Annotated in this window: 225 protein-coding genes, 2 tRNA genes and 4 pseudogenes (1 of these 231 cut by a window edge); 122 read left to right on the top strand and 109 right to left on the bottom strand. The window is 62.9% G+C overall.

Annotated elements, in window-relative coordinates:
- Both deoC and NKI47_RS07575 read right to left on the bottom strand, forming a co-directional pair.
- Positions 1–711 carry the 5' portion of a deoxyribose-phosphate aldolase gene (deoC, locus tag NKI47_RS07580; RefSeq protein WP_352588869.1) on the bottom strand. The gene continues 339 nt to the left of window position 1, outside the view, so 711 of the gene's 1050 nt are visible here — the first part of the coding sequence; the start codon lies at positions 709–711; the stop codon falls past the left edge of the window.
- A gap of 169 nt (positions 712–880) precedes the next feature.
- Positions 881–1708, bottom strand: coding sequence for a ferredoxin--NADP reductase (locus tag NKI47_RS07575; protein ID WP_352588866.1), 828 nt, complete (start codon positions 1706–1708; stop codon positions 881–883).
- A 218-nt stretch (positions 1709–1926) separates the two neighbouring features.
- Here NKI47_RS07575 and NKI47_RS07570 point away from each other — a divergent pair, with 218 nt between their 5' ends.
- Both NKI47_RS07570 and NKI47_RS07565 read left to right on the top strand, forming a co-directional pair.
- Positions 1927–4011 (top strand): hydantoinase/oxoprolinase family protein, encoded by a 2085-nt coding sequence (locus NKI47_RS07570; protein ID WP_352588863.1) that lies wholly within the window; start codon positions 1927–1929, stop codon positions 4009–4011.
- A 1-nt stretch (position 4012) separates the two neighbouring features.
- The gene (locus NKI47_RS07565; protein WP_352588860.1) at positions 4013–5755 is read left to right on the top strand and encodes a hydantoinase B/oxoprolinase family protein; all 1743 of its coding nucleotides are present in this window, start codon (positions 4013–4015) and stop codon (positions 5753–5755) included.
- A gap of 38 nt (positions 5756–5793) precedes the next feature.
- Here the strand turns inward: NKI47_RS07565 and NKI47_RS07560 are convergent, their stop codons facing one another.
- The 4 genes from NKI47_RS07560 to NKI47_RS07545 all read right to left on the bottom strand — a co-directional run bounded on the left by NKI47_RS07560 (position 5794) and on the right by NKI47_RS07545 (position 9122).
- The gene (locus tag NKI47_RS07560) at positions 5794–6450 is read right to left on the bottom strand and encodes a methionine ABC transporter permease (protein ID WP_352575231.1); all 657 of its coding nucleotides are present in this window, start codon (positions 6448–6450) and stop codon (positions 5794–5796) included.
- A complete protein-coding gene (locus tag NKI47_RS07555) occupies positions 6431–7528 on the bottom strand; it encodes a methionine ABC transporter ATP-binding protein (RefSeq protein WP_502898028.1) in 1098 nt (365 codons plus the stop codon). Before NKI47_RS07555 ends, NKI47_RS07560 begins: the two co-directional genes overlap by 20 nt.
- Before the next feature lie 100 nt (positions 7529–7628).
- Complete coding sequence (locus NKI47_RS07550) at positions 7629–8477, bottom strand: MetQ/NlpA family lipoprotein (RefSeq protein ID WP_352571523.1); 849 nt, start codon at positions 8475–8477, stop codon at positions 7629–7631.
- A 345-nt stretch (positions 8478–8822) separates the two neighbouring features.
- Positions 8823–9122, bottom strand: a complete 300-nt coding sequence (locus NKI47_RS07545; RefSeq protein ID WP_023677114.1) for a DUF1236 domain-containing protein — start codon at positions 9120–9122, stop codon at positions 8823–8825.
- Positions 9123–9326: 204 nt separating this feature from the next.
- Between NKI47_RS07545 and NKI47_RS07540 the strand changes: the two genes are divergently transcribed.
- Complete coding sequence (locus tag NKI47_RS07540) at positions 9327–10115, top strand: DUF1236 domain-containing protein (protein ID WP_352588856.1); 789 nt, start codon at positions 9327–9329, stop codon at positions 10113–10115.
- A 105-nt stretch (positions 10116–10220) separates the two neighbouring features.
- Here the strand turns inward: NKI47_RS07540 and NKI47_RS07535 are convergent, their stop codons facing one another.
- Positions 10221–10463 carry a polymerase gene (locus NKI47_RS07535; protein WP_352571521.1) on the bottom strand — a complete coding sequence of 81 codons (243 nt, stop codon included), beginning with the start codon at positions 10461–10463 and terminating at the stop codon, positions 10221–10223.
- Positions 10464–10710: 247 nt separating this feature from the next.
- Complete coding sequence (locus NKI47_RS07530) at positions 10711–11265, bottom strand: DUF4142 domain-containing protein (RefSeq protein WP_352449588.1); 555 nt, start codon at positions 11263–11265, stop codon at positions 10711–10713.
- Positions 11266–11498: 233 nt separating this feature from the next.
- Between NKI47_RS07530 and NKI47_RS07525 the strand changes: the two genes are divergently transcribed.
- Positions 11499–11741 (top strand): hypothetical protein, encoded by a 243-nt coding sequence (locus NKI47_RS07525; protein ID WP_352588853.1) that lies wholly within the window; start codon positions 11499–11501, stop codon positions 11739–11741.
- Positions 11742–11816: 75 nt separating this feature from the next.
- Here NKI47_RS07525 and NKI47_RS07520 read toward each other — a convergent pair whose 3' ends face one another.
- On the bottom strand, positions 11817–12128 hold the full coding sequence (locus NKI47_RS07520; RefSeq protein WP_023720549.1) for a hypothetical protein: 312 nt from the start codon (positions 12126–12128) through the stop codon (positions 11817–11819).
- Positions 12129–12437: 309 nt separating this feature from the next.
- Between NKI47_RS07520 and NKI47_RS07515 the strand changes: the two genes are divergently transcribed.
- Positions 12438–12602 (top strand): DUF3309 family protein, encoded by a 165-nt coding sequence (locus NKI47_RS07515; protein ID WP_023677107.1) that lies wholly within the window; start codon positions 12438–12440, stop codon positions 12600–12602.
- 267 nt (positions 12603–12869) lie between these two features.
- Here NKI47_RS07515 and NKI47_RS07510 read toward each other — a convergent pair whose 3' ends face one another.
- Positions 12870–13067: a hypothetical protein gene (locus NKI47_RS07510; protein ID WP_292655400.1), complete on the bottom strand. Its 198-nt coding sequence runs from the start codon at positions 13065–13067 to the stop codon at positions 12870–12872.
- Between the two features lie 501 nt (positions 13068–13568).
- On the opposite strand from NKI47_RS07510, the gene NKI47_RS07505 reads away from it, so the two are divergent.
- Together NKI47_RS07505 and NKI47_RS07500 are read left to right on the top strand one after the other, a co-directional pair.
- Complete coding sequence (locus NKI47_RS07505) at positions 13569–14300, top strand: Crp/Fnr family transcriptional regulator (protein ID WP_352571876.1); 732 nt, start codon at positions 13569–13571, stop codon at positions 14298–14300.
- A 169-nt stretch (positions 14301–14469) separates the two neighbouring features.
- Positions 14470–14997, top strand: coding sequence for a YciE/YciF ferroxidase family protein (locus tag NKI47_RS07500; RefSeq protein ID WP_023677104.1), 528 nt, complete (start codon positions 14470–14472; stop codon positions 14995–14997).
- A gap of 136 nt (positions 14998–15133) precedes the next feature.
- On the opposite strand, the gene NKI47_RS07495 is transcribed toward NKI47_RS07500, so the two are convergent.
- Together NKI47_RS07495 and NKI47_RS07490 are read right to left on the bottom strand one after the other, a co-directional pair.
- A complete protein-coding gene (locus tag NKI47_RS07495) occupies positions 15134–16132 on the bottom strand; it encodes an ATP-dependent DNA ligase (RefSeq protein ID WP_352571874.1) in 999 nt (332 codons plus the stop codon).
- Between the two features lie 30 nt (positions 16133–16162).
- Positions 16163–16330, bottom strand: coding sequence for a hypothetical protein (locus NKI47_RS07490; protein WP_023677102.1), 168 nt, complete (start codon positions 16328–16330; stop codon positions 16163–16165).
- 226 nt (positions 16331–16556) lie between these two features.
- Here NKI47_RS07490 and NKI47_RS07485 point away from each other — a divergent pair, with 226 nt between their 5' ends.
- On the top strand, positions 16557–17261 hold the full coding sequence (locus tag NKI47_RS07485; RefSeq protein ID WP_031194456.1) for an MgtC/SapB family protein: 705 nt from the start codon (positions 16557–16559) through the stop codon (positions 17259–17261).
- Positions 17262–17462: 201 nt separating this feature from the next.
- Positions 17463–18725, top strand: coding sequence for a DUF763 domain-containing protein (locus NKI47_RS07480; protein ID WP_352588849.1), 1263 nt, complete (start codon positions 17463–17465; stop codon positions 18723–18725).
- A gap of 10 nt (positions 18726–18735) precedes the next feature.
- Here NKI47_RS07480 and NKI47_RS07475 read toward each other — a convergent pair whose 3' ends face one another.
- Positions 18736–19179, bottom strand: coding sequence for a PPC domain-containing DNA-binding protein (locus tag NKI47_RS07475; RefSeq protein WP_352571873.1), 444 nt, complete (start codon positions 19177–19179; stop codon positions 18736–18738).
- 176 nt (positions 19180–19355) lie between these two features.
- Here NKI47_RS07475 and NKI47_RS07470 point away from each other — a divergent pair, with 176 nt between their 5' ends.
- Genes NKI47_RS07470 through NKI47_RS07460 form a run of 3 tightly spaced genes read left to right on the top strand, consistent with a single transcriptional unit; the run spans position 19356 to position 23277 of the window.
- Complete coding sequence (locus NKI47_RS07470; protein ID WP_352577683.1) at positions 19356–19970, top strand: (2Fe-2S)-binding protein; 615 nt, start codon at positions 19356–19358, stop codon at positions 19968–19970.
- A 1-nt stretch (position 19971) separates the two neighbouring features.
- The gene (locus NKI47_RS07465; RefSeq protein WP_352588845.1) at positions 19972–20994 is read left to right on the top strand and encodes an FAD binding domain-containing protein; all 1023 of its coding nucleotides are present in this window, start codon (positions 19972–19974) and stop codon (positions 20992–20994) included.
- A 3-nt stretch (positions 20995–20997) separates the two neighbouring features.
- Positions 20998–23277, top strand: a complete 2280-nt coding sequence (locus tag NKI47_RS07460) for a xanthine dehydrogenase family protein molybdopterin-binding subunit (protein WP_352588842.1) — start codon at positions 20998–21000, stop codon at positions 23275–23277.
- 46 nt (positions 23278–23323) lie between these two features.
- Here the strand turns inward: NKI47_RS07460 and NKI47_RS07455 are convergent, their stop codons facing one another.
- The 4 genes from NKI47_RS07455 to NKI47_RS07440 all read right to left on the bottom strand — a co-directional run bounded on the left by NKI47_RS07455 (position 23324) and on the right by NKI47_RS07440 (position 27460).
- Positions 23324–25039 carry an HAD family hydrolase gene (locus NKI47_RS07455; protein WP_352588839.1) on the bottom strand — a complete coding sequence of 572 codons (1716 nt, stop codon included), beginning with the start codon at positions 25037–25039 and terminating at the stop codon, positions 23324–23326.
- Positions 25040–25043: 4 nt separating this feature from the next.
- The gene (locus NKI47_RS07450) at positions 25044–26015 is read right to left on the bottom strand and encodes an SDR family oxidoreductase (protein ID WP_023677096.1); all 972 of its coding nucleotides are present in this window, start codon (positions 26013–26015) and stop codon (positions 25044–25046) included.
- A gap of 62 nt (positions 26016–26077) precedes the next feature.
- The gene (locus tag NKI47_RS07445) at positions 26078–27175 is read right to left on the bottom strand and encodes an FAD-dependent oxidoreductase (RefSeq protein ID WP_352588836.1); all 1098 of its coding nucleotides are present in this window, start codon (positions 27173–27175) and stop codon (positions 26078–26080) included.
- A 9-nt stretch (positions 27176–27184) separates the two neighbouring features.
- Positions 27185–27460 carry a hypothetical protein gene (locus NKI47_RS07440; protein ID WP_051406139.1) on the bottom strand — a complete coding sequence of 92 codons (276 nt, stop codon included), beginning with the start codon at positions 27458–27460 and terminating at the stop codon, positions 27185–27187.
- 261 nt (positions 27461–27721) lie between these two features.
- On the opposite strand from NKI47_RS07440, the gene NKI47_RS07435 reads away from it, so the two are divergent.
- Genes NKI47_RS07435 through NKI47_RS07375 form a run of 13 tightly spaced genes read left to right on the top strand, consistent with a single transcriptional unit; the run spans position 27722 to position 39592 of the window.
- Positions 27722–28378, top strand: a complete 657-nt coding sequence (locus NKI47_RS07435) for a cytochrome c3 family protein (RefSeq protein WP_502898027.1) — start codon at positions 27722–27724, stop codon at positions 28376–28378.
- Complete coding sequence (locus tag NKI47_RS07430; protein ID WP_352588830.1) at positions 28362–31349, top strand: TAT-variant-translocated molybdopterin oxidoreductase; 2988 nt, start codon at positions 28362–28364, stop codon at positions 31347–31349. Before NKI47_RS07435 ends, NKI47_RS07430 begins: the two co-directional genes overlap by 17 nt.
- Positions 31342–32709 carry an NrfD/PsrC family molybdoenzyme membrane anchor subunit gene (gene nrfD, locus NKI47_RS07425; protein ID WP_023677090.1) on the top strand — a complete coding sequence of 456 codons (1368 nt, stop codon included), beginning with the start codon at positions 31342–31344 and terminating at the stop codon, positions 32707–32709. Before NKI47_RS07430 ends, nrfD begins: the two co-directional genes overlap by 8 nt.
- On the top strand, positions 32706–33233 hold the full coding sequence (locus NKI47_RS07420) for a DUF3341 domain-containing protein (protein ID WP_023677089.1): 528 nt from the start codon (positions 32706–32708) through the stop codon (positions 33231–33233). Before nrfD ends, NKI47_RS07420 begins: the two co-directional genes overlap by 4 nt.
- A 2-nt stretch (positions 33234–33235) precedes the next feature.
- The gene (locus NKI47_RS07415) at positions 33236–33781 is read left to right on the top strand and encodes a c-type cytochrome (protein WP_352588965.1); all 546 of its coding nucleotides are present in this window, start codon (positions 33236–33238) and stop codon (positions 33779–33781) included.
- Complete coding sequence (locus NKI47_RS07410; RefSeq protein WP_352588827.1) at positions 33778–34410, top strand: hypothetical protein; 633 nt, start codon at positions 33778–33780, stop codon at positions 34408–34410. Before NKI47_RS07415 ends, NKI47_RS07410 begins: the two co-directional genes overlap by 4 nt.
- Positions 34407–34913 carry a hypothetical protein gene (locus NKI47_RS07405; RefSeq protein WP_352588824.1) on the top strand — a complete coding sequence of 169 codons (507 nt, stop codon included), beginning with the start codon at positions 34407–34409 and terminating at the stop codon, positions 34911–34913. The genes NKI47_RS07410 and NKI47_RS07405 overlap by 4 nt, the downstream gene beginning before the upstream one ends.
- Positions 34906–35358, top strand: a complete 453-nt coding sequence (locus NKI47_RS07400) for a hypothetical protein (RefSeq protein WP_352588821.1) — start codon at positions 34906–34908, stop codon at positions 35356–35358. The genes NKI47_RS07405 and NKI47_RS07400 overlap by 8 nt, the downstream gene beginning before the upstream one ends.
- A complete protein-coding gene (locus NKI47_RS07395) occupies positions 35355–36104 on the top strand; it encodes an SCO family protein (protein WP_352577676.1) in 750 nt (249 codons plus the stop codon). The genes NKI47_RS07400 and NKI47_RS07395 overlap by 4 nt, the downstream gene beginning before the upstream one ends.
- Positions 36101–37072, top strand: coding sequence for a cytochrome c oxidase subunit II (gene coxB, locus NKI47_RS07390; protein ID WP_352588818.1), 972 nt, complete (start codon positions 36101–36103; stop codon positions 37070–37072). The genes NKI47_RS07395 and coxB overlap by 4 nt, the downstream gene beginning before the upstream one ends.
- On the top strand, positions 37069–38706 hold the full coding sequence (ctaD, locus tag NKI47_RS07385) for a cytochrome c oxidase subunit I (protein ID WP_352588815.1): 1638 nt from the start codon (positions 37069–37071) through the stop codon (positions 38704–38706). The genes coxB and ctaD overlap by 4 nt, the downstream gene beginning before the upstream one ends.
- Complete coding sequence (locus NKI47_RS07380; RefSeq protein ID WP_352588812.1) at positions 38703–39341, top strand: cytochrome c oxidase subunit 3; 639 nt, start codon at positions 38703–38705, stop codon at positions 39339–39341. Before ctaD ends, NKI47_RS07380 begins: the two co-directional genes overlap by 4 nt.
- The gene (locus tag NKI47_RS07375; RefSeq protein WP_023677081.1) at positions 39338–39592 is read left to right on the top strand and encodes a cytochrome C oxidase subunit IV family protein; all 255 of its coding nucleotides are present in this window, start codon (positions 39338–39340) and stop codon (positions 39590–39592) included. The genes NKI47_RS07380 and NKI47_RS07375 overlap by 4 nt, the downstream gene beginning before the upstream one ends.
- Positions 39593–39639: 47 nt before the next feature.
- Here the strand turns inward: NKI47_RS07375 and NKI47_RS07370 are convergent, their stop codons facing one another.
- From NKI47_RS07370 to NKI47_RS07360, 3 genes are all read right to left on the bottom strand, one after another.
- Positions 39640–39927, bottom strand: coding sequence for a hypothetical protein (locus NKI47_RS07370; RefSeq protein ID WP_352588809.1), 288 nt, complete (start codon positions 39925–39927; stop codon positions 39640–39642).
- Between the two features lie 479 nt (positions 39928–40406).
- A complete protein-coding gene (locus NKI47_RS07365) occupies positions 40407–41807 on the bottom strand; it encodes a phospholipase D family protein (RefSeq protein WP_352588806.1) in 1401 nt (466 codons plus the stop codon).
- A 63-nt stretch (positions 41808–41870) separates the two neighbouring features.
- Positions 41871–42686 (bottom strand): endonuclease/exonuclease/phosphatase family protein, encoded by an 816-nt coding sequence (locus NKI47_RS07360; protein WP_502897026.1) that lies wholly within the window; start codon positions 42684–42686, stop codon positions 41871–41873.
- Positions 42687–42868: 182 nt separating this feature from the next.
- On the opposite strand from NKI47_RS07360, the gene NKI47_RS07355 reads away from it, so the two are divergent.
- Positions 42869–43279: a DUF427 domain-containing protein gene (locus NKI47_RS07355; RefSeq protein WP_352588800.1), complete on the top strand. Its 411-nt coding sequence runs from the start codon at positions 42869–42871 to the stop codon at positions 43277–43279.
- 31 nt (positions 43280–43310) lie between these two features.
- Here the strand turns inward: NKI47_RS07355 and NKI47_RS07350 are convergent.
- The 4 genes and pseudogenes from NKI47_RS07350 to ku form a co-directional block, all read right to left on the bottom strand.
- A pseudogene (locus NKI47_RS07350) lies at positions 43311–43726 on the bottom strand (HD domain-containing protein).
- A gap of 128 nt (positions 43727–43854) precedes the next feature.
- A complete protein-coding gene (locus NKI47_RS07345; RefSeq protein ID WP_352588797.1) occupies positions 43855–44226 on the bottom strand; it encodes an avidin/streptavidin family protein in 372 nt (123 codons plus the stop codon).
- Positions 44227–44302: 76 nt separating this feature from the next.
- Positions 44303–45703: a PAS domain-containing HWE histidine kinase family protein gene (locus NKI47_RS07340; RefSeq protein ID WP_352588794.1), complete on the bottom strand. Its 1401-nt coding sequence runs from the start codon at positions 45701–45703 to the stop codon at positions 44303–44305.
- A gap of 93 nt (positions 45704–45796) precedes the next feature.
- Entirely contained in the window at positions 45797–46630 is an 834-nt protein-coding gene (ku, locus tag NKI47_RS07335; protein ID WP_023677071.1) for a non-homologous end joining protein Ku, read from the bottom strand.
- A 119-nt stretch (positions 46631–46749) separates the two neighbouring features.
- Between ku and NKI47_RS07330 the strand changes: the two genes are divergently transcribed.
- The gene (locus tag NKI47_RS07330; RefSeq protein ID WP_352577665.1) at positions 46750–47214 is read left to right on the top strand and encodes an NUDIX hydrolase; all 465 of its coding nucleotides are present in this window, start codon (positions 46750–46752) and stop codon (positions 47212–47214) included.
- Positions 47215–47268: 54 nt separating this feature from the next.
- On the opposite strand, the pseudogene NKI47_RS07325 reads toward NKI47_RS07330, so the two are convergent.
- Positions 47269–47872: pseudogene (locus NKI47_RS07325) on the bottom strand (alpha-ketoglutarate-dependent dioxygenase AlkB).
- Between the two features lie 112 nt (positions 47873–47984).
- On the opposite strand from NKI47_RS07325, the gene NKI47_RS07320 reads away from it, so the two are divergent.
- Positions 47985–48200, top strand: coding sequence for a KTSC domain-containing protein (locus NKI47_RS07320; protein WP_352588791.1), 216 nt, complete (start codon positions 47985–47987; stop codon positions 48198–48200).
- A 161-nt stretch (positions 48201–48361) separates the two neighbouring features.
- A pseudogene (locus NKI47_RS07315) lies at positions 48362–48490 on the top strand (histidine kinase); the annotation flags it as partial.
- Positions 48491–48549: 59 nt separating this feature from the next.
- Here the strand turns inward: NKI47_RS07315 and NKI47_RS07310 are convergent.
- Positions 48550–49770 (bottom strand): acetate/propionate family kinase, encoded by a 1221-nt coding sequence (locus tag NKI47_RS07310; protein WP_352588788.1) that lies wholly within the window; start codon positions 49768–49770, stop codon positions 48550–48552.
- Complete coding sequence (locus NKI47_RS07305; protein ID WP_352588785.1) at positions 49728–52139, bottom strand: phosphoketolase family protein; 2412 nt, start codon at positions 52137–52139, stop codon at positions 49728–49730. Before NKI47_RS07305 ends, NKI47_RS07310 begins: the two co-directional genes overlap by 43 nt.
- 302 nt (positions 52140–52441) lie before the next feature.
- Here NKI47_RS07305 and NKI47_RS07300 point away from each other — a divergent pair, with 302 nt between their 5' ends.
- Both NKI47_RS07300 and NKI47_RS07295 read left to right on the top strand, forming a co-directional pair.
- Positions 52442–54442 (top strand): protein-L-isoaspartate(D-aspartate) O-methyltransferase, encoded by a 2001-nt coding sequence (locus tag NKI47_RS07300; protein WP_352588783.1) that lies wholly within the window; start codon positions 52442–52444, stop codon positions 54440–54442.
- Between the two features lie 48 nt (positions 54443–54490).
- On the top strand, positions 54491–54736 hold the full coding sequence (locus tag NKI47_RS07295; protein ID WP_352571849.1) for a hypothetical protein: 246 nt from the start codon (positions 54491–54493) through the stop codon (positions 54734–54736).
- Positions 54737–54848: 112 nt separating this feature from the next.
- On the opposite strand, the gene NKI47_RS07290 is transcribed toward NKI47_RS07295, so the two are convergent.
- The 4 genes from NKI47_RS07290 to NKI47_RS07275 all read right to left on the bottom strand — a co-directional run bounded on the left by NKI47_RS07290 (position 54849) and on the right by NKI47_RS07275 (position 60274).
- Entirely contained in the window at positions 54849–55328 is a 480-nt protein-coding gene (locus NKI47_RS07290; protein ID WP_352588962.1) for a DUF1772 domain-containing protein, read from the bottom strand.
- Between the two features lie 116 nt (positions 55329–55444).
- Positions 55445–56983, bottom strand: coding sequence for a SpoVR family protein (locus NKI47_RS07285; RefSeq protein WP_352588779.1), 1539 nt, complete (start codon positions 56981–56983; stop codon positions 55445–55447).
- Positions 56983–58305, bottom strand: coding sequence for a YeaH/YhbH family protein (locus NKI47_RS07280; protein ID WP_023677060.1), 1323 nt, complete (start codon positions 58303–58305; stop codon positions 56983–56985). Before NKI47_RS07280 ends, NKI47_RS07285 begins: the two co-directional genes overlap by 1 nt.
- A gap of 19 nt (positions 58306–58324) precedes the next feature.
- Complete coding sequence (locus tag NKI47_RS07275; RefSeq protein WP_023677059.1) at positions 58325–60274, bottom strand: PrkA family serine protein kinase; 1950 nt, start codon at positions 60272–60274, stop codon at positions 58325–58327.
- Between the two features lie 271 nt (positions 60275–60545).
- Between NKI47_RS07275 and NKI47_RS07270 the strand changes: the two genes are divergently transcribed.
- Complete coding sequence (locus NKI47_RS07270; protein ID WP_023677058.1) at positions 60546–60707, top strand: hypothetical protein; 162 nt, start codon at positions 60546–60548, stop codon at positions 60705–60707.
- Positions 60708–60723: 16 nt separating this feature from the next.
- Here the strand turns inward: NKI47_RS07270 and ocd are convergent, their stop codons facing one another.
- Together ocd and rocF are read right to left on the bottom strand one after the other, a co-directional pair.
- On the bottom strand, positions 60724–61791 hold the full coding sequence (gene ocd / locus NKI47_RS07265; RefSeq protein WP_352571844.1) for an ornithine cyclodeaminase: 1068 nt from the start codon (positions 61789–61791) through the stop codon (positions 60724–60726).
- A 3-nt stretch (positions 61792–61794) separates the two neighbouring features.
- Entirely contained in the window at positions 61795–62715 is a 921-nt protein-coding gene (gene rocF / locus NKI47_RS07260) for an arginase (RefSeq protein WP_352588776.1), read from the bottom strand.
- Between the two features lie 130 nt (positions 62716–62845).
- Here rocF and NKI47_RS07255 point away from each other — a divergent pair, with 130 nt between their 5' ends.
- Entirely contained in the window at positions 62846–63283 is a 438-nt protein-coding gene (locus NKI47_RS07255) for an Lrp/AsnC family transcriptional regulator (RefSeq protein ID WP_352588773.1), read from the top strand.
- Positions 63284–63491: 208 nt separating this feature from the next.
- Positions 63492–63815 (top strand): hypothetical protein, encoded by a 324-nt coding sequence (locus NKI47_RS07250; RefSeq protein WP_352588770.1) that lies wholly within the window; start codon positions 63492–63494, stop codon positions 63813–63815.
- Positions 63816–63856: 41 nt separating this feature from the next.
- Here NKI47_RS07250 and NKI47_RS07245 read toward each other — a convergent pair whose 3' ends face one another.
- From NKI47_RS07245 to NKI47_RS07235, 3 genes are all read right to left on the bottom strand, one after another.
- A complete protein-coding gene (locus NKI47_RS07245) occupies positions 63857–64078 on the bottom strand; it encodes a hypothetical protein (RefSeq protein WP_352588767.1) in 222 nt (73 codons plus the stop codon).
- A 146-nt stretch (positions 64079–64224) separates the two neighbouring features.
- Complete coding sequence (locus NKI47_RS07240) at positions 64225–64485, bottom strand: SpoIIAA family protein (RefSeq protein ID WP_352588764.1); 261 nt, start codon at positions 64483–64485, stop codon at positions 64225–64227.
- Between the two features lie 98 nt (positions 64486–64583).
- On the bottom strand, positions 64584–65765 hold the full coding sequence (locus NKI47_RS07235; protein WP_352588761.1) for a DUF3182 family protein: 1182 nt from the start codon (positions 65763–65765) through the stop codon (positions 64584–64586).
- Positions 65766–65896: 131 nt separating this feature from the next.
- On the opposite strand from NKI47_RS07235, the gene NKI47_RS07230 reads away from it, so the two are divergent.
- A complete protein-coding gene (locus NKI47_RS07230; protein WP_352588960.1) occupies positions 65897–66400 on the top strand; it encodes a YbhB/YbcL family Raf kinase inhibitor-like protein in 504 nt (167 codons plus the stop codon).
- Between the two features lie 153 nt (positions 66401–66553).
- On the opposite strand, the gene cyoD is transcribed toward NKI47_RS07230, so the two are convergent.
- Genes cyoD through cyoA form a run of 4 tightly spaced genes read right to left on the bottom strand, consistent with a single transcriptional unit; the run spans position 66554 to position 70558 of the window.
- Positions 66554–66982 (bottom strand): cytochrome o ubiquinol oxidase subunit IV, encoded by a 429-nt coding sequence (cyoD, locus tag NKI47_RS07225; RefSeq protein ID WP_023677049.1) that lies wholly within the window; start codon positions 66980–66982, stop codon positions 66554–66556.
- Positions 66979–67629 (bottom strand): cytochrome o ubiquinol oxidase subunit III, encoded by a 651-nt coding sequence (gene cyoC / locus NKI47_RS07220; protein WP_023677048.1) that lies wholly within the window; start codon positions 67627–67629, stop codon positions 66979–66981. Before cyoC ends, cyoD begins: the two co-directional genes overlap by 4 nt.
- Positions 67626–69632, bottom strand: a complete 2007-nt coding sequence (gene cyoB, locus NKI47_RS07215) for a cytochrome o ubiquinol oxidase subunit I (RefSeq protein ID WP_023677047.1) — start codon at positions 69630–69632, stop codon at positions 67626–67628. Before cyoB ends, cyoC begins: the two co-directional genes overlap by 4 nt.
- Positions 69633–69634: 2 nt before the next feature.
- Positions 69635–70558 (bottom strand): ubiquinol oxidase subunit II, encoded by a 924-nt coding sequence (gene cyoA, locus NKI47_RS07210; protein WP_352588758.1) that lies wholly within the window; start codon positions 70556–70558, stop codon positions 69635–69637.
- A 618-nt stretch (positions 70559–71176) separates the two neighbouring features.
- Here cyoA and NKI47_RS07205 point away from each other — a divergent pair.
- The 11 genes from NKI47_RS07205 (at position 71177) to NKI47_RS07155 (ending at position 83310) form a co-directional block, all read left to right on the top strand.
- Positions 71177–72319 (top strand): ABC transporter substrate-binding protein, encoded by a 1143-nt coding sequence (locus NKI47_RS07205; RefSeq protein ID WP_352588755.1) that lies wholly within the window; start codon positions 71177–71179, stop codon positions 72317–72319.
- Positions 72319–73170, top strand: coding sequence for an IclR family transcriptional regulator (locus NKI47_RS07200; RefSeq protein ID WP_023677043.1), 852 nt, complete (start codon positions 72319–72321; stop codon positions 73168–73170). Before NKI47_RS07205 ends, NKI47_RS07200 begins: the two co-directional genes overlap by 1 nt.
- 23 nt (positions 73171–73193) lie before the next feature.
- Positions 73194–74225, top strand: a complete 1032-nt coding sequence (locus NKI47_RS07195) for a sugar ABC transporter substrate-binding protein (protein WP_352588752.1) — start codon at positions 73194–73196, stop codon at positions 74223–74225.
- A gap of 138 nt (positions 74226–74363) precedes the next feature.
- On the top strand, positions 74364–75347 hold the full coding sequence (locus NKI47_RS07190) for an ABC transporter permease (RefSeq protein ID WP_352588749.1): 984 nt from the start codon (positions 74364–74366) through the stop codon (positions 75345–75347).
- Positions 75337–76869, top strand: coding sequence for a sugar ABC transporter ATP-binding protein (locus tag NKI47_RS07185; RefSeq protein WP_352588746.1), 1533 nt, complete (start codon positions 75337–75339; stop codon positions 76867–76869). Before NKI47_RS07190 ends, NKI47_RS07185 begins: the two co-directional genes overlap by 11 nt.
- A 30-nt stretch (positions 76870–76899) precedes the next feature.
- Positions 76900–77895 carry an ABC transporter permease gene (locus tag NKI47_RS07180; RefSeq protein WP_352501149.1) on the top strand — a complete coding sequence of 332 codons (996 nt, stop codon included), beginning with the start codon at positions 76900–76902 and terminating at the stop codon, positions 77893–77895.
- A gap of 1 nt (position 77896) precedes the next feature.
- Positions 77897–78682, top strand: a complete 786-nt coding sequence (locus tag NKI47_RS07175) for an SDR family NAD(P)-dependent oxidoreductase (RefSeq protein ID WP_023677038.1) — start codon at positions 77897–77899, stop codon at positions 78680–78682.
- A gap of 17 nt (positions 78683–78699) precedes the next feature.
- On the top strand, positions 78700–79905 hold the full coding sequence (locus NKI47_RS07170) for a CaiB/BaiF CoA transferase family protein (RefSeq protein ID WP_352588742.1): 1206 nt from the start codon (positions 78700–78702) through the stop codon (positions 79903–79905).
- A gap of 2 nt (positions 79906–79907) precedes the next feature.
- Entirely contained in the window at positions 79908–80693 is a 786-nt protein-coding gene (locus NKI47_RS07165) for an enoyl-CoA hydratase/isomerase family protein (protein ID WP_352588739.1), read from the top strand.
- Entirely contained in the window at positions 80690–82465 is a 1776-nt protein-coding gene (locus NKI47_RS07160; RefSeq protein WP_352588736.1) for a CoA-transferase, read from the top strand. Before NKI47_RS07165 ends, NKI47_RS07160 begins: the two co-directional genes overlap by 4 nt.
- A gap of 11 nt (positions 82466–82476) precedes the next feature.
- The gene (locus NKI47_RS07155; RefSeq protein ID WP_352588733.1) at positions 82477–83310 is read left to right on the top strand and encodes an SMP-30/gluconolactonase/LRE family protein; all 834 of its coding nucleotides are present in this window, start codon (positions 82477–82479) and stop codon (positions 83308–83310) included.
- A gap of 26 nt (positions 83311–83336) precedes the next feature.
- Here the strand turns inward: NKI47_RS07155 and NKI47_RS07150 are convergent, their stop codons facing one another.
- Both NKI47_RS07150 and NKI47_RS07145 read right to left on the bottom strand, forming a co-directional pair.
- On the bottom strand, positions 83337–83678 hold the full coding sequence (locus NKI47_RS07150; RefSeq protein WP_352588730.1) for an antibiotic biosynthesis monooxygenase family protein: 342 nt from the start codon (positions 83676–83678) through the stop codon (positions 83337–83339).
- Positions 83679–83848: 170 nt separating this feature from the next.
- Entirely contained in the window at positions 83849–84367 is a 519-nt protein-coding gene (locus NKI47_RS07145; RefSeq protein WP_352588727.1) for an EF-hand domain-containing protein, read from the bottom strand.
- Between the two features lie 176 nt (positions 84368–84543).
- On the opposite strand from NKI47_RS07145, the gene NKI47_RS07140 reads away from it, so the two are divergent.
- A complete protein-coding gene (locus NKI47_RS07140) occupies positions 84544–84810 on the top strand; it encodes a DUF3606 domain-containing protein (protein ID WP_023677031.1) in 267 nt (88 codons plus the stop codon).
- Between the two features lie 33 nt (positions 84811–84843).
- Here NKI47_RS07140 and NKI47_RS07135 read toward each other — a convergent pair whose 3' ends face one another.
- Both NKI47_RS07135 and NKI47_RS07130 read right to left on the bottom strand, forming a co-directional pair.
- A complete protein-coding gene (locus NKI47_RS07135; RefSeq protein ID WP_352588724.1) occupies positions 84844–85392 on the bottom strand; it encodes a DNA-3-methyladenine glycosylase in 549 nt (182 codons plus the stop codon).
- A gap of 103 nt (positions 85393–85495) precedes the next feature.
- On the bottom strand, positions 85496–85825 hold the full coding sequence (locus tag NKI47_RS07130) for a hypothetical protein (RefSeq protein ID WP_023677029.1): 330 nt from the start codon (positions 85823–85825) through the stop codon (positions 85496–85498).
- A gap of 243 nt (positions 85826–86068) precedes the next feature.
- Between NKI47_RS07130 and NKI47_RS07125 the strand changes: the two genes are divergently transcribed.
- Complete coding sequence (locus NKI47_RS07125) at positions 86069–86596, top strand: metallophosphoesterase (RefSeq protein WP_352588721.1); 528 nt, start codon at positions 86069–86071, stop codon at positions 86594–86596.
- Positions 86597–86646: 50 nt separating this feature from the next.
- Positions 86647–87942 (top strand): cytochrome P450, encoded by a 1296-nt coding sequence (locus tag NKI47_RS07120; protein WP_352588718.1) that lies wholly within the window; start codon positions 86647–86649, stop codon positions 87940–87942.
- A 489-nt stretch (positions 87943–88431) separates the two neighbouring features.
- On the opposite strand, the gene NKI47_RS07115 is transcribed toward NKI47_RS07120, so the two are convergent.
- From NKI47_RS07115 to NKI47_RS07085, 7 genes are all read right to left on the bottom strand, one after another.
- On the bottom strand, positions 88432–88665 hold the full coding sequence (locus NKI47_RS07115) for a hypothetical protein (protein ID WP_023677026.1): 234 nt from the start codon (positions 88663–88665) through the stop codon (positions 88432–88434).
- Between the two features lie 203 nt (positions 88666–88868).
- Positions 88869–91205 (bottom strand): type ISP restriction/modification enzyme, encoded by a 2337-nt coding sequence (locus NKI47_RS07110; RefSeq protein WP_352588715.1) that lies wholly within the window; start codon positions 91203–91205, stop codon positions 88869–88871.
- Positions 91133–92824, bottom strand: coding sequence for an N-6 DNA methylase (locus NKI47_RS07105; protein ID WP_352588712.1), 1692 nt, complete (start codon positions 92822–92824; stop codon positions 91133–91135). The genes NKI47_RS07110 and NKI47_RS07105 overlap by 73 nt, the downstream gene beginning before the upstream one ends.
- Before the next feature lie 21 nt (positions 92825–92845).
- Complete coding sequence (locus NKI47_RS07100; protein WP_352588709.1) at positions 92846–94969, bottom strand: DEAD/DEAH box helicase; 2124 nt, start codon at positions 94967–94969, stop codon at positions 92846–92848.
- 4 nt (positions 94970–94973) lie between these two features.
- Positions 94974–95921: a phospholipase D-like domain-containing protein gene (locus tag NKI47_RS07095; protein WP_352588706.1), complete on the bottom strand. Its 948-nt coding sequence runs from the start codon at positions 95919–95921 to the stop codon at positions 94974–94976.
- Positions 95922–96141: 220 nt separating this feature from the next.
- Positions 96142–96218: transfer RNA gene (locus tag NKI47_RS07090), tRNA-Arg, on the bottom strand.
- Between the two features lie 163 nt (positions 96219–96381).
- Positions 96382–97299, bottom strand: a complete 918-nt coding sequence (locus NKI47_RS07085; RefSeq protein WP_352588704.1) for a zinc-binding dehydrogenase — start codon at positions 97297–97299, stop codon at positions 96382–96384.
- 202 nt (positions 97300–97501) lie between these two features.
- On the opposite strand from NKI47_RS07085, the gene NKI47_RS07080 reads away from it, so the two are divergent.
- Positions 97502–98308, top strand: a complete 807-nt coding sequence (locus NKI47_RS07080) for an AraC family transcriptional regulator (protein ID WP_352588701.1) — start codon at positions 97502–97504, stop codon at positions 98306–98308.
- Positions 98309–98341: 33 nt separating this feature from the next.
- Here the strand turns inward: NKI47_RS07080 and NKI47_RS07075 are convergent, their stop codons facing one another.
- Entirely contained in the window at positions 98342–99232 is an 891-nt protein-coding gene (locus tag NKI47_RS07075; protein ID WP_352588698.1) for a D-alanyl-D-alanine carboxypeptidase family protein, read from the bottom strand.
- A gap of 209 nt (positions 99233–99441) precedes the next feature.
- Between NKI47_RS07075 and NKI47_RS07070 the strand changes: the two genes are divergently transcribed.
- The 4 genes from NKI47_RS07070 to NKI47_RS07055 all read left to right on the top strand — a co-directional run bounded on the left by NKI47_RS07070 (position 99442) and on the right by NKI47_RS07055 (position 101688).
- Positions 99442–100548, top strand: coding sequence for a hypothetical protein (locus NKI47_RS07070; RefSeq protein ID WP_352588695.1), 1107 nt, complete (start codon positions 99442–99444; stop codon positions 100546–100548).
- A 76-nt stretch (positions 100549–100624) separates the two neighbouring features.
- Positions 100625–101242, top strand: a complete 618-nt coding sequence (locus NKI47_RS07065; RefSeq protein ID WP_352588692.1) for a nucleoside triphosphate hydrolase — start codon at positions 100625–100627, stop codon at positions 101240–101242.
- A 70-nt stretch (positions 101243–101312) separates the two neighbouring features.
- Positions 101313–101573, top strand: coding sequence for a hypothetical protein (locus tag NKI47_RS07060; protein WP_352588689.1), 261 nt, complete (start codon positions 101313–101315; stop codon positions 101571–101573).
- Positions 101560–101688 (top strand): hypothetical protein, encoded by a 129-nt coding sequence (locus NKI47_RS07055; protein WP_302893450.1) that lies wholly within the window; start codon positions 101560–101562, stop codon positions 101686–101688. The genes NKI47_RS07060 and NKI47_RS07055 overlap by 14 nt, the downstream gene beginning before the upstream one ends.
- Positions 101689–101709: 21 nt before the next feature.
- On the opposite strand, the gene NKI47_RS07050 is transcribed toward NKI47_RS07055, so the two are convergent.
- From NKI47_RS07050 to NKI47_RS07040, 3 genes are all read right to left on the bottom strand, one after another.
- Positions 101710–102414, bottom strand: coding sequence for a glutathione S-transferase family protein (locus NKI47_RS07050; protein WP_352588686.1), 705 nt, complete (start codon positions 102412–102414; stop codon positions 101710–101712).
- A 136-nt stretch (positions 102415–102550) separates the two neighbouring features.
- Positions 102551–103759, bottom strand: coding sequence for a beta-ketoacyl-[acyl-carrier-protein] synthase family protein (locus NKI47_RS07045; RefSeq protein ID WP_352588683.1), 1209 nt, complete (start codon positions 103757–103759; stop codon positions 102551–102553).
- 4 nt (positions 103760–103763) lie between these two features.
- The gene (locus NKI47_RS07040; protein WP_023677013.1) at positions 103764–104018 is read right to left on the bottom strand and encodes an acyl carrier protein; all 255 of its coding nucleotides are present in this window, start codon (positions 104016–104018) and stop codon (positions 103764–103766) included.
- A 223-nt stretch (positions 104019–104241) separates the two neighbouring features.
- On the opposite strand from NKI47_RS07040, the gene NKI47_RS07035 reads away from it, so the two are divergent.
- Genes NKI47_RS07035 through NKI47_RS07015 form a run of 5 tightly spaced genes read left to right on the top strand, consistent with a single transcriptional unit; the run spans position 104242 to position 106606 of the window.
- Positions 104242–105063, top strand: coding sequence for an urease accessory protein UreD (locus NKI47_RS07035; RefSeq protein WP_502897369.1), 822 nt, complete (start codon positions 104242–104244; stop codon positions 105061–105063).
- 28 nt (positions 105064–105091) lie between these two features.
- Positions 105092–105394 (top strand): urease subunit gamma, encoded by a 303-nt coding sequence (locus NKI47_RS07030; RefSeq protein WP_023677011.1) that lies wholly within the window; start codon positions 105092–105094, stop codon positions 105392–105394.
- 19 nt (positions 105395–105413) lie between these two features.
- Entirely contained in the window at positions 105414–105671 is a 258-nt protein-coding gene (locus NKI47_RS07025; RefSeq protein WP_352455915.1) for a DUF1272 domain-containing protein, read from the top strand.
- 28 nt (positions 105672–105699) lie between these two features.
- Positions 105700–106293, top strand: a complete 594-nt coding sequence (locus tag NKI47_RS07020; protein WP_352588678.1) for a HupE/UreJ family protein — start codon at positions 105700–105702, stop codon at positions 106291–106293.
- Positions 106294–106300: 7 nt separating this feature from the next.
- On the top strand, positions 106301–106606 hold the full coding sequence (locus tag NKI47_RS07015; protein ID WP_352588675.1) for an urease subunit beta: 306 nt from the start codon (positions 106301–106303) through the stop codon (positions 106604–106606).
- Positions 106607–106632: 26 nt separating this feature from the next.
- Here the strand turns inward: NKI47_RS07015 and NKI47_RS07010 are convergent, their stop codons facing one another.
- Together NKI47_RS07010 and NKI47_RS07005 are read right to left on the bottom strand one after the other, a co-directional pair.
- The gene (locus tag NKI47_RS07010; protein ID WP_023677007.1) at positions 106633–107127 is read right to left on the bottom strand and encodes a hypothetical protein; all 495 of its coding nucleotides are present in this window, start codon (positions 107125–107127) and stop codon (positions 106633–106635) included.
- 126 nt (positions 107128–107253) lie between these two features.
- Complete coding sequence (locus NKI47_RS07005) at positions 107254–107637, bottom strand: hypothetical protein (protein ID WP_023677006.1); 384 nt, start codon at positions 107635–107637, stop codon at positions 107254–107256.
- A gap of 179 nt (positions 107638–107816) precedes the next feature.
- Between NKI47_RS07005 and ureC the strand changes: the two genes are divergently transcribed.
- From ureC to NKI47_RS06970, 7 genes are all read left to right on the top strand, one after another.
- Positions 107817–109529, top strand: coding sequence for an urease subunit alpha (gene ureC / locus NKI47_RS07000; protein ID WP_502896924.1), 1713 nt, complete (start codon positions 107817–107819; stop codon positions 109527–109529).
- Between the two features lie 47 nt (positions 109530–109576).
- Complete coding sequence (locus tag NKI47_RS06995; RefSeq protein WP_023677004.1) at positions 109577–110170, top strand: hypothetical protein; 594 nt, start codon at positions 109577–109579, stop codon at positions 110168–110170.
- Between the two features lie 57 nt (positions 110171–110227).
- Positions 110228–110812 (top strand): urease accessory protein UreE, encoded by a 585-nt coding sequence (locus NKI47_RS06990; RefSeq protein WP_352588672.1) that lies wholly within the window; start codon positions 110228–110230, stop codon positions 110810–110812.
- The gene (locus tag NKI47_RS06985; protein WP_352577617.1) at positions 110805–111494 is read left to right on the top strand and encodes an urease accessory protein UreF; all 690 of its coding nucleotides are present in this window, start codon (positions 110805–110807) and stop codon (positions 111492–111494) included. The genes NKI47_RS06990 and NKI47_RS06985 overlap by 8 nt, the downstream gene beginning before the upstream one ends.
- Positions 111491–111931: a DUF3995 domain-containing protein gene (locus tag NKI47_RS06980; RefSeq protein ID WP_352588669.1), complete on the top strand. Its 441-nt coding sequence runs from the start codon at positions 111491–111493 to the stop codon at positions 111929–111931. Before NKI47_RS06985 ends, NKI47_RS06980 begins: the two co-directional genes overlap by 4 nt.
- Positions 111928–112569: an urease accessory protein UreG gene (gene ureG / locus NKI47_RS06975; RefSeq protein ID WP_352588667.1), complete on the top strand. Its 642-nt coding sequence runs from the start codon at positions 111928–111930 to the stop codon at positions 112567–112569. The genes NKI47_RS06980 and ureG overlap by 4 nt, the downstream gene beginning before the upstream one ends.
- Positions 112570–112652: 83 nt before the next feature.
- Entirely contained in the window at positions 112653–113420 is a 768-nt protein-coding gene (locus NKI47_RS06970; protein WP_352588664.1) for a class II aldolase and adducin N-terminal domain-containing protein, read from the top strand.
- Positions 113421–113442: 22 nt separating this feature from the next.
- On the opposite strand, the gene NKI47_RS06965 is transcribed toward NKI47_RS06970, so the two are convergent.
- Positions 113443–114075: an HAD family hydrolase gene (locus NKI47_RS06965; RefSeq protein ID WP_352588661.1), complete on the bottom strand. Its 633-nt coding sequence runs from the start codon at positions 114073–114075 to the stop codon at positions 113443–113445.
- A 361-nt stretch (positions 114076–114436) separates the two neighbouring features.
- Between NKI47_RS06965 and NKI47_RS06960 the strand changes: the two genes are divergently transcribed.
- Positions 114437–115396 (top strand): sugar-binding transcriptional regulator, encoded by a 960-nt coding sequence (locus NKI47_RS06960; protein ID WP_352588659.1) that lies wholly within the window; start codon positions 114437–114439, stop codon positions 115394–115396.
- Positions 115397–115461: 65 nt separating this feature from the next.
- Here NKI47_RS06960 and NKI47_RS06955 read toward each other — a convergent pair whose 3' ends face one another.
- The gene (locus NKI47_RS06955) at positions 115462–115647 is read right to left on the bottom strand and encodes a hypothetical protein (protein WP_254815832.1); all 186 of its coding nucleotides are present in this window, start codon (positions 115645–115647) and stop codon (positions 115462–115464) included.
- Between the two features lie 110 nt (positions 115648–115757).
- On the opposite strand from NKI47_RS06955, the gene gcvA (NKI47_RS06950) reads away from it, so the two are divergent.
- The 9 genes from gcvA (NKI47_RS06950) (at position 115758) to NKI47_RS06910 (ending at position 125866) form a co-directional block, all read left to right on the top strand.
- Positions 115758–116669, top strand: a complete 912-nt coding sequence (gene gcvA, locus NKI47_RS06950) for a transcriptional regulator GcvA (protein WP_292662413.1) — start codon at positions 115758–115760, stop codon at positions 116667–116669.
- Between the two features lie 212 nt (positions 116670–116881).
- The gene (locus NKI47_RS06945; RefSeq protein ID WP_023676994.1) at positions 116882–118192 is read left to right on the top strand and encodes an ABC transporter substrate-binding protein; all 1311 of its coding nucleotides are present in this window, start codon (positions 116882–116884) and stop codon (positions 118190–118192) included.
- A 114-nt stretch (positions 118193–118306) separates the two neighbouring features.
- Positions 118307–119179 (top strand): carbohydrate ABC transporter permease, encoded by an 873-nt coding sequence (locus NKI47_RS06940; RefSeq protein WP_023676993.1) that lies wholly within the window; start codon positions 118307–118309, stop codon positions 119177–119179.
- A 207-nt stretch (positions 119180–119386) separates the two neighbouring features.
- A complete protein-coding gene (locus tag NKI47_RS06935; protein WP_023676992.1) occupies positions 119387–120211 on the top strand; it encodes a carbohydrate ABC transporter permease in 825 nt (274 codons plus the stop codon).
- 51 nt (positions 120212–120262) lie between these two features.
- The gene (locus NKI47_RS06930; protein WP_023676991.1) at positions 120263–121267 is read left to right on the top strand and encodes an ABC transporter ATP-binding protein; all 1005 of its coding nucleotides are present in this window, start codon (positions 120263–120265) and stop codon (positions 121265–121267) included.
- Positions 121264–122034 (top strand): L-iditol 2-dehydrogenase, encoded by a 771-nt coding sequence (locus NKI47_RS06925; RefSeq protein ID WP_352588656.1) that lies wholly within the window; start codon positions 121264–121266, stop codon positions 122032–122034. Before NKI47_RS06930 ends, NKI47_RS06925 begins: the two co-directional genes overlap by 4 nt.
- 71 nt (positions 122035–122105) lie before the next feature.
- The gene (locus tag NKI47_RS06920; protein WP_352588653.1) at positions 122106–123584 is read left to right on the top strand and encodes a mannitol dehydrogenase family protein; all 1479 of its coding nucleotides are present in this window, start codon (positions 122106–122108) and stop codon (positions 123582–123584) included.
- A gap of 15 nt (positions 123585–123599) precedes the next feature.
- Positions 123600–124283, top strand: coding sequence for an HAD family hydrolase (locus tag NKI47_RS06915; protein WP_352588650.1), 684 nt, complete (start codon positions 123600–123602; stop codon positions 124281–124283).
- Entirely contained in the window at positions 124280–125866 is a 1587-nt protein-coding gene (locus NKI47_RS06910; protein ID WP_352588647.1) for an FGGY-family carbohydrate kinase, read from the top strand. Before NKI47_RS06915 ends, NKI47_RS06910 begins: the two co-directional genes overlap by 4 nt.
- A 14-nt stretch (positions 125867–125880) precedes the next feature.
- On the opposite strand, the gene NKI47_RS06905 is transcribed toward NKI47_RS06910, so the two are convergent.
- A complete protein-coding gene (locus tag NKI47_RS06905) occupies positions 125881–126462 on the bottom strand; it encodes a histidine phosphatase family protein (RefSeq protein ID WP_352588953.1) in 582 nt (193 codons plus the stop codon).
- 233 nt (positions 126463–126695) lie between these two features.
- On the opposite strand from NKI47_RS06905, the gene NKI47_RS06900 reads away from it, so the two are divergent.
- A complete protein-coding gene (locus NKI47_RS06900; protein WP_352588644.1) occupies positions 126696–128099 on the top strand; it encodes an MATE family efflux transporter in 1404 nt (467 codons plus the stop codon).
- A gap of 16 nt (positions 128100–128115) precedes the next feature.
- Here NKI47_RS06900 and NKI47_RS06895 read toward each other — a convergent pair whose 3' ends face one another.
- The 4 genes from NKI47_RS06895 to speB all read right to left on the bottom strand — a co-directional run bounded on the left by NKI47_RS06895 (position 128116) and on the right by speB (position 131443).
- Positions 128116–128763: an amino acid ABC transporter permease gene (locus tag NKI47_RS06895; protein ID WP_023722520.1), complete on the bottom strand. Its 648-nt coding sequence runs from the start codon at positions 128761–128763 to the stop codon at positions 128116–128118.
- The gene (locus tag NKI47_RS06890; RefSeq protein WP_352588641.1) at positions 128760–129428 is read right to left on the bottom strand and encodes an amino acid ABC transporter permease; all 669 of its coding nucleotides are present in this window, start codon (positions 129426–129428) and stop codon (positions 128760–128762) included. The genes NKI47_RS06895 and NKI47_RS06890 overlap by 4 nt, the downstream gene beginning before the upstream one ends.
- A gap of 6 nt (positions 129429–129434) precedes the next feature.
- The gene (locus NKI47_RS06885; protein ID WP_352588638.1) at positions 129435–130244 is read right to left on the bottom strand and encodes a transporter substrate-binding domain-containing protein; all 810 of its coding nucleotides are present in this window, start codon (positions 130242–130244) and stop codon (positions 129435–129437) included.
- A gap of 137 nt (positions 130245–130381) precedes the next feature.
- Positions 130382–131443 carry an agmatinase gene (speB, locus tag NKI47_RS06880; protein WP_352588634.1) on the bottom strand — a complete coding sequence of 354 codons (1062 nt, stop codon included), beginning with the start codon at positions 131441–131443 and terminating at the stop codon, positions 130382–130384.
- Between the two features lie 183 nt (positions 131444–131626).
- Between speB and gcvA (NKI47_RS06875) the strand changes: the two genes are divergently transcribed.
- The 8 genes from gcvA (NKI47_RS06875) (at position 131627) to NKI47_RS06840 (ending at position 140677) form a co-directional block, all read left to right on the top strand.
- Positions 131627–132601: a transcriptional regulator GcvA gene (gene gcvA, locus NKI47_RS06875; RefSeq protein ID WP_352588631.1), complete on the top strand. Its 975-nt coding sequence runs from the start codon at positions 131627–131629 to the stop codon at positions 132599–132601.
- Positions 132602–132793: 192 nt separating this feature from the next.
- The gene (pncB, locus tag NKI47_RS06870) at positions 132794–134098 is read left to right on the top strand and encodes a nicotinate phosphoribosyltransferase (protein WP_352588628.1); all 1305 of its coding nucleotides are present in this window, start codon (positions 132794–132796) and stop codon (positions 134096–134098) included.
- 169 nt (positions 134099–134267) lie between these two features.
- Positions 134268–135710, top strand: coding sequence for a hypothetical protein (locus NKI47_RS06865; protein ID WP_352588625.1), 1443 nt, complete (start codon positions 134268–134270; stop codon positions 135708–135710).
- A 163-nt stretch (positions 135711–135873) separates the two neighbouring features.
- Positions 135874–137178, top strand: a complete 1305-nt coding sequence (locus NKI47_RS06860; protein WP_352539928.1) for an ABC transporter substrate-binding protein — start codon at positions 135874–135876, stop codon at positions 137176–137178.
- 221 nt (positions 137179–137399) lie between these two features.
- Positions 137400–138281 (top strand): branched-chain amino acid ABC transporter permease, encoded by an 882-nt coding sequence (locus NKI47_RS06855; protein WP_352455934.1) that lies wholly within the window; start codon positions 137400–137402, stop codon positions 138279–138281.
- On the top strand, positions 138278–139240 hold the full coding sequence (locus tag NKI47_RS06850; protein WP_352588621.1) for a branched-chain amino acid ABC transporter permease: 963 nt from the start codon (positions 138278–138280) through the stop codon (positions 139238–139240). Before NKI47_RS06855 ends, NKI47_RS06850 begins: the two co-directional genes overlap by 4 nt.
- Positions 139237–139965 (top strand): ABC transporter ATP-binding protein, encoded by a 729-nt coding sequence (locus tag NKI47_RS06845; RefSeq protein ID WP_352588619.1) that lies wholly within the window; start codon positions 139237–139239, stop codon positions 139963–139965. The genes NKI47_RS06850 and NKI47_RS06845 overlap by 4 nt, the downstream gene beginning before the upstream one ends.
- Positions 139958–140677 carry an ABC transporter ATP-binding protein gene (locus NKI47_RS06840; protein ID WP_352588616.1) on the top strand — a complete coding sequence of 240 codons (720 nt, stop codon included), beginning with the start codon at positions 139958–139960 and terminating at the stop codon, positions 140675–140677. The genes NKI47_RS06845 and NKI47_RS06840 overlap by 8 nt, the downstream gene beginning before the upstream one ends.
- Here the strand turns inward: NKI47_RS06840 and NKI47_RS06835 are convergent, their stop codons facing one another.
- Positions 140678–142105 (bottom strand): sodium:proton antiporter, encoded by a 1428-nt coding sequence (locus NKI47_RS06835; RefSeq protein WP_352588613.1) that lies wholly within the window; start codon positions 142103–142105, stop codon positions 140678–140680.
- Positions 142106–142144: 39 nt separating this feature from the next.
- A complete protein-coding gene (pncA, locus tag NKI47_RS06830; RefSeq protein ID WP_352588610.1) occupies positions 142145–142744 on the bottom strand; it encodes a bifunctional nicotinamidase/pyrazinamidase in 600 nt (199 codons plus the stop codon).
- A 272-nt stretch (positions 142745–143016) separates the two neighbouring features.
- Between pncA and NKI47_RS06825 the strand changes: the two genes are divergently transcribed.
- Genes NKI47_RS06825 through NKI47_RS06800 form a run of 6 tightly spaced genes read left to right on the top strand, consistent with a single transcriptional unit; the run spans position 143017 to position 150081 of the window.
- Entirely contained in the window at positions 143017–143877 is an 861-nt protein-coding gene (locus NKI47_RS06825; RefSeq protein WP_352539932.1) for an FAD binding domain-containing protein, read from the top strand.
- Positions 143877–146633, top strand: a complete 2757-nt coding sequence (locus tag NKI47_RS06820) for a molybdopterin-dependent oxidoreductase (protein ID WP_352588607.1) — start codon at positions 143877–143879, stop codon at positions 146631–146633. The genes NKI47_RS06825 and NKI47_RS06820 overlap by 1 nt, the downstream gene beginning before the upstream one ends.
- Positions 146630–148174 carry a 6-hydroxynicotinate reductase gene (locus tag NKI47_RS06815; RefSeq protein ID WP_352588604.1) on the top strand — a complete coding sequence of 515 codons (1545 nt, stop codon included), beginning with the start codon at positions 146630–146632 and terminating at the stop codon, positions 148172–148174. The genes NKI47_RS06820 and NKI47_RS06815 overlap by 4 nt, the downstream gene beginning before the upstream one ends.
- Complete coding sequence (locus tag NKI47_RS06810; protein ID WP_352588601.1) at positions 148171–149046, top strand: UPF0280 family protein; 876 nt, start codon at positions 148171–148173, stop codon at positions 149044–149046. Before NKI47_RS06815 ends, NKI47_RS06810 begins: the two co-directional genes overlap by 4 nt.
- Positions 149039–149623 carry an amino acid synthesis family protein gene (locus NKI47_RS06805; protein ID WP_352588598.1) on the top strand — a complete coding sequence of 195 codons (585 nt, stop codon included), beginning with the start codon at positions 149039–149041 and terminating at the stop codon, positions 149621–149623. Before NKI47_RS06810 ends, NKI47_RS06805 begins: the two co-directional genes overlap by 8 nt.
- Positions 149620–150081: a MarR family winged helix-turn-helix transcriptional regulator gene (locus NKI47_RS06800; protein WP_023718174.1), complete on the top strand. Its 462-nt coding sequence runs from the start codon at positions 149620–149622 to the stop codon at positions 150079–150081. The genes NKI47_RS06805 and NKI47_RS06800 overlap by 4 nt, the downstream gene beginning before the upstream one ends.
- A 68-nt stretch (positions 150082–150149) precedes the next feature.
- Here the strand turns inward: NKI47_RS06800 and NKI47_RS06795 are convergent, their stop codons facing one another.
- Genes NKI47_RS06795 through NKI47_RS06785 form a run of 3 tightly spaced genes read right to left on the bottom strand, consistent with a single transcriptional unit; the run spans position 150150 to position 154005 of the window.
- Positions 150150–151115, bottom strand: coding sequence for a substrate-binding domain-containing protein (locus NKI47_RS06795; RefSeq protein WP_254815861.1), 966 nt, complete (start codon positions 151113–151115; stop codon positions 150150–150152).
- Positions 151112–152425 carry an ABC transporter permease gene (locus tag NKI47_RS06790; RefSeq protein WP_023676963.1) on the bottom strand — a complete coding sequence of 438 codons (1314 nt, stop codon included), beginning with the start codon at positions 152423–152425 and terminating at the stop codon, positions 151112–151114. Before NKI47_RS06790 ends, NKI47_RS06795 begins: the two co-directional genes overlap by 4 nt.
- Positions 152422–154005 carry a sugar ABC transporter ATP-binding protein gene (locus NKI47_RS06785; RefSeq protein ID WP_352588595.1) on the bottom strand — a complete coding sequence of 528 codons (1584 nt, stop codon included), beginning with the start codon at positions 154003–154005 and terminating at the stop codon, positions 152422–152424. Before NKI47_RS06785 ends, NKI47_RS06790 begins: the two co-directional genes overlap by 4 nt.
- A gap of 217 nt (positions 154006–154222) precedes the next feature.
- Here NKI47_RS06785 and NKI47_RS06780 point away from each other — a divergent pair, with 217 nt between their 5' ends.
- Both NKI47_RS06780 and NKI47_RS06775 read left to right on the top strand, forming a co-directional pair.
- On the top strand, positions 154223–155242 hold the full coding sequence (locus NKI47_RS06780; RefSeq protein WP_352449454.1) for a LacI family DNA-binding transcriptional regulator: 1020 nt from the start codon (positions 154223–154225) through the stop codon (positions 155240–155242).
- Positions 155243–155496: 254 nt separating this feature from the next.
- On the top strand, positions 155497–156120 hold the full coding sequence (locus NKI47_RS06775) for a L,D-transpeptidase (protein ID WP_352568534.1): 624 nt from the start codon (positions 155497–155499) through the stop codon (positions 156118–156120).
- A gap of 156 nt (positions 156121–156276) precedes the next feature.
- Here the strand turns inward: NKI47_RS06775 and NKI47_RS06770 are convergent, their stop codons facing one another.
- The 3 genes from NKI47_RS06770 to NKI47_RS06760 form a co-directional block, all read right to left on the bottom strand.
- Entirely contained in the window at positions 156277–157278 is a 1002-nt protein-coding gene (locus NKI47_RS06770; RefSeq protein ID WP_352568533.1) for an LLM class flavin-dependent oxidoreductase, read from the bottom strand.
- A 156-nt stretch (positions 157279–157434) separates the two neighbouring features.
- Positions 157435–158595, bottom strand: coding sequence for an AI-2E family transporter (locus NKI47_RS06765; protein WP_352568532.1), 1161 nt, complete (start codon positions 158593–158595; stop codon positions 157435–157437).
- Positions 158596–158728: 133 nt separating this feature from the next.
- Positions 158729–159790, bottom strand: a complete 1062-nt coding sequence (locus tag NKI47_RS06760) for an LLM class flavin-dependent oxidoreductase (RefSeq protein ID WP_352588590.1) — start codon at positions 159788–159790, stop codon at positions 158729–158731.
- Between the two features lie 230 nt (positions 159791–160020).
- Here NKI47_RS06760 and NKI47_RS06755 point away from each other — a divergent pair, with 230 nt between their 5' ends.
- Positions 160021–160449, top strand: coding sequence for a DUF6481 family protein (locus NKI47_RS06755; protein WP_023676956.1), 429 nt, complete (start codon positions 160021–160023; stop codon positions 160447–160449).
- An 82-nt stretch (positions 160450–160531) separates the two neighbouring features.
- Here NKI47_RS06755 and sugE read toward each other — a convergent pair whose 3' ends face one another.
- Positions 160532–160846 carry a quaternary ammonium compound efflux SMR transporter SugE gene (gene sugE, locus NKI47_RS06750; protein WP_352588587.1) on the bottom strand — a complete coding sequence of 105 codons (315 nt, stop codon included), beginning with the start codon at positions 160844–160846 and terminating at the stop codon, positions 160532–160534.
- A gap of 154 nt (positions 160847–161000) precedes the next feature.
- Positions 161001–161126 carry a hypothetical protein gene (locus tag NKI47_RS06745; protein ID WP_013528464.1) on the bottom strand — a complete coding sequence of 42 codons (126 nt, stop codon included), beginning with the start codon at positions 161124–161126 and terminating at the stop codon, positions 161001–161003.
- A 215-nt stretch (positions 161127–161341) separates the two neighbouring features.
- On the opposite strand from NKI47_RS06745, the gene NKI47_RS06740 reads away from it, so the two are divergent.
- The 3 genes from NKI47_RS06740 (at position 161342) to NKI47_RS06730 (ending at position 163708) form a co-directional block, all read left to right on the top strand.
- On the top strand, positions 161342–162151 hold the full coding sequence (locus NKI47_RS06740) for a transglutaminase-like domain-containing protein (RefSeq protein WP_023676954.1): 810 nt from the start codon (positions 161342–161344) through the stop codon (positions 162149–162151).
- Positions 162152–162273: 122 nt separating this feature from the next.
- A complete protein-coding gene (locus tag NKI47_RS06735; RefSeq protein WP_352455960.1) occupies positions 162274–163236 on the top strand; it encodes a cation diffusion facilitator family transporter in 963 nt (320 codons plus the stop codon).
- Positions 163237–163303: 67 nt separating this feature from the next.
- Entirely contained in the window at positions 163304–163708 is a 405-nt protein-coding gene (locus NKI47_RS06730) for a GFA family protein (protein WP_352588584.1), read from the top strand.
- Positions 163709–163747: 39 nt separating this feature from the next.
- Here NKI47_RS06730 and NKI47_RS06725 read toward each other — a convergent pair whose 3' ends face one another.
- Positions 163748–165010, bottom strand: coding sequence for a DNA recombination protein RmuC (locus NKI47_RS06725; protein WP_352588582.1), 1263 nt, complete (start codon positions 165008–165010; stop codon positions 163748–163750).
- Between the two features lie 103 nt (positions 165011–165113).
- On the opposite strand from NKI47_RS06725, the gene def reads away from it, so the two are divergent.
- The 4 genes from def to truA are packed head-to-tail and all read left to right on the top strand — an operon-like array spanning position 165114 to position 167871.
- On the top strand, positions 165114–165644 hold the full coding sequence (gene def, locus NKI47_RS06720; protein WP_023676950.1) for a peptide deformylase: 531 nt from the start codon (positions 165114–165116) through the stop codon (positions 165642–165644).
- Positions 165645–165661: 17 nt separating this feature from the next.
- Positions 165662–166591, top strand: a complete 930-nt coding sequence (gene fmt, locus NKI47_RS06715) for a methionyl-tRNA formyltransferase (RefSeq protein WP_352588950.1) — start codon at positions 165662–165664, stop codon at positions 166589–166591.
- Entirely contained in the window at positions 166588–167097 is a 510-nt protein-coding gene (locus NKI47_RS06710) for a GNAT family N-acetyltransferase (RefSeq protein ID WP_023677468.1), read from the top strand. The genes fmt and NKI47_RS06710 overlap by 4 nt, the downstream gene beginning before the upstream one ends.
- An 18-nt stretch (positions 167098–167115) precedes the next feature.
- The gene (truA, locus tag NKI47_RS06705; RefSeq protein WP_352588579.1) at positions 167116–167871 is read left to right on the top strand and encodes a tRNA pseudouridine(38-40) synthase TruA; all 756 of its coding nucleotides are present in this window, start codon (positions 167116–167118) and stop codon (positions 167869–167871) included.
- On the opposite strand, the gene NKI47_RS06700 is transcribed toward truA, so the two are convergent.
- Both NKI47_RS06700 and dapE read right to left on the bottom strand, forming a co-directional pair.
- Positions 167853–168461: a hypothetical protein gene (locus NKI47_RS06700; protein WP_023677470.1), complete on the bottom strand. Its 609-nt coding sequence runs from the start codon at positions 168459–168461 to the stop codon at positions 167853–167855. The two genes, truA and NKI47_RS06700, sit on opposite strands and share 19 nt — an antisense overlap.
- Before the next feature lie 2 nt (positions 168462–168463).
- Positions 168464–169663, bottom strand: a complete 1200-nt coding sequence (gene dapE, locus NKI47_RS06695) for a succinyl-diaminopimelate desuccinylase (protein ID WP_352588576.1) — start codon at positions 169661–169663, stop codon at positions 168464–168466.
- A gap of 129 nt (positions 169664–169792) precedes the next feature.
- Here dapE and NKI47_RS06690 point away from each other — a divergent pair, with 129 nt between their 5' ends.
- Entirely contained in the window at positions 169793–170824 is a 1032-nt protein-coding gene (locus NKI47_RS06690) for a 2-dehydropantoate 2-reductase (protein ID WP_352588573.1), read from the top strand.
- On the opposite strand, the gene NKI47_RS06685 is transcribed toward NKI47_RS06690, so the two are convergent.
- The 4 genes from NKI47_RS06685 to dapD form a co-directional block, all read right to left on the bottom strand.
- Complete coding sequence (locus NKI47_RS06685) at positions 170814–171914, bottom strand: GGDEF domain-containing protein (protein WP_352588570.1); 1101 nt, start codon at positions 171912–171914, stop codon at positions 170814–170816. The two genes, NKI47_RS06690 and NKI47_RS06685, sit on opposite strands and share 11 nt — an antisense overlap.
- A 335-nt stretch (positions 171915–172249) precedes the next feature.
- The gene (locus NKI47_RS06680; protein WP_352455973.1) at positions 172250–173038 is read right to left on the bottom strand and encodes a hypothetical protein; all 789 of its coding nucleotides are present in this window, start codon (positions 173036–173038) and stop codon (positions 172250–172252) included.
- Between the two features lie 21 nt (positions 173039–173059).
- Complete coding sequence (locus NKI47_RS06675) at positions 173060–173437, bottom strand: DUF805 domain-containing protein (RefSeq protein WP_352588567.1); 378 nt, start codon at positions 173435–173437, stop codon at positions 173060–173062.
- Positions 173438–173467: 30 nt separating this feature from the next.
- Complete coding sequence (gene dapD, locus NKI47_RS06670) at positions 173468–174322, bottom strand: 2,3,4,5-tetrahydropyridine-2,6-dicarboxylate N-succinyltransferase (protein WP_023677474.1); 855 nt, start codon at positions 174320–174322, stop codon at positions 173468–173470.
- Positions 174323–174467: 145 nt separating this feature from the next.
- Between dapD and NKI47_RS06665 the strand changes: the two genes are divergently transcribed.
- A complete protein-coding gene (locus NKI47_RS06665; protein WP_352588564.1) occupies positions 174468–175307 on the top strand; it encodes an LOG family protein in 840 nt (279 codons plus the stop codon).
- A gap of 34 nt (positions 175308–175341) precedes the next feature.
- Here NKI47_RS06665 and NKI47_RS06660 read toward each other — a convergent pair whose 3' ends face one another.
- On the bottom strand, positions 175342–176049 hold the full coding sequence (locus NKI47_RS06660) for a pyrimidine 5'-nucleotidase (RefSeq protein WP_352588561.1): 708 nt from the start codon (positions 176047–176049) through the stop codon (positions 175342–175344).
- Positions 176050–176210: 161 nt separating this feature from the next.
- On the opposite strand from NKI47_RS06660, the gene NKI47_RS06655 reads away from it, so the two are divergent.
- Positions 176211–176972, top strand: a complete 762-nt coding sequence (locus tag NKI47_RS06655) for a GGDEF domain-containing protein (protein WP_023677477.1) — start codon at positions 176211–176213, stop codon at positions 176970–176972.
- A gap of 49 nt (positions 176973–177021) precedes the next feature.
- On the opposite strand, the gene NKI47_RS06650 is transcribed toward NKI47_RS06655, so the two are convergent.
- Positions 177022–177189 (bottom strand): hypothetical protein, encoded by a 168-nt coding sequence (locus NKI47_RS06650; protein WP_352588558.1) that lies wholly within the window; start codon positions 177187–177189, stop codon positions 177022–177024.
- 93 nt (positions 177190–177282) lie between these two features.
- Here NKI47_RS06650 and NKI47_RS06645 point away from each other — a divergent pair, with 93 nt between their 5' ends.
- Positions 177283–177783 carry a MarR family winged helix-turn-helix transcriptional regulator gene (locus NKI47_RS06645; RefSeq protein ID WP_352588555.1) on the top strand — a complete coding sequence of 167 codons (501 nt, stop codon included), beginning with the start codon at positions 177283–177285 and terminating at the stop codon, positions 177781–177783.
- On the opposite strand, the gene phhA is transcribed toward NKI47_RS06645, so the two are convergent.
- A complete protein-coding gene (gene phhA, locus NKI47_RS06640; RefSeq protein ID WP_352568518.1) occupies positions 177778–178611 on the bottom strand; it encodes a phenylalanine 4-monooxygenase in 834 nt (277 codons plus the stop codon). The genes NKI47_RS06645 and phhA overlap by 6 nt on opposite strands.
- A gap of 140 nt (positions 178612–178751) precedes the next feature.
- On the opposite strand from phhA, the gene NKI47_RS06635 reads away from it, so the two are divergent.
- Together NKI47_RS06635 and bchE are read left to right on the top strand one after the other, a co-directional pair.
- Positions 178752–179228: an Lrp/AsnC family transcriptional regulator gene (locus NKI47_RS06635; RefSeq protein ID WP_023677481.1), complete on the top strand. Its 477-nt coding sequence runs from the start codon at positions 178752–178754 to the stop codon at positions 179226–179228.
- 102 nt (positions 179229–179330) lie between these two features.
- Positions 179331–180869, top strand: coding sequence for a magnesium-protoporphyrin IX monomethyl ester anaerobic oxidative cyclase (bchE, locus tag NKI47_RS06630; RefSeq protein ID WP_352588552.1), 1539 nt, complete (start codon positions 179331–179333; stop codon positions 180867–180869).
- A 19-nt stretch (positions 180870–180888) separates the two neighbouring features.
- Here bchE and argB read toward each other — a convergent pair whose 3' ends face one another.
- Together argB and NKI47_RS06620 are read right to left on the bottom strand one after the other, a co-directional pair.
- Complete coding sequence (gene argB, locus NKI47_RS06625) at positions 180889–181782, bottom strand: acetylglutamate kinase (protein ID WP_023677482.1); 894 nt, start codon at positions 181780–181782, stop codon at positions 180889–180891.
- A gap of 96 nt (positions 181783–181878) precedes the next feature.
- Positions 181879–183375, bottom strand: a complete 1497-nt coding sequence (locus NKI47_RS06620) for an amidase (RefSeq protein ID WP_352588549.1) — start codon at positions 183373–183375, stop codon at positions 181879–181881.
- Between the two features lie 126 nt (positions 183376–183501).
- Between NKI47_RS06620 and NKI47_RS06615 the strand changes: the two genes are divergently transcribed.
- The 4 genes from NKI47_RS06615 (at position 183502) to msrB (ending at position 186178) form a co-directional block, all read left to right on the top strand.
- Positions 183502–184041 carry a sigma-70 family RNA polymerase sigma factor gene (locus NKI47_RS06615; RefSeq protein WP_023677484.1) on the top strand — a complete coding sequence of 180 codons (540 nt, stop codon included), beginning with the start codon at positions 183502–183504 and terminating at the stop codon, positions 184039–184041.
- Complete coding sequence (locus NKI47_RS06610) at positions 184038–184742, top strand: anti-sigma factor (RefSeq protein WP_352472348.1); 705 nt, start codon at positions 184038–184040, stop codon at positions 184740–184742. Before NKI47_RS06615 ends, NKI47_RS06610 begins: the two co-directional genes overlap by 4 nt.
- Before the next feature lie 203 nt (positions 184743–184945).
- Positions 184946–185503 carry a fasciclin domain-containing protein gene (locus NKI47_RS06605; protein WP_352588546.1) on the top strand — a complete coding sequence of 186 codons (558 nt, stop codon included), beginning with the start codon at positions 184946–184948 and terminating at the stop codon, positions 185501–185503.
- A gap of 174 nt (positions 185504–185677) precedes the next feature.
- Positions 185678–186178, top strand: coding sequence for a peptide-methionine (R)-S-oxide reductase MsrB (msrB, locus tag NKI47_RS06600; protein ID WP_352588543.1), 501 nt, complete (start codon positions 185678–185680; stop codon positions 186176–186178).
- Positions 186179–186304: 126 nt separating this feature from the next.
- Here msrB and NKI47_RS06595 read toward each other — a convergent pair whose 3' ends face one another.
- Both NKI47_RS06595 and NKI47_RS06590 read right to left on the bottom strand, forming a co-directional pair.
- Positions 186305–187858 carry a DHA2 family efflux MFS transporter permease subunit gene (locus NKI47_RS06595; protein ID WP_352588947.1) on the bottom strand — a complete coding sequence of 518 codons (1554 nt, stop codon included), beginning with the start codon at positions 187856–187858 and terminating at the stop codon, positions 186305–186307.
- 66 nt (positions 187859–187924) lie between these two features.
- Positions 187925–189103 (bottom strand): HlyD family secretion protein, encoded by a 1179-nt coding sequence (locus NKI47_RS06590; RefSeq protein ID WP_352588540.1) that lies wholly within the window; start codon positions 189101–189103, stop codon positions 187925–187927.
- A 143-nt stretch (positions 189104–189246) separates the two neighbouring features.
- On the opposite strand from NKI47_RS06590, the gene NKI47_RS06585 reads away from it, so the two are divergent.
- The gene (locus NKI47_RS06585; RefSeq protein ID WP_352588537.1) at positions 189247–189993 is read left to right on the top strand and encodes a TetR/AcrR family transcriptional regulator; all 747 of its coding nucleotides are present in this window, start codon (positions 189247–189249) and stop codon (positions 189991–189993) included.
- 21 nt (positions 189994–190014) lie between these two features.
- Here NKI47_RS06585 and yihA read toward each other — a convergent pair whose 3' ends face one another.
- From yihA to rpmH, 5 genes are all read right to left on the bottom strand, one after another.
- The gene (gene yihA / locus NKI47_RS06580) at positions 190015–190674 is read right to left on the bottom strand and encodes a ribosome biogenesis GTP-binding protein YihA/YsxC (RefSeq protein WP_352472343.1); all 660 of its coding nucleotides are present in this window, start codon (positions 190672–190674) and stop codon (positions 190015–190017) included.
- A complete protein-coding gene (locus NKI47_RS06575) occupies positions 190671–191309 on the bottom strand; it encodes a CatB-related O-acetyltransferase (protein WP_023677492.1) in 639 nt (212 codons plus the stop codon). The genes yihA and NKI47_RS06575 overlap by 4 nt, the downstream gene beginning before the upstream one ends.
- 144 nt (positions 191310–191453) lie before the next feature.
- Positions 191454–193265: a membrane protein insertase YidC gene (gene yidC, locus NKI47_RS06570; RefSeq protein ID WP_352568513.1), complete on the bottom strand. Its 1812-nt coding sequence runs from the start codon at positions 193263–193265 to the stop codon at positions 191454–191456.
- 13 nt (positions 193266–193278) lie between these two features.
- Complete coding sequence (gene rnpA / locus NKI47_RS06565; RefSeq protein WP_352539960.1) at positions 193279–193632, bottom strand: ribonuclease P protein component; 354 nt, start codon at positions 193630–193632, stop codon at positions 193279–193281.
- A 23-nt stretch (positions 193633–193655) separates the two neighbouring features.
- Positions 193656–193790 carry a 50S ribosomal protein L34 gene (rpmH, locus tag NKI47_RS06560; protein WP_008833937.1) on the bottom strand — a complete coding sequence of 45 codons (135 nt, stop codon included), beginning with the start codon at positions 193788–193790 and terminating at the stop codon, positions 193656–193658.
- A gap of 334 nt (positions 193791–194124) precedes the next feature.
- On the opposite strand from rpmH, the gene NKI47_RS06555 reads away from it, so the two are divergent.
- From NKI47_RS06555 to NKI47_RS06540, 4 genes are all read left to right on the top strand, one after another.
- Entirely contained in the window at positions 194125–195612 is a 1488-nt protein-coding gene (locus tag NKI47_RS06555; protein ID WP_352568512.1) for an ATP-binding protein, read from the top strand.
- Positions 195613–195937: 325 nt separating this feature from the next.
- Positions 195938–196014, top strand: a tRNA-Arg gene (locus tag NKI47_RS06550).
- 219 nt (positions 196015–196233) lie between these two features.
- Positions 196234–196410 carry a hypothetical protein gene (locus NKI47_RS06545; protein ID WP_352588532.1) on the top strand — a complete coding sequence of 59 codons (177 nt, stop codon included), beginning with the start codon at positions 196234–196236 and terminating at the stop codon, positions 196408–196410.
- 271 nt (positions 196411–196681) lie between these two features.
- Entirely contained in the window at positions 196682–196996 is a 315-nt protein-coding gene (locus NKI47_RS06540; RefSeq protein WP_352578138.1) for an antibiotic biosynthesis monooxygenase, read from the top strand.
- A 47-nt stretch (positions 196997–197043) separates the two neighbouring features.
- Here the strand turns inward: NKI47_RS06540 and NKI47_RS06535 are convergent, their stop codons facing one another.
- The gene (locus tag NKI47_RS06535; RefSeq protein ID WP_352578137.1) at positions 197044–198186 is read right to left on the bottom strand and encodes an alpha-hydroxy acid oxidase; all 1143 of its coding nucleotides are present in this window, start codon (positions 198184–198186) and stop codon (positions 197044–197046) included.
- Between the two features lie 69 nt (positions 198187–198255).
- Entirely contained in the window at positions 198256–199362 is a 1107-nt protein-coding gene (locus NKI47_RS06530; RefSeq protein ID WP_352588528.1) for a LacI family DNA-binding transcriptional regulator, read from the bottom strand.
- A gap of 604 nt (positions 199363–199966) precedes the next feature.
- Here NKI47_RS06530 and NKI47_RS06525 point away from each other — a divergent pair.
- From NKI47_RS06525 to NKI47_RS06510, 4 genes are all read left to right on the top strand, one after another.
- On the top strand, positions 199967–200929 hold the full coding sequence (locus NKI47_RS06525; protein WP_352588525.1) for a sugar-binding protein: 963 nt from the start codon (positions 199967–199969) through the stop codon (positions 200927–200929).
- A gap of 114 nt (positions 200930–201043) precedes the next feature.
- A complete protein-coding gene (locus tag NKI47_RS06520; protein ID WP_023677501.1) occupies positions 201044–202588 on the top strand; it encodes a sugar ABC transporter ATP-binding protein in 1545 nt (514 codons plus the stop codon).
- A 23-nt stretch (positions 202589–202611) separates the two neighbouring features.
- Positions 202612–203607, top strand: a complete 996-nt coding sequence (locus tag NKI47_RS06515; RefSeq protein ID WP_023677502.1) for an ABC transporter permease — start codon at positions 202612–202614, stop codon at positions 203605–203607.
- A 154-nt stretch (positions 203608–203761) separates the two neighbouring features.
- Complete coding sequence (locus tag NKI47_RS06510) at positions 203762–204292, top strand: DUF2231 domain-containing protein (protein WP_023677503.1); 531 nt, start codon at positions 203762–203764, stop codon at positions 204290–204292.
- A gap of 91 nt (positions 204293–204383) precedes the next feature.
- On the opposite strand, the gene phnN is transcribed toward NKI47_RS06510, so the two are convergent.
- The 9 genes from phnN to NKI47_RS06465 form a co-directional block, all read right to left on the bottom strand.
- The gene (gene phnN, locus NKI47_RS06505) at positions 204384–205013 is read right to left on the bottom strand and encodes a phosphonate metabolism protein/1,5-bisphosphokinase (PRPP-forming) PhnN (RefSeq protein ID WP_023677504.1); all 630 of its coding nucleotides are present in this window, start codon (positions 205011–205013) and stop codon (positions 204384–204386) included.
- The gene (locus NKI47_RS06500) at positions 205010–206149 is read right to left on the bottom strand and encodes an alpha-D-ribose 1-methylphosphonate 5-triphosphate diphosphatase (protein ID WP_023677505.1); all 1140 of its coding nucleotides are present in this window, start codon (positions 206147–206149) and stop codon (positions 205010–205012) included. Before NKI47_RS06500 ends, phnN begins: the two co-directional genes overlap by 4 nt.
- Positions 206150–206245: 96 nt before the next feature.
- Complete coding sequence (locus tag NKI47_RS06495) at positions 206246–206953, bottom strand: DUF1045 domain-containing protein (RefSeq protein ID WP_023677506.1); 708 nt, start codon at positions 206951–206953, stop codon at positions 206246–206248.
- A 154-nt stretch (positions 206954–207107) separates the two neighbouring features.
- Complete coding sequence (gene iolB / locus NKI47_RS06490) at positions 207108–207920, bottom strand: 5-deoxy-glucuronate isomerase (RefSeq protein WP_023677507.1); 813 nt, start codon at positions 207918–207920, stop codon at positions 207108–207110.
- Between the two features lie 2 nt (positions 207921–207922).
- Positions 207923–208141, bottom strand: coding sequence for a DUF3329 domain-containing protein (locus NKI47_RS06485; protein ID WP_254815905.1), 219 nt, complete (start codon positions 208139–208141; stop codon positions 207923–207925).
- Positions 208142–208167: 26 nt separating this feature from the next.
- Positions 208168–209085 carry a myo-inosose-2 dehydratase gene (gene iolE / locus NKI47_RS06480; protein WP_352588522.1) on the bottom strand — a complete coding sequence of 306 codons (918 nt, stop codon included), beginning with the start codon at positions 209083–209085 and terminating at the stop codon, positions 208168–208170.
- A 15-nt stretch (positions 209086–209100) separates the two neighbouring features.
- The gene (iolD, locus tag NKI47_RS06475; protein ID WP_352588519.1) at positions 209101–210975 is read right to left on the bottom strand and encodes a 3D-(3,5/4)-trihydroxycyclohexane-1,2-dione acylhydrolase (decyclizing); all 1875 of its coding nucleotides are present in this window, start codon (positions 210973–210975) and stop codon (positions 209101–209103) included.
- A 34-nt stretch (positions 210976–211009) separates the two neighbouring features.
- Positions 211010–212944 carry a bifunctional 5-dehydro-2-deoxygluconokinase/5-dehydro-2-deoxyphosphogluconate aldolase gene (locus tag NKI47_RS06470; RefSeq protein ID WP_352588517.1) on the bottom strand — a complete coding sequence of 645 codons (1935 nt, stop codon included), beginning with the start codon at positions 212942–212944 and terminating at the stop codon, positions 211010–211012.
- Positions 212945–213140: 196 nt separating this feature from the next.
- On the bottom strand, positions 213141–213869 hold the full coding sequence (locus NKI47_RS06465; RefSeq protein WP_352588514.1) for an SDR family oxidoreductase: 729 nt from the start codon (positions 213867–213869) through the stop codon (positions 213141–213143).
- Between the two features lie 138 nt (positions 213870–214007).
- On the opposite strand from NKI47_RS06465, the gene NKI47_RS06460 reads away from it, so the two are divergent.
- Positions 214008–214898: an AraC family transcriptional regulator gene (locus tag NKI47_RS06460; RefSeq protein ID WP_352588511.1), complete on the top strand. Its 891-nt coding sequence runs from the start codon at positions 214008–214010 to the stop codon at positions 214896–214898.
- On the opposite strand, the gene NKI47_RS06455 is transcribed toward NKI47_RS06460, so the two are convergent.
- Entirely contained in the window at positions 214895–215740 is an 846-nt protein-coding gene (locus NKI47_RS06455) for a MurR/RpiR family transcriptional regulator (RefSeq protein ID WP_352588944.1), read from the bottom strand. The two genes, NKI47_RS06460 and NKI47_RS06455, sit on opposite strands and share 4 nt — an antisense overlap.
- A 152-nt stretch (positions 215741–215892) precedes the next feature.
- On the opposite strand from NKI47_RS06455, the gene NKI47_RS06450 reads away from it, so the two are divergent.
- Positions 215893–217002, top strand: coding sequence for a Gfo/Idh/MocA family protein (locus NKI47_RS06450; RefSeq protein WP_352588509.1), 1110 nt, complete (start codon positions 215893–215895; stop codon positions 217000–217002).
- 213 nt (positions 217003–217215) lie between these two features.
- On the opposite strand, the gene NKI47_RS06445 is transcribed toward NKI47_RS06450, so the two are convergent.
- The 4 genes and pseudogenes from NKI47_RS06445 to NKI47_RS06430 all read right to left on the bottom strand — a co-directional run.
- Positions 217216–218307 (bottom strand): 3-deoxy-7-phosphoheptulonate synthase, encoded by a 1092-nt coding sequence (locus NKI47_RS06445; protein ID WP_352588506.1) that lies wholly within the window; start codon positions 218305–218307, stop codon positions 217216–217218.
- Positions 218308–218780: 473 nt separating this feature from the next.
- Entirely contained in the window at positions 218781–219575 is a 795-nt protein-coding gene (locus tag NKI47_RS06440) for an SDR family oxidoreductase (protein ID WP_023677517.1), read from the bottom strand.
- Between the two features lie 23 nt (positions 219576–219598).
- A complete protein-coding gene (gene iolG, locus NKI47_RS06435) occupies positions 219599–220600 on the bottom strand; it encodes an inositol 2-dehydrogenase (protein WP_023677518.1) in 1002 nt (333 codons plus the stop codon).
- Between the two features lie 68 nt (positions 220601–220668).
- Positions 220669–220858, bottom strand: a pseudogene (locus NKI47_RS06430) (sugar ABC transporter ATP-binding protein); the annotation flags it as partial.

Raw genomic sequence — 220858 nt, 5'->3', positions numbered from 1 at the left:
CGAGGCGAGCATGACGTTGCGCAGCGTCGCGAGGTCGCCGGTGCCGAGGATCACCTTCAGATGGGCCTCGCCGCAAGCGGCGCGCATCGAGACAATCTCGTTATAGAGCTCCTGCCATTTCGCCCCGAATACCAGGCCGCGCGGGATGACGACGTCGATCTCGTCGGCGCCGTCCCTTACCGATGCTTCGATCTCCTGCAGACGTGTCGAAAGCGGTGCAAGGCCATGCGGGAAAGCCGTGGAAACGGCGGCGACATGGACGCCGCTGCCGCGCAGCGCTTCGACGGCAGTGGCGACGAAGGGCTGATAGACGCAGACCGCCGCCGGGCGGATCCTTTCACCAGTAATGCCGAGTCCCTCGGCAATGTCGCGACGGAACGGGTTGACCGCCTTGGCACAAAGCCGGCGCACGCGCTCTTCCGTGTCGTTCGAGTTCAGCGTCGTCAGGTCCATGCAGGCGACGGCGCGCAGCAGCCAGGCGGCCTGGTTATCGGCCTTGATCGAGCGTCTTTTAGTCAGGCTGGCGACGCGGCGTTCCAGCGCCGAGCGGTTGACGCCGCGCATCGATTCCATGAAGCCGAGATCGAGCCTCATGCCGGGATTGCGAGCAATGCCATGGGCTTGCGGGATTGGTGCATTGGCGGCGGCGCGCGCCGGCAGCGGCGTGACCTTCGATGTGCCGACGTCGGTTTCGCGGATTGTGCTGCTCATCTCCTGCCCCTTGTTCAGCGACTTATACTTATGCCGAAGATAGACCGCGAAGCAGCGCTTCACGAGTCCTTCAAGCGGTCATAGCGGAAAAAGACAGTCAAGGCAGCCGACTTTTGACCGCATGATCAAAATCAGGGTCGCAAACCAGTGGACGCTGAATTGCCGCGTCTCAGCCGACGAAGGCGCGCTCGACGACGAAGCTTGCCGGATGATGCAGCGAGCCTTCCTGGAAGCCGTGGCTTTCAGCCAGCTCCTTGACGTCTTTCAGCATATGCATCGAGCCGCAGATCATGATGCGGTCGGTCTCGGGATTGAGCTTGTCGATGCCGAGATCGCTGTAGAATTTGCCCGAGCCGATCAGCGCGGTGATGCGGCCCATGCGCTCGGAGATCTCGCGCGTCGTTGAATTGTAGAGCGTGACGCGGCCGCCGGTCAGTTCGCCGATCAGCGGATCGTTCTCCAGTGCGGCCACCAGCTCCTGGCCGTAGGTGAGCTCGGCATTGTCGCGGCAGGTATGGGTCAGGACCACCTGCTCGAACTTCTCATAGGTGTCGGGATCGCGCAGCAGGCTGGCGAAGGGAGCAATGCCGGTGCCGGTCGAGATCATGAACAGGCGCTTGGCCGGCGTCAGCGCGTCGACCACCAGCGTGCCGGTCGACTTCTGCCGCATGATGACGGTGTCGCCGATCTCGATCTTCTGCAGCTCCGAAGTGAGCGGGCCGTCCGGCACTTTGATCGAGAAGAATTCGAGTTCGTCGTCCCAGGCTGGGCTGGCGATCGAATAGGCGCGGAACACCGGCTTCTCGGCATTGGGCAGGCCGATCATGACGAACTCGCCGGAGCGGAAGCGCAGCGACTGCGGCCGGGTGATGCGGAACGAAAACAGCCGGTCGGTATAGTGCTTCACCGAGACGACGGTTTCGGCATAGACATTGGCCGGTATCGGGAACTGCAACGGCCGGGCGCCGGCAGTGTTGAACGCGGATGTGGTGTTCATCAAACCTAACCTTCCGGGCCAGCTCAGCGCCCGCGCCAAATCTTCACCTGCGCGCCCGAACCGGTCAGGTTCCAGCGTGCCGTTTGCACACTCCGAAGCGGTAAGCTCTTGTGTCCGGAATTTATTAGTATACAAACGATATTTGCGTCAAGACGCCGCCGTAAAACAGCTTTCCAAACTGAGGCATGTAGGCAGTTCGGGCATTTCGGGTTTCGACAATGGGACAGAATTTTTCGGCGCAAGCGCTGGATTCGACGGGCAGCGTCGTCGCCGGCATCGATGTCGGCGGCACCTTTACCGACCTGCTTCTGATCGACGGCCGTGACGGTGGCCGGGTGCACATCGCCAAGACCCCGACGACAGTCGACAACCAGGCGTTCGGTGTCGTTTCGGCGCTTGGCGCCACCGGATTTCCGGTCGACGGCATCGACCTCATCGTGCACGGCACGACGACGACCACCAACGCGGTACTGGAGCGCCGGCTGGCCAAGACCGGCATGATCACCACGCGCGGCTTTCGCGACGTCATCGAGCTTGGCCGGCGGACACGGCCGCAAGCCTATGGCATGACAGGCACGTTCGTGCCGATCATTCCGCGCAATCTGCGGCTCGAAGTGTCGGAGCGGGTCGAGGCCTCGGGCGCGGTGCGCATACCGCTCGACGAGGCCGAGATGCGGGCAGCGATTTCACAACTGATCGCAGCCGGCTGCGAATCCCTCGTCGTCCATTTCCTGCATTCCTACGCCAACCCGGCGCATGAGCGGCGCGCCGCCGAGATAGCGGCCGAGCTTTGGCCGAACGGCTACATCACGACAGGCCACGCCCTGCTTTCGGAAGCGCGCGAATTCGAGCGCGGCGTCACCGCTTCGGTCAACGCTTCGGTGCAACCGATCCTCGAACGCTATGTCGAGCGGCTGCGCAAGGAGCTGGCGTCAAAAGGCTACGCCCGCGACTTCCTGATCATGAACGGCAATGGCGGCATGATCTCGGCCCGCTTTGTCACACGTGAGTCGGCCAAGACCGTCATGTCCGGCCCCGCTTCCGGCGTCATTGCTGCCGCCTACACCGGCAAACGCGCCGGCTTCGAAAACCTGGTCACCTACGACATGGGCGGCACCTCGACCGACGTGGCACTGATCCGCAACGCCGAGCCGGCGGTGTCGAACGAGATCGAGATCGAATATGCGATGCCGATCCACGTGCCGATGGTGGCGGTGCATACGGTCGGCGCCGGCGGCGGCTCGATCGCCCACGTCGATGCGGCCGGCCTGGTCCAGATCGGCCCGGAAAGCGCCGGCGCCAATCCCGGGCCAATATGCTACGGACGCGGCGGCTTGGAGCCGACCATCACCGACGCCAATCTGGTGCTCGGCCGGCTGGCGCCGAAAAAGCTGCTTGCGGTGGAAAATCCGGTCACCGTCGAACGCGTCACCGGCATATTCGAGGACAGGATCGGCCGCGCCACCGGCCTGTCCGGCGTCGAGGCGGCGGGTGCCGTGCTGCGGCTTGGCAACGTGAAGATGGCCGGCGCCATCCGCATGGTGTCGGTGTCGCGCGGCCACGACCCGCGCGATTTCGCGCTGTTCGCCTTCGGCGGCGCCGGGCCGCTGCATGCGACGGCACTGGCGCGTGAGCTCGGCCTGCCCAAGGTGCTGGTGCCGGCGCGGCCGGGCATCACCAATGCGCTCGGCTGCGTCGTCGCCGATCTGCGCCATGATTTCGTTAATACGGTCAACCAGCCGGTGGCCAGTCTCGATGAAATCCAACTCCACGAGACATTGGAACGGCACCGAAACGAAGGCAAGGAGCTGATCGGCAAGGAGGCGGTGAAGCCGGAAATGATCCGCGTTACGCATTCCGCCGACATGCAGTTCGTCGGCCAGACGCATATCATCAACGTGCCGCTGCCGTCGTCTGCGGTGACACGCGATGGACTGCAGCAACTGTTCGAGAAGGCCTATTTCGCCCGCTTCAAGGTCCAGTTGCCGGAAATCCGCGCCAATCTGGTCAACCTCAACACCTCGGTCACCGGCGTGCGGCCGGCAATCGATCTGTCCCGGCTGATCGACCCGGCTGGGCGCGCCAAAACGCTCGAAGAGGCGCGGCGCGAGATCCGGCCTGTCTGGTATGGCGGGCGCTGGTACGACACGCCGGTCTACAGCAGAGAGAAGTTGCCGCTCGACGCAACAATCGAAGGTCCGGCGATCCTCGAACAGATGGACGCGACGACTGTGCTGGAGCCCGGTGACCGGGCGCGATCGGATGCCGACGGCAACATCATCATCGATATCGGCGAGGCCTGAGATGGAAAAACTCGACGCCATCACCCTTTCGGTCATCCAGGCGGCGCTACAGCAAGTCTGCGACGAAATGGACCTGACATTTTCGCGCGCCGCCTTCTCGCCTGTCATCGCCGAGGCCAATGACCGTTCGGATGGCATCTATTCGGCGCTCGATGGTTCGCTGATCGCGCAAGGCAGCCAGGGCCTGCCGGTGTTCGTCGGCGTCATGCAGTATTCGACCAAAACGGTGATCGAGATGATCGCCGACGGTCGCTGCCTGCCGCCCGAGCCAGGCGATATCTACATCGTCAACGATCCCTATCTCGGCGGCACCCATTTGATGGATGTGCGCTTCGCCATGCCGGTCTATCGGGACGGCAAGATATTCTGCTGGCTGTCGAACACCGGCCACTGGCCCGACATCGGTGGTTCGGTGCCGGGCGGCTTTTCCGCCTCGGCAACAGCGGTCGAGCAGGAAGGCTTGCGACTGCCGCCGGTGAAATTATTCAAGAAGGGCGTGCTCGACCCTGAGATCTACGCCATCATCTGCTCGAACATCAGGGTTGCCGACCAGCGCATCGGCGACATCCGGGCGCAGGCGGCGGCACTGCTGATCGGTCAAGACCGACTGAACGGAATCCTGGATCGTTACGGAGATGAAACGGTCGTCGGTGCGATCGCCGAACTGCGCCGCCGCGCCGCCGAACAGATGCGCGCGAACATATCAGCCATTCCCGACGGCATTTACCGGTCGCAGGCTTTTGTTGATTCCGACGGCGTGGTCAACGAGCCGCTGACTATCGCGCTGGCGGTCGAAAAACAGGGCGACACGCTCAGCTTCGACTTCTCCGGTTCGTCAAAGCCCTGCGCTGGGCCGATGAACAGCGTGCTGGCGACGACCTTGTCCTCGGTCTATCTCGCCATGCGGCACATTTTCCCCGACGTGCCGATCAGCGCCGGTGCCTTCGAGCCGCTGATCGTCAAGCGGCCGGAAGGCACCTTCCTCGACGCCAAATATCCGCGCCCGGTATCGGGCTGCGCGGCCGAGGTTTCGCAGCGCATTGCCGAGGCGGTGTTCGCTGCGATGGTGCAGGCGCTGCCGGACAAGGTGACGGCGGCTCCGGCCGGCTCCAGCGGCAATTTCGCGCTCGGCGGCAACGATCCGGCGCGCGGCCGCGATTATGTCATGTACCAGATCTCCGGCGGCGGCTATGGCGGCAATGCCGGTCACGACGGCCTGACCAATGGCTGCTCGACCATCGGCATTTCCAAGTCGCCGCCGGTCGAAATCATGGAGCAGGCCTTCCCGGTGCTCTACCGGCATTATGCCTTACGCGAAGGCTCGGGCGGCGCCGGCAAGCACCGCGGCGGGTTTGGGCTCGCCTATGAGGTCGAGATCCTGCGCGGCGACGCCCGCGCCTCTTTCGTCATGGATCACGGCCGCTTCGGCCCGCAAGGCGCGCTCGGCGGCAAGGACGGCGCGGTCAACACGGTCACCGTGTTCCGCGGCGGCAAGGAACATGTGCCGCCGCATCTATCCAAGGAGCAGGACATCGCGCTGAAGGCAGGCGATCGCGTGCGCGTCGGCACACCGGGCGGCGGCGGCTACGGCGATCCGTTGCAGCGGGACGCCGATCTGGTGTCGAGGGATGTCGCGCTGGGCTATTACACGCCCGCAGAAGCCGCCGAAAAGTTCGGCGTCGCTCTCTCGGCGGGTGGATTGGGGATCGACCGGGCAGCCACGGAAAAGAGGCGCGCCGGCTGACGGCGCGGCCCCGGATTTCCGTTATTTGCGACCAACGATCAGTTGCGGTGATCCAGCCTCGCGACCAGCCGGTCGCCGGCCCACTGGATACCGCAGACCAGGACGATCAGCACAATGACAACGGCGATCATGACCGACGTCTCGAAGCGCTGGTAGCCGTAGCGGATGGCGAGGTCGCCGAGCCCGCCGGCGCCGATGGCGCCAGCCATGGCCGAGGCGCCGATAAGCGTCACCAGCGTCACCGTAAAGCCGGCGACGATGCCGGGCAACGCTTCCGGCACCAGCACCTCTCGAATGATCGTCCAGCGGTTGCCGCCCATGGCGCGTGCCGCCTCGATCAGCCCGTGGTCGACCTCGCGCAGCGACACTTCGGCGATCCGGGCATAGTAGGGCGTCGCCGCGATCGACAGCGGCACAATCGCTGCCCAGGTGCCGATCGAGGTGCCGACGATCAGCCGCGTCACCGGGATCAGCGCAACCAGCAGGATGATGAAAGGCACCGAGCGGAAGCCGTTGATGAGCGCTCCGAGCGCGCGGTTCACCCACAGGTTTTCGGCGATACCGCCGCGGTCGGTGGCGACCAGCGCCAGGCCGAGCGGCAGCCCGAAAACCAGCGAGATGAGGCCGGAGGCGGCCGTCATCAGGATCGTTTCCCAGATCGAACGGACGAGAAGCTCAAACAGAACCGGCGACATGGCCAAGCACCTCCACCCGCGCTTGGCGGGCTTTCAAGAACGCGATCACCTCTGCCAGGTGAGCTTCATTGCTGCCGGCGACCGCCACGAACAGTGTCCCGACAGGCTGCTGCTGGACGTGATCGATGCCGCCATGCACGAGGCGGAACGAGCCGGGAACTGCCGAGGCAAGATCGGACAAAAGCGGGCTTCGCGCGGCCTCACCGGCCACGTCGATCCTGAGGATCGCCTCCACGCCGGCGTTCTGCGTTAGCTGGCTTGCGATCTCCGCCGGCAATTGTGGCCGGATGCCGCCGAGCAGGCTTTGTGTGATCGCCGATTTCGGGTCGGCAAAGACCGACCACACCGGCCCTTGCTCGACGATCCGCCCAGCGTCGATCACCGCGACCCGGTCGGCGATCGAGCGGATCACCTCCATCTCATGCGTGATCAGCAGGATGGTCAGGCCGAGCTGCCGGTTGATGTCTCTGAGCAAGGCAAGGATGGAGCGCGTCGTCTCCGGGTCCAACGCCGAGGTCGCTTCGTCCGACAGCAGCAGCGCCGGGCGCGCCGCAAGCGCCCGGGCAATGCCGACGCGCTGCTTCTGCCCGCCCGACAGCGACGCCGGAAAGGCTTTCGCCTTCTCCGACAGGCCGACAAGCTCGAGCAGCTCGGCGGCGCGCGCCAGGCGTTCGACCCTGGGCCGGCCTTCGATCTTGAGCGGCAGCGCTACATTGTCTTCGACCGTCTTGGCGGACAGCAGGTTGAAATGCTGGAAGATCATGCCGATGCGCCGGCGCAGCGGCTGCAATTCGCGCTCGCCGAGCCGGCTGATGTCGCGGCCTTCGATGAAGACCTGTCCTGAATCCGGCCGCTCTAGGCCGTTCAAACAGCGTATCAGCGTCGACTTGCCGGCGCCGCTGCGGCCGATGATGCCGAGGATCTCGCCCTGGCGCACGCTGAGCGACACGCCGTCCAGCGCCGCTGTCGCGCCGAAGCGGCGCTTCAGCTCGATGAGGCGCACGACATCATTCGGTCCGGCGGAGCGGCCGCCGACGGGACGCATGACTTCGGTGACCGAGGCGAAATGCTGGTTCATAAAAGTTCCTGTATTGGTGTCCCGCAAACGCGATCGCGGTCCGCGTTGAAGCGCGGACCGTTTTATCATGCCGGGCTTCGGCGCCCAGTCGAGCTCGGCATCAATAGGCGCTGATGCCGGTTCCCTTGTAGACTCGGTCGAATTCGGCCTTCACCTTTTCGTTCTGGTAGGAGGCGACCAATGTCTTTACCCAGGGCTGGTTTTCATTGCCGGCCTTGACCGCGATGAAGTTGCGGTAGGGATTGTCGGCCACCGCCTCCTGGGCGATGCGGTTCTCCGGTGTGAGGCCGCTTTTAAGCGCCCAATCCGTGTTGACCACGGCCCCGTCGAGGTCTTCCACCGAGCGCCCGACAATCCCGGCGTCAAGCTCCTTGACGACTAATTTCTTCGGGTTTTCGGCAATGTCGGTCGTCGTAGCCAGAATGCCGGTGCCTTCCCTGAGCTTGATCAGACCTTCGCTCTGCAGAACGCGCAGTGCGCGGCCCTCATTGGACGGGTCGTTCGGCACGCCAATGACGGCGTCTTCGGGCAGGTCGGCAATCTTCGTGTACTTCTTGGAATAGAGGCCGATCGGCCAGACCCCGGTATAGCCGACCGGGACGATGTGATAGCCCTGCGTCTTGATCTGGTTGTCGAGATAGGGCTTGTGCTGGAAGGCGTTGGCGTCGATTTCGCCACGCTCGAGTGCTTCATTCGGCTGGGTGTAGTCGTTGAACACCACGGTCTCGATCGTCAGCCCCCTCTCCGCCGCCTGGGCGGTGACGACGCGCCACACATCCTCGTCCTCGCCGCTCATGATGCCGACCTTGACCGCCGTCTTGTCTTCGGCGAACGACGGCGCAGCAAGGCCGACAATCGCAACCGCCGACGCGAAAAGTACAGCCAGACCGGCGCGCCGGTTTATACTTGCGGAGAGAAATGAGAGCAAAGTGTTGGTATTCCCAGACATGATCTATCCCGTCGGTTCTGAAGTCGTTGCGGCCAGGCGGAGTGCCAAGCCTTGCCGGCATCATCGGGAATGCTGACCGTCGGATCAAAGCACCGTATTTCCCGCGAAATGCGAAGCCAGGAATATTCTCTCAAAGTTTCGGGCCTGGCGAGCACAGGGCGTGCTGGGATCATGCGTTCTAACCCAATGCTGGTTCAGAAATTGTCCGGACGTCGTCTCCGCTATGAGGCCCGCCGTGCTTCGAAGCGGCGGGCCTTTCTGCGTCCGAATGCCCAACACGGGCAGCGGTGTGGGATGTCGACAATGCTGGACGCGCCGCATGTCCCTTCAAAGCGACGCGCTTGCTCACTCGATGACCTTTACAATCCTGCGCGTGCCAGGATCGACCAGGACGGTCCGATTGTCGACGACGACATAGCGGTATTTGACGTCGGGAACCTCATGAAGCTCGACGGTATCGGGCAGTGTCGAGCCGACATTGAGCTCCACGCCGGGAAGCTGGACGGACGCCAGAGGCTGCTTTTTCACATACTCGCGTACGATCGTCTCCTGCTGCGGTTCGATGACCACGTCCTGAGCGGCAGCGGCGCCAATACCCGCAAGCAGCAAGAACCCAGCCGCGGCTGCCGAAAGATGCATTCTCATGATCGTCTCCTTTCATGGTGAGCCACCTCTGCGCTGCGCCGCGTCATGCTGTTCGCAGCGGGGTCGCTATAGGCCGGTAACGTCATCAGGTGGAGCTTGTTCCGCCACTCGGATCGCTTGCGCTTTCCCTCCATTAGTTTGGAACAAAGTTTTTTAGCCACAGTTTTACGCGGTGAAGGGACGCGTTTTCCAAGGAGATCTCTCATGAAAGGCGTTCTGATCACCAGCATGCTAGCAATCAGCGTCAGCTGCGGGGCTGCACTTGCCCAGACGCAGCAGTCGACCGACGACCAGTCCGGCGCCAATTGTGCAGCCGGCACTGCCAATTGCCAGAACGGCGCCAAGATGGGCGAGCAGGCTCAGGGCAAGGCCGGCGCTGCAACTGATCAACAGGCGCAAGGCAACAAGAAGCTGAAGACCGATGAGCAAGCCAAAGGCAAGGCCGGCGCAACGACTGACCAGCAAGCCCAGGGCAAGCCGAAACTGAAGACCAACGAGCAGGCTCAGGGCAAGGCTGGCGCCACGACTGACCAGCAGGCCCAGGGCAGCACCAAGATGAAGACCGACGAACAGGCCCAAGGCAAGGCCGGAACCACCACCACCGAGCAGGGCCAAGGCAGCACGAAAATGAAGACCGAGGAGCAGGCTCAGGGCAAGACTGGGACCACGACCACCGAGCAGACTCAGGGCAATGCCTCGACGCAGACGCAAGACCAGAGTTCGACCGCTTCCATCAACAATGTGACCGTTGAACAGAAGACGGAGATCACGCAGGTCATCAAGGAGACGAACGTCCAACCGGTTTCCAGCGTCGATTTCGACATCTCTGTCGGTGTCGAGGTTCCGCGAAAGAAGGTCCGGCTGCATCGCCTGCCGGCGCGCATCGTCAAGATCATTCCGGCTTACGAAGGCTATGAGTATTTCGTGCTCGCCGACGGCCGGATCGTCATCGTCGACCCGAATACCTACGAGATCGTGATTATCCTGACCTAGTCGTGGCCAGACGGTCTACCGTGGGTTGATGCACCAAAAAAGCCCGCCGCGCAGCTCGGGCGGCGGGCTTTTCCGTACCCGGCTCCAGCGTCTGCAAATCGCAAATCAAGGTCCGTCCTCGGGGCGAGGAGTGAGCACTGTGTGATCGATGGTGTCGGGCAGGCAGGGACTGGGCACGCAGCTTGTTCGGACTGACGCGGTGGTCATGGCATCGATATCCGTAACCAGCGCCATTCTCGCGTAGTGCCGCGGCCACAGCGGCTCTCCAAACAGGACGAAGACGCCGCCAATCATCAAGGCCAGCAACATGAGTGCCGTAACATTTGCAAATATCTCGCCGTAGCGCATGAAGGCAGCCTGTCCCGTTCGGAAAGCGATTTCAGCCTGTGACAGCGGCGACCAGGACGGCGCCGAAAGCCGGCGCTACTATCCTTGAGGCCGCGCGAATGCCGCCTTCCATTGGATCCTCCCCGAACAAGCCGGATAAATAACGGCACTCTCGGTGCTTTGTTCCCGGCCGTGTGGCCGGACGACAGCCGCGTCACACAGGCCGTGTGTGGGGCGGCCTTTCGTTTGCAAAAGGCACTCTTCGCTCTCATTGATGCGCGGCAGCGAGGTCCTTGACATGACGTTCGTGCATTTGCAGCACCGGCAGCGTCTTCTTGGCAAACTCCTTCATCGCCGGATCGTCGCCGGAATTCGCGTAAGCGGAAAACAGCGCCACCGCTTCCTTATGCGCCTGGGTCTGCATGTCGATATATTTCGATTGGAAGCTGTCCCCGCTGGCCTCCTTGAGTTGGTCGAGCAGCGCCTGGTGCTTGGTGTCCAGCGACGGGCCGGCTGGCGCGGTGGCCGAAGTCGTCTGACCCTTGCTGAGCGCCGCCTTGAAGTCCTCGCCGGCCTTGGTGTGGTCCGTGACCATTTGCGCCGCGAATGCCTTCACGTCGTCGGCAGTCGCCTGCGTCTGCGCAAGTCGGCTCGATTCGATTTCGAATGTATTGGCGATGGGCACGGTCTTGACGAACGTCGCGGTGTCAACCTTGCTCATGGTGTCGGTCGTTAGAGGCGTCAGCGTCGCCGATTGGGCAAAAGCAGCCAAAGGTGCGCCAGCCATCATCGCTGCCGCAGTGATGGATAGAAGGGTTTTCATGGGGGTTCTCCGAGGCTGATGTCATCCCTCCGATGGCTCAACGCGCAAGCTGCGGCGAGGTTGCCTGGTCGTGGCGGCCACAGCCGCCGCCACGCCAAACAATGGTTTGGAAACGCAAAACAAAAGACGCCGGCTGCGTCCTGCAAAGTGCAACGCAAGCCACGAGATCGTACGGAATCGTACAAGCTCTTTCGCTTTGCGGCAGTCTTGCTATCGTTGGCTGGGAGAGATGGGTGGAGGCTTCCGTGGGGCAGATCAAGCCGCCGCTAGGAATCGGTATTGACACCGACGCTGCCGTTCATACCATCATGGCCGACTATCATTCCGGCGACATTCTCTCGACCACCGTCGTCATAGCCGATTTGCGCAAACACTTTCCCTGGTTCCGGCAAACCGACGAGGAGCTGGTTGGCTTCATCGTTCGGGCGCTGGACGGTCGGGATATCGCGGTCAGCTTCGACCACCGCGGCCGCTAGGCTGATTTTACGGCAAAACCAGCCGACCGCGGAGCTTATGCTCCGCGGCCTCGTCAGGCTGTGATGACCGGGCGCTTACTTGCCGCAGTGGTTGTCGTTCACCGTCGGCGCCATCGTGCCCGGAGCCTTGCCGGTCGCATCGGGCAGAGCCCCCTGCGGGCCCGGCGGGCAATTCCGGTCGGCATTCGAATTCGTCGTTGAGAAATCGCGAATGCTATTGGTGATGGTCGAATCCGTGCCGGTGTCAGGGCCGCCATTATCCGGGACTACGACCGTCCGCCCGCTACCATCGGCAGCGGCTCCGGACGGGTCGCCGACGTTCTGGGCCATCGCTGACGTGGCCAGACCGATCGTAAGCGCCGAAGCTGCGAGAATTTTCGTGAGCATGATGCTTCTCCTTTTTACGAGGGTCGTCGCGTTGCGACTACGAAAACAACCGTTCGGGCGGGCGAAGGTTCCGACAAATTCCCCATGAAATTCAGCATGTTCTCAGGTGTTCAAGGCGGTCGCCATGTCATTCTCCGCGGGCATGCTTCTGTGGACTTTTCTAACGGCACAGCCCGGCATTTTGCTCGCCGCATGAGCGTACGCCTTACCGTTCCGCCGGAACAGGAATGCTTCTTGCGAGTTCATACCTTTGTACAATGCGACGCGCTGATGCGAATGGCGGCAGCGCAAACAAGGAGAGCAGACATCATGGGCCTTGGAACCATTCTCATCATAATCTTGGTCCTTGCCTTGCTTGGCGGCTTCAGCGGCTTGGGCGGCGGACCGTTCTACGGCACCGGCTATTACGGTGGTGGCGGCCTCGGCCTGGTGTTGCTTATCGTCATTATCCTGGTCCTGCTTGGACGCATTTAATGCATGTCGCGCAAAAGTGTGCAGCGGTTTTGTGATAGCGACATGCATAAAACAGGAACCTAAAGCGCATCGCATGAGGCCAGTCGAACGCGACGCGCCTTAGTGTCACGCTCGCGACAAAAACGCCTGCCGCTTGGCAACAAGCGCCGGGCGTTTTGTCGTGAAGAGACAAGATTTCCAAGATCCTTGGCCAACCAGGATCCCTGGCTAAAAAGGGCGACCCGGTGCCGAACCTTTCGGCACCGAGGACACCACCATAGCAGCAGCTTAGTGTTGGCGATCGGCGGCCAGCGCTTCTTTCAGATCGGCGCTGAGCACACCCTCGTTGAACAGTGACATGATACGGGCGGCCAACCGCTCGCGGACAGGACTGTCGTCCGCAACGCCCAACTCACGGCAGCAGTCGTCGAGCGCTTTTTTCAGCACGCTCAGTTCGGCTGGAGTTGCTGCACCTTGCATCGACATGCCATCCTCCCTTGAAAAAGGGCGAAAGCGCGAAGCGTCTTTCAAGCGTCCACTCGCCATGTCTGTGTGGACGACTCCAATTCAATTAGCGCCGCTCTCGTCCAAACTCAATGTACGGAAATTACCAAACAGACAGTTTGGGAACGACTGCCTTGCACCTGCATTGTTGCTGCGATCCAACCCACCCCTCATTTGGATCATTGGGCGTAGCCCACGACGCCCGAATGGAGCCCGTTGCATCCCTCGCGACGGGCTCTTTCGCGTCCGGTGACCTCAATTGTCGTTTTCGTACCAAACCGTCTTTGGTACGTTTCCAACTCTAACTTTCAGTCGGATGTTTTCGTAGGCAAGCGGCAGGAGAAACTGTCGTGCATCGATTCATTTTTTTATTTAGTAGGCTCCATACCTTTCAGTGCCTATATGAGCGTTATCGTCCGCAGGTTATACCGGGCGCGGACGGCTGGGAGATAAAAAAGCTCTTGCCCTGTTTTGGGGCTAGCTATGTCTGATCCAGCAATTTCCAATAGAAATCGATACAGAAACAAGCTGTTGCGCCGGATGAGCGCCGGCGATTTCGCATCTCTCGAGCCGCACATCGAGCGCTGTTCACTGGAGTTACGGCAATCGCTCGAAGTGTCCGGATCCCCGATCGAGGCCATTTATTTCCTCGAGGACGGCATCGGTTCGGTGGTTGCGAAAATGCCGAACGGCAGCGATGCGGAAGTTGGCCTTGTCGGCTTGGAAGGTATGACCGGCTCGGCCCTGATAATGGGCGACGACCGTACGGTCCATGATTGCTATGTGCAGCTGGCGGGAGAAGCCGCCAGGATCGACGCCGAGCCGTTCAAGGCGGCGCTGACGCAAAGCCCGACGCTGCGGCTGTTCTTGCTGCGCTACGTGCAATATCTGCATGTCCAGACCGGCTATACGGCGCTGGTCAACGCGCGATCGAAACTTGAAGACCGGCTGGCGCGCTGGCTGCTCATGTGTGACGATCGGGTGGACGGCGGCCGGCTGACGATCACTCACGAATTCCTGTCGATCATGCTTGGCGTAAGGCGTCCGGGTGTCACGGTCGCGCTGCAGCTGCTCGAGGGGCGAGGGCTCATCCGGTCCCGCCGCGGCGAAATTATCATTCGCGATCGCGATGGTCTCGTCGCACTGGCGGATGGCGGCTACGGCCTGGCCGAGGCCGAATATACCCGCTTGGTCGAGCATATCGGCGAGCGCTGACGGCGCTTTCCTGGCCGATTGCTGCCGCAGGTCGAGGCCCCTTGCGACACTACACGGCGGGTCGGAAAAATTTTCAAAGCTCCCGGACCGTCAGGGAACTTGTTTCCCGTCGGAGGGTTATGGGACGCCTCTACTTTGCGAGGCGGCACCAACCATTCGGGAGAGGATCATGGCGACCACGAAAAAGGCCGCGAAGGCGGCAAGCAAGGGCCTTGAGGATCTGTTCCTCGACGGGCTCAAAGACCTCTACTACGCCGAGAAGAAGATACTGAAAGCGCTGCCTAAAATGGCCAAGGGCGCGGAGTCGGAAGAAGTGACCGCCGCCTTCGAGAAACACCGCATGGAAACCGAAGGACATGTCGACCGCCTGGAGGAGGTGTTCGAGAAGTTCGGCAAGCCGGCCCGTGGCAAGACCTGCCCGGCGATTGACGGCATTATCGAAGAGGGCTCGGAAGTGCTCGAGGAGTATAACGGTGCTCCCGCGCTCGACGCCGGGCTTGTCGGCGCGGCGCAGGCCGTCGAACATTACGAGATCGCTCGCTACGGCACTTTGATCGCGTGGGCGGAAGAACTCGGCAAGAGCGACGTTGTCGAGCTGCTCAGGGCAACTCTAAAGGAAGAGGTCGCGACCGACGAAGCGCTTTCCAAGCTCGGCGAAAGCGGTGTCAACGAACGCGCAATGCAAGAAGCCGCTTGATTTCAAAACCGCAACCGAGCCTCGGAAATGGTTGCCAAGGCTCGGTTGGCCGCGGTGAACCGGTGAATTCTGCATTGGTCTGTCATGAACGGTAGAGCGGGCAGCTAGAGCCTTGAAGCGGTGCATCGCTGCGGGCTTACTCGATCTGATCGAACGTGCATTGCCGGGGCTCTTTGTCCGGCCGCCAGCGCAACAGCTTGGTTCCGTGCCGGAACCGGTCGCCTGTCACATGGTCGAAACGAACCTCGACCACCAGTTCAGGCTTTATCGGCTCCCATTGTCCGCTGCGCTCCGTGCTCCAGCGGCTTGGCCCGCCCGGCGCCTTGCCGGTGAAACCCGGTTTGGCCCGCAGTTTTTCCAGCCGCCTGGTCAGCGTCGCGCGGTCGTCCTTGCCGATGGTCGAGGTGAACCCGACATGGTCCAGCCTGCCTTCGTTGTTGTAGAGGCCGAGCAGCAGGGATCCGACTTCGTTGCTGCCGGCGAGATAGCGAAAGCCGCCGACCACACAATCCGCAGTGCGCAGCCGCTTGACCTTGACCATGGCGCGCTCGCCGGGCCGGTATGGCCCGGCGATCAGTTTTGCAACGACACCGTCGGTCGAGCCATGGCCGGCGCCTTGCAGCCAGCGCTCGGCGGCAGCGGCGTCGTGCGTATATTTGGACAGGTGCAGTTCGGGCCGTGCCGCCGACGCGACAAAGGCCTCAATCGCCTGCCTCCTGGTGGTGAGAGGCTCTTCGATGATGATCCCGCCGCCGGGTTCGGCCAGCATGTCGAACAGGACCAGCATGGCAGGCGTCTCGAGGCTCAACTTGCGGATCCTGCTTTCGGCGGGATGAAGGCGCATTTGCAGGGCCTCGAACGAGGACGATCCGTCGACCTCGATGACGATTTCGCTGTCGGCAACAAACCGCCGCGACCTCACATCGCGCAGCACCGCGACCAGTTCGGGAAAATAGCGGCCAAGCGGCTTGCCCGATTTTGCACGCAGATCGACGGCATCGTCGCCCTTGAACACGAGGCAGCGAAACCCGTCCCATTTCGGTTCGTACTGCCAAAGCCCGTCGCCGCCAGGAATTGCGTCGGCGGCTTTGGCTTCCATCGGACGAAGGTCGAGCGGCAACGGAAATGCGGTCATGGCTGGTCCGCGCCGCCGCTGAGGCATTCGCTACCGCCGTCGGCCATTCCCCTGCGCCCCGCTTTCCCGCCTCGGCACCTTGCGGCCGGTTTGGTCGGGTGAAGGCGACCGCGGATCGACCTCGTCGGACCCACCGATCTCCTTGGTGATGCGATAGGCCAGATAAGCGACGGCTCCGGCAAGCAGCAAGCGGACCATGACTGCAAATCCTTCGTTGGCGTGAACCCACCAACCCGCAGGCCGAAGGTTTTGTTCCGCCGCTGCCCATCGCCGGGGTGAATCGTCGGCGGCGCAACCAAAATCCAAGCGCATCGTTTGTTGCTTATCGACGAAAAGAATTTGCGATGAAGACGCTCTTGCCCTTGTTCGCTTTGACCCTGGCGCTATTCCTGGCCAGCAGCGCTTGGCCTGACGGGTGACCGCGATGCTCCTCGTTGTTCCGGTCTGGCAGGACATCGCGGCACGACTGCTTCTGACCGCGCTCGCCGGCCTGTTGATAGGCCTCAACCGCGAGGCGCGCGGGCACGCGGCGGGGCTACGCACCACCGTGCTGGTCGGATTGGCCGCCGCCATCACAATGATCCAGGCCAGTATTCTGCTCGAGACCGTTGGCAAGCACCCGGATTCGTTTGCATCGATGGACGTCTTGCGCTTTCCGCTGGGCGTGTTGACCGGCGTCGGCTTTATCGGCGGTGGCGCCATTCTTCGCCGCGGCAATCTTGTCAGCGGCGTCACCACGGCGGCCACGTTGTGGGTGATGACGGCGATCGGATTGGCTTTCGGTGGGGGCCAATACGGCTTGGGCGCGGCCGGCACGGCGCTGACGCTGGCCACCTTGCTGGTCCTGAAATGGGTGGACCTTCGAATGTCGCGCGAACACCATGCCCAGTTGGCACTGACGTGGAAGGCCGCGGCTCGACAGGAGCTCGATGCGCTCATCGGGCCGCTTGGCTACCAGGCACGCCTCGTCGCAATAGAGAGGCGCCCAGATCTCAAGGACCCTGTGTTCTCGTTCGAGATCAGTTGGAGGCGGCCCGACACTGGCGCACCGCCAATGGATCTGCTGGCATCGGTGGGCGAGCATTGCGAGATCCAGAAGTTTGATCTCCTCAGCGAACCTGCCCGCTAGAGCGGTTCATCGTTTCACGGAAACGCCGAAACGCTCTATCTCTTTGTTTCTGCGCAATCCCGGACGGAAAACCGTTTCACACTTTTCCTGGAATTGCTCTAGCGGCTTGCAACGATCGCGGCCTGAATCAGGCCATAGCTTCTCCACACCCCTTTCGATACCTATCTGTCGAGGCAGGACTCAAGGAGCAAGCAAAAGAGCGTGGCACAGCGATCGGGAAGTGCTGATCTCCCACTTCACGGCGGACGCGTGCCGAAATGGCTCGGCGACCGCATGACGCGGCTTGGCGCGGTCATGTGCGAGGCGATCATCCACCATTACGGCCGCGATGAATTGCTGCGCCGGCTGGCGCATCCGTTCTGGTTCCAGTCCTTTGGCGCCGTAATGGGGATGGACTGGCACTCTTCCGGCATCACCACCAGCGTCGTCGGTGCCTTGAAGCGCGGTCTGTCGCCGCTTTCCGGCGAACTCGGCATCCACGTTTGCGGCGGCCGCGGCGCGCATTCGCGCAAGACCCCGCACGAGCTTGCCCTGATCGGCGAGCGTGTCGGCCTCGACGGGCAAGGCCTCGCGACTGCCAGCCGGCTTGTCGCCAAGGTGGACAGCGCCGCGGTCCAGGACGGTTTCGATCTCTATCTGCACGGCTTTATCGTCACCGACGACGGCAAGTGGGTGGTGGTGCAGCAGGGCATGAACGGCGACAGCAAGGTGGCGCGCCGCTATCACTGGCTGTCCGAAGGCCTGAAGAGCTTTGTCGACCAGCCGCATGCTGCCATCGAGGGCGCCAACCAGGGCGAGATCGTCAACCTGACCGACCGCCGCGCCGAAGCGTCGCGCCAGGGACAACTGGACCTTCTGCACGGCCTTGGACCGGATCGCATCGTGAGGGAGCTTGCCGCTTTGGAGCGGGGTTCGGCGCCAGCGCCGGAGCCGGCACAAAAGCTGCTGCCGCATCTGGTGATGCCGGCGCACCACGATGTGCGCGAAAGCGATGTCGTCATGCGCCGCCTGCACGGCAACATCGCCGCGGCGGCCGAGCGCGGTCCGACGGATTTCGCCGGGCTTCTCCTGCTGCCCAATGTCGGCGCGCACACGGTGCGGGCGCTGGCGCTGGTCGCCGAAGTCGTGCATGGCGCGCCGTGCCGTTTTTCCGATCCAGGACGCTTCTCGCTGGCGCATGGCGGCAAGGACAGGCACCCGTTTCCGGTGCCGCTGAAGGTCTATGACGAGACCATCGGCGTGCTGAAGTCGGCTGTCCAGAAGGCCAGGCTCGGCCGTGACGAAGAGATCGGCGCCTTGCGGCGGCTGGACGACCAGTCGAGGCAGGTCGAGCGCTATGTCACCGGCCCAAGCCTGAAGGAAATCGTCGCCGGGGAGTTCGAGCAATCGCATCTGCTCGGCGGCCGCAGCGTCTTCGGTTGGGAGGTCGTACCCGAAACGGCCGCAGTCAAATCAACGAAGTGATCGGCTCGGATCAAGCCTCCAAGTCGATCAGGGCGACGCCGAGTTCGGGACGGTGCCTGCGGCGCAGATGGCCAGGCGTCTCCACCAATGTGACCTCGAGCGTCGGCCGCACGATGCCGTCCAGCAGATGACCGCCCCTCGTGGTGCCGTCACTCAATCCAAGGACTGCGTGGACGTGCAGGCTGGGCTTGCCGTCGTCGCCGATAGCAACATCGCCGATCGCGCTCAGCACTTCGCACTGTTCCCGGACGGGGATTTTCCGATAGGTCTTTTCCCCGGGGTCGAACCAGCCGACAGTCGCCGTTTCGAAAGCACCGAGCGCGGTCAGCGACGCGCCGCCGACGCCACGGTCGACCGCAAACGAGGTCAGCTGCGCAAACGCCTCTTCGCCGGGATCAAGCACAACGACGAACGTTCTCTGTCCGGCGCTTTCGGCAACAAGCTGTGATTTCATGATTTCGCTCCAGACGCCAAGTCGGTTTCTGCCCGATCAGCTTGAACGGCAAGCCGGCTCGAGAGTTCCTCGGCACGGTTCGGATGAACATAGGATCACAGACGCGTGAGGCAGGGGAACCTTGCTATCCATGACTGGTTCGGCCGGCTTGAGACCCAGCCAGCCGGGAGCCAGCCATGTCCGAAACCAACCTTGCCAGCCTGAGCCGACGCAGTTTCATGACCGGATCCGTTTCGGCGGCTGCGGCAGGGCCGCTCATGGCCACGTCGGTAAAAGCCGCCGCGCCGCAAGCTGCCGCTTCGGCCGAGCCGCGCGATCTGTCGGCGATCTCACTGCGCATCAACAAGCAGCCTTACAATCTCGCCCTCGACAATCGCACCAGCCTGCTCGACGCGCTGCGCGACCACGTCGGCCTGACCGGCACCAAGAAAGGCTGCGATCACGGCCAGTGCGGGGCCTGCACCGTTCTCGTCGACGGCAAGCGGGTGCTGTCGTGCCTGAGCTTCGCCGTCATGAACCAGGGCCACGAGATCACCACCGTCGAAGGGCTCGCCTCCGCCGACGGCAATTTGCATCCGATGCAGCAGGCTTTCATCGACAATGACGCCTTCCAATGCGGGTACTGCACGCCCGGCCAGATCATGTCCGCCATCGGTTGCATCAACGAAGGCCATGCCGGCTCCGAGGACGACATCCGCGAATATATGAGCGGCAATCTGTGCCGCTGTGCTGCCTACCCCAACATTGTCGCGGCCGTCGTGCAGGCCCGGGACGAAACAAGGAAAGCCTGAGATGCGCCCCTTCGTTTACGAGAGACCGGCCAGCGTGTCCGCGGCGGCCGCCATTGCTTCCCGTTTCTCCGCCGAGAGTGTTCCGCCGACCGAGGCCGATACGCAATTCATCGCCGGCGGCACCAATCTGGCCGACTACATGAAGCTTGGCGTGGCACAGCCCGAGCGGCTTGTCGATCTCAACGGTCTCGGTGATCGAGCCCTGCGGCAGATCGAGGTCGGCGAGGACAGTATCCGTTTCGGCGCGCTGGTCCGCATGGGCGAGGCAGCAGACACAGGCGAGATCAAGCGCCGTTGCCCGGTCCTTGCCGAAAGCCTGAAATTCGCCGCTAGCGGTCAGATCCGCAACATGGCGAGCCTGGCCGGCAATGTGCTGCAACGGACGCGGTGCGAGTATTTTCGCGAGACCTCCTGGCCGTGCAACAAGCGCGAGCCGGGCTCCGGCTGCGCGGCCATGGAAGGCTTCAACCGGCAACACGCGGTCCTCGGCACCAGCGACGCCTGCATCGCCACCTATCACGGCGACTTCGCTCAGGCGCTGATCGCGCTCGGCGCGACGGTCGAGGTCGAGGCAAGGCGCGGTATGCGCAAGATAGCGTTTTCGAAGTTGCATCGCATGCCGGGAGATACGCCCAATTTCGAGACCGATCTCGCCCCCGACGAGGTGATCACGGCAATCGAGGTGCCCCTCGGCGCCTGGAGCCGCCGCTCGCGCTACCTGAAAATCCGTGATCGCGAATCCTACGCGTTCGCGCTGGCCTCGGCGGCCCTGGCTCTGGACATGGACGGCGACACGGTCAGCCAAGCGCGCATCGCGCTTGGCGGCGTGGCGACCGTGCCATGGCGGGCCAGGGCGGCCGAAGCAGCGCTGAGCGGCAAGGTACTCGACGACGATGCGGCCGAAGCTGCCGCCGAAGCCGCGTTCGCCGAGGCGAAACCGCGCCAACACAATGCGTTCAAGATACCGCTCGGCAAGCGCACGCTTGTGCGGGCACTGCTCGAAACGCGCGATATGAAGGTCTGACCGATGAACCAAGCTGCTCCCGCGCCGAAAGAGAACATGGGAAATCCCGTTCCCCGGATCGATGCCCGCCTGAAGGTCACCGGACAGGCCGGCTATTCGGCCGACCTTCCAACCGCCAATACCGCCTATGGCGCGCTCGCCACCAGCAACATCGCCAAGGGCAGCATCACCGCCATCCGGCTCGAAAGGGCGCGTAAGGTGCCCGGCGTTCTCGATATCGTCAGCGTCGGCGACATGGATGGCATCGACAGGCCGAAATTCGGCAACACCGGCGCAAGTTCGATCGCTCCGCTGCATGACAAGACCATTTTTCACGACGGCCAGATCATCGCGCTGGTGGTAGCCGAAACATTCGAGGCGGCCGAGGAAGCAGCAGCCCTGATCCGCGCCGATTATGCCGAAGAGACGCCCAGCGCCGGCTTCGATTCCAATGGAACGGAAATGGAACCGGCTGCCGGCAAGAGCCCGATGCTCAAGGAGGACGTCAAAGCCGGCGACTTCGACGCCGCCTATGCCGCAGCCGCCGTGAAGATTGACGAGAAATATTCGACGCCGACCCAGCACCACAATCCGATCGAGCTGTTCTCGACGACGGCGGTCTGGCAGGGCGACCAACTCACGGTCTACGAGCCGAGCCAGAACGTCACCGGCTGGAAGGCCGAGCTCGCCCGGCAGTTGAAGATCGACCCGGCCAATGTGCGGATCGTCAGTCCCTATGTCGGCGGCGCCTTCGGCTCCAAGGGGCCGATGACGGCCCGCACGGCGATAGTGGCGGAGGCAGCCCGCCGGATCGGCCGGCCGGTGCGCTGCGTCGTCAGCCGCATGCAGGCGTACGGCACGCAGACCTACAGGGCGGAGACCCGACACCGCATCCGCATCGGCGCCAACAAGGACGGCCGGATCACCGCCTTTGCGCACGAAGGCTGGGAAGTGACCTCGCGGCCCGATCCCTATGTCGTCGGCGGCACCTCCGCCACCGGCCGCATGTACAATTACGGCTCGGTGCTGACGCAGGTCTCGCTGGTCCATGCCGACCGCAACACGCCTGGCTACATGCGCTCGCCGCCCGAGACGCCCTATGTCTATGCGCTGGAAAATGCCATGGATGAGATGGCGGTGGCGCTCGGCATGGACCCGATCGAGTTCCGCCGCATCAACGAGCCGCAAAAGGAGCCGATCGGCGGCAAGCCGTTCTCCAGCCGCTCGCTGCTGAAATGCTACGACCAGGCCGCCAAGGCCTTCGGCTGGTCGAAGCGCGAGGCCGCGGTCAGCTCGATGCGTGACGGCGACTGGCTGGTCGGCATGGGCTGCGCCACGGCCATCTATCCGACGGCGGCGGCGCCATGCGCCGCCCGTGTCCGCCTGACCACCGACGGCGAGGTTCGCGTCCAATGCGGCTCGCATGAGATCGGCACCGGCGTGCGCACCGTGGCGGGCCAGATGGCAGCCGAACGGCTCGGGATAGAAATTGACAAGGTCAGCGTCGAAATGGGCGACAGCGCCCTGCCGCCGGCGCCGGTGTCCGGCGGGTCGATTTCGACGGCAAGCGTCTGCTCGGCGGTGCTGAAAGCCTGCGATGCCGTCCGCGCAAAGCTCTTCGCCGCGGCCGTCGCCGAGGATGGGCCGCTGGCCGGGTCCGGCAACGCCAAGCTCGAAATGGAGAAAGAGAAAATCGTCGCGGACAACGGCAAGTCGGCCAAGCTGTCGGACGTCTTCAAGATGATGCAGATCGGCGCGATCGAGGAATATGCCGAGTTCGCGCCAAAGGGGTCGTCACCTGAGGCCCTGAAGAAGCTCTATGCCGGGCAGTCGGAATTCCATGGCGGCGACCAGGACAAAGATTCGGTGAAATACGCCTTTGGCGCGGAATTCGTCGAAGTGCGCATCAACAACTATACGTGCGAGATCCGCGTGCCACGCATCGTCGGCGCCTTTGCCGCCGGGCGCATCATGAACACGCGCACCGCGCGCAGCCAGCTGATGGGCGGCATGATCTGGGGCATCGGCCAGGCCTTGCACGAAGCGACGGAAATCGACAAGCGTTACGCGCGCTACGTCAATCGCGACCTGCAGGACTATCTGGTGCCGGTCAACGCCGATGTGAAGCAACTCGAGGTGATCCTCGTGCCGGAGATCGATCACGAGGTGAACCCGGCCGGCGTCAAAGGACTGGGCGAACTCGGCAATGTCGGGACAGCAGCCGCGGTCGCGAGCGCGGTCTATCACGCCACCGGCAAGCGCATCCGCGACCTGCCGGTCAGGATCGATCATCTGATCGTCTGATCTCTCCAACCCAGCCGGCTTGGGACCGGCTGGGCGCCGTTTGCATCTATTCCTTCGGCGCGGTCGCGGGCGCGGTATAGCGGCGGCGCACCGCGTCCAGGACGTGCTTGCGGCTCTCCTGCGCCGAAAGTGTGCCGTCTTTCTCCGCTTCGGCGGTTTCGCGCGCCAGTTCCTTGTCCCTGATCTGGTGGCGAAACCATTCGGAATAGTCGCCGGCGCGCAAATGATGTTCCCAGGTCCTGTCGTCGATGCCCTCGGCGATCTGGGCGAAAATCATCAGATTATGGGCGCGGAGGTTCATCGCATTGTCGGGGCCGCGGAAATAGAAGCTGCCCTTCTCGTCCAGCTGGCCCTCGGCATATTTGCGGCTGTGCCGCTTGAGCGACTGTCGCGGTTCGATCGGCTCGACCATGGCAGGTTTCTTGCGCGCCTGCGGCCGCCAGAACAGCACGCGCTCGTCTTTTGGAGAGTTCAGGTCCTTGTCCTTTGGCGGTTCGGTGCCGGTCTCGTGACAGAACGTCTTGATGACCTTTTTCGCCTTGGGGCCGAGTGCGATGACGGCGGTGACCAGCCGCAATGCCTCGGTTGAGATCGCGTCCGGATGAACCGTGATCAGGATCGTGCCCGGCAATTCCATGGCCAGCACCATTGGCGTGTCGTCGCGCCGCTTCGGCAAGAGGTGATGCGCCTCGTCGATGATCAGCCAGTGTGGTCGTGCCGTGCGGAAGCGAACACCGCCAAGGCCCGGCAGCAGGTCGGTAAAGAAGTCCGGCCGCTCGTTAACGCGCAGCGCCAGGCCATTGACGACCAGATTGTTGTCCGGCTTCTCCAGGAGATCGAGCAACTGCGTCTTCGTCGGCGCGTTCGAGCCGTCGCCCAGCCGGACGGCGCCTTCGAGACCGTCATAGTCGCCTTCCGGATCGAAGATGCAGAACTGGAACTTTCTCTCGACGAAGCGCTCCGTCAGTGCAGTCGCCAGGGTCGATTTGCCGATGCCGGAGCTGCCGGCGATCAGCACCGTATCGGTTGGCGACAGATACACCTCCTTGCCATCCTCCGAGCCAAGCAGAATGCCGTCGCGGTTCGGCACAAGCTCGCGATCGCGCTCGACCACCTTGGCGATCAGTTCCTCGACGCCTTTTCCGCGCGCGCCGCGTGTCACGAGATCCGCCGTATCCTTGACTGCCGGCAGTGCGTTGTCGACGGCCACGCTGAAGCCGCAGGCGCGCAGGAAGGCGTGGTCGTTTTCGGCGTCGCCGACACCGACGACGTTGTGCGGCGACAATCTGAGGTCCTGAAGCGCGGCTGTCAGCCCGGTCGCCTTGTTGATGCCGCTGGGCAGGATCATCACCGCGCCCTTGTTGAAGATGATTTCCAGCTCCAGCCCCAATTTCTTGATGACCTCGAGCGCGGTAGCCTGATGCGGTTCCCAGGTTGCGACGATCGAGCGTCCGACCGAAAGCGGTTTGACACCGCGTTTCCTGAGTTTGGCGATGAACTCGGGGGCGGGCGGCGGGGATATCGTCCGCTCCTCCTCGCTGGCCGGCGTGTAGATCAGCGCCCCGTTTTCCGCGACCACCTTGTCGAAGATCGCGACTTCGGGAAAGACGCGTTTCAGGTCGGGCAGCTCGCGCCCGGTGACGAGAATGAGTTTGCGGCCGCTCTTCTTGAAGCGTTCAAGCGCCGCAAGCGTCTTCTCGGCAACGACCCCTTCATGCGCCAGCGTGCCGTCATAGTCAGTGGCCAGGGCAATGAAATACATGCCGTCAGTAGCCGCCCACGATCGGCAATATCTCGCCGGTGATGTAGCTCGAGCAGTGTGGCGAGGCGAGGAACACGTAGGCCGGCGCGATCTCCTCCGGCTGGGCCGGCCGTTTCATCGGCGTATCGGCGCCAAATTTCGAAACATCGCCGGCTTCCTTGTCCGAGGGGTTGAGCGGCGTCCAAACCGGGCCTGGCGCCACGGCGTTGACCCTTATGCCCTTGTCGACAAGGTTGCCTGAGAGCGCGCGGGTGAAGGCATGAATGCCGCCCTTGGTCATGGAGTAATCGACCAGTTGCTTCGAGCCCTCGATGCCGGTCACTGAACCGGTATTGATGATCGCCGAACCGGGTTTCATGTGCGGCACGGCCTCCTGCGCCATGTGGAAATAGCCGTAGAGGTTGGTCTTCAGCGTCGTGTCGAAATGCTCCTCGGTCAGCTCGCTGAAATCGCTGGAGTGGATCTGGAAAGCGGCGTTGTTGACCAGCACGTCGATCCGCCCAAACTCCTGCACGATCTCAGCCACCGCGTTGTGGCAGTGGTTGCGTTCGCTGACGTCGGCCTTGATCAGGATGCAGCGCCGGCCTTCCGCTTCGACGGCCCTTTTGGTATCTTTGGCGTCCCTATCCTCCGAGAGATAGACGATCGCCACATCGGCGCCTTCACGCGCATAGAGCACGGCCACCGCACGGCCGATGCCTGAATCGCCGCCGGTAATGACGGCCACTTTGCCGTCGAGCTTTTTCGATCCGATATAAAATGGCGCATCGTAAAGCGGCGCCGGCTCGATCGCCCATTCATGGCCCGGCTTCGGCTGGTGCTGCTCGGGGAAGGGCGGCTCCGGATATTTGCGGGCGCCGGCCTGCATGGCGCCTTTTTGCTTGCCATTGGATTTGGACTTGTCCTTCTCGTCGATACGGCGCTGGATATGCCGCTGCTTGGCGGCCTCGCCGGCGATTTCCGATTTTATCTGCATGGTCATCTCCCTGGCTTGAAACCCAACAACGCATGTCCAGCGAAAAGGTTGATGCGACCACGTCATTCCTTGAGCCCGGCGACACGCTCCAGCAGCGGCCGTTGCAGCAGCGGCAGATGGCCGACGACGCTGAAGGCCGCGTTCCTGACGCCTTGCATGATGCCGTTGTCCGATTGGGCCAGCGAGAGGATGCGCTCGCTGAGCGTGATCCACCGTTGCCCCACCGGGTGGCGTTCGCTTGTGTAGCCGGCAAGCGTGCCGTCGACGAAACGCCTGGCGAATGACGCGGCGTCCTCGATGCCGAGATTCATGCCGCGCGCGCCCAACGGCGAATTCACATGCGCGGCATCGCCTCCCAGGAAGACGCATGCGGTTTGATAACGCGGCGCCTGTCGTACCGGAATATGGAAGCGGTCGGTCCCCAACAACCGCGTGATCCGGTAATTGCCGGGGATGCGGGCCAGCGCATCCTCGGTGTTGGAGACCGCGCGATGGCGCTTCTCGCCGATCGGGATGATGAAACCGACGTCGCCGTTCCTGTGAAGAAATGCGTGGGCGGCCATCGGCTCATAGGGCCAATCGTCGATGTCGGCGTCGGCAATGCTCCATTGCCGCCGATGCGTGTAGCCATCGAAGCCGATGCTCATGGCATCACGCACCGTGCTTTGCGCACCGTCGGCTCCGAAGATAAGGTCGAAACTTGCCTCGTCACGGCCGTCTGGCGCCTCGATCCGCACCTCGGCCCGACCTTTGTGCTCGGCCATGCCGACAAATGTGCTTCGCCATTCGACGTCGATGCCAAATCCCTTGAGCGTATCGGTCATCAGCGATTCGGTGTCGCGCTGCGGCAGCGACAGCAGAAAATTATGGCGGTGCGGCAGGATCGAGAAATCGATCTCGCCGAGCGCTCGTCCTTCGAAGTAGAAACGGGCTCGGCGAATTTTCAATCCTTCGGCGAGCAATCGGGCAGCGACTTTGGACGGTTCAAGGATGTCGAGGCTGTGCGAACTGATGCCGACCGCCTTGGCGAGCGGCGTCGGGCCTTCCTTGCGGTCGATGATGCGAGGTGCAATGCCGCGCCTTGCCAGTTCGACTGCCGCCGTCAGCCCGGTCGGGCCGGCGCCGACGATCAGGATGGAAGCGTCCCGCGAAGCCGTCATCGTCTGGCGTCAGCTTTTAGGCAATGCGTAGGCAATGACGTCGGCAATGACGTCGTCGCCGATCCTGGTCTCCATGAAATGGTGTCCGCCGGGTGCAAGTGTCGCCAGCCAGGTCAGGACATAAAGCCATACACCGGCGGCATTGCCGGCAAGCAGCAGGCTGCCGGCGGCCAGCAGGGCGATCCCGGCGGGCAGATAGTACCAGGATCCGCCCAGCGCGATCAGCCAGGCACCGCCCCCTCCGATCGGCAGGCCGAGGATCGTCAGCAGCGCGCCGACGAACATCGTCCACCAGAAGGCAACGCCGGACCGGCGGCGAATGGGATGGGGTGGGGGATGGTCATGATGCTTATCCGGGTGAAACAGAACGTGACCTCATCCGAACGTATGAAGGGTTCGATGGTTTCCGGTCACCCCGACCTGATGGGCCAGGGCGGGGTAACCATTCTGTGATCTCCGCTGCTCCAGCCGGAACTTACCCACGCAGCCTTAGTTAGGCACTTTGGGGGGTGAATACGGTTTGCTGGATGCGAAATCGGCGAGGGGATGCCGCAGGTCTTTTCAAGGAGTGCCAACGGCATTTCACGCTTCGCTCTGTGGGGCGCGTGTTTCATGGCGATCTTTGCGGCTCTCGGCGGTACCGCCGTCTTGCGTTCGGACTTCGTCACCGGCGTTGGCCGGCCGTTGGCGCAACCAGTGCCGTTCAGCCACAGGCACCATGTCGGCGAGCTCGGCCTCGATTGCCGTTATTGCCATAGCGGCGCCGAGACTTCGTCATCGGCGGGTCTGCCGGCGACCGAGGTGTGCATGACCTGCCATTCGCAGCTGTTCACCAACGTGGACATGCTGGCGCCGATACGGGCAAGCCTTGCTTCCGGGCAGCCATTGCAGTGGCAGCGGGTGAACAGTGTCCCCGACTTCGTCTATTTCAATCATTCGATCCATATCGCTAAAGGCGTCGCCTGCGAGACGTGCCATGGCGAGGTCGACGACATGCCGCTGATGCGGCGGGCGCACGCACTATCGATGGAATGGTGCCTGGCATGCCATCGCGATCCCGAGCCTAATTTGCGTCCGCCGGAGGACGTGTTCCTGAGGCACTGGAAGCCACCGGCCGGCATCGCCGAAATCCGCCGGTCACTCATCAGCCTTCTCGATATCCACCCCGAGACCATGACCGACTGTTATGTCTGCCACCGCTGACAAACCGATCGCGGCTCCAGACATGGCCGGCCTGCGCGAACGGCTTTCGCCCGGCCCGGAGCTGTGGCGAAGCCTCGACGAGCTCGCCGATACGCCGGAATTCCGCCGCTTCGTCGATGCCGAATTTCCCTCGATCGCCGAGCGCATCCCGCGGCTCGACCGGCGCACGCTGCTGAAGCTGATGGGTGCATCGCTGACGCTGGCCGGGCTTGCCGCCTGCAGCCGGGCCGAAGACATCCTGCCTTATATCCGCCAGCCGGAAAACATCGTTCCCGGCAAGCCGCTTTATTACGCGACCACGCTTTCGAGCGATGGCTACGGTATCGGTGCGGTGGTCGAAAGCCATGAGGGCCGGCCGACCAAGGTGGAAGGCAATCCCGACCATCCGGCCTCGCGCGGTGCGACGGACGCCATCATGCAGGCGGCGGTGCTGTCGCTTTTCGACCCCGATCGCTCGCGCATGCCGCTGAAACACGGCGAACCGGCGGCCTATGGCGACTTCCTTGCCGACATGGCCGAGCTCACCTCGCGGCTGGCCGGCTCAGGCGGTGCCGGCGCGGCGCTGCTGATCGAGGCGACGACCTCGCCCACCATGAAGGCGCAGCTCGAGGCGCTGCGCGCGCGCTACCCCAGGCTGAGGCTGTTCCAGCACGATCCCCTGGCAACGCCGTCCGGCGCCGAAGCCACGCAGACCCTTTTCGGCAGGGCGCTTGCACCGGTCTACCGGTTCGATCGCGCCGACGCGATTGTCAGTCTCGACGCGGATTTCCTGGGCGAGGGCCCCGGCCGTCTCGCTTACGCCCGTGACTTTGCCGCGCGGCGTCGCGTGCGCCGGGCGGACGATACGATGAGCCGGGTCTATGCGGTGGAATCGACGCCGACGATCACCGGCGCTGCCGCCGATCACCGCAGGCCGGTGCGGCCGAGCGAGGTCGAAGCCGTCGCCGCGGCGCTGAGCGCGGTGCTTGGCGGCGAAGCGGCGCCAAGCGCCTTGGCACTGGACCCGGCCTGGCTGGCTGCCACTGCGGACGATCTGAAGGCGGCCGGCCGCTCGGCGCTGATCGTGCCGGGCGTCCATCAAACACCGTTCGTCCATGCCGCGGCTCTTGCCATGAATGCGCGGCTTGGTGCGCTTGGCAACACCGTGGAACTGATCGAGCCGCCCGACGCGATGCCCATCGAGGGCGACCTCGCTGCACTTTGCCAGGCGATCGGCGCGCGAGATATCGACACCGTTGTCATACTCGGCGCCAATCCTCTCCACACCGCACCTGCGGGGTTCGATGTCCGCGACGTGTTTTCGCAGCTGAAGCTTCTTGTCCACTGGGGTCTCTACCGCGACGAAACCGCCTTCGCCGCACACTGGCATGTCCCTGCTGCGCATGATCTCGAAAGCTGGAGTGACCTGCGCGCCCATGACGGAACCGCGTCGATCGTGCAGCCGCTGATCAGGTCGCTTTACCAGGGGCGGGCGGTGCATGAAATCCTGGCCGTGCTTGGCGGTGAATTCGCTGTTTCTGCGCTGCCGCTCGTCCGCCGGACATGGGCACAAACGACTTGGGCGCAAGCACTGGACGATCCCGCGTGGCGAAAGGCGCTTCGCGACGGCTTTGTATCCGGAAGTGCCAGCACTCCAGTCGATGTTGCGATGCCGGCGGATTTGCGCGGCCTGAACCCGCGCGTCGAAGCGGCCAAAGGCGTCGAAATCCGTTTCGTCGCCGATCCCTGGCTGCGCGACGGACGCAATGCCAACTCGTCCTGGCTGCAGGAATTGCCGCGGCCACTGAGCAAGATCGTCTGGGGCAATGCAGCGCTGATATCGCCAGCGACGGCGGGGCGGCTTCAGGTGGAAAACGCCCGGGTCGTCAATATCGCCTCGAACGGCACGGACATCGATGCGCCGGTCTGGATCATGCCTGGCCATCCCGACGAGACCGTGACACTTGCTCTGGGCTTCGACCGGAAGCTCGGTTCGGTGGCAGCACTCGCCGACGGCCACGACGCGTACAGGCTGCGAAGCCTCGAGGCTCCCTGGATCGTCTATGGCGCCACGGTCGCGCCGCGGGACGGCAGTGCGCGGGTCATCACCACGCAACACCATCAGGCGATGGAGGGCAGGGCGATCGTTCGCCATGCCTCGCTCGAGGCCTTCCGCAAAAATCCACACTTCGTGCGCGACGGCGCCCCGCCCGCGCCAACCGGATCGCTCTATCCCGACTGGCAATACAGCCAGGAAGCCTGGGGCATGTCGATCGACCAGTCGGCATGCATCGGCTGCATGGCTTGCGTTTCTGCCTGCCAGGCGGAAAACAACATCGCCACCGTCGGGCCGGACGAATCGGCACTCGGCCATGAGATGCATTGGCTGCGGATCGACCGCTACTACTCCGGCCCGCTCGACGATCCCGACGTCTTTTTCCAGCCGGTGCCTTGCATGCATTGCGAGAAGGCGCCGTGCGAGGTCGTCTGTCCGGTCAACGCCACCACCCACACCCATGACGGGCTGAACGCGCAGGTCTACAACCGCTGCATCGGCACGCGCTACTGCTCGCAGAACTGCCCCTACAAGGTGCGGCGCTTCAACTTCCTGGACTTCCAGGAATTCGACAAGGATGCGGCCGGACCGGAACAGGCCGCGCACAATCCAGACGTCAGCGTCCGTTCGCGCGGTGTGATGGAAAAATGCACCTACTGCGTCCAGCGCATTTCCGAAAAACGCATCAAGGCGCAGATCGAAAACCGCCACATCGCCGACGGCGAAGTGGTGACCGCCTGTCAGCAGGCCTGCCCGACACAGGCGATCGTTTTCGGGGACCTCAACAGCAAGGGCGCCGCTGTCGTGCAGGAAAAAGCAGCGCCGCAACACTACGCCTTGCTCGAGGACCTCAACACGCGACCCCGCACCACCTATCTCGGCAAGATCAGGAATATCAACGGCCGTCTCTCGCCAGGCGGGAAAGCCGATGGCTGAGGCTATTGCTGGAAAACCGGGCGCACTGCCCGTTCTGCGCGGCCGGCACGACCTTCCGGAGATCAGCGGCCGTATCAGTGCGATCGTCCTCGACGGCAGGCTGCCGCGCTATTTCTGGACCGCGTTTTTCGCCTGCTTCGTCTTCGTCCTCATCTTTCTCTATTCGATTACCTATCTGATCTCGGTCGGCGTTGGCGCCTATGGCGTCAACATTCCGGTTGTCTGGGGCACGATGATTGGCAATTTCGTCTGGTGGATTGGCATCGGCCATGCCGGCACGCTGATCTCGGCGGTGCTTCTGCTTCTGCGCCAACCATGGCGCGCCTCGATCAACCGCTTTGCCGAGGCGATGACGCTGTTTGCCGTGGCAATGGCGGGGCTTTTCCCGATCCTGCATCTCGGCCGCCCGTGGTTCTTCTACTGGCTGCTGCCGCTACCCAACACGCATATGCATTGGCCGCAATGGCGCAGCCCACTGGTCTGGGATTTCGCGGCGATCGCCACCTATGCCAGCGTTTCGCTGATGTTCTGGTATATGGGCCTGCTGCCCGATCTCGCCGTCCTGCGCGACCGGGCGAAATCGCGCCCGGCGCAGCTGTTCTACGGGATACTGGCGCTCGGCTGGCGCGGTTCGGCCTTTCATTGGGCGCGCTACCAGACGGTCTATTTCCTGATGGCGGCACTGGCCACGCCGCTGGTCGTCTCGGTGCATTCGATCGTCTCGCTCGACTTCACCTTCGCCATCACGCCGGGCTTCCATTCGACTATCTTTCCTCCCTATTTCGTTGCCGGCGCGCTGCTGTCCGGCTTCGCCATGGTGCTTACCATCGCCATCCCGCTGCGCTGGGCGTTTTCGGTCCAGGATCTGATCACGCTGCGGCACATGGACAATGCCGCCAAGCTGATGATCGCCGCCGGCATGATCGTCATCTACGGCTATGCCTCCGAGGCTTTCTTCGCCTGGTATTCGGGCGAAACCTATGAGCGCACGATGATGTGGCAGCGCGCCTTCGGACCCTATGCGCCGCTGTTCTGGACCATGCTCGCCTGCAACGGCGCTGTTTTGCAATTGCTCTGGTTCCGGCGGGTGCGCCTCAACATGCCAGTGCTGTTCGCCATTGCCCTGATCATCAATGTCGGCATGTGGATCGAGCGCTACGTCATCGTCGTCACCGGGCCAAGCCGCGATTACCTGCCGTCGTCCTGGGGCGAACAATCACTGAGATGGCTCGACTTCGGCATCCTGTTCGGCTCGATCGGCACCTTCTTCGCATTGGTCTTCCTGTTCATCCGCGTCCTGCCGGCCATCACCATTTTCGAGGTCGAGGAGCTGGCCGGGGAGAGGGGCGGCGCAAGATGAGCCTTTACGGCGTCATTGCGGCTTTCGCCGATCCCGAAGCGCTGACCGAGGCGGTCCGCACCATGCGGGCGCGCGGCTACCGGCGCATGGACGCGTTCTCGCCGTTCCATGTGCATGGGCTGGCCGACATGCTCGGCATGCGCAAGACGCGCTTGCCATGGACCATCCTTGGCGGCGCCATCGTCGGCGCGGTGTTTGTCTATGGCCTGATCCTCTATTCGGTCGAGATCGATTTTCCGCTCAATGTCGGCGGCCGGCCGCTGCATTCCTGGCCGGCCTTTCTCGTCATCGCCTTCGAGGCCGCGATACTTGGCGCTGCGCTGGCCGCATTCTTCGGCATGCTGGCCGCCAATCGCCTGCCCGAATATTACCACCCGGTCTTCAACGCCACGAGCTTCACCTATGCGCGCGGCGGCAAGTTCTATCTGCTCGTCGAGGCCGCCGATCCGAAGTTCCGCAAGGGCGTGACCAAGGGCCAGCTGACACGGCTCGGCGCCGAAACCGTCGAGGAGGTGGAGGCGTGAACATGCGCACGATCCTGCTGTCGGCAGCCTTGCTGGTCGCCGGCTGCCGGCAGGACATGGAGGACCAGCCGCGCTACGATCCGCTCGAAAGCAGCAACCAGTTCGCCGACGGCATGTCGGCGCGGGCGCCGGTCGAGGACACGGTCGCACGCGATGCCGATCTTTCGCCGGTACCCGACACTTTTCCCTATCCGGTCACGATGATGCTGCTGCGGCGAGGCCAGCAACGCTTCGACATCTTCTGTTCGCCTTGCCACGGCCGCGCCGGCGACGGCCACGGCATGATCGTCGAGCGGGGCTTTCCGGCGCCGCCGACCTATCACCAGCACGCGTTGCGCAAGGCGAGCGACAGGCATTTCTACGACGTCATCAGCAACGGCTATGGCGCCATGTATTCCTACGCGGCGCGTGTCCCGCCTGCCGACCGCTGGGCGATCGTCGCCTATATCCGCGCCCTGCAATATTCGCGCGATGCACCAATTGCCGAGCTGCCGGAAAGCCTGCGTGCCGAGCTCAATGCGGAGCCGGATCGACGATGCGGGCGATGATGCGGCTTGCCACCGAACGTTTGATTTTGCCGGCGCTTGCCGTGGCCGCCGTCGGACTTGTGCTTTGCGCCACGGGATTGGCCTTCGACTTCAGAGCCATGTTGGCCGGCTGGCTGCCTGCGGCGCTCTTCCTGCTCGGCCTGCCGCTCGGCGCGCTGACCATCCTGATGGTGCATGGGCTGACCGGCGGCCGCTGGGGCGAGGCAATCCGCCAGCCGCTGCGCGCTCTCGTCGCGACGCTGCCGCTGGCGCTGCTTCTGCTGCTGCCGGTTCTGCTCAGGCTCGACCTGGTCGTTCCCTGGGCGAGTGCCGACGCGGCTGCATTGCCCGAGACGGTGCGCCAGAAATTCTCTTATCTGAACGTTCCGTTCTTTTTGCTGCGCTTTGCCGCCTGCGCCGCGATCTGGCTGGTGCTGGCGTGGCGCGTGCTCGACTGGACAACGACCGATAGCGGTCGTGGCAGCGCCGGCCGCGGCAAGGCCTATGCCGCTGGATTGATTGCGCATGGGCTGGCTGTGACGATTTTTGCCATCGACTGGATGCTCTCGCTGGAGCCGGAGTTCTCCTCGACCATCTATGCGTTGCTGGAAGCGTCGGCCGAAGTCGTCGGCGCTTACGCCCTGCGATGACGGTACTGTGTGTTAACCGCTCGATCGAGGTCATGGCGGGCGGCGAGGAGGATGTCGCGCTCAGCGAGGATTTGGCCAACATGCTGTTCGGCTTCGTGCTGCTGTGGACCTACCTGTCGTTCATGCAATGGCTGGTGACCTGGGGCGGCGACCTGCCAAACGAGATCCGTTGGTACCTCATCCGCAGCAGCAATGGCTGGCAGTATCTGCTCTGGCTGCTGATTGCGCTGCAATTCGCGGTCCCCTTTGCCGGGCTGCTCAGCCGGGATCTGAAGCGCAGCCATGCCGGCCTGCTGTCGATCTGCGGCATCGTGCTGGCTGGCCACTACGTCGATGTCCTTTGGCGGATCAGACCGCCGTTGGCGGACGGCAATGTGATCGCATTCTGGTACGATCTTGCCGCGCTGGCAGGAGCTGGCGGCCTCTGGCTTGCGCTGCTGCTTTTCGTGCTTGGCCGGCCGGACCGGATCGCCCTCTGGTGCCGGAGGCCGGTCCATGGCTAGGGCAGCCCGCCATCCCGAAACGCGCGACGTCTGGCCGGGCGCGCTGCTTGCCTTCGCGGCCGGCCTGCTGCTGCTCCTGGCCGCAACAGTCATCGTCCTCGGGCTCGTCTTCGACACCAGGCCGTTCGGGCCGCTGCCGGGGCCATCATCGGTCGGCAACCGGGCCAGTCCAGCCTTGCAGCGCTTTCCAGAAGACGACCTCGCTGCCTTCCGCAAGGCGGAGGAGCAGGAGCTGAACAAGGTCGGCTGGGTCGACCGCACCGCCGGCATTGCCCGCATTCCGATCGAGGACGCCATGTGGGCGATCGTCAGCCATGGTTTGCCGAACTGGGGGCAGCCGGCGCCGGCCGCCGGCGCCGACTGCGGATTGGTCGAGGCCGAGATACCACGCGCGCCACAGGCCGCTCGCTGCCGGACCGCGCCAGCCCAGGGAGGCCGGCCGTGAAGGCCTGGCTAACCGCTTTTTCCCTTCTCGCGGCACTGCCGGCCATGGCCTTCGCACGCCCGGCCTTCGATCCCGAGATCGGCGCGCAGCTCAGCCTCAACCGGGTGTTTCGCGATGCGTCCGGCGAGCAGCGCACGATCGGCCAAATGCTTGCCGGCCGGCCGGCGCTGCTGATTTTCGGCTACGACAAATGCCCGAACCTTTGTGGTGTGACCCAACAGGCGGTCGCCTCGGATTTGAAAAAGACCTCGCTCGACCCCGACACCTATCGCGCTTTGTTCGTCTCGATCGATGCCGCCGACACGCCCGAAGATGCGGGCGATGCGCAAGCCACGGTCGCCGCGGCGGCCGACGCGAGGAACCTGTCGGCGTGGCGGTTCCTGACCAGTGCCGACGGCGCCGGCGGCGCCCTTGCCGCGGAAGCCGGCATCAGTTTCGACACCCGCGCCCGGATCGACCAATTCGCCCATCCGATCGCGGTCATCGCGCTGACGCCAAAAGGCCGGATAGCGCAGGTGCTGCCGGCGCTGAGCTTCACGCCGCGCGATCTTGAGCTTGCCCTCGTCGAGGCATCTTCCGGCAGGCTCGGCTCGATCGCCGATCATGTCTTCCTGCTCTGCGCCGGCTTCGATGCGTCCAAGGGGCGATATACGCCGGCGATCTGGGCTGCGTTGAAGCTCGCCAGCATCGTGATGGTGGTGGGGTTGGCGACGGCCATACTGCTGGCGCGCGGGAGGCGGGCGTGAGCTTCGGCATCCGGTTTTTCCCGCAGGAAGCCTCGTCCATCGCAGGCAGCGTCGATGCCTTGTTCTACACATTGCTGGCTTTCGCAGGCGCGCTCGGCCTGTTCCTGACCGTTCTCGTTGTCGGCTACGCCGTCAAATATCGTATCGGCTCCGCAGCCGACCGTACCGGGGCGCGTGCCCGCAGCCTGCCGCTGGAGATGACGTGGACCATTGCCAGCCTGGTGATCGCCTTCATCTTCTTCGGCTGGGGCGCAGTCCTTTTTGTCCGGCGCGACCGTCCGCCACCGGACGCCGTCGAGATCGCCGGCCTCGGCAAGCAATGGATGTGGGAATTCCGCCATCCCGGCGGCCAGCGCGAGATCAACGAGCTGCACGTGCCGGTCGGCAAGGCGGTGGTGGTGTCGCTGGCATCACAGGACGTCATCCACTCCTTCTACGTGCCAGCCTTTCGGGTCAAGCAGGATGCCGTTCCCGGACGCACGGCCAATGTCTGGTTCATCGCCACGCAGCCGGGGCGTTATCACCTGTTCTGCGCCGAATATTGCGGCACGCAGCATTCCGAGATGGGCGGCTGGGTGACGGTGCTGGCGCCGGAGCAATATGCATCATGGCTCGGCAGTCAAGGTGAAGGCGAAAGCCTTGCCACGAGCGGCGGGAAACTGTTCCGCGCGCTCGGCTGCTCCGGCTGTCACGGCAATTTCAGCAAGGTGCGGGCGCCCGGCCTCGATGGGGTTTTCGGCCAGCCGGTGGCGTTGGCCAACCGGCAGACGGTCATCGCCGACGAACGCTATCTGCGCGATTCGATCCTTGTCCCGAACAAGGAAATCGCCGCCGGCTACCAGCCGGTGATGCCGAGCTTCGACGGTCTCGTTGACGAAGCCGAACTGCAGATGCTGATGGCCTATCTCAAATCCCTATCGCTCCAATCTCCCTCGTTCCCGGCGGCAAAAAACGAGGCGCCGCAATGAGCAGCGATTTGGCGTCGGCAAGCTATCTCGCAGAAGGTGCCGGGCCGCGCTCCTGGCTGCTGACAACAGACCACAAACGGGTGGCGTGGCTCTATTTCGTCTCGCTGACGGCCTTCTTCTTCCTCGGCGGAACCTTTGCCGTGCTGATGCGCATCGAGCTTGCGACGCCGGCCGGCGACCTGGTCTCCGACGATGTCTACAACCGGCTGTTTTCGCTGCACGGCATCATCATGGTGTGGTTCTTCCTGGTGCCGTCGATCCCGGCTACGCTCGGCAATTTCCTGCTGCCGCTGATGATCGGCGCGCGCGACCTCGCCTTTCCCCGGCTCAACCTGGCAAGCTGGTACGTCTTCATGTTCGGCAGCCTGTTCGCGCTCGCCTCGGTGGTTTTGGGCGGCGTCGACACCGGCTGGACCTTCTACACGCCGCTGTCGACGCTCTATGCCAACGGGTTTGTCTCGACCGCGGCATTCGGCGTTTTCATCGTCGGCTTTTCGACGATCATGACCGGCATCAATTTCATCGTCACCGTCCACACCTTGCGAGAGCCTGGCCTCACCTGGTTCCGGCTGCCGATCTTCGTCTGGACCCTGTACGCCACCAGCCTGGTGATGGTGCTGGCGACGCCGGTGCTTGCAGCATCGCTGATCCTCATCGTGCTGGAGCGCGTCTTCGGCATCGGCATCTTCAATCCCGACCTCGGCGGCGATCCGCTGCTGTTCCAGCATCTGTTCTGGTTCTACTCGCACCCCGCCGTCTACATCATGATCCTGCCAGGCATGGGAGTGGTCTCGGAAGTGCTGCCTTGCTTTAGCCGCCGGCCGCTGTTCGGCTACAAGGCCGTCGCCCTGGCTTCGATGGCGATCGCCGTCTTCGGCTTTCTCGTCTGGGGCCACCACATGTTCGTCAGCGGGCAGTCGGCCTATGCCGGCGTGGTGTTTTCGTTCCTGTCCTTCTGCGTCGCGATCCCATCGGCGATAAAGGTCTTCAACTGGAGCCTGACGCTGCGCAAGGGCGAAATCAGCTTCGAGACGCCGATGCTTTATGCGCTGTTCTTCCTGGCATTGTTCACCTTCGGCGGGCTGGCCGGCCTTTTCCTTGCCGCGCTCGCCATCGACGTCCACGTTCACGACACCTATTTCGTCGTCGCCCATTTCCACTACATCATGGTAGGCGGCATGGTGACCGCCTACATGGCAGGGCTGCATTTCTGGTGGCCGAAACTCACCGGCCGAATGTATTCGGAGGTTTGGGGCCGTATAGCCGCGGCTGTGACCTTCATCGGCTTCAACCTGACCTTTTTTCCGCAATATGTGCTCGGCTTTCTGGGCATGCCGCGGCGCTACCATACCTATCCGCCGGAATTCGCTTTCTGGCACATTCTGTCGTCGGCAGGCGCCGTGGTGCTGGCGATCGGCTATCTGATGCCGCTCCTCTACTTGGCATGGTCGCTGTTTCGAGGCGCGCAGGCGCCGGCCAATCCGTGGCGAGCGACCGGGTTGGAATGGCAAACAAGCTCGCCGCCGCCAGCGCATAATTTCGATCGCATGCCGACCGTCACCAGACCAGCCTACGACTATCCGATGAAAGGCCTGACCGAGAAACGGTCGGACCCGGTGGAGGATCTGGTTTGAAGTCACCGACGACAAGCATCGCCTTCGACCGGCCGGCTCGCGAAACGGCAGCCGACAGCTTTGCCATGTGGGTGTTCATCGGCTCCGAGGTGATGCTGTTCGGCGCCATCCTGCTCGTCTTCATGTTTGCCAGGTTGAGTTACGGCGACGCCTTCGCCGGCGCGGCGAAGCATCTGTCGCTGCCATTGGGCACCGCCAACACCGTCGTCCTGATCACCAGCAGTTTCGCTATGGCGCTCGCCCATATGTACACGGCCGCGCGGCGATGGCGCGCCGCTGGCTGGGCATTGGCTGCGACGGCGCTGCTCGGCGTCGTCTTCCTGGCGATCAAGGCGACGGAGTACGCCAGGGAATTCGGCGAAGGGCTGGCGCCGGTGCTCGGCGCACCTTTCATCTATAAGGGCCCGGATCCTGTTCATGCCGAATTCTTCTTCGGCCTCTATTTCGCGATGACGTCACTGCACGCCTTGCATCTGATTTGCGGCGTAATCGTCATCGGCGGCATCCTTGCGCTGTGGCCACGCACGATCGAGGCCAGCCGGTTCCGGCGCGTGCAGGCAATCGGCCTCTATTGGCATTTCGTCGATGTCGTCTGGGTCTTCCTGTTCCCCGTCCTCTATCTGATCAACAGATGAGCGAGTTCCGCAAACTCACGCTTGCTTATATCGGGCTTTTAGCCTTGCTGGCCCTGACCGTCGGCTCGTCCTTCCTCGCGCTCGGCGGCTTCAATTCGGCACTCAATCTGGTGATCGCCGCGGCCAAGACCGCCGTCATCGCCATCCTGTTCATGCATCTGGCCAGCGACGGCGTCCTGCCGCGTCTTGCGGTCGCTGCTGCCGGGTTTTGGCTGATGATCCTATTCGGGCTGACGCTGATCGGACAATAGGCCGAAGCGGCGCACCTCGTGATGCCTTGCCTGCGCTCGGACCGGCCTTACGGGGCCGGCTTTTGCTCGGCCGCCGACGTAGAAATCTTTTGGCCGTGGCCGTTGAGTTGCCGGGCCTCGTCCTCGGCTGCGTCTTCGAGCTTGGCGACGAGCAGATCCTTGAGGTCGCCAACCTCTTCCTCGATGTCTTCGATGGGTACGCCGGCGTCGGCCGCCTCTTCCTTGCATTCCCTGGCGAGGATTTCCGCCTCCCTTTCAAGCTTGATCGGAGGCGGCGGCACATGAACGTTTTCGTGGATCCAGTCCTGCAAGAATTCTATCGCACTGTCGCTCATGGCGCTCACCTATAGCGGCAACCCTGTAGTGCACATTAACGTACGTGTTGCAAAATGGATGCTTGGCAACGCCGGATTTCGGGTAGCGATATTTGACGATAGCGTGATCGCTTAGGAACTGGAGCTTCTGCAGCCAAATGGAATCACTTGGCGTCGCGGAATTGCGTCTAACCAGACAGTTGGAGCGGGATCTAATTTGAAAGCATCCCGCCCTAAGACGTGTTGCGCCGACGCGCCGGTGTTGCTCGATTCGGATCGCTTGTCGGCCGACCATCGTCATCGGCAGCAGCCGGTCGTGTCGGCCGCTCAGCGGCGCGGTCGGCGCGCATTTTGCGTTTATGCGCCATCCAGAACGGCAAGAGCTCGGCAAGAAAACTGTATATCGTGGTCTTCATCGGCATGCTCCGGACAACGGTTACAACTCGTGGTCCCGCATTTCCGTTCCGACAAAGAGTTGCGTTCCGACAAATCCGTCGCTTCTATAATTGCGATTCGATCGGCAGGCAGCCAACCAACGCTGCAACGATGCGCCGATAGAGACTGGCCTCCGGTTCACGCGAACATTGCCGCATCTCGCCATCCGCCATGCCGAGCCACCGCAGGGCGCCTTTGTCCAGGACCAGCTGATAGCTCGTCTGCGGTGACTTTTCGTGCTCGAACAGCCGGCGCAACTCCATCACCAGATTGGCATCGTGGAAAAGCACGCCCATTTCCGCATTCAACGACACCGAACGCGGATCGAAATTGAAGGAACCGACAAACCCCAGCGTGTCGTCGACCGTAAAGGCCTTGGTATGGAGGCTGGCTCCCTTTGAGCCGAAAACGGAGATGTTGGCCTGGCGGTTGAAGGGTTGCAATTCGAAAAGCTGGACACCTTTTTTAAGTAGCTTGCGGCGGTATTTGGCATAGGCGCCGTGCACGGCGGCGACGTCCGTCGCGGCGAGCGAGTTGGTGAGGATTGCAACCTCGGCGCCACGATCCACCAGCTTCGACAGGATGGCCAACCCGGTGCGGCCGGGGATGAAATAGGGCGAGACAATTTCGAGGCGCTGCCTGGTCGCCGCGATAGCGGGAAGCAGCTCTTTGGTCAGCCAGTTCCTGCGCCGCTTGCCGCGCACCTTTTCCGGCGGATCGGAAATGACGCGAACGCCTTTCGTCCAGCAGACCTCGTTATGCGCCGCAATGAACTCCGTGATCGTGCGCCAGGCACTGAGGCTGTTCAAAAGCTGGCCGTCCATCGACGCATCGAGATTATCGAGGAAATCGGCGCGCGAGCCCACCGCAGCCGGGTTGAGCAGCTGGATCGGCTTTGCCGCCTCGCAATTCCAGAACGCCTCGAAGATCTGCATCGTCTGCCCAACGGCAGGACCGAGAAGCAACAGGTCGAGATCACGGAAATTTGTCTCCGCGGCGTCGAAATAGGCATCGCCGATATTTCTTCCTCCGACGATGGCCAGGCTCCCGTCGGCGATCCAGGCCTTGTTGTGCATGCGGCGGGTCATCGCAAACAGCCGGGCGACCATCTCCAGCGAGCGAAAGATGCTGCCGTTCCTCATGCCGCTGGGGTTGAACAGCCTCAGCTCGATGTTCTTGTAGCTGTTGAGCGCCAGGTAAGCGGCGTCGCTGTTGCGCGGATTTATATCGTCCAGCAGCATGCGGACGCGGACACCGCGCTCCGCCGCCTTGACGACCTCCTGCATCAGCAGCCGGCCGCTATGGTCGTCGTGCCAGAGATAGTACATCAGGTCGAGGCTGCTGGTGGCACTGCGCGCGGCAAGGATTCGTGCGGCAAACGCGTCATAATTGTCGGCGATCAGCACCAGCCCGCTATTGCCGGCAGCGATCTTGTCCCGGGCAAACCGCGAAATGGCTGTATCCATAAAGTGCACCGACAAACATCAGCGAAGCAAACCGTCTGAAATCTGACTAACAACCCTTCAGGTTCATTCTGGTTGCAGTCGCGGCTGCCGTATCGCGTCCAGGTTCAGCCGGGCCTTGATCGGCAGATGATCGGAAGCCCGCTGCGCCAGCGGCGTCTTGTGCACCTCGATGCTGGAAATCAGGTGCGGCGGCCTGGCCAGGATGCGGTCGAGCGCAAACAGCGGAAAGCGCGACGGAAAACTCGGCAGAACCGCATCGATCGGACCGAAATGCGGCAGCAGGGCCAGCAGCGAAGACCTGTTGCGGACGCGCCATTCGTTGAGGTCGCCAAGCAGGATTGTTGGCCGCAGAACCGGGTGCGTGGCTTCGACAAGTGCGTTGGCTTGCTGCGAGCGCGAGCGCCGCAGCAAGCCGAAATGCGCGGCTATGATCCTGAGCGAGACGCCCTTCAGCTCCAGGTCCGCGATGACCGCGCCGCGCGGCTCCAGGCCGGGCAGCCGGATCTGGTTCACGCTTTCGACCACGCCGCGGCGTGCCAGGATCAGATTTCCGTGCCAGCCATGGCTGCGGCGGTTTTCCGGGACATGGGTGGGGACGAGGTCGCTGTCCCGCTCGAGCGCCGCGAGATCCAGCAATCCCTGCCTGCTTCCGGTTCTTTCGTCGGCCTCCTGCAAAGCAATGATATCGGCATCGAGTTCCTTGACCACGGCTGCGACCCGCTCCGGATCGAACCTGCCGTCGGTGCCGACGCATTTATGCACATTGTAGGATGCGACCGTAGTGCATGAAATTTCATTGCCGGGTGCCGCAAACCGCGGCACTTCCCTTCGCAGCGCAGCGCCAAGCGACCTTGGGAGGGTAGGCGATCGATCCAGCATGTGGTCCATTTGCTGTTGAGTCGGCGAGTGGCGGCCATTGCGATTATGGCGCGTGCGGAGGTCTGAAACAACGACGACCTTGCAAAACCGTTCCACCACCCGGCCTCGGCGCGCCCGCGGTCTGGAACCCTGACGGGCAACAACACGTTTCGGGAAGGCAGCGCAGTCAACGGAGAAGTCGAATGCAGCCCTTAGCCGCAAATTCCGCCCCCCGGCCAGGCCCGCTCAGGATTGTCCCGTTCGATGGAACCGTAACCGTTCGGTTCTCCGACGCCATTATTGCGTCGAGCGAGCGGGCAAAGCTGCTCTACGAAGACGGTCATGATCCTGTCTTCTACATTCCCTTCGAGGACATCTATTTCGACCTCTTGGAGAAGACGAACACGACGAGCCACAGCCCGCTGAAGGGCACGGCAAGCTATTGGCGTGTTCATGCGGTCGGTTCGTCGGCAGAAGACTTCATGTGGGCCTACGAGACGCCCGACACCCCGGCATTGGCGATCGCCCGCCATGGTGCGTTCGATCCCGGCAGGGCGCGGATCGACGCCGATCCCGCGGAAGACAAGCGGCACACGCCGCACGTCACCGAGTAGACCCACATCGGCGACAGCCGCCAGCTGTCCGTCAGCTCGCGAACTCTTCCCTGAGAATGCGCAAGCCGTCTTCGTATTCGCTGTCGAGGCACCGATCTGCCGTGCCTGCCATAGATTGTCGGCGAGATCGGCGCGCTTGACCGGCAATGCCAGCGGGTTGGCCGCGGCCCTGCGAACGAAAGCGGCATCGTCCTCGTTCGGCAGCCGCGTCATGGCGTCGACGGCAGACACGATGGACGGCCCGAACCCGGCCGCCTCAAGCCGGTCGCGGTTCCAGCCGTCGCCTTTTTCGATGACGTCGTGAAGATAGGCGATGGCTTTCTGGTCGAGCGTTTCGACGGCATCGACGACCCGGCGACAATGTTCGATATAAGGCCGCCCTGTCTTGTCCGTCTGCCCGGCATGAGCCTGTTCGGCGATTTTCGCTGCGCGATAAAGCACGCTCATTGGGTCGACCCCGTAACGAACAGCGCATGTCCTGGCTAACGCGCCATCGTCAGCGGGAGTTCCGATGCACCGCGGGAACCCTGCTGCCTCACTTGCGAGCTGAATGCCGCGGCGGCGGGCCCGACACGTCAGGAGACGCGTTCAAAACTGTCGAGGCTGGTTCCAAAGGCGCGCCAGGCGGGCAGTTTCCTGGCTCGGGCCGGGGCACCTTCCTTTTCCGCCGACAAAGCGGCATCCGCAACGGTGTGCCACAGCATCTCCAGCTTCCCGTTCCTGAGGATGCCGGTATAGCTCACCGCCGCGGCTCCGACCCGCCCTTCGGCCGCGCAGGCGAAGCCGATGACGTCTCCATGGCAGGCTCCGAACAGCGGCACGGTCATGCCGAAGAAGGCGCTGTCCTCCAGCGCCGTCCTGAAGGTTCCGCTGATCCGTCCGCCCTCTTCGGTGGTCAGTTCGACGACCGACCCGTACTGATTCCGCCAGGTGCCCAGCCAACTCATCGCTGCTCCTCCTGATTGCTACCAAAGGGATTGCGTTGCCACACGGCCGCCAAGCCGCGGCCGGTGTAGCGGGCCTTCAATCAGCCGCGATGCCAGCCATCGACATCTGAACGAAGCGCAGCGGCGCTTCCAGCGTCCAGGTGATGCCGTGCCTGGCGAATTCCAGGCGGCCGGTGCCGCTGAGCGCCTGCGGCGTGACGCGTTTGAGCACAACCGTTCCGAAACCGCGTCGCGTGTTTTCATCCACCAATGGTCCGTCCAGTTCCCGCCAGACAAGGCGGAAGCCGTCGCTGCCATCGGCGGCTGGGGTCACGGTCCATTCGACCTCGACCCGTCCGTCATGGTGCGACAGCGCTCCGTGCTTAACCGAATTGGTGGCCAGCTCGTGAAAGGCGATGCCGAGATATTGCACCGCGTTCGGCTGCAGCATGATCGTCGGCCCGCTCATCGACAGACGGGCCTGTGTCGCGAAGGCCTTGGTCTGTGCATGGATCAATTCGCCGATGGTCGCGCCACGCCATTCCGCATCGACCAGGAGGTCGTGCGATTCCGAAAGGGCCATGATGCGTTCCCGGACCCGTGAAAGGAAGGCCTCTGGCGTACCCGCCAGCTTGCTGGTCTCGCGGATCATCGAGACGATCACCGAATACTGGTTTTTAACGCGATGGTTGACTTCGCGCATGAGTGTGCGGATGCGCCGTTCGCTTTCCTTGTGGGGGCTGATGTCGCGCGCGATCTTGGAGGCGCCGATGATACGTCCGATGCCGTCGCGTATCGGCGAGATGGTGAGCGAAACCGGAACCAGGGTGCCGTCCTTGCGCTGCCGGATAGTCTCGTATGAAGGAATCCGTTCGCCGGCGCGAATGCGGCTGATGATCATGGCTTCCTCATCCAGGTGGTCGGGCGGGATGAGGATCGTCACCGGGCGCCCGATCGCCTCGGCGGGCGTATAGCCGAACAGGCGTTGTGCCGCGTCGTTCCAGCTGGTGATAATGCCGTTCAAGTCTTTGGACACGATGGCGTCCATCGAGGATTCGACGATGGCGGCGAGCCTTATGCCGGCGTCGTCGGCCAGCGTCTGCATGCGCAGGTCGAGCAGGGTGTTGATGGCACCGACAACCTCGCCGGCTTCATTGCGAAGCAGGACCGGATGCGCACTGAACGGGATGAGTTGGCCGTCCGGCCGCTCGGCGATGGCTTGGCCCCCACGAACGTCCCGCTCCTCGAGCAAGGCAACGGCCATTGGACACTCGTCATGCGTCATCGGTCGCCCGTCGAGGTGGCGAAGCTTCCATGACCCGCACCAGCGATCCTGGCCGATAACCGGACGATATCCCCAGAGATCGGCAGCGGCTTCGTTGAAGAAGGTGATGTAGCCTTGTTTGTCGGTGGTGTAGACGGCCACAGGCAACGCCTGCATCAGATCGGCGGAGGAAACTTGCGGGATCCCGCCAGTCCTTAGTTCAACGACGTCCACCAGTCCCCCGCTCTGCTTGGCTTGCCGACGGATTGCTACGTCATCTAAATGCGCGCGAGCGTTTTCGGTTCCGTTCGATCCGCTTTCGGACATTCAGGCTGATTTGCGTTTCGGGGCCGTTCTCGGCTTTTTGCTGGGAGCCTTGCCGCCTTCCTGCGCCAGGCTTTTGCGCAGAACATCGGCGAGATTGATGACGTTCGTCTTGGGCTCAGGTGCCGGCTTGGGCGGTTTCTTGCCCTTGCGCTTGGCCTCGATCATTGCAACCAGCGCCTTTTCATAAGTATCGTCGAACTTCGACGGGTCGAATTTGGCGGGCTTCTTGTCGATCAGCAATTGCGCGATTTCCAGCATCTCGGGATCGACCTTGCGAGCCTTCAGCCCTTCGAACACCGCGTCCGCCGCGACCACTTCATTGTGGTTGCGTAATTCCGTCATCAGCATGCCCTTGCCCAGCGGCTGGATCAGCACCTCTCGGCCTCGCTGGTACAGCACGACGCAGGAGCGGGCTGCTACCTTTTTCCTGGCCATGGCGTCCCGGATCACCGCGAAAGCCTCCGTGGAGGGCGCGTCGGCCGGAACGAGATAGTAGGGTTTTTCGAGGTAGCGTGCGTCGATTTCGGCGGCAGGCACGAACTCGCCGATCTCGAGCGTATGCTGCGATACCATCTTCAGTTTCTTGATTTCGTCCGGCTCTATATGGATGAACTCACCCTTTTCGACCTCATAGCCTTTTACCTGCTCCGCCGCCTCGACCGTATCGCCGGTCTCCTCGTCTAGATAGGCGCTCTTGACCGGGAGACCGTCCTTGCGGTTCAGGATCCTGAAATGCACTTTCTCGGCCTCGCTGACGGCACCGATGATCTTGACGCCACAGGAAACCGATCCGACTTTCATAAAGCCCTTCCAGGCAGCTCGCGGCGTCGCCATGTCGATCACTCATTTGTCGAACGGACGGAACGGCTGCGCGCGGAAATCGTTCCGCCATGGCAGGCTGTTCCATATGCCGGCCCGGACGTTCGTTTCATTTTCGTCAGGGGAATAGCGGAATGGCCCAACGCAGCGCAGGATTGCTCATCTTTCGCCGAAGGGAAGGACATCTCCAGGTCTTGCTGGTGCATCCGGGCGGCCCATTCTGGGCGAAGAAGGACGACGGCGCATGGTCGATCCCGAAGGGCTTGGTCGACGAGAACGAGGACGAGCTGGCGGCAGCAAAACGCGAGGCCGAAGAGGAACTCGGTCTTGCCATCGACGGGGATTTCGAAAGCCTTGGCAGCTACAGGCAGCCGGGCGGCAAGCTCGTCATCGCATGGTGCGTCGAGACGGATTTCGACAGCGACGCCATCAGCAGCAACACCTTCGTCATGGAATGGCCGCCAAGGTCCGGCTCGATGAAGGAATTTGCCGAAGTCGACAAAGCGGGCTGGTTCTCCCTGCCTGAAGCCAACCTCAAGATCCTGAAAGGCCAGCGCGCCATGCTGGCGGAGTTTGCCGGCCGGCATGGCGACGGATGAATTTGTTTCAGCCCAGTTCTTAGGGCAGTGCTCGGGCTTCCTCACCGCTCTGCTTTAAGCGCGTTGCGGCCGCAGCGTGCGCAAGGTGATCGAATAGCGGTGCTCCGCAACCGGCGGAATGCTGTGCTCCCATTCGCTGCGCGCGGCGCCCGTCATCAGATAGGCCGATCTTGGCTCGACGGTGACCGTCTTGCGGTCCCATCGCGTGCCGTTTTTCCGCCGCAGGCGAAAGCTGCAGGCGGCCAGCAGGGAAACACCGGCGACGCCCTCGAAATGAGGCTTGTCGCGGTGCCAGCCGATACCGGCGCCCGGCCGGTACTCGTTGATCAGCACCTGCACGAAGGTCTCGGCGGGCAGGCGGGCGAAGGCTGCAACCTTTTCCCTGAGCGGCAGCAGAAAAGCCGGGTATCGGCGGTGCCTCGACGACTTCGCGCCGGTCGTAGTCATAACGCAGCCCGAAGCCGACCACCCGCCGATTTGCCAGATGGCCGTGAAAGTCGAAGGCCTGAAAAGGCAGGGTTGCGAGCTGGCTCGCGAACGCTGCTTCTTCGTCCGGCGTGATCAGTTCGGGCCGGTAGCGGAATCCTTCCGGCAGGTCGTCGGCGGCGGCAAAGAGATCGCCCTGGCGGGCTGCAGCCGATGTCTTGGGCGATGGCATCAACCGTATTTGGTGAAGCCGGCCCGTAGCGGCAAGGCTGGCTTCGGCAGCAAGGAACCTCGCTCTCAGTGCAGGGTTATTCACACGACGGCGTGGATTGGACCTGTCGAGGATGCCTTCAACTGCGATCAGAAGCATCGATTACCAGCCGGCGACGAGGGTACTCTCCGTATGGTTCGTCCCGAGCGGAAACCGCTATGATTACGAGGACGTGCCGCCGCAGGTCCACGCGGCATTCCGCAAAGCCTCGTCAAAGGGCCGGTTCTTCAACGAGCATATTCGCGACCGGTACAAATACCATCTGGTCGAGCAGAGCCATTCGAGGTGAGCCTTCAGCCGCTTCTCAACCACGATCTCGGCTCTCCGCCATGCCTGGCCGCGTGGTGGCAATGAGCGGACTTCGCAGTTGGCGAGCGACCTGATATTGATCATGGTCCCACCCAAAACATCGAAAGCTTGGAATGTCCGCCGAAGCCGAAAAAACCGAGCGAAGGCGAGACCTGGCCGAAACCCGGCAAGCTCGGAGCACTGATCGCTCAATCGCTGACCGAAAATGCCAAAGCCCGGTTCGAGGTGGATTCTGCCCCCGGCAAAGGAACGCGGGTGACCATCGTGTTCAGCGGCCGCCCTCGCGACGTAGCCGGTCGAGCAAGCGCCGCCATTCGAGGCCATCCGCCTCAGCCGGGCCCCTCCATCACCTTGCGCGTGTGGCGGGCGATGACCCCTTCTTCGTCGGTCGCGACGATGCGGACTTCCACCTTGCTCTCCGCCTGGCTCATCAGCGCGGCATGAGAGCTATTGGCGGCCTCGTTGATCGCCACGCCGAGCCAGCCAAGCCTGTCGCAAATCGCTTTGCGGGCCGGGGCAGAGTGCTCGCCGATGCCGCCGGTGAACACCAGGCATTCCAGCCCGCCCAGCGTGTTGGCGAGGGCGGCAACTTCCCTGGCAGCGCGGAAGGCGAAAAGCTCCACCGCTTCGCGAGCCCGGCGGTCGTCGCTGGCCTCCAGCGTGCGCATGTCGCCGGAAATGCCGGACACGCCGAGCAGCCCGGATTCCTCATAGAGCATGTGCTGCAGCGCCTCTCCCGAAACGCCTCTTTCCAGCAGCAGGTACAAAAGCACGCCCGGATCGATGGCGCCGCAGCGCGTGCCCATGACCAAGCCGTCAAGCGCCGAAAAGCCCATCGTCGTATCGACGCTGCGCCCGTCGCGCATGGCGCACAGGCTCGCCCCATTGCCGAGATGGGCGACGATCGTGCGCTTCGCCACCACATCGGGCGATATCTGCTTGAGCCGGCCGGCGATATATTCGTAGGAAAGCCCGTGAAAGCCGTAGCGGTGGATGCCGTCTGCCTCATAGCGGCGCGGCAGCGCGAAACGGCTGACCAGAGGCTCGATGGTCCGATGGAAGGCGGTGTCAAAGCATCCGACCTGCGGCAGGTCGGGCCGCAGCGCGGCAAGCGCCCGGATCGGCGCGAGGCTGCGCGGCTGGTGCAGTGGCGCAAGCGGCGTCAGCCTGTCGAGAGCCTCGATAATTGTCGGCGTCAGGCGGACAGGTTCGACGAACTCGCGCCCGCCATGGACGATGCGATGGCCGGCGGCGATCAATTTCCTTCCGCCAAGTTCGTTCTCGATCCATTGCAGCATCTGGCCGATGCCCATGTCGCGTGATGCGGCCGCGGCAAGTGGCCGATCGCACTGCAGCTCCCCATCGGCGGCTTTCGCGGTCAGCCTTGGCGCATCGCCCAGATCCAGCGAACCGCGCGAGGCAAGATCCAGTTCGGCGGACGCTTCAAGATCGTAAAGCCCGAACTTGATGCTGGAAGAGCCGGCATTCAGCGCGAGGATCGAGCGCATCAATCGCCGGCCCTCGTTGCCGTGTCTTGCGGCCAGCTCCATTTCTGGATCTCGGGCATGTCCTCGCCATGTTCGCGGACATAGGCCTTGTGCTCAGCCAATTTCCCGTGCAACGCCGCGGCAAGATCCTTCGCCCGCTCGGCCAGCCCCGGCACGCGCGCGATCGCGGCGAGCGCCAGATGATAGCGGTCGAGCTGGTTGAGCACCACCATATCGAACGGCGTCGTCGTCGTGCCTTCCTCGCGAAAGCCGTGCACATGCATGTTGTCGTGGTTGGCGCGCCGGTAAGTCAGACGGTGAATGAGATAGGGATAGCCGTGATAGGCGAAGATGACCGGCTTGGCCCTGGTGAACAGTGCGTCGAACCTGTCATCGGCAAAGCCATGCGGATGCTCGGAATTCGACTGCAAAATCATCAGGTCGACGACATTGACGACGCGGATATTCAGGTCCGGAATGCCCGAGCGCAGGATATCGGCTGCAGCCAGCGTCTCCAGCGTCGGCACGTCGCCGGCGCAGGCCAGGACCACATCCGGATCTTCGCCCTTGGCAACCGTCCCGGCCCATTCCCAGATGCCGGCGCCGGCCTTGCAGTGTGCTTCCGCGTCTTCGGCGGACAGCCATTGCGGCGCCGGCTGCTTGCCGGCGACGATGACGTTGATGCGGTTGTAGGTTTTCAGGCAATGGTCGGTGATCCACAGCAGCGTGTTGGCGTCGGGCGGGAAATAGAGCCTGACCGTGTCGGCCTTCTTGTTGGCGACGAAATCGGCAAAGCCTGGGTCCTGATGGCTGAAGCCGTTGTGATCCTGTCGCCAGACATGCGAGGTCAGCAGGTAGTTGAGCGAGGCGATCGGCTTGCGCCAGGCAAGTTCGCCGGAGGTCTTCAGCCATTTGGCGTGCTGGTTGACCATGGAATCGATGATGTGGACGAACGCCTCGTAGCACGAGAACAGGCCGTGGCGGCCGGTCAGCAGATAGCCCTCCAGCCAGCCTTGGCAAAGATGCTCGCTGAGCACTTCCATGACGCGGCCGTCACGGGAAAGATGGACGTCGTAAGGCTCGATCCGCTCCATCCAGACCCGATCCGTAACCTCGAACACGTCGTCGAGGCGGTTGGAGGACGTCTCGTCGGGTCCCATCAGCCGGAAATTCCTGGCCTCGGCGTTCAAGCGGATCACATCGCGAAGATAGCTGCCGACGGTCCGCGTCGCCTCCCCGACAGTGCCGCCCGGACGCGGTACGTCGAGCGCGAGGCCTTTCCAATCGGGAAGCACGAGGTCTTGTTTCAGCAGGCCGCCATTGGCGTAGGGGATTGCGCCCATGCGTCTTGACCCTGTCGGTGCCAGCGCCGCGAGCTCCGCCAGGAGATGCCCGCGTTCGTCGAACAGCGTCTTCGGTTCGTAGCTGCGCATCCAGTCTTCGAGGATCTGCCGGTGCGCCGCATCGCCTCGTGCGTTCGACACCGGGACCTGGTGCGAGCGCCAGAAATCCTCGACCTTCTTGCCGTCGACCTCTTTCGGCCCGGTCCAGCCCTTTGGGCTGCGCAGCACGATCATCGGCCACAGCGGCCGCTCTCCCTTCCATCCCGCGGCTCTTGCAGGCTCCTGGATGGAGTGGATCCGGTCGAGCACGGTATCGAGCGTGCGGGCCATCTCCCGATGCATCGGGGCAGGCTCATGGCCTTCCACGAAAAAGGTTTCGTAGCCATAGCCGAGGAACAGGCTGCGCAACGCCTCGTCTTCCATGCGGCCGAGGATCGTCGGGCTGGCGATCTTGTAGCCGTTGAGATGCAGGATCGGCAGGACGGCACCGTCGGATGCCGGGTTCAGGAACTTGTTGGAATGCCAGGCCGCGGCGAGCGGGCCGGTCTCGGCTTCGCCGTCGCCGACGACGCAGGCAACCACAAGGTTCGGATTGTCGAAGGCGGCGCCGAAGGCATGGACCAGCGCATAGCCGAGCTCTCCGCCTTCGTGGATCGAGCCGGGTGTCTCCGGAGCCGCGTGGCTCGGCACTCCGCCGGGAAACGAGAACCGCCGGAACAGCTTGCGCAGGCCGTCTTCGTCCCCGCCGACCTCGGGATAGATTTCGCTGTAGGTGCCCTCGAGCCAGGTGTTCGCGACCATTGCCGGGCCGCCGTGACCCGGCCCGCAGATGAACAGGACATCGAGACCACGTTCACGGATGATCCGGTTCAGATGCACATAGATGAAATTGAGGCCGGGCGTCGTGCCCCAATGGCCGAGCAGCCGTGGCTTGATGTGCTCGGGCCGCAAGGGCTCGCGCAAGAGCGGATTGTCGAGCAGATAGATCTGGCCAACCGAAATGTAGTTCGCGGCGCGCCAGTAGCGGTCCATCAGATCGACCTGGTCAAGGCCGGTCGTGTGCGCAGCGGTGCGAGCCTCGTCGTTCATGGAAATGCCTCCGGAATACCCTCGTCCGTCGTTATCTGGAGTGGCGCCGCGTCGGAGAAAGGATTTGCCTCGAAATAAGTTTGGGCGGCGTGGCTAGCGCCCGCTTGCCGATCCTGCAACCCGCCTCGCCACACAAAAGCGGGTCGGTCTTTTGGGGAACCTCGGGGCTTGCTAACGGTTAGGGAGATGCACCGCATTGCTTGAATCCAAGGGGACTGCCGAGGCCCTGAGATACGAGCCGGCCGAGGTGGCGTTGAGCAGCTTGGGCGATTGTAGCGGAGGCCCATAGGAGGAGCAAAAAGATGCTCGATCTCTCCCATGCCCGCAACCAAATGGTCGACATCCACTTGAGCCGCCGTGGCATTCGCGACCGCAATGTCCTTCAGGCGATGCGCGAGGTCCCGCGCGAGGCTTTCGTCGAGCCTGGTTTCGAAGAATTCGCCTATGAGGACGGGCCGCTGCCGATCGCCGAAGGTCAGACGATATCGCAGCCCTATATCGTTGCATTCATGATCGAAATGGCGGAGATCGGAGCCGGCGACCACGTCCTAGAGGTCGGCACCGGATCAGGCTATGCGGCTGCCGTAATGAGCCGTATCGTCGAACGCGTCTACACGATCGAGCGCCACGCCGCGTTGGCCGAAACGGCCAGGCAGCGGTTCAAAAAGCTTGGCTATGACAATATCGAAGTCCGCACCGGCGATGGCACCAAGGGCTGGCCAGAGGCGGCACCCTTCGATGCGATCCTGGTTGCGGCCGCTGGCCCCGGCGCGCCGCTCGCCCTGCAGGAACAGCTCGACGTCGCCGGCCGGCTTGTCATCCCGGTCGGCGATGAATTCGACTCGCAGCGCCTGCTCAAGGTCACCCGCACCGGCGCAGCAACTTACACCGAGGAGGATTTCGGCGGCGTGCGGTTTGTTCCGCTGATCGGCGAGCAAGGCTGGGGCGAGCCAGGCAGCGACAGCCAAATAGCGGCCGATCTTCCGCACCGGCATCAGCGCAGGAGCAGCCTGCCGCAGATGATAGCGGCCGCCGCCGAACCGCTTCCGGATTTCGACGATCCGGCCTTCGGTGCGCTGTTCGACCGGTTTGCCGACCGCCGCGTCGTCTTGCTCGGCGAAGCCAGCCACGGCACATCTGAGTTCTATCGCGCGCGCGCGGCGATCACTCGCACGCTGATCGAGAAGCATGGCTTCACCATCGTCGCGGTCGAGGCCGACTGGCCCGATGCCGCGGCGATCGACCGCTACGTCCGCCATCGGTCGCCGCGGCCCGGCGCAGATCCGCCGTTCCAGCGCTTTCCCACCTGGATGTGGCGCAACACCGACGTCGCGGCGTTCGTCGACTGGATGCGAGAGCATAATGAGCGGATCAGGCTATCCTCCCGGCGAGCCGGGTTCTATGGCCTTGACATCTACAATATGGGCGGATCGATCGCGGCGGTCCTGCAATATCTAGACCGGGTCGACCCACAGGCCGCAAGGATCGCACGCGAACGCTACGGCTGCTTGACGCCGTGGCAGAACGACCCGGCCACCTATGGCCGTGTCGCACTCACCTCCGGCTACCAGAAATGCGAGAAGGCCGTGCTCGAGCAATGCCGGGAACTGCTTTCCAGAGAGCTCGACTACGCGCAGCAGGACGGCATCGATTTCCTCGACGCCACCCAGAACGCCCGCCTGGTCGCCTCCGCCGAGCGCTATTACCGCACCATGTATTACGGCGGCGCGCAATCCTGGAACCTGCGCGACACCCATATGTTCGAAACGCTGGAGCACCTGCTGCAGGCCCGCGGCCCGAACGCCAAGGCGGTGGTGTGGGCACATAATTCCCATATCGGCGATGCCCGCTACACCGAGATGGGGATCGTCAGGGACGAAGTGAACATCGGCCAGCTCTGCCGCCAGCGTTTTGGCAACGAGGTTGCCTTGATCGGGCTCAGTACGCATTCCGGGACGGTGGCCGCCGCCACCGACTGGGACGGCGACATGGAAGTGAAACCGGTTCGGCCTTCCCACAACGACAGCTATGAGCGGCTTTGCCACGACAGCGGCGTCTCGCCTTTCCTGCTCGATTTCGAGCGCGACGACACGCTGCGCGAACGGCTTCTGGAGCGCCGGCTGGAACGCTTTATCGGCGTCATCTACCGGCCCGAAACCGAGCTCCACAGCCATTATGCGGACGCCTCGCTCGCCCGCCAGTTCGATGCTTTCGTCTGGTTCGATGAAACCAGTGCCGTGACGCCGCTTGGGCCGGAACATGCGGGGACAGGCCTTCCCGAGACCTATCCTTTCGGGCTGTAGCGAATTTGGACCCTGGGAAAGCGGAAAATCAAAAGAAGGAGGTCACCGATGGCCGGAAAAAAGACTCATGAGCAGCAATTGCGCGTCATCGAAGAGCGCGAGAACACGAAAAACGCCGGCAAGGATTTCGACGCCGAAGCGGATTTGAAAAAGACCAGGCAAGAGCGCGAGGCGTTCCGGCGCGGTGCCGAGCTCAGATCGGACCCGAAGGATATTGCCGATCCCGACGACCGCAACATCATCCGCGGCGAGCACCAGGAAAGCGCCCACAACAAGCATCGCGCCGACCGCTGAAACGGCAGGATCGCTTGACGTTAAGATAGTACGCCGGTTCCGTTCCCTGATCTGACGGATGCAGCGTTCGTGGCCGCAAGTTGGCGGACGAGGGCCGTCTTGATCCCTGGCGCTATTCAGCAAAAAATGTCGCGGCGATAGCAATTGAGACGAGGCTCAGCATCGCCAGGCCTGCCCTGGCGACATGCGAAGCCTCCCAGACGTTGCGCAAGTCTCTCCAGTCGCCGGTCTGCTTTCGAGAGAACATTGAAAAAAAGGTCGCGGCTGATTGCGGCATGGCAACGTCTTGCACCCAGAAATTATTGACGGGATGCGTGATCAACCAATAGGTCGCATGTTCCGCCAGCAGGAAGGCGAGCGCCGCCAAGGTCCACCAGAATCGAGCGCTTGGATAAGGCGTCAGGTAGAGCATGATGGCGAGGGCAATGATGCCGCCGATCTCGGCAAAGCCGCCGATCGTGAAGCCGGGATAATAGATCGCCTGCACTGATCTGTAGGTGGCCTCCTTGAGGCGCAACTTGCCGGGCAATTCCAGTGCGTGCGCAAGTGAGAGCGCCATCGTGACAGCGACCAGAAGGACGGTGGCGATCATCAATGCGCGCATGTTCCTGCTCCCTGAATGATGCCCTCGTGGCGCGCGCGTACTTAGGGTGGTTGGTGATCCGGTAAAGGCAACGACACCCGACTTCGCCGGCAAGTCCGGTTCGGTCATTCCCCGATCTGGCTGGTCGACCGTTCGTGGACTGTGGCGCCGGTCTGTGCGTCGACCGCAGCCATGCTGACCTCGTAGCCCCAGAGCTTGCGGATATGGCGCAGCGTGGCGTCGCGGCTGCCGCCTTCCAGCACTATGCCGTCCTTGACCTTATGCTGCAGGCGCAGATGCCGATCGCCGAGCAGGTCCACGTCCACCACCTGGATGTCCGGCCGGCTGGCGCCGATGTCGTAGCTGTGGGCGAGTGCGGCGCGGATGCTCTCGTAGCCGCGCTCATTGTGTATCGAGGCGACTTCGTAGTGCGGATCGTTGGCCGCATCGGCAAGCACAAAGAACCGCCATTTCCGGATCAGGGTAGGGCTCAGATACTGGCGGATGAAGGACTCGTCGCGATGGTTGGCCCAGGCGTCCAGCAGGGTCTGGCGCCAGTCGCCATTGCCGGCGATATCGGGAAACCAGTCGCGGTCCTCGGCGGTCGGCGCGGTCGAGATGCGCTGGATGTCCTGCATCATGTCGAGGCCCAGCGCGTAAGGGTTGATGCCGGAAAAGCGCGGATCGTCGAAGCCCGGCTGGAAGATCACGTTCGAATGGTTGCGCAGCACTTCCAGCATGGCGCCTTCGCCGATCAGGCCGCGGTCGAACAAAAGGTTCATCAGCGTGTAATGCACGAAGGTGGCGCAGCCCTCGTTCATCACCTGCGTTTGGCGCTGCGGATAGAAATACTGCGCGATGACGCGGACAATCCGGATGACCTCACGCTGCCAGGGTTCCAGGATCAGGCTGTTCTTCTCCAGGAAATAAAGCAGGTTTTCCTCGGGCAGCTTGAGCGATCTTCTGCGCTCCGCCATTGTATCCGTCTCGCGGGGCTTGGTGCCGTCCTTCGAAGGCGGCAGCGTGCGCCATAGGTCATTGTAGGAACGCTCCTCGTATTCCAGGCGCTCGCGAACGCCCTCGCGCTGCTTTTCCGACGACAGTTTCGGCGGCCGGTGATATCTGAACACGCCCTGTTCCATCAGCGCATGTGCGGCATCGAGGATCTCTTCCACCGCATCGACGCCATGCCGCTCCTCGCAGCGGGAAATGTAGCCCTTGGCGAAGTCGAGATAGCTGAGGATGGCGCTGGCGTCCGTCCACTGCTGGAACAGATAATTGTTCTTGAAGAAATGGTTATGGCCGAGTGCCGCGTGCGCCGTCACCAGGGCCTGCAGAGCCATGGTGTTTTCCTCCATCAGATAGACGATGCAGGGATTGGAATTGATGACGAGTTCATAGGCGAGCCCCCGTCCGCCTTTGCGATAGAGCAATTCCTGGTAGAGGTAGTGCTTGCCGAACGACCAGTGCCGGTACATCAGCGGCATGCCGACAGAGGAATAGGCGTCGAGCATCTGTTCTGAGGAGATGATCTCCATCTGCACCGGATAGACGTCGAGGTGGAGCTCTTCCGTGGCGACCGCCTCGATGGTCTCGTAGGCACGCGACAGCGTCCTGAAATCCCAGTCGGAACCGGAAAACAGCAACCCGGATTTGCTCGCCATCAGCCCCCTCTTTCAGCGCTCTTTTGATAACCCGGCTGTCTGGCGAAGAGCTGGCGGAAAACCGGGTAGATGTCGGCCGCCGTGGCGATGCGGCTCATCTGGAAGTTCGACCATCTCAGCTTGACCGCACTGTAGGCACGCCACAGCGACGTGCCGTTGTCGGTGGCGCCGAAGATGTGGCTCTCACGCTCGTCGAGGATCTCGACATAGGCGAAATACTGGCAAAGCCGCATGATCTGTTCGTCGAGCAAGGCGATGCAGCGCTCGGAATCGGTGACGAAATTGTCGCCGTCCGAGGCCTGGGCGACATAGATGTTCCATTCGCGGCTGGGATAGCGTTGCTCGACGATGCGGTGCATCTCCTCGAGCGCCGTGGAAACCACCGTGCCGCCGCTCTGGGTGTTGTAGAAGAAGGTTTCCTCGTCCACCTCCTGCGCCTCGTGCGTGTGGCGGATGAAGACCACCTCGGTGCGGTCATAGCGCCGTTTCAGGAACAGGTGCAGCAGCACGAAAAAGCGCTTGGCCAGATCTTTCTCGCGTTCGCCCATCGAACCGGACACGTCCATCAGGCAGAACATCACCGCATTGGCGTTCGGCACCGGCTGGGCGTCGAAGCGGTTGAAGCGGATATCGACCGGATCGACAAAGGCGATCCGCTTGCGGCGGCGCTCCAGCCGCTCAAGCTCTTCCTGCAGCGCCACGATGCGCTGCCGCATCTCGGCGTTTTGCGGCTTCGTCTCCAGCGTCGCGATCTCCTGCGCGACAGCGTCGACCGCCTCCTGCTTGGGGCGCCTGAGCGCTATGCGGCGGCCATGGCTGTTGCGCATCGTGCGCCCGACATTGATGTTGGTCGGCGAGCCGGTCGCGGCGAAGCCGGCCCGGCGCGGCTTGAAGGCGAGGATCTCCTTGAGGTTGAGCTTGACCATATCAGGCAGTTCGAGGTCTTCGAAAAAGAGGTCGAGCACCTCCTCGCGCGACAGCACGAAACGGAAATCGTCCTCCGATTCGGTTCTCCCCGGGGCGGATCCCATGCCGCCGCCCTGGCCGGGTTTAGGCAGCCGGTCGCCTCGGGCAAAATGCTTGTTGCCGGGCAGGACGTGCTGGCGGCTGCCGCTGTTCCGGGCATCCTTGAAGCTCGGCTCGCCGGTGCCTCGCGCCGGCATCGAAACGGCATGCTCGGCGTCCACGTCGGCGATCTTGCCGGTGCGGATCTGATCGCGGATGGTGCGCTTCAACTCTTCGCGCGCCCGCCGCAGGAAACGCTGCCGGTTGCCGAGGCTTTTGTCCTTCGGGTTCAGTCGGCGATCGATGAAGATCGGCATATGTTACCCCGGGCTGGCTTCAACCCGCCTTGTTCACCCGCATGTACCAGTCCACCAGCCGGCGGACCTGGCGCTCGGTGTAGCCGCGCTGGATCATCCGCTGCACGAATTCGGTATGCCGCTTCTCCGTCACGCTGTCCTGCTTGGAGCCGAAGCTGATCACCGGCAGCAGATCTTCGACCTGCCCGAACATCCGCTTCTCGATGACTTCGCGCAGCTTTTCGTAGCTTGTCCATGATGGGTTGCGGCCATGGTTTCTGGCCCGCGCGCGCAGCGTGAACTTCACCACTTCGTTGCGGAAGTCCTTGGGATTGGCGATGCCGGCCGGCTTTTCGACCTGCGACAGTTCGTTGTCCAGAACCTCGCGATTGAGGATCTGGCCGGTATCGGTATCCTTGTAGTCCTGATCCTCGATCCAGGCATCGGCATAGGCGATGTAGCGGTCGAACAGGTTCTGGCCGTATTCGCTATAGGATTCCAGATAAGCCTTCTGGATCTCGTGTCCGATGAACTCGGCATAACGGGTCGCCAGCTCCGACTTTATGAAATCGAGATAGTCCGCCTCTGTTTCCTTCGGGAACTGCTCGCGCTTGATCGCCTCTTCCAGGATGTACATCAGATGCACCGGATCGGCGGCCACCTCTTCGGTGTCGTAGTTGAAGGTCTGCGACAGGATCTTGAAGGCGAAGCGGGTGCTGACGCCGGTCATGCCTTCATCGACACCGGCCGCGTTTCGGTACTCCTGGACCGACTTCGCCTTGGGATCGGTTTCCTTGAGGTTCTCGCCGTCATAGACGCGCATCTTGGTGTAGAGCGGCGAATTGTCGTGTTCGGCCAGGCGGGTCGAAACGGTGAACCGGCTGAGGATATCGAGCACTTCCGGAGCGCAGGGGCTGGAGGCCAATTCGCTTTCGCGCAACAGCTTCTCGTAGATCTGCCGCTCTTCGGTGACCCGCAGGCAATACGGCACCTTGACCACCAGGATACGGTCGAGGAACGCCTCGTTGTTCTTGTTGTTCTTGAACTGCAGCCATTCCGATTCGTTGGAATGGGCAACGATGATGCCCTGATAGGGGAAAGCGCCGAAATTCTCGGTGCCGTTGTAGCTGCCTTCCTGGGTCGCGGTCAGCAGCGGATGCAGCACCTTGATCGGCGCCTTGAACATCTCGACGAATTCGAGCAGTCCTTGCGTGGTCCGGTTCAGGCCGCCGCTATAGGAATAGGCATCCGGATCGGACTGGCTGAAGTTTTCCAGCTGCCTGATGTCGACCTTGCCGACCAGGGCCGAAACGTCCTGGTTGTTCTCATCGCCCGGCTCGGTCTTGGCGATGCCGATCTGGCGAAGCCTGGACGGCATCAGCTTGACGACGCTGAATTTGGAGATGTCGCCGGACAATTCGTCGAGGCGCTTGGCCGCCCAGGGCGAGATCAGGCCGTTCAGCCGCCGCCGGGCGATGCCGTATTTATCCTCCAAAAGGTCGCCCATGCGGTCGGGGTCGAACAGCCCGAGCGGCGATTCGAACACCGGGCTGACCTGGCCGCCGACCTTCAGCGTATAGATCGGACGCTGCTCCATCAGCCTTTTCAGCTGCTCCGCAAGCGAGGACTTGCCGCCGCCGACCGGGCCGAGGAGATAGAGTATCTGCTTGCGTTCCTCGAGCCCTTGCGAGGCATAGCGGAAATAACCGGCGATACGCTCGATCGTATCCTCCATGCCGTAAAAGTCGGCGAAGGTCGGATAGATCTTGATCGTCCGGTTCGAAAAAATACGGCCAAGCCGCTCGTCCTTGCTGGTATCGACAAAGGTCGGCTCGCCAATCGCCTCGACCATCCGCTCGGGCGCCGAGGCGTACATCGACTTGTCCTCGCGGCAGGCAAGCAGATATTGCTGGAGGCTTATCTCCTCCTGCGCCGCATTCTTGTAAACCTCGGAAAACAGATCGAAGACGTCGGATTGATTCTCACGCATGGTATTCCTAGCCCCGGAGCCGGTGTGGCTGCACGTTTGTCTCTTGAACAACCAAATGTCGGAAAGCCCTTGTGGTTCCCTTCACTTTGCAGAGAGTGCCTGTGACCGAATGATAAGACTCTAGATAAGGGCATCCTGAGTGCAGACAAGGCGTGGAACCCCCCGCTCGAAGCATTAAATCCTGAATCGCGCCACGCCGTGCGGGCGACCTCCGATAAGACGGAGGAACGGTTCTGGTCCTTCCCGGTTGTGAAGGAAAGGAGACGGTTCGATGTTTGAGACTAGTTTGTGGTTGCTCGTTGTTGCAGGCGGTCCACTGCTGCTGGCAATCCTGATCGCCTACGCCCTGCTCACGCAGCGCCGTCGCGGCCCGGCGGAGCGCAGGGAAAGCGACCGCGCCACCGAGCGCCTCTACCAGGAAAAGAAGGACTGACCGACAGGATCGCAGCTCAGCTGCCGGCAACCGCCAGCCCGGCCACTTTTTCGGCGCGCAGCAGCATGCCGAACAGGTCACGCGGTTCATCGGGATCGGCCAGAAGGTCTAGTTCCTCGTAAAGGCCGGTCCGCTGAAGCTGATCGCGGACGTAGCGCAGCGCGGAAAAATCCTCGATCGCAAAGCCGACGGAATCAAACAGCGTGATCTGTCCGGCGTCCGTCCGGCCTGCTGCCTTTCCTGTCATCACCTGCCACAATTCGGTGATCGGATGGTCCGCATCGAGCTGCTGGCTCTCGCCTTCGATGCGCGTCTGCGGCGGATACTCGACGAAAATATTCGAGCGCAGCAGAATGTCGCGATGCAGCTCGGTCTTGCCCGGGCAGTCGCCGCCGACCGCGTTGATGTGCACGCCGGACCCGACCATGTTGTCGGTCAGGATTGTTGCCGACCGCTTGTCGGCGGTCACCGTGGTGATGATCTCTGCACCTTCGACGGCCTCCTGCGCCGACGCGCAGAGCTTGATGTCGAAACCCATGCCGGCAAGGTTCTTCATGCATTTGGTCGAGGCCGCCGGGTCGATATCGTAGAGGCGCAGCCTGTCGACGCCAAGCAGCGCCTTGAACGCAATGGCCTGAAATTCCGATTGCGCGCCATTGCCGATGATCGCCATGCACCGGGCGGCCTTGGGAGCGAGGTATTTCGCGGCAACCGCCGAGCTGGCCGCCGTTCGCAGGGCGGTCAGGATGGTCATTTCCGAAAGCAGCATCGGATAGCCGTTGCCGACATCGGCAAGCACGCCGAAAGCGGTCACGGTCTGACGGCCGTCACGCGTGTTCTTCGGATGCCCGTTGACATATTTGAAGCCGTAAAGCTGCCCGTCGCTGGTCGGCATCAGCTCAATGACGCCGTCAATGCTGTGCGAGGCGACGCGCGGCGTCTTGTCGAACAGCTCCCAACGCCTGAAATCCTCTTCGATATAGGCGGCAAGCTCGACCAGAAAGCGCTCGATGCCGATGGCAAGCACCAGCTTCATCATGCGGTCGACGCTGACGAAAGGAACGATGTTCAAATTGACCGTCATGGCTCAGAACCCCCTCGTCGGGCGATCCATGATCCGCCGGCCCATCAAGCTTGCGGTCAGGTCGACCAAAAGCGTGGCGGTGCGGCCGCGCTCGTCAAGAAAAGGGTTGAGCTCGACCAGGTCGAGACTGGTGACGAGGCCGCTGTCATGCAGCATTTCCATCGCCAGATGCGCCTCGCGGAAGGTGGCGCCGCCTGGGACGGTGGTGCCGACCGCCGGGGCGATCGACGGGTCGAGAAAATCGACGTCGAGGCTGACGTGGAGCATGCCGTTGGCGGCGCTCACCCGTTCGAGAAAGGCGCGAAGCAGTTGCGCGATGCCGTGCTCGTCGATCGAACGCATGTCGTGGACCGTCACGCCGGCTCTGCGCAATGCATCCCTTTCCGCCAGGTCCACGCTGCGGATCCCCAGCGCGCATATGCGAGCCGGCTCCACCTGCGCTGCAAGGCGGGGGAAATAGCCCTCGAAGCCGGGCTGCCCGCTGGCATAAGCCAGCGGCACACCATGCAAATTGCCGCTGGTCGTCGTGTCGAGCGTATGAAAATCGGGGTGCGCATCGAGCCACAGCACGAAGAGCGGCCGGCCGGCATTCGCCGCCCGGCGGGCAATGCCGGCGAGCGTGCCGGCCGAAATGCTGTGGTCGCCGCCGAGAAAGATCGGCATCGCATCGGCGCTCGCGGCATAGGCGGTTTCGCTGATTGCCGCCGTCCAGGCGGCGATTTCCGGCAGCGCCTTCACCGCCGCATTGCCGTGTACGACAGGGCGCATATCGGCAGGGACAATCGTTCCGAGGTCGGTCAGCGTATGGCCAAGCTCGGTCAGCGCGCCGGCCAGGCCGGCCGTGCGCAGCGCACTCGGCCCCATCTCGCAGCCCATCCTACCCGAGCCGGCCTGGATCGGTGCCCCAACGATTGTGCAATGCATTTGTCATACCCCACCGAATTACGATGCCTTTATTGAAGCGGGCATCGCTGGCAGAATGAACATGTCAAATTGGCAAATTTGTCGAAGTGCCTTACCATTGTGGCATCATCTACTTCCGTTGTGAGCAATCATGGACCAGCTCGACGAGCAGATCATCACCTCTTTGCGGCACGACGCCCGGCGCAGCATTTCCGATCTTGCCGTCAGCCTGGGTGTCTCCCGGGCAACGGTAAGGTCCCGGATCGAGCGACTTGAAAGGGACGGCGTCATCGTCGGCTACACCGTCATTCTGCGCGCCGACGCGGTCGATCAGCGCGTGCGTGGCATCATGATGATCGAGATCGAAGGCCACGCCGCCGATCGCGTCATTCGGGCGCTGGGCGGCTTCTCCGAGGTCTCGACCATCCACACCACCAATGGCCGCTGGGATCTGGTGATAGAACTCGGAACCCAGACCCTGAGCGAGTTCGATGCGGTGCTGAGACGTATCCGCCTGATCCCCGGAATTACCGGCAGCGAAACAAGCCTGCTCCTGGCAACGCCACGCACCACCAAGGCTCGGCTGTGACTTCGAGGAACTGCGCTTGACCTGCAGCGGTAACGAAATCCGCCAAGGAACCTTCAATTGTCGCCGCGGTTAGAGCAATTCCAGTAAAAGTGTGGAACGGTTTTCCGTTCGGAATTGCGTCAAAACGAAAAAATAGAGCGGTTCAGCGTTTCCGGGAAACGACGAACCGTTCTAGGCCCGGACAGGCCTCCTTCGAGGGAGAACAATCATGGCTCACGCCCAGCAGGAACTGGTCGAATTCGTTATCAGCAAAGCCTTCAACCCGGTCATGCGGGCCAAACCGGACGGAAAATCCGATGCCGAGCGCAAGACGCTCGAACATGTCCAGCAGGCCACGAAGACCGAGATTGAGCGCTATCGCCGTTACGGCTCGGCCGAGGAGGTCGCGACCAATTTCAAGCGCGACCTGAATTCCGACGCTGCCAAAAAGTTGCACGCCCAGCTGCGCCGACTGCATCTGCCGACGATCGAGGACATTCGTGACGACTTCGAGGACAAGGCCCGCAAGCTCGGGGTCAAGGCCTCGTCGTAGATCCGCGACCGATCGCCTCGGTGACGTCCGTCAGGCTGTCATCACAAACCGTCCTTGGTCGGAGGCCACCCTGACCGAACCGTCTCGGGGATGTTGTCCGACGTCAGATCGCCCCGATTGAGCTTTTCAATCGCTTCATCGGCTTCGCTTTCGTCGAGACCGGAAAGCGGCAATCCATCGACCACGACGGCTTCGTCGCTCTCGCTGTCATAGACCTCCCAGAGGCCTTCCGGATCCTGTCGTTTGTCGTAAACGGTTGGCATGGCCATTTCCGTAACCACTCCTGCAGGCAACGCCGCTATTGCACGCCCGCCACCCATTTCAGGGCCTGGGCCTTTTCGTCCTCCGGGAACACCCGCGCCTCGATTTGCGGAAACAGCGCGTCCGTCATTTCCGTGGCGGCCTTGATCTACTGCTTGTCGGAAATCACCGCGGCACGTTTGAAGCGGTGGAGCTCGCCAAGTTTGCTCAGCCCATACTGCAGGTCGCGCCGCAAGGCGCCAGCCGTCATGTCCTCGAAATCGGCAAGATCGGTCAGGACGCCGATGTCCTTGTGGTCGCTCAGTTTCGCTTCGATTGCCGGGATGACTTTGTCGTAGTCGTCCGCCGTCACGGTGCCGGTGACACGAAAGGCGGCTACGTTCTGGGGAGCGGAAATCATCTCGATCATTTTTTCCTCCGGTCTCTGACTTGCTGCCTGCCCGAAACAAACTCGGCCATTGGTGGATGTTCCCTGCCGGAGGCGTGCTTGACTTCAACCTGACATGGCTAGAATGACGATCGGCCGGCTTCCCCGATCGGCCCTCGGATCGCCTGGGTGACGACGGTATAACGCGTGATTTGACCCTCCTCGGGGTCCTCCCCGTGGAAGTGGATTGCTGCGTTCGGCGGCAGCCGCGCAGTGCTGCCGAACTGCTTGACGGCGGAGACATGCACGATCTGCATGTCGGGGTCGCGCTTCATGGCGTCCATCGCTGCCAGCTCGGCGCTGCTGCTGCCACCGATCCGCCAGCTGGCTTCCAGCACACCCGATCGCCAGATGCCCGAGGAATCGACACCTTGGCCGATGTCGTAGTTGCGCCGTGAGGCGAAAAATCCGGGATAACCATCCATCGCTGCGTCATAGGTTCTCGCCTGCGCCACGGCCAAACCCAGCGTCGGCGATAATCGCAGCTCATCCAGCGCCTCCCATCCGCCGCGCACGACGACCAGATCGGATCCGCCGTAAACGGGCTGTCCGTCGTTGTCGGTCGTCGTCCGCTGGGTGCCGTAATAGCTGATCGACAATTCGTCGATCATGGTTCTGCCAACGCTCAGCGTAACGATGTCGCGAAGCTGCGTTTCGAGAACAAGGCCGTATTCGCTTAGGTCAGAGGATGGATATTGGTCCAGCAGCCTTTCGACATCGCCGACCGTCGCGGCGGTGTGCTGGTCGCGGCCCCGCGAAGCGCGCGGTGGCTTGAACCGGACCAGCCCGAGCTCCAGCAGACGACGCGCTGCGCGCAGCGCGTCGTGGCGTGAAAATGCGGTGTAACCGGGCAGTACGGCCGCGGCGACGGCCCTGCCGAAGCCGGCGTGCCATTCTTTTGGCCGTGCCGCCGATCCGTCCACCAGCTCGTGGGTTATGGCCTTGGTGGTTGCGAGGCGCCAGGGCACCACACCGCCGAAGAGGTCGTCCGGCCCGTTTATGCCCAGTTGGAGCGCATCGACGGCAAGCAGGCTGTCGTCCGGCACGAAATACAGTCGGCCACTGTCACCGCCGCCGTCACGCAGGCCCTGGCGGAAGGCAAAGCCCTTCAACGCCGCAATCGTGCGCGCAACGGCAGCGACGGTTTCCCGCTCGTGGGTATAGATTGTCTCGCCGCCCGGCACGGAGAATGCGACCACAACACCTTTCGCCCCGCTTGGTTGCTTACCGCTTAGCCCGGTCATGTCGCGCCCTTCGTCCATTGCCGAGCCTCTTGCCGCCATTCCGCGGCGATGCGTCCGAACCGAAAAACCCGCTTCCTCGGCGAATGTTCCGGCCAACGGCCGGCTGCGGGTTTGACCAGGTGGCTGCCCGGAACATCGGTGGCTCGCGGTTGTTATGCGGGAACCTCAGCCAGGGAGATCGAGACCATGGCTTTCACGCTCAAAGCTCTGCCTTTGCCGATGGCGAAAAAATACCGCCGCGCTATTCCCGCGACGGCGGCAACGTCTCGCCGCCATTGGAGTGGACGGACGCGCCGCAAGGAACCAAAAGCTTCGTCCTGGCCGTCGAGGACCCCGACGCCCCTTCAGGCATGTTCCGTCATTGGGCGGTCTACGACATCGACGCACAGCGGAACTTTCTTCCCGAAGGCACGACCGCCGGCGCCAAGACCGAGAGCCTCGGACACGGCGTCAATGATTTCGGCAATCCTCATTATGACGGCCCCCAGCCGCCGCCTGGGCATGGGCTCCACCATTACCATTTCCGGCTTCTTGCGGTCGACGTCGAGACGCTGCGTCTCGACGAGAAGGCTGCCGTCGAAGACGTGCTGAAACAGGCCGCGCCGCACGTCGTGGGAGAGGCCGAGCTCGTCGGCACATTCGAACGGGCTTGAGACCGGAGCTCGCTGTCGCATGAACTGCGGCGAACGGCCGGAATAATCGCTAAAGCGCGTCGCGTTCGATCGGCCTCATGCGACGCGCTTTAGATTCTTGTTTTTACGCATGTCGTTATCACAAAACCGCTGCACACTTTTGCGCGACATGCATCAGCGGTTCATGTTCATGATCGCGTTCATCGGCATCAAATTGTGGTCGAGGTTGGCCATGATCCAGATCGAGCCGCCAATCACCAGAACTACGATCAGCACGCCGAAGGCAAGCGCTAGAGCGTTGTTGGTGTTGTCCGGCCCCGTCGTGATGTGCAGGAAGAAGACGAGATGCACGCCCATCTGGGCGATCGCAAGCACGACCAGCGCCACCGGAATGCCGGGTGCCCATATCAGGTTGGTTCCGAGCAACCAGAACGAGGCGATGGTCAACAGCGTTGCCAGCCCGAGGCCGATCACATAGCCGCGTAGCCCGGATCCGACTTCGGTGTCGCCGAGGTATTCGTCACCCGGCGCCGTATCGATGTCGTAGCGCTCCAGCCCATCGGTGTCGCGCCGTTGCGCGTGGCGATCGTCCGCATTGCTCATCGACTTGCTCCCAGGAGATAGACCACCGTGAACAGGGCGACCCAGATGATGTCGAGGGCGTGCCAGAACAGGCTGAAGCACATGAAACGCCGAAGAATATCGTCACGGAATCCCTTGGCGAAGATCTGCGCCATCATCGTGAGCAGCCACAGCAGCCCCGCCGTCACGTGAAGGCCATGGCATCCAACCAGCGTGAAGAACGCCGACAGGAAAGCACTGCGCGTCGGTCCGGCATCGCGGGCAACCATATGGGCGAACTCGCGCAACTCGAGCAGGATGAAGCTGGCGCCGAGCACGAAAGTGACAGCCATCGCGACATAGAACCAGGAGCTTCGCCGCGCTGTCACGGCGAGGCTGGCGAGACCGCAGGTAAAACTCGACAAAAGCAGGGCCGCCGTCTCGATCGCGACGTTGCGCAGGTCGAACAGCTCGGCCCCGCTTGGTCCGCCCGCCGTCTTGCCCGCCAGCACGGCGTAGGCCGCGAAGAAGGCCGAGAACATCACGATGTCGCTCAGGAGGAAGATCCAGAAGCCGTAGCCGACGACGATCCGGATCGGTGCCGGGCCGCCGTCGCCGTGGCCAGGTGCATGGCCGTGCCCGCCATGGAGGCGGTAAGGGTCACGCTCTCGAACATCGATCGCGGTCATGGCCTTGGCCCTGTGTAGGTAACCAGCGCCTCGCGGCGGGCACTTCGGTTGGCGCGGTCGATCCGGGCGACTTCGGCGGCAGGAATGACGTATTCGGGGATGTCGCGCCACGCGAATACGACGAAGGTGGCCAAAGCACCGAGAGCGCCGAGCGCCACCATCCACCAGATGTGCCAGATGAGGGCAAAACCCATTACGGTCGCAAAGAAGGCGCAGATGAACCCGGTGGGACTGTTGCGCGGCATCTCGATCGGCTCGTAGTCAGGCTCGTCGCGCAGCCGGTTTTGCTCGCGTGCCCGCTGCTTGATGCTCCAGTAGGGCTCTTCGCCCTCGACATGCGGAAGCGCGGCGAAGTTGAAGACCGGCGGCGGCGAGGGCGTGGCCCATTCCAGCGAGCGGCCGTCCCAGGGATCTCCGGTGGCGTCGCGAAGCGCCGCGCGCTGCCGGATGCTGACGACGAGCTGTACGATCTGCGCGACCACGCCGGCGGTAGTGATTAACATGCCGACGCCGGCAGCCAGCACCCAGGGATACCATGCCGACACGTCGAAATGCTGCATTCGGCGGGTCATGCCGAGCAGGCCAACAGCGTAGAGCGGCACGAAAGTGACGTAGAAGCCGATCAGAGTCAGCCAGAAGGCCAGCTTGCCCCAGCCCTCGTGCAGCCGGAAACCGAATGCCTTTGGAAACCAGTAGGTATATCCCGCGAAGGCGCCGAACAGCACACCGCCGATGATGACGTTGTGGAAATGCGCCACCAGGAACAGGCTGTTGTGGAGCAGGAAATCGGCCGGCGGCACGGCCAGCAACACGCCCGTCATACCGCCGATGACGAACGTCACCATAAAGCCCAGCGACCACAGCATTGGCGTCGCGAAGCGGATGCGGCCGCCATACATGGTGAACATCCAGTTGTAGATCTTCACGCCGGTACCGACAGCAATGATGCTGGTGGCGATGCCGAACGCGGCGTTGACGTCGGCGCCGGCGCCCATGGTGAAGAAGTGGTGCAGCCACACCATGAAGGAGACGATGCAGATGAAGAGCGTCGCGGCCACCATCGAGCGGTAGCCGAACAGCGGCTTGCTGGAGAAGGTGGAGATGACCTCCGAGAAGATGCCGAACGCCGGCAGGACGAGGATATAGACCTCGGGATGGCCCCAGGCCCAGATCAGGTTCACGAACATCAACATGTTGCCGCCGGCTTCATTGGTGAAGAAATGAAAGCCGAAATAGCGGTCGAGCGTCAGCATCGCGAGCGTGGCGGTGAGGATCGGGAAGGCGGCGACGATGAGCAGGCTGGCGGCGAGTGAGGTCCAGCAGAACATCGACATGCGCAGGTAGCTCATGCCGGGCGCCCGCATCTTCAGGATCGTGGTGACGAAATTGATCCCGGTGAGCAGCGTTCCGACGCCCGATATCTGCACCGCCCACAGATAATAGTCGACGCCGACGCCCGGTGAGTAGGCGGTCTCGCTGAGCGGCGGGTAGGGCAGCCATCCGGTACGGGCGAATTCTCCGATCACCAGCGAGATGTTGACCAGCAGCGCACCGGTGGCGGTGAGCCAGAAGCTCACCGAGTTGAGCGTCGGAAAGGCAACGTCGCGGACGCCGAGCTGCAGCGGCACGACCAGGTTCATCAGTCCGATGACGAACGGCATCGCCCCGAAAAAGATCATGATGGTGCCGTGGGCGGAAAAGACCTGGTTGAAGTGATCGGGCGGCAGATAGCCGGGCGCCTGGAAGGCGAGGGCTTGCTGGGACCGCATCATGACGGCGTCGCTGAAGCCGCGCAGCAGCATCAGCAGCGCCAGCAGCGTGTACATGACGCCGATCCGCTTGTGATCGACGCTGGTGATCCATTCGCGCCACAGATAGGGGAAATGGCCGGCCAGGAAGACCCAGGCCAGCACGCCGAGGATTGCCAGGGCGACGACCGCCGAGGCGATCATCGGCAGAGGCTGATCGAACGGAATGACGTCCCAGCTCAATTTTCCGAGCATTGTCAGCCTCCTGTCGTGGGCGATACGCTCGGCTCGAGGCGACCGGCCTGGGGACCGGGCGCGGGCGGAACGCCCTGCGTCGCGATTTCATGGAAAAGGTCCGGCTCGACCGAGCGATAGGTCGAAGGCGGCACGTCGATGCTCTGTCTGGCTAGTTCCTGGTAGCTGGCCTTGTCGAGTGCCTGTCCCTGGCTTCGCGCCGAATTGACGAACGCGTCGAAGGCATCCGCTGCGACGGCATGCAGCACGAATTGCATGCCTGGAAAACCGTCGCCGCTGAAATGGGCCGACCGCCCATAGAATTCGCCGGGCTGATCCGCCTGCAGGTGAAGCTGCGTCGTCATGCCGTTCATCGTATAGATCATGCCGCCGAGCTGAGGCACGAAGAACGCGTTCATGACGCTTGCCGAGGTAAGCGAGAAATGCACCGGCCTGCCCGCCGGCACCACGAGCTGGTTGATGCTCGCGACATTCTGCTCGGGGTAGATGAACAGCCATTTCCAGTCGAGCGAGACGACCTGCACCTCAAGCGGCTTTTGCTGCGAATCCAGCGGCTTCATTGGATCGAGGTCATGCGACCCGATCCAGATGATGCCGCTCAGAAACAGGATGACGAGGATGGGGATCGACCAGACCACCAGTTCGATGCGTCCGGAATAGGCCCATTCCGGCAGGTACCGTGCTCTTGTGTTGGTTTCCCGGAACCACCAGGCAAAGCCGAGCGTCGCCACGATCGTCGGGATGACGATGGCCAGCATTATAGCAACCGAATTGAGCAGGATCGCCCGCTGCGCCGCCCCCACCGGCCCTTGCGGATCGAGCACGCCGCCCTGGCAGCCGGCAAGCAGCCCGACCAGCAAAATCGTCGCGCCGAGGCAGCCAAGACGGATGGCGGCACAGTTTCGAACGATCACCCTCAGCAGCATGAGATCTCGCCGTTTCCTGAAAACCGATTGGAACGTTGCAGGCAGCGTGGCTGCCAACCCCGAATGTGCGCGCCGGTGTGCTCCTGGCGACAGTTTCTTCACGCACGCGGCTCCGGCTGGCAGAACCACATGCGGCGGACGTCATCGTTAAGCGGTCGACCTGTCGAGAACCCCTCCAAATCCTAACAAACCAGAGCCAAATCCTGAAAAACCAGAGCCAAATCTTAAGAAACCAGCGACAGGACCCAGATCGAAGTTATCGCCAGAAACGTGGCGAATGCCAAGGCGGTAAACCGGTTCATGGCCGCGCCCACCGTTGGTCCATTTAGTCCGCTCCCCGCGACTCGGCGCTGAATCCAGTGACGCATGATGCTGCTCAAGATGGCTGCGCCAACCGAACGAATGTTCGTCGCGAAAGTTCCCAAAAAGCCAGATCCATCGCAGCCTTTGGTTGCAGGCCGGCGGCAACGCGATGCGCACCAAGGATGATTGGGCGGCTTTCTCGCCAAACGGAAGCGAGGACTGGCTTTGCGTATGTAAAAACTACTTGTCTAGGTGAAAATAGTTGCTACTAATCGGCTGGGCCGGCGCATGGCCGGCTCTGGGAGGAATTTCGGCATGACAAGACTGCGCGGCCTCGCGTGGGATCACCGACGCTGCTGGGGTCCGCTCGACGCCAGCATCGGGCCGTATTGCGCCGCGAATCCCGGTCTTGAGATCGAATGGGACCGCCGCAGCCTCTATGAGTTCGGCGAGGGCGCGCTTGGTCCGGTGCTCGGCGCCTATGATCTTGTCGTGTTCGATCATCCGTTCATCGGCGATATTGCCGAAGGCGGGCTGATGGTGCCGTTTGATTTGTCGGCTGAGCAGCGCCGCGGCTTCGAACGGGATTCGGTCGGCGCATCCTGGCAATCCTACGCGAGGGACGGGCGCCAATGGGCGTTGCCGATCGATGCTGCCTGCCAGGTTGCCTCATATCGCCCCGATCTCCTGGAGCGCTACGGACCGCTGCCGCGCAGCCATGACGAGGTGCTGGAGCTCGGCCGGCGCGCCTTGAAGGACGGCAAATGGCTTGGGCTGCCGTTGGTGCCGACTGACGCCATGTGCCTGCTTTTGACGCTGGGCGAACCGCGGGAAGACGGCGACGAGTTCATCGCCGGGGAAAAAATCGAGCGGGCCGTCGGGCAATTGCGCCAGCTTGCGGCGCTGTCGCATCCGAACTCGCCGAAATGGAACCCGATCCGTTGCTACGATCACATGATCGCGCATGACGACGTGGTCTACGTGCCGTTCGCCTTCGGCTATGTGAACTACGCCTCCAGGGCAGACAGGCCGTATCTGCGCTTCGCCGACGTGCCGACGCCGCGATCCGCCGGCGCCTTGCTCGGCGGCGCCGGCATCGGCGTCAGCGCCCAATCGAAACACAAGCAGGCAGCCATCGATTACGCGCTGTTTCTGTGCTCGCCCGGCTATCAGCGCGGCGACTATGTGAAATCCGGCGGACAGCCGGGGTCGCTGGCGGCGTGGCAGGATACCGAGGTCAACGCTCTCTCGGGCGGCTTCTTCGCCTCGACGCTGGCGACGATCCAAGCCTCCTATCTGCGCCCGACCCATCCGGGCTTCATCAGCTTCTTCCGCCAATGCGCCCCTCATGCCGCGGCGGCGATCGCCGGCGAATTGCGGGCGGCCGAGCTCGCGGACCGGCTGAACCGGCTCTATCGCGAGACCAGGCATGGCCAGCCGCAACGGAGCGTCGCGTAATGGCCGCCGATATTGCCCAGATCGTCGACGAAGGCGAAAGCGGCCGCAACGGCTATCGGGTGCCGGCGGTGGAGAAGGCGCTCGACATACTGGAATTCATGGCTGCCAGCGGCGAGCCGCTGACCCAGACCGAGATCGCCACCGGAATGGGGCGCTCCATTCACGAGATCTACCGCATCCTGCTGTTGCTGGAGAAGCGCGGCTACATTTTCCGGACGCAATCGGACCGCTTCCGCCTGTCGCTGAAGCTGTTCGAGCTGGCGCATATGCATCCCCCGGTGAACCGCCTGGTCGAATGTGCGCTGCCGGTGATGCGCGGCCTCGCCGCCAATGCCGACCAGAGCTGCCATCTGGTCGTGCGCGAAGGCGAGAGCGCACTGGTCGTGCTGCAGATCGATTCGCCTTTGCCGATGCGTTATTCAGTTGCCCTTGGCTCGCATTTCCCGATCCTCGAAACGAGCTCCGGCGCGGTGCTGCTGGCGCATTCGAGCCGCGCCGAGCGCGACCGCATCGTCGAACGGATCGTCGCCGCAGGCGAAGGCCAAGGCAGCCGGACGGAAATCGAAGCGCGGCTGAACGAGGTCGCAAGGCTCGGCTATGAAATGCGCGCCTCGCTGGCTGTCGAGGGCTGCACCAACATCTCGATGCCGGTGCGCGACCATACCGGCGCCGTCATTGCCGCGCTCACCGTCCCCTTCCTGCCGCAAAAGGCCGCCCGCTTCGATCGCAGCACCGTCTTCGAGCGGACGAAGGCGGCGGCCGAGACGATATCGGCGGCGCTGGGCGCGGGCGAAGCTGCCGCCTCTTCACGTGCCGACCCGGAACGGCGGGACTATCCGTTCAGCAACTGACAAGAAATACAGGGAGAAGAAACATGAACTGGTCCAAATCGATGCTGTTTGCCTCGGCGGCGGTGCTTGCTCTGAGCGCCGCCGCGGCACACGCCGAAAACATGCCGAAGCGCATCGGCTACGTCACCAACTACGCCACGCATGAGTGGTATCAGAACGTCATCAAGGGCATGCAGTCCCGCGCCAAGGAACTCGGTATCGAGCTCGAGGTGCAGGACGCCAATCTGGACGTTGCCAAGGAGGTCTCCGCCGCCGAAGATTTCATGGCCAAGGGCGTCGACGTCCTGATCATCACGCCCGTCAACGAGGAAGGCGTCGTGCCGCTGCTTCGCCAGGCGAAATCCAACAACGTTCCGGTCGTGCTCGAAGGCAATCCGGTTAAGGGCATGACCACAATGGTCGCGATCTGCGACTATGATACCGGCTACACCGCTGGCGTCGAAGCCGGCAAATACGCCAAGGAAAAGCTCGAAGGCAAAGCCAAGGTGATGAATGTCGGCCTGCCGCTGCTGTCCGCCACGGTGCTGCGGTCGCAGGGTTTCATGGACGGCCTGAAGACCATCGTCCCCGACGCGGTCATGGTCCACGACCTCGACGGCGGTGGCAATCCGGACCGCGCGCTCGAAGTCTCTTCGGCCGCACTTGCCAAGAACGCCGACATCAACATCATCTACGGCATCAACGATTCCTCGTCGCTCGGCGGCCTTCAGGCCTGGAAAGCGGCCGGCAAGTCGCAGGACGGCCTGTTGACGGTCGGCACCGGCGGCGAAGGCCTTGCCTTCATCAATGCGATGCAGAACGAGCCGTCCTACCGCATCGAGGCGGCGATGTTCCCTGAAAAGGAAGGCTACACCGCCATCGATGCAGCGGTTAAGCTCTTCAACGGCGAAGAGGTGCCGGAACACATCGTCAGCCCGACCGCGCCGATGAACGGCGACGACTGGAACAAGTTCTACGACTACGATGGCACCACACGCAAAATCAAATGGGATGCCGTCAATGCGCTTCAACCGCCGGAAAAATGCATGAAAACTTCCGCCGATCTGAAGAAGTAAGGAGCCCCGATTGCCCTTCCCGCGCGGCGGGAAGGGCATCGGATCGGATGCCGACGGCAAAACAGGTCAACCGCCCTGTTTTGGCCGGCAGTTTCCAGACGGCGATGGCACCCGATGCGGCCCGGAAATGAAATGGACATGAGCGAGCTTACGCAATCCTCCGCGCCAAGGCGTTTCATCGGCGGCCAGCTGCTGGGCAGCAGCCAGCTGGTGCTCGGCGTGATCCTGGCCGTGCTCTGCATGGCCATCTCGATTGCCGCGCCGCAATTCTATTCCGAGGCCAACATCATCGCCATCCTGCGCCAATGCGCGCTGGTGCTGATCGTCGCCTCCGGCATGACGATGCTGATCATCACCGCGGAAGTCGACCTGTCGGTCGGTGCATCGCTGGCTTTTGTCGGCTGCATCGGCATGGCCGTGCTCAATTCAACGCACAGCCTGACGCTCGGCCTGCTGGCGGCGCTCGCCTTTGCCGGTGCCGTCGGCCTGTTCAACGGGCTGGTCGTCACCAGGCTCAAAGTGAACTCGCTGATCGCCACCATCGGCACCATGATGATGCTGCAGGGCGGCGTTTATCTGTTCACCCGCGAGGCGGTGCAGAACCACCACCGGCTTGCCGGCTTCACCGATCTCGGCGCCGGCTATCTCGGCGCGATCCCGCTGCCCGTAGTCATTGCCGCGCTGATTTTCGCGCTGGCCGCGGCAACGCTGCGCTTCACCACGCTCGGCCGTTATCTCTACGCTGTCGGCGCCAACGAGCGCGCGGTTCGTCTCTCCGGCGTGCGCTCGCAACGGCTGAAACTGTTCGCCTTCGTCGTCACCGGCCTGTGCGTCGGCATTGCCGGCATGATCCTGTCGTCGCTGATGAATGCCGGCCAGCCGACCGCCGGCCGCGGCTTCGAGCTGACGGTGATTGCCGCCGTCATCCTCGGCGGCACCAGCCTGCTTGGCGGCCGCGGTTCGCTGCTCGGCACGTTGCTTGGAGTGCTGGTGCTGAAGGTCATCGACAACGGCATCATCATCCTCGGCTGGAACCAGGATCTGCAGATGGTGGTGCCTGGAATAGTCATCATCCTGGCGACCTATCTCGACATCGTGCGGAACAGGGCCAATGTCGGTTGATTTCCTTCACCCCGGCGAAACCGTGGCTGTCGACAAAAGCGTGCCGGCGCTGGAGATGCGCGGTATCGGCAAGCGTTTTCCCGGCGTGGTGGCGCTGGACAATGTCGATCTGACCTTGGAACCCGGCAAAATCCATGCCCTGATGGGCGAGAACGGCGCCGGCAAGTCGACGCTGATCAAGATCATGGCCGGGGTCTACGGCAAGGATGCCGGCACCATCCGCCTGCGCGGCCGCGAGGCCGACATCAAGTCGCCGCGCGATAGCCTGAAAGAGGGCATCAAGGTGGTGTTCCAGGAGATCGCGCTGATCGCCGAATTCAGCGTCGCCGAAAACATCTTCCTCGAAGGCTATCCGACCGGCAAAGGCGGCTCGATCGACTGGAAGAAGATCCGTGCCGATGCGGCCGCTCTGTTCAAGCGTATCGGCTTCAATGTCGACCCGGCGGCGCGCACGGGATCGCTGCCGGTCAGCCAGCAGCAGATGGTCGAGATCGCCCGCGCACTCGCCCATGAGGCCCGCGTCGTGGTGATGGACGAGCCGACCTCCTCGCTGACGCCGAACGAGGTCTCGCTGCTGTTCACCGTCATCCGCCGGCTGGCCGCGCTGGGCATCGCGGTGCTCTATGTCAGCCACAAGCTCGACGAGGTCTTCGAGATCGCCGACACCGTGACCGTGCTGCGCGACGGCCGCCACGTCTCGACCAGGCCGATCGGCCAACATACCAACGACACGCTGATCCAGGACATGATCGGCCGGCGCATCGAAAACCTGTTCCCTCGCAAGCGTGGCGCGCCGGGCAGCAAGGTCGCGCTTTCCGTTGAGGGGCTCAGCACCGCCAAGAAGCTGAAGGATGTGTCGTTCGAGGCGCATGCCGGCGAGGTCCTCGGCTTCTTCGGCCTGATGGGGGCCGGCCGGACCGAGCTCGCCAAGGCCATCGTCGGCTACGACCCGATCACTTCCGGCGCCATTTCGGTCGATGGCTGCCGGCTGCTGCCGCACGAAACGCACACCGGCGTCCGGCTCGGCATCGGCCTGCTCACCGAGGACCGCAAGAGCGAGGGGCTGATGGGCGAGTTGCCGGTCTACCAGAATGCCAGCCTCGCCTCACTCGGCGCCTTCGCCAGAATGGGCTTCGTCGACAAGGTCAGCGAACGCAAGGCGGTGCAGGACTATGTCGACCGTTTCCGCATCCGGACGCCCAGCCTGTTCCAGCAGGTCAAGAATCTGTCCGGCGGCAATCAGCAGAAAGTGCTGATCTCGCGCTGGCTGATGCGCGGTCTCAAGGTGATCGTCGTCGACGAGCCGACCCGCGGCATCGACGTCGGCGCCAAGTCGGAGATTTTTGCGCTCATCGACCGGCTCGCCGGCGAGGGCCTGGCGGTCGTCATGATGACGTCCGAAATGCCCGAGCTGCTGGGGCTTGCCGACCGCATCGCGGTGATGTGCGAAGGCCGCCTCACCGCGATCATGCCTCGCGACGAGGCCACGCAGGAGAACATCCTCAATGCGGCAATCGGCTAAGACGATGACGCTTCGCAAAGGGACCAAGCGATGAGCCTGGCAAGCACCGACACCATGAAAGCTGGGCCGTCCATGCTGGCGCGGCTCGTCGCGCGCCAGGAATTGGCATTGCTCCTCTGCCTCATTCTGGTGATCGCGTTCTTTTCCTTCACCGCCGAGAATTTCTTCTCCGTGCGCAACATCACCAATGTGCTCGGTCAGGCTTCGCTGGCGCTGACAGCCGGCATCGGCTGCGCCATCGTCTTCATATCAGGCGAGGTCGACATCTCGATCGGCTCGCTGCTGGCGACCATCGCCCTGCCGCTGATCATCATCATGAACGACACGAATTCTCTGCTGCTCGGCATCAGTGGCGCGCTGCTGTTCGGGCTGATCATCGGCGTCGTGAATGGCTATCTGACGGCCTACGCCGGCATCAACTCGCTGATCGTGACCCTGGGCACGATGTTCATCATGCGCGGCGGCGTTTATCTCTATACCGGCCAGCGCGCTATTCCAGACGATGCCGCGCTCGATAGCTTCATCGCGCTGTCGGACGGCCGCCTGTTCAACGTCGTTCCCTATTCGGCTGTCATCGCCATCGTCCTGCTCGCCGTCTTCGCCTACGTGATGCAGCACCGGCCGTTCGGGCGGCAGATCTATGCCGTCGGCGGCAATCCGGAAGTGGCACGGCTGGCGGGTTACGACGTGCGCCGCGTCAAGTTCACCTGCTTCATCATCAGCGCGCTGCTGGCGACGGTAGCCGGCATCATCCTGGCAGCCCGCGTCGGTTCGGCGCAGCATACGGCCGGGCTGAATTTCGAGTTCCAGGTCGTTGCCGCCACCGTGCTCGGCGGGGTGAGCCTTGCCGGCGGCATAGGCAGCCTGACCGGCATGGCGCTCGGCGTGCTGATCCTGCAGTTCCTGTCCAACGGGCTGCGCGGTCTCGGCCTGCCGACCGAGTGGCAACTGGTCATCACCGGCATGATCATCATTGCCGCCGTCGCCTTCGACGAAGCAAAGCGCCGGCGCGCCATTGGAGGCTGATATGGATCGTCTCAAAGGGAAAACCGCAATCGTCACCGGCGCCGCCGACGGCATCGGCCACGCGATCAGCGAGGCGATGGCAAGGGAAGGCGCGCACGTCTTCCTCGGCGACATCGCCGACGAGAAGGGTGAAAAATTCGCAGCCGAGCTGCGCGCCGCCGGCCACCGCGCCGACTACATCCATTGCGACGTGGCGGAGGAGGCCGACATCGCCGCCCTGATCGACGCAGCCGTCGGCAAGACCGGCCATCTCGATATTCTCGTCAACAATGCCGCCATCGCCATCGGCGGCATGCCGGTTCACGAAATGAGCGACGAGCAGTGGCACCGGCTGATCGCGGTCAACCTGACCAGCGTGTTCCGCGGCTGCAAATATGCGCTGCCGCACATGATCGCGCAGAAATCCGGCTCGATCATCAACATGGCCTCGGCGCAAGGTCATATCGGGCTCGACGGCTGGACCGCCTATGCCGGCGCCAAAGGTGCGGTGATGGCGATGACGCGCCAGATGGCGGTCGAGTTCGGCCCGCTCAACATCCGCGTCAACTCGATCTCGCCCGGCACCATCAACACGCCGATGAACGACAAATTGGTCAAGGAGATCGGCGGCAATCTCGCCAAGGCCTGGGTCAAGATGCATCCGCTCGGCCGCATCGGCAAACCGTCCGAGGTGGCCGAAGCCGCCGTCTATCTGGCCTCCGACGCCGCCGGCTTCACCACCGGTACCGACCTGCGCGTCGACGGCGGCCTCACCGCAGCACCGCGCTACGTACCCGACCTGCTTTGACAACAAACGAGACAAAAATGAACAAAGCCCTCGAAGGCGTCCGCATTCTCGATTTCAGCCACCTGCTGCAAGGGCCGTTCGCCACGCAGCTGCTCGGCGACATGGGCGCCGACGTCATCAAGATCGAGCGTGCCGGCGCCGGCGACATGTTCCGCGGCATGACCTTCTTCGCCAAATGGGTCGGCGGCTCCGAAAGCCCGAATTTCCTCGCCTGGAACCGCAACAAGCGCTCCATCGCGCTCAACCTGAAAAGTCGCAAGGTGCATGCCATCATCATGGACATGGCTGAGAAGGCCGATGTGGTGGTGCAGAATTTCCGCCCCGGCGTGCTCGCCAGGCTCGGCTATGGCTACGAGGACTTCAAGGCAGTCAATCCCGGCATCATCTACTGCTCGGGCTCCGGCTATGGCGAGGAAGGCCCCTATGTCGAGCGCCCCGGCCAGGACATGCTGATCCAGGGATTGTCCGGGCTGATCTCCAACACCGGCCGCGGCGATCAGGCTCCTGTTCCGGCCGGTGCCGGCCTGGCCGACCAGATCGGCGCCATGAACATGGTCTACGGCATCCTGTCGGCGCTCTACTATCGCGAGAAGACCGGCAAGGGCCAGAAGATCGAGGTCAATCTGCTCGCCGGCATGCTGGCGCATCTCAATCAGGAATATGTCGCCGTGCTCAATCTCGGCGAGGATTTCGTGCGCCCGAATTCCGGCATCGGCCACCCCGGCATGCAGGCGCCGTTCGGTGTCTATGAAGCGAAGGACGGCGGCTATGTGTCGATCGCCATGAGCCCGTTCAAGACGCTGTATGAACTGCTGGACGCGCCGCAGCTTGCTGTCTACGACGATCTGAAGACGCTGTTCGACAGGCGCGACGAGGTGTTCGACAAGGTCAACGCCGAAACCAGGAAGTTTGCCACGCAGGACCTGCTGGCGCGGCTGCTGGCAGCCGACATCTGGTGTGCCGAGGTGAAGGACATAAGGCGCGCAGCCGAGGACCCGCAGGTCAAGCACATGGGCATGATCACCAGCTACGACCATCCGCGAGGCGGTAAGGTCAGGGTGGTCGCGCCGGCGGTCAAGATGAGCGAGACGCCGGCAACCATCGAGCGGCCGGCGCCGCTGGTCGGCCAGCATGGCCGCGAGATACTGGCCGAGTTCGGCCTCCACAGCGACGAGATCGCCGCGCTGGAGGCGTCCGGCGACATGACCGTGGATGCTGCCTGACGATGAGCGTTTACCGGACACTCACCTTGGAAATATCCGGGCGCGTCGCAGTCGTCACCTTCCGGCGCGCCGATCAGCTCAACGCCATGAACCGGCTGATGCAAAGCGAGATCACCGAGCTTTTCGAGGCGCTGTCGCAGGATGACAGCGTCGGCGCGATCGTGGTGACCGGCGAGGGGCGCGGCTTCATGGCCGGCGCCGACATCAAGGAATACGCTGCCCAGACAGCTGTCGAGTTCGACGCCTTCCAGGCCGCCGGCACGCGCATGTATGCCGCGGTCGAGAACAACCGCAAGCCGGTCATCGCCGCGGTCAACGGCTTTGCGCTCGGCGGCGGCATGGAGCTGGTGCTGTGCTGCGACATCGTCATCGCCAACCAGTTCGCGAAGCTCGGCCTGCCCGAGATCAAGCTCGGGCTGGTCCCCGGCGGCGGCGGCACCCAGCGCAGCGTCCAGAAGCTCGGCCGCAACCGCGCCAATTTTCTGCTGATGACCGGCGCCATCGTGCCGGCTTCCGAGTTCGTCGGCGCCGGGCTGGTCAACGAGATCGTCGATGCCGAAAGGCTGATGCCGCGGGCGCTGGAACTCGCCGGCATGATCGCCGCCGAACCGGCCGCCGCGATCGAAGGGCTGAAGGCGCTGACCGCGCATGCCGTTTCGGGCGATCTGGCCGACGGCCTTGCCATGGAGCGCGATGTCCTGGGTGGCCTGTACCGCAGCGAGACCGGCCAGCGGCGCGTCAAGGAATTTGCTGAAAAGAGCGCGACGCGGCCGAAGGCTGCGAAATGACGTCCCTGGTCAAGCAAAACCGGCCGCGCTTCACCGATGTCGAGGGCCTGGCCGCGATGGTCGGCGGCGGCGACGTCTTCGGTGTCGGTGGCCATCATTTTGCCCGGCTGCCGATCGCCTTGTTGCGGGCCATCGCCCGCTTGGGCGTCAAGGATCTTCCCTATGTCTGCTGGGCCGGCGGCCTGCCGCTCGAACTGCTTCTCGAAGCGAATGCCGTGGCGGAGGTCGATATCTGCTTTTCCAGCCTCGATATTTTTGGTTTGCCGCCGCGCTTCCGCGCGGCTGCCGAGACGAATGCCGTGCCGGTTCGCGACTGGACGGCGCTGGCGATGATCCAGGCGCTGCGGGCGGGGCAGCAGAACCTGCCGTCGATGCCGTTTCAGCTTCCGGAGGGTTCGGACATGCTGGCGCGCGTGCCGGGTGCGATCGCCGCGCCCGATCCGATCGCGGGAATCACGACCGGGATCATCCCGGCCTTGCGGCTCGATACGTTCGTCGTCCATGCCCAGCGTGCCGACGAGAGCGGCAATGTCCAGATCATCGGGCCACGGGCGCTGGACTTCGCCATGGCCGGGGCGGCGCGCCAGGTGCTGGTCACGGTCGAGGAAATCGTCCCGGTCGGAGCGCTGCGGCATGATGGTCGGCAGAGCATTTTGACCCGCAACCAGGTGTCGGCGATCGCGCTGGCACCAGGCGGCGCCTATCCCGCCTCCTGCCTGCCATTCTATGTGACGGATTATCAAGCGTTGGCGGGGGCGTTCGCGGCCAAGGAAATACCTTTGTCGGACAGCCTGAGCATGCCTTCGGAAGGCGTGCCGGAGCGGGTTCAAGACGCTGCAAAAGTCCGCGCTGAAACAGTCCTCGCAATGCCCAGGCTCGTGCACGGCAACAAGGAGGCGTCCATCGACGAGATCATCGCCGCCCGCATCGCCGCTGAGCTCGACAATGAGAGCTTTGCCAGTGCCGGCGCGGTGTCGCCGCTCGCCAATGTCGCCTACCGGCTGGCCAAAGCGACGCACGCGCCGGACATGATCATCGCCACCATGAGTTGCGGCCATCTCGACATAGCACCGAGCCCGATGATCCTGTCGCTGATCGAAAGCCTCGATTGCGAGACGGCGGTGGCGCATGCCGGCGGCGACGACACCTATTCGACCTACTACCAGGCCGGCGCGGTGACGCATGAGATCGTCGGTGCCGCGCAGGTCGACCGCCGTGGGCGCGTCAACACCATTGCGCTGCGCAAGCGTGACGGCAGCCTTATCCGGCTGCCCGGGCAAGGCGGCATGGCCGACGTCGCCAACATGCATCGCGATTATCTGCTCTACGTCCCCCGCCATTCCGTGCAGTCGCTGGTCGAGACGGTCGAGATTGCCAGCTCGGCGCGCGGCCTGTTGACTGAGGCCGAACGCGAGCCGATGGGCTATCGGACCGGCGCGGCATTGGTGTTCACCGACCTTTGCGTGTTTCGGCTCGACGGGGAGAGCCGGCAATTGGCCGTCATCGAGACCATGCCGGGCGTGACGCGCCAGCAGCTCCAGGATGCCACCGGCTTTGCCCTGACATTCGATGCCGATTGCCGCCAAGTTGCGCTACCCTCGAACGAGACGCTCGACATCCTGCGAAACCGCATCGACCCGCTCGGCCTGCGGCGCCTCGAATTCGTCAGCGCCAGGGAGCGCAGCGCCCTGATCGCCGAGATCCTGGCCACCGACCGGCGGATGGTCGAGCGCTGCATCGCCGCACAGCGGTCGCATACTGCACCGGATTGAAGGGGGTGCGCATGGCAAAGCCGTTGCTCGAAATGTCGGCCGCGAGGGTCTTCTTCGATGGCATCTTCACCAGCCCGCGCGTCGCCCATCCGGAAGGCGTGGCCATCCATCGCGACGGCTCGATCTGGTGCGGCACCGAAACCGGCGACCTGCTGCGCTTGGCCGCCGATGGCGGCTCGGTCGAACGCATGGGCGGCACGGACGGCTTTCTGCTCGGCATCGCCTTCGATAGCGCGGGAAACTGTTTTGCATGCGATTTGAGACATTCGGCGATCTTTCGCTGGGATGCCGCGACGGCTGGTATGCAGCGCTTCGCCTCGGCCGGCATCCGCGTGCCGAACTATCCGATCGTCGACGAGACACGCGGCTGGCTCTACGTGTCGGACAGCGTAGGCGAAGACAACCGCTCCGGCATTTTTCGCTACGATTTGAAGACCGGCGAAGGCGGCCTGTGGTGCAGCGAGACCATGGCCTTCGCCAACGGCATGGCGATGGCACCGGGTGGCGATGGGCTTTACGTCGTGGAAAGCCATGCGGCCTGCCTCAGCTATGTGCCGATCCGTGCCGACGGCACGGCAGGACCTCGCCAGCTCGTCGTGGACGGCGTGAGCAACGTTCCCGATGGCGTCGCCTTCGCACCGGACGGGTCGCTGTTCATCTCTTGCTACGAGCCGAGCCGCATCTACCGCTGGCGAAAGGATAGCGGGCTCGAGGTGCTGATCGAGGATCCGGCGGCAACGACGCTCGCCCACCCAACCAACATTGCCTTCAAGGGCGACAAGCTCTACACCGCAAATCTCGGCCGCTGGCACATCACCGAAATCGACTTGACGGCGATTTCCTAGATCGGGCCGAACCGGGCGGCGCTGCCCTATCCCAGCCGCCCGTGACTCGATCGGATGCGCAACACCTGCACCCGCGACGGCAATTCGATCAGGAACTCTTTGTCCCGCTCGAGATGGTGGATTTTCGTCGGATCGCCGCCGGTGAACGCCGCCATCGCCTCGACATTTTCCCAATAGGAAATCGTCACGAATTCCGAATGGGTCGGCGTGTCCTCGCGAAAGGTCTGCACGCCCAGTGCCTTCTCGATCAGCGGCTTGATGCCGGCCTCGTAATTGTAACTCTCATAGGCATCCGCCTTTTCAGGCACGGTTCTGCCACGCCAGACACGGGCGATGGTCGGGGGTTTCTCTGGAGTTGTCTCTGTCATGGCCATTGAATTCCTGCTGGTCTGATTGGTCCACGGCGTTCGGCAAGGCCAGCCAAGGAATGCATCTCCCCGGCTGGCAGCCTGGTATCCACTTGCCGGCGACTTTTTATCCTCCCCGGCCGACGAGCTCGCGCTGCCCCAGACAGGCCTCCTGCCGACCGGCAGGAGACCTATTCCTGATCCTCGGCGCCGCCTCCGTGGAAGAAGGACCGGATTTCCTGCATGTCGACGCTGCCGTCACCGTCCTCATCGACGGCGTTGAATATCCGCCCGACGAAATCCTGGACTTCGCTTTGAGAAAGCGCGCCATCGCCGTCCGCATCTACTATGGCGAACATCATTCGCATCTTCGCGCCATGCATCCCGCGTGCAATGCCGCCGCGCCCACCCATCTCCCACCCTCGCTCAGGCGGGCCCATCCTGTAGCCGCGATGCCAGCGGTCGGGACCTCGCCGTTCCTCCCGGGGCGCGCGATCTTCCTGCATTCTCTCCTCCAGCATCTCGGTCATCATCTGGCGCATCATATCGCGCATGGCATCCTGGCTCTGCCCGCTCATTGCGGGCGACTGTTCGGCGCCACGATCCGGTGCCGGCGCGGCGGGCGCAGGTGGGCTCGTCTGGCCGAATGCCGGCGCGGCCAACATGGCCAGCGCCGCGGCAATTGCAGTGGTTTTGCTTGCGAGCGTCATCGTATTCTCCATCGGTATGAATTGGAGGCTGAACGTGTCTGCATCCAAGCCAAACCGGCTGCTCGCCTCATGGTTCCTGGGCAGTCGGCACGGCGGCGGAAAAGTCCGCCTGATCGCGGCAACGAAAGCGGCTCACCCACGTTGCCGTTGATGCAAAGCTCCATCAGGAGGAAAAAATGGCCGACGATAAGAGCAAGCGAGATTTCCGCGAGCGCGACCGCGTTTCTACGGAAGACGACCGTGAAGTCGAGTATTTTGCCCAACAGAACGGCATCACCGCCGACCAGGTCCGTCAGTTGATCAAAAGCTTCGGCAATGATCGCGGCCGGCTGACCGTAGCCGCGAAGGCGTTGCGAGGGATTTCACCTGCCGGAGCCGACGAGGTGACCAGGGAAGCCCGCCAGCAGGCGACACCTATGCATCTCGGCAAACCCGACGAGTGATGCCGGGCAACTGCTCTGCCGCTGCCGCGGGCATCAGAACTTGCGGCTCAAATAGTCCGAGCCGCGCAGGCCGAACCGCCACTCGGCATCGACAGCCTTGGAAATGCCGATCCGGCGGCCTGTTAGAACGGCGCTGGCGTCGCCCGGCTGCCTGAATTCGAATGGCGGCACGTCCAGCGGCAGCCCGTCATGGGATTTGTCGATTGCCAGCGCCTGGCAAAGACGACCCGGTCCCGAACAAAGCAGCCGCGGATCGTCAACGCCGCGATTGGCCCGCATCACCTCCAGCCCGGATTGCGGTTCGATTGCGCGGATAAGCACGGCACTGCCGGGCAGGCACACGGCATTGAGGCACCAATGCAGGCCATAGGAGCGATAGACATACGCGCTGCCGGGGGCGCCGAACATTGCGCCGTTGCGCACCGTCCTGCCACCGAAAGCGTGCGAAGCCGGATCATCCGGGCGATAGGCTTCGGTTTCGACGATGATGCCGCCGACGCCGTGCAAGAGCAGCATCGCGCCGATCATGTCGCGCGCCACGGTGGTGGCGTCTCGGGCAAAGAATTGATGGTTGGTGGTCAATGTGCAGCAGACTCGATCACGCCTGAACTTGGCGCGTCAGCAAGGTCCCGGACCGGAAACAAAATGTCCAGCCATCGCGCCACCGAACCTGGGGCAGCGGTATTCAGCGCAGCATGGCTGCGCCGATGAAAACCGCCGCGGCCAGCACGACGATGGCGGCAATCACCAGGACTGGCCCATATCTGCTCGGTTGGACGTCGGGCTCATCCTTCAGCGGGCGCATCGCATTGGCATAGCTCGCCTGGTTGGTAAACTTCGGCGTTTCATGGCGCGCGGCAGGGCTCTTCGGCGGAGCGTTGCCGGCGGATTCCGCGTCCGTTTCCATGGGAGCCGCAGCCGGATCGATGCCCGGGGTCTTGTCCCCTTCGCGCCCGGCATCGATATCGCCCCGCGCTTGAGCCGGGCTTCGCCCAAGAGGTTCTGCGTCGGTCATCGTCGAGGTCCTTTCAGAGCATCGGCCTCAAGCATTCTAACCTGCGTCTCATTTCAAAGTTCCCCCGTTTCAAAGTTCCCCCGTTTCAAAGTGCCCCCGTTTCAAAGTGCCAACGAGCGGAAACCGCCTAGGCCTGCTTCCAGGAACAACCGGCGATCGAGCGGGTTGAGCAAGCATCGGGAGAGCAACATGGACTTGGTGCGCCACGCGCCCAGATCGGCAGTTCGAAACAGGCTCCAGCGCATGATCTACTTCACCGCCGACACGCATTTCAGCGACCCGCGCATTTTGCGCATCGACCGCCGCCCGTTCGGCTCGCTGGCGGAACATGACCGGTCGCTCATTGCGTTCTGGAACGAGATTGTCGGGCCGGACGACGAGGTCTGGCATCTCGGCGATTTTGCCAGGGGATCGGCCGCGTTCGTGTCGTCGCTTCTGGCGTCCCTTCATGGCAGCAAGCATTTGATCATCGGCAACAACGATGCTGCGGCCACCATCGAGGCCACAGGTTGGGCGAGCACGCAGCACTACAAGGAGCTGGCGCTCGACGGCAGCCTGCTGATCCTTTGCCACTACCCTTTTCGCACCTGGAACCAGATCGGCAGGAAATCGATCGACCTGCATGGCCATTCCCACGGCAGGCTGACCCCGGTCACGCGCCAGTATGACGTCGGCGTCGACAGCTGGGATTTTCGTCCGGTCACGCTGACCACCATCCTTGCCAGCCGCGGCCGAAGGGCGGCGCGGCAAAGCCGTCAAAAAGTCGAGTGATCGAAAGTGCCGGCCGTGCGTTGAGGAATTTCAACGCCAGGGAGCACGCCATGAACAGACGTGAACTGATCGATGCCGACGGCGGCAATCATGCCGCAAAACCCATTCCGCGCGCCGTATTCGACAGCACCTTGGCCCTGCTGCGCGAAGGCTATGACTTCATTTCGGCCCGCTGCCGGCGCATGAACACCGACATCTTTGCCACGCGCCTGATGCTGCGGCCGGCAATCTGCGTCCGCGGTGCCGAGGCTGCCGAGATGTTTTATGGCGGCGACCACTTCACCCGAATTGGTGCGATGCCGCAGACCACGCTGCGTCTGCTGCAGGACAAGGGCAGCGTCCAGGCGCTCGACGGCGCCGCTCACCGCCACCGCAAGGCGCTTTTCCTGTCGATCCTGTTGGACGACGGCCAGATCGAGCGGCTCCGCGCAACCTTCCGTCGCGCTTGGCTCGACCAGCTGGAAGACTGGCAGCGGCGTGACGAGATCGTCCTGTTTGACGCCGTAAACCTCGTCCTGACCCAGGCGGCAGCGGATTGGGCCGGCATCCCCGCCGACAAGGATCGCGCCGAACTCTGCCGCGAGCTCAGCGGCATGGTCGAGAACGCTGGCGGCATCGGGCCGTCGACCATGCTGGCGCTGTGGCGGCGCCGCCGGACCGAACGCACTATCGGCGAGCTTGTACGGCGCGTTCGAAGCGGCGCGCTTGATTTGCCGGCAAACAGCCCGGTCCGCCTGGTCAGCGAATATGTCGATGCCGAGGGAATGCCGCTCGATCTTGCCAGTGCTGCGGTCGAGATCATCAACATCATCCGGCCGGTTGTCGCCATCGGCCGCTTCATCATGTTTGCGGCGCTGGCGCTTCAACAGCACCGCCAATGGTACGACAGGTTCGCAGCCGGCGATGACGACGGGCTGGAAGCCTTCGCCGAGGAGGTTCGCCGGCTCTATCCGTTCTTCCCGTTCATCGGCGGCCGCGCCCGCCATCCCTTCGAATGGAAGGGCTACCGCTTCGGCAACGGCGACTGGGTTCTGCTCGACCTGCACGGCACCAACCACGATCGCCGCCTGTTTTTGGAGCCGGACCGATTTATCCCGGAGCGCGGCTTGAGCTGGAAAACCCACGGCTTCGACTTTATCCCGCATGGCGGCGGAGATCCGGCGACTACCCATCGCTGCCCCGGAGAAGCCGTCACCGTCGCGCTGATCATGGAAGCGGTTCGCCTGCTGACGCGGTCGATGGCCTACCAGGTGCCTGATCAGGATATGACCGTCTCGCTTGCCCGCATGCCGGCGCGGCCGAAATCCGGGTTCAGGATAGATAATGTGCTGCGAAAACCCGGCTGAAAGGCTGCCGGTCGAACCGGAACCTCTGCGGAGCTGAGGCGTTCGAAAATTGCAAGGCGTAAAGGCAAACGCAATGGCTCAGAAGATCACGACAGGCGCGAACGACCGGCCGCGCAATGAAACCATCGGCCAATCCGGCGAAGGCCTGCCGGACGACAGCAGCAGGCCGCTCGAGGTCGACGAAGGCTGGGTCGCCCGGCTGAGAAACAAGGGGCAAGCCCCGGCAAGCCGGTCAGACCAACACGGACGAAGTCCCCGCAGGCACTCCAGGCGCTGGCGAGAATATTTGCCGCCGCTGTGCAGGGTCAGGCATGATCGACGGCCGCACCTGCCCCGAATGCGGCGGAACCGGCAAGGTGATGACGCCCATAGGCGGAGGCTGAGCAATTCCAGGAAAAGTGTGAAGCGGTTTTCCGTCCGGTATTTGCGTCAAACAATAAGATAGACCGGTTCTGCGTTTCCGCGGAACGATGAACCGTCCAGCGCCGGTCAGATCGCCGGCACCCACTTCCAGAACACGCCTTCCTTGCGTTCGGGGTAGTGCTTGAACTCGCATTCGAAGCGCCAGCCGTAGTTCTTGGCGGTGGCAAGCGCCTCCTTGCTGACAGGGTTCATGCCCGTTCCCGGCGCGAACCAGTCCTCCAGCAAGTCGTCGGGTATGTAGGCGCCGATCCTCAAAGGCAGCTTTTCGAGGACGACATCCATTTCAGGTGGTGCAGGCACGGGGGCGCTCCTTTGAAACCTGCTGATGAAGAAATCGTTCGAGGCCGATTGAGTTCCAGAGCATCAGTGAGATCGGGGGGTGGCCGTGGTGACGTCCGTCTGCAGAGATGTGGCTGAAGTTTGGGGATCGACAGATCGCAGGTTGGCGCACCCGGCGGATGAAGAGAGCCTCTCAGCTCGCTGGCAGGCACGCGTCGTGACCTCTATGCCTTTGCGAACCGTTGACGAGTGTAAGTGTGTTGTTCGCTCGGGTTCAAACTGACGGAAGCATTGCCCCGACGAATGAAGAACTCGTGTTTACCTTGGAACTCAAGGAAGGCGGGTTCCTGCGACGCTTTCACGTCTACGACGCACACTTTCTTTCCTCCAGGCGCATCGGCAAATCGCATCACAATGTGCTGGGCGTAAGCCACACCGATTGCGCTGGAAAAAACATTCAACAATGTCTGCTCGAATACGTCGAGGCTGCCCTTGGTGATGCTCAAGTCATCGTCCAGCCCGTGTATCTCCTTGTCGTCGGTCACGCCGATCACAAGTGTGCCGCCGCCTGAATTCATAAAGGCCACGAGGGTCTTGAGGACGCTTTTTTGTAAATCCTTATTCTGCTTTCGCTCGCGCACATCCCATTGGAATGTGCTTTTGAACTCAAGCTCCCTGCTCTCGTCGGCCTGTATGATTTCCTCGACCGTTGGCGGCGGTGGAGGGGGTATGTAGAAGGCTTTGGGCCATCCGCCATGGACATCGATGACACGGTCAATCTCGGCCATAGTAAGGCGCGTTTCCGTGAGGGCAGTGACGACGCGGCGGTAATGGAGGATGTCGTCATCGGTCAGAATATGGCCGGCTGATGGGTTCTTGCCGCCTTTGGCAGCGCGGTCTTTCAGCCATTTCTCGCAGACCTTATAACCGCCAACATAGAAATCCCATGTTTCGCGCGGCACATCCTCGAACCAACACGATGCATTAATCATCACCTTTCCATTCGTGTATTGCGGGAAACCCTTTTCAATATGGGCTTCACCATGGCCGGCGAAACGGATTTCCGGGTTCTGCAGCGCGGGTGCCTCATCCGGTTTCAGGAGATGCAGAGCCACGAGCGCACGGCCGAGTGGCACGAGGGCGGCGAAGGTGTCTCGGTCCTTAGGCGAAGGGATGCGCGGGAAATCGGATTTCAGGAATTCGGCATATCGCGTGCGGTAGCCGGTTGAATGTAGAACAGTGTAAATCCAGTCGAACAGATCGCGCGGGCCGAAGGTCTTGTCGAGGTCACCTCGTCCATCCCATACGGCGGCGCTTAGGCTCCCCTGCTGACGGCGCTGCATGCCGTCTTCATAAAGCAGGTCGACTGTCGCAGCGAACGCAACTGCATACTTCCCATTGACGTTCGGGCGGCGGTATGTTTCGCCAGCAGAAGGTTTGAGCCACAGGGGGAGCGTATATGTATTAGTCGAACTCTTCGACGAAAGGAATATTTTGTCTGTTCGCCGTGTGCTTAAAAAGACATGGGCAAACTTCGAGTCGTTCACTAACCTGGAAGTCAAAAGGGCTATATTATCGATATCGAAATTTCCTTGGACTTTCTCCTTTAGAATCGTCATAACGCTTCGATTTACAATAGAGTATCGATAGTCGAAAGGCCTGAATGCCACTAAAGAAATATCACCTTTCCATGACGTTCCCCGTGCATATTTGACTGCATCACTATAGTTCCACTGATTAGTAGAACACATTCTAAACTCGTTGCTGATCTGCTTGCGAGATGAAGAGATGGATAAATCGTGCATTCTTCCAAAAAGTTCATCTTCAGAAAATGCGACTGCAAAATCATCTTGCTGCGTAGCGAAGCCCGTAGACCAATACTTTTCCTTATCGTTAGCGCGATCACCTGTGCCAAAAATTGTCGGCAAATCAGCGAATACCTCAAATTCTGACTCAAGGCCGCCGCGGCGCCAAAAAAAGTAGTTCGGCGCCGTCGGATGTACTGCGTGCCTTTTGAGCTCTTCGATTGTGGCGCTACGCATCCAGCTCTCCTTCTGTTCAAAGGTTCCTTCAATGCTTTGGTAGCTTGCTAACGCCCCTTCGTTGGGGATGCTTAAACGGCTAAAAAGGCCGATAGCCACACCAGTAATAATCTCGAAAATTGGTTCATCGATGCCATCAACCGAATCTCTCCGGAGGCTACCGTTCAAGTCAGTGCCAATAAGTCTAGAGAACTCATTGAAGAGTGAGTGTCGCAAGTCTCGCGGTTGAGTGCCAAGCAAATAACCATGCCCCGTTATAAGTCCGACGATACCAGCGCTGGATTTCCCTATATAATACTGAGATAACCGTATAAATTTAATATAATCGTTGGAAAGTCCTTGAATCTGACTCTCCTCTTGCCTAACATTTCTTTTGTAATCTTCGCAAAGAGCGAGAATCCAATTGCCGTTGTTGTATGATTTTACTGAATAGGGAGGGTTACCCATCACCACCGTAAAAGCGGATTTCGCCTTGGCGTCGTTAGCCGCCTGGGCCTCATGCGCCAGCGCCTCCGCCATAAAGACGCCTCCATATCAAGATCTCGAGCAGGCTCGAGGGCGTTAGTCAGGAAAACCCGGGCGCGTTCATCAGAGCCGAACTGATAACCGGTATTTAGGAGCGCAATGCCGATCTTCATATGAGCGATGGCATAGGGTGCCATCATTAACTCGAAACCGGTCAATCTCGGCAGTAGGTGCTCGGCGACATACGCGTTCCAAAGGGTCTGTATTACTTGTTCCCCTTTGCCTTCGCTTTTCCAGAGCGCTTTCATCCTTCTATCAATCAAGTCGATCACTTCGACCAGAAAGGTTCCCGTTCCCGTTCCCGGGTCCAGGATCTGCACAAATGGCGCGTCGGACTTCACATGCGCCGGGATACGGATCTTGTCGTTACGCGTAGCAAGCTCGCCCCAGGTAGTTGTGTCGGCCAGACCTAGCGGCAGATCGAAATCGCTGCGCAGCAAGTCATCTACTACCCGCACAATAAAGTTAACCACCGGTCTCGGCGTATAGAATACTCCGCGCTGCATGCGCTTCTTCGGGTCGTACTCTTTCAGAAATAGCTCGTAGAAATGAATGACGGGATCTTCTTTGGGATTACGATCGCCGAAATCGCGCAGGACTGCTGCCATATCCGTGTGCTCGTCTGTGAGCAGGGTCACCACGTCCCGAACGCCAAGCTCATCAAAATCGATGTCCTTGCGTTTGTCGCGACCGCCGAGGGACAGAAAGGTACCAAATAGTTCACGCAGGAAAGGGTTGGTTTTTGGAACCATGTCGACAAGATTGTCGGCGACTAGTCCGCCTGACGGCCGCGAAATGTGGGCGGCCAATAGACCGTATGCGATGGTCTGGGCAAACATGTCGGCAAAGCCGTCAGCGTCCAAATCCTGAATCAGATTCTTGCGGAAGGCCTCCAGCATCGTGCGCATAGGCCCCTTGTCGTTTTCGGCCGCGAGCAATTGATTGGCGCGAGCGCGGATGTTGGTTGCCAAGGCCGCCAGCCTGATTGCCAGATCTTTCGATGTTTTGATCACTTGGCCGTGGCGCAACTCGAAAGCCGCCGACCAGCTTGCTCGCCAGACGTTTAGATTACTTGTGTCATCTGGCCAGCGAAGACGGTGCTGCAGCAATTCTGCGGCGCGTGCATTGTGCAATCTGGTGTCTTTGCCATTCCAGCCCAGAACATTCAGTACCGGAAGATCGCCAGTTTCCGCCCCATCGGCAAAGTGGGCGATGGCGATTTCACGGTCGCCCGATTTGCCAAAATTGGTGACGAAAATCAGATCGTGTAGTTTCCAGGATTGGCGGTCGGCAGTCTGAGCGCTGGAACGTTTTTTGACCACCAGTGCCCGCAGCATGCGCCGCAGTACCGTCACCGAAATACTCTTGTCTTCGAACGAGATGAAGAAGATGCCCCAAGGCTGACCCGTTATCAGCGGCCGCAGCTGGTGGATCTCGCGGATCTTGGCAATTTCGTCTACTTTAAGCCCGAGGTCTTCAGCGTCGTATTCGTAGACAATGTCGTCGAAACCGTAATCTTGACCGATCGGCCATTCCAGATTGTCACGCAGCAGGTCGACCAATTTCGGAAAACTAGTCACTCGCGCCAGTTGTGTGGCAGTAATGTCGTTCATCGATTGCCCCCGAGACCCGCCCTAGCCGAGTTCCATCCATGCCCTAAGTATAGGCTTGACGCCCAATGGTGCCTGCACCTTGCGCAGGTATGTCTTGGTAATGTGCTTTTCGACCAGCACGCGAATATCGGACAGAGCCGGTCGCTCCATCTTCGTTAGCCGGGGTGTTTCGGGCGCGGAGCGGATCAGGTCGATGATGCCCGACGCCTCCTCCCTGACGACGCCCGCGAAGAGATCGTAGAGATACCATTTCACGTCGCCGCTGTTCGTAGTCCACTCGTCTTCGCCCGACTTTGAGCTCGCATCCTTGTCATAGCCTGGCCGCGCGTAGCAGAAAAAGACCGCCTTGCTCCCGGGCTTCGGATGCTCCTTGCCTGAGAAGATACCGTCAGGAAATGCCATAACCGTATCGGTCAGACCTGAGTGATGGCGCAACAGGTCCTGCCATTCCAGATGCATTGTCTCGTCGGCAGTGATCGTGCCTTCCATTTGCTCGTCGAAGTTCCTCAGATCCTCGTAGTCATCGTCCTCGCTGAGGAGTTTACGCCCCTCGATGCCAAGCGTTTTTGAAATGCGGAGCGTCTTGTGCGACACCCTTTGATAGAGACGCAGAAGGTCGTCGAGCTCGCCAGGCGGCAGGAAGTTCCAATACCCTACGGTGCCCCGCAACAACTGCTGGTCTGGATGATCCCTGACGATGCGCTTTTCGATCTCCGGGTTCATCCGCCGATCGACACGGCCAATGCGTTGCATCAGCCGCACCGGGTTCCAATGGAGATCGTAGTTGATCAGCCGTGTTGCGTCCTGAAGGTTGAGGCCTTCGGACAGCACATCGGTCGAGATGAGTATTCGAATTTCTTCCCGGCTGGCTTTGACCAGGGCTCCACGGGAGCTTTCGTTGTAATATGGTGAAAATCGCTCGATGATCCGAGCGCGATCTCCCGACGTGTTGCTATCGATTTGATCGACGCCCTTGATGCCGGCCAGTTTAAGCTGCTCCGCCAGGTATCGCGCCGTGTCGCCGAATTCGGAGAAGATCAGCACCTTGTGCTTGCTGGCCACCGGGTCAGTGTTCAGAAGCTTGATCAGCTCAGTGAGCTTCTTGTCTTGCCTCGGTTTGAAATTTTCAAGTTCATTGAGAAAGTCAGCAATCTGTTCAAGATCCTGCAGCGTATCCTGCAGAATCTCGTCAACGGCGAAATCGTCGCGGGGGAGCTTTTCGACCGCATCCAGCAGCTCAGGGGTGACCAAATCATCCTCCTCTTCCTCGGACAGGAGGTCGAGTTGTGGAGAATAGTCCAGCAGTTTGGCGTTCTTGCGCTTCCAGCGCTCCAAGGAAGACTTCTCGTGCGCCGTCTCGGCATGCACCTCAGCCCACGCAAGCAGCTTCTGAAGCAGTCCCCAGCACGACTGCCGAAAAGCTTCAGCCGAGCTTTCGAACCGCTTCAAGAAGCTCGTCCGAATGAGTGCAACCACCTGCTGCCGCCGCCCGCGTTCGAGCGCTGGGATAACATCAGGATCTCCGCCTTTATAGTAGGCGTAAGGATTGTAGATGCCGAGAACGAAGAGCGGGGCTTGCTTCTGGAAGGCGACTGCCACCATGTCCAGGAGTTTCCCATATGTCTGCTTGACCGAATAGTTGATTACTTTCGGTTTGCGAGGTTCGGGAAATAGAACTTCGCCGGGACCCTCCCTCACCATGCTCTCCTTCACATAGCGCCGGCTGCGCTGGACGACGAGGGCATCGAACAAAGGATCCGCGAACAATTTGGGTGCGGCATCTGCAAGATTGAGGTCCAGCGGTTCTTCGCCTGTCGTACCGTAAATCTCCTTTTCGATAGCCTTCTCAAGCTGCCGGATGTGGCCGGGGAGCGAATGGATACCGAGTGGCGCCTCGGCGAAATGGTCTGTTTTGTGTTGGGAGAACAGCTCAACCATGTGCTGAAAATCGAGAAGACTATTGTTGATCGGTGTGGCGGTGAGAAGGTAAATCTGCTTGCCCTTGGCTATATCGTAAAGCCGCCAGTAGCGTGATCTGCGGCCTTCACCCTCGCTGCCCCTCGTACCAGTATTCCGGAAATGATGCGCTTCATCGACGATGATGACATCAGCTTGGGTTCTAACTTGCTCCAGCTCATCCGCCATCTTGTCACTCGGGCAGGCGCTTTGCCAGCTCTCGCTCCCAAACAGGCCCCTTTGCCGCTTTGGGCACGAATAGCGCAACATTCAGCTGTTCGTGCTTCACGAAGCGCTCGATCAACATCAGCCCGACGAAGGTTTTGCCAAGGCCTACGCCATCACAGAGGAATGCTCCGCCATACCGTTCGGCTCGCTTTAGAAGAGAGGCATACCCGTCGCGTTGATACTTCGCCAGAACGGGATAAATCGATGAAGAATTCGTCTCCCATTCGCCGGCGGTCTCCTCGTGCCCCTCGAAATACTGCTGTAACGCCCGTGCGTAGACATCGAAAGGAGAGTAGCTACGAGTATGGCGCTCCACCACTGACAGGATGTCGGGCGTAACGTCTTCTGCCTCCTCCCAGCGCTCTTCAAACCACTCTTGCAAAACCGCCACCGGAGTGCCTGTGATTTGGACGTTCAGCTCAATGTTTTCAGTTAAGCCCGGCAATGTGAGATTTGACGAGCCAACAAGGGCCGACGACCCCACGACCTCCAAGATTCCATGTGTGATGTAGGCCTTCGCATGGAACTTGTCTTTTCGATACACTCGGCATTCAATTTGACCTGATGCGATAGCGGTGACAATCGACCCGACTCCGCTCAGGAAGTGGTTCTTTAGCTTCTCCTGCTCTACGCTGAAGTCCAACTTTTGCTGGATGCGCTCGAGCCCAGCTTCGAACGCCCTTTTGGTACGTCGCGAGACATCATCCCCCATAAGGATGCGTATCTTTCCAACCTTCTGCCATTCGCCTTCCAAGGCCAGCAAGGCGCCGATCTCAAAATAGCCCGTTGCGATATCAATCGCCTTCGAGATCTGGCACCAATCGCGCAAGTACCTGAGAGCTTTCCATTCCTCGGCACTATTGTCGACGATGAATAGCTCACTGCCTGACTTGTGACTCGATCTCTTGGGCATTCAGCATTCCGCCGTTATGAGACTGGATCGCAACCTATTGCGTCATTATTAGGCGAAGCAAGCCTACTCTAGGTGCCTTGTGCATCCTGCGCCTTGCAACCACAAGCCGCCGGAGAATTGAGCGCGGAATGGTGAATACGACATGCGTGTTACCTCAACCACACAACGGAAAGCAAAAGAACGGGGTCGAAACAAAAACTATAGATAATTCTGTGGAGTTTGGCGCACCCGACAGGATTCGAACCTGTGACCTCTGCCTTCGGAGGGCAGCGCTCTATCCAGCTGAGCTACGGGTGCCTTCAGGATCGGTGATCCCAAAAACGAACCAGCCGGTAACCCGGCCAGCCACGGCTTCTTAGCGGAAGCAGGCGCCGGCTTCAACGGGCAATCGCCAGCGGGCTCAAGTTGCCGTAGCAGCCGGGGGGAGACAGAGACCGTCCCGTCCGGCGCCAGCCCCTGCTCATTCGGTCATGGTAAGCACTGCCTTGCCGCTGATGCTGCGTTGCCGCAGCGCGTCGAGGGCCTGGCCGACGTCCCGCCACGGCACGGTGAGGACTACGCGCGTTTCGAGCCGGCCGGCTGCGATCAGCGCGAGCAGCGAGGCGATGTCGGCGCCAACCTCCGGACCGGAAGCGTAGTAGGCGAAGGTCTGCAGCCGCGCACCTTCGTGCCCCGGAACGAACTGGCGGAAGCCGATGGGCGTGAGTTCGCCGCTGCTAGAGCCGAACATGACGACGCTCCCGCCGGGCGCGATCCGTTCGATCGCGTGGGCGAGGCTATCGCCGCCCACCGATTCGGTGATCAGCGAGAACAGTCCTTCGGCCAGCTCGATCGTTTCGACGACCCGCTCGGCTCCGAGGCCGCGGAGATCGTCGGCATGCCGGGGGGCGGCGACCGCCACCACCGACGCGCCCTGCTGGCGGGCGATCTGGATCTGGAAACGGCCGACCGCGCCGCTTGCGCCGGTAATCAGGACCCGCTGGCCGGCCAGGTCGCCGCCGCGCAGGGTCCGCAGCGCGGTCGTGCCCGCGACCGGAACAGTGGCGGCGGCGACGAAGCTGACGTCGTCCGGCAGGACGGCGAGGTGGTCGGTCGGAACGGCGACCCGTTCGGCCCACCCGGCCTCGTCGACCAGAGCCGCAACCCGGGTGCCGACGGCCGCCCCGGAGCCGTCGGCCGCGGCGCGCTCGACAGTTCCGGCGACTTCCTGGCCAGGCACCCAGCCGTTCGGACGGATGTTGAGCAGGCGCAGTTCGCCGCGGTTCAGCGAGACTGCCCGGACCGAGACCAGCGCCTCATGCGGGGCGGGCTCGGGCTCACCAAGCTCGGCGAGCCGCAACCCGGTGGCGCTGTCGGAAGATGTGACCAAGGCGAGCATTGGTATCGTCCCTTCTTGCTGCGTGGCGGACGCCAGCCTGTTTTCGGGCGCCGGGCTTGTTGGTCCGACGTTCAGAACGCAAGCAGGGCATGACTAGATGGAAGCCCGCCTGTCGGCTTCTGAGTTACTCATCGTTAAACTATCGACTTTCCTGCTTGAGTAATTTAGATATCTTGGCAGTCGATCGCTAAAATCAGTCAATATGAGACAGCCTCTCCGCTACCCCTGGCCTTTCGATCCGGATGATGTCCTCGCCCCGGCAATCGCCGTGCGCGTCGACGTTACCGAAACCAGGGCGGAGGTGCCGGACCACCACCACCGCAAAGGGCAACTCGTCTTCGCGCTGGGCGGTGGCGTCACATGTCGCGTCCCCAGCGGCCTGTGGATCGTGCCGCCGCATTGCGCGGTGTGGATTCCCGGCGACATGGAGCACAGCAATATCGCGACCGCCAATGCCCGGATTTTCTTCGTCTATATCGAACCGGGAGCTACCGACCTGCCGGACCGGTGCTGCACGCTTTCGATCTCGCCGTTGCTGCGCGAGCTCATCATCGAGCTGACGGATCGCGGTGAGGACGATGACGCCAGCGGCGAGCTCCTGACCAGCGTCCTACTATCCGAACTGCCGCGCATGCCTGTCCAGCAGCTACATTTGCCGATCTCGTCCGAGCCGCGCTTGAGGCGCATCGCGGCGGCGTTGGCGCAAGATCCTGCCGATCGCAGCACCCTGGCGGAATGGGCCAGTCGCGTCGCGCTCAGCGAGAGCAGTCTCGCACGTCTCGTGGTGAAAGAGACAGGGCTGACCTTCGGGCGCTGGCGCCAGCAACTGCACCTGATCGTCGCGATGCGCGAGCTGGCCTCCGGCGCCAGCGTGCAGCAGGTTTCGGCCGATCTCGGTTACGAATCGGTCACTGCCTTCATCACCATGTTCAAGAAAGCGCTTGGCAAGCCGCCGGCAAAGTATCTCAGCAGTGTCGCGCAAAACGGCGGTTCTGCGTTTGTCGCCTGAACCCGCACGCGGTCAACACTCGGACTTCAACTGTCACTGCTCCTCGGCATACAGCAGCCGCGTCTTTGCCTCGGAGGTCGGCAACAGGCTGCGCTGGATCAGCGCCTCTACGTGGTCGTTGCGCTGGCGCGCGCTGTCGGCGCCCATCACCACGATGATCAGCCTGTGCCCGTCCGCATTATAGGAGGTGACGATGTTGAAGCCCGAAGCCCTGATGTAGCCGGTCTTGATGCCGTCGACGCCGCGCACCCGGCCGAGCATGTCGTTGTGGCCGCGCACCAGCCTGCCGCGGAACATGAAGTCGCTTTCTGAGAAATAGTGGAAATGCTGCGGGAAGCGGGCGTGCAGCGCCATGCCGAGCACCGCCATGTCGCGCGCGCTGGTGTGCTGGTCGCCGTCCGGCAGGCCCGAGGCGTTGCGGAAAACGGTGCTGCTCATGCCGATCTGGCGCGCCTTGGCGGTCATCATGCCGGCGAACGCCTCTTCGCTGCCGCCGAGATATTCGGCAATTGCGACCGCCACGTCATTGGCCGATTTGACGACGATGGCGCGAATCGCCGAATCGACGTCGATGGTCTCGCCGCGCCTGAACCGCAGCTTGGTCGGCGGCTGCCGGGCGGCGTTGTCCGACACCGGGATTTGCGTCTCCTTGCTGATGCGGCCCTGGTCCAGCGCCTCGAACAGGAGGTAGAGCGTCATCATCTTGGTCAGTGACGCCGGATAACGCGGCGCCGTCGAATTGACCTCAAACAGCGTCTTGCCGGTGCCGGCATCGATGACCATGGCGGCATATTTCTGCGGCGGCGCCGGTACCGCCAGCACGCTGTCGGGCGGCGTGACAGTCGTGCAGCCGGCAGCAAACAACAGCAGCGCCAGCACAGCGACGCATTTGTGGATGGACGAAAAGAACCGGAAGGCGGACAAGTCAGTTCCGAAGGCAGGCAGTTTCTGAGACGAGGCGAAGCTATCTTAACGCAAAGGCACAGTCCATTTGGTTAATATCGGTCTGGCCCTCGAACGGTGCCCTGTCCACAGGCCGACGTGGCGCCGCCTGATGTGAATTGCCGGCCACCGCGCTTGCGCAACCGGCGGCGAGTGGGCTTTGCTGGCGCCGGCAGAATCGGTAGGTGCACATGGATGCGGTCACGATCACGGCAAAGGGCATTTCGGTATCGGTCGATCTTGCCGTCGGCCATCTCGCCGACATGGCGGTCGATATCGATGGCCATCGGCTGAAGCCGCTGCATCGCGCACCCTGGGTCGGCGAGCCGCGCGAGATGCTGCCGAAAGACCTGCCTGAAGGGACGGTCCACCTGTCCGGCGATTTCCTCTGCGCGCCGTTCTCGATCAGCGACGTCGAAGCGGCACCTTTGCATGGCTGGCCGGCAAATAGTCGCTGGGACGTCGTCGACAGCGCGGCAACGGCCGACGGCTGGCGCGCCGTCTTCCGCCTGCAGCGCCCGGTCATGGGCGCAACCGTCGACAAGATCCTGACCTTGCGCGACGATCATCCCTTTCTCTATCAGGAGCAAGTCTTTTCCGGCGGCGCCGGCGCCATTCCCGTCGCCCACCATCCGATGACGGTAATGACGGCCGGCGGCAGGCTGGCCTTCTCGCCGAAGCGCTTTGCCGCGACGCCCAACGAGGCGCCGGAGCCCAATCCCGCCCGCGGCCGCTCTTTGCTCGCCTACCCGGCACGGAGCGCCGACCTGACGCGCTTTCCCGCCGCCGACGGCGGCACGATTGACCTGACCACCTATCGCATGGACCAGCTGCGTGAGGACTTCGTGACGCTGGTCGAGGCCGATCATGGCGGGCCGGGCTGGACCGCGCTGGCGCGCCAGGCGGAAGCCGATCTCGTGCTGGTGCTGAAGAACCCGGCCGAACTGCCGGTCACCATGCTGTGGGTCAGCAATGGCGGGCGCGATTATGCGCCATGGAGCGGCCGCCACCGCGGCGTGCTCGGCATCGAGGACGGCCGCACGGCCGTCGGCCACGCCGCATCGCTCGGCGACAATTGGCTGAAGCATGAAGGCGTGGCGACCGCCTTTGCCCTTTCCGAAGGACGCCGCTTTTCGTTCCGCCATGTCATCGGCGCACTGCCATGGCCATCCGGCGAGCCGCCGCACGACGTCACGACCTCGCCGGGCCGCATGCGCATCCTGGCGGCTGACGGTGCCGTGCGCGACATCGCCTTCGACAGCGATTTCCTGCGGACCGGTCAATCCAGGCCCGATTGAAGGCTTGGCACAATCCGGCGTTTGAAATTTTCGAAAACTGCCGCCAAAATGCGCCAGAACCACCGTAAGGGGGCCAATGTCAGAAATCGCCCATATCGCTGCTGCCATTTTCAAGCGCGCCAAGGCGCCGCGCTTCATCGTTGCCATTGCCGGTCCGCCCGGCGCCGGCAAGTCGACATTGTCGGCAGGCTTGCACGACCTGCTGCCGGAAGGCACGGCGGAAGTCGTGCCGATGGATGGCTTCCATTACGATGACGCCGTTCTCGATCGACGCGGCCTTCGCGCGCGAAAAGGTGCTCCGGAAACCTTTGATTTTGCCGGCTTCGAAGCGCTGCTGAAGCGCATCCGCGCCGGCGAGCCGGATATCGCCATCCCGGTCTTCGACCGCAGCATGGAGCTGTCGCGCGCCGCCGCTGCGATTGTCGCCGCCGACACCAAATTCATTCTGGTCGAAGGCAATTATCTGCTGCTCGACGAGGAACCCTGGACGCGGCTGGCGCCGCTGTTCGACTTCTCGATCTTCGTCGATGTGCCGCGCGCCGAGCTCGAGCGCCGACTGCTGGCGCGATGGCACGAGCACGGCCGGTCCGACGAGGATGCGCGCGCCTGGATCGCCTCTAACGATATGCCGAACATCGACCGCGTGCTTGCCCGTCGGCGGCCCGCCGACCTGGTGGTCGGCGACCTGGCCTGACTTGCAAGGAACCGCCCGGCCGGAACCTTGACAGTTTCAGGCCGTTATCCCGGATACGGCAATTGTGCCCATGAGGGAACCGTTCGATGGAAACCATGGCAAGAAAGCCTGCGCCCGCCAAGGGCAGGGCAACACGATCAAAAGCCACTCGAGCAAAAACCAGCGCCGGCCCGGCAGCGGCGGCCCGCTCCAAGGATGCGGCAAAGCCCAGCTTTGGCAAGGCGGCGCCGAAAAAGGTGATGCCTGCCGCGACCAAAGCCGCTGCACCCAAGCCCAAAAGATCGGCAAGCAGCAGAGGATCGATCGCAGGCAGCGCAATGCGCACTGTTAAAGCAACGGCCAATGTCGCCGCCGGTGCCGTGCTTGCCACCGCCAAAGGTGCGGCGTCGCTTGCTGCTTCCGTAGTCGGCAAGGGCGGCTCAAAACCCCGGACCAAGGCAAAATAGCCGAGCGGAATCGATGTAAGATCAGCTTCTGGCCGGAATGGTGAGGCCCCTCTGCACCGCCGGCCGGGCGAGGCCACGCTCCAGCCATGCGCCCACGCTGGGGAAATCGTCGAAACCGACGAGTTCCCGCGCCTCGTAGAAGCCGATCAGATTGCGCACCCACCCAAGCATCGAAATATCGGCGATGGTGTAATCGTCGCCCATGATCCAGCTGCGGCCCTTGAGCCTCGTTTCGAGGACGCCGATCAGCCGTCGCGACTCGTCGCGATAACGTTCCAGCGGGCGCTTGTCGGCGATTTCGCGCCCAGCGAATTTGTGGAAGAATCCGACTTGGCCGAACATCGGCCCGATCGAAGCCATCTGGAAGAACACCCACTGGATCGTCTCATAACGCAGCGTCGCGTCTGCCGGCACCAGCTTGCCGGTCTTGTCGCTGAGGTAAAGCAGGATGGCGCCGGATTCGAACAAGCCGATCGGCTTGCCGCTCGGGCCGTCCGGATCGATCATCGCCGGTATCTTGCCGTTCGGGTTCAAAGACAGGAATTCCGGGGTCCAGCTCTCGTTCTTGCCGAGATCGACGGCATGCGGCTCGTAAGGCAGGCCAAGTTCCTCCAGCGCGATCGATATCTTCACCCCGTTCGGCGTCGGAAACGAATAAAGCTGGATGCGGTCGGGGTGGCTCGCCGGCCAGCGCCTGGCAATCGGAAACGCGGACAGATCGGTCATCGAAACTCCTGGTAGGGGACCGCGCCGAGCGGCACGGTCATGGCAGGTCGCAGAGAATTAGGCGCGACGCCTGGCGCGATCAATATGCGCATGGAAAGTTTCGCCGGCCCCGGTGAAGGACCCGCAAGGGGTGCGGTCACACGGCCTTGACCGCCAGCACCGCATTGGTGCCGCCGAAGGCGAAGCTGTTGCTGATCGCGGTGCGCACGGTGCGTTCGCGCGCCACGTTCGGCGTGATGTCGAGATCGCAGTCGGCGTCGGCTTCCCGATAATTGGCGGTCGGCGGCACGATGCCTTCGCGGATCGCCATCACGCAGGCGATCATTTCCAGCGCGCCGGAGGCGCCGAGGCAGTGGGCGTGCATCGATTTGGTCGAGGACACCGAAAGCTTGTAGGCATGGCCGCCGAACACGCGTTTGATCGCCGCCGTCTCGATCTGATCGTTGGCCTTGGTGCCGGTGCCATGCGCGTTGAGATAGTCGACGTCCTCGGGATTGAGCCCGGCATCGACGAGGCAGAAGCGCATCGCCGCCTCAGGCCCTTCGATGGTTGGCGCGACGATATCGGAGGCGTCGGCGGAAAGGCCGACGCCGGCGATTTCGGCAAGGATGGCGGCGCCGCGCGCCATGGCATGCTCATATGTTTCCAGCACCACCATGCCGGCGCCTTCGCCGAGCACGAGCCCCTGGCGGTCGGCCGAAAACGGCCGGCAGGTGTCCGGCGACAGTACCCGCAGGGCCTCCCAGCCCTTGAGGATGCCCCAGACCAGCGGCGCATCGGTGCCGCCGGCGACCATGACGTCGGCCCGGCCGAGCCTGATCTGATCGACCGCCGAGGCAATGGCGTGGTTGGATGACGAGCAGGCAGAGGTGATGCCGAACACCGGCCCGCGCAGACCAAGATTCATGCTGACATGGCCGGCTGCAGCGCCCGGCATTACTTTCGGGACGGTGAAGATGCCGGCGCGGTTCTTGCCTTCGAGCAGGATGGCGCGATAGTTCTCTTCGATTGCCTCCCAGCCGCAGACGCCGACGCCGACGATGGTGCCCATCCGGTAGGTGTTGGCCGCGTGCGGGTTCAATCCCGCCTGCTGTGCCGCCTCCCGCGCGGCGATCGTCGCCAGAAGGCTGAAGCGGTCCATCGACACGACCTGCTTGCGGTCGATGCCGTGCTCGGGAAGCGCCTTGATTTCGCAGCCGACCTTGACCTTCAGATCATGCAGCAGCGGATTGTCGATCGCGCCGATTGCCGAACGGCCGGCGCGCATTTCATTCCAGATTGCCGGTGCATTGGTGCCGAGCCCGCATAATCCGCCGATGCCCGTGATGACGACGCGCTTGTGCATTCAGTCAGGCTTTTTTCGCGATCAGCGCGCGAACCGCCTCGACCATGTCGCCGACATTCTTCAGATTGCTCCAGGCATCGACAGTGTTCATCTCGATTTCGATGCCATACTCTTCCTCGAGATCGAAGATGATCTCCGTCAGTTCCAGCGAATGGATGCCAAGGGCGGTCAGTTCGGTACTGGTGGTGATTTCCTCGCCGCCCGGCTCGGCATGAGCCTTGATCTTGGCGATGATATCGTTTGCCAGCTGGTCAGCCATTCGGTTTCTTCCCCAACTCTGTCGTTTCCCGACGCCAACTGATCAGCGCCCCTTTTGTCCTCGATTACGTCGTCATCGTCGCCTTTTACCCCCGCCAGGCGCCGGTGACCGTACCAAGGTGGCTCCCTCTATAGAAACCGAAACGCTGTCAAGCAACAAGCTATATATCGACAAAGCCGCCGCAGTGCTTAACGTTGGTGTCGTGGATACGATCGCATATAGCTTGACTTCAGTGCCGCCGGCCCAGCGTGTTGCCGGCGTCGCGCGGCTTGGCTGCGACTGGAACGGAGGCCGCACGCGTCTTCGGCGTCTGTACCAGGACGGTTCGGCCAAGATCCGCATGCCGGCGGTCTCGGCCGATCCGCTCGAAGCCGTCCTGATCAACACCGCCGGTGGGCTGACCGGTGGCGACCGTCTCGCCTGGGAGGTCGATGTCGGTGCCGGCGCCTCCGCAATCATAACAACGCAGGCCTGCGAGAAAATCTATCGCGCCGCATCCGACCGCGCCGAAGTGCGGGTGCAGCTGACTGTCGGGGAAGACGGCCACATTGCCTGGCTGCCACAGGAAACCATCGTCTTCGACCGCTCGGCCTTTGCCCGCAGCCTTGACGTGGAGCTTGCCACCGGAGCCGAGGCGCTGATCCTGGAGGCTACCGTCTTCGGCCGCCTGGCCATGGGTGAACGGGCTTCGCAAGGCCATTTCCACGACCGCTGGCGCGTCCGCCAGGACGGGGCGCTGGTCCATGCAGAGGAGTTCCGCATCGGGCCGGACATTGCGGCCACCTTGAACCGTCCCGCAGCGGCCGGCGGTGCCGTCGCCGTGGCGACGCTGCTGATGGTGTCGCCACGGGCAGAGGCTTTGCTCGAGCCGGCCCGGGGCATAGTCGGCGGCCAGGGCGGCGTCAGTTTCTGGAGCGTGCGGAAATCTGGCAAGCTTCTTGCGAGGCTGTTCGCCGAGGACGGGTACCAGCTCCGCAAGCGGCTGGTGCCGCTTGTCGAATTGCTCAACGGACGGGCGGGCCTGCCCAAATTATGGTCACTCTGATTTCGATTGCGCCACCGCAGGAAAAAGCATGAATCTGACGCCGAGGGAGAAAGACAAGCTGCTGATCGCCATGGCGGCGATCGTGGCCCGCAAGCGGCTCGAACGCGGCGTCAAGCTCAATCATCCGGAAGCGATCGCGCTGATCACCGATTTCGTCGTCGAGGGTGCCCGCGACGGCCGCGCGGTCGCCGAGCTGATGGAGGCCGGCGCCCATGTCGTCACCCGGGCCCAGGTGATGGAAGGCATTGCAGAAATGATCCACGATGTGCAGGTCGAGGCGACGTTTCCAGACGGCACCAAGCTGGTGACCGTGCACGAGCCGATCAGATAACACCGCCAAGGAGAGGAAAATGCTTGAGCTGCGTCCCAACTGCGAGTGCTGCGACAAGGATCTGCCGCCCGATGCGACGGATGCGGTGATCTGCACCTTCGAATGCACCTTTTGCGCCGACTGCGCACAAAACGTGCTCGGCGGCGCCTGTCCGAATTGCGGCGGCAACTTCTCGGCCCGCCCGATCCGTCCGGCAGCGCTGCTGAAGAAATATCCGGCCTCAACCAAGCGCGTCCTCAAGGCAGAGGGCTGCGCTCCGGCCCGCAAGGCGGCGTGAGAGGTACTCGAAGATGGAAGGTACGCCGATGATCCCCGCTACGATGAAACGCTCAACGCTGTCGGCGGTCCTGCTGCTGGCGGCAGCAATGCCAGCCTATGCCCATGTCGGCATCGGCACGGTTTCGTCCTTCACCGCCGGCTTCTCCCACCCGCTCTCCGGCCTCGATCACATGACGGCGATGATTGCCGTCGGGCTATGGGCCGCGCTCAAGGGCGACAAAGCGATCTGGGCATGGCCGCTGGCCTTCGTAAGCGTCATGCTGGCCGGCGGCGTGCTCGGCATGCTGCATGTGCCGATGCCTTTCGTCGAGCCGGCGATACTGGCGTCCGTCGTGGCAATCGGGCTGCTGGTTGCGCTCGCCGTCGATCTTCCTGTCTCGGCCGGCGTCGCCGTCATCGGCCTGTTCGCGCTGTTCCACGGCTATGCCCATGGCACCGAGGTGCCCGAGAATGTCGGCGGACTCGGCTATATGGCGGGCTTTGCCGTTGCCACGGCACTGCTCCACGCCGTCGGCATCGCGGCCGGTCTCGGCCTCGGCTGGCGCTTCCGCGGGCTTGCCCGCGCCGCTGGCGCCGCTTGTGCCGCGATTGGCGCCGGCCTCGCTTTCGGCGTCGTGTGAGGCCGCGATGATCCCCGGCGAAATCATCACGGCAAGCGGCGAGATCGAACTGAACAAGGGTCTGGCGACGGTCACCTTGAAGGTAGCCAACAGCGGCGACCGGCCGATCCAGGTAGGCAGCCATTATCATTTCTTCGAGACCAATGAGGGACTGAGATTCGATCGCGACAAGTCCCGCGGCATGCGCCTCGACATCGCTGCCGGCACCGCCATGCGCTTCGAGCCCGGCCAAGAGCGCGACGTTACCCTGGTGCCGTTCGGCGGCAAGCGCGAGGTCTACGGATTTCAGCAGAAGATCATGGGCGCGCTGTGAGATCGAAGGCGTCGAGCAGTTTCGGCTCAGCCGGGCGGCTTGGCCGCCGCATAGATGACGACCTTTCCCGGATCGTCGAATTCCACCGCCAGAACGTCCTCGGTTTGCACTCGCCGCGAATCGATGGCGTTGAACAGCAATGCGTTCGCCTCGATCTCCTTGCGCAGCTCGGCGATGTCGTCCCGATGTTGCCTGACCTTGTTTTCGATCGCCGGCGGCGGGCCGCCTTCGGTGCGCGCGGCATCGGTAAGAAACACGATATCGACCTTGTCGAGCTTGGATGTCTTGCGCACGGCGGCGATATTTTCACGCGTGCGGTCGATCGCCGAACTGACCTTGCCGGCTTCCGCATTTGTCTGGGTCTCTTCCTGGCCGACCTCCGAGCCGACGATCCGGTTGACGGTCTCGGCGCTGTCGAGGCTCTGCGCGTTCAGCGCGGCGTGCGGAATGCTGGCTGCCAGAAACGCGGTCGCGGCAATCCCATGCAGCCATCTGGTGTCGGAGAAGGTGGTGATCGCCATCGCTCGTTCTCAGGGTCCTTTTCGAGGCTCGTGTCAGGGCGACAGGACCGAAACGTAACGTCCCCCGTGAAGGTTCCCTTTGCGATGCGGCGGGCTGGCCGGGCGCCGGCCCGCCGCCTCGTCTCGTCAGCTCGCTTTCTTGGTGATCAGCGTCAGCGCGCCATTGGTGCTCATGCTGGCGGCGATCACCTGCGCCGAGGTGAGCCCCTTGGCTTCGAGCGCGGATTTGACCTGCGGTGTCGCGTCGATCGAGCCGCGCAGTTTCTGCAGGTCGGCATCGCTGCGCTTGGCGATCACCTCGTTGACCTTGGCTTGAGTGTCCGCGGGCAGATCCTTGATATCGACGACGTTGATCGCCTGGATGGTGGGCGCCTGCGGCTGCGCCCCGGGCGCGGCAGGAGCAGGCGCAGCCGGCGCCGGACTGGGCTGCTGCGCAGGCTGTTGCTGGGCGCTGGCGGCGGTTGCGAGCACCAGCGTGGCGGCGGCTGCCAGAAGGGTCGTTTTGCGCATGGATGTTCCTTTCCATCGATTGGCAAATGGTCGTTTTGGGGTGGCCCGGCCACCTCAAACGCTAAATGGGATCGGAAAGTGTCGCTCAGCGGGTCATTGCGTGACCATAGGATGGCGGCAATGTGGGGCCCGGCTTCGACAAGCGGTATTTCCGGGCTGTATTTCGGGAGCAATTGCTGATGGCTAAAATCACCCGCGCCGCCTACGCGCAGATGTACGGCCCGACCGTCGGCGACAAGGTCCGGCTCGCCGACACCGAGCTGTTCATCGAGGTCGAAAGGGATCTCACTCTTCACGGCGAGGAGGTGAAGTTCGGCGGCGGCAAGGTCATCCGCGACGGCATGGGCCAGAGCCAGGTGTCGCGCGCGCAAGGCGCGGTCGACACCGTCATCACCAATGCGTTGGTCGTCGATGCCACCGCCGGTATCGTCAAGGCAGATATCGGCCTCAGGGACGGCCGTATCGCCGCGATCGGCAAGGCCGGCAATCCGGATACCCAAGGCGGCGTCACCATCATCATCGGTCCCGGCACCGAGATCATCGCCGGCGAGGGGAAGATCCTGACCGCCGGCGGCTTCGACGCGCATATCCATTTCATCTGCCCGCAGCAGATCGAGGAAGCGCTGATGTCGGGCATCACCACCATGCTCGGCGGCGGCACCGGCCCGGCGCACGGCACGCTGGCCACCACCTGCACGCCTGGGCCGTGGCATCTGGCGCGCATGATCCAGTCTTTCGACGCCTTCCCGATGAATATCGGCCTGTCGGGCAAGGGCAACGCGTCGCTGCCTGCCGCGCTCGAGGAGATGGTGCTCGCCGGCGCCTGCTCGCTGAAGCTGCACGAGGACTGGGGCACGACGCCGGCTGCAATCGACTGCTGCCTGTCGGTCGCCGACGATTACGACGTGCAGGTGATGATCCACACCGACACGCTGAACGAGTCCGGCTTCGTCGAAAACACGGTCGCGGCGATCAAGGGCCGCACCATCCATGCCTTCCACACCGAAGGCGCCGGCGGCGGCCACGCGCCTGATATCATCAAGGTCTGCGGCCTGCCTAACGTCATTCCGTCCTCGACCAACCCGACACGCCCCTACACGATCAACACGCTGGCCGAACACCTCGACATGCTGATGGTCTGTCACCATCTGTCGCCGTCGATCCCCGAAGATATCGCCTTTGCCGAAAGCCGCATCCGCAAGGAAACCATCGCCGCCGAAGACATTCTGCACGACATCGGCGCCTTCTCGATCATCTCGTCGGACAGCCAGGCCATGGGCCGTGTCGGCGAAGTGGCGATCCGCTGCTGGCAGACCGCCGACAAGATGAAGCGCCAGCGCGGTTCGCTGCCGCAGGAGACCGGCGACAACGACAATTTCCGCGTCCGCCGCTACATCGCCAAATACACCATCAATCCGGCCATCGCGCATGGCCTGTCGAAGGACATCGGCTCGGTGGCGGTGGGAAAACGCGCCGACCTCGTGCTGTGGAATCCGGCCTTTTTCGGCGTCAAGCCGGACATGGTGCTGATCGGCGGCATGATCGCCGCCGCCCCGATGGGCGATCCCAACGCCTCGATCCCGACGCCGCAGCCGATGCATTACCGGCCGATGTTCGGGGCCTACGGCAAGGCGATGACCAATTCGTCGGTGACCTTCGTTTCGAAGGCCGCGCTCGACGCAGGCCTGCGCGGCAGGCTCGGCGTCGACAAGCAGATGGTCGCGGTCGAAAACACCCGCGGCGGCATCGGCAAGCATTCGATGGTGCTCAATGACGCCACGCCGCATGTCGAGGTCGACCCCGAAACCTATGAGGTCCGCGCCGACGGCGAACTCCTGACCTGCGAGCCGGCTTCCGTGCTGCCGATGGCGCAACGCTACTTCCTGTTCTGAACCATAGGCGTTAGAACGACCGATGTAGAACATGCCGCGCCAGGCTTATGGACCCGCAACTCCCCTACGCCCACGACATTTTCCCGCATATCCGCATCGTCCTGGGCATGGTGATCGGCCTCGGCGTCACCCGCCTGCTGTCGGGGGTCGCCCGCATCGTCCAGCATCCCGGCCAATACCGGCTCTATCCCGTGCACCTCGCCTGGGTTGCGTCGGTGCTTTTAATGCTGGTGCATTTCTGGTGGTGGGAGTTCGGCCTGTTCCAGATCGAGAATTGGACCTTCGGCAAATACCTGTTCATCATCTTCTACGCCGTCACGCTGTTCCTGCTCTGCGCGCTGCTGTTTCCGGATTCGATGCTGGACTACACCAGCTATGAGGATTTCTTTTATTCGCGCCGGGCCTGGTTCTTCGGCCTGCTGGCGGCGACCTATCTGCTCGACGTGATCGATACGCTGCTGAAAGGGCCGGAGCATTTCGCCCATTTTGGCGTCGAATATCTGATCCGCACGCCGGTTTTCGTCGCGCTTTGCGTCATTGCGATCCTGCTGCGCGACCGCCGCTTTCACATCGCCTTTGTCGCCGGCGCGCTCGTCTATCAGATATCGTTCATCCTGCGGCTCTTCGACACGATCGTCTGAGCCCCATTGGGGCGGCGGACGCGATAGGCTAGGCTTTTTGGGAGAGGCAGTTTTTACATGAAGCTCGATATTCGCACCGACTTCACCAAATTCCCGCGCGCCGTCTCCGTCCTGGCCGCAGGCGAAGCCGGAACCACCACGCCATACGACAGTGCGGTGCTTGCCCATGACGAGCGGCATCTGCGCCGTCGCGCCATCGAAACGGCCCGTAGCGACAAGGTGCTGGTCGACCTGCCCGAACCGGTGACCTTGAACCATAGTGACCGGCTGGTGCTGGAGGATGGCCGCCACATCGAGATCGTCGCGGCCGAGGAGCCGCTCTACGACGTCCGGGCCAGCGACCCTGTCCATCTGGCAGAGCTTGCCTGGCACATCGGCAACCGCCATCTCGCAGCCGCCATCGAAGCTGGGCGTATCCTCATTCTGCGCGACCATGTCATCAAGGCGATGCTGGAGGGATTGGGCGCCACGGTGAGCGACGTCTCCGAGCCGTTCAAGCCGGTGCGCGGCGCCTATTCCGGGCATGGCGGCCACGGCCACGCTCATGCCGAGGCGCATGCGCACAGCCACGCCGAAGCGCATTCCCATGGCCATAGCGAATCGCATTCCCACAGCCATTCGCATGACCATGACCATGACTGACCAGCCTTCCAACGTTGCCCAGCCTTCCAATATTGCTTTGTTGCGGCTGATGGCGTGGCTGTCGCCTTCCTTCCCGGTCGGCGGCTTTTCCTACAGCCATGGTCTCGAGCAAGCCGTGCATGCCGGGCTGGTTGCCGACAGCAAAGAGCTCGCCGCGTGGCTGGAAACGCTGGTCGAGATGGGTTCGGGCTGGAATGATGCGGTGCTGTTTGCCGAAAGCTGGCGCAGGGCGCGCGAAACCGGCGATCTCGATGAAATCGTCGCCCTTGCCGAAGCTCTGGCAGGCTCGCGCGAGCGCCATGCCGAGACCATGCTGCAGGGCGCTGCTTTCCTGAAGGCGGCCTTCGCCTGGCCGTGCCAAGTGCTGGATCGCCTGCCGGCCGAATGCGCCTATTGCGTTGCCGTCGGCGCCGTTGCCGGCGATCACGGCATTGCGCTGCGGGACGCCCTGGCGGCCTTTCTGCAGGCCTTCTTCTCCAATCTCGTCCAGGCTGCGATCCGGCTTGGCATCGTTGGCCAGAGTGCCGCGATGACGCTACTGGCCGCCTTCGAACCGCTTGCCCTGGCGACGGCCGACCGCGCTGCCGGCTCGACCCTCGATGATCTCGGCGGCTGCGCTTTCATCTCCGACGTCACGGCGATGAAGCACGAGGCCCAGTATTCGCGGCTGTTCCGCTCATGATCGTCCTCGCTTTCGCGCTCTCGCTGGTCCTGCTGCTGATCACCACGCTGCATGTTTATTGGGGCATTGGCGGCATCCGGCCGGGCAGGGACGCTGCCTCCTGCGCCCGCGCGGTGGTCGGCTTCCGTGGCGTCGACGAAATGCCGGCGCCCTTCGCCAGCTTCGCCGTCGCCGCCTGCCTCGGCCTGGCGACGCTGTGGCCGATGGCGCTCGAAGGCGTGTTTGCCACGCCCTTTCCCAAGGCCGGGCTCGCCGCCACAGCGCTGCTCATCGCACTGGTCTTCCTGGCGCGCGGCATTGCCGGCTTCACGCCTTGGTGGCGCCGGCTGGCGCCCGAACAGCCTTTCGCGCGGCTTGATGTCAGCTACTATTCGCCGCTCTGTCTGTTGATCGGGCTCGGCTTCGCCATTCTTGCCATCACGGAGTTCCCTAGATGACACAAGCCAACGGTCCTCTTCGCATCGGCATCGGCGGCCCGGTCGGCTCCGGCAAGACGACGCTCACCGAAAAGCTTTGCAAGGCGCTGCGCGACGAGTTTTCCATCGCCGTCGTCACCAACGACATCTACACCAAGGAAGATGCCATGATGCTGGCCCGGCTTCAGGCGCTGCCCGAGGATCGCATCATCGGCGTCGAGACCGGCGGCTGCCCGCACACCGCCATCCGCGAGGACGCCTCGATCAATCTGCAGGCGATCGCCGAAATGACCAGAAAATTCCCGGATCTCGACATCGTCTTCATCGAATCGGGCGGCGACAACCTAGCCGCCACCTTCTCGCCGGACCTTGCCGACCTGACGCTCTATGTCATCTCGGTTTGCCAGGGCGAGGAGATCCCGCGCAAGGGCGGCCCGGCAATCACGCGGTCGGATTTCCTGGTCATCAACAAGAGCGACCTTGCGCCCTATGTGAACGTCAATCTCGACGTGATGGAAAGCGACGCTGCCCGCATGCGCGGCAAACGGCCGTTTGGCTTCACCGACCTGTCGCGCGGCAAAGGGCTTCAGGAGGTGATAGATTTCATCGTCGAGTATGGCGGGCTGAGAGCCGGCACTGCCACCAGCACGGCGGCATAGCAATCGCGTTCGCCTGCACCAAACGAAACCGGTTGCGCGCGTTCCAGTCGCGCGGCATCCTCGCCTCTTTCACGGAGGTTACGATGAGCATCGCCCGCCTGCAGAAGGAAGTGCTGACCAACCTGCCGTTCTATGAGGAGCGCGTCGATCTGGCTTGCGCCTTCCGCTGGACGGCGCGGCTCAACATGCACGAGGCGGTGGCCAATCATTTTTCGCTGGCGGTCAACGACGATGGCTCGCAATTCCTGATGAACCCCAACCAGGTGCATTTCTCGCGCATCAAGGCGAGCGATCTGCTTCTGATCGACGCCAATGATCCCGACACGCTGGTCGGCCCGAATGCGCCCGACCCGACGGCGTGGGGCCTGCATGGTGCCATCCATCGCAACGTGCGTCATGCACGCTGCGTCATGCATGTCCACTCGATCCACGCCACCGTGCTTGCCTCGCTCGCCGACTCGACGTTGCCGCCGATCGACCAGAACTCGGCGATCTTCTTCAACCGCCATGTCGTCGACGCTCATTATGGCGGGCTGGCCTTCGAGGAAGAGGGCGAGCGCTGCTCCCAGCTTCTTGTCGACCCGAAGGTCAAGGTGATGATGATGGGCAACCATGGCGTGCTGGTCATCGGCGACAGCGTCGCCGACACCTTCAACCGCATGTTCTATTTCGAGCGCGCCGCCGAAACCTATATCAAGGCGCTGTGGACCGGCCGGCCGCTGCGGGTACTGTCGGATGAGATCGCGGAGAAAGCGGCAAGGGAACAGGAAGACTATCCCGGCCAGGCCGAGCGCCACCTTTCCGAACTGAAGGCGATCCTCGACGAGCAGGAGCCTGCCTACCGGAGTTGAGCGCGGTCCCGCCGGGCCTGGCTTAAAGCCCGAGTTCGGCCCGCAATTCGCCGGCGCTGTTGATGACAATCGCCCCCGGCGGCCCCTCCATGGGCACCTCTGGCCAGAAAATCGTCTTCATTCCAGCTGCCAGCCCCGCCGTGGCGCCGGTCACGCTGTCGTCGACCGCCACGGCCTCGGCGGGATCGACGTCGGCCAACCAGGCGGCGCGCAGGAAAGGTTCGGCATGCGGCTTGCCTTCACGCACGTCGTTGCGGCTGACCGTCTTCATGCCGGGATATACGAGGCCTACGGCGCGCAGATTGGCATCGACGATCAGCCTGTCCGAGTTGGACACCACCGCTTGCGGCACGCCAAGCGCGAGCATCTCATTGAAAATCTCGATCGCGCCGGTGCGTGGCGTCAGCGTTTCGGCCATCGGCAGATAGTGATCGTATTTGCGCACGATCCAGTCGTCGAAAGGCAGGTCGAGGCCGAACTCGTCGCGCAGCATTTCGTAGACCGGCCATGCGGCGATGCCGAGCACGCGCTCATGCAGGTCGGCCGGCGGCGCGATGCCGACGCTGTGCAGCGCCGCAATCAGCGCCGCCTCGTGCAGCGGCTCGCTGTCGACCAGCGTGCCGTCCATATCCCAGAAAACCGCTTTCGGCGTCATGCAAGGCTCCATTCTCAAAAAATTCCTTAAAGCGTTTAGCGCGCGAGATAAACCGCCGCGTCCCCCGCTAATGCATGTCGCGCAAAGTGTGCAGCGGTTTTGCAATGACGACATGCATAAAAAGGAACCTAAAACGCGTCGCATGAGGCCGATCGAACGCAACGCGCTTTAGAACCGGGATTGGTGCGACCTCGACAGTCTTGCTGTTGCAACGAGACTGGTCGACCTGTCACTTCGCTCCAAACACCCAAGTTTCATCACTAAGCAATTGCTCTTACAATAGGCAATTGCGCGCAAGTTCATTCCCTGCGAAACTACTGCGCTCCGCCTCTTATGCTCGGCGGGATTGGGAGGCAGGAACTTGAATTCGCGGCAGGACAGCGGCGGCAACAGGCTGGACGACGCGGCGCGTGCCGGCTGGCTCTATTATGTCGCAGGCAACACCCAGGACCAGATCGCCGCCACGCTTGGCATCTCGCGGCAGACGGCGCAGCGGCTGGTGTCGCTCGCAGTCTCCGAAGGGCTGATCAAGGTGCGCGTCGACCATCCGATCGCCAATTGCCTCGACCTTGCGGCACGGCTGAAATCGCGCTTTGCGCTCGATCTGGTCGAGGTGGTGCCGAGCGACCCTTCTTCTTCCTCCACCGTCATCGGCGTCGCCGAGGCGGCGGCGGCCGAGATCGAACGGCGGCTGCGGTCGCCGGTGCCGATCGTCATGGCGAGCGGCACCGGCCGCACGCTGAAGGCCGCGATCGAGCAACTGCCGCCGATGGAATGCCCGCAGCACAAAGTGGTGTCGCTGACCGGCAACATCTCGCCGGACGGCTCGGCGGCCTTCTACAACGTCATCTTCACCATGGCCGACAGGGTCAAGGCGCGTTCGTTTCCGATGCCTTTGCCGGTCATCGCTTCCTCGCCCGAGGAGCGCGAGATGCTGCTCAGCCAGCCGATGATCCAGCCGACGCTGGCGCTTGCGGCCGAGGCCGACGTCACCTTTGTCGGCATCGGCGATCTCGGCCCGAAGGCGCCGCTTTACGAGGACGGCTTCATTTCGGAGGGTGAATTAAAGGCGCTGCAGAAGGCCGGCGGCGTCGCCGAGATCGTCGGCTGGGTATTCGATCGTGACGGCCGCATGATCGAGGGCATCACCAATGATCGGGTGTCGTCGGCACCGCTGCCGTCGCGCGAAAAGTCGCTGGTGATCGCGCTTGCCATGGGCGACCGCAAGCTGCCGGGCATCTTCGCGGCCGTCAACCGGCGGCTGGTCAACGGCCTCATCACCGATGAGCGGACCGCCGCCGCCTTGCTGGCGGGCGCATGATCTCCGAGCCGCTGGCGATCATGTGAAATCGAAACGCACCTGAAGCCCCGATAAAACGAGCGTCACTACTGGTGCCGGCCGCAAGGATCGTTGCCGTCGAGAAAGCCCATGTCGCGCTGCAGATGCGGCGGCAGCTCCCGGACGTCGAGATAGGCCCGTTTCCGCGCCGCGTGCCTTGCCAACCCCCGCGCCAACCGTGAAAACCAGCCATGGGCTGGAGCAAGAAGCAGCTTTTCCTGTATTGTGGTCATGATCGTCAGCCTTCGCTATCCCTAGGCGTAATTGATCTTCAATACGGAATATCGGTAGGACCGGCCGGTGCCGCCAATCAAACGTCGATCACTGCCCATAAGGAGGGCTTATGCCGGAGCTCAATTCACGACAGCTGGTTTCGCAGCTTCCTCCGCTTCAGGCGATCCGGGTGTTCGAGGCGGTGGCGCGGCATCTCTCGTTCACCAAGGCCGCCCAGGAGCTTGGCATGACGCAGGCGGCGGCAAGCTATCAGATCAAGCTTCTGGAGGAGCGCATCGGCGCGCCCCTGTTCTTGCGCCAGCCAAAACAGATCGTGCTGACCGAACCCGGCCAGCGCCTGGCGCCCGCGGTCAGCGAGGCGTTCGCGCTGTTGAGCGGCGCCTATGCCGCCGCGCGCACCGGCGCCGACGGCGTGCTTTGCGTTTCGACGCTGCTGACATTTGCCTCCAATTGGCTGGCGCAGCATCTCGGTTCGTTCCAGGTCGCGCATCCGTCGCTGGCGGTGCGCGTCGATACTTCGAACAGGGTTGTCGACTTTGCCAGAGAGGATATCGACATCGCCATCCGCTCCGGCGGCGGCAACTGGCCGGGCGTCGAGACCCATATGCTTTTCAGGGCCGATTTCACGCCGGTCCTTAGTCCAAAGCTCGCGGCAAGCATCGGCGGCGTCAAGGAGCCGGCCGACCTGCTGCGGCTGCCGATCCTCGACCCGGGTGACATCTGGTGGCGGGACTGGTTTGCCGCCGCCGGCCTGCCGGTCGAGGAGCTGGCCAAGCGTCCCGGCACCAGCATGGGCGCGCAGGCCTACGAGGCCAATGCCGCGATTGCCGGCCACGGCGTGGCGATCGTTACCAAGGCGCTGTTCAAGACCGAACTTGCCGACGGCCGCCTGATCCAGCCCTTTGATCTGGTCGGTGACGACGGCCACGCCTATTGGCTGGTCTATCCGACGGCACGACGCAACGTGCCGAAGATCCGCGCCTTCCGCGATTGGATCCTGAGCGAGATCGCTTGCCAGTAGGCTGAATCCCAGCAAGCCCGAGCAAAGCGCCGGGCCCAATCAGCCCGGCCGAATCCTTCGTCAGACATGCCGCAAACGTCCCAGGCTTGCCGCTGCACGAGACCCGGCGTGCTGCGCTGCAGCAACGAATCCGTCTTGACATAATTCATCGCAAGTGAGTAATTGCTCACAGCCAAGGCAAATGCTCATCTTGGTTTATGGGAGGAATTTTGATGAAACTTCGCACGTTCACCCTAGGCCTGTTCTCGGCCAGCGCCCTCGCTTTCGCAGCGCATGCCGAATCCATCACCATCGCCACGGTCAACAATGGCGACATGGTCCGCATGCAGAAGCTGACCGACGACTTCACCGCCAAAAATCCCGACATTCAGCTGCAGTGGGTCACGCTCGAGGAAAACGTCCTGCGCGAGCGCGTCACCACCGACATCGCCACCAAGGGTGGCCAGTACGACGTGATGACCATCGGCACCTATGAAGTGCCGATCTGGGCCAAGCAGAACTGGCTTTTGCCGCTCGACAAGCTCGGCGACGATTACGACGTCAAGGATATCATCCCGGCCATAGCCGGCGGCCTGTCGGTCGACGGCAAGCTCTACGCCGCCCCGTTCTACGGCGAAAGCTCCTTCGTCATGTACCGCAAGGACCTGATGGAAAAGGCCGGGCTCAAGATGCCCGATGCACCGACCTGGGACTTCATCAAGCAGGCCGCCGACAAGATGACCGACCGCGCCAACGGCGTGAACGGCGTCTGCCTGCGCGGCAAGGCCGGCTGGGGCGAGAACATGGCCTTCCTGACCGCCATGTCGAACTCGTTCGGCGCGCGCTGGTTCGACGAGAACTGGAAGCCGCAATTCGACCAGCCCGAATGGAAGAACACGCTGCAGTTCTATGTCGACCTGATGAAAGCCGACGGCCCCGAGGGCGCGTCGTCCAATGGGTTCAACGAAAACTTGGCGCTGTTCCAGCAGGGCAAATGCGGCATGTGGATCGACGCTACCGTCGCTGCCTCCTTCGTTTCCGACCCGAAGAACTCCACCGTCGCCGACAAGGTCGGCTATGCGCTGGCGCCGGACAATGGCCTCGGCAAGCGCGGCAATTGGCTGTGGGCATGGTCGCTAGCCATCCCCGCCGGCACGCAGAAGGCCGACGCCGCTCAAAAGTTCGTATCCTGGGCAACCAGCAAGCACTATGCCGAGCTCGTCGCCTCGAAGGAAGGCTGGGCCAATGTTCCGCCGGGAACGCGCTCGTCGCTCTATGCCAATCCCGAATACCAGAAGGCAGCACCTTTCGCCAAGATGACGCTGGACTCGATCAACTCCGCCGATCCGACGCACCCAACCGTCAAGCCGGTGCCTTATGTCGGCGTCCAGTTCGTCGCCATTCCTGAGTTCCAGGGTCTCGGCACCACCGTCGGCCAGCTCTTCTCGGCGGCACTTGCCGGCCAGTCGAGCGTCGACGATGCCTTGAAGCAGGCGCAGGACGCCGCCACCGCGACGATGACCGAGGGCGGTTACATCAAGTAAGCTCCTCCCGGTGCCGGTTGCCAATGGCGACCGGCAACGGCCGCCCGAATCCCAGTTCGGGCGGCCAGCTTTCACACCGCTGAAAAACTTGGCCGACCTCGAAGGGTGACCGTCATGGCTACTCAGCAGACCCGTTCGCTTGCCCGTTTCATGATGGCGCCATCCGTGGTGCTGCTGCTGGTCTGGATGATTGTGCCGCTGGCATTCACGCTGTGGTTTTCCTTCCAGCAATACAACCCGCTCAATCCGATGCGCGACGGCTTCGTCGGGTTTTCGAACTACGCGCTGTTCTATTCCAACCCGGCATTCCTGCAGTCGATCCTCAACACGCTCACCATCGTCGTCAGCGTGCTTTTGATCACGGTGATCGGCGGTATTCTGCTCGCCCTTCTGCTTGATCAGCCGATGTGGGGACAGGGCATCGTCCGCATCCTTGTCATCTCGCCGTTCTTCGTCATGCCACCGGTGGCAGCACTGGTCTGGAAGAACATGATCATGCATCCGCAGTACGGGGTTTTCGCCGATATTGCGCGCTTCTTCGGCGGGCAGCCGATCGATTGGTTCGGGCAGCACCCGCTCCTGGCGATCATCATCATCGTTGCCTGGCAATGGCTGCCGTTTGCTACGCTGATCCTGTTGACCGCGCTTCAGTCGCTCGACGTCGAGCAGAAGGAAGCCGCCGAAATGGACGGCGCCGGCTTCATCAGCCGCTTCATCTATTTGACGCTGCCTCATATGTCGCGCGCCATAACCGTCGTCATCCTGATCCAGACGATCTTCCTGCTGTCGGTCTATGCCGAGATCCTCGTCACCACCAATGGCGGCCCGGGTTACGCCTCCACCAACCTGCCCTTCCTCGTCTATCAGAAGGCATTGCTGGAGTTCAAAATCGGCCAGGCGTCCGCCGGCGGTATCATTGCCGTCATTCTCGCCAACATCGTTGCCTTCTTCGCCATGCGCGCTGTCGGCAAGAACCTGGATAAATAAGGGAGGATAAGATGGCACGTGCGCTGAACCACCCCCACTCCGTCCCGCTGCGCGGGACACCTCTCCCCCTGCCCGGGAGAGAGGAAAGGCCTGCATCGAAGCCGCGCCCTTCCTCTACCCCGTCGATCGGGGGAGAGGTGGTTTGCGCAGCAAACCGGAGTGGGGGTCGACCCTGCCGCCAACATCGCCGATAGGGAGGACCTGACCATGGCACGTGCAGTCACCACCCAGCACAAGACGATTGCTACCGCGGCCGCCTGGATCGTCGCGCTGCTGATCTTCTTCCCGATCCTCTATACGATCATCACCTCGTTCAAGTCGGAGCAGGAGGCTATCCAGGGCTTCAACCTGTTCCCGTCGGGAACCACGGAGAGCTATTCCGAGGTCCAGGCGCAGAACGGCTATTTCAAATTCTTCCTGAACTCGGTGTTCCTGTCGGTCGGCTCGACCATCCTGGCTCTGCTCGTCGCCATACCGGCGGCATGGTCGATGGCGTTTTCGCCGGGCAAACGCACCAAGGACATCCTGATGTGGATGCTTTCCACCAAGATGATGCCGGCCGTCGCCGTGCTGTTTCCGATCTATCTGATCTTCCGCGATACCGGTCTGCTCGACAGCCGCATCGGCCTGATGGTCATGCTGATGCTGATCAACCTGCCGATCGTGGTCTGGATGCTTTACACCTATTTTCGCGAGATCCCGGGCGAGATCCTGGAAGCGGCGCGCATGGACGGCGCATCGCTCTGGAACGAGATCATCTATGTGCTGACGCCGATGGCGGTCCCCGGCATCGCCTCGACCATGCTGCTCAACATCATTCTCGCCTGGAACGAGGCGTTCTGGACGATCCGGCTGACCACCACCGAGGCCGCGCCGCTCACCGCTTTCATCAGCTCCTTCTCCAGCCCGCAGGGGCTGTTCTGGGCCAAGCTTTCGGCCGCCTCGACGCTGGCGATCGCGCCGATACTGATCATGGGCTGGTTCAGCCAGAAGCAGCTGGTCCGAGGCCTGACATTCGGTGCGGTAAAGTAGCGGGCATCGCCTGACGCAAAACGAAAAGATAGCCCTTCGGGGGAGGAAACCATGGGAAACATCACGCTCAAGAACGTCTCCAAATCCTTCGGGGCGACGTCCATCATCCCCGGCCTCGATCTCGTCATCGAGGACGGAGAGTTCGTCGTCTTCGTCGGCCCGTCGGGCTGCGGCAAATCCACCCTGTTGCGTCTGATCGCCGGTCTCGAGGATACCAGCGGCGGCACCATCATCATCGATGGTCGCGACGTCACCGGCGAGGCGCCGGCCAAGCGCAAGCTGGCTATGGTGTTCCAGTCCTATGCGCTCTACCCGCACATGACGGTGGCCAAGAACATCGCCTTCCCGCTGAAGATGGCGGGCGAGGACCAGGCGACCATCGACAAGAAGGTGAAGGACGCCGCGCGGATCCTGAACCTCACCAACTACCTCGACCGCCGCCCCGGCCAGCTCTCCGGCGGTCAGCGGCAGCGCGTCGCCATCGGCCGCGCCATCGTGCGCCAGCCGTCCGCCTTCCTGTTCGACGAGCCTTTGTCCAATCTCGACGCGGCGCTGCGCGGCACCATGCGGCTGGAGATCAGCGAGCTGCATCACCAGCTCAAGACAACCATGGTCTACGTCACCCACGACCAGATCGAGGCGATGACCATGGCCGACAAGATCGTCGTGCTCAATGCCGGCAATATCGAGCAGGTCGGCTCGCCGATGGAGCTCTATAAGACGCCGAAGAACCTGTTCGTCGCCGGCTTCATAGGTTCGCCGAAGATGAACCTGATCGAAGGCGCGCCGGCCGCCAAATATGGCGCCAAGACAGTCGGCATTCGCCCGGAGCATATGAACATTTCGAAGACGTCAGGCGACTGGAAGGCGACGGTCGGGGTTGCCGAGCATCTCGGCTCCGACACGTTTTTGCACGTCCAGGCGGATGGTGTCGGGCAGCTGACGGTGCGTGCCGACGGCGAGTTGGCCGCCCATCACGGCGACACGATCTACCTGACGCCGGAAAAGGCCAAGCTGCATCGTTTCGGCGCCGACGGGAAGGCGATGCTGCAATGAGGCTCCGGGGTAAATCGGCGCTGATTACCGGATCGGCGCGCGGCATCGGCAGGGCGTTTGCCGAAGCCTACATGCGCGAAGGGGCGACGGTCGCGATTGGCGACATCAATCTCGAAGCCGCCGAGAAGACGGCTTCGGAAATCGGCCGCAACGCCTACGCGGTAAAGCTCGACGTCACCGATCTCGCGTCTATCGATGAGGCCGTCAAGGCGGTCGAAGCCAGGGCCGGCGGCCTGGATATCTTGATCAACAACGCTGCTTTGTTCGACCTGGCGCCGATCGTCGAGATCACCAAGACAAGCTACGACAAATTGTTTTCGGTCAACGTCGCCGGCACGCTGTTTACGTTGCAGGCCGCCGCCCGTTCGATGATTGCCCGGGGCAAGGGCGGCAAGATCATCAACATGGCAAGCCAGGCCGGGCGCCGCGGCGAGGCGCTGGTCACCGTCTACTGCGCCACCAAGGCGGCGGTCATCTCGCTCACCCAGTCGGCAGGGCTCGATCTGATCAAACACGGCATCAACGTCAATGCCATCGCCCCGGGTGTCGTCGACGGCGAGCATTGGGACCATGTCGATGCCTTGTTCGCCAAGTTCGAGAACCGGCCGAGGGGCGAGAAGAAGAGGCTGGTCGGCGAAGCCGTGCCTTATGGCCGCATGGGCACGGCGCAAGACCTCACCGGCATGGCGGTGTTCCTGGCCAGCGATGAGGCCGAGTACATCGTCGCCCAGACCTACAATGTCGATGGCGGCCAGTGGATGAGTTGAGGGGGCGAAGGCGCTCTTCCCCCCGTCTCCTCCACGGGGGGAAGAGCCGTCCCGCTAAAGGGTAAAAGCAGATGACCGTGAAACTCTCTTCTTCCATCCTCGCCAAGCTGCCGCCCAAGGTCGCCGGCCCGAAATATGATCGCGCCGCGCTCAAGGCCGGCATCGTGCATTTCGGCGTCGGCAATTTCCATCGCTCGCACCAGGCCGTCTATCTCGACGACCTGTTCAATTCGGGTGTCGGCCACGACTGGGCCATTGTTGGCGCCGGCGTCTTCGAGGGCGAGAAGGTCGGCCGCGGCAAGTTGCAGGAGCAGGACTGGCTGACCACCGTGGTCGAGCAGGACAGCGGCCATATGAGCGCGCGCGTCACCGGCGTCATGATCGACTTTCTGGTGCCGGGCGATGCGGTCGCAATCGTCGAGCGGCTTGCCGATCCGTCGATCAAGATCGTCTCCCTGACCATTACCGAGGGCGGATATTTCATCGATCCGGCATCCGGCGTCTTCAATCCGACACATCCCGACATCGTTGCCGACGCTGAGCCGGGGGCGACGCCGAAGACCGTCTTCGGCCTCGTCCTCGCCGGGCTGCTGCGCCGCCGCGCCGACGGTATCGTGCCCTTCACAATTATGTCCTGCGACAACATCCCCCATAACGGCCACGTCACCTCAGATGGCGTCATCGGCCTTGCGCGGCTGATCGACGAAGGTTTGGCAAACTGGGTGAGCGAGAACGTTGCCTTTCCCAATGGCATGGTCGACCGCATCACGCCGGCCACCACCGACCGCGAGCGCGGCATTCTCTCCAGCGAGTTCGGCCTCGACGACAATTGGCCGGTGTTTTGCGAACCGTTCAAGCAATGGGTGCTGGAGGACCGTTTCACCGACGGCCGCCCGCCGCTGGAAAAGGTCGGCGTGCAGTTCGTCAGCGACGTCGCGCCCTATGAGCTGATGAAGATCCGCATCCTCAATGGCGGCCATGCGACCATCGCCTATCCGGCCGGGCTGATGGACATCCATTTCGTCCATGAGGCGATGCAGGAGCCGCTGGTACGCGGCTTCCTCGACAAGCTCGAGCATGACGAAATCATCCCGACCGTGCCGCCGGTTCCGGACACCGACCTCGAAGATTACTACCAGCTCATCGAGCACCGCTTCTCCAATCCGAAGATCGGCGACACCATACGCCGGCTTTGCCTCGACGGCTCCAACCGCCAGCCGAAATTCATCATCCCGACCATCGCCGACCGGCTGAAGGCTGGCAAAAGTGTCACCGGCCTTGCGCTGGAATCGGCGCTCTGGTGTCGCTACTGCTTCGGCACGACGGATTCCGGTGCCGTCACCGAGCCCAACGACCCGAACTGGGGCCGGTTGCAGGCGACGGCCAAGGCGGCCAGGGACATGCCTGCCGCCTGGCTTGCCATGGAGGACATCTATGGCGATGTCGGCCGCTCGCCGCCGTTCGCTGAAGCCTTCGGCCAAGCGCTGAGACTGCTGTGGGCGGACGGCGCGCGCGCGACACTGACGCGCTATCTCGCCGGCGACCTCTGAAGCCGATCCAGCGCGATGACGCCTGAACTGGTCATTTTCGACTGTGACGGCGTGCTGGTGGACAGTGAGATGCTGTCCGTCTCGGCATTGCTGGAGATGATCGCGCTTGCCGGCGGCAACGTCAGCGAGGACATTGCCTACGAGCACTTCCTCGGCAAGAGCATGAAGAGCGTCCGCGAAATCCTCGCAAGCGACTTCGGGCTCGATCTCACCGACCAGCATCTGACCGAGATGCGCTCCGAACTGATGCGCAGATTCCGCGAGGAGCTGAAACCGATGCCAGGTATCGCACAGGTCCTGCCGAGGCTCGGCGTACCGTGCTGCGTCGCCTCCTCCGGCACCCTGGAACGCATCCGCTATGCGCTCGCCGTCACCGGGTTGCTTGGGCTGCTGGAGCCGCATTTGTTCAGCGCCGCCATGGTGGCGCGGGGCAAACCGGCGCCCGATCTCTTTCTCCACGCAGCAGATAAAATGAGAGCGGCCCCGCGAAACTGCCTCGTCGTCGAGGACAGCCCGGCCGGCATCGAAGCGGCGCGGGCGGCCGGCATGCGCGTCCTTGCCTTCACCGGCGGCTCGCACACCGGCAACCCGGCATTGAAAGCGCGGCTTGCGTCGAGTGAGCCGGACTTTATATTCGCTGACATGCTGCAATTGCCCGATCTGATTGCAGGCTTGGGAGCGAGAGCAAGAACACCTTGACCAACAGTTTCGTTTGCGCGGTCGATGTCGGCACCGGAAGCGCTCGTGCCGGCATTCTCGACACCGGTGGCGCCTTGCTCGGCCGCGCCGAGCACCCGATCGCCATGCAACAGCCGAAGGCCGACCATGCCGAGCACGATTCGCAGGATATATGGTCGGCGGTGTGCATGGCCGTCCGCGCTGCCCGCGAAAAGGCGGGCGTGCGGGCCGAGGATATCGTCGGCATCTCCTTTGACGCCACCTGCTCGCTGGTGGTGCGAGACCGGCATGGCGGCCAGCTCAGCGTGTCCGTCACTGGTGAAAGGCGCTGGGACACCATTGTCTGGCTCGACCATCGCGCAATTGCCGAGGCCGACGAATGCACTGAAAGCGGCCACGCTGTGCTCGACTATATCGGCGGCGTCATGTCGCCGGAAATGGAGACGCCGAAGCTGATGTGGCTGAAGCGCAACCTGCCCGGAACATGGAACGAAGCCGGCTATCTATTCGACCTCACCGACTTCCTCACCTGGAAGGCAAGCGGCTCGCTCTCCCGTTCACAATGCACGCTGACCGCCAAATGGACCTATCTAGCCCATGAAGCGACCGGCTGGCGGCGCGACTTCTTCGAAGCCGTCGGGCTCGGCGATATCTTTGAGCACGGCAACCTGCCGGAAAAGGCAAGCCCGGTCGGTGCCGATATCGGCCCGCTCGGCGCGCAAGCCGCGACGGAGCTTGGCCTCACCGAAAAATGCCGGGTCGGCGCCGGCGTCATCGATGCCTATGCCGGCGCGCTTGGCGTGCTCGGCGGTTTCGCCGGTGACGCGACGAACATCGGCCGCCATCTGGCCCTGATTGCCGGTACGTCGAGTTGCGTCATGGCGATGTCGCCCGACCCGCAGCCTTTCGCCGGTGTCTGGGGCCCATATTATGGCGCAGCCCTTCCCGGCCTGTGGCTGTCGGAAGGTGGCCAGTCGGCCACCGGCGCGCTGCTCGACCACATCATCCGCTGGCATGGCGCCGGCGGCGAGCCGGATGCCGCCATGCATGCCAGGATTGCCCACCGCGTCGCCGAGCTGCGCGCCGCCGAGGGCGACAACCTCGCCGCAAGGCTGCACGTACTGCCCGATTTTCACGGCAACCGCTCGCCGCTCGCCGACCCGCATGCCGTCGGCGTCATCAGCGGGCTGACGCTGGATGCCTCCTTCGACAGTCTGTGCAAGCTCTACTGGCGCACCGCCGTCAGCATCGCGCTTGGCGTCCGTCATGTGCTGGAAGCTCTGAACGAGAACGGCTATCTGATCGACACGCTGCACGTCACCGGCGGCCACACCAAGAACCCGCTGTTGATGGAGCTCTATGCCGATGCCACCGGCTGCACGGTGGTCGAGCCGCTGGCGGACGAGGCGGTGCTGCTCGGCACCGGCATGATTGCCGCCACCGCGGCCAGGCTTTTTCCCGATTTGAACGCTGCCTGCGTCGCCATGCAACAGGGCGGCAGGACGCGAGGGCCCAATCCGGCTGCTGCCGGCCGGTTCGATCGCGACTACCGCGTGTTTCTCGAAATGCACAGGCAAAGGCAGGCGCTGGACGCGATCCGATAAATCGGGATCGGTTGCTATCTCTGGTTCCAGCGCCGGATGACCGGCTCGTCAAGGTCGTGCTCATAGCCGAGCACGCTTATGCTGGCGGTATCCAGCACGAAAAACGCGCCGGCTTGCGGCGGCAGGCTGAGCCAGCGTGCGGCCAGCACCCTAAGGAAATGCGAGCTTGAGAAGACCAGGACATTGCTGCCGACCTCGCGCAACTGGCTGACGATCCGGTCCGCCCTCGAGCCGACATCCGCGGCTGACTCGCCCCTCGGGCAGCCGTCGCGAAAGAGACGCCAGCCTGGACCTTCGGCAAGGATTTGCTTGGTGGTCAATCCCTCATAGGCACCATAATCCCACTCCGCCAGATCGTCCTTCTTCACGCCTGACGAGCCGAAGCCGGCCAGCGCACAGGTGTTGAAGGCGCGCTGCGACGGGCTCGACCACACCGCCGAGAAGGACAGGCCCTTGAGCCGCTCAGCGATCCGCCTTGCCGCTTCCTCGCCGGCCGGCGTCAGCGGTATGTCGGTTCGGCCGGTATGTTTTCCGGACGCACTCCATTCCGTCTCGCCATGCCGAACCAGATAGATTTCGGGAAACGCGCTCATCAGGCTGCCTTTCAAATGGATCTGCCGCGACCATAGCGGCTTCCATAGCCTCTCCAATAGCCTGCATTGAACCGACTGGCTTAACCCTTCCACAAGTCAGCCTCTTGCCACCGGTGCCCATTTGATAGACAAACCCGTCGTAATGCGGAATCCGGCCGATCTTGGCCATTTTCCGCGCTGAGACGCGGCTTCCGGCTCTTGCCGACGTGCCGCAATCGGATAGGCGGAAAACTAGAATGTCTGCGATCGAAGCCGACGCTCGCGCGCCGGAAAACCTTTGGCGTCGGGAAATCAGGGCGATGCTGGCGCTCGCCTGGCCGATGGTGCTGACCAATCTCGGCCAGACCGCGATGACCGCTACCGACGTCATGATGATGGGGCGGCTGGGGCCGGACACGCTGGCCAGCGGTGCGCTTGGTGCCAACCTCTACTTCATGCCGCTCATCTTCGGGCTCGGCCTGATGCTGGCGACCTCGCCGATGATGGCGACCGAGCTCGGCCGTCGCCGGCACTCGGTGCGCGACCTGCGCCGCACCGTGCGCCAGGGTCTATGGCTGGCGATCCTCATTTGCATTCCGATATGGGCCCTTCTCTGGCACGGCGAGAGCGTGTTGCTGGCCATGGGTCAGGAACCGGCGCTGGCGCACCAGGCCGGCATCTATCTGCGCTGGCTCGAATGGGCGGTGCTGCCCTTTTTCGGCTACATCGTCCTGCGCTCGTTCATTTCGGCGCTGGAACGGCCGGGCTGGGCGCTGATCATCGTCTTCGTTGCCGTCGCCTGCAACGCCTTCTTCAACTGGCTGTTCATGTTCGGCAATCTCGGCATCCAATCGATGGGCATCGCCGGCTCCGGCCTCGCCACCACTCTGTCCAGCACGTTGATGTTCGCCGGCATGGCGGCGGTGGTGATGCTTGAGAAGAAATTCCGGCGCTATCGTCTGTTCGGACGCTTCTGGCGCGCCGACTGGCCGCGCTTCAAGGGCCTGCTGCGGCTCGGCCTGCCGATCGCGGGCCTGCTGGCGTTCGAGGTGACGATCTTCAACGCGGCGGCCTTTCTCATGGGCCTGATCGATGCGGCTTCGCTTGCCGCCCATGCGATCGCCATCCAGATCGCCTCGATCACCTTCATGGTGCCGCTCGGCCTCAACCAGGCGGTGACGGTGCGCGTCGGACTTGCCCACGGCGCCGGCAATCCGGAAGGTGTCAGCCGGGCTGGCTGGACCGCCTATGTCGTCAGTGTCTCCTTCATGGCGCTGATGGGGCTAGTGATGATCCTGTGGCCGCATCTCTTGATCGGCGCCTTCATCGATCTCGGCAATCCGGCTAATGCCGAGGTGGTGGCGCTTGCCGTGTCGTTCCTCGCCTTTGCCGCGCTGTTCCAGGTTTTTGACGGTGCGCAGGCGGTCGCCAGCGGCATGCTGCGCGGCCTGCACGACACCAAGGTGCCGATGATCTATGCCGCGATCGGCTATTGGGGCATCGGGCTGCCGCTCGGCGTGCTGCTGGCCTTTCGTTTCGGCTTCAACGGCGTCGGCATCTGGATCGGCCTGTCGTCGGGACTGGCGGTGGTTGCGGCACTCCTGCTGGTGCGCTGGCTGCGGCGAGACAAGATCGCGCCGCCGCTGGTATTCGGGCGTTGAATTGCTGGTCGCCCGCTCAGCGGGCCGCCGCCCGCTGCTCGAGCGAACGTGCGTATTGCGTCAGCGGAAAGCACATGACGAAGAAGATCAGCGCTACCAGCCCATAGACTTTGAACGGTTCGAAGGTCGCATTGTTGATCGCGTTGGATGTCCTCACCAGCTCCTCGAAACCGATGATCGACGTCAGCGCGGTCGACTTGATCAGCTGCACCAGAAAGCCGACGGTCGGTGCGCGGGTGATCGAAAACGCCTGAGGCAAGATGATCAGCCGGAGTTCCTGTAGATAGTGCAGGCCGAGGCTGGCGCCGGCGTCCCACTGGCCGCGCGGCAGTGCATCGACGCCGCCGCGCCAGATCTCGGCGAGATAGGCGCTGGCAAAGAAGGTCAGGCCAAGCACCGCCGCGGTCCACGGCTCGATGCGCAGGCCCAGCATCGGCAAGCCGAAGAACATCAGGAAGAGCTGCATCAGCAGCGGCGTGCCCTGGAAAAGCGCGATGTAGCCGGAGGCAAACCGGCGCGCCCATTTATTCTTGGCGATCCGGAAGAACAACACGATCATGCCGACCACGGCCCCGCCGACAAAGGCGGCCAGCGACAAGAGCACCGTCCAGCGCGCCGCCAGCAGCAGGTTGCGCAGAATGTCCCAGAAGGTGAATTCGATCATGACACGCCGGCTCCGAGAAGCCGGCGCCCGCCGCCGACCAGCAGCCGGCGCAGCCCAATCGACAGGATGAGATAGACCATCGTCACGATGAAATAGGTCTCGAAAGCCCGGAACGTGCGCGCCTGCAGCATGTCGGCTTCATAGGTCAGCTCGCGAACGGCGATCTGCGATACCACGGCGGATTCCAGCATCATGATGACGATCTGGCTGGTCAGCGCCGGATAGATCACCTTGAGCGCCTGCGGCAGAACGATCTTGATGAAGACCTGGCGCGGCCTGAGCCCAAGCGCCAGTGCCGCTTCCGTCTGCCCGGGCGGCACCGCGTCGAGCCCGGCGCCAACGATCTCGATCGTATAGGCAGCCATGTTGAGCGTCATCGCCAGCATGGCTGCCACCATCGGATCGAGCCTGACGCCGATGCTGGGCAGCCCGAAGAAGATGAAGAATAGCTGCACCAGGAACGGCGTGTTGCGGATCACCTCGACATAGACGCCGATCGCCCGCTTGAGCAGGAGCGGACCGTTCCGCCGCCCTGCGGCGCCGAGGATGCTGAGCAACGTTCCCGCCAGCGTGGTGACAGTGATCAACAGGATCGTCGTGGCCGCGCCGCGCGCGATCGCCCCTGTCGCCCCGGCAAGCCAGCCGAAGTCGAGGCTATAGCTCACCGGCCATCAATCCTTGAGATTGGCGGGATCGAGCGGCGTCTTCAGCCAGGCTTTCGAGCTTTCGTCCAGTCTGCCGTCGGCCAGCATCTTGGCAACCGCGTCATTGACCGCCTGCTTCAGGCGGTCTTCCTTCTTGTTGAGGCCGATATGCGAGGGCGAGGTGAGAAGCTGGAATTTCTGCTCCGGCTTCAGTTCCTCCTGGCGGGCAAGCACCTGGGCGCCGACATCGTTGCCGACCACCATCAATTGGGTCTGGCCCGAAATGAAGGCCTGGATGACGGAATTATAGTTGTCGAAGCGGCGGATGTCGGCCGAGGCCGGTGCCGCCTCGGTCAGCGAGGTATCCTCCAGCGTGCCGCGATTGACGGCGATCGACTTGTCGGCGAGGTCTTCCTTGCCTTTGACCGCAAGAGCTGCCGGGCCGATGACTGCGATGTAATAGGGCGCGTAGGCGGCGGCGAAATCGATCACCTGCTCACGCTCCTTGGAATAGCCGACACTCATCAGCAGGTCGACCCGCTTGTCGGTCAGGTACGGAATGCGGTTCTGGCCGGTCACGCTGACCAGATTGAGCTTGACCTTGAGCTGGTCGGCGATGGATTGCGCCACGTCGATGTCGTAGCCCTTGATGCTCATGTCGGCGCTGGCCGAGGAGAAGGGCGGGAAGTCGGAAAAGATGCCGACATTGATGGCGCCGGCCTTGGCGATGTCGTCGATCGCGTCGGCATTGGCGGCCTGGTTGGTGAAAGCAAGACCGGTCGCGCCGAGCATCAGCACGGCGGCGATGGATGATTTGAGCTTCATGTGAAGTGTCATTGTCATTCCCCTGCTGGAAGCTTGTTTGTTTGAGTGCAACCGCCGACTCCAGCGCGGCGGTCGCCTTTGGGTTCTCTAGTGGACCATGATCTTCTCCGAAAACCGGTTCCCACTTTTCGGGATCATGGTCGAGCGTGTCAGCCCGCCTTGCTGGTGATTGCCGGGCTGAAGACGATCAGGCTGAGGATCTCGAACAGCACCTGCGCGCCGGCATGCGCCGTGTTGCTGGTCGCGTCGTACTGCGGTGCCACCTCGACGACGTCGCCGCCGACGATGTTGAGGCCTTTCAGGCCGCGCAGCAGCTCGAGCACTTCGCGCGTCGTCAGCCCGCCGACCTCCGGCGTGCCGGTGCCCGGCGCGAAGGCAGGATCGATGCTGTCGATATCGAACGAGACATAGGTCGGGCCGTCGCCGACTATCCTGCGCGCCTTGTCGATAATGGCGGGAATGCCGAGGCCGGTCACCTCTTCGGCATGCACGACGGTCATGCCGGACTCATAGGTGAACTCCCACAGATACTCGGCCGAGCCGCGAATGCCGATCTGGATGGTGCGGCTCGGGTCGAGCACGCCGTCCAGCACCGCGTTACGGAACGGCCCGCCATGGTGGAACTTGGTCATGTCGAACAGGCCGCTGGTGTCGCAATGGGCGTCGATATGGATCATGCCCACAGGCGCCTTTTTGCCGACCGCCTTCAGGATCGGATGGCTGATCGAATGATCGCCGCCGACCGAAAGCGGCAGAACGCCGGCGTCGACGATCTGGTTGGTGCGGCGTTCGATGTCGTCATGGCTGGTCTCTAGCCGGTAGCGGCTCTGGAACGGCACATCGCCGATGTCGGCGACCTTCAGCTCATGCGTCGGTGCGCATTCCAGCACATGATTGTAGGGGCCGATGCGCTCGATGGCGCGCAGCGCCCTTGGCCCGAAACGGGCGCCCGGCCGGTTGGTGACGCCCAGATCCATCGGCACACCGATCATCGCCACCTGCAGATCGCCGAAATCCGGATTGTCGGCGGCGATTTCCCGATAGGGCGCCGCGAGGAAGGTCGGGATGCCGGAATAGGGCGCCAGTCGCGTGCCGGTCTTGGAGAAGATCTTGTCGGCGACACGCTGGAATTTCGGGTCGAACATTTCGCCGCCATGGCTCTCGCCGTATTTGCGGCGCAACGCTTCGAGCTTGCCGCGGTCGTAACCCATGTCGGTCCTCCATGGCTGGTGCGGCGCGCGGACAGCGGCCCCGATAGCCGCAGCCGTCGGCTGCCTGCAGATTTCACGTCTTGATGCAATGCCTGGGCAAAGTGTCCCGTAGCTGCATTGAAAAATCAATTGATATTGTTAGTGTGTTATCTGTGAGAAAATCTCACAGAGCCTAGGGTCCAAATGGCCAAGCGTTTGCCACCGCTCAACCCGCTGCGCGCCTTCGAGGCGACGGCGCGCCACGCCTCGCTGAGCAAGGCGGCGGCTGAGCTCAACGTCACCCACGGCGCCATCAGCCATCAGATCAAGGCGCTCGAGCAATCGTTGGGTGTCAAGCTGTTCGAGCGTGCCGGTCAGCGGGTGAAGCTGACGCCACACGGCGCCGAGTTGCTGCCGGCGGTGTCGACCGCCTTCGACGGCATTGCCGCCGCCACGCAGCGCATGACGAGGCCGGCCAGCACCGGCGTTCTCTCTGTATCCTGCGTGCCGGCGCTACTGTTGCTGTGGATGATCCCGCGGCTGGGCAGCTTCACCTCGCAATATCCGGATATCAGGCTGACGCTGATCCCATCCAATGATGCCAAGGACGTCCGCGCACCGCATATCGATGTCTGCGTGCACTATGGTGACGGCAGCTGGACCGACTGCTGGATGCGCAAATGGTCGGGCCTCGAACTGTTCCCGGTGGTCAGCCCGACGCTGATCAACAACCGCCCGATCCGCACCGTCCGCGACCTCGCCGATCACGTCTTCCTGCATGGCGACGACGGCCGCGAATGGCATACCTGGCTGGCCGCCGCTGACGCGCTGGACCTGGAGCGCGGCCGCCGCCACCATCTTGGCGACGCGCGCATGGCGACCGAGGCCGCTGTCCACGGCCATGGCGTGGCGCTCGGCGATACGGTGACGGCAAGCGGACTGCTCGCCAGGGGCCTGCTTGTCGCCCCGTTCAGTCTTTCCGTGCCGGCCGTCGACGATTTCTATGTCGTCTGCCGCAACGAGATGCGGTCGGCGCCGATCGTGCAATTGTTCATCGACTGGCTGTTTGCCGAGAAAGAGCAGGCCGACCGCCGCGCCGACGCGCCGGTGGCGGGCCGCATCGGCACTCGCCGCAAGCGTCCGGCGCTCAAGGTGGTCGGCGCCAAGACCGCTTCCTGAGGCCGAAACTGCCGTAGGCGCCGCTTGCCGCAGGGGCTTCTTTTTGTCGGGCCAGCCCGCAAAGCGGGAGGCGCGTTCAAAAATTCGATGCTAAGAGGCATTTGGAGCAATTCCAGGAAAAGTGCGCAGCGGTTTTCCGTCCGGAATTGCGCTAGACAAAAGCTAGAGCGAGCAGCGAAGGCGCATTGAGCGATGGCAAAGACCGATATAGCGCGGCGCGTCTACAATCACACCTGGAAGCTCGACCCGATCGTCCGCAGCTTGCTCGACACCGATTTCTACAAGCTTCTGATGCTGCAGATGATCTGGGGCATGTATCCCAAGGTCGACGCCACCTTCTCGCTGATCAACCGCACCACCTCGGTCCGCCTTGCCGAGGAGATCGACGAGACGGAGCTGCGCGAGCAGCTCGACCATGCCCGCACCTTGCGCTTCTCTAAGAAAGAGATGATCTGGCTCGGCGGCAACACCTTCTATGGCCGCAAGCAGATATTCGAACCGGAATTCCTCGCCTGGCTGGAAAAGTTCCGGCTGCCCGAATACGAGCTTTCCAAGCGCGACGGCCAATACGAACTCGTTTTCAGCGGCCCGTGGATGTACACGACGCTGTGGGAGATCCCGGCGCTGGCAATCATCAATGAACTTCGATCTCGCGCGGCCATGCGGGCGTTCGGGCCGTTCGCGCTCGACGTGCTCTATGCCCGCGCCAAGGCCAAGATGTGGGCCAAGACCGAGCGGCTGAAGGCGCTGCCCGGCATCCGCATCTCGGATTTCGGCACCCGCCGCCGTCATTCCTTCCTGTGGCAGCGCTGGTGCGTCGAAGCGTTGAAGGAGGGCATCGGCGAGGCCTTCACTGGCACCTCCAACGTGCTGCTCGCCATGGACAACGATCTCGAGGCGCTCGGCACCAATGCGCATGAACTGCCGATGGTGTTCGCCGCGCTCACCAATTCGGAAAAGGAATTGAAACAGTCGCCCTACAACGTGCTGCAGGATTGGCAGCGCTACTACGGCGGCAACCTGCTGATCGTACTGCCGGACACCTTCGGCACCGCGGCGTTCCTGCGCGATGCACCGGACTGGGTCGCCGACTGGACCGGCTTCCGCCCCGACAGCGCGCCGCCGATCGAAGGCGGCGAGAAAATCATTTCCTGGTGGCGCGAAAAGGGCAAGGACCCCAAGCAGAAGCTGCTCATCTTCTCGGATGGGCTGGAGGTCGAGACCATCGAGGAAACCTACCGCCACTTCCGCGGCAAGGTGCGCATGTCCTTCGGCTGGGGCACCAACCTGACCAACGATTTCGAGGGCTGCGCGCCGACCGAGACCAACCGGCTAGACGCCATCTCGCTGGTCTGCAAGGTCACCGAAGCCAACGGCAGGCCGGCGGTCAAGCTTTCCGACAATCCGGCCAAGTCGACAGGCGACGAGAAAGAGATCGAGCGCTATTTGCGCATCTTCGGCCAGAAGGATCGCGTGGAGCAGTTGGTCAAGGTGTGAGGTGGGGGAACTCTTGCATAGTATGAGTTCCTTCGCGCCCCCCTCTGTCCTGCCGGACATCTCCCCCACTTGCGGGGAGATTGCGCCCTCATTGCTGCTTTCGCCAATCGCTGAAGTTGCAGAAGGAGAGCCGACGGCGGAACCGCCGATCTCCCCCCAAGCGGGGGAGATGTCCGGCAGGACAGAGGGGGGCGCCGTAGAGCGCTGCATTTCTGCAATCAGGCCCTTTCCCGGCCGTGTCATTTCCTTGGCTCTCCTGTCGCCCAGGCCCGCCTTCGCCCACGCCTCCGACCGCGGCCACGTCCTGCTTCTCCCCACCGGCTACTACGTCGTCGGTGGCGCGCTCGCCGTTGCCGCCAGCTTCCTTGTCCTGGCGCTACTGCCGCCGGACTCCCTCGACCGCTTCTGGCGCAAACGCCTGCCGCTTTTCGCCTTCGGCGACGGCGCGCGGACTGCCGTCAGCCTGGTATCCTTTGCCGGCTTTGCAATTCTGATTGCCGCCGGCCTGTTCGGCAGCCGCGATCCGCTCTCCAATCCGCTGCCGCTGACCGTATGGACATTGCTCTGGGTTGGCCTGGCTCTGTTGCAGGGGCTCGCCGGCGATCTCTGGTCGTGGGCCAATCCGTGGTACGCGCCGTGCCGCGTCGTCTCGCACCTGTTCGGCAGATCGCAGCCGTATCTGCTCCCCCAGTGGCTCGGCTATTGGCCGGCTTTCGTGCTGTTCTTCGCCTTCGCCTGGTTCGAGCTGATCGACCCTGCGCCTGACGATCCGGCGCGGCTGGCCTGGGCCGCCGGCGCCTATTGGCTGCTGAGCTTTGCCGCCATGCAGGTCTTCGGATACCGTGACTGGAGCCTGCGCGGTGAGTTCCTGACGGTGTTCTTTTCCATGGTAGCGCACTTCGCCATCGTCGAGCGCAACGAGGACGGCCGGCTCAAACTCTGCTGGCAGGGTGCCAAGCTGCTCGGTGCCGCGCCGCTACCGCTCAGCGGCGTCGCTTTCCTGCTGCTTGCGCTGTCGTCTGTGTCCTTCGACGGCCTGTCGAAAACCTTCTTCTGGCTAGGCTGGTTCGGCATCAATCCGCTGGAATTTCCGGGACGCACCGCTTTGATCGGCATCGGCAGTTTCGGCCTTGTGCTGAGCTTTGCCGTGCTTGCGGCCGTGTTCGTGCTCGCCGTCTTTCTTGGCCAGAACCTTGCCGGCAGCAAGCATTCGCTCGATCACGCCGCCGGGCTTTTGGTCTGGTCGATCGTACCGATCGCGCTCGCCTACCACTTCGCGCATTATCTGACGGCGCTGCTGGTCGACGGCCAATATGCGATTGCCGCTCTCTCCGACCCGTTTGCGCTGGGCTGGAACCTGTTCGGTACCGCCGACATGTCAATTGAAGCCGGCGTCGTCGCCGGTGCCGGTTCGGCGTGGTGGCTGTGGAACCTCCAGGCCGGCGTCATCATAGCCGGCCACATGCTTGCTGTGCTTGTCGCCCATGGCTTGGCCTGGCGGCTGCACGCCATTCCGGCTCGCGCCGCGCTCAGCCAGTTCCCGCTCACCGTGCTGATGATCGCCTACACCGTCCTCGGCCTATGGCTGCTTGCGACGCCGAGCGCCGGATGAACGAGGTGTGCGATGCCCGTCAATCGAACCTTGGGGAAAGCTCGCTTGCCACGTCAGAGCTTTGGTGATTTAGTTTGTACACATGCAATTTTTGCCCCTCTTAACAAGAGTGGCCTGCCTGCTACAGCCATTGGTCAAAGCTCAAAAAACAAGGGGAACTGCCGTGACTGACAAGAATGGGTTTTTCGATCTCTCCAGATCCGCTCTCACCCGCCGCACGGCGCTGAAGGGCCTTGCCGCCGGCGCCGGTCTTGCCGTCGCGCCGGGTTTCGTGCGTTACAGCCAGGCGCAGAGCTCGGCGCCGATCAAGATCGGTTTTCAGTCGCACCGCACCGGCATCGGCGCCGCCTATGGCCGCTGGTACGAGAAGACCACGGCGGCTGCCGTCAAGGCGATCAACGATGCCGGCGGCATCAACGGCCGACCGGTCGAGGTGATCATCGAGGATGACGGCACCGATCCCGGCCGGGGCGCCGAAGTCGTCGGCAAGTTCGCCTCCCAGCACAAGACCGACATCGTCTACGGTACGCTGTTTTCGCATGTCGTGATCGGCTCGGCGCCGGCCGCCGGCGAGGCCAAGATGCCCTATTTCGTTGTCAGCGAAGGCCACCACGTCGCCTCGACCAAGTTGAACCGCTACGTCTTCCAGCCCGGCATCACCGATGTGAAGAGCCAGATCCAGTCGATGGCACCGTGGATTGCCGCCAATGCCGGCAAGAAGGTGACGCAGATCTTCCCCGATTTCGCTTTCGGCTATGACCATCGCGACTACCTGCCGCCGGCGCTGAAGGCGCAAGGCGCCGAGGTCATTGCGCAGATCGCGATTCCGCCGACGGAATCCTCCTTCACCAAATATTTCCCGCAGATCCCCGCGGAGACCGAGGTGATCTACCACGTCATGGTCGGCCCGGCGGTGCTCACCTTCGTCAAGGAGCTCGGCGAGTTCTACGGCTCCAATCGGCCGCAATTGTTCGGCTTCATCGATTCGCTCGAAGCCACCGACATCAACAGCCCCGGCCTCGAATTCCTCGACGGTAGCCATTTCTGGGAAGGCTCGCCGCGCTACGCGCAGCCCGATGATTCCCCCGCACAGAAGGCCTACCGCGCCGCCGTCGGCATCGATGACAATGGTGCCGCCGTCGGCGACCCCAAGGACGTCTCCACCGCCGCGCACATGTTCGGCTGCTGGGAAACGCTCTACGTCGTCAAGAAGGCGATGGAGGATGCCGGCTACAAGGGCCCGGAAGACCGCGCCAAGCTGGTCGAGGCGACCGAGGCGTTGACCGAGTTCGCCGAGGGGCCCGAGCATCCGCAGGGACCGAAAACCTTCAACGGCAAGATCCACCAGTGCTTTGGTATCCAGAACATCTCCAAGGTCGAAGGCGGCCGGCTGAATGTCGTCCACAAGACCAAGATCGAGGACGGCCTCTATGAGCCTGAGGGGGATTACACGACGCAGACGCTGTGAGCTTGGTTTCATTAAGCACAGTGCGCTTCGGCCCACCCCCCTCTGTCCTGCCGGACATCTCCCCCTCAAGGGGGGAGATTGGCTGTCACCAGCGCTTTCGCCAATCGCAAAGGCCGGTAGGTGGCCGCCTTCGCGGGAACTGCCAATCTCCCCCCTTGAGGGGGAGATGTCCGGCAGGACAGAGGGGGGTGCGCCTCGCACCTGCGATGGGTGTGTAACCGATGCACTTCGGACCTCACCTGCTCCTCGCCGCTCTCGAAGGCCTCGTCACCTCCGCCGTGCTGGCGCTGACGGCGCTTGGCCTGTCGCTGGTGTTCGGCGTCATGCGCGTCGTCAATGTCGCGCATGGCGAGTTCTTCATGCTGGGCGCGGTGCTTGCCTGGGCGATCTCAACGGCGATATCCGGCCATCCGGCGCTCGGCTTCCTGGCCGCCCTGGTGCTGGCGCCGCTGATCGTCGGCCTGATCGCGCTGCTCGCCGAACGGCTGGTGCTGCGCCGGCTCAACTACAATCCGGAAGCCACCATCGTCGCCACTATCGGCATGCTCTACATCATCCAGCAATTGGCACTGACCTTCTACGGCCCGGAGGCGCGGCCGGTGGAGCCGCCGTTCAGCTACCGCATCCTCCTGCCGTGGTTCGGTTATTCCGGCTACAAGCTGTCGATCATCGCCGCGTCGGCGCTGCTGCTGGTCGCGACCTGGCTGGTGCTGACGCGCACGAAAATCGGCCTCGTCATGCGCGCCACGCAATATGACAGCGAGACGGCGCAGGCCTTCGGCATCCCGGTGACCAGAGTCTATGCCGGTGTTTTCGCGCTCGGCGCCATGCTGGCTGCTGTCGCCGCGGTGCTGATCGTGCCGATCAGCCAGGCCCACTATCTGATGGGGCAGGACCCGCTGTTGCTGTCGTTCATCGTCGTCATCATCGGCGGCCTCGGCTCGCTGCGCGGCACGGTCGTCGCCGCGGTGCTGATCGGCCTTTCCGACGGCATCATCTCGGTGTTCTTCTCACCGACGCTGGCCAAGATCATCGCCACCTTGCTCGTCGCCATGGTGCTGGTGTTCCGGCCGCAGGGCCTGTTCGGGACGACATCGCGATGAAGGATGCTTCGCCGGCAAAGCCATATGCGCTGCACCTCGGCGCCATCGCCCTGCTTTGCGGGCTTAGCTTCGTCCTGCCGGAATACCATCACGGCCTGCTCGCCCGCATCATGGTGCTGGCGGTCTTCGCCATGGGCTACAATCTGCTGTTCGGCTATGTCGGGCTGCTTAGCCTCGGCCATGCCATGTTCTTTTCAGCCGGGCTCTATGGCGCCGGCCTTGCCGTCATCCATCTCGGCTGGAGCGTGCCGGCCGCCTTCGCAGCCGGGCTTGCCTGCGGCGCGCTTCTCGCGCTGGGGATCGGGCTGCTGGCGCTGCGCACCTTCGGCGTCGCCTTCATGATCGTCACTATGATGTTCGCGCAGGTATTCTATCTCGTCATCCTCTATTTCGCTGCCTGGACCGGTGGCGACCAGGGCATGGTCGTGCCGCAGCCGATGCGTGTCCTTGTCCTGGGCAGCACGTCACTCGACCTCACCAACCCGACCGTGCGCTATATGAGCGCGCTGGCACTGTTCTCGATCGTGCTGCTCATAAGCCTGGCGATAGTCCGCTCCGGCTACGGTCGCGTGCTGGTCGCCATCCGCGAGAACGAAGAGCGGACCAAAATGCTTGGCTACGATACATTTTCCAACAAGCTCGCCGCCGTCGTCATCTCAGGCAGCATCTGCGCGGCTTCCGGCGCGGCCTATGCGCTGCTGTTCGGCTATGTCGGCTCGAGCTTCGCTTCGGTGCAATATTCCATCCTGCCGCTGCTCTGGGTGCTGCTGGGCGGCGCCGCCACCACGCTCGGTCCGCTGATCGGCACGCTGTTCATGTATTATGTCATCGACATCGCCAGCGGCTACACCTCGGCCTATCTGCTGATCGTCGGCATAGCGCTCATCCTGCTGGTGCTGTTCTTCCCGAGAGGCGTTCTCGGCAGCATCCGCCAGCGCTGGCTCGGGTGGTTGCCATGATGCCGCTGCTCACCACCAAAGGCCTGTCGCGCAGTTTCGGGGGCTTGCGTGCCGTCGACGGCGTCGACTTCGCGCTGATACCGGGCGAGATTCGCGCCATCATCGGCCCTAACGGCGCCGGCAAGACCACCTTCGTCAGCCTGGTCAGCGGCCGCATCCAGTCCTCGTCGGGCACGATCATCTTTGACGGCGCCGATATCACCAGCCTGCCTGCCTACGCCAGGGTTCGCCTTGGCATCGCCTATACGTTCCAGATCACCAGCGTCTTTGCCAATCTCAGCGCCTACGACAATGTTGCCCTGCCGGTGCAGCGCACGCTGACCGACGGCCGCTCGAAGGGCGCGGTTCACACCGGCGTCATGGCCGCGCTCGAGCGTACCGGCCTTGCCGACCGCGCGCAAATGCCGGCCGGGCAATTGTCCTACGGTCACCAGCGGTTGCTGGAAGTGGCGATGGGACTGGCACTGAAGCCGCGGCTGCTGATCCTCGACGAACCGACGCAAGGGCTGGCCGACAGCGAGATCGACAATTTCATCGAGCTGGTGCGCGAGATCGCCGATAGCGCCACCGTGCTTTTGATCGAGCACAACATGCCGGTGGTCATGCGGCTCGCCGACCGCATCACCGTCTTCAACGCCGGCAGGATTTTGGCTGAAGGCACGCCCGAGCAGATCCGCGCCAATGCCGCGGTGCAGGACGCTTATCTGGGGACCACCCATGACTGAGGTCCAGTCCAAGGCACTGACCGTTTCCGGGCTCGATTGCTTCTATGGCGAGGTCCAGGTGCTCTATGGGCTGGATCTGGTTCTGAACGAGGGCGAGGTGCTTTGCCTGTTCGGCCGCAACGGCGCCGGCAAGACGACGACGCTGAAGGCGATCATGGGCCTGGTGCCGGCAGCCGCCGGCTCGATCAGGCTCGAAGGGCGGGAATTGACCGGCTTGCCGGCGCACGAGGTGCCCAAGGCCGGCGTCGCCTACGTGCCGCAGGGCCGGCGGCTGTTCGCCGAGATGACGGTGGGTGAAAACATCGAGATCGGCCTGATGGCCCGCAACAAGGGCAAGGCGACGCGCGAAAACGTGCTCGATCTTTTCCCGCTGCTGCGCCAGCGCCTCAGGCAGCGTTCCGGCACGCTATCCGGCGGCGAGCAGCAGATGCTGGCCATGGCCCGCGCCCTGTGCCTGGAACCACAGGTGCTTCTGCTCGACGAGCCGACCGAAGGGCTGATGCCATCGATGATCGCCAAGATCCGCGAAACGGTGTCGAAGCTGCGTGCGCTTGGCGTGTCGACAATTCTTGTCGAGCAGCGCGTCGATGCCGTGCTCTCGGTCGCAGACCGCGTTTGCTTCATCGAAAACGGCCGCAACCGCGAGACGGTCGATGTCGAGGAACTGCGTTCCGATCCCTCCGCGGTCCGCCGCTATGTCGGCGTCGGATGATCAGGCAAAGAACAGCAAGCCGGCAAGCAGGAATGTCGGGATCAGCACCGCGCCCGACCATGCCATATAGCCAAAGAAGCTCGGCATCTTGATGCCGCGATGCCTGGCAATGGCATAGACCATGAAATTCGGCGCATTGCCGACATAGGTGTTGGCGCCCATGAACACCGCGCCTGCCGAGATCGCCGCCAGCGTCGAGGCGAGCTCGGTCATCAGATGCTGCGCATCGCCGCCAGCCAGCTCGAAGAACACCAGATAGGTCGGCGCATTGTCGAGGAAGGACGACAGCGCTCCGGTCAGCCAGAAATAGGCAAGGTTGTCCGGCGCGCCGGTCGGCGAACTGACGAGCAGCACCAACGGCGCCAGCGCGCCGTCGAGCCCGGCCCGCAATATGGCGACAACCGGCACGATGCAGATGAAGATGCTGGCGAACAGCTTCGCCACCTCGGCAATCGGCCCCCAGCTGAAGGCGTTTGCGCCGCGAAACTCCTTCGGCGAGACGACAAGCGAAGTGAAGGCCAGTATCAGGATGGCGGCGTCGCGCACCAGATTCTGCAGCTCGAGGCTGACGCCCTGAAAAGAGAAACTCACTCCCGGCTTCCAGGCAGCGGAAATCAGGATCGCGGCGATTACGCCGGCCAGCAGCGGGATGTTGGCCAGGCCGCGAATGCGCACCTTGCTGTCGGGCGTCGGATCCTTGATCTTCGGCGCGCCTTCCTCCCGGCGATGCATGATGATGTCGATCGCCAGGAAAACAGCCAGCACCACGCCGGCGACGAACAGCGTCTCGGGCAGCAGGTGAACTGTCGTCCAGAAGAAATCGACGCCGCGCAGAAAGCCGACGAACAGCGGCGGATCGCCCAGCGGCGTTAGCGACCCGCCGATGTTGGACACCAGGAAGATGAAAAAGATGACGACATGGGCGTTGAAGCGCCGGTTGTCGTTGGCGCGGATGAGCGGCCGGATCAGGATCATCGAGGCGCCGGTTGTGCCAATGATCGAGGCAAGCAGCGCCCCTCCCAGCAACAGCCCGGCATTGACCAGCGGCGTGCCGTGTATGTTGCCGGCAACGAAGATACCGCCCGAAATCGTGAACAGCGCAAACAGCAGGATGATGAACGACATGTATTCGGTGAGCAGCGCATGCAGCACCGCCTGCGTGGCGGACGGGATGCCGAAGGCGATGGCCAGCGGCCCGATCACCAACGCTGCCCAGAAGGCAGCGATCTTGCCGTAATGGTGCTCCCAAGCATGATGGAACAGCAGCGGGCCGGTCGCGATGCAAAGCAATAGCCCGGCAAACGGCAGCACCCACCAAAGCGACATGGCGGCGCCCGGCAATTCGTGCGCTTCGGCCGCGAGAACCGCATTCGGAGAAAAGATTGCTGCAATAAGTGCAGCACTTGCCGTCAACGCCGCAAACCGCATGAAGCCCTCAAAAGTCTGTCAGGTTCGGCTGGATGACGTTCAAATCAGTGTCACGCCGGCATCGCGCATCCGGCCCAGCATCCTCTCCACGGAGCCGTTGAGATCGATGCCGCGGCAGGCGTCGAGCCGCACGGACGTCTCAAAACCGAGCTTGACCGCGTCGAGCGCCGAAAAGGCGACGCAGAAATCCGTCGCCAGGCCGACCAGGGTCAGCATCTCGATGTTCCGATCCCGGAGATAGCCGGCAAGGCCGGTCGGCGTCGTCCGGTCGTTCTCGAAGAATGCGGAATAGCTGTCGATCGCAGGACGGAACCCCTTGCGGATCACCAACTCGGCCTTGCTCCAGGCGAGGCCCGAATGGAAATCCGATCCCAGGCTGCCCTGGATGCAGTGATCCGGCCACAGCGTCTGGTGGCCATAAGGCACGTCGATCGTTTCGAACGGGTGCTTGCCGGGGTGGCTGGAGGCAAAGCTCGAATGGCCGGCAGGGTGCCAGTCCTGCGTCAGCAGGACGTGCCCGGTCCGCCGGATCAGGTCATTGACCAACGGCACGATTTCGTCGCCACCGGCCACTTCAAGGGCGCCACCCGGGCAGAAATCGTTCTGCAGGTCGATAACGACAAGCGCTTCGTCGGCCATGGAGCCTCCTTATTTTCTTGGTCTTGAGCTTAGGCTCCAATGAAAACGCGACCGGACGCAGAAACTTGACCAGATGGCCGGCTGCGTCAACCTCTCATGGCATAACAAATGCGTTCCGGGTGCACCGGTGCCAACAGCCGTGCAAACTCTGGCTTTGACAATTCCTGCCGGCTTGATATCATTTGCATACGAATGAATTTCCTGCCTTGAATGCTCGGGAAAATCTTTCGGCAGGATCCCCTCTCGGGAAGCCCATTCTGGGAAGGCAAAGCGTGATCCGTTACGCAAAACCCACCACGGTCGACGACGCCCTCGCTTTGCTGGGCGAAGGGCAATGGCGCATCCTCGCCGGCGGCACCGACTTCTATCCGGCACAGGGCAGCAAGCCTTTCCGCGACAATGTCCTCGATATCAATGGCCTGGTGGCATTGCGCGGCATTGCCGAAGCCGAAAACCATTGGCTCGTCGGCGCGCGCACCACCTGGACCGATCTCGTCCGCCATCCTCTGCCGGCGGCTTTCGACGCGCTGAAGCAGGCGGCGCGGGAAGTCGGCTCGGTGCAGATCCAGAACGTTGCCTCGATTGCCGGCAATCTCTGCAACGCCTCGCCGGCCGCCGACGGCGTGCCGGCGCTGCTGGTGCTCGATGCCGAAGTCGAACTGCGTTCCGCTGTGGCGACCCGGCATCTGCCCCTTGCAGAATTCATCCTCGGCAACCGTCGCACCGCACTGCAGCCCGGCGAAATGGTCACGGCAATCCGCATTCCCAAACCCGCGACCGCCGGCAGCTCCGCCTTCGTGAAACTCGGCGCGCGGCGTTATCTCGTCATCTCCATCGCCATGGCCGCCGCACGCCTGGCCGTCGAAGATGGTATGGTCAGGAACGCGGCCGTCGCCGTCGGTTCCTGCTCGGTTGTCGCCAGGCGCCTGGCGGGTGTCGAGGCGGCGCTACGCGGCCGGCCCGTCGGCCACGCGCTGGCCACTGCGATCCAATCCGCACCGATGGACGAGTTGTCGCCGATCGGCGACGTGCGCGGCAGCGCCGAATATCGGCTGGACGCTGCGCGCGAGATCGTCGCCCGCGCCGTGCTTGGTGCGATGGGCGCTGTTCCCGACGAAAGGGCGGCGGCCTGATGGGCATGGAGCGCGCCGACATCGCCTTCGAAGTCAACGGCGCCGCCGTCAGCGTTTGTGTGCCGCCGGTGCGGCGGCTGTCCGCGGTGCTGCGCGACGAACTGCGGCTGACCGGCACCAAGATCGGCTGCGATGCCGGCGATTGCGGCGCCTGCACGGTGCTGGTCGACGGCGAGCCGGTCTGCGCCTGCCTGATGCCCGCGGCTTCCGCCTCCGGCACCGTGGTGACGACCGTCGAAGGCCTCGCCAATGGCCGGTTGTCGGCGCTGCAGGCTTCGTTCCTCAGCCATGGCGCAGCGCAATGCGGCGCCTGCACGCCCGGCCTGCTGGTCGCGGCAACGGCACTCCTGGACAGGACGCCTTGCCCGAGCGAGGCCGAAACGCAGGATGCACTGGGCGGCGTGCTCTGCCGCTGTACCGGCTACCGCAAGATCGTCGCCGCGGTGATGGATGCTTGGCGCCACGCCGACGGTCTCGATCAGCGCATGCCATCCTCTGGCCATGCCGTCGGCTCCTCCCCGATCCGCCTCGATGGCCTTCCGAAAGTCACTGGCGGCGAAAAATTCGGCGGTGATTCATTCCCGGCCGACGCATTGTCGGTGTTGGTGGTCCGCTCGCCGCATTATCATGCCGCTTTCACTTTTGGCGATCTCGGCAGCTGGGTGAAATCCCGTCCTGGCATTGCCGGCGTCTTCACCGCCGCCGACATTCCGGGAAAGAATTGTTTCGGCGTCATCGCGCCCTTCGCCGACCAGCCGGCGCTGGCCGAAGGGGTTTCGCGCTTTCGCGGTGAGGCGGTGGCGCTGGTCGCCGGCGAACGCGAGGCTATCCTCGATCTCGACCTAGCCGATTTCCCTGTCAGTTGGACCGAGTTGCCGCATTTTCTGGAAACTGGCGAAGCGCAGGCCGGCGGTGCGCAACTAGTCCATGAAAACCGGCCCTCGAACCTGCTCACCTCCGGCTTCGTGGAGCGTGGCGACCCCGAAGCCGCGCTCGCCGGTGCGGCTTTCGCCGTTTCCGGCGCCATCCACACTTCCTATGTCGAGCACGCCTATATCGAACCGGAAGCCGGCTATGCCTTCATGGACGGCGACACGCTGGTCGTCGTCGCCTGCACGCAGGCGCCCTATATGGACCGTGACGACACGGCAAAAGTGCTCGGCCTTGCCCCGGAACAGGTGCGCATCGTGCCGACCGCCACCGGCGGCGGCTTCGGCTCCAAGCTCGACGTCTCGCTGCAACCGCTCATCGGCCTCGTCGCCATGAAAACCGGCCGGCCGGCGGCGCTCGCCTACAGCCGCACCGAATCGATGATCTCGACCACCAAGCGCCATCCGGCTCTGATGAGAGCGAGCATCGGCGCCGATGCCGACGGCCGTGTCACCGGCATGATCTTCGCCGGCGATTTCAACACCGGCGCCTATGCCAGCTGGGGGCCGACGGTCGCCAACCGCGTGCCGGTGCACGCCTCCGGCCCCTATGCCACGCCGAACTATCGCGCCGAAGGCCGCGCCATCCACACCAACGGCCCGATTGCCGGCGCCTTTCGCGGTTTCGGCGTACCGCAGGCGACGATCATGCAGGAGACCCTCTATGACGAGCTAGCCGACAAGCTCGGCATGGATCGGCTCGACTTTCGCCTGAAGAACTGCCTTCGGAACGGATCCGAAACAGTCACCGGCCAGCGGCTCGAGTCGGGCGTCGGCATCGCCGACTGCCTCGAGGCCCTGCGCTCACATTGGCGGCGTGCCCTAACTGACGCCGACGCGTTCAACGCCCGTAGCAGCAGCGAAAAAAAACGCGGCGTCGGCGTCGCCTCTTGCTGGTACGGCTGCGGCAACACCTCGCTGCCCAATCCGTCGACCATCAAGGTCGGCATCTCGGCATCGGGCGAAGTCGTGCTGCATCAGGGGGCGGTCGATATCGGGCAAGGTTCGAACACTGTCATCGCGCAGATCTGCGCCGACGCGTTGGGTCTTCCGCTTGAAAAGCTGCGGCTGAAAGGCGCCGACACGGCGATCACCCCCGACGCCGGCAAGACATCGGCCTCGCGCCAGACCTTCGTCACCGGCAAGGCCGCCGAAAAGGCCGGCCGCGCCTTGCGCGATGAGATCTTGCGTTTCGCCAATGTCTCGGAAAAGGCGGCGATTGCGCTGGACGGCACAAGTCTGAGCATCGGGGAAGGCGAAGCGACGCGCCGCATCGATCTTTCCTCGCTGAAGGTAGACGCCGAAGGCTTTGTCTTCCGCGCCGAGGAAAGCTACGACCCGCCGACGCTGCCGCTCGATGCCAAGGGCCAGGGCAAGCCTTATGCCGTCTATGGCTATGGCGCCCAGATCGCCGAACTGGAGGTCGACCTCAGGCTCGGCACCGTGAAGCTTATAAAAATCACCGCCGCTCACGATGTCGGCAAGGCCATCAACCCTTTACTGGCAGAGGGCCAGATCGAGGGTGGCATCGCCCAGGGCATCGGCATGGCGCTGATGGAGGAATTCATCCCCGGCCGCACCGAAAACCTGCACGATTATCTGATCCCGACGATCGGCGACGTGCCACCGATCGAGACCATCCTGATAGAAGTTCCGGATCCGGAAGGACCCTTCGGCGCCAAGGGTTTGGGCGAGCATGTGCTGATCCCGACGGCGCCGGCGATCCTCAACGCCATCCGCCACGCCACCGGTGTGCTGGTCACCAAAATTCCGGCGACGCCGACCCGCATCCGCGCCGCCATCCTCGACAAGGAGGCGCGCCGATGAGCGAGCTTGCCGAACGCTTCGAGACGCATGATCCCGGCGAGAAGCTGGTGGCCGAGAAGATCCGCTGCGATGCCTGTCCGGTCATGTGCTACATCGCCGATGGCCGCACCGGCGCCTGCGACCGCTACGGCAATGTTGGCGGCAGGATCGTGCGGATGGATCCACTGACCATCCTCGACCACGCGGCCGAGACCGGCGCCGCAATCGTACCCTTTGCCGAAGAAGGCGAGGCATGGGACGGCGAACTGGTCAACACCGGCCGCCGCTTCGTCACCGCCATCGGCGCCGGCACCACCTATCCCGATTACAAGCCGGCGCCCTTCATCGTCAGCCAGGAGGTCGAGGGCGTCGATCTGGTCACCGTCGTCACCGAGGGCATCTTCTCCTATTGCGGCGTCAAGGTGAAGATCGACACCGACCGTCATATCGGCCCCGAAACGGCGACGGTCCGTGCCCAAGGCGAGGCGATCGGCCATGTCACGACCGGCGAATACGGCTCGCAGATGCTGTCGCTGGGCGGCGTACATCATTTGACCGGCGGCTCGAAGGCTGAAGGGCGCGCCACCTGCGACGCCATGCTCGCCCTGTGCAACCGCAAACCGGTTGAACTCGTCATCGACGGCGGCGCCACCGTCATCGTCGAAGCCGGCAAGCCGCCGGTCATCGACGGTAAGCTCGAGCAGCGCATGCGCGTCGGCTGCGGTTCGGCTACCATAGGCATGTTCGCGACCCAATGGCGCGGCCTTGTCGACGAGGTGGTGGTGGTCGATGACCACATCACCGGCGTCGTCTCCGAGCATCAGGCCGGCAAGGTGCTTGGCTGGCAGGATACCGGCATCAAGATCATCGGCCGCCGTTCGACGCCGGGCCGTTATTTCAAGGTGTCGGAGCCCGGCCTCGGCTGGGGCGGCACCAGCATTTCCGACCCGCTGTCGATCCTTGGTGAATGGAACGCCAAAAAGGGTGCGCGCCCCGGCATGTCGCTGCTGATGGTCTCGACCACCGGCGAGCAATTCGCCTATTACGAGCTCGACGACGAACTGAAGCCGGTCCAGAAACCGTTCCCGGAGCGGCTGCGGAAGTCGGTCGAACTGATTGAGGACAATTGCGAGCCGGCGCTCTGCACCGTGCTTTTCGTCGGCGGCGCCGGCGGCTCGCTGCGCGCCGGTGTCACCGAGAACCCGGTCAATCTGACCCGCTCGGTGCAGGGCTTGACGACCTATGTGACGGTCGGCGGCGCGCCGGTCTATGTCTGGCCGGGCGGCGGCATCACGCTGATGGTCGACGTCACCCGCGTGCCGGAAGGCGCCTTCGGCTATGTGCCGACCCCGGCGCTGGTGGCGCCGATCGAGTTCACCATGCGCCGCGACGATTATGTCAGGCTTGGCGGCTACGAAGGCGAAATCCGCAGCGTCGACGATATCCTGGCCAAGGGCGGCGAATATCTCAATCCGCGCCGCGGCACGGCCGCACCTCGTGACAATCCCTGGCCGCCGCTGGCGCAGTTGCGTCGCGCGGCCGCAAACGGGGCCGGGCGATGAACGGCCCGCAGGCGCATTGGCTCGAGGACGGCCGGAGGCTTCACCTCAATCATGGGCCGATCGACCTGATCGCCGAGGCATTCGGCGAGGCGAGTGAATGCAGCGCCGCATATCGCCAGGCAGTGGTGCGCTTCCAGACAATCCTGCCCGAACTGGTCGAAGAGTTGCCCGAACTGCGGCGCCCGGCCGCTTCGCGGCCACGTGCTTTCGCTGGCCCGACGGCGCGCCGCATGGAAGCGGCGGTCGTTCCGCTAGCGAAACAATTCGTCACACCGATGGCGGCCGTCGCCGGCTCGGTAGCCGACGAAGTGCTTGGCGCGCTGCTTGCCGGCCGCCGGCTCGAGCGCGCCTATGTCAACAATGGCGGCGACAGCGCGATCTATCTCGGCCACGGGCAGTCGATGACGCTTGCCATTGCCGGGACAGGTCATGGGTTGGCAGATCGTCTCACGATCCGCCCCGAAGACGGGATCCGCGGTGTGGCGACAAGCGGCTGGCGCGGCCGCTCCTTTTCGCTGGGCATCGCCGACGCGGTCACGGTGCTGGCGCGAACGGGTGCTGAAGCCGATGCCGCCGCGACCTTGATCGCCAACGCCGTCGACCTGCCCGGTCATCCGGCAGTTAGGCGCGTACGGGCGCGCGATCTCGCACCTGACAGCGACCTCGGCGACCGTTTGGTGACGCAGGGCGTGGGGCTGCTTTCCGCCGCTGAAATCGCTATTGCGCTGGAAGGCGGATTTGCCGTTGCCGAGGAGTTTCGGCGGCGCGGCCTGATTGCCGCCGCGGCGCTTTTCCTCGGCGGTCAGGCACGCATCGCAGGTCCGATGGCGCTCGCCAATAAGGTTTTAGAGAGGGAAATTGCTCATGCCTGAGTTTCCGATCCGCAAGATCACCGTGCTGACCGAAGAGATTTTTCACGAAGGCGGGCCGGTGGCGAAGGTGCCGCGGCGCCGCGCGGCGGCCATGGCTGTGGTCAAGAACCCGTTCGCCGGCCGTTACGTCGAGGAACTGCAGAGCGCCATGGAGGATTTGAAGCCGCTCGGGCTGCTGCTCTCCGACAGGCTTGTTGCCGCATTGGGCGGCGACGTCAAACAGATCGACGGTTACGGCAAGGGCGCCATCGTCGGCATGGCGGGCGAGCTGGAGCATGGCGCGCTGTGGCATGTGCCGGGCGGCTATGCCATGCGCGAACGGCTCGGCGACGCCAAGGCGATCGTGCCCTCGGCGAAGAAGGTCGGCGGCTTCGGCGCGCGGCTCGATGTGCCGCTCGGCCACATCAACGCCGCCTATGTGCGCAGCCATTTCGATGCCATGGAAATCGGCATCAGCGATGGCCCCCGTCCCGACGAGATCCTGTTTTGCCTCGCCATGACCTGCGGCCCGCGCGTGCACGACCGCATGGGTGGGCTGGCGGCCAAGGACATTAAGGCATGGGATGGGCTGCGGTGAGCGCCGAGGACAATCTGCTCAAGCTGGTCGAGGCCGAGGAGCCTGACGAAAACGACTATCGCTTGCAGGAGCAGGTCGGCTTCATCCTGCGCAAGGCGCATCAGCGCCATGTCTCGATCTTCGCCGCACACATCGCCGATCTGACGCCGCCGCAATTTGCCGCTTTGGCCAAATTGCGCGACGTCGGCGAGACCTCGCAGAACCAGCTTGGCAGCCTGATCGCCATGGATGCGGCGACCGTGAAGGGCGTCATCGACCGGCTGAAAGCGCGTGGCTTTGTCGAACTTAGCAAACACGAAGTCGACAAACGGCGCCTGCTGGTCAATCTGACCGCCGAGGGGCGCGACGCGATCGAGCGGCTGATTCCGCTTGCCCGTGAGATAACGCAGGAAACGCTGGCGCCGCTTTCCGCCAAGGAAGCGGCCATTTTCATGAAGCTACTGGCCAAGCTGGCTTGAGCTGCTGCCTGCCGGCATTTGGTTGTTGTTCCTGCCGGGCGCTGAACGCCCGGCAGGAAAGCCTCGTCTCAGAGGCCGTTGTCCTTCAGGATCTGGGCGGCATTTTCCTTGGTGATCTTCTGCGTCGGCAGGGTGATGGTCTTTTCCACCTTCTCCCCGTTCAGGAACTTGATCGCCTGCCGCAGCCCTTCGGCGCCCGGCGTCACATAAGTGAACGTCGCCGTCAGCTCGCCATTGGCGACCAGCTGCACGCCTTCATTGGGCAGGCCGTCGATGCCGATGAACTTGATGTCCTTCTCACGTCCGACGTCCTTGGCGGCAAGATAGGCGCCATAGGCCATCGGATCATTGTGGCCGTAGACGAGATCGATTTTCTCGTTGTTGCGCAACGCCGTCGCCATGATGTTGTAGGCCTGGTCCTGCTTCCAGTCGCCCGACTGCTGGTCGAGCAGGTATTTTATGCCCGGCTCCTTGTCGGTGAATTCATGGAAGCCGTCATGGCGGTCGTGTGCCGGCTGGGTGCCCATGCCGCCCCAGATCTCGACGACGTTGCCGGCGGCCTTGCCCTTGCCGCCAAGCAGCTCGACGGCATATTCACCGGCAGCCCGGCCGATCAGCTTGTTGTCGCCGCCGACGAACTGCGTGTAGTCGTTGGTTTCGACGTTGCGGTCGAGCACGAAGACGGGGATCTTGGCATCGATCGCCTGCTGCACGACACCGGTCAGGCCGGCGGATTCTTTCGGTGATACCAAGAGCGCATCGACCTCCTGACGGATAAGGTTTTCGACATCGGCGACCTGCTTCTCGGTCTTGTCCTCGCCGTCGGTGATGATCAGCTCGACTTCCGGATGCTTGGCCGCTTCGGCCAGGATGTCCTTGTTGAACTGAGCCCGCCAGGGTTCGATGGTCGTCACCTGCGAGAAGCCGATCTTCCACTTCTTGTCCTGCGCATGGGCGCCGCCGGCAAGCATGGCGGTCGTGGTCAGGAGTGCCGCTGTCAGCCCGGCGAGCTTCAACAATTCACGTCGTTTCATTTCTTGTTTCCTCCAATATTCAGAGACGCGGTCTCTTGCGACGGCCGCTTTGCCGCGGCCGTTTCCTTGTGCGCTTGCCCACCGGGCAGTCGCAGATAGAAGAGAAGATCACCGGCACTGCGCTCCTGTACGAGCACGGTACCGATGATGATCATCCCCTTCAGCACCAGCTGAAGGTTCGAATTGATGTTGTGCAGCTGCAGGATGTTCGAGAGCAGCCCGAAGATCAGCACGCCGCAGAACGTCCCGGTCAGGCTGCCGCGTCCGCCCATCAGGCTGGTGCCACCGATGACCACGGCGGCAATCGCGTCGAGCTCCAGCCCGGCGCCGGCGTCCGGCTTGCCTTGCCGGTACTGCGCGACATAGAGCACCGCCGCGATGCCGGCCAGCAGCCCTGACACGGCATAGGTGGCGATCTTCACGCGGCCTGCGGCGATGCCCGACAGCCGCGCCGCCTCCTCATTGCCGCCGATCGCATAGACATAGCGGCCGAACGGAGTGAAGCGCAGCACGGCGCCGTAGATCAGGATGGCGCCGAGGAAGAACAGGCCCGGCATCGGGATCACGCCGAATACCAGCGAGCGCAGCATTTCGAAATCGGCGGTGGCATTCGAGCCGGTGTAGACCGGCAGCACCGCATTGTTCTGGCCGGCCGTCAGCCGGGCGATGCCGAGCGCAGTGACCATCATCGCCAGCGTCACGATGAAGGGCTGCAGCCGCCCGGCGACGATGATGAAGCCGTTGAGCGCGCCGAACAGCAGGCCGACGCAAGGCGCCACCAGCAGCACGCCGAGCACGCCGAATTTTGAGCCCACCTGCGGCAGCAGGAACCACAGCACCAGACTGCACAGGATCACCCCGACAATGCCGGGTGTCACCAGCCCGCGAACGCTGTCCAACCTGATGTCGTGCGTGGCCTGCGCGCCGGCGCGGGATTTTTCGATGTTCAGCAGGATGAAACGAGTGACGAGAATGCCGAGGCAAAGGGCTGCCAGGGCAACTGTCGGCACCCCCAGCACCACCGCCGGCGTCACGCCGGGGACCGTCAGCAGCATGGCACAGACGACCGTGCAGATAGCCATCAGCGAGCCGACGGAAAGGTCGATACCGCCGGTGATGATCACCGCAGTCATGCCGGTGGCAATCAGCCCGGTGGTCGACACCTGGCGCAGCACATCGAGCAGGTTGCCGTAGGACAGGAAGATGTTGTTGCCCTTGGAGCTGATCGGCGAGCCGAGCACGCCGATCAGGAAGATGGCGATCAGGCCCCAATAGAGCTTCGTCCGGGACAGGATATGCAAAATGCTCATGCGGCAGGCCTCGTCATCGTCCGTCGCGGCGCCGCAAGCCGCATGATGGCCTCCTCGCTGGCTTGCGCGCGGGACAGGATTTCCGTCTGGCGGCCGTCGGCCATGACCAGGATACGGTCGGAAAGATGCAGCAGCTCCGGCAATTCCGAGCTGATGACGGCGATCGCCAGCCCGTCTCGCGCCAGCTTGAAGATGAGATCGTAGATTTCCCGCTTGGCACCGACATCGATGCCGCGTGTCGGCTCGTCGAGCAGCAGCACCCGCGGCCTCGTCGCTAGCCATTTGCCGATGACGACCTTCTGCTGGTTGCCGCCGGACAGCGTGCCGGCCGGCTGCTCGACGGTCTCGCAGCGAATGCCGAGCGCCTTGACGGCGTCCCGTGCCAGCCCTTGCTCACCGGCCAGCGAGCGCACGCCGAACCGCGCCAGCGCGCCGACCAGCGGCAGCGCGACATTGTCGGTGATCGAGGCCTCGAGATGCAGGCCTTGCGTCTTGCGGTCTTCCGTGACCAGAGCGATGCCGAGCCGGCGCGCATCGCGCGGCGAACGGATTTCTACTGCCTCGCCATCGAGCCTGATCTCACCGCCGGCACGTCCGCCGCTGGACCCGAAGATGGTTTCCAGGATTTCGGTACGGCCCGAGCCCAGCAGCCCGCCGATACCGAGGATTTCTCCTGCGGCAAGATCGAAGCTGACGCCGTCGAGCACGGTGCGCCAACCATGGCGATTGGGCTTCGCCAGCGACAGCTCGCTTACGGACAGGACCGTGTTGCCACCGGGGATGCGGTGCTCCTGGGAGGAAGCAAGCAGGTTTCGCCCGACCATCGCCGAAATTATGGCGTCTTCGTCGAGCTTGTCCATCGCCCACGTCAGGACGTGGCGTCCATCGCGAAACACGGTGACGCGGCTGGCCAGATGCATGACCTCGTCGATGCGGTGCGAAATGTAGACGATCGCCACGCCGCTGTCGGCGAGCTGGCGGATGATGCGGAACAGCCGCTGGCATTCGGCTGGCGAAAGCGCCGAGGTCGGCTCGTCCATGATCAGAATGCGTGCCGACATCGACAGCGCCTTGGCGATCTCGACCAGCTGCTGTTCGCCGACGCGCAAGGCACCGACGCGTGCATCCGGGTCGAGCTCGATGCCGAGCCTTTGCAAGAGCGTTCCGGCGGCGCGGCTGCTCGTCTTGCGGTCGACGATCAGTCCGGCGATCAGCTTCTCGCGGCCGAGAAAAATGTTGTCGGCGACGCTGAGTTCGGGGACGAGGTTCAGCTCCTGGTGGATGATGGCGATGCCGGCGCGCTCGGCTTCGCGGACGCCGGCAAAGCGCACCGGATAGCCATCGATACTGACCGTTCCGTTATAGTCCGTATAGACGCCGGACAGGATCTTCATCAGCGTCGACTTGCCGGCGCCGTTCTCGCCCATCAGCGCATGGACCTCGCCGCGCCGCAGTTCGAAGCCGACATCGACGAGCGCGGCGATACCGCCGAAGGACTTGGAGATGTGCTCGGCGCTCACTACGATAGCCGAGCCGTCCGCCGTAGCGCCTTGCGCAGGGATGGAATTGCCGTGCTGCATGACAAGGACGGCCTCCCTCCGTCGTCACCGAACACCTCAAACGCTAATCTAAACGTTTCGATCATGTCAAGGCAATATCTGGAGCCTGAGATTGTTCCATTTCAATTCTTGCGCAAAATCATAAGATTCCGTACGTATTGCTACCGTGGAGTGGTGAAACGTTTCGAAAATGACAGCGTCAGGACGAAAAAAGCAGCGCAAATTCACGGCTCCGACCATGCTTCATGTGGCCGAGGCCGCGCGTGTTTCCGTGGCCACCGTATCGGCGCTGATCAACGGCACCGCGACCGTCAGCCCCGAGCTCAGTCAGCGCATCGAACAGGCGATCCGCGACATCGGCTACAAGCGCAACGCCATTGCCCGCAGCCTGAAGATGGGCACCACACGCACCATCGGGCTCACCGTCCCACACATCACCAATCCGTTCTTTACCGACGTGGTTTCGGTCATCCAGCAGGCTTTCGACAGGGCCGGCTACGCCGTCATGCTGTGCTGCACCGACGAGCACCTGAACACGCAGGACGACCAGATCAGGCTGCTGCTCGACCGCATGGTCGACGGACTGATCGTCGCGCGTGTCGGTGACGGCGCGATCCTCAAACGGATTGTCGACGACGCCAATGTGCCGGTCGTGCTGCTCGACCGTGTTTGCCAGGGTGTCGACACCGATGCCGTCGTTCTCGACAATCAGCGCGCGGTGTTCGACGCCATCACTTACCTGATCGATCTCGGCCATCGGCGCATCGGCTACATCTCCGGCTCGTTCGATATCTCGCCGATGCATGACCGCATGGCGGGATACCGCGAGGCCCTCCAGGCCGCCGGCCTGCCGGCCGAGGCCGAACTCGTCCGCTTCGGCAACTTCCATGAAGTCGACGGCTACAATGCCACCATGCAGCTGCTTTCGCTGCACGACCGGCCGAGCGCCATCTTTTCGGCCAACAACCCGATGGTGATCGGCACCATGAAGGCCATTCGCGATATCGGCCTGTCCTGTCCGGAGGATATTTCGGTCGCCTGCTTCGACGACTTTCCGTGGTCGGATGTGTTCCGGCCGCAATTGACCACGGTCGCACAGCCGGTGCAGGCGATTGGCGAACAGGCGGCCAATCTGCTGCTCGACCGGCTCGCCGGAAACAGGGATGCGCCGCCGCGCAAGCTGACGCTCAAGGGACGCCTGATGATCCGCAATTCATGCCGTCCGCTAGGTGCGACTGCGCAGAGCGTCAGCGCGTAGCGCTTGGGCTCTGTTCAGAAACTTTGCAATGCCGGACGGACAGCGCTCCCTCTGTCCTGCCGACCCCGGGCCTTCGCAGCCACTACGGGCGTTCGTCGTTCGAAAACCGAGCAATTGAAGGACGCGGCGCCGATCGAGCCAAGTGGCCAACAATCAGCCAGCCGACAGTCAGGAAAATCTTGGCAATCGAAGCATGTCGGATTAGGAATATGACGAGATGCGGCTGATCGTTCACACGGGCGCCGGCTTGAGTCATGCGCGTGAAATCGATCCTAATTGGGCTGGGACTTGCTGGGATGGTCGCATTCTCCGGCTGCACCACCGGCGGAGCATTACAGACCTTTCCCCAGGCCTATGGCGGCCTCACCGACGCCGGTTTCCGCATTCCGCCGGTTCCGATCTACAAGGTCGACCCAAAGTTCCGTCGGCAGACAGTGCCTTATGCAACTGACGAGGAGCCTGGCACCATCATTGTCGATACAGGAGCGAAGTTTCTCTACTACGTGCTGGGAGACGGTCAGGCACTGCGCTACGGCATCGGCGTCGGCAAGGCGGGCTTCGAGTGGCATGGCACTGCTCACGTTGCGAGGAAGCGCGAATGGCCGGATTGGAGCGCGCCGTCCGCGATGATCGTGCGCGAGCAGAAGCGAGGCCGCATCATACCGGCCCATATGGAGGGCGGACTCGTGAACCCGCTCGGTGCGCGGGCGCTTTATCTTTTCAACGAGAAGGGTGACACTGGATATCGCCTGCACGGTAGCCCCGAATGGTGGTCCATCGGCAAAGCCGTGTCTGCGGGCTGCATTCGCCTCATGAACCAGGACATCATCGATCTCTATGACCGCTCCACAATCGGCACCAAGGTGATCGTTATTTAGTGGACGCCGCGTTTCCCGCTAACGGACGAGCATGACGGATCGAAAACCTCCGCGTAAAACGCGCGAAATGTTCGCTATGTCTTCGCACACCTGTTCGCGATGTTCCCTGCCTAAGGCCGGCCTTGCCCGCAACAGTGGCAAGTGGCGAACCAACTCTCAGGCAGCTTCCGACAGCGATTTGTGAGCGTCGGCCAGGATCTCGAACGAGCGCACCCGCGCCGCATGGTCGAAAATCTGCGCTGTGACCATCAGCTCGTCGGCCCCTGTGCGGCGCACAAACGCCTCGATGCCTTGCCTGACCGTTTCCGGGGAGCCGACGGCGGCGCAGGAAAGCGCCTGGCCGAGCATGGTCTTGGCCATTGGATCGAGGTCGCGCTCATATCCTTCGACCGGCGGCGGCAATCGGCCGGGCCGGCCGGTGCGCAGATTGACGAAGGCCTGCTGCAGCGAGGTGAACAACAGCCGCGCCTCGGCATCGGAAGGAGCGGCGAAGACGTTGAGGCCGAGCATCACATAAGGCTTGTCGAGCTGCTCCGAAGGCTGGAAACGCGAGCGGTAGATCTCCAGAGCATGGTCGAGCTCGGCCGGCGCAAAATGCGAAGCGAAGGCGTAGGGCAGGCCGAGCATGGCGGCAAGCTGCGCGCCGTAGAGGCTGGAACCGAGAATCCAGATCGGCACCTTTTCGCCTTCGCCGGGCACCGCGCGGATGCGTTGGCCGTCTTCGGCCGGCTGCAAGTAACCCATCAGCTCGACGACGTCCTGCGGGAAATTGTCGGCGCCAGCGTCGAGGTTACGGCGCAGCGCCCGTGCCGTGGCCATGTCGGTGCCGGGCGCCCGGCCGAGGCCGAGATCGATGCGGCCAGGATGCAGAGCGTTAAGCGTACCGAACTGCTCGGCGATGACCAGCGGCGAATGATTGGGCAGCATGATGCCGCCGGCGCCGACGCGTATCGTATTGGTGCCGCCGGCCACATGGGCAATGACCACCGAGGTGGCGGCGCTGGCGATGCCCGGCATATTGTGGTGCTCTGCCAGCCAATAGCGCCGGTAACCCAGCCGCTCGGCATGACGGGCGAGATCGAGCGAATTGGCGAGTGACTGTGAAGCGTTGCTGCCTTCGACGATCGGCGACAGGTCGAGAACGGAAAGAACGGTCATCGGCGCGGGTTTCCTGTGGGCCGAAGGGATGTAGGAAGCCGTTGCCGAGGCGGCAAATTCAAAATGTTGATGGAGCGCTGAGGGCACAACGGACGTGCGACCGATGCAAGGTCGTGATCTGCCCCATCGGGGGGACGCTTTTGACCCTTTAAGCCGCTACTTTTTCACCTCGGGAATCTCTTCGTCCTCGATCGCTGCCGTATGCTGCGCCGCCAGGAAATTGCCGACATGACTGAGGCCGTCGAAATGATCGCAGAACACCTTGATGACGACCAGCAGCGGCACCGCCAGCAGCGCGCCGACAAAACCCCACAGCCACGACCAGAAGGCGATGGCGATGAGGATCGCCACTGCGTTGATTTCGAGACGGCGGCCGACCACCGTCGGCGTCACGAACTGGCCTTCGACGACATCGCACATAAGGACGAAGGCCGGCGCCAGCAGCGCATAGGAAATCGTGTCGAAGCTTATCAGCGCGATGATCGTAACCAGCGTGATGGTGGTCAGCGCCCCGATATAGGGCAGGAAATTGAGCAGAGCCGCTGCCGCGCCCCAGACCTGCGCGTTGGGCACGCCGAGCGCCCACAGGCCGAGCCCGATGACCACGCCGAGACATGTATTGATGACCGTGACAGTAAGCAGATAATGCGAGATTTCACGTTCTACGTCGTAGACGACGCGCAGCGCCCGCTTCTTTTCGCTGAGACTGGGGAAGGACTGGACGATCTTTTCATAGAACATCGTGCCCGAGGCGAGCAGGAACAGCGACAGGACGAAGACGATGGTAACGCTGGCGCCGGCCGACAGCACATTGCCGGCGGCCTGCGAGAGAATACCGGATGGCGCCGTCGCCACCCTCTGAACGCCCGGCTCCTGGGATGTCTGTGTCAGGCCCTCGATCTGGCGCGAAATCTCCACGATCCGTTCGAACGGACGGCGCAGTTGTGCCAGACGTTCGGTAAGCTGCTGGCCGATCGTCGAGGTGTTGTTGATGAGGTCGATGACCGGGCCGCTGAGCAGAAATCCCGCGACGGCGACGAGGCAGAACGAAAGCAGCACCAACAGTGTCGCTGAAATGACATCGGGCATGCCATGCTTGCGCAGGAAGCGAACGATCGGCGTCAGCGTCAGCGCCAGCAGGAAAGCCAGAATGACCGGCATGAAGAAGGCGCGGGCGAAGTAAAGCGCGTAGATCGCCATGAGAATGAAGATGCCGACGAGCAGCGAACGCATCAGATGCGCATCCGCCCGCGCCTCGACGCGCGGATCCGGGCTTTCGGCAGCGCTTGCGCCCGAAGCGTCGGGTTCGGCTTTCATTCTGACCCTCGGCGGCACACCGCGATTGGTGCAGACCGTTGGCGAAAACGCCTCTGTCGCTTCAAGGTTCCGTTAGCCGGCGTCACCGGCAAGGCCGCCTCGCGGCCTTGGCAATGAATCAGGTGACTGGGAATCAGGCAACCGGCGCCGCCACGGCGGGAACGGCCTTAGCAGTTTCCCGGCGCACGATCGGCGCCACTTTGGTGCCGTAGAGTTCGATGGCCTTCATCACCTTGGCGTGCGGCATGGTGCCGATCGCCATTTGCAGCAGGAAGCGGTCGTTGCCGAATATCCTGTGCTGGGCAATGATCTTCTCGGCCACCTGTTCTGGATTGCCGACGAACAGCGCGCCGTTTGGGCCGCGCGATTGGTTGAAATGCGCCCGCGATGTCGGCCCCCAGCCGCGCTCGCGGCCGATGCGGTTCATCACCTCGGCCTGCGGCCCGTAAAAATCGTCGGCTGCCTGGTCCGTGGTGTCGGCAATGAAGCCGTGCACGTTGAGACTGGTGGCAAGGCTTGCCGGATCGTTGCCGGCGCGCCTGGCTGCATCCCTGTAGATGTCGAACAGCGGTGCGAACCGCGCCGGCTCGCCACCGATGATCGCCAGTGCCAGCGGCAACCCGAGCACGCCCGCGCGGGCGACGGATTGCGGTGTTCCACCGACGGCGATCCAGATCGGCAATTTGTCCTGCAAGGGCCGCGGATAGACGCCGCGGTCGTTGATCGGCGCGCGCAGACTGCCCGACCAGGTCACCTTGACATGATCGCGGATGGCGAGCAGCAGGTCGAGCTTCTCGGCGAAGAGCTCGTCATAATCTTCGAGATTGTAGCCGAACAGCGGAAAGGACTCGATGAACGAGCCGCGCCCGGCCATGATCTCGGCACGGCCGCCGGACAGAAGATCGAGGGTGGCAAACTGCTGGAAGACGCGCACCGGATCGTCGGACGACAGCACGGTGACAGCGCTGGTCAGCCTTATGCGCTTGGTCCGTTCGGCCGCCGCCGCCAGCGCCACCACCGGAGCCGAGGCAGCATAGTCGGGACGGTGGTGCTCGCCGAGACCAAAGACGTCCAGCCCGACCTGGTCGGCGAGCTCGATCTCCTCGATCAGGTTGCGCAACCGCTCATGCGCACCGATCGCACCGGGACCTGGTTCCGGGCTGACGTCGGCGAAGGTGTAGAGACCGAGTTCCATAGTGTGTCATCTCAGCGTTTTGTCTTGGCGCTACACGTAGCGATCAGTCCGCCGCCCCGCCAGATGCCTGGATGGTGAACAGTGCGGGTGCCTTTCAGCCGAATTCAATCGAAATGGCGTCTCCCGGCTGCAACAGATCAGAATTTCATGGCTGGCATACCGTTTTGGCGCTTGAACTCTCGGTTTTCGCGCGTATGTAAGCCTCGCAAATTGACTTCAGGGAAGTGGACTTGGCTATCTATAGGGAAAAAGACGTTTTCGAGCGGCGCAATGCCGCAAACGAGGCAAAGAAGGCGCTTCTGGAGCGCTTCAAGGCAAAGCCGGCGCCAGATGATCCAGCGGTGCTGGCACGACAGGCCGAGCGCAAGGCGATCCTCGAGGCCCGCGCGATACGCGAGGCCGAAAAGGCCAGGCTGAAGCAGGAAAAGCTGGCGCGCGAAGCGGCCGAAAAGGCCGAGCGCGAGGCAGCCGCCGAAGCGGCACGCATCGCCGCGGAAGAAGCCGCACAGGCCGAAGCGAAGATCCGGGAAGCTGAAGAGAACGAGCGCATCGCCCGTTTTCTTGCCGACGAGGCGGAACGCAAGGCCAAGCGTGATGCGCGCTATGCGGCGCGCAAGCAGCGCACCGGCAGGACGCCGCCCGGCTTCTCCGCGCGATAGCGCTTTCCGGCGCTGATCAGCCGAATTCAAGAATCAGGGCCGCCTTGCAGCGGCCCCGCACGCGTTCGTCCGTCAGAATCGGCTAAGCCGCGAGCTTCAGTCCCATGATGCCGCAGACGATTAGCGCGATGCAGGCCAGCCTGATCGCCGTCGCTGGCTCGCCGAGCAGCCATATCCCCAACAGCGCCGTGCCGACGGTGCCGATGCCGGTCCACACCGCGTAAGCGGTGCCGACCGGCAACGCCTTCAGCGCCAGGCCGAGCAAGGTCAGGCTGACGATCATCGAGGCTACCGTCAGGACGCTCGGCAGCGGCTTCGAGAATCCGTCGGTGTATTTGAGGCCGATCGCCCAGCCGATCTCGAACAGTCCGGCGAACAACAGGAAGATCCACGACATCGGAACGCTCCGTTTCGATGGCTTCCGGCCGATTTCTTGAAAAGCGCAAAAATTGCCTTCGCCGCATCCATAGGGGATGCGCGTGAGCTTAGTGAACAATCATACCGGCCGCGTTTGCGGCCGGTCGAGATAAGCCGAAACGGTAGCTGCGGCCCTACTTGTCCTTCAGCTTCATCGCCTTCACCGGCGGTGCCTTCAGGGCCGGCGCCGGAGCCGGTTTCTTCGCGTCCTTCTTCGGCTTGCGGGCCTCCTTGCCTGCCTTCATCGCACCCTTAGCCATGATTCGTTCCTCCAGTTGATGTCTGGCGAAGTGAAACAAGAGAAAACGCTCGACTGCAAGAGGCCGCTGCCGTGCAGTCGCCCTGGCCGATGGCTGTCAACTGGTTTCTAATTCCCTCGTAAACCGCAGCGGTCCGTGCCATGGTCTTCTTCGCACTGCAGCATCAGCCCTTGCGTTTCGCCGGCTGATGATCAAGCAGGCCGGTCAGGACGACAATGCGGATCCACATCGGTTGCCAGATGAGCTTCGACTTCCCGCAGGAAACACCGCTGATCGCGATGCTAAACGTCCATTATTCGCGCGCATCCGATCTTGAGCGGCCGGACTTCCTGACGTCGAACCCGCCGGTGCCGATCGAAAGCTACCGCGACAGTTTCGGCAATTGGTGCAACCGTTTCGTTGCGCCGGCCGGGCGCTTTGCGTTCGGCACGGACGCGGTGATCCGCGACCCCGGCTCCTTCGAGACGCGCGAGCTGACGGCGTGGCAGCACGAGGTGCGCGATCTGCCGTCGGAGACGCTGCTGTTCCTGCTGCCCAGCCGTTATTGCGAGAGCGACGTGCTGTCGAATGAAGCGTGGCGGCTGTTCGGCAACACCCCGCTCGGCATTCCGCGCGTCCAGGCGGTCTGCGACTTCGTCCATAACCACATCGTCTTCAACTATTTCAATGCACGGCCGACGCGCACCGCCGCCGAGGCCTATCGCGAGCAGAGTGGTGTATGCCGCGACTTTGCTCACCTCGCTGTTGCCTTCTGCCGCGCCCTGAACATTCCGACCCGCTACTGCACCGGCTATATCAGTGATATCGGCCTGCCAAAGCCGTGGTCGGACATGGATTTCGCCGCTTGGATGGAGGTCTATCTCGGCGGCCGCTGGCATGCGTTCGACCCGCGCAATAACGCGCCGCGCATCGGCCGCATCCTGATTGCCTCCGGACGCGATGCCGCCGATGTGCCGCTGACCCACATTTTTGGGCCGGGCGCGCTGGCTGGCTTCAAGGTCTGGACGGACGAGGTCGTCGAATAGCCCCGCGCCGCCCTTTTGAACAACTGACCTTGTGAACAACTGGGCACTTCGGGCGTTGTGGGGACTGTGGAGCGTGGGCGGGCGCTCCGCCAATCTCGGTGCATCAACCAAGGCAGCACACCATGGCGGCGCATGGCGGGTCGAAAAAAGTGATCTATGCGGCGCTCGCCGGAAATCTTGCGATCGCACTGACCAAATTTGCCGCTGCCTTGTTCACGGGCAGCTCGGCAATGCTCTCGGAAGGCGTCCACTCGCTCGTCGATACCGGCAATGGCAGCCTGCTGCTTTACGGCATGCACCGTGCCGCCCGGCCGGCCGACCGCACGCATCCGCTCGGCCATGGCCGCGAGCTGTACTTCTGGAGCTTCATCGTCGCGCTCCTCGTCTTTGCACTGGGTGCCGGCATATCGTTCTACGAAGGCGTGACGCACATCATGGCGCCGGAGCCGATTGCCAACGCCAAGGTGAACTACGCTGTCCTTGGCCTTTCCTTCCTCTTCGAAGGCACCTCTTGGCTGGTGGCGCTGAAGGAATTCCGCCACCAAAAAGGCAGCCACGGCTGGCTCGAGGCGGTGCAGCTCAGCAAGGATCCGAGTGTCTACACCGTACTCTTCGAGGACAGCGCGGCACTTCTCGGCCTCGTTGTCGCCTTCGCCGGCATATTGGCGGCGGAATTGCTGGACATGCCGAAGCTCGACGGCGCCGCGTCGATCGGCATCGCGCTCATCCTGGGCGGGACCGCGATCTTCCTGGCGCGCGAAAGCAAGAGCCTGCTGCTCGGCGAGCCGGCCTCGCCCGAGGTGCAAACAGAGGTGCTGGCCATCGTCCAGCAGGACCCGGCGGTGCAACGGGCGAATGGCGTGCTGACGCTGCATATGGGTCCGCAGGAGATCGTCGCCGCTTTGAGCATCGAGTTCGAGGATCATTTGTCGGCGCCGGAGATAGAGACCTGTGTCGAGCGCCTCGAGACGCGGCTGAAAGCGGAGATGCCGGAGGTGACGCGGCTGTTCGTCAAGCCGCAGACCACCGGCACCTGGGAACGCCGGAGCAAGGCCTTGGCGGCGTCCGGAGGGGAACCGGCCTGAGGAAAATGGCTGCGCCATCGGGCAGTCCCGGTTATGATTGCGGGCAAAAGCTCCAGGAGGAACGAAGATGAAAATCGACGGCGCGTGTCATTGTGGCGCTATCACTTACGAGGCCGAAGTCGATCCGGAAAAGACCACCATTTGTCACTGCATCGATTGTCAGAAGCTAACCGGAACGGCCTTTCGCGTCACCGTGCCGGCGTCCGAGGACAATTACACGATCACCAAGGGCACGCCGAAGATCTACATCAAGACCGGTTCGAGCGGCGCCAAGCGCGCCCAGGCATTTTGCGGTGAGTGCGGCTCGCATCTCTACGCCACGTCGGCGGGCGAGGGACCGAAGGTTTACGGTATCAGGGTCGGCACGGCACGGCAGCGCGAGCAACTGGTGCCGAGAAAGCAGATCTGGCACCGCTCGGCGCTGCATTGGCTGCCGGAATTCGAAGGCACAACCATCATCGAGGAGCAGTAGCGCCAGACCCGGGCGAAGCCTCCGGTTCCGGCGTAGCTCTCAATCGTCGCCTTCGACGACCCTTAGCCTCAACTGCCCGGTTTTCGAATCGGCGACGCGCGGGCTGCTTTCCGCTTTTGCTCCGCTGCCATTCGAACCAGCGGTGTCCTCCGCCGGCTGCACGCCAAACTCCAGCGCCTCGATCTTTTGTCCGCGCCTGGTCACCTTCGATGTCGAGACCAGAATGTCGTCGATATCCTTGGCCGATTGGCCGAAATGCGTCTGCAATTTGCGCACCCGCTCGTCGAGCCGGGAAACATCTTCCATCAGCCGGATAACCTCGCCCTGGATCAGGTGTGCCTGCTCGCGCATGCGGGCATCCTTGAGGATTGCCTGGATGACCTGGATCGACAGCATCAAAAGCGATGGCGAGACGATGACGATCCGCGAGCGATGCGCCTTTTGGACAACGGCCTCGAAATTCTCATGGATTTCGGCGAACACCGATTCCGAAGGCACGAACATGAAGGCGGTGTCCTGCGTCTCGCCCTGGATCAGGTATTTTTCGGAAATATCGCGGACATGCACCTCGATGTCGCGGCGGAAAGCCTGTGCGGCGGACTTCTGCAGGTCGGCGCCTTCGGCGGCACGGATGGCATTCCACGCCTCGAGCGGAAACTTTGCGTCGATGGCAAGCGACGGTGCGCCGTTCGGCATCTTCACCAGGCAGTCGGGCCGGCTGCCATTCGACAAGGTCGCCTGGAATTCATAGGCGCCGTGCGGCAATCCGTCGGCGACGATGGCTTCCATGCGCGACTGGCCGAAGGCGCCGCGTGTCTGCTTGTTGGAAAGGATCGCCTGCAATTGCACGACCTGGCCGGCCAGCGACTGGATGTTGCCTTGCGCGATATCGATGACCGCCAGCCGTTCCTGCAGCTTGGCGAGGCTCTCATGCGTCGATCTCGTCTGCTCGGTCATGGTCTGGCCCAGGCGGCCGGTCATGGCATCGAGACGCTGGCCGATCGACTGTGTCAGTTCCGCCTGGCGCGCCCCGAACACTTCGGCGATGGCGCCCATGCGGCCCTGCATTTCCGCCTGGCTTGCCAAGATACCAGCCATCCGCCCCTCGGCGTCGCGGGCGTGGTCGGCGGCTTCGGCGGCCGCCACTGCACGCGCCTTGGCCGATCGCCAGAGCGCAACGACGAGCGCCACGAACAGGCCGAGGAACAGCATTGCGCCGAAACCCAGGGCTTGGCCGAGCGTGATCGTGGTGGCGCCGAGGCGGGCGACAGGTTCGGACAGGATGGTGGCCAGATCGTTCATGTCGACAGCATAGATGATTCGGTCTGCCGGCACAGATCAAAACGTGAACGACCCGAAGGCGCCCCGGTTGACGCTTTTCCTGCGAGGTCTTAGGTGAGACGCCATGTCGATCAAGCCGCTTATCATCCTCCCCGATCCCGTCCTGCGCCAGGTTTCAAAACCGGTCGAGCGTGTCGACGGCGATCTGCGCAAACTGGCCGGCGACATGCTGGACACCATGTATGACGCGCCCGGCATCGGCCTCGCAGCGATCCAGGTCGGCGAACCCTTGCGCATGCTGGTGATCGACCTGGCCAAAGAGGACGAGACGCCGGCACCGCACGTCTTCATCAATCCCGAAATCCTCGAAAGCTCCGACCAGCGTTCGGTCTACGAGGAAGGCTGCCTGTCGATCCCGGATTACTATGCCGAGGTCGAGCGTCCGGCGGCGGTGCGGGTGAAGTTTCTCGACCGCGACGGCAAGCTGCAGGAGATCGAGGCCGAGGGGCTGATGGCGACCTGCCTGCAGCATGAAATCGACCACCTCAACGGCGTGCTGTTCATCGATCACATCTCCAAGCTGAAGCGCGACATGGTGGTCAAGAAATTCAAGAAGCTCGCCAGGGACAAGGCGCCGGGCAAGATGGTGGGGTAGGCGTCGACGAAATGCCCCTGCGTGTCATCTTCATGGGTACGCCTGAATTCTCCGTGCCGACGCTGCGGGCGATTGCCGGGGCCGGGCACGGGTTGACGGCCGTCTACACGCAGCCGCCGCGCGCCGGCGGCCGGCGCGGGCTCGAACTGACGCCGTCGCCGGTGCAGCGCGAGGCGGAGCGGCTGGGCATCGAGGTGCGGTCGCCGGTGTCGCTGAAGAGCGAGGCGGAGCAGGAGGCGTTCCGCGCCTTGCGTGCCGACGTCGCCGTGGTCGTCGCCTACGGATTGCTTCTACCCAAACCCATTCTCGAGGCGCCGCGGCTCGGTTGCCTCAACGGTCACGCATCGCTATTGCCGCGCTGGCGCGGCGCTGCCCCTATCCAGCGCGCCATCATGGCCGGCGATACCGAAACGGGCATTATGGTGATGCGGATGGAGGAAGGCCTCGACACCGGGCCGGTGGCAATGGTTGAAAAATGTCCCATTGGACCCGACATGACGGCCGGCGATCTGCACGACCGGCTGATGGTCCTCGGTGCTGCGCTGATCGTGCAAGCGCTCGAACGGCTGGAGCGGAATACGCTGACATTTACCACACAGGCGGAGGTGGGGGTGACCTACGCCAAGAAAATCGATAAATCGGAGACTCGCATAGACTGGCTGCGACCTGCCGGCGACGTGCACAACCAGATTCGCGGCCTGTCGCCCTTTCCCGGTGCATGGTGCGAGGCCGAAATCGGCGGCCGCGTGGAACGGCTGAAACTGCTTCGCTCGACGCTCTCGCAAGGCGCCGGCGAACCGGGAGGAATTCTCGATGACCGGCTGACGGTCGCCTGCGAGTCAGGCGCGATCAGGCCGGTCGAAGTTCAACGTGCGGGCGGAAGGCCCATTGCCGCGCAGGAGTTTCTGCGCGGGGCCAAGCTCGAAAAAGGAATGAAATTGTCATGAGCATGATGTCCATACGCGCCGCGACGCCGCGGGACCGCGAGGCGATCCGCCTTGTCGAAGAACACGCGTTCGGCCAGCAGACGGAGGCCGGACTGGTCGACGCGCTGGTCACCGGCGGTGATGCCGTCGTCGAACTGGTGGCGGACGAAGACGGGCAAGTGGTCGGCCATATCCTGTTTTCACGGCTCTTCGTGCAGAATGGCGGCAAGAGTTTCCCGGCGGTGGCGCTGGCGCCTCTAGCGGTCGAGCCGTCGTTCCACGGCACCGGCATCGGCGGTGCGCTGGTCCGCGAGGCGCATATCCGCCTGAAAGCTGCCGGCGAGACGCTCGCCGTGGTGCTCGGCGATCCGGCCTATTATGGGCGTTTCGGCTACAGCCGTGCCCGTGCCGCGAAATTCGACAGCGACTACCAAAGCGAGGCTTTGCAGGCGCTTGCCTGGGGCGAGGCGCCGGAGACCGGCAGGCTGGTCTACGCCTCGGCCTTCGGCTCAGCCCTCGCCGCCTGATTTCGCCTCGATCCGGGAATGCCGCGTTTTCGCCTCGACATCGAATATGACGGCAGTCTCTTCGCCGGCTGGCAGCGCCAGGCCAACCAGCCATCGGTGCAGCAGGCGATCGAGCAGGCGATCGAGAAGTTCTGTGGTGAGCAGGTTTCGCTGCGCGCCGCCGGCCGCACCGATGCCGGCGTCCATGCGACCGCTCAGGTGGCGCATGTCGATCTGATCAAGGCATGGCCCGGCGACAAGGTGCGCGACGCCGTCAACGCGCATCTGCAGGCGGCCAAGGTGCGCATCGCCATCCTGAAGGCCGCCGTCGTGCCGAATGGCTTCGATGCGCGTTTCTCGGCGATCAGCCGCCATTACCTCTACCGCATCGTCAATCGCCGCGCGCCGGCGGCGCTCGACAAGGGCAAGATCTGGTGGGTACCGAAGCAGCTCGATGCCGGTGCCATGCACGAAGCGGCAAAGGTGCTGCTTGGCCGGCATGATTTCACCACCTTCCGCTCGACCCAGTGCCAAGCCACCAGCCCCGTCCGCACGCTCGACCGGCTGGATGTCAGCCGGGCGGGCGATTTCATTGAGGTCCGCGCTTCGGCGCGGTCATTCCTGCACAACCAGGTGCGCTCGATGGTCGGCTCGCTCAAACGTGTCGGCGAAGGCGGCTGGACTGTTGCCGACCTCAAGGCGGCGCTTGAGGCGCGCGACCGTGCGGCCTGCGGTCAGGTGGCGCCGCCCGACGGGCTGTTTCTCGTCGGCGTCGATTATCCGACGCCTGGCTGATCCGGAACGCTGATCCCGAGCAGCGCCTGCAGGCCGAACAGGACGATCAGCGACGCCACGAACATGCCGGCAAAAACGGCGCTGCCGGCGGCCGCACCCCTGCCGATCGCAACGTTGGTCATCCGCCAGGTCAAGACCATCGACAGCGCGAACAACAGCAGCGACACGAGTCCGGAGACTTCGTTGGCCGACGTCAGGAAAAGCCGGATCAACGCCGATGGCAGCATCATCCAGGCGATGATCGCCGAGGCCCAATTGCTGGCCACGACATAATGGACGAAACGGCCGCCGACGCCGACCCGCGGCGCCACCAGGGCGAGGCCTATGAGCGGCAGCACCCAGGCGCCGATATCGACGGTTGCCAGGCGGATCAACATGCTGAAACGGCCGACGAATGCGTTGGGATCGCCGATTTCGTTGGCAATACCGACCCAGCCGACGATCAGTGCCGGCGCCGCGACAACGATGGCAAAAAAGGAGTTCCAGAATCCGTCCGCCGAAAGGTCGAGCAGGCGAAATCCGTCGGCCTTGCCGAGCATCAGCCGCCAGGCACCGGCAAGCGAAGCGTAGGTTTCATCCGCTGAAAGCATCACTAGGATATGTCCTGCGCAAACCAGTCTTCAACGAAGCGCAGATAAATCTGCGTCAGCGTCTCGAGGTCGGCAATCGCCACGCGTTCGTCGACCATGTGCATGGTCTTGCCGACCAGTCCGAATTCGACCACCGGACAATAATCCTTGATGAAGCGGGCATCGGAGGTGCCGCCGGAGGTGGAGAGCGCCGGCTTCCTGCCGGTCACCGCCTTGATCGAGCCGCCAAGCGTCTCGATCAACCTGTCGTCGCGTGTCAGGAAAACATGGCTCGGCCCGTCGCGCCAGACGATCTCGTAGTCGACCGGCGTCTTCTTGCCGGCGCGGTATTTCTTGCGTTTCGCCGCCCGGTCGAGGCGGTTGTGGATCTCGGCCTGGATCGTCTCGGCGGTCCATGTGTCATTGAAGCGAATATTGAAGGTAGCCGCCGCCTTCGCCGGGATGACGTTGGTGGCAGGATTGCCGACATCGATGGAGGTGACCTCAAGATTGGTCGGCTGGAAATCCCTTGTTCCGTTGTCGAAGACGGGGTCAAGCAAGGCGTCGACCAGCGTCACCAGGCCGCGCACCGGGTTGTCGGCTAGCTGCGGATAGGCGGCGTGTCCCTGGCGGCCGTTGACGACGACCGTGCCCGATAGCGAGCCGCGCCGGCCGATCTTGATCATATCGCCGAGCGCGTCGGGATTGGTCGGCTCGCCGACGATCGAGGCATCCCATTTCTCGCCCTTGGCGGCCGCCCATTCGAGCAGCTTCGTCGTGCCGTTAATCGCCGGCCCTTCCTCATCGCCGGTGATCAGCAGCGAGACCGACCCCTTCGGGCCGCCCTTCTGCGCGATATGTCGCGCTACCGCCGCGACGAAACAAGCAATGCCGCCCTTCATGTCGACGGCGCCGCGGCCGAACATCTCGCCATTGGCGATCTCGGCGCCAAAGGGTGGGTGCGTCCAGGCTGTTTCATCGCCCACCGGCACCACATCGGCATGGCCGGCAAACATCAGATGCGGGCCGTTGCCGGAACGCCGCGCGTAAAGGTTCTCTATGTCAGGTGTGCCGGATTCGGAAAACACCGGGCGCTCGACGGCAAAGCCGAGCGGCTTCAACATTTCTTCCAGCGCGCTCAGCGCACCGCCTTCGGCGGGCGTCACGGAAGCGCAGCGGATGAGAGCAGCCAGATTTCTGGTCGGATTGGTAGGCAGCGTCATGGGCAAAAGCGATAGTCGAAAGCGCAAGGCCTGTCACGGCCAGACATAAGGGCCAGCCATGCCGCCGACATTATGGTTTTCATGCCGTATAGTTGCGGCAAGGCCTCTCGACCAGGACAGGGCCATCGCATGATCACGCATGGCAGGACGATCGTAATCGCCGGTGCCGGCAGTATCGGATGCTACGCCGGCGGCTGCCTGATACTTGCCGGGCGAAGGGTGGTTCTGCTGGCGCGGCCGCGCATCGAGAAGGTGCTGCAAAAAGGTGGATTGCACATCACCGACCGTGATGGCCGCGACCGATCCGTCAAGCCGGAGGCATTGTCGGTCACCGCCGATCCGGCCGCGGCATTCCCCGGTGCCGATGTCATCCTGCTAACGGTCAAGAGCGGCGCGACGCAGGACATGGCCGGGCTTATTGCGGCCCATGCCCGACCGGATGCGGTGATACTCAGTCTGCAGAACGGCGTCGACAATGCCGATAAGTTGCGAGCCCATCTCGCCGCCCGGCGGGTGCTCGCGGGCATGGTGCCGTTCAACGTGGTCCAATCGGCGGAGGGCGAATTGCCGCTTCGCCTGCACCGCGCCAGCGGCGGCAAGGTGATGATCGAACAGGGTCCGACAGGCCTTGACGAACTGCTTGACGTCGAGGGCTTTGCCGTCGCCACGCATGGTGACATCGAAGCGGTGCTATGGGGCAAGCTGCTGCTCAACCTCAACAACGCGCTGGTGGCGCTTTCCGGCCTGCCGCTGGCGGCAGAGCTTGCCGATCGCCGCTGGCGGCTGATCCTGGCCGGCCAGATCGACGAAGCATTGGCGGCAATGATGGCGACAGGCATCGAACCCGCTCGCATCGCCGGCCTGCGTCCCGCGCTGCTGCCGAAAGTGCTTCGCCTGCCCGACTGGCTGTTCAAGTTCTTGGCGCGGCGGATGCTTGCCATCGATCCGGCCGCGCGTTCGTCGATGTGGGATGACCTTCAGCGCCGCCGGCCGACGGAGATCGGCGAACTGCAAGGCGCGGTCCTGCGTTTGGCCGAAAAGGCCGGCACGCCGGCGCCGTTGCTGAAGCATGTCACGGCACTGGTGCGCGCGGCCGAGCAGAAGAGGCGCGGATCGCCCTGCCTGTCGCCGGAAGCTGTCGCTGCGACCGTCAGATCGTAGCCCGCACAGGCGCCCAGTAACGGCCCTTGCCGGTGCGCTTGGCTTCGTAGAGCGCATGGTCGGAACAGGTGAGCAGGATTTCCGGATCGCCTCCGTCGGCGGGTGCGCATGCGCTGCCGACGCTCAAGCCGACATGGATGGCGGAGCCGACCCCGAGGTCGAAGGGCACCGAGACCTTTTCGATGGCCCGCTTTGCCAGGTAGGTGGCCTCGATCTCCGAGGTTGCGGGCAAAAGGATGACAAATTCATCGCCGCCAATGCGGAAGACCACGTCCCCCGGACGGAAGCCGCGCTTCAATCGTTCGGCCACCTTGCGCAGCAGCACGTCGCCGACGGCGTGGCCAAAACGGTCGTTGACCTGCTTGAAACCGTCGAGATCCATGCTGAGCACTGCAAACGGCTTGCCGCCATTGGCGGCCGGCGTCGCAAGGTCGCGGCACATGTCGCGCAATTTCTCCTGCAGGAAGATGCGGTTTGGCAGGCCGGTCAGCGCGTCCTTGATGGCCAGGTCGCGATTGTCCAGTTCGGCGCGGATCATGCGGGCATTGATTGCGTGGTTCTGAAGCAGCACGATGATGACGCCGGCCACATAGAACGGCGTTTGAATTCCGACGATCGGCATTCCGGGCGCCGCAGAAAACAATGCACCGACCACGTAAGGCAGGCTTACGGCCAACATGACGAACATGGCGAAGCGCGGGGTCGCCGCATTGCGTGACGACACCACGCCGACGACGCCTGCGACATTCAAGGCGGCAAGTACGGAAAGCGCCATATTCCCGCTGGCAACACAGCCATAGCAGCCGAGGCCGAAAACGACCGACCAGACGCCGCTGGCTGCCATCAGGCCCGCCAGCGGCCCTTTCGAGCCGCGCCTGCGGGCCTGCTCGCATTCCCGCATCAGCAGCACGCGGACGGTGAAAAGCATCAGGTCGGCGGCAATCCAGGCGTAGGGCCACCAATCCCCGGTGGCAAGAGCGGCGCTGACTGCAACCAACAGAACGCTGATGGTGCCGAACAGGACTGCGAATTTGCGGTCGAAGGTGGTGTCGAGAAGCCGGGCGCGGACAGCTTCCGGTTCCAATTTCATCGGCGAAGAGAACCAGGCAAATAGGCGAGCGGCGGCGCTCCACGTTTTGCGCGGCTCCTTGGTGATCAGGGATAGGTCGCTTGCCAGTCGAGCGCTCCGTGCCGGTCGACACAGTCTTCGCCGGCATGCTGGGCCAGGGTGATTAACATTCGCTTAGAGCATCCGGCGCAAAACCGGGCTTTCGGAACTCCCCGCTCCGCCGCTCTGGAGCAATTCCAGGAAAAGTGTGAAGCGGTTTTCCGTCCGGAATTGCGTCAAAACAAAAAGATAGAGCGGTTCGGCGTTTCTGCGAAACGATGAACCGTTCTAGCGGATCTGTCGCCGGGTCGCCGGCTTTAGCTTGCCGGCCCCGGTCGTCTGCGGACTGCAGGCCGGCGCGGCGGGCCCGGCTCGGGATCGGTCTTCGCCGCACGTGCCGGCTGCCCATGAGGGGTTTCGATCAGCGTGATCTTCTGCCAGATCTTTCGCGAGAGGTTCGAAGCCAGGTTCTCGATGTCATTGACGCCGTCGATGACCACGGCGTCATTCACCGATTGCGCGAACAGCGCGGCGATCTTGCCGGTGATCGACAGCATTTCGGAGCAGTAGTCGAGATAGCGGGCAAGGTCGGCGGCGTTGGTGATGCGGGCTGGCGAATGCGCAGTCGGCTTGAAACTGGCTGAAAGCGTTGCCGGATCCTTGGTCAGCTGGTGCATGTCGATGACGTGGATCAGCGACCGCAGCCCGTGGAGCTGGCGAAACACCCGCTTGCGCTTGATCCGCTCCTCGGAGCGAATCAGGGCCAGGAAGCCCAGCACCGCGAGGATGATCATGTTGAGGGAGGCTTCGATGCCTTGCACCGACTGGAAGGCATCGTGGTTTCCCGAGATGCGGCCGAGCGGCAGGATTGTGCCGACGAACAGGAACATCAGCGCTCCGACGACGAAGGCGGCGATGATGAGGCCGCGCAGCCACCAGATCGGCGCCTCCAGCGCCTTGGCTGCCTTTGCCAGATCGCGCGACAGCGACACGAGCTCGGCGGCGACGCCGCGCAAGCCTGCATCGGGAAAGCGCTCGGCGACGCGCCCTTCCAGCCGTTCGGCGGTTTCGAGGATCAGTTTCGGATCAAGCGAGCGGTAGCGCATGACGAAATGTCCGATCGGTGCTCAGGGTTCGGCCGGGGCGTTGGTGCGCTTGCCGTAGCGGTTGGGTCCCGGCCGCCCGGGAAACAGGCAAAGCGCGAGGAAAGCGATAATCGAGACAACCGGCACGAACAGCACCAGCGCCGCAACACCCGGCTTGTCGAGGTCATGCAACCGCTTCACCGCCAGCACCACGTTCGACCAAAGCGAGGCAATGAAGGCGATGAAGAAAATGAACGACCACATGTTGCTCTCGGTAGTGCCTTCCGGAACCAGCGTGAAACGGTAGAGTGGGAGGGCTTGTATGATGGCCACCAGCAGTCCTCCCAGAAAATAGGCCGCGCGGCTGACGCGGCCCGAAGTTCTGAAGAAAAGCCAGATGAGGTCTGATCTGTCAGGCAAGCGAATTCCGTCCGTATTCGTGGGGAAAGATCAATCGCGCAGCAATTCGTTGATCGATGTCTTGGAACGGGTTCTGGCGTCGACCCGCTTGACGATGACGGCGCAGTAGAGGCTGGGGCCGGGTTCGTTGTTTGGAAAAGGCTTGCCCGGCAGCGAGCCGGCGACGACGACGGAATTAGGCGGCACCTCGCCGTAGAAGATCTCGCCGGTGGCGCGGTCGACGATCTTGGTCGACTGGCCGATGAAGACGCCCATGCCGAGCACCGAGCCTTCGCGAACGATGCACCCTTCGACCACTTCGGAACGGGCACCGATGAAACAATTGTCCTCGATGATGGTTGGGCCGGCCTGCATCGGCTCCAGCACACCGCCGATGCCGACGCCGCCCGACAGATGCACATTCTTGCCGATCTGGGCACAGGAGCCGACCGAAGCCCAGGTGTCGACCATGGTGCCGCTGTCGACATAGGCGCCGACATTGACGAAGGACGGCATCAGCACGGCGCCGGGCGCGACATAGGCGGAGCGGCGCACGATCGACGACGGCACGGCGCGGAAGCCCGCCTTCTCAAAATCGACGGCGCTCCAGCCGTCGAACTTCGAAGGCACCTTGTCCCACCATACCGCCTGACCGGGACCGCCCTTTATGATCTCCATCGGGGTGAGCCGGAACGACAGCAGCACCGCTTTCTTCAGCCACTGGTTGACGTGCCATTTGCCGTCGGCCTGCCGCTCGGCGACGCGGGCGACGCCCCGGTCGAGCAGGTCGAGCGCCGATTGGATGGCCTCGCGCGTCTCGCCGCGGGTTGCGGTCGAAATCGTGTCGCGTTCCTCGAAGGCGTTCTCGATAATCTCCTCGAGGCTCGCGAGATCGGGCTTCGACATGAATTCGCTCCATTACCAAGCTGTTAAGGGCCGGCGCCTTAACCTGTTTGAAAGTCGCGCGGACCCTATGTGAAGGCTTGGGGAGGGTCAATCGCGGCAGCGTCACGGGACGGCGCAGGTGAATGATTGGACGGGTAAAGCAAATATGACTCCCATGGAAAAGACGGGATGGACGCCGCTGCCGCATTCGGACGAGGATCTGGAGCGGTCGAGAAGCGTGCCGGACACGCCGCAAACGCGCGCGGAGACATACCGGCTGGCCTGGAACGATCCCGATTTCATGACGCGGCGCGAGTTGCGCGCGGTCAGGCTGCAGCTCGAACTGCTGAAACCGGAGATGATCCTGGCCGAGCGCGGCATCCAATCGACCGTCATCCTGTTCGGCGGCGCCCGCATCCCCGAGCCCGGCGGCGAAGCCTGGGCGGCCAAGAACGAGACGCAGAAGAAGAACCTCGAGCAAAACAGCAAATATTACGAGGAGGCGCGCAAATTCGCCCGCCTCTGCTCGCAGCAGTCGGCCATCTCGTACTATCGCGAATTCGTCGTGGTGACCGGCGGCGGGCCGGGCGTCATGGAGGCCGGCAATCGTGGCGCCGACGATGTTGGCGCGCCGTCGATCGGTCTCAACATCGTGCTGCCGCACGAGCAGGCGCCAAACGCCTACGTGACGCCGGAACTCTGCTTCAACTTCCACTATTTCGCGGTCCGCAAGATGCATTTCGTCATGCGTGCCAAGGCCGTTGCGGTGTTTCCAGGCGGCTTCGGCACGATGGACGAGTTCTTCGAAACGCTGACCCTGATCCAGACCGGCCGCATGGAACGCGTGCCGGTCATCCTGTTCGGCAAGGCTTTCTGGGCAAGGGCGATCGACCTCGATTTCCTCGCCGAGCAAGGCACGATCACGCCCGGCGACCAGGATATCATCGATTTCGTCGACACTGCCGACGAGGCCTGGGGGATCGTCAGCCGCTTCTATAAACTTTGACATGCAAGCAAGGACTTGAAGCGCGCCGGCTGCCTCAAGCAGGGACTTCCACGATCGCCGTGAGAAAGCCGGCGAGGTCGTCGGTGACGAAGTCCACATCGTCCTCGCTGGCCGGGTCGCGTTCCCAGATTTCCGAGAAGGTCGGCTCGAAATTGCGCGGCACCACCAACACTGTGGTCATGCCCAGCGATTTCGGCACCGACAGGTTGCGGGCAAGATCTTCGAACATCACCGCATTTTGCCCGGTAACGGCGTGGAGTTCGGCAAATTTCTCATAGGATTGCCGCGCCGGCTTGGGGTTCAGTCCGGCTGCGACGATATCGAAAATATCATCGAAATGCTCGAGAATGCCCAACTGCCGCGCGGTGCGTTCGGCATGCCGGCGATCCCCGTTGGTGAAGATGAATTTACGGCCGGGAAGCTGGCGAATGGCGGTGCCGAGGACGGGATCTGGAACCAGCCAGGAATAATCGATGTCGTGCACTTTCTCGAGAAAATCGTCGGGGTCGATGCCGTGGCGCGTCATCAATCCGTTCAGTGTCGTGCCGTATTCGCGGTAGAGCTCCTTTTGCAGCTTGCGTGCTTCCTCGCGCGGCAGCGTCAGCAATTCTCCGACGTAGGCGGTCATCTTCACATCGATCTGCGAGAACAGATTCGAATGGTGCGGATAAAGCGTGTTGTCGAGATCGAACACCCAGTCGGTGACATGGGCAAAGCGGGCGGGGTCGGGAAGTGTGGTCATACGTCCTTATGGCACGAAACGATCTTTCTAACAGGAGGTTTATCCACAACCTATGCGCGCCCTGGGTAGTAAAAATGGCGCCATGATTAAAATCTTAAGCATCGCCGAAAGGTGACATTCAGCGCTTTGCTGGAACCAAGACGGACCAGTGGGAGCAAGCGATGAATCGCATATTTCTAAAGTCTGCCGCCATCGCTTTCGCCTCCGTCGCGGTCTCGCTTTTGCTGACGCTGATCGTCGTGCCGGCAATGGGGTTTCCGATCAATCGCACCATTTGGCTGACATCCACCGTGTGCCCGCTCGCGCTTGCCTGGAGCGTCGGCGCCTATACGTTCTGGCAGGGCGAAAGGTTGCAGACCGCGCATCGCGAGCTCGCCCGCGCCCATGCCCAACTCGCCGCCGCGCACAGGCGCTTGGCGGAAAAGGCGAGCCGCGACGACATGACCGGCATGCTCAACCGCGAAAGTTTCTTTGCCGCTCTCGACGGCTCCCGGCGCAAATCCGATCGCGGGGCATTGCTGATCGTCGATGCCGACCATTTCAAGACCATCAACGACAGCTACGGCCATCTGATCGGCGACGATGCGCTGCTCCTGATCGCAAACGCGATAGAGCGTGGCGTGCGCAGCGGCGACGTGCTTGGCCGCATCGGCGGCGAGGAATTCTGCGCCCTTCTGATTGGTGCCACCGAACACGAGGCCAGGCGCATCGCCGAGCGCATCCGCCGTGAAGTCGAGCGTATCCGTTTCCGGCCCGTCGACGAACGAACGGTTCCGCTGACAGTCAGTATTGGCGGCATCACCTGCGGCAGAGACGCCGCAGTGTCGGAGCTAATGCGCGCCGCCGACCAGCGGCTCTACGAGGCCAAGCATCGCGGCCGCAATCTGTCGATCATCGACCGCGATATTTCCGAAGCCGCCTGAGCTCGGCCCTAAGCCTTCTGCTGCATTCAACCGCGCCGCTGCCAGACGGTCAAAATCCGAAGATGGCGATGCGGAACAGCAGGGCGGCCGCCGCCAGCGCCACCAGAGCGATGCCAAGGCCAATGGGAGAGCCCCAGCCATACCACTCCATCGCCAGCTTGGCATATTTGAACTCCTCGGCCGGTGTGAGTAGGCCGCGCGTTGGGGTCTGATTCATGGTTCACTCCTTGCAGGCTGCGACAGGCCTTGCCTTGCGCCTGATGCAGCATATTACTATAATGGCCGTAATGTTAGACAGATTGATAGTTAGATGATCGAAATAAATTCGTCAAGCATGAATCGGGCCGACATGAAGACCGCCATCAGCCTTGCCATTATGGGCTGGCAGGACGCGACGCAGGCTTATGACGAGGCAGTGGGCGATAGGCTTGGGCTGAGTACGGCGGAACGCCATTGCCTGGCGCTGCTCTATGGCGGCCCGCGATCGGCTGGCGAGGTCGCGGCCGCAACAGGATTGACGCCGGCCGCGGTCACCGCGCTGATCGACCGGCTGGAGGCACGCGGCCTGCTGACACGAACGCGCAGCCTCGAGGACAGGCGCAAGGTGGTCATAGAGGCGACGGAACTCACGCGAGAACTATCGACGCGCTATTATGGCGCGATCGCGCAGGAGGGGGAAAAGGTGATCGCCACATTCAGCGACACTGAACTCGCCACGATCCTGCGCTTCGTTACGGCGTCGCTCGACCTTCAGCGCGACCAGCTGGCCCGGCTGAAGGCCGAGGCGTTGGAAATAACCGACAGCCTATAGGCTCGCCGGGTCGAGCGCTGGCTCGCCTTTGCGGCGCGCCACGATCGCCGCAAGATCGGCGGTCTCGAAAGCATCACGCAGGGCGTCGAACGACGGCAGCACGAAATAGGCACGCTGGAACTTGTCGATCTCGTAGCCGGTGCGCATTACAGTTTCCAGGTCGAAGGGGACATGGTGCGCCTCGCCGCCTTCGACCGCGAACTGAAGCTCGGTGAAGGATGACATCAGCCCGGCACCGAAAGCCTTCAGCGGCTGGCCCGGCTCGCGTATCAGCCCGTATTCGACGGTGTACCAGTAAAGCCTGGTGATCATCTCGTCGCCGCCGAGCGCAATCACGCTGTCGGCCTTTTTGCCATACATCTGCATGAAGTCGGCAAAGACCGGCTGCGTCAGGATCGGCACGTGACCGAAGAAATCGTGGAACATGTCGGGCTCGACGATGTAGTCGAGCTCCTTTTGGGTTCGCAGCCAGTTGGTGACCGGGAAGCGGCGGTTGGCGAGGTGGTCGAAGAACGGCTGGGCGGGGATGAGCCCCGGCACGGCGACGATCTCCCAGCCGGTGAGCTTGCGCAGCTTCTCACTGACCGCACCGAAATCCGGGATCTTGTCGAGAAGGCCGAGCGCCGCGACGCCATCGAGATAGGAATGGTGGGCGAGCTTCCTGGTCAGCTTCGTCTGGCGGTCGCACAGCGTGCGCCACACCGCCTGTTCTTCGTCGCTATAATTGTAGCCCTGCGCCACGGTGAAATCGGCACGGCAGACCGAATAATCGCCGCGAAGGCCTCGCGCAGCGCATTCGCGGGCATAGTCGGCAACGTTCATTGTCATGGCTTGCTCTCCCTGGAAATCATGATCAGCGGATTGCCGGAAATTCTAGCCGGATGGCGCGAGGCAAATCAGCTTTGATGGTGGCTCAAATGCGGGGTTGGAGGTAAAAGACTCCACGATCGAGCTTTGGGAGAGTGAAAATGCCTCAGTTTGATGAATTCGAGATCAAGATGCTCGACATCCTGCAGCGCGACGGGCGCAAGCCGGTCTCCGAATTGGCGCAGGAGATTGGGCTGTCGACGACACCTTGCGCGCGGCGCTTCGAGGCCCTTCAGCAGGCGGGCATCATAAAGGGCTTTGCTGCGGTGCTCAGCCGCCGCGCCGTCGGGCTGATGGTCGAAGTGTTCATCCAGGTGCGCCTCGTAACCCACAGCGACGGCTCGCCCGAAACCTTTATCGCCGCCGTGCAGCGCATGGACGAGGTGTCGTCGTGCTGGACGATGACTGGAGACTACGATTTCCTGCTGCATGTCATGGTGCCGTCGGTCGACGAGCTCAATGCCTTCGTCATGCACCGGCTGATGCGGCTCGAAGGCGTGCGCGACGTACACACTCAGCTTGTGCTGCAGAACATCAAGGGGCCCGGCCATGTCCCGCTTGCACATCTCAGACGATAGGCATTTCTGCGGAAAAGCTGCACACAAACTGCTGAAGCGAGCCAATCTCCGGAACTAGATCGCCGACTACGACATGCGGACCGCCATTGCATAAGGCCCGCCATGAAAATCGTCCTGATCAACCCGCCGCATACCGCCATCGGCAGCCGTGTGCCGGACGACCATCTGCCGCCGCTCGGCTTGCTGACACTGGGCGGTCCGCTGATCGACGCGGGACACGAGGTGCGGCTCGTCGATGCCGAATTCGGGCCGATGCCGCTTGCCACGCTGGTCCGGGACGCCTTGAGCGATCATCCCGACTGCATTCTGATCGGCCATTCCGGCTCGACCTCTGCGCATCCGACAGCCCTGCTGATCGCCGGCATGGTCAAGGACATCGAGCCAGCGACAATCCTGATTTATGGCGGCGTGTTTCCGACCTATCACTGGCGCGACATACTGGCCGAAACGCATGCCTTCGACTTCATCGTGCGCGGCGAGGGCGAGGCGACAATCGTCGCGCTGGCCGAAGCGCTTGAGAAACGCAAGCCGCTGTCGGACGTGGCGGGGATCGCTTTTCCTGACGATTTGCGCCAGCCCTTTGCCACCAAGCCGGCAAGAACGATCGCCAACCTCGACGTCTACCGCATCGGCTGGGAACTGATCGATTTCAGTCGCTACAGCTATTGGGGAGGCAAGCGTGCGGTGGTCATGCAGTTCTCGCGAGGCTGCCCACATCTGTGCAATTATTGCGGCCAGCGCGGCTTCTGGACGCGATGGCGGCATCGCGACCCCGTGAAGTTCGCGCAAGAGATCGCCTGGCTGCATCGCGAGCATGGCGTCGAGCTGATCAACCTCGCCGACGAGAACCCGACATCCTCCAAAAAAGCCTGGCGCGCCTTTCTCGATGCGATGATCGCCGAGAATGTGCCGGTACTGATCGTCGGCTCGACCCGCGCCGACGACATCGTCCGCGACGCCGACAGCCTGCATCTCTATCGCAAGGCCGGCGTCATCCGCTGGCTGCTTGGTATGGAAAACACCGACGAGCAGACGCTCCAGTTGATCCGCAAGGGCGGCAGCACCTCATCCGACCGCGAGGCGATACGGCTGCTGCGCCTCAACGGCATCTTGTCGATGGCGACCTGGGTGGCCGGTTTCGAGGACGAAAGTTTGCGCGACCTCTGGCGCGGCTTCCGCCAGCTGATCGCTTATGACCCCGACCAGATCCAGGCGCTCTATGTGACGCCGCATCGCTGGACGCCGTTCTTCAGGATTGCCAGGGACCGCAAGGTGATCCAGCTGGACGCCCGCCTGTGGGACTACAAGCATCAGGTCCTGCAGATGACCCGCCTCAAGCCGTGGATGTTGTTCTTCGCCGTTAAGCTGATCGAACTGGCCGTGCAGTCGCGGCCCAAGGCGCTGGCGCGCATCCTGTTCCACAAGGATCCGGAGCAACGGCATTCGATGCGCTGGTACACCAAAATGGGCCGCCGCGTCTGGTTCCGCGAAGTCTGGGGCTTTCTGGTCCGCGACCGCCGCCTGAAAAATGGCCCGACGCTCGCCGAATTCTGGGGCGCGCCGCAAGACGAGGAAGAGGAATCGATGGTTGTCGAACGCCTGTCGCGTCAGTCCGTGACCGCTATTTCGCCAAACGCTTGAGCCCCTCAGACACCCGGCCTCACGGCACGATCAGCGTGCCGGCGCCGTGTTCGGTGAACAGCTCGAGCAGCACCGCATGCGGCGTCTTGCCGTTGAGGATGACGACGCCTGCGACGCCGCGCTCGATTGCCTCGATGCAGGTCTCGACTTTGGGGATCATGCCGCCCGAGACAGTGCCGTCCTTGATCAGGGCCTTGGCCTCGGCCACGGTCAACTCGTCGATCAGCTTCTTGTCCTTGTCGAGCACGCCGGGCACGTCGGTAAGGAACAGCAGGCGCGTCGCCTGGCAGGCGCCGGCGATGGCGCCGGCAAAAGTGTCGGCGTTGATGTTGTAGGTATGGCCGTCGCGGCCGGGCGCCACCGGCGCCAGCACCGGGATCATTTCGGACCGCGCCAGGAGGTCGAGCAATGTGCGGTCGACCTCGACAGGCTCACCAACGAAGCCCAGGTCGAGCACCCGCTCGATGTTGGAATCCGGATCGATCATGGTCTTGCGCGCCTTTTCGGCAAACACCATGTTGCCGTCCTTGCCGCACAGGCCGATCGCCCACTCGCCCTCGGCATTGATCAGCGCGACGATCTCCTTGTTGATCGACCCGGCCAGCACCATCTCGACAATCTCGACGGTCTTCTGGTCGGTGACGCGCAAGCCGCCCTCGAATTTGGATTCGATGCCCATCTTGCTGAGCATGGCGCCGATCTGCGGCCCGCCGCCATGCACGACGATCGGGTTGACGCCGGATTGTTTCAAAAGTGCGATGTCGCGGGCGAAAGCCTTGCCGAGCGCGATGTCGCCCATCGCGTGGCCGCCATATTTCACCACGACCGTCTTGTTCTCGTAGCGCTGCATATAGGGCAGCGCCCTTGAAAGCAGCGCGGCCTGCATTTCGGCGGTGGCGGCGACATCCGTCATCGGCGTGGTTCCCAGCTTGGCATGAACGGCGGCGTCTTAGCGGGAATTGGACGAGGGGGCAAACGGCTTTGCTGTCACGATCGATCAAATCACCGCCTATGCCGGCCGCTGGAGCGGCGCCCGTCGGCCCAGCCAGCCCGAGATCCTTTCCATCTGCGCAGCGAACGACAAAAGCGTTTCCTCGTCGCCGGGGCGGCCGGCGGCCTGGACGCCGAGCGGCAGGCCGGCATCGGTGACGTAAACCGGAAGCGTGATCGACGGTTGCCCGCTGACGTTCTGGATCGCCGGCCAGTGGGTGAACCACAGGCTCTTGTCCATCAGCTGGCCGAATAGCGGCTTGAACTTCAGCAGGCCGGCGAGGCGCAGTCTGTCCAGGACATTCTCGATGAATTCGTCGGCGCCTTTCGGGTCCATGGTGCCGCAGGCGACCGGCGGGTGCGCGATAACTGGCATCAGCACAGCATCGTAGTGCGCGGTTTCGGCGATAAGCCGGCGCGAAGTGGCGTGCAGCCGCTGCAGGCCGGCATAGATTTCGCCGGCCGAGAGAATTTCACCGAACCGGCTCATCACGCGCGTGGCGCGTTCGATGTCGCCTGAGATGGAGCGGCCGACGCGCAAGGCCTCGCCACGCATCGTGCCGGCCACCGCCGCAGCGACGGTTCTGGCGAAATCGGCGATGAAATCGCGATCGATATAGGGCAGGTCGATCTCCTCGACGCTGTGTCCGCCTTCGCGCGCCAGCCCGATCGCCGCATCCAGAGCTTTCAACGTCTCTTCCGATATCGGCAGACCGAGCGGCGATTTTCGATAGAAGGCGAGCTTGAGCTTGCCCGGATCGCGCCCAGCCGCCGCAGTGAAACTGCCGTTCGGCGAGGGTGCCGCGTAGGGCGACAGCGGGTCAGGCCCGTGGGTCAGGTCGAGCAGCAGGGCCGTATCGCGCACCGAGCGGGCCAACGCATGGTCGACGACGAAGCCGTACCAGCTTTCGGTGACGAGCGGCGTCAAGGGTACGCGGCCTCGCGAGGTTTTCAGCCCGATCAGCCCGGTACAAGCCGCAGGCACCCTGATCGAGCCGCCGCCATCCGAGGCATGTGCCACCGGCACGACGCCGGCCGCGACCAGCGCAGCCGCACCGCCCGAGGAACCGCCGGTCGTGTGCGCGGTGTTCCATGGATTGCGGGTGACGCCGTAAGCCACCGACTCGGTCACCAGCCTCAGCCCGTGTTCGGGTGCGGTGCTGGTGGCGATCGGAATCAGGCCGGCGGCCAGATAGCGCTCCGTCATCACCGAGCTGAAATCGGGGGTGAAGGCCGGGATGCGGCTGCCGCCATGCGTCGGCACGCCCTTCATAGCGATGCCAAGATCCTTCAGCGCAAAGGGCACTCCGGCAAACGGCAGCTTGCGGTCGACGGTTTTCGCCCGCGCCCGCGCCGCCTCATAGAGCGGTTCGGCGATGGCGTTGATCTCCGGGTGGGTGGCCTCGGCCCGGGCGATCGCCGCATCGACGAGATCTTGCGGTGTAATCTCTCCCTTGTGCACGAGTGCGACCTGGCCGGTTGCGTCATGCTCCCACAGAACCCGCTCGATCGACATGGTCGCCCTCCCGCTCATTGCAAGCTAGCGGGCGGCGATTTCATTGGCAATCGACGCTGGCGCTGCCGGTGCGCAAGACCATTTCAGTCGTTGCAAATACATTGCAATCGCCTAATTTGGCGGCGGATGACGCCGCAGGACATCAGCAACCTGATTGTCCGGACTTCGATGAAGGACCGGGCTGCGTTCGATCTGCTCTACCGGCAGACCAGCGCGAAACTTTTCGGCGTCTGCCTTCGTGTATTGAAGGATCGGGGAGATGCAGAAGAGGCGCTTCAAGAGGTCTTCGTCAAGATATGGACGAAGGCGGACCGTTTCGCCGTTTCGGATCTGAGCCCGATCTCCTGGCTGGTGGCCATTGCGCGCAATCATGCGATCGATCGGATCAGGGCGCGGCGAGAGCCTGCCGCCTATATCGATGCCGCGCTCGACGTGGCCGATCCGGCGCCGGGGCCGGAGGCCATGGCCGTGGCGGGCGGTGAGTCCGAACGCATTTACCATTGTCTCAAGGAATTGGAGAAGGACCGGGCGGCGGCCGTCCGGGGCGCCTATCTGGATGGCAAAAGCTATGCCGAACTGGCGGAGCGCTATGGCGTACCGCTGAACACGATGCGGACCTGGCTGCGGCGCAGCCTGTTGAAACTGAGAGAATGCCTGGAAAGATGACGCTGGCTGACGACAATGGACCGGAACGTGGGGGCGACGACCTGTTCGCCGCCGAATACGTTCTTGGCGTTCTGGCCGCCGATGAACGCGAGATCGCGTCGCGCCGCATCGATGCGGACGCCGCCTTCGCGCGCCTTGTCGATGCCTGGGAGGCGCATCTTTCGCCGATGGCCGCCGCCTATCCGGAGACAGAGCCTCCGATCAGGGTCAAGGAAGCATTGGACCGCCGGCTGTTCGCTGCAGAGCCGCGCGCCGGCCTGTGGTCGAGCCTTGGCTTCTGGCGCGGTCTTGCCGCCGCCGCCATTGCGGCGCTGGCGATCTACATCGCCGTGCCTTACTTCCGCCCGTCCACCGAACCGCCGCAGGCGCGGCTTGTCGCCTCGCTGGCGGCCGAAGGCAGCGACGTCAAATATCTCGTCGTCTACGATGCCGCCCGTCACGAGGTCGGTCTTTCCCACGTTTCCGGCGAGCGGGCCGCCGGCAAGGACTTCGAGCTGTGGATGATCGAAGGCAAGAAGGCGCCGGTGTCGATGGGCGTCATCCCGGCCGGTGCGACCGCGCATTTGGCCATCCCGCCCGCCGTCCAGGAGAAATTGGCGCAAGGCGCCGTGCTTGCGGTCAGCGTTGAGCCTGCCGGCGGTTCACCGACCGGCCAGCCGACTGGACCGGTGGTCGCAGCGGGCGATCTGAAGAGCATCTGACCGCTTCTCATCTCCGGAAGCAGACCTGAAATCTATCTCCTGCGATTTAAACGCATGCAAAGCTTGTTGGCGGCTGTCGATCCGCGCCGGGCAAATTGCAGCGACAAATATTTTTTGCGGAGAGGGCGAAACTCCAGCATTTCTATCGCGTATCTCCTTGCGTTCCCAAATGAGGGGAACGATAACCCGAGGAGATTGAAATCATGCGTAAATTCGCCACCATTTTGCTTGCCGGCACGGTCGCCATTTCCGCGCTCGCCACCATTGCCTATGCTCAAAATCCGATGGTCGGCGGCGCCGCCATGTATGCCCAGAAAAACATCGTCGAAAATGCTGTCAACTCGAAGGACCACACGACGCTGGTCGCTGCCGTCAAGGCAGGCGGCCTGGTCGATACGCTGCAAAGCGCTGGCCCCTTCACTGTGTTCGCGCCGACCAACGAGGCCTTTGCGGCACTTCCAGCCGGCACGGTGGAGACGCTGCTCAGGCCTGAAAACAAGGACAAGCTCGTCAAGATCCTGACTTGCCATGTCATCGGCGCCAAAGCGATGGCCGCCGACGTGGCCAAGATGGTGAAGAACGACGGCGGCACCCACAAGGTCAAGACGGTCGGTGGTTGCGAACTGTCGCTCAAGGCCGACGGCGGCAAGGTCACCGTGACCGACGAGAACGGCAACGTCGCCAATGTGACGATCGCCGATGTCGAGCAGTCCAACGGCGTCATCCACGTCGTCGACAAGGTTCTCCTGCCGAAGATGTAACAAACGCACGCTGCCGGCGAAGATATCGCTAAGGGCCTCCCTGCGCACACTCCGCGCCGTTCACGCAAGATGTGGATAGGCGCGGAGTCCCGCTTTGAGGACAGCGATCGTCACCGGCTTTTGATTTCCGTGTGGCGGTCGAATTTGGCACAAGCAATGACAGGAGGAATGGCCATGAACCGTCGCGAGCTTCTTTTGAGTGGTGCGGCAGCCATTGGCGTTGTCGCAGGCGCCACCGCGCTGCGCATGGGCGGAGCCCAGGATGCAGGCGCGGCTGAGACTTTCGAGGTTACCAAGACCGAAGCCGAGTGGCGCGCCATCCTGTCCGACGCGGCCTTCAATGTGCTGCGCAAGGAGGGCACGGAATACCCGGGCACCAGTCCGCTGCTCAACGAGCACCGCAAAGGCATCTTCGCTTGCGCCGGCTGCGGCCTGCCGGTCTATTCGTCAGAGACCAAGTTCGATTCCGGCACAGGCTGGCCGAGCTTCTGGCAGGAAATCCCGAATTCCGTCGGCAAGACCGTGGACAGGTCTTTGGGCATGACCCGCACGGAGGTCCATTGTCGCCGCTGCGGCGGCCATCTCGGCCACGTATTCGACGACGGTCCGCCGCCGACCGGGTTGCGACACTGCATCAATGGCGTTGCCTTGACCTTCAAGCCGGCGACGGCGTGAGGACGGCTGCGACCCTGACTTTGTCGGAGCGCGAGAGGACTTCGTAATGGTTGATTTTGCGCATGACCCCGAAAATCGCATTTCGGGGTCATGCGCGAGGGCGCCAGGCGGGGGATCCAGCGCGCCTCAATGGCCTCCGCCACCGCCGCCCTGAGCGGCTGGCTTGCGGATCACCAGGGTGAAGAGCCCAAGCGTCGCGAACAAAACCGTCAGCATGAAGAATACGTCCATGAACGACAGCAGCGACGCCTGCTGCTGGACCATGCCTGACAGTTTGGAGATGGCCGCCTTGGAGGCGTCGAGCCCGGCGGTCTGCTCGAAGTTGAGCGTCATGTTCTGCAGCTTCTGCTGCGCAGCGGCACTTCCCCATTGCACGTGCTCGGAGAGCCTGGCGTAGTGGAAGGCATTGCGGTCGATCAGCACGGTGTTGATGACTGCCAGGCCGACGGCGCCGCCGAGATTGCGGGTCAGGTTGAACAGGCCAGACGCATTCTTCAGCCGCTCCGGCGGCAAGGTTCCGAGCGCAATGTTGTTGATCGGCACCATGCAAAGCATCATCGAGCAGCCGCGCAGGATCTGCGGGATCAGCAGTTCATAGAAATCCCAGTCGGCGGTTAGATGCGTCATCCACCAGGTCCCCGTGGCGAAGCCGAAGAAGCCGATCATCATCATGATGCGCGGGTCCATCTTGTTCGACAGGATGCCGGAGATCGGCGCAGTGAAGAACATGGCTAGGCCGCTGACGAACAGCGCCTCGCCGATCATCATCGAATCGTAGCCGCGGATCCGCCCCAGGAACACCGGATAAAGATAGGTCAGACCGTAGAGGCCGATGCCGACGACGAAGGAGAACAGCGAGCCGAAGGCAAAATTGATATTGCTGAAAGCCCTCAGATCGACAATCGGCTCCTCGGCGGTGAACACGCGCCAGAAGAACAGCACCGCGCCGAAGGTCATGATGACGGCGCAGATGAACACCGCCTGATCCTGCAGCCAGTCGTTGTTGGGACCTTCCTCCAGCACATATTCCATGCAGCCCAGGAAGGCGGCCATGCCGGCAAGCCCCCACCAGTCGAACTTGCTGAACAGCTTGAGATTGGGTTTGTCGAAGTCGATCAGCGACCAGGCGGCCGTCGTCACCAGAATGCCGGGCACGACGTTGACCAGGAACAGCCAGTGCCAGGACATGGCATGGCTGATATAGCCGCCGACGGTCGGGCCGATGGTTGGCGCCAGCGTCGCCACCAGGCCGATCATCGGCGAGACGATGGCGCGACGCGACGGCGGGAAGATGGTGAAGGCGGCTGCAAAGACGCTCGGGATCATGCCGCCGCCGATGAAGCCCTGCACGGCGCGGTAGACGATCATCTGGTCGATATTGGTTGCGGTCGCCGCCAGCGCGCTGGCCGCGGTGAAACCTGCCGCCGAGATTGTGAACAGCACCCGCGTCGACAGCATCCGGCTGAGGAAGCCCGACAGCGGGATCATCACCACCTCGGCAATCAGATACGCCGTCTGCACCCACGGAATCTCGTCCGAACTGGCGCTCAGGCCCGCCTGGATCTCGGCCAGCGAGGCCGAGACGATCTGGATGTCCAGGATGGCCATGAACATGCCGAACACCATTGCCAGGAAGGCGATGACGCGGCGTGTCGAGATGTGGTCAACCGGCGCCGGCATGGCTGGCGTCGGCGCCGATCCTGCAGTTAGGGTTGCGGTCGCCATGACCTTTGCTCCGGTTCCGCTTTACTTCGATGCCGAAGGCGCCGTGCGGCTGTCGACGGCGACGACGACGCTCAGGCCGGCGCGAAGCTTGCCCGTCTTCAGCACATCCGCGGGCACGTCTATGCGAACCGGAACGCGCTGCACCACCTTGGTGAAATTGCCTGTGGCGTTTTCCGGCGGCAGCAGCGAGAACACTGCTCCCGAAGCCGGGGCCAGCGACGACACGGTACCCTCGATGTCCTGACCGTCGATCGCGTCGACCGACACTCTGACCTTTTCACCAGGCATCAGCCGGGCAAGCTGGGTCTCCTTGAAGTTGGCGACGATGTAGAGCTTGTCCATTGGCACGATGACGGCGAGCTTCTGTCCGGGGCTGATCAGGTCGCCCTGCTCGACCGAGCGGTTGCCGACCACGCCGTCATAGGGTGCGCGCAGCACGGTGAAGGACAGATCCCGCACCGCCTTGTCGTGGGCAAGCTGCAGCGAGGCCAGCGTGCTTGCCGATTCCGCCCGCTGCGCCTGGAGCACGCCGATATTCGCCTGAGCCGCCGCGATCTGCGCGTCGGCGCCGGCTAGTGCGGCATTGGCTTGCTCGACCGCCGTCTGGGCATCGTCCAACTGGGCCTGGGTACCGACGCGGGTCTTGAGCAACTGGGCGGCACGAACCTGAGCTCGCTTCGCATTATCGGCCGCGGCCTGGTCGGCGGTCTTCTGCGCCTGCGCCTGCTTGAGCGAGGCGCGCGCCGCCTCGGTCTGGGCATCGATGCGGTCGAGCGTCTTGCTCAACGTGGCGATCTGCGCCTCGGCCTGGGCAACGGCTATCTTGTAGTCGCCGTCATCGACGATCAGCAGCGGGTCGCCGGCCTTCACCTGCTGGTTCTCGGTCACTTTGACCTGATCGACATAACCCGAGATTTTTGGCGAGATGAACGCCGTGTCGGCCTGGACATAGGCGTCGTCGGTCGTGATCATGAAGCGCCCGTCGGTCCAGTAATCATAGCCATACCAGGCGCCGGCGCCCAGCAGGGCCAGGCCGATGATGGGCAGCAACATCGAGCGCATCGAGCGCTTCTTCTTGGCGGGAGCCAGCGGGGTGACGTCGGCGGGCTTGAGAGGGGTTTCCGGCGCTTCGATCGCAGGCTGGACCTTGGCACTGGGGAAGGGGCGGACTTCGGCACTGGTGGGCGCGTTCGAGGACATGATATCTCTCTAAATTAATTGGCGCTGAATTTCGTCAGACTGAACCGTTCGGTTCGATCTCGACGTTGACTTAGCGCTTAAAGAGGCCCATATCAAGAGCAATCGAACCGGATGGTTCGAATTATTTTACGAGGTGTGACATTATGGCCGAAGCCCCCAAGGCCGCTCCTTTGCCTGATTCAGGCCCATTGCCCAGCGCCGGCAAGGACCAGTGCGATCTGCTGGACAGTCTGCCGCGCGGCCGCCCAGCCGCGGGGCAAGACCCGGTCAAGCGCAGCCAGATCATCGAGGGTGCGCGCCGTGTCTTCATCGACAAGGGCTTCGAAGCCGCGTCGATGAACGACATTACGCGCGAGGCCGGCGTGTCCAAGGGCACCATCTATGTCTACTTCGCCAACAAGGAAGAGCTGTTCGAAGCGCTGATCGAGGAAGAGCGCGGCACGATTTTCAAGAACATGTACGAAGTGCTCGACCAGATCGGCGACCTTCGCCAGACGCTGGTGAAGTTCGGCATCGTGCTGTCCATGAAGATCACTTCGGCGAGGGTCATCCTGGCGCAGCGGACGGTGATCGGCGCGTCGGAACGCATCCCGGAGCTTGGTGCCCGGTTCTACGAACGCGGCCCGAAGCGCGGCCATGACAGGGTCGTCGTTTTCCTCAACATGGCTATCGAACGCGGCCTGCTGAAGATCGACGACGTCGAGCTTGCCGCCTATCAGTTCACCGAGCTGTGCCTGGCCGGCCTTTTCCGCCAGTGCATTTTCGCCTATCGCACCAAGGCGCCAAGTGCGGCCGAGATCGAACACATCGTCAGGTCGGGCGTCGATGTGTTCCTGAAGGCCTACGGCACCGAACAGCTTGAGCAGGAACGGGCCTCCAGCCCCGCCTGACAGGCTGCCAGGGTCGGTGGCCTATCCGCCATTGGCGGCGAGCACGATCGCCGCACGCAATTCCTCGAGGCCCTCGCTCTTTTCCGACGACGTGGCGAGCACGAAGGGAAATGCCGCCGGGCGTTTCTTGATCTTCTGGAGCGTTTCCTCGACCAGTCGCGGTACCCCCGCCGCCTTGATCTTGTCGGTCTTGGTCAGCACGATCTGATACGACACCGCCGCCTTGTCGAGCAGCGACAGCACCTCGTCGTCCTTGGCCTTGATGCCATGGCGGGCATCGATCAGCACGTAGACGCGCTTCAGCGTCACCCGGCCCTTGAGATAGTCGAAGACGAGCTTCGTCCACTCGTCGACCTTTTCCTTCGGTGCCGTGGCGTAGCCATAGCCTGGCATGTCGACCAGCGCCATCGGCGGCAGATCGGCGCCTTCTCCCGAAAATCCGCCAGGCACGAAATAGTTGAGCTCTTGCGTACGGCCCGGCGTGTTGGAGGTGCGCGCCAGCCCCTTTTGGTTGACCAGCGCGTTGATCAGCGACGATTTGCCGACATTGGAGCGGCCGGCAAAGGCGATCTCGGGTGGACCCTCCGGCGGCAGGAATTTCATCGCCGGCACGCCGCGGATGAAGATCCAGGCTCGCGTGAACAATTCGATGCCGATCGTGGTCTTGTTCAACGCGTTCAAACCGCTGCCTCCAGAAGAAAAATGTTGCTGCCACGAATGGCATCGAGATTGCGGCTGATCTTTTCCACCGGCCAGTGCCACCACGCCAGCGCCAGCAGCCGCCGGATGGTCCTGTCGTCGAAGCGCATCTTCACCACCTTGGCCGGATTACCAGCGACGATCGCATAGGCCGGCACATCGTGCGTCACCACCGACTTTGCCGCGACGATGGCGCCGTCGCCGATCTTCACGCCGGGCAGCATAACCGCTTCCATGCCGATCCAGACGTCGTTGCCGACGATTGTATCGCCGCGCACCTCCTTCGACCATGTCGCCGGGTCGAAACCTTCTTCCCAGCCATGGCCGAAGATGTTGAACGGATAGGTCGAAAAGCCGGACATGGCGTGATTGGCGCCGTTCATGATGAAGCGCGCACCCTCGGCAATGGCGCAGAACTTGCCGATGATCAGCCTGTCGCCGATGAACGGATAATGATGCAGCACGCATTTTTCGGCGAATTTGTCGGGTCCGTCAGGGTCGTCATAATAGGTAAAGTCGCCAATCTCGATATTCGGCGCCGTCACCAGCGGTTTCAGAAAGCCGACGCGCGTGTGCAACGGGATCGGATGCTTGATCGATGGATTGGGTCCGGTCATATCGAGCTCCGTCGAGCAACTGCCAGCCAGGTCAAAATAGCGCGATCCGTCCGGCAGTACCAATCGCTTAATCCAGGCGGGCAGCTTGTGCAAAAAGCCCCGGACGAACCGGGGCTTTTTGGTCTCGCATAGTCGGAGTGCCGGCTATTCCGCCGGCGACGGTTTCTTGCGGAACAGCGCGACCAGATTGTCCCACAATTCGATCTTGGCGCCTTGCCGCTTCATGATCACACCCTGCTGCAGGATCGACAGTGTGTTGTTCCAGGCCCAGTAGATGACCAGGCCGGCCGGAAAACCCGCCATCATGAAGGTGAAGATCACGGGCATCCAGGTGAAGATCGCAGCCTGCGTCGGGTCCGGCGGCGTCGGGTTCATGCGCATCTGCAGGAACATCGTCACACCCATGATCAGCGGCCAGACGCCGATCATCAGCATGTGCGGCAAGGTAACGGGGATCAGTCCGAACAGGTTGAAGATCGACGTCGGGTCCGGCGCCGCCAGATCCTGGATCCAGCCGAAGAACGGCGCGTGCCGCATCTCGATGGTGATGTAGAGCACCTTGTAGAGCGAGAAGAACACCGGGATCTGCAATGCCACCGGCCAGCAGCCGGCGAGCGGATTGATCTTTTCGGTCTTGTACAGCTCCATCATCGCCTGCTGCTGCTTCATCTTGTCGTCCGCGTATTTCTCGCGGATCTCGAGCATCTTGGGCTGCACCTTCTTCATGTTCGCCATCGACGCATAGGACTTGTTGGCGAGCGGGAAGAACAGCGCCTTGACAATGACGGTGGTGGCGAGGATCGCCAGACCGAAATTGCCGAAGAATTTGTAAAGCGTGTCGATCAGCGAGAACATCGGCTGAGTTATGAACCAGAACCAGCCCCAATCGATCAGCTTTTCGAAAAGCCTTATCTTGCGATCTTTCTCGTAAGCATTGATCTTGTTGACTTCCTTTGCGCCGGCAAAGATCTCCGATTCAATGGTCTTGGATTCGCCGGGCTGCAGCGCAATCGCGTCCGTGCGGAAGTCGGCTTGATAGCGATGACGGCCGTCCTCGTAATAAGCGAAGTTTGGCTGAAACTCCTGCGCCTCTGTCGGCACCAGCGTCGCCGCCCAGTATTTGTCGGTGATGCCCAGCCAACCGTCCTTGGACTTGCTCGGTGTGTACTGCTTGTTTTTCTCGAGATCGGCGTATTTGTGTTCCTGCAGGCCTTCGCTGCCGGTGACGCCGATCAGGCCTTCGTGCAACACATAGATGCTGGCGACCGCCGGCTTGTCGAAGCGGGTGATGCGGCCGTAATTGAACAGCGAGACAGGGCTGCTACCGGAATTCTGCACGGTGTCGGAAACGGTGAACATGTAGTCGTTGTCGACCGAGAATGAGCGTTTGAAAGTCAGGCCCTTGTCGTTGGTGAAGGTGAGCGTCACTGGTGTAGCCGGCGTTAGCGTCGGATTGCCGTCGACGTTCCAAACGGTCTTGGGTCCCGGCAGCGTTCCCACCTTGTCTTCGCCAACAAAGCCGATCTCGGCGAAATATCCGTTCGGCAGCGACTCAGGATTGAGCAGCGCGATCTTGGGTGAGTTTTTGTCGACCGTCTCCGTGTAGTGCTTGAGCTTGAGATCATCGAGACGCGCGCCGGTGAGGTTGATCGAGCCTTCGAGGCTCGGCGTGTCGATCTTGACGCGGCTGGTCGAGGCAATCGCCTGGTCGCGGCTGGCCGGCGTCACGGCGTCGCCGCCAGGCGCGCTCGGAATGGCGCCCGGCTGCACCGGTGTTTCGCTGGCGCCCGGGCTGGTGCCTTGGGCAGCCTTCTTCTGCTCCGCCACGCGCTGCTCTTCGATGCGGGCGGCTTCGCGCTGCATCTCGCTGCGCGGCATCACATAGAAATATTGCCAAAGCGCCAGGATCAGCACCGACAGTGCGATGGTGATGAAGAAGTTGCGGTTGTTTTCCATCGAAGCCCTTGGCCTATCGTGTTCCACGCAATCTGCGGGAGAGTTCGGCCTTCAACTGGCCGAACGGAGTGGTAAGCACGTCTTCGCGCCCGACGATGACATAATCATTGCCGGGCGCCATGTCATCCGCGGCATGCGTGCGCACGGCCTCTCTCAGCCGCCGCCGGATGCGGTTGCGAACGACGGCGTTGCCGACCTTCCTGGTGACGGTGTAGCCGACGCGCGGCGCCTCGCTGTCGCCGCGGCCCAGGACCTCGACGAGGAAAAGCCGCCCGCGGCGCTTTTCGCCGCGGCGGACAGCCAGGAATTCCGCGCGCTTCAGAAGCCGCTTGGGATGGGCACCCGTTGGCTTGCCGGTTGCGGGCAACGATCTTGTCTCTCGCTTGGTGCTCAGGCGCTGAGACGCTTGCGGCCGCGGTTGCGGCGGGCTGCGACGACGCCGCGGCCACCCTTGGTGGCCATGCGGGCACGGAAACCGTGCCTGCGTTTGCGGACGAGTTTGGACGGCTGGTAAGTACGCTTCATTTGTTTAAATACCGCGGGGTGCGGCCCTTCTTGATTCTGTCACTTTGTAACAGGAGCTTTGCCGGGCCGGTTTTGGCGCGATCGAAACCGCGCCGGGACGAATGGCCCGAGCGTGAGCGGGCTTATAGAAAGAAGGGTTTTGGAAGTCAATCCAGCGTGTCGGGCCGGCATTGTCGGACCGGCATCGAAGTCTTGCGGCCCTTTGTCCGGCTTCGGCCAAGGATGAATTTGGCAAAAAAGCCGCAATCGCCTAATCTCACCCGATCAAGCGATCGTGAAGACGAGCAGTCCCTAAGACAAGCAGCCGTGATGACAGGCAGCCGTGACGACGAGCATGAGTGAAGTCCCAGCAACCGACGAACGCATCGCCCAGGCGAAGGCGGCCACCCGCAGGGTGCCGCTGGCGCGCGGCCTGTCGACCAAGTTGCTGCTGCTCACCATCGTCTTCGTGCTCTTGGCCGAAATCCTCATCTTCGTGCCCTGGATCGCCAGCTACAGGCTGAGTTGGCTGAAGGAGAGGCTGAGCACCGCCGCCGCGGTTTCCATCGTCCTGGTGCAGGGCGAACCTGCCTCGCTGTCGCGTGCCGCCCAGAACGACGTACTGATGGCGATCGGCGCCAAGGCGATCGCCGTGCGCGACGGCGGCGTCTCGCGGCTTCTGGTCGTGGCCGAAATGCCGCCGCAGGTCGACGAGCATATCGATATCGCCAATGTCGGCATGATCAAGGGTATGACCGGCGCGCTGGACACGCTGTTTTTCGGCGGCAAGCGGATGCTGCGCGTTTTCGGGCCGGTCGGCGACAGCGACAAAGAATTCGAGCTGATCATGCCCGACCACCGCCTGCGCAATGCCATGCTGATCTATTCGCGCAACGTCGCCTTCGTCTCGCTGCTGATCTCGCTGTTCACCGCCATGCTGGTCTACGCCGCGATAGACCTGATCATGATCGGCCCGATCAGGACGATGACACGCTCGATGCTGTCCTTTTCCGAGGCGCCCGACGATCCCGGTCGCATCATTCACCCCGCCGCCCGGGCCGACGAGATCGGCGTCGCCGAACGCGAGCTGTCGCAGATGCAGGAGCGGCTGCAGAAGATGCTGACCGAGCAGAAGCACCTGGCCGATCTCGGCCTGGCCGTGTCGAAGATCAACCACGACATGCGCAACATCCTCGCCTCGGCGCAACTGATGTCGGACCGCCTGCGCCAGGTCAAGGACCCGACCGTGCAGGCCTTCGCACCAAAACTGCTGCGCGCGCTCGACCGTGCGGTGTCCTACTCGGAGGGCGTGCTGGCCTATGGCCGCACCCAGGAGCCGCCGCCGTCGCGCCGCAGGCTGCGGCTGCGCCAGCTGGTCGAGGACGTCCAGGGCCTGCTCGACATCGAATGCGGCATCGAATTCGTCAACGCCGTCGATCCGGTGCTCGAGGTCGACGCCGATTCCGACCAGCTGTTCCGCGTGCTCACCAATCTTAGCCGCAACGCCGTGCAGGCGATGGCGGCCGACACCGAGAGCGCCGTGGTGCGCCGCCTGACCATATCGGCCGAGCGCATCGGCAGCGTCAGCCGCATCGTCGTGACCGACACCGGCCCCGGCCTGCCGCCAAAGGCGCGAGAAAACCTGTTCGCGGCATTCCGCGGCTCGGCCCGCAGCGGCGGCACCGGCCTTGGCCTGGCGATCGCCCATGAATTGATCCGCGCCCATGGCGGCACGGTGGAGCTGGTCGAAAGCATCGGCGGCCGCACCACATTCGCGGTCACCATTCCCGACCAGCCGGTCCGGCTCGACCAGGCCCGCAACGGTCTGCGCCGCCCGGCGTAACGAACCGTTTGTTTACGGACCGTTTCAATTCGCAAATGGTTGGTCCGAGACTACGAGCCATCGGCTCGGCCGCCGTGCAACGGCGTGTTTCGTTACGGGCCGTTCCGATTGGCAAATGACTGATCCAAGACGACGACCTATCGGCTCGGCCGCCGCGTGACGCGATCTTGCCTTCGCCGGCCGGCGCATGACGGCAAAACATGACGGCAAAACTTTTGGCCAGGATCGGCTTGCTTTTCGCAAATTCAGTCGCTAGGGAACAGCTCACATTCGCGGCCGGTCGCCAGGATCGGATCGCGGGGCTATGCGAAGCATGGCCTGTTGCGCGCCCGTAGCTCAGCTGGATAGAGCACCAGACTACGAATCTGGGGGTCAGGAGTTCGAATCTCTTCGGGCGCGCCATTAAACTCATGCCTACCCCGGGAACATAGGTAACAGAATCTACCACCGGTGGCCTGAAAGTCGCGAGGGCTGAGCGCCATCCATGCCAAAAAGGAGATCGTCAGCTAATGCTGCTCAGTCGGCCTGCTTAATCTCCAGGCCCGGTTCAGTCGGCGGGCCTGGCGTGCAATCCTGGCCAGTGCATTCCTGCACGGGATCTTTCGCCGGCGGGAGACAATTTTGGCCTTCACAATGAACTGGCGGCTGCGTTGTTGCGGCTTTATTGTTCTGCGGCACAGGCCGATCCTCAGCGCGAACGGGCCGATCCTCAGCGCGAACGGCCGGCATTCCAAGGTCGATCATGGCCGTGCACAAGAGCGCAATTCGAAGCAAATTCATTTTCGCCTCCGCAACTGACAGCGAGACGCAGATTATACCTTCGAACTGCGGCCAACATCCTGTCACCCGCGAACGGCGTTAACAGCGCGTTTCATTGCCGGTCGGAAGGGCGTACCGATTGCGATCGAGCGTCGTCCTCTTCCTGGCAAAATAGCGCCAGAAACGGGGCTTTCGGCTAGAGGTGACTGAAGCCAACCTTCCGATTTTCCTCTACACCTGTTCGAAGGGTTCGAGGTGCGTTAGGGCCTCGCATATTCGAGGTTTTCAGTTCTTTCACGGGGGAACGTAGATGACGGCATTCAACAGCGTCCGCTTCCGGGTCAAGCCGGGTAGTGAAGACGAATTCGTCGAACTGTTCAGCAGCGCTCCGCGCAATTTCGAGGGGTTGCGAAAAATGGCTCTCGTCAAATCGGGAGATGGCGCCTTCTTCTCGATTGGAGAGTGGGACACTTTTCAGCACATGGTCGATGCCAGGCCCAAAATGCTGGGCAATCTTGATCGGTTCCGGCATACGTTGCAGCAGCTTGAGGGCGGATATACGGATGCTGTTTCCGGCGAGACTGTCTTCGAAACGGACGGCAGGAGCGGCGGCAGGTCGGTATAGTATCGCACTTCGAAAAAGCTTATGCCGTGCGCCACTTCCCGGCTCTATCACCTAAACCGCACATTCGCTCTCGAAAGCTCTGCCACCGACCTGCATCCCATCAGCCGCATGTCGCGTTCGATCTCGGTTCGCATCAGGCCGAGCGCCCGTTCGACGCCGGCCTGTCCGGCGGCGGCCAGCGGGAAGAGATAGTAGCGCCCGACGCCGACGGCCTTGGCGCCCAGTGACAGGGCTTTCAGGACATGCGTGCCGCGCTGGACGCCGCTGTCGATGATCACGTCGATCTTGTCGCCCACCGCGTCGACGATCTCCGCCAGCTGGTCGAAGGGGCTGCGCGAGCCGTCCAACTGCCTGCCGCCGTGGTTTGAAAGAACGATGCCGGTACAGCCGATGTCGACCGCCTTTCTGGCATCGGCGACGCTCATGATCCCCTTCAGGCAAAACTGGCCGTTCCAGAAACGGACCATGTCTTCGACGTCCTTCCAATCCAGCGATGGATCGAGGATCTCAGTGAAATAGCGGCTGATGGAAAGCGCTCCGCCGCCGAGGTCGATATGGCCGTCCAACTGCGGCAGGCTGAATTTTTCATGCGTCAAATAGTCGATGGCCCATCTCGGCTTGATCGCAAACTGCATCATGCCGCCGAGCGTAAGCCGAAAGGGGATGGAAAAACCGGTCCGCAGGTCGCGTTCGCGGTTTCCGCCGGTGACGCTGTCGACCGTCAGCATCATCACGTCGACGCCGGACGTCTTGGCGCGCTCCATCATGGCGCGGTTCAGGCCGCGATCCCTGTGGAAATAGAACTGATAGACCTGCGGTACTCGGTGCTTGCGGACTTCCTCCAGGCTGACCGTCCCAAGCGACGACACGCCGAACATCGTGCCGAACTTCTCCGCGGCTGCGGCGACGGCGCGCTCTCCGCTATGGTGGAACAGCCGTTGAAGTGCCGTCGGCGAGCAATAGACCGGCATCGCCAGTTTCTGGCCCATGACGGTGACCGACATGTCGATCTGCCCGACGCCGGCAAGCACGTTGGGGACGAGATCGCAGTTCTCGAACGCAGCCGTGTTGCGCCGCAGCGTCGTCTCGTCGTCGGCGCCGCCATCGATATAGTCGAAGATCGGCCCCGGCAGGCGCTGTTTTGCCAGCCGGCGGAAGTCCTGAAAATTGTAGCAGCTTTGCAATCTCATGAAATCAATCGGGTATATGCCGGGCCCGATGTCAAGCCTGTGCCATTGTCGATCGCCGGCGCTCTCGCCTCAGCCCGCCAGAGCGCCAACCGACTCCCGCACCACCAGCGGGCATTCGAGCTTGGTGATGGGATAGCGGCCACGACCGGGAGCAGCGGGGACTTCGAGCTGCTCGATCGCCCATTGTCCCATCGCCATATGCGGCAGGATCGACGTCGTCAGCGGCGGGAACAGATGCCGCGCGATCTCCTCGTCGTCATAACCGATCACCGAAATATCCCGGGGGATGTGCAGGCCGGCCTCCTTCAGCGCCTCGTAGCAGCCGATCGCGGTGCGGTCGTTCTGGCAGAAGATCGCGGTCGGCCGGTCCTTCAGCGCCAAGAGCTTGACGGTCGCGGCATAGCCGGCGCTCGCCGACCAGTCGCCTTCGACGACCAGCGCCGGGTCGAACGGAATGTCGGCCGTCGCCAGCGCCCGGCGGTAGCCCTTCAGCCGGTCCTGCGCCGCTTGCATCCAGGGCTCGCCGGTGATGGTGGCGATGCGCCGGTGACCATGGCCGATCAAGTGGCGGGTGGAGCTCTGGCCGCCGGCGATCTCGCTCGGCACCACGGCGGGGAAGGCATAGTCGGCGGTGTAGCAGTTGAGCAGGATGACCGGAATGTCGAGGCCGTAGAGATAGTCCGGCGCGACGATCTCGCGGGTGAAAATGGTCATGTAGATCAGTGCCGAAATGCCCCGCTTGGTCAGTGCCGCGATGGCCCGGGGCTCCATCACCTCGTCGCCCATGGTCTGCGCCACCAAAAGCACATTGCCGGCGTTCCACGAGGCTTGCCGCGCCCCTTCAATGGCGACGACCGCCTCCGGGCTGGTCGCCAACTGGTCGACGGCGAAGCCGATCACGCCATCCAGCCCGTCGAATGCGGCAACCGGGGCTCGCAAGGCAGAAAACACGGGCGGCGAATAGCCCAGCGTTCGCGCCGTCTCGATCACCCGCTCTCGGGTTTGCTGCGACAGCCTGATGCCCGGCGTGTTGTTGAGCACGAACGAAACCGTCGCCTGCGAACAGCCTGCCGCCCTGGCGATGTCGGTCATGGTAACGCGGCCCTTGGGGTTTTTCCCCGACGGCTTGCGCCGCCTGGAGACATCGGGATCGCTGAGATCCGTCGGTTCGCTCATGGTTTCATGTTTCCCACCCCGGCCCGTCTAACCGGATCGCGTCGCGGGCGGCAAGCCGGTCCGACATGCCGCGTTTATAAACGGAAATCAAATTTATCATTATTATCAATCGAATCCCATCGCCCGCCATACGGCGGCGCAAACGACAATCTCGCCACAAAGCTTGATTTCTCGCGGATTTCTGCCGCTGCGCAAGCCATCGACGGTCCGCTCGATCCCCTGGCGCCTCTCTGCTCCACGCGGCGGCCAAGGCCTTGCCGCTCATGGCAAGCGACGTTCCAACCAAGAAACTAATACTGTTTACTAATAACTCGCAACGTTCTAAAGTCAATTTGTCATGCCCGGCATGGATCATGCTGGGCGCGGCAAATCGAGCGTGCGACGCGATGTCTGGCGGCTCTCGGGCCGGCGTAAATGCGTCGCGCAATCACGAAAATGTCAGACAAATCGGACTATTTACTAACCGCAAACGAGTGTCTAGAGTTTGCATCGTGGCTGGATTGGCGCCGTTCTTTCGCTGCCGGAACCCTTGAGGAGGAGGGGCGTCCAAGCCGCAATCCGCAAATTCACATCAGCGACACGACTGATTCAAATGGGAGGTTACATGAAATCTGTGATACGAAATACGTCCGTCGCCGCCGCGGCCCTGCTGCTCGGCCTGTCCGTCACGGCAATTGCGCGCGCCGACGACAAGCCGACGCTGGCCTTCGTCGTCAACGGCGCTTCCGATTTCTGGAAGGCGGCCGAAGCCGGCGTCAAGAAGGCTCAAGGCGAACTGCCCAACTATAGTCTGGAGCTCAAATATCCGGAACAGTCCTCGGTCGCCATACAGCAGCGCCTGATGGACGATCTGGTGACGGCCGGCGTGAAGGGGATCATGGTTTCGGCGGTGGACCCCAAGACGTCGACCGACGGGCTGAACAAGATCGCCTCGGAGACGGCATTGTTCACCACCGACAGCGACGCGCCGCAGACCAAGCGTGTCGCCTATATCGGCTCGTCCAATGTCGATGCCGGCAAGCAGGCGGCCGAGATCGCCAAGAAGGCAATGCCCGACGGCGGCAAGTGCCTCGGCTTCGTTGGCCTGCTCGGCGCCGACAATGCCAAGGAGCGCATCCAGGGCATGAAGGACGGCCTCGCGGGCACCAAGATCGAATTGGTCGACGTGCGTGGCGACGACATCGATCAGGCCCGCGCCAAGAAGAACGTCGAGGACGCGCTGGTCGCCAGCCCCGACGTCACCTGCATGGTCGGCTTCTACTCCTACAACACGCCGCGCATCTATGAAGCGCTGCGCGATGCCGGCAAGCTCGGCCAGATCACCGTCGTCGGCTTCGACGACGATCCGATCACGCTGGGCGGCGTCAAGGAAGGTACCGTCGCCGCCACCGTCGTGCAGCAACCCTTCGAATGGGCCTATCAGGGCATGAAGCTGATGGCTGCCTATCTCGAGGGCGACAAGTCGGGCGTTCCCGCCGATGGCCTGATCATCGTGCCGACCAAGATCATCGGCAAGGACGATGTCGACGCCTACGCCGCCAACCTCAAGGCGATGTCGGGAAATTGAGCGAATAAGTTGCGCCGGCTCAAGGGTTCGCCCTGAGCCGGCGATTCTATTGACGCGCCTCGCAAGGCCCGTCAGTCTGAGGCCAAAACGGCTCACCGGCTGCTGTCAGGCGTGATGAATTATTCCGACCCATCCATCGTTGCATCCACGGCCGCTCCGTTCCTGAGCCTCGACGGCGTGCGCAAGACTTATCCCGGCGTTGTCGCGCTGGACGGGTTCTCGATCGAGGTCAGGCCCGGCGAGGTCATCGGCCTGGTCGGCGAAAACGGCGCCGGCAAATCGACGCTGATGAAGATCCTCGGCGGCGTGACCCGGCCGGACACCGGCACCATCACCGTCGATGGCGTCGCCCATGACAGTCTGACCGTCGAAGCCAGCATCGGTTCGGGCATCGCCTTCGTCCACCAGGAACTCAACCTGTTCGAGAACCTCGACGTCGCCGCCAATATTTTCTTCGGCCGCGAACCGCTGCGCGCCGGCCCGTTCAGGCTGGTCGACCGCGCCAGGCTGCGAGCGCTGGCGGCGCCGCTGCTCAAACGCGTGGGCGCCAATTTCTCGGCCGATACGCCGGTGTCGGCGCTGTCGCTGGCCCAGCAGCAAATGGTCGAGATCGCCAAGGCGCTGTCGATCGAGGCGCGGCTGGTCATCCTCGACGAACCGACATCGAGCCTGCCGATCGCAGAAACCGACAAGCTGCTCGGTGTCATCAAGGCGCTGAAGGCAGACGGCATCAGCGTCATTTTCATCTCGCACCGCCTGCACGAGGTCGAGCGCGTCGCCGACCGCGTCGTCGTGCTCAGGGACGGCATGCTCGCCGGAACCTTGCCGAAGAGCGCCATCAATCACGACCAGATGGTCAAGCTGATGATCGGCCGCATGCTGAAGGAGAGGGAGAAGGCCGCAGAATCGGCGCGCCCGCCGGGCTCTGTCGCGCTGTCGGTCAAGGCCATTCGCACCGCTGCCTATCCCGACCGGCCCGTCGACCTCGATGTCAGGCATGGCGAGATCCTCGGCCTCGCCGGTCTCGTCGGCTCCGGTCGGACGGAGCTGGCGCGCGTCCTGTTTGGCATCGACAAGAGCTTTGGCGGCTCGTTCCAGCTTGACGGAAAAGATCTGGTTCTTGGTTCGGCCGCGGACGCAGTGGCCAACGGTATTTTCCTCGTCCCCGAGGATCGCAAGCTGACCGGCATCCTGCTCGACCTTTCGATCGCCCAGAACATCTCGCTGCCCAATCTGCCGGCACATTCGCGGCGCTCGCTGGTCTCGGCCAGCGCCGAGGCCGCCACCGCCGAGAAGCAGAAGACCGATCTCGGCATCAGGGCGCCCTCCGTGCAGACGCGTACCGGTACGCTGTCGGGCGGCAACCAGCAAAAGGTCGTGCTGGCCAAATGGCTGGCGATGAAGCCGAAGGTGATGATTCTCGACGAACCGACCCGCGGTATCGACATCGGCGCCAAGGCCGAGATCTACGGACTGATGCGGGCGCTGGCCGATGCCGGCGTCGCCGTGCTGATGATCTCCAGCGACATGGAGGAGGTGATCGGCGTTTCCGACCGCATTGCCGTCATGCATGAAGGCCAGATCTCGGGCATTCTCGATAAGGACCGGTTCAGCCAGGAAAACGTGCTGCTGCTGGCGGTCGGCAAGCAGCCGAAGTAGTTCGCAGGCACTGGGAGAAGACGATGAGCAAGAAAGATCTCGGCCTGCTGATCCTGATCCTGGTGGTCGGTGCGGTGGTGGCGATCATCAACCCGCGCTTCCTGCTGCCGATCAATCTCGCCAACACCTCGAACCTGATCGGGTTGTTCGGCATCCTGTCGATTGGCCAAGCCTTCGTCATCATCACCGGTGGCATCGAATTGTCGGTCGGCTCGGTGGTTGCGCTGCTCGGCGTGCTGTTTATCGACTTCATCGCCACGCGCGGCATGGCCTGGCCGGTCGCCCTGCCGCTGATCCTGGTGCTCGGCGGCATCATCGGGCTGGCGCATGGCTGGCTGATCACCCGGCTCAAATTGCAGCCTTTCGTGGTGACTTTGTGCGGCCTGTTGATCTATCGCGGCGTGGCGCGCTTCTACACCGCCGACGGCACCGCCGGCTTTGCCTTCGGACAGAACTTCCCGGAACTCGAGTTCCTGACGGCGGGGCGGTCCTGGGGCGTGCCGAACAGCTTCATCGCGCTGATCGTCATCGCCGTCGTCATGTGGGTGGTGCTGCACCGGTCGGTGTTCGGGCGCTATCTCTATGCCATCGGCAAGAACGAGGAAGCGGCAAAATATTCCGGCATCCGCACCGGCCGCATCGTCATGGCCGCCTATGTCATCTGCGGCGTGCTGACGGCGCTGTCAGCTATCTATTTCGCCATGTACACACGCTCGATCTCGCCGGCGAGCCACGGCCAGTTCTACGAGCTCTATGCCATCGCGGCCGCGGTGCTCGGCGGCTTCTCGCTGCGTGGCGGCGAAGGCTCGCTGATCGGCGTCCTGCTCGGCACGGTGCTGCTGCAGGAGCTGCAGAACCTCGTCAACCTGCTCGGCATCCCGTCCTCGCTCAACTTCGCCGTCATGGGCGGGGTGATCCTCATCGGCGTGCTGGTTGACCAGCAATGGGGCGTGTTCAGGGCGCGGCGGCGGATGCTGGAAGCCACACGCAAGGGCGTGGCGGGTGCTGCCGCTGAGTGACGCAAAAATAGCTGGATGAAATACGCCGACTGCCATGGCAGGTGGCGTGAAAGAGTCAACCGGAGCTTCGCGACAGCAGTTCAGGTCGGTCTCTATTTGGAACGAAAACCCGTATCTGAGCGTTTATTTAAGCTTTGCTACGCGGAGGCGTTCCATGCCCACGAATCCAGTTAGTACCGCCAAAGTAGGAACTCACCCCCTCCACCCGATGCTGATACCTTTTCCTGTCGCGTTTCTTGTCGGTGCGTTTGTCACCGACCTGGTTTTCTGGGGGACTGCCGATGCCTTCTGGGCACGAGCATCGATGTGGCTGATCGGGGCAGCCATAGTAATGGCCCTTATCGCTGCGACAGCCGGTTTTATCGACTTCCTCAACGAGCCGCGCATTCGCGCCTTGTCCGACGCCTGGTACCACATGCTGGGCAACTTGACCGCAGTCGTTGTGGCACTGATCAATTTCTACCTTCGCTATGCTCAAGGCGCCGAAGCGGCGGTCCGACCATGGGGCGCGCTCTTGTCGTTCATAGTGGTCTGCATACTGCTGTTCACCGGCTGGAAGGGCTGGGAGATGGTCTATCGGCATCACGTTGCAGTTCTGGATACACCAGCGGATGCGCCAGCGAAGCCTTCGACAACCACTGCCACGGATACTCGTCATGCTGGTCGGGACCGGCACGCCGCATGAGGCCATAATCCAGAAAAGTGGATACCGGTTTCCAAAAAGATATCGGTTAGACAAGTAGCGCCCATACCGAATGCATCGGGTGGGCGCTATTTTAGATAAGGCCCGACATGTCGGAGAAGGCCATGGCCTTGCGCAGCATCTCGGCGAAGCGCTCGCCGGCCGCTTCACGAGGGCCGCTATTGTCGATCGAGGTGACACCCGGTCCGGACAGCGCCACATTGGCGCTGCGCGCCAGCCGTGCCAGCACTTCGCCGCGCGATTCGCGACCGCGCAATGCCAGCCGCTCGGCCAGGATATCCGGTGTAGCCGTGATTTCGACGACAGCCAGATTGGCGTAGCGTTCCCGCAGCGCCGGGATGATCGCGCGCGAGACGTTGGCGATCGCGACACGGCCGTTTGAGACCGACCAATCGACTTCGGCCGGGATGCCATAGCGCAGGCCATGCGCCTCCCAGGAAATCGCGAAGGCGCCATCCGCTTCGGCCTCGACGAAGGCAACGTCGGCGAGCGTGTCGTGATCCTCGGTGGCCGCATCGCTCGGCCGGGTGATCACCCGGCGCACGAACTCCAGCCGGCTCTCGTCGGCAAACACGGCGCGCGCATAGCCGATCACCGTGTCCTTGCCGGCACCGCTCGGCCCGACGACGGCGACGAAGACACCGTCGCGGATCGGAAATCCCGTAGCGGACAATTCACGCTCGACCGATGCCGACACCATCATGCGACTCGGCGTCCCTGCCGCCAGACCGTGCGGACGACCGGGACATGGTCGTCGACGCGCACGCGAACCAGATCGGCGCGCCGGCCGGGCTCGATGACACCGCGATCGGTGAGGCCGACCGCCTCGGCCGGGTTCTTCGAGACCATCGCCACCGCCTGTGGCAAGGAAATGCCCTCGACCACGTCGCCGAGGAAGAAGGCTGACTGGATCAGACTGAAGGGAATGTAGTCCGACGACAGGATATCGAGCAGGCCATCGCCGGCCAGCGTGCGGGCCGAGACATTGCCCGAATGCGAAGCGCCGCGCATGACATTCGGCGCGCCCATCAAAACGCCGAGCCCTGCCTTTTTCGAAGCCCGAGCCGCCTCCTCGGTGGTTGGGAACTCGGCGACACGGACGCCTTGCTCGATCGCTTCGTCGACATGGCCGACGGTCGCGTCGTCATGGCTGGCGAGCACGATGCCGCGCTCTTGGCAGGCAGCGGCGATGAAGCTGCGATTCGGGCTCGAGTTCTTCGCCGATTCCGCCATCCGCTTTTCGCAGAATTTCTGGAAATCGCGATCGGTCAGCTTCAGCTTGCGCTGGTAATAATAGGCATAGGTTTCGAGATCGACGAATTGCCGCTGTCCGGGCGCATGGTCCATCAGCGACGCCAGCCTGACCCGCTCGTCGCCGTCGAAATTGGCGAAGGCCGTGAGGCAGTCCGGCGCCGAAACCTCGCAACGCAGATGGAGGAAATGGTCGGCCCTGAGCCGGTCCTGCTGCACGCTGTCCTCGATCGCGTCGGCCAGCTTGCGTATGTCGGCGGCCGTCAGGTCGGCATCCTCGTCCATGCCGACACGCAAAGCGTCGAGCACGGTGGTGATGCCGGCGGTCGCCACCTGCGCGTCATGCGCGAGCACAGCTGCGATCGGGTTCCAGCGCACTTTCGGCCGCGGCGCGTAATGGCCTTCGAGATGATCGGTGTGGAGCTCGACCAGGCCAGGGATGATGAAGTCGCCGCCCATGTCCTCGCCGCTGCGGCCGGGTCCGGCATCGATGGCGGCGATCATGCCGTCGCGCAGCACGATCGACCCTTCGACGATCTGGTCGGCGAGCACGATCCGGGCGTTGTCAAGAACAGTCTCGGCCGTCATTTCAAGCAGTCCTTGCAGGATTTTGCAGCCAACTGGAACCAATTGGCGTCGTACAAATGCGGTTAGAACAAATAGTCATTTAGGCAGTTCTTCTGGTCAGGCAGTTCTTCTGGCCGGGCGGCGCCCGAGCGCGTGATGGGACAGCACCATGAACGGTGCGCCCGGTTCAGTTTCCACAAACAGCGTCAGCGCGTCCACCGCCACCGGCCGTTGCAGCACGTCCGCAAACAGGCTGTCGATTGCTAGGCGAAGACGAGGGCTTTCCTGTGACGACACCCGGCCGGACAGCGTCATATGGAAGCGAAACGTCTCGAAGACATAGGGATAGCCCCACTGGCAGAGATTGCGGAACTCGTCGGGCTTCAGCGAATCGGGGCTGCGCCGTTCGATCTCGGCTTCCGTCAACGGCGCGCGGAAGCGGTCGAAGTCGCGCACCACGTCGTCGGCGAAGCGGTTGAGCGCCGGCAGCGGTGCTTCCGGCAACAGCGCGAAGAAGCCGTCGATCTGGCTGACGACGAGGCGCGGGATCGTAACCACCGGCGTCGCCTCGGCAAAATCGTCGAGTGCTGCACGAAGCGAGGTTTCCGTCTCGGTGGAGGCCAGTCTGAAGGGCGCCTTCAGTGTCGCATGAAAGCCATAGCGGCGCGCCGAGGCGGTATGGAAGGCAACTTCTGCCGCCGACAACTCGCCCGCAGCCTCGACCGGCTTTGTGGCGGCACCGAATGGGTCGCGGCCGAGCCAGTTGGCGGCGATCCGTGCCAGCGGTTCGTCTTGTCGGGGGGTGAAATAGATCGCGTAGCGCATCGAAGTTCCTCGTCAGCCCCGCTGCCCATAGGCGATTTGCATGACGAAATGACGAAGCTGGTGATTGCTTCTGATAACAAAGTTGTCCAGGCGGGTCATTAGCCGACGATTTTTTCGCCTTGGACCAGCGGATGAAGGCGAAGCGAAAAACCTGTTAGGCCTTCATCAGCCATTCGTGCTCGGGCGCGTTGTGGAATTTCCACGTCCGCTTCGGTCCGGCCATGACGTTGAGATAATAGAGATCATAGCCGTGGCAGGCTGCGCAGGGGTGATAACCCTTGGGGACCAGCACGACGTCGCCATCCTCGATCGCCATCGCCTCGTCGAGCGAACGAGCACCGTTCTCGTCGGCATCGGTGTAGACGCGCTGGAAAGCAAAGCCCTGTGGCGGGTTGAGACGGTGGTAATAGGTCTCCTCGAGATAGGATTCAGCCGGCAGATTGTCCTGGTCGTGCTTGTGCGGCGGATAGCTCGATGTGTGGCCGCCGGGTGTGATGACCTCCACCACCAGCAAGGAATCGGCCGGCTTGCCCTCCGGCAGGATGTTGGTGACATAGCGCGTGTTGGTGCCTTTGCCGCGAACCTCCTGGCCGAGATCGTCGGGCCCGATGACACGGACCGGCAGACCGCCGCCCAGTCCTGGCGCCGAACAGACGGCAAGTTCGAGATCGGTATCGGCGCTCACCGACCACTCCGACCCCTGCGGCACATAGACCGACCACGGCTTGCCCTCGAACGGCGACATGCGTTCGCCGAGCAAGCCGAGATCCTTGCCGCCGGCCTTGGCCTTGCCCTTGCCGGTGACGAACACCAGGCAGACCTCACGATCCGCGGTTTGCCCGGAAGCGCTCTCGCCGGGCCTGAGCCGATGCAGATCGAAGCCGACATAGGTCCAGCCGGCGCTTTGCGGCGTCACATGGGCGATGCGGCCGTGGCCCTTATTGGCTTTGACGAGCAGCTTCGACATGGTCATTCCTTCGGTTTGGCGTCTGCCGATGGCTTGTCCTCGTCAGCCGGCTTGTAGAGATAGAAGAATTGCCAGACGGCATAGCCGGCGAAGCCGAGCGCGATCACGCCCCAGAACGGTGTGCCCGTAGCGAATTCGATCACCGACCAGACCAGGCAGACCGCGACAACGGCAACGCGCCGCCACAGCGGCCGGAAAAACGGGTGCTCGGAGTCTTTCATCGGATCAACACCTTTCCTCGCGAGCCTCAAGCATTGGGAAAGCCCTGTGTCTCCACCGTATAGCCGGCCGCCGTCATAGCCCGCATCAATTCCTTGTAGCCGACCTGCGCCATCTTGAGCGGCGGGTTCTTCTTCGGATCCTGCTCGGCCTCGACCACGAACCAGCCTTCATAGCCATGGTCGGCGAGCCTCTGGACGATGGCGCCAAAATCCAGCGAGCCATCTCCCGGCACGGTGAAGGCGCCAAGTGCCACCGCGTCGAGGAACGATTGCTTCTCGCGATCCAGTCCCGCGATCACCTCCATGCGCACATCTTTCACATGCACATGGTTGATGCGCGGGTGGTGGTTATCAATAGCGCGCAGCACATCGCCGCCGGCAAAGGCCAGGTGACCCGCGTCGAGCAGCAATGGAATGCCTTCTCCCGAATAGCGCATGAAGGCATCTAGCTCTGGCTCGGTCTCAACTACTGCCGCCATATGATGATGGTAGGAGAGCCGCATGCCTTGCTCTGCACACCATTCGCCGAACTGCGTGAGCCGCCGGGCGTAGGCTTTCATTTCCTCGTCCGAAAGCCTGGGCTTGCTGGCGAGCGGCTTCGAGCGGTCGCCCTGGATGGAGCGGCCGACTTCACCATAGACGATGCAGGGCGCGTTCACCGCCTTGAACAGGTCGATCATCGGCTGGATACGATCCTTGTTCTTCGCCATGTCTTCGTCGACCAGCGTCCCCGAGAACCAGCCGCCGCAAAGCGTCACGTCGGCCTCTTTCAGGATCGGCAGCATGATTTGCGGATCGTTGGGAAAGCGGCGGCCCATTTCCATTCCGGTAAAGCCAGCCGAGCGCGACTGGCGCAGGCACTCCTCCAGCGACACATCATCGCTGAGTTCGGCAAGATCGTCGTTCCACCATGCAATGGGGGACATGCCCAGTTTGGCTTTCAAGTCGTCACTCCAGTTTCAGACATTCGAGGCGCGTTCGCGGATGGCTAAAGAAACCCGCCCGCTCAGCGCTTCCTCATATTTCTTGCGCGCCGCATTCACTTGCGGCCGTGCCGAGACTTCCGGCACTGCGACATCCCACCAGCTTCCACCGGCCTCGGTCGAAACCAGCGGGTCGGTGTCGATGACCAGCACGGTCGTTCGCGTGTTCTTCTTCGCTTGCGCCAGCGCCGTTTCCAGCCCGGCGATCGATGGCACTTTTTCGGCAATCGCACCCATGCTCGCAGCATGCGCGGCGAAGTCGATCTCGGGCAAGGTTTCGTGACGGGCGTCCTTCAGCAGATTGTTGAAGTTGGCGCCGCCGGTCGCCATCTGCAACCGGTTGATGCAGCCATAGCCGCGGTTGTCGAGCAGCACGATGGTCAGCTTGAGGCCGAGCATCACCGAGGTCGCGATCTCGGAATTGAGCATCAGATAGGAGCCGTCGCCGATCATCACCACGACCTCTTCGTCCGGCTTGGCCATCTTGACGCCAAGCCCGCCGGCGATTTCGTAGCCCATTGTCGAGAAGCCGTATTCTGCGTGATAGGAGCCGGGCGCGCCCGCCTGCCATAGCTTGTGCAATTCGCCGGGCAAGCCGCCGGCGGCATGAAGCAGTACCACGCCGGAGCCCATGGCGCGCTGTACTGCGCCGATCACTTGCGCGTCGGACGGATAGGCGGCATTGGTCGACGCCGTCACCTTGTCGGCATCCGCTTGCCATTCCTTCTTGCCGCTAATCGCATTGTCGGTCCAGTCTGAAGGGGCTTTCCAGCCTTTCAGCGCCGCAGCGAGTTCGGCGAGCCCTTCCGCCGCATCGGCGACCAGCGGCAGCGCCTGGTGCTTTCCGGCGTCAAAAGGCTGGACATTGAGCCCGATGAGGGTCTTGCCGGCATTCTTGAACAGCGCCCAGGAGCCGGTGGTGAAATCCTGCAGTCTGGTGCCGACGGCAAGCACGACGTCGGTCTCTTCGGCCAGCCTGTTGGCCGCCGAGGTGCCGGTAACGCCGACCGCAGCCATGTTCAGCGGATGATCGTCTGGCAGCGAGGATTTGCCGCCTTGCGTCTCGCAGACCGGAATGCCGGTGTCTTGCACCAGTTTTGCCAGCTCCTCGGACGCCTGCGAATAGAGTACGCCGCCGCCCGCGATCACCAGCGGCTTTTTCGCCGCTTTGAGTACCGCGACTGCGGCCGCCAGTTCGTTGCGGTCCGGGCGCTGCCGTCGCGGCGTCCAGAGTCGCTCGGCAAAGAAACTCTCGGGGTAGTCATAGGCCTCGGCCTGCACGTCCTGGCACAGCGCCAGCGTCACCGGGCCGCATTCGGCGGGATCGGTCAGCACCTGCATGGCGCGGTTGAGCGCCGGCATGATCTGCTCCGGCCGCGTGATGCGGTCGAAATAGCGCGACACCGGGCGGAGGCAGTCATTGACCGTCGCCGTGCCGTCGGAAAAATCCTCGGCCTGCTGCAGGACGGGATCGGGAATGCGATTGGCGAAGACGTCGCCTGGCAGAAACAGGACAGGCAACCTGTTTACATGCGCAAGTGCCGCAGCGGTCACCATGTTGAGCGCGCCGGGGCCGATCGAACTGGTCGCGGCCATGAAGCGACGGCGGAAATTGGCCTTGGCGTAGGCGATCGCGGCATGCGCCATTGCCTGCTCGTTATGGGCACGAAAGGTCGGCAGTTCGTCGCGAACCTGGTAGAGCGCCTCGCCGACGCCGGCGACATTGCCGTGGCCGAAGATCGCCCAGACGCCGCCGAAGATCGGCACTTTCTTCCCGTCCATCTCGGTCATCTGTCGAGCAAGAAAGCGGGTCAGCGCCTGCGCCATCGTCAGGCGGATTGTCTTGGTCATGTCGGTTCCTCCGCAGTCCTTATGCCGCGCCTTCTTATGCTGCTTTGCGGCCGCGCGCCGCAAGCCATGCCTCGGTCAGTCTCTCGAAGCGAGATGCCATGTCGGCAACCGCTTCATCGTCTGACATCTTGCCGGCAAGCCATTGTTCGGCCGCGTTGATGAAGATGGTGCGGCCGACGGCAAAGCCCTTGACGATAGACGCCTTGGCGGTGGCAGCAAAGGCCGCTTCCAATTCGTCCTGCGGCGCTTCGAGGCCAAGCAGCACAATCCCGCGGCACCACGGATCGTTCTTCAGGATCACCGCCTCGATCTTTGCCCATGCGCCGGCCGATGCCTGCGGTTCGAGCTTCCACCAATCGGGCTTGATGCCGAGTGCGTAGAGTTCCTCGAGCGCGCGCGGGATGGTCATGTCGTCGAGCCTGCCGTGCTTGCCGGCGATGATCTCGACCAGAAGTTCTCTGCCCATTTTCCGCGCGGCCTCGAACAAAGCGCGCAGTTTCTGCTGCTGTTCGCTCTTCAGCGCCGCGGGATCGTCGGGATGATAGAAGCACAGGCACTTGATGCAGTGGTCGACCGGCCATTCGGTCAGTTGCGAACCTATGTCTTGCGAGAACTCGAAGCGAAGCGGTCGCGAACCCGGCAACTCGACCGGCCGGCCGAGCCAGGCGAAGGAATGGTGGGCGAATTCGAACATCGCCTCGCGTCCGTATTTTTCGTCGAGCAGCATGCCGTAGCCGGCGCGGCCAGCCGCGACCTTGGCCGCAGCCTTGACCGTCAGCACCTTGAAAGCTGGGATTCGCGACGGATCGGCGCCGGCTTTTGCCGCGACATCCTCCAGCTGGACGCGGTGGTCGCAGGCGAACGCCATCAGCGAGGGGATGTCGCGCCGGCGCGTGGTCGCCCAATGGATGTGATTGATCGCCTCGTCCTTGCGCAGCGCCAGATGCTTGCTGCCGTTTTTCAGGAAGAACTGCAATTCCTCGAAAGTCGGGTATTCCGGTGCGCAGAGCAGCCGCGACACGGCAAAGGCGCCGCAGGCATTGGCCCAGGTCGCCGCCGTCGCCAGGCCTTCCTCGCCGAGCCAGCCGCGCAGGAAGCCCGACATGAAGGCGTCGCCGGCGCCGAGCACATTGTAGACCTCGATTGGAAATCCCTTGCCGACGATACCGTCCTCGAGGTCGTCGCTGATCGGCCCGTCATAGACGATGCAGCCCATGGCGCCGCGTTTCAGCACGATGGTTGCCGCCGACAGCGAGCGGATGGTTTTCAGCGCGCTCAGGCAATCGTCTGCGCCCGAGGCGATCATGATTTCCTCTTCGGTGCCGACGATGAGATCGCAATCGGGCAGCACCGTCTTCAACTGCGCCGAGACGCGGTCGGATTTCACATAGCGCTCGAAGCCTTCGGCGTGGCCGGCGAGACCCCAGAGGTTGGGGCGGTAGTCGATGTCGAACACCACCTTGCCGCCCTTGGCTTTCATGACACGGATCGCCTTGCGCTGGGCGGCGTCGCTGTTGGGCCGTGAAAAATGCGTGCCGGTGACGACGACCGCGCGTGCCGAAGCGATAAACGCCTCATCGATATCGTCTTTCGAAAGCGCCATGTCGGCGCAATCGCTGCGATAGAAGATCATCGGCGAGACGCCTTCATCCTCGACCGACAGCAGCACCAGGGCGGTCAGCCGCTCCGGATCGGTCTTGAGGCCTTCGACCGAAACGCCCTCGCGGGTCAGCTGCTCGCGGATGAAGCGGCCCATCTGCTCATTGCCGACGCGGGTGAGCAGCGCCGAGCGCAGGCCGAGCCTGGCAGTACCGACCGCGATATTGGCCGGACAGCCGCCGACCGACTTGGCAAAGGAAGTAATGTCCTCGAGGCGCGAGCCGATCTGCTGACCATAGAGATCGACGGAAGCGCGGCCGATTGTGATGATGTCGAGCGGCGCATGTCTCGCTTCCACGGCTTCGCCCATTCGAACCTCCCATCGGCTTTGTTGTCTTGGGTAACACGCGCGGCAGCGTGGCGCCGGCAATATGAAATAATAATTCCAATCCATAGTCAATATGGAACGAGCATTCCCAAGGCTGAAAAGTGCTGTGCAAGGCTCGCGCGTTCAGAAACTTTGAAGTCAGACGAACGTCAAGTGTCTACCACTGAAACCAGCTGATTTACCAAGGAAGCGGGCCATCATCGTTGAAGAACCCGGCGGTCGGGCCATCGGCGTCCAGGGTCGCCAGGTGAATGACGATCTCGGCCGCCTGCTGCACCGTGCGGTGACCTTTATACCCGTTGAGATCGGTGGCAGTGTAGCCGGGCGCCGCGGCGTTGACCTTGATGCCTTGGGGCGCGAGCTCCCTGGCGAATGCCACCGTGATGGCATTCAAGGCTGTCTTGGAGCTGCCGTAGCCCATCATGTTAACGGCGTGGTTCGCAGTGGCGGGATCGAGCGCCCGGCCGATGGACCCGGTGGAGCTGCTCACCATCACGATCCGGGCAGCAGGTGCTGCTAGCAGCAGCGGCAGGAATGCCTGGGTCACGCGGATCGGGCCGAAGACATTGACGTCGTAGGTGGCCTGGATGTCGGCGATCCGCTGCTGGCTCGGCGGCAGGTCGTAATTGATGGCGACGCCGGCGTTGTTCACCAGCACGTCGAGGCAGGGGCTGGCCTGCCTGAATGCCTCGGCTGCCGCCTTCACACTGTCATCCCGCGTGACGTCCAGCTCAAGCCACTCCACGTCGAGGCCTTCGGCGCGCAATGCCTGCGCCGCCGCCATGCCGCGTTCGGCGCTCCTGGCGCCGAGCCAGACCTTGAACCCCATGGTCGCCAGTCGCCGGGCGATTTCACGGCCTATACCCTTGTTGGCGCCGGTCACCAGCGCGCTTTTCGATGTTCTCATAATCGGTGTCTCCATTTTTCTTGTGGAAGACCCACAAATGGTGCGAGGCAGCGGGGATTGCGCGCCGGAAATTCTCCGGCTCTTGCCTAATCCTCTCACGCTGTTGCGCCGCCGGTGCGAATGCGCGATGCTGGCGCAATGAGCGAAGCGCTGCAGGAGTTGATCGAGATCGCCAGCCGCCATGCGCGCGGGCGACGAACAAGAACGGCGGTTCCCCGCGTTTCGATCGGCCGCAGCGAAGTCGCCACGCCGCCATTGTCAGGGGTGTGGGGGTCGGGGATCTTATTCGTACTGCAGGGCGCGAAGACGGTTCTGATCGGCGACCGGGCTCTTCGTTACAATCCGGCCAGCTATTTCATCTATACTGTCGAGACGCCCACCATCAGCCAGATAATCGAAGCGAGCGCGGCGCGTCCTTACCTGGCCATTGGCTTGACCCTTGACCTGCAGGCCGTCGCCGCGCTCCTCGTCGAGCACGCGCCGGCCTTCAGTGGCGACAGTTTCTCCACCTCTCCCGCTGATGACGATCTGCTCGACGCGTTGCGTCGAATGATGCGGCTGCTTGACCGGCCAGCGGAGATTCCCGTGCTCGCGACCATGATCGAGCGGGAGATGCTGTTTCGGCTCTTGCAAGGCCCCCAAGGCGGAAAGCTTCGTGAACTTGCGCGCGCCGATGGCCATCTGTCCCGGATTGGCCGGGCGATCGCCTGGATCCGTTCGCATCCCCATCAGCCGGTCCGGGTCGGCGATCTGGCCGAGATTGCCCGTATGAGCAGTGCTGCGTTTTATCGTAACTTCAAGGCGGCGACGGCCATGAGCCCAATCCAGTATCAAAAGCAAATCCGCTTGCTGGAAGCCCGCCATCTGCTGATTGCCCAGCCGGGCAACGTCGCACGTGTCGCCTTCGCCGTCGGCTATGAGAGTGCTTCCCAGTTCAGCCGGGAGTATGCCCGCCAGTTCGGGTCGCCGCCTGCCCGCGACGCAGCGCGGCTTTCGGCAGAAGGCGAAACGGCAATAGAGGTGATCTAAGGCTTGCGCTTCTTGCCAGTATCGCGCCGCTTCTCGCCGACCGCGACGGTCAGCGCCATAGCCAAAGCCATCGTCGCCGACAGCGAGCGGAAGCCGGCGAAATCGGCCTCGGCGACCTCGAACCAGACCCTGGCGAATTGGGCGAGTGGCGAAAAGGAGCTGTCGGTAATCGCCACGATCGGCACGCCTTGCTCCGAAATGACGCGCGCCTCCTCGATGGTGGCCGGGGCATAGGGCGAAAAGCTGATGGCGATCACGGCGTCCGTTGGAGAGGCAAAGCCGATCATCTCTGCATTGAGGCCGGCGGCCGATTCGATCAGCTGGTTGCGGATCTTGAGCTTGCCCAATGCATAGGCGATATAGGAGGCGACCGGGTAGGAGCGCCGCTTGGCCAGCACGTAAATGGTTTCGGCCTTGGCCAACACGGTGATTGCATCTTCGAAATGGTCTTCATTTAGCGTGCGCGAAATGTCGTTGAGCGAGGTACTGGCTGCGGCAACAAAACCGTCGAAAATCGCGCGGTGGCCGGCGCCTTCCTCGGCCTTGGCGCGCAATGCCGCCAGCCTTTCATCGTAGGACGAGTTGCGCTCGCGCAGGCGCTCGCGAAACACCAACTGCAGGCTGGTGAAACCATCAAAACCAAGCTGCTGGGCAAAGCGGATCAGGGTCGAAGGCTGGACACCGGCGGAAGCGGCGATGCTGGCAGCGGTGCCGAAGGCGATATCGTCTGGGTTGTCGAGCGCATAGGCGGCGATCTGGGCGATACGTTTCGGCAGGCTGTGGCGCCGCTCCAGGATCGTCGCCCGCAGCGTCTCGAAATCGCGCGGCACCCGTTCGTCCATCGTCGCTCCGCCCAGGCTCATCGTCTGGTTCCCTCTGTGCCCCATCATAGCGGGCCTGTGCAAGAACACCATAAAAAATGAGACAAGCGTTCCATCTGCAGACAAAATGGACTAATTCATCCACACAAATTTTGCACACAGGAGGCAAGCGGATGGTCGGGGTAGGTCTTATCGGCACGGGTTTCATGGGCAAGTGCCACGCCATTGCCTGGAACGCGGTCGGCACCGTCTTTCCCGATGTGGCCAAGCCAAGGCTGGTCCATCTGGGCGAGGTCAACGAGGATCTTGCCAAACGCCGTGCCAGCGAATTCGGCTTCGCCAAGGCGTCCGGTGACTGGCGCGCCGTCGTCGACGACCCGGATGTCGATGTCATCTCGCTGACAACGCCGAACCAGTTCCACCCGGAAATGGCCATCGCCATCCTCGAAGCCGGCAAGCATCTGTGGTGTGAAAAACCGATGGCGCCGAGCTTCGCCGAGGCGCAAGCAATGGCCGCGGCGGCCCAAAAGTCCGGCAAGGTCGCCGCGCTTGGCTATAACTATATTCAGAACCCAGCGATCCGCCATATCGGCGCGCTGCTCGACGAGAAGATCATCGGCGAGGTCAACCATCTGCGTATCGAGATGGACGAGGACTTCATGGCCGATCCGGAGGCGCTGTTCTTCTGGAAGCACGAGGCGGCGTCCGGTTACGGCGCGCTCGACGATTTCGCCGTGCATCCGCTGTCGCTCATCGCCGTACTGTTCGGCCGCGTTGCCCGCGTCATGTGCGACATGGCCAGACCCTATGCCGACCGCCGCGTCGCCTCGGGCGGGCGCCGCGCGGTCGAGACCTACGACATCGCCAGCATCCTGATGCATCTCGAAAACGGCATCGCCGGCACGCTGCTGGTCAACCGTTCGGCCTGGGGCCGCAAAGGCCGGATCGCCATCCAGATTTTTGGCTCGAAGGGCTCGATCCTGTACGACCAGGAGCGGATGAATGAGTTCCAACTCTATCTGACGGCCGACCGGCCGACCGAGCAAGGCTATCGCACCATCCTGGTGGCGCCGCATCATAAGCCTTATGACGCCTTCCTGCCGGCGCCCGGCCACGGCCTTGGCTTTAATGACCTCAAGATTATCGAATGCCGGGAACTGTTGACGCGACTTGCCGGCAAGCCGGCGCGGATCATCGATTTCGACGAAGGCCTGGAGATCGAGCGCACGGTGCACGCGATGGCGCGCTCGTTCGCGGAACAGCGCTGGGTGGAGGTGCGGTAATAAGCCCCTTCTCCCCTTGTGGGAGAAGGTGGCCGAGCGAAGCTCGGTCGGATGAGGGGTGTTGGACGGATCGCTACAGCGAAGAAATAACCGCTTAAAATCCCTCAATATTTTACGCCAAGTTTCTTCCAGCACCCCTCATCCGGCTCGGCGCTGCGCGCCGATCCACCTTCTCCCACAAGGGGAGAAGGGACAGGGCCGGCATTGGCTGCCTCAGGCGGCTCCCGGACGGCCAGCGATCATGGCGCGTCGCGCCGACCGGCGCTGCTCGACGGCGTCGGCAAGGCCGTGCAGCACCGTTTCGGTGGTTTCCCAGTCGATACAGCCATCGGTGATGCTCTGGCCATAGACAAGCGGCTTGCCGGGCACGACCTCCTGCCGGCCGGCGACCAGATTGCTCTCGATCATGATGCCGATGATGCGCTCGTCGCCCGCCGCGATCTGGCCCGCCACGTCAGCCGCCACCAGCGGCTGGTTTTCCGGCTTCTTGTTGCTGTTGGCGTGGCTGACATCGATCATCAGCCGCGGTGCCACGCCGATCCGGCCGAGTTCAGCGGAGGCAGCAGCTATGCTTGCCGCGTCATAGTTGGGCGCAATGCCGCCGCGCAGGATGACGTGGCAGTCCTCGTTGCCGGTGGTCGTCGCGATGGCGCTGCGCCCGCCCTTCGTCACCGCCATGAAATGATGCGGCTGGGCGGCGGACTTCACCGCCTCGGCGGCAATCCGCAGATTGCCGTCAGTGCCGTTCTTGAAGCCGACCGGGCAGGAGAGGCCCGATGCGAGCTCGCGATGGATCTGGCTCTCTGTCGTGCGTGCGCCGATCGCGCCCCAGGCGACGAGGTCGGCAATGTATTGCGGAGTTGTCATGTCGAGGAACTCGGTCGCTGAGGGAAGGCCGAGATTGTTAACCGCCGAGAGCACGTTGCGGGCCATGCGCAGACCCTTGTCGATGTTGAAGCTGCCGTCGAGGTCGGGATCGTTGATCAGGCCCTTCCAGCCGACCGTCGTGCGCGGCTTCTCGAAATAAACCCGCATCACGATCTCCAGCCGGTCCGACAGGTTTTCACGCAGCGATGCCAAACGGCTGGCATAGTCTACGGCGGCGGCCGGGTCGTGGATCGAACAGGGGCCGACGACGACCACCAGCCGATCGTCGGTGCCGGTCAGCACGGCGTGGATCGCATTGCGTGACGCGGCAACGGTGCGCGTCGCCGTCAGCCTGCGCGGTATCTCCCGCATCACCTCGTCCGGCGTGCTCAATTCCCTTATTTCTTTGACCCGAACATCGTCTGTGGTCGTCAACACGGCTTATGCTCCTGATTGGGAGACCTGCCGGCTGAAACAAAAAAGCCGCCAGGTCTGGCGGCTGTTCGGATATTGTTGCTGCAATCTTCAGATCGAGCGCAATCCTCCCGCCGCCAGCGAGCTCATAAAGTACCAATAGGTGGCGGTCAGGTTGATCATGAGGGCTGATATAGTCGACGCGGAGGCGCTTGTCACGTGCCTGGTGAGGAGGAGGTTTACTCCAGCCCATTCGCGATTGGCTGAAGCCCCCGAACTTCGTCATCCCAGGGCGAAGCAGGAGCGGAGCTCCGTCGCGGAGACCCTGGGATCCATGCCGTTGCCTTGGCCGAGGAGTGCTGCGGAACTAAATTCTGCATTGTAGCGACGCCTAGATGTCACGGCATGGATCCTCGGGTCTGCGTCGCGTCGCTGCGCTCCTTGCTCCGCCCGTGGATGACGAAGTGATGGGCGGCGTTCCGCTAGACTTGCCGGCGTTATTCCGGTGACGCCCCGGCGATGCTCTGGTCGTAATCGACCAGCGACCCGGTCATGACGCCGGACTGCGGGCTGATCATATAGCTGATCAACCGGGCAAGCTGCGCCGGCTTCACCAATTGGCCCATCGGCTGCGCGGCTTCGGCCTTCTCCAACCAGTCCTCCGGCGCGTCGTGCCATTTCTTCTGCACGATCGCCTCGCCCTCGGTGTCCATCCAGCCGGGCAGCACCGCATTGCAGCGGATGCGATTGCCGCGATAGGCATTGGCGACATTCTTGGTGAGTGTCGCCAGCGCTCCCTTGCTCGACGAATAGGGCGCCAGGAACGACTGGCCGCAATGCGCCGACATCGACAGCACGTTGACGATCGAGCCCGGTACCTGGCGCGCCAGCAAATGCGCCACCACGCCCTGCATCAGGAAAAACGGGCCGCGCACATTGGTCTGGAATATCTGGTCGAACAGATCCTCGGAGGTCTCGACCAGCGAGCCGCGAGCCGAGGTGGCAGCGGCGTTGACCAGCGCGTTGACGGTACCAAAATGGCCAATCGCCGTTTCGACCGCACGCTTGCAGTCGGCCACTTTTGAGACGTCGGCGCTGATGAAGATGGCATCGACGCCTGCCCCCTTGAGGATGGCGACAGCCTTGTCGCCCTTCTCCTGCGAGCGGCCGATCAGCGCCAGCGCCCGGCAGCCCTCATCGGCCAGCGCTTCGGCGACGGCAAAGCCGATGCCTTGTGCGCCGCCGGTGACGATGGCGCGTGTTTCGGAATTGCGACCGGCTGAACCGTTCATCGCCTTGCTCCTGTGCTTGATAGTCAGATTGTTTTGTCGAGGCGGATGGTCTTGCCTTCCTTGGCCGATTTCAGCGCCGCATCCGCCAGCCTGAGCGCCACCAGCCCGTCCTTGCCGCTCGGCGTCGCCTTCTTGCCTGACGTCGCTGCCGCAATGAAGGCAGCGATCTCGTTAGCATAGGCGTCGAGATAACGGGTCATGAAGAAATCGTGCAGCGGCGGCCGCGTATAGCCTTTCTCATTGGCCAGTTCGATCGACACCGGCCGCTGGTTCTCGGCCGCAATCATGCCTTTCGAGCCATGCACCTCGATGCGCTGGTCGTAGCCGTAGGTGGCGCGGCGTGAGTTGGAGATAACGCATTGCTTGCCGGAGGCAGTTTCGAGGATGACGCTGACGCTGTCGAAGTCGCCGGCCTCGCCGATCTTCTTGTCGACCAGCACCGAAGCATGCGCGCTGACCGCCACCGGCTCCTCGCCGAGCAGGAAGCGCGCCATGTCGAAATCATGAATGGTCATGTCGCGGAAGATGCCGCCCGAGCGGCCGATATAGTCGAGCGGCGGCGGGCCGGGATCGCGCGAGGTGATTGTCACCATTTCGACAGTGCCGATGGCGCCGTCGTCGATCGCCTTGCGCACGGCGGCAAAATGCGGATCGAAGCGGCGGTTGAAGCCGACCATCAGGGTGGCGCCGGCCTTGTCGACGACGGCCAGGCAACGTTCCACCCGGGCGGCGTCGAGGTCGATCGGCTTTTCGCAGAAAATCGCTTTACCCGCTTTGGCGAAGCGTTCGATCAGATCGGCATGGGTATCGGTCGGCGTGCAGATGACGACCGCATCGATATCGCCGGCCTTCTCGATGGCATCGATGCTGCGCACTTCGGCGCCATAGGCAGAGGCCAGATCGGTCGCCGCCTTCTCGAAGGCGTCGGCAACTGCGACCAGCCTGGCCTCAGGATTGGAACCGACGGCGCGAGCATGGACCTTGCCGATACGGCCGGCACCGAGAAGAGCAAAGCGAAGAGGCATGAAGAGTTTTCCTTTGAGAATGGTTCGGAAGGGAGGGCGTGTTAGCGCCTGTGGCTCGGCGTTGGCCGTTACGCCGCAAGTTCCGCCTGCCCGGTCTTGGCGCCGGTGATGTAGGAGACGATCTCGTTCCCGTCCGTGTCCTGCGTGCGCAAATACGCGACGATGCGGCCGCGCCGGAACACGCCGCTGCGGTCGACCAGCTCGCACACCGGGCGCATGTTGCCAGAGAGCAGGATCAGCGGTTCGCCATTCCCCTTC

It is taken from the genome of Mesorhizobium sp. M0633 (assembly GCF_040320645.1).
Lineage (GTDB): Bacteria > Pseudomonadota > Alphaproteobacteria > Rhizobiales > Rhizobiaceae > Mesorhizobium.
Note: the sequence above shows the minus strand (reverse complement) of the source record. Positions and strands in the feature narration are given on the sequence as shown.

What these genes read in the sequence shown, in the direction of transcription:
- NKI47_RS07575 (WP_352588866.1), bottom strand. Translation starts at nt 1,708, where the DNA reads ATGAACACCACATCCGCGTTCAACACTGCCGGCGCCCGGCCGTTGCAG.
- NKI47_RS07570 (WP_352588863.1), top strand. Translation starts at nt 1,927, where the DNA reads ATGGGACAGAATTTTTCGGCGCAAGCGCTGGATTCGACGGGCAGCGTC.
- NKI47_RS07565 (WP_352588860.1), top strand. Translation starts at nt 4,013, where the DNA reads ATGGAAAAACTCGACGCCATCACCCTTTCGGTCATCCAGGCGGCGCTA.
- NKI47_RS07560 (WP_352575231.1), bottom strand. Translation starts at nt 6,450, where the DNA reads ATGTCGCCGGTTCTGTTTGAGCTTCTCGTCCGTTCGATCTGGGAAACG.
- NKI47_RS07555 (WP_502898028.1), bottom strand. Translation starts at nt 7,528, where the DNA reads ATGAACCAGCATTTCGCCTCGGTCACCGAAGTCATGCGTCCCGTCGGC.
- NKI47_RS07550 (WP_352571523.1), bottom strand. Translation starts at nt 8,477, where the DNA reads ATGTCTGGGAATACCAACACTTTGCTCTCATTTCTCTCCGCAAGTATA.
- NKI47_RS07545 (WP_023677114.1), bottom strand. Translation starts at nt 9,122, where the DNA reads ATGAGAATGCATCTTTCGGCAGCCGCGGCTGGGTTCTTGCTGCTTGCG.
- NKI47_RS07540 (WP_352588856.1), top strand. Translation starts at nt 9,327, where the DNA reads ATGAAAGGCGTTCTGATCACCAGCATGCTAGCAATCAGCGTCAGCTGC.
- NKI47_RS07535 (WP_352571521.1), bottom strand. Translation starts at nt 10,463, where the DNA reads ATGCGCTACGGCGAGATATTTGCAAATGTTACGGCACTCATGTTGCTG.
- NKI47_RS07530 (WP_352449588.1), bottom strand. Translation starts at nt 11,265, where the DNA reads ATGAAAACCCTTCTATCCATCACTGCGGCAGCGATGATGGCTGGCGCA.
- NKI47_RS07520 (WP_023720549.1), bottom strand. Translation starts at nt 12,128, where the DNA reads ATGCTCACGAAAATTCTCGCAGCTTCGGCGCTTACGATCGGTCTGGCC.
- NKI47_RS07515 (WP_023677107.1), top strand. Translation starts at nt 12,438, where the DNA reads ATGGGCCTTGGAACCATTCTCATCATAATCTTGGTCCTTGCCTTGCTT.
- NKI47_RS07510 (WP_292655400.1), bottom strand. Translation starts at nt 13,067, where the DNA reads ATGTCGATGCAAGGTGCAGCAACTCCAGCCGAACTGAGCGTGCTGAAA.
- NKI47_RS07505 (WP_352571876.1), top strand. Translation starts at nt 13,569, where the DNA reads ATGTCTGATCCAGCAATTTCCAATAGAAATCGATACAGAAACAAGCTG.
- NKI47_RS07500 (WP_023677104.1), top strand. Translation starts at nt 14,470, where the DNA reads ATGGCGACCACGAAAAAGGCCGCGAAGGCGGCAAGCAAGGGCCTTGAG.
- NKI47_RS07495 (WP_352571874.1), bottom strand. Translation starts at nt 16,132, where the DNA reads ATGACCGCATTTCCGTTGCCGCTCGACCTTCGTCCGATGGAAGCCAAA.
- NKI47_RS07490 (WP_023677102.1), bottom strand. Translation starts at nt 16,330, where the DNA reads ATGGTCCGCTTGCTGCTTGCCGGAGCCGTCGCTTATCTGGCCTATCGC.
- NKI47_RS07485 (WP_031194456.1), top strand. Translation starts at nt 16,557, where the DNA reads ATGCTCCTCGTTGTTCCGGTCTGGCAGGACATCGCGGCACGACTGCTT.
- NKI47_RS07475 (WP_352571873.1), bottom strand. Translation starts at nt 19,179, where the DNA reads ATGAAATCACAGCTTGTTGCCGAAAGCGCCGGACAGAGAACGTTCGTC.
- NKI47_RS07470 (WP_352577683.1), top strand. Translation starts at nt 19,356, where the DNA reads ATGTCCGAAACCAACCTTGCCAGCCTGAGCCGACGCAGTTTCATGACC.
- NKI47_RS07465 (WP_352588845.1), top strand. Translation starts at nt 19,972, where the DNA reads ATGCGCCCCTTCGTTTACGAGAGACCGGCCAGCGTGTCCGCGGCGGCC.
- NKI47_RS07460 (WP_352588842.1), top strand. Translation starts at nt 20,998, where the DNA reads ATGAACCAAGCTGCTCCCGCGCCGAAAGAGAACATGGGAAATCCCGTT.
- NKI47_RS07455 (WP_352588839.1), bottom strand. Translation starts at nt 25,039, where the DNA reads ATGTATTTCATTGCCCTGGCCACTGACTATGACGGCACGCTGGCGCAT.
- NKI47_RS07450 (WP_023677096.1), bottom strand. Translation starts at nt 26,015, where the DNA reads ATGCAGATAAAATCGGAAATCGCCGGCGAGGCCGCCAAGCAGCGGCAT.
- NKI47_RS07445 (WP_352588836.1), bottom strand. Translation starts at nt 27,175, where the DNA reads ATGACGGCTTCGCGGGACGCTTCCATCCTGATCGTCGGCGCCGGCCCG.
- NKI47_RS07440 (WP_051406139.1), bottom strand. Translation starts at nt 27,460, where the DNA reads ATGTTCGTCGGCGCGCTGCTGACGATCCTCGGCCTGCCGATCGGAGGG.
- NKI47_RS07435 (WP_502898027.1), top strand. Translation starts at nt 27,722, where the DNA reads ATGCCGCAGGTCTTTTCAAGGAGTGCCAACGGCATTTCACGCTTCGCT.
- NKI47_RS07430 (WP_352588830.1), top strand. Translation starts at nt 28,362, where the DNA reads ATGTCTGCCACCGCTGACAAACCGATCGCGGCTCCAGACATGGCCGGC.
- nrfD (WP_023677090.1), top strand. Translation starts at nt 31,342, where the DNA reads ATGGCTGAGGCTATTGCTGGAAAACCGGGCGCACTGCCCGTTCTGCGC.
- NKI47_RS07420 (WP_023677089.1), top strand. Translation starts at nt 32,706, where the DNA reads ATGAGCCTTTACGGCGTCATTGCGGCTTTCGCCGATCCCGAAGCGCTG.
- NKI47_RS07415 (WP_352588965.1), top strand. Translation starts at nt 33,236, where the DNA reads ATGCGCACGATCCTGCTGTCGGCAGCCTTGCTGGTCGCCGGCTGCCGG.
- NKI47_RS07410 (WP_352588827.1), top strand. Translation starts at nt 33,778, where the DNA reads ATGATGCGGCTTGCCACCGAACGTTTGATTTTGCCGGCGCTTGCCGTG.
- NKI47_RS07405 (WP_352588824.1), top strand. Translation starts at nt 34,407, where the DNA reads ATGACGGTACTGTGTGTTAACCGCTCGATCGAGGTCATGGCGGGCGGC.
- NKI47_RS07400 (WP_352588821.1), top strand. Translation starts at nt 34,906, where the DNA reads ATGGCTAGGGCAGCCCGCCATCCCGAAACGCGCGACGTCTGGCCGGGC.
- ctaD (WP_352588815.1), top strand. Translation starts at nt 37,069, where the DNA reads ATGAGCAGCGATTTGGCGTCGGCAAGCTATCTCGCAGAAGGTGCCGGG.
- NKI47_RS07375 (WP_023677081.1), top strand. Translation starts at nt 39,338, where the DNA reads ATGAGCGAGTTCCGCAAACTCACGCTTGCTTATATCGGGCTTTTAGCC.
- NKI47_RS07370 (WP_352588809.1), bottom strand. Translation starts at nt 39,927, where the DNA reads ATGAGCGACAGTGCGATAGAATTCTTGCAGGACTGGATCCACGAAAAC.
- NKI47_RS07365 (WP_352588806.1), bottom strand. Translation starts at nt 41,807, where the DNA reads ATGGATACAGCCATTTCGCGGTTTGCCCGGGACAAGATCGCTGCCGGC.
- NKI47_RS07360 (WP_502897026.1), bottom strand. Translation starts at nt 42,686, where the DNA reads ATGCTGGATCGATCGCCTACCCTCCCAAGGTCGCTTGGCGCTGCGCTG.
- NKI47_RS07355 (WP_352588800.1), top strand. Translation starts at nt 42,869, where the DNA reads ATGCAGCCCTTAGCCGCAAATTCCGCCCCCCGGCCAGGCCCGCTCAGG.
- NKI47_RS07345 (WP_352588797.1), bottom strand. Translation starts at nt 44,226, where the DNA reads ATGAGTTGGCTGGGCACCTGGCGGAATCAGTACGGGTCGGTCGTCGAA.
- ku (WP_023677071.1), bottom strand. Translation starts at nt 46,630, where the DNA reads ATGGCGACGCCGCGAGCTGCCTGGAAGGGCTTTATGAAAGTCGGATCG.
- NKI47_RS07330 (WP_352577665.1), top strand. Translation starts at nt 46,750, where the DNA reads ATGGCCCAACGCAGCGCAGGATTGCTCATCTTTCGCCGAAGGGAAGGA.
- NKI47_RS07320 (WP_352588791.1), top strand. Translation starts at nt 47,985, where the DNA reads ATGCCTTCAACTGCGATCAGAAGCATCGATTACCAGCCGGCGACGAGG.
- NKI47_RS07310 (WP_352588788.1), bottom strand. Translation starts at nt 49,770, where the DNA reads ATGGAGCTGGCCGCAAGACACGGCAACGAGGGCCGGCGATTGATGCGC.
- NKI47_RS07305 (WP_352588785.1), bottom strand. Translation starts at nt 52,139, where the DNA reads ATGAACGACGAGGCTCGCACCGCTGCGCACACGACCGGCCTTGACCAG.
- NKI47_RS07300 (WP_352588783.1), top strand. Translation starts at nt 52,442, where the DNA reads ATGCTCGATCTCTCCCATGCCCGCAACCAAATGGTCGACATCCACTTG.
- NKI47_RS07295 (WP_352571849.1), top strand. Translation starts at nt 54,491, where the DNA reads ATGGCCGGAAAAAAGACTCATGAGCAGCAATTGCGCGTCATCGAAGAG.
- NKI47_RS07290 (WP_352588962.1), bottom strand. Translation starts at nt 55,328, where the DNA reads ATGATCGCCACCGTCCTTCTGGTCGCTGTCACGATGGCGCTCTCACTT.
- NKI47_RS07285 (WP_352588779.1), bottom strand. Translation starts at nt 56,983, where the DNA reads ATGGCGAGCAAATCCGGGTTGCTGTTTTCCGGTTCCGACTGGGATTTC.
- NKI47_RS07280 (WP_023677060.1), bottom strand. Translation starts at nt 58,305, where the DNA reads ATGCCGATCTTCATCGATCGCCGACTGAACCCGAAGGACAAAAGCCTC.
- NKI47_RS07275 (WP_023677059.1), bottom strand. Translation starts at nt 60,274, where the DNA reads ATGCGTGAGAATCAATCCGACGTCTTCGATCTGTTTTCCGAGGTTTAC.
- NKI47_RS07270 (WP_023677058.1), top strand. Translation starts at nt 60,546, where the DNA reads ATGTTTGAGACTAGTTTGTGGTTGCTCGTTGTTGCAGGCGGTCCACTG.
- ocd (WP_352571844.1), bottom strand. Translation starts at nt 61,791, where the DNA reads ATGACGGTCAATTTGAACATCGTTCCTTTCGTCAGCGTCGACCGCATG.
- rocF (WP_352588776.1), bottom strand. Translation starts at nt 62,715, where the DNA reads ATGCATTGCACAATCGTTGGGGCACCGATCCAGGCCGGCTCGGGTAGG.
- NKI47_RS07255 (WP_352588773.1), top strand. Translation starts at nt 62,846, where the DNA reads ATGGACCAGCTCGACGAGCAGATCATCACCTCTTTGCGGCACGACGCC.
- NKI47_RS07250 (WP_352588770.1), top strand. Translation starts at nt 63,492, where the DNA reads ATGGCTCACGCCCAGCAGGAACTGGTCGAATTCGTTATCAGCAAAGCC.
- NKI47_RS07245 (WP_352588767.1), bottom strand. Translation starts at nt 64,078, where the DNA reads ATGCCAACCGTTTACGACAAACGACAGGATCCGGAAGGCCTCTGGGAG.
- NKI47_RS07240 (WP_352588764.1), bottom strand. Translation starts at nt 64,485, where the DNA reads ATGATCGAGATGATTTCCGCTCCCCAGAACGTAGCCGCCTTTCGTGTC.
- NKI47_RS07235 (WP_352588761.1), bottom strand. Translation starts at nt 65,765, where the DNA reads ATGGACGAAGGGCGCGACATGACCGGGCTAAGCGGTAAGCAACCAAGC.
- cyoD (WP_023677049.1), bottom strand. Translation starts at nt 66,982, where the DNA reads ATGAGCAATGCGGACGATCGCCACGCGCAACGGCGCGACACCGATGGG.
- cyoC (WP_023677048.1), bottom strand. Translation starts at nt 67,629, where the DNA reads ATGACCGCGATCGATGTTCGAGAGCGTGACCCTTACCGCCTCCATGGC.
- cyoB (WP_023677047.1), bottom strand. Translation starts at nt 69,632, where the DNA reads ATGCTCGGAAAATTGAGCTGGGACGTCATTCCGTTCGATCAGCCTCTG.
- cyoA (WP_352588758.1), bottom strand. Translation starts at nt 70,558, where the DNA reads ATGCTGCTGAGGGTGATCGTTCGAAACTGTGCCGCCATCCGTCTTGGC.
- NKI47_RS07205 (WP_352588755.1), top strand. Translation starts at nt 71,177, where the DNA reads ATGACAAGACTGCGCGGCCTCGCGTGGGATCACCGACGCTGCTGGGGT.
- NKI47_RS07200 (WP_023677043.1), top strand. Translation starts at nt 72,319, where the DNA reads ATGGCCGCCGATATTGCCCAGATCGTCGACGAAGGCGAAAGCGGCCGC.
- NKI47_RS07195 (WP_352588752.1), top strand. Translation starts at nt 73,194, where the DNA reads ATGAACTGGTCCAAATCGATGCTGTTTGCCTCGGCGGCGGTGCTTGCT.
- NKI47_RS07190 (WP_352588749.1), top strand. Translation starts at nt 74,364, where the DNA reads ATGAGCGAGCTTACGCAATCCTCCGCGCCAAGGCGTTTCATCGGCGGC.
- NKI47_RS07185 (WP_352588746.1), top strand. Translation starts at nt 75,337, where the DNA reads ATGTCGGTTGATTTCCTTCACCCCGGCGAAACCGTGGCTGTCGACAAA.
- NKI47_RS07180 (WP_352501149.1), top strand. Translation starts at nt 76,900, where the DNA reads ATGAGCCTGGCAAGCACCGACACCATGAAAGCTGGGCCGTCCATGCTG.
- NKI47_RS07175 (WP_023677038.1), top strand. Translation starts at nt 77,897, where the DNA reads ATGGATCGTCTCAAAGGGAAAACCGCAATCGTCACCGGCGCCGCCGAC.
- NKI47_RS07170 (WP_352588742.1), top strand. Translation starts at nt 78,700, where the DNA reads ATGAACAAAGCCCTCGAAGGCGTCCGCATTCTCGATTTCAGCCACCTG.
- NKI47_RS07165 (WP_352588739.1), top strand. Translation starts at nt 79,908, where the DNA reads ATGAGCGTTTACCGGACACTCACCTTGGAAATATCCGGGCGCGTCGCA.
- NKI47_RS07160 (WP_352588736.1), top strand. Translation starts at nt 80,690, where the DNA reads ATGACGTCCCTGGTCAAGCAAAACCGGCCGCGCTTCACCGATGTCGAG.
- NKI47_RS07155 (WP_352588733.1), top strand. Translation starts at nt 82,477, where the DNA reads ATGGCAAAGCCGTTGCTCGAAATGTCGGCCGCGAGGGTCTTCTTCGAT.
- NKI47_RS07150 (WP_352588730.1), bottom strand. Translation starts at nt 83,678, where the DNA reads ATGACAGAGACAACTCCAGAGAAACCCCCGACCATCGCCCGTGTCTGG.
- NKI47_RS07145 (WP_352588727.1), bottom strand. Translation starts at nt 84,367, where the DNA reads ATGACGCTCGCAAGCAAAACCACTGCAATTGCCGCGGCGCTGGCCATG.
- NKI47_RS07140 (WP_023677031.1), top strand. Translation starts at nt 84,544, where the DNA reads ATGGCCGACGATAAGAGCAAGCGAGATTTCCGCGAGCGCGACCGCGTT.
- NKI47_RS07130 (WP_023677029.1), bottom strand. Translation starts at nt 85,825, where the DNA reads ATGACCGACGCAGAACCTCTTGGGCGAAGCCCGGCTCAAGCGCGGGGC.
- NKI47_RS07125 (WP_352588721.1), top strand. Translation starts at nt 86,069, where the DNA reads ATGATCTACTTCACCGCCGACACGCATTTCAGCGACCCGCGCATTTTG.
- NKI47_RS07120 (WP_352588718.1), top strand. Translation starts at nt 86,647, where the DNA reads ATGAACAGACGTGAACTGATCGATGCCGACGGCGGCAATCATGCCGCA.
- NKI47_RS07110 (WP_352588715.1), bottom strand. Translation starts at nt 91,205, where the DNA reads ATGGCGGAGGCGCTGGCGCATGAGGCCCAGGCGGCTAACGACGCCAAG.
- NKI47_RS07105 (WP_352588712.1), bottom strand. Translation starts at nt 92,824, where the DNA reads ATGAACGACATTACTGCCACACAACTGGCGCGAGTGACTAGTTTTCCG.
- NKI47_RS07100 (WP_352588709.1), bottom strand. Translation starts at nt 94,969, where the DNA reads ATGGCGGATGAGCTGGAGCAAGTTAGAACCCAAGCTGATGTCATCATC.
- NKI47_RS07095 (WP_352588706.1), bottom strand. Translation starts at nt 95,921, where the DNA reads ATGCCCAAGAGATCGAGTCACAAGTCAGGCAGTGAGCTATTCATCGTC.
- NKI47_RS07085 (WP_352588704.1), bottom strand. Translation starts at nt 97,299, where the DNA reads ATGCTCGCCTTGGTCACATCTTCCGACAGCGCCACCGGGTTGCGGCTC.
- NKI47_RS07080 (WP_352588701.1), top strand. Translation starts at nt 97,502, where the DNA reads ATGAGACAGCCTCTCCGCTACCCCTGGCCTTTCGATCCGGATGATGTC.
- NKI47_RS07070 (WP_352588695.1), top strand. Translation starts at nt 99,442, where the DNA reads ATGGATGCGGTCACGATCACGGCAAAGGGCATTTCGGTATCGGTCGAT.
- NKI47_RS07065 (WP_352588692.1), top strand. Translation starts at nt 100,625, where the DNA reads ATGTCAGAAATCGCCCATATCGCTGCTGCCATTTTCAAGCGCGCCAAG.
- NKI47_RS07060 (WP_352588689.1), top strand. Translation starts at nt 101,313, where the DNA reads ATGAGGGAACCGTTCGATGGAAACCATGGCAAGAAAGCCTGCGCCCGC.
- NKI47_RS07055 (WP_302893450.1), top strand. Translation starts at nt 101,560, where the DNA reads ATGCGCACTGTTAAAGCAACGGCCAATGTCGCCGCCGGTGCCGTGCTT.
- NKI47_RS07050 (WP_352588686.1), bottom strand. Translation starts at nt 102,414, where the DNA reads ATGACCGATCTGTCCGCGTTTCCGATTGCCAGGCGCTGGCCGGCGAGC.
- NKI47_RS07045 (WP_352588683.1), bottom strand. Translation starts at nt 103,759, where the DNA reads ATGCACAAGCGCGTCGTCATCACGGGCATCGGCGGATTATGCGGGCTC.
- NKI47_RS07040 (WP_023677013.1), bottom strand. Translation starts at nt 104,018, where the DNA reads ATGGCTGACCAGCTGGCAAACGATATCATCGCCAAGATCAAGGCTCAT.
- NKI47_RS07030 (WP_023677011.1), top strand. Translation starts at nt 105,092, where the DNA reads ATGAATCTGACGCCGAGGGAGAAAGACAAGCTGCTGATCGCCATGGCG.
- NKI47_RS07025 (WP_352455915.1), top strand. Translation starts at nt 105,414, where the DNA reads ATGCTTGAGCTGCGTCCCAACTGCGAGTGCTGCGACAAGGATCTGCCG.
- NKI47_RS07020 (WP_352588678.1), top strand. Translation starts at nt 105,700, where the DNA reads ATGATCCCCGCTACGATGAAACGCTCAACGCTGTCGGCGGTCCTGCTG.
- NKI47_RS07015 (WP_352588675.1), top strand. Translation starts at nt 106,301, where the DNA reads ATGATCCCCGGCGAAATCATCACGGCAAGCGGCGAGATCGAACTGAAC.
- NKI47_RS07010 (WP_023677007.1), bottom strand. Translation starts at nt 107,127, where the DNA reads ATGGCGATCACCACCTTCTCCGACACCAGATGGCTGCATGGGATTGCC.
- NKI47_RS07005 (WP_023677006.1), bottom strand. Translation starts at nt 107,637, where the DNA reads ATGCGCAAAACGACCCTTCTGGCAGCCGCCGCCACGCTGGTGCTCGCA.
- ureC (WP_502896924.1), top strand. Translation starts at nt 107,817, where the DNA reads ATGGCTAAAATCACCCGCGCCGCCTACGCGCAGATGTACGGCCCGACC.
- NKI47_RS06995 (WP_023677004.1), top strand. Translation starts at nt 109,577, where the DNA reads ATGGACCCGCAACTCCCCTACGCCCACGACATTTTCCCGCATATCCGC.
- NKI47_RS06990 (WP_352588672.1), top strand. Translation starts at nt 110,228, where the DNA reads ATGAAGCTCGATATTCGCACCGACTTCACCAAATTCCCGCGCGCCGTC.
- NKI47_RS06985 (WP_352577617.1), top strand. Translation starts at nt 110,805, where the DNA reads ATGACTGACCAGCCTTCCAACGTTGCCCAGCCTTCCAATATTGCTTTG.
- NKI47_RS06980 (WP_352588669.1), top strand. Translation starts at nt 111,491, where the DNA reads ATGATCGTCCTCGCTTTCGCGCTCTCGCTGGTCCTGCTGCTGATCACC.
- ureG (WP_352588667.1), top strand. Translation starts at nt 111,928, where the DNA reads ATGACACAAGCCAACGGTCCTCTTCGCATCGGCATCGGCGGCCCGGTC.
- NKI47_RS06970 (WP_352588664.1), top strand. Translation starts at nt 112,653, where the DNA reads ATGAGCATCGCCCGCCTGCAGAAGGAAGTGCTGACCAACCTGCCGTTC.
- NKI47_RS06965 (WP_352588661.1), bottom strand. Translation starts at nt 114,075, where the DNA reads ATGACGCCGAAAGCGGTTTTCTGGGATATGGACGGCACGCTGGTCGAC.
- NKI47_RS06955 (WP_254815832.1), bottom strand. Translation starts at nt 115,647, where the DNA reads ATGACCACAATACAGGAAAAGCTGCTTCTTGCTCCAGCCCATGGCTGG.
- gcvA (WP_292662413.1), top strand. Translation starts at nt 115,758, where the DNA reads ATGCCGGAGCTCAATTCACGACAGCTGGTTTCGCAGCTTCCTCCGCTT.
- NKI47_RS06945 (WP_023676994.1), top strand. Translation starts at nt 116,882, where the DNA reads ATGAAACTTCGCACGTTCACCCTAGGCCTGTTCTCGGCCAGCGCCCTC.
- NKI47_RS06940 (WP_023676993.1), top strand. Translation starts at nt 118,307, where the DNA reads ATGGCTACTCAGCAGACCCGTTCGCTTGCCCGTTTCATGATGGCGCCA.
- NKI47_RS06935 (WP_023676992.1), top strand. Translation starts at nt 119,387, where the DNA reads ATGGCACGTGCAGTCACCACCCAGCACAAGACGATTGCTACCGCGGCC.
- NKI47_RS06930 (WP_023676991.1), top strand. Translation starts at nt 120,263, where the DNA reads ATGGGAAACATCACGCTCAAGAACGTCTCCAAATCCTTCGGGGCGACG.
- NKI47_RS06925 (WP_352588656.1), top strand. Translation starts at nt 121,264, where the DNA reads ATGAGGCTCCGGGGTAAATCGGCGCTGATTACCGGATCGGCGCGCGGC.
- NKI47_RS06920 (WP_352588653.1), top strand. Translation starts at nt 122,106, where the DNA reads ATGACCGTGAAACTCTCTTCTTCCATCCTCGCCAAGCTGCCGCCCAAG.
- NKI47_RS06915 (WP_352588650.1), top strand. Translation starts at nt 123,600, where the DNA reads ATGACGCCTGAACTGGTCATTTTCGACTGTGACGGCGTGCTGGTGGAC.
- NKI47_RS06900 (WP_352588644.1), top strand. Translation starts at nt 126,696, where the DNA reads ATGTCTGCGATCGAAGCCGACGCTCGCGCGCCGGAAAACCTTTGGCGT.
- NKI47_RS06895 (WP_023722520.1), bottom strand. Translation starts at nt 128,763, where the DNA reads ATGATCGAATTCACCTTCTGGGACATTCTGCGCAACCTGCTGCTGGCG.
- NKI47_RS06885 (WP_352588638.1), bottom strand. Translation starts at nt 130,244, where the DNA reads ATGACACTTCACATGAAGCTCAAATCATCCATCGCCGCCGTGCTGATG.
- speB (WP_352588634.1), bottom strand. Translation starts at nt 131,443, where the DNA reads ATGGGTTACGACCGCGGCAAGCTCGAAGCGTTGCGCCGCAAATACGGC.
- gcvA (WP_352588631.1), top strand. Translation starts at nt 131,627, where the DNA reads ATGGCCAAGCGTTTGCCACCGCTCAACCCGCTGCGCGCCTTCGAGGCG.
- pncB (WP_352588628.1), top strand. Translation starts at nt 132,794, where the DNA reads ATGGCAAAGACCGATATAGCGCGGCGCGTCTACAATCACACCTGGAAG.
- NKI47_RS06865 (WP_352588625.1), top strand. Translation starts at nt 134,268, where the DNA reads ATGTCCGGCAGGACAGAGGGGGGCGCCGTAGAGCGCTGCATTTCTGCA.
- NKI47_RS06855 (WP_352455934.1), top strand. Translation starts at nt 137,400, where the DNA reads ATGCACTTCGGACCTCACCTGCTCCTCGCCGCTCTCGAAGGCCTCGTC.
- NKI47_RS06850 (WP_352588621.1), top strand. Translation starts at nt 138,278, where the DNA reads ATGAAGGATGCTTCGCCGGCAAAGCCATATGCGCTGCACCTCGGCGCC.
- NKI47_RS06845 (WP_352588619.1), top strand. Translation starts at nt 139,237, where the DNA reads ATGATGCCGCTGCTCACCACCAAAGGCCTGTCGCGCAGTTTCGGGGGC.
- NKI47_RS06840 (WP_352588616.1), top strand. Translation starts at nt 139,958, where the DNA reads ATGACTGAGGTCCAGTCCAAGGCACTGACCGTTTCCGGGCTCGATTGC.
- NKI47_RS06835 (WP_352588613.1), bottom strand. Translation starts at nt 142,105, where the DNA reads ATGCGGTTTGCGGCGTTGACGGCAAGTGCTGCACTTATTGCAGCAATC.
- pncA (WP_352588610.1), bottom strand. Translation starts at nt 142,744, where the DNA reads ATGGCCGACGAAGCGCTTGTCGTTATCGACCTGCAGAACGATTTCTGC.
- NKI47_RS06820 (WP_352588607.1), top strand. Translation starts at nt 143,877, where the DNA reads ATGGGCATGGAGCGCGCCGACATCGCCTTCGAAGTCAACGGCGCCGCC.
- NKI47_RS06815 (WP_352588604.1), top strand. Translation starts at nt 146,630, where the DNA reads ATGAGCGAGCTTGCCGAACGCTTCGAGACGCATGATCCCGGCGAGAAG.
- NKI47_RS06810 (WP_352588601.1), top strand. Translation starts at nt 148,171, where the DNA reads ATGAACGGCCCGCAGGCGCATTGGCTCGAGGACGGCCGGAGGCTTCAC.
- NKI47_RS06805 (WP_352588598.1), top strand. Translation starts at nt 149,039, where the DNA reads ATGCCTGAGTTTCCGATCCGCAAGATCACCGTGCTGACCGAAGAGATT.
- NKI47_RS06795 (WP_254815861.1), bottom strand. Translation starts at nt 151,115, where the DNA reads ATGAAACGACGTGAATTGTTGAAGCTCGCCGGGCTGACAGCGGCACTC.
- NKI47_RS06790 (WP_023676963.1), bottom strand. Translation starts at nt 152,425, where the DNA reads ATGAGCATTTTGCATATCCTGTCCCGGACGAAGCTCTATTGGGGCCTG.
- NKI47_RS06785 (WP_352588595.1), bottom strand. Translation starts at nt 154,005, where the DNA reads ATGCAGCACGGCAATTCCATCCCTGCGCAAGGCGCTACGGCGGACGGC.
- NKI47_RS06780 (WP_352449454.1), top strand. Translation starts at nt 154,223, where the DNA reads ATGCTTCATGTGGCCGAGGCCGCGCGTGTTTCCGTGGCCACCGTATCG.
- NKI47_RS06775 (WP_352568534.1), top strand. Translation starts at nt 155,497, where the DNA reads ATGCGCGTGAAATCGATCCTAATTGGGCTGGGACTTGCTGGGATGGTC.
- NKI47_RS06770 (WP_352568533.1), bottom strand. Translation starts at nt 157,278, where the DNA reads ATGACCGTTCTTTCCGTTCTCGACCTGTCGCCGATCGTCGAAGGCAGC.
- NKI47_RS06765 (WP_352568532.1), bottom strand. Translation starts at nt 158,595, where the DNA reads ATGAAAGCCGAACCCGACGCTTCGGGCGCAAGCGCTGCCGAAAGCCCG.
- NKI47_RS06760 (WP_352588590.1), bottom strand. Translation starts at nt 159,790, where the DNA reads ATGGAACTCGGTCTCTACACCTTCGCCGACGTCAGCCCGGAACCAGGT.
- sugE (WP_352588587.1), bottom strand. Translation starts at nt 160,846, where the DNA reads ATGTCGTGGATCTTCCTGTTGTTCGCCGGACTGTTCGAGATCGGCTGG.
- NKI47_RS06745 (WP_013528464.1), bottom strand. Translation starts at nt 161,126, where the DNA reads ATGGCTAAGGGTGCGATGAAGGCAGGCAAGGAGGCCCGCAAGCCGAAG.
- NKI47_RS06740 (WP_023676954.1), top strand. Translation starts at nt 161,342, where the DNA reads ATGCGGATCCACATCGGTTGCCAGATGAGCTTCGACTTCCCGCAGGAA.
- NKI47_RS06735 (WP_352455960.1), top strand. Translation starts at nt 162,274, where the DNA reads ATGGCGGCGCATGGCGGGTCGAAAAAAGTGATCTATGCGGCGCTCGCC.
- NKI47_RS06730 (WP_352588584.1), top strand. Translation starts at nt 163,304, where the DNA reads ATGAAAATCGACGGCGCGTGTCATTGTGGCGCTATCACTTACGAGGCC.
- NKI47_RS06725 (WP_352588582.1), bottom strand. Translation starts at nt 165,010, where the DNA reads ATGAACGATCTGGCCACCATCCTGTCCGAACCTGTCGCCCGCCTCGGC.
- def (WP_023676950.1), top strand. Translation starts at nt 165,114, where the DNA reads ATGTCGATCAAGCCGCTTATCATCCTCCCCGATCCCGTCCTGCGCCAG.
- NKI47_RS06710 (WP_023677468.1), top strand. Translation starts at nt 166,588, where the DNA reads ATGAGCATGATGTCCATACGCGCCGCGACGCCGCGGGACCGCGAGGCG.
- truA (WP_352588579.1), top strand. Translation starts at nt 167,116, where the DNA reads ATGCCGCGTTTTCGCCTCGACATCGAATATGACGGCAGTCTCTTCGCC.
- NKI47_RS06700 (WP_023677470.1), bottom strand. Translation starts at nt 168,461, where the DNA reads ATGCTTTCAGCGGATGAAACCTACGCTTCGCTTGCCGGTGCCTGGCGG.
- dapE (WP_352588576.1), bottom strand. Translation starts at nt 169,663, where the DNA reads ATGACGCTGCCTACCAATCCGACCAGAAATCTGGCTGCTCTCATCCGC.
- NKI47_RS06690 (WP_352588573.1), top strand. Translation starts at nt 169,793, where the DNA reads ATGATCACGCATGGCAGGACGATCGTAATCGCCGGTGCCGGCAGTATC.
- NKI47_RS06685 (WP_352588570.1), bottom strand. Translation starts at nt 171,914, where the DNA reads ATGAAATTGGAACCGGAAGCTGTCCGCGCCCGGCTTCTCGACACCACC.
- NKI47_RS06680 (WP_352455973.1), bottom strand. Translation starts at nt 173,038, where the DNA reads ATGCGCTACCGCTCGCTTGATCCGAAACTGATCCTCGAAACCGCCGAA.
- dapD (WP_023677474.1), bottom strand. Translation starts at nt 174,322, where the DNA reads ATGTCGAAGCCCGATCTCGCGAGCCTCGAGGAGATTATCGAGAACGCC.
- NKI47_RS06665 (WP_352588564.1), top strand. Translation starts at nt 174,468, where the DNA reads ATGACTCCCATGGAAAAGACGGGATGGACGCCGCTGCCGCATTCGGAC.
- NKI47_RS06660 (WP_352588561.1), bottom strand. Translation starts at nt 176,049, where the DNA reads ATGACCACACTTCCCGACCCCGCCCGCTTTGCCCATGTCACCGACTGG.
- NKI47_RS06655 (WP_023677477.1), top strand. Translation starts at nt 176,211, where the DNA reads ATGAATCGCATATTTCTAAAGTCTGCCGCCATCGCTTTCGCCTCCGTC.
- NKI47_RS06650 (WP_352588558.1), bottom strand. Translation starts at nt 177,189, where the DNA reads ATGAATCAGACCCCAACGCGCGGCCTACTCACACCGGCCGAGGAGTTC.
- NKI47_RS06645 (WP_352588555.1), top strand. Translation starts at nt 177,283, where the DNA reads ATGATCGAAATAAATTCGTCAAGCATGAATCGGGCCGACATGAAGACC.
- phhA (WP_352568518.1), bottom strand. Translation starts at nt 178,611, where the DNA reads ATGACAATGAACGTTGCCGACTATGCCCGCGAATGCGCTGCGCGAGGC.
- NKI47_RS06635 (WP_023677481.1), top strand. Translation starts at nt 178,752, where the DNA reads ATGCCTCAGTTTGATGAATTCGAGATCAAGATGCTCGACATCCTGCAG.
- bchE (WP_352588552.1), top strand. Translation starts at nt 179,331, where the DNA reads ATGAAAATCGTCCTGATCAACCCGCCGCATACCGCCATCGGCAGCCGT.
- argB (WP_023677482.1), bottom strand. Translation starts at nt 181,782, where the DNA reads ATGACGGATGTCGCCGCCACCGCCGAAATGCAGGCCGCGCTGCTTTCA.
- NKI47_RS06620 (WP_352588549.1), bottom strand. Translation starts at nt 183,375, where the DNA reads ATGTCGATCGAGCGGGTTCTGTGGGAGCATGACGCAACCGGCCAGGTC.
- NKI47_RS06615 (WP_023677484.1), top strand. Translation starts at nt 183,502, where the DNA reads ATGACGCCGCAGGACATCAGCAACCTGATTGTCCGGACTTCGATGAAG.
- NKI47_RS06610 (WP_352472348.1), top strand. Translation starts at nt 184,038, where the DNA reads ATGACGCTGGCTGACGACAATGGACCGGAACGTGGGGGCGACGACCTG.
- NKI47_RS06605 (WP_352588546.1), top strand. Translation starts at nt 184,946, where the DNA reads ATGCGTAAATTCGCCACCATTTTGCTTGCCGGCACGGTCGCCATTTCC.
- msrB (WP_352588543.1), top strand. Translation starts at nt 185,678, where the DNA reads ATGAACCGTCGCGAGCTTCTTTTGAGTGGTGCGGCAGCCATTGGCGTT.
- NKI47_RS06595 (WP_352588947.1), bottom strand. Translation starts at nt 187,858, where the DNA reads ATGCCGGCGCCGGTTGACCACATCTCGACACGCCGCGTCATCGCCTTC.
- NKI47_RS06590 (WP_352588540.1), bottom strand. Translation starts at nt 189,103, where the DNA reads ATGTCCTCGAACGCGCCCACCAGTGCCGAAGTCCGCCCCTTCCCCAGT.
- NKI47_RS06585 (WP_352588537.1), top strand. Translation starts at nt 189,247, where the DNA reads ATGGCCGAAGCCCCCAAGGCCGCTCCTTTGCCTGATTCAGGCCCATTG.
- NKI47_RS06575 (WP_023677492.1), bottom strand. Translation starts at nt 191,309, where the DNA reads ATGACCGGACCCAATCCATCGATCAAGCATCCGATCCCGTTGCACACG.
- yidC (WP_352568513.1), bottom strand. Translation starts at nt 193,265, where the DNA reads ATGGAAAACAACCGCAACTTCTTCATCACCATCGCACTGTCGGTGCTG.
- rpmH (WP_008833937.1), bottom strand. Translation starts at nt 193,790, where the DNA reads ATGAAGCGTACTTACCAGCCGTCCAAACTCGTCCGCAAACGCAGGCAC.
- NKI47_RS06555 (WP_352568512.1), top strand. Translation starts at nt 194,125, where the DNA reads ATGAGTGAAGTCCCAGCAACCGACGAACGCATCGCCCAGGCGAAGGCG.
- NKI47_RS06540 (WP_352578138.1), top strand. Translation starts at nt 196,682, where the DNA reads ATGACGGCATTCAACAGCGTCCGCTTCCGGGTCAAGCCGGGTAGTGAA.
- NKI47_RS06535 (WP_352578137.1), bottom strand. Translation starts at nt 198,186, where the DNA reads ATGAGATTGCAAAGCTGCTACAATTTTCAGGACTTCCGCCGGCTGGCA.
- NKI47_RS06530 (WP_352588528.1), bottom strand. Translation starts at nt 199,362, where the DNA reads ATGAGCGAACCGACGGATCTCAGCGATCCCGATGTCTCCAGGCGGCGC.
- NKI47_RS06525 (WP_352588525.1), top strand. Translation starts at nt 199,967, where the DNA reads ATGAAATCTGTGATACGAAATACGTCCGTCGCCGCCGCGGCCCTGCTG.
- NKI47_RS06520 (WP_023677501.1), top strand. Translation starts at nt 201,044, where the DNA reads ATGAATTATTCCGACCCATCCATCGTTGCATCCACGGCCGCTCCGTTC.
- NKI47_RS06515 (WP_023677502.1), top strand. Translation starts at nt 202,612, where the DNA reads ATGAGCAAGAAAGATCTCGGCCTGCTGATCCTGATCCTGGTGGTCGGT.
- NKI47_RS06510 (WP_023677503.1), top strand. Translation starts at nt 203,762, where the DNA reads ATGCCCACGAATCCAGTTAGTACCGCCAAAGTAGGAACTCACCCCCTC.
- phnN (WP_023677504.1), bottom strand. Translation starts at nt 205,013, where the DNA reads ATGATGGTGTCGGCATCGGTCGAGCGTGAATTGTCCGCTACGGGATTT.
- NKI47_RS06500 (WP_023677505.1), bottom strand. Translation starts at nt 206,149, where the DNA reads ATGACGGCCGAGACTGTTCTTGACAACGCCCGGATCGTGCTCGCCGAC.
- NKI47_RS06495 (WP_023677506.1), bottom strand. Translation starts at nt 206,953, where the DNA reads ATGCGCTACGCGATCTATTTCACCCCCCGACAAGACGAACCGCTGGCA.
- iolB (WP_023677507.1), bottom strand. Translation starts at nt 207,920, where the DNA reads ATGTCGAAGCTGCTCGTCAAAGCCAATAAGGGCCACGGCCGCATCGCC.
- NKI47_RS06485 (WP_254815905.1), bottom strand. Translation starts at nt 208,141, where the DNA reads ATGAAAGACTCCGAGCACCCGTTTTTCCGGCCGCTGTGGCGGCGCGTT.
- iolD (WP_352588519.1), bottom strand. Translation starts at nt 210,975, where the DNA reads ATGACCAAGACAATCCGCCTGACGATGGCGCAGGCGCTGACCCGCTTT.
- NKI47_RS06470 (WP_352588517.1), bottom strand. Translation starts at nt 212,944, where the DNA reads ATGGGCGAAGCCGTGGAAGCGAGACATGCGCCGCTCGACATCATCACA.
- NKI47_RS06465 (WP_352588514.1), bottom strand. Translation starts at nt 213,869, where the DNA reads ATGAGAACATCGAAAAGCGCGCTGGTGACCGGCGCCAACAAGGGTATA.
- NKI47_RS06460 (WP_352588511.1), top strand. Translation starts at nt 214,008, where the DNA reads ATGAGCGAAGCGCTGCAGGAGTTGATCGAGATCGCCAGCCGCCATGCG.
- NKI47_RS06455 (WP_352588944.1), bottom strand. Translation starts at nt 215,740, where the DNA reads ATGGACGAACGGGTGCCGCGCGATTTCGAGACGCTGCGGGCGACGATC.
- NKI47_RS06450 (WP_352588509.1), top strand. Translation starts at nt 215,893, where the DNA reads ATGGTCGGGGTAGGTCTTATCGGCACGGGTTTCATGGGCAAGTGCCAC.
- NKI47_RS06440 (WP_023677517.1), bottom strand. Translation starts at nt 219,575, where the DNA reads ATGAACGGTTCAGCCGGTCGCAATTCCGAAACACGCGCCATCGTCACC.
- iolG (WP_023677518.1), bottom strand. Translation starts at nt 220,600, where the DNA reads ATGCCTCTTCGCTTTGCTCTTCTCGGTGCCGGCCGTATCGGCAAGGTC.